Annotated in this window: 183 protein-coding genes and 12 tRNA genes (2 of these 195 only partly in view); 109 read left to right on the forward strand and 86 right to left on the reverse strand. The window is 56.0% G+C overall.

Annotation, left to right across the window (positions count from 1 at the left end; genetic code table 11):
- From AC1EKE_RS00225 to AC1EKE_RS00285, 13 genes are all read right to left on the reverse strand, one after another.
- Window positions 1-762 carry the 5' end (the start) of a S9 family peptidase gene (locus AC1EKE_RS00225; protein WP_480307411.1) on the reverse strand. The gene continues 1,752 nt to the left of window position 1, outside the view, so only the first 762 of its 2,514 coding nucleotides appear in the window; it begins with the start codon at window positions 760-762; its stop codon lies off the left edge, out of view.
- The gene (ispE, locus tag AC1EKE_RS00230) at window positions 759-1,553 is read right to left on the reverse strand and encodes a 4-(cytidine 5'-diphospho)-2-C-methyl-D-erythritol kinase (protein WP_296164270.1); all 795 of its coding nucleotides are present in this window, start codon (window positions 1,551-1,553) and stop codon (window positions 759-761) included. Before ispE ends, AC1EKE_RS00225 begins: the two co-directional genes overlap by 4 nt.
- Before the next feature lie 3 nt (window positions 1,554-1,556).
- Window positions 1,557-2,405 carry a deoxyribonuclease IV gene (gene nfo / locus AC1EKE_RS00235; RefSeq protein WP_480307413.1) on the reverse strand — a complete coding sequence of 283 codons (849 nt, stop codon included), beginning with the start codon at window positions 2,403-2,405 and terminating at the stop codon, window positions 1,557-1,559.
- An 11-nt stretch (window positions 2,406-2,416) separates the two neighbouring features.
- Window positions 2,417-4,249: an alpha-L-fucosidase gene (locus AC1EKE_RS00240; RefSeq protein ID WP_480307414.1), complete on the reverse strand. Its 1,833-nt coding sequence runs from the start codon at window positions 4,247-4,249 to the stop codon at window positions 2,417-2,419.
- The gene (locus tag AC1EKE_RS00245; protein ID WP_480307416.1) at window positions 4,233-5,096 is read right to left on the reverse strand and encodes a CPBP family intramembrane glutamic endopeptidase; all 864 of its coding nucleotides are present in this window, start codon (window positions 5,094-5,096) and stop codon (window positions 4,233-4,235) included. The genes AC1EKE_RS00240 and AC1EKE_RS00245 overlap by 17 nt, the downstream gene beginning before the upstream one ends.
- A 36-nt stretch (window positions 5,097-5,132) precedes the next feature.
- The gene (locus tag AC1EKE_RS00250) at window positions 5,133-6,314 is read right to left on the reverse strand and encodes a M24 family metallopeptidase (protein WP_480307418.1); all 1,182 of its coding nucleotides are present in this window, start codon (window positions 6,312-6,314) and stop codon (window positions 5,133-5,135) included.
- A gap of 650 nt (window positions 6,315-6,964) precedes the next feature.
- A complete protein-coding gene (locus AC1EKE_RS00255) occupies window positions 6,965-8,671 on the reverse strand; it encodes an Rne/Rng family ribonuclease (RefSeq protein ID WP_480307419.1) in 1,707 nt (568 codons plus the stop codon).
- A 369-nt stretch (window positions 8,672-9,040) separates the two neighbouring features.
- Window positions 9,041-9,322, reverse strand: a complete 282-nt coding sequence (locus tag AC1EKE_RS00260) for an HU family DNA-binding protein (protein ID WP_070467117.1) — start codon at window positions 9,320-9,322, stop codon at window positions 9,041-9,043.
- 282 nt (window positions 9,323-9,604) lie between these two features.
- Window positions 9,605-12,013, reverse strand: coding sequence for a family 20 glycosylhydrolase (locus AC1EKE_RS00265; RefSeq protein WP_480307421.1), 2,409 nt, complete (start codon window positions 12,011-12,013; stop codon window positions 9,605-9,607).
- Between the two features lie 35 nt (window positions 12,014-12,048).
- Complete coding sequence (glyA, locus tag AC1EKE_RS00270; protein ID WP_297126844.1) at window positions 12,049-13,341, reverse strand: serine hydroxymethyltransferase; 1,293 nt, start codon at window positions 13,339-13,341, stop codon at window positions 12,049-12,051.
- A 682-nt stretch (window positions 13,342-14,023) separates the two neighbouring features.
- Window positions 14,024-14,785: a succinate dehydrogenase/fumarate reductase iron-sulfur subunit gene (locus AC1EKE_RS00275; RefSeq protein WP_480307423.1), complete on the reverse strand. Its 762-nt coding sequence runs from the start codon at window positions 14,783-14,785 to the stop codon at window positions 14,024-14,026.
- A 24-nt stretch (window positions 14,786-14,809) separates the two neighbouring features.
- Complete coding sequence (locus AC1EKE_RS00280) at window positions 14,810-16,777, reverse strand: fumarate reductase/succinate dehydrogenase flavoprotein subunit (protein WP_480307424.1); 1,968 nt, start codon at window positions 16,775-16,777, stop codon at window positions 14,810-14,812.
- A 37-nt stretch (window positions 16,778-16,814) separates the two neighbouring features.
- Window positions 16,815-17,543, reverse strand: a complete 729-nt coding sequence (locus AC1EKE_RS00285) for a succinate dehydrogenase cytochrome b subunit (RefSeq protein WP_480307426.1) — start codon at window positions 17,541-17,543, stop codon at window positions 16,815-16,817.
- Window positions 17,544-17,834: 291 nt separating this feature from the next.
- Here AC1EKE_RS00285 and AC1EKE_RS00290 point away from each other — a divergent pair, with 291 nt between their 5' ends.
- The 3 genes from AC1EKE_RS00290 to AC1EKE_RS00300 all read left to right on the forward strand — a co-directional run bounded on the left by AC1EKE_RS00290 (window position 17,835) and on the right by AC1EKE_RS00300 (window position 21,767).
- On the forward strand, window positions 17,835-19,820 hold the full coding sequence (locus tag AC1EKE_RS00290; RefSeq protein WP_480307428.1) for a 6-phosphogluconolactonase: 1,986 nt from the start codon (window positions 17,835-17,837) through the stop codon (window positions 19,818-19,820).
- Between the two features lie 234 nt (window positions 19,821-20,054).
- The gene (locus tag AC1EKE_RS00295; protein ID WP_297126855.1) at window positions 20,055-21,011 is read left to right on the forward strand and encodes an NAD-dependent epimerase/dehydratase family protein; all 957 of its coding nucleotides are present in this window, start codon (window positions 20,055-20,057) and stop codon (window positions 21,009-21,011) included.
- A 123-nt stretch (window positions 21,012-21,134) separates the two neighbouring features.
- Window positions 21,135-21,767, forward strand: a complete 633-nt coding sequence (locus AC1EKE_RS00300) for a superoxide dismutase (RefSeq protein WP_296164873.1) — start codon at window positions 21,135-21,137, stop codon at window positions 21,765-21,767.
- A 79-nt stretch (window positions 21,768-21,846) separates the two neighbouring features.
- Here AC1EKE_RS00300 and htpG read toward each other — a convergent pair whose 3' ends face one another.
- Entirely contained in the window at window positions 21,847-23,940 is a 2,094-nt protein-coding gene (gene htpG, locus AC1EKE_RS00305; protein ID WP_480307430.1) for a molecular chaperone HtpG, read from the reverse strand.
- A 147-nt stretch (window positions 23,941-24,087) separates the two neighbouring features.
- On the opposite strand from htpG, the gene AC1EKE_RS00310 reads away from it, so the two are divergent.
- From AC1EKE_RS00310 to AC1EKE_RS00355, 10 genes are all read left to right on the forward strand, one after another.
- Window positions 24,088-25,380 carry a replication-associated recombination protein A gene (locus tag AC1EKE_RS00310; protein WP_480307432.1) on the forward strand — a complete coding sequence of 431 codons (1,293 nt, stop codon included), beginning with the start codon at window positions 24,088-24,090 and terminating at the stop codon, window positions 25,378-25,380.
- 339 nt (window positions 25,381-25,719) lie between these two features.
- Window positions 25,720-25,792, forward strand: a tRNA-Thr gene (locus AC1EKE_RS00315).
- Between the two features lie 149 nt (window positions 25,793-25,941).
- Window positions 25,942-28,683, forward strand: coding sequence for an outer membrane beta-barrel protein (locus AC1EKE_RS00320; protein ID WP_480307434.1), 2,742 nt, complete (start codon window positions 25,942-25,944; stop codon window positions 28,681-28,683).
- Window positions 28,684-28,808: 125 nt separating this feature from the next.
- Complete coding sequence (gene lysS, locus AC1EKE_RS00325; RefSeq protein ID WP_480307436.1) at window positions 28,809-30,359, forward strand: lysine--tRNA ligase; 1,551 nt, start codon at window positions 28,809-28,811, stop codon at window positions 30,357-30,359.
- Between the two features lie 2 nt (window positions 30,360-30,361).
- Window positions 30,362-31,405 (forward strand): NAD(P)H-dependent glycerol-3-phosphate dehydrogenase, encoded by a 1,044-nt coding sequence (locus tag AC1EKE_RS00330; RefSeq protein WP_480307438.1) that lies wholly within the window; start codon window positions 30,362-30,364, stop codon window positions 31,403-31,405.
- A gap of 24 nt (window positions 31,406-31,429) precedes the next feature.
- Complete coding sequence (locus AC1EKE_RS00335) at window positions 31,430-32,146, forward strand: Crp/Fnr family transcriptional regulator (protein ID WP_480307440.1); 717 nt, start codon at window positions 31,430-31,432, stop codon at window positions 32,144-32,146.
- A gap of 19 nt (window positions 32,147-32,165) precedes the next feature.
- Entirely contained in the window at window positions 32,166-33,581 is a 1,416-nt protein-coding gene (locus tag AC1EKE_RS00340) for an MATE family efflux transporter (protein WP_480307442.1), read from the forward strand.
- A gap of 2 nt (window positions 33,582-33,583) precedes the next feature.
- A complete protein-coding gene (locus AC1EKE_RS00345; protein ID WP_480307444.1) occupies window positions 33,584-34,660 on the forward strand; it encodes a metallophosphoesterase in 1,077 nt (358 codons plus the stop codon).
- Window positions 34,661-34,835: 175 nt separating this feature from the next.
- Complete coding sequence (locus AC1EKE_RS00350) at window positions 34,836-36,275, forward strand: trigger factor (protein ID WP_480307446.1); 1,440 nt, start codon at window positions 34,836-34,838, stop codon at window positions 36,273-36,275.
- Between the two features lie 141 nt (window positions 36,276-36,416).
- Window positions 36,417-37,244, forward strand: a complete 828-nt coding sequence (locus AC1EKE_RS00355; RefSeq protein ID WP_480307448.1) for an N-acetylmuramoyl-L-alanine amidase family protein — start codon at window positions 36,417-36,419, stop codon at window positions 37,242-37,244.
- A gap of 82 nt (window positions 37,245-37,326) precedes the next feature.
- Here the strand turns inward: AC1EKE_RS00355 and AC1EKE_RS00360 are convergent, their stop codons facing one another.
- Together AC1EKE_RS00360 and AC1EKE_RS00365 are read right to left on the reverse strand one after the other, a co-directional pair.
- Window positions 37,327-38,646 (reverse strand): mechanosensitive ion channel family protein, encoded by a 1,320-nt coding sequence (locus tag AC1EKE_RS00360; protein WP_480307450.1) that lies wholly within the window; start codon window positions 38,644-38,646, stop codon window positions 37,327-37,329.
- A gap of 42 nt (window positions 38,647-38,688) precedes the next feature.
- The gene (locus AC1EKE_RS00365) at window positions 38,689-39,528 is read right to left on the reverse strand and encodes a hypothetical protein (protein ID WP_480307452.1); all 840 of its coding nucleotides are present in this window, start codon (window positions 39,526-39,528) and stop codon (window positions 38,689-38,691) included.
- A 198-nt stretch (window positions 39,529-39,726) separates the two neighbouring features.
- Here AC1EKE_RS00365 and AC1EKE_RS00370 point away from each other — a divergent pair, with 198 nt between their 5' ends.
- From AC1EKE_RS00370 to upp, 12 genes are all read left to right on the forward strand, one after another.
- Window positions 39,727-40,554 (forward strand): outer membrane protein assembly factor BamD, encoded by an 828-nt coding sequence (locus AC1EKE_RS00370; RefSeq protein ID WP_480307454.1) that lies wholly within the window; start codon window positions 39,727-39,729, stop codon window positions 40,552-40,554.
- Between the two features lie 48 nt (window positions 40,555-40,602).
- Window positions 40,603-40,965 (forward strand): DNA-directed RNA polymerase subunit omega, encoded by a 363-nt coding sequence (locus AC1EKE_RS00375; protein ID WP_296165313.1) that lies wholly within the window; start codon window positions 40,603-40,605, stop codon window positions 40,963-40,965.
- A gap of 9 nt (window positions 40,966-40,974) precedes the next feature.
- Window positions 40,975-41,454: a DUF4293 domain-containing protein gene (locus tag AC1EKE_RS00380; protein ID WP_480307456.1), complete on the forward strand. Its 480-nt coding sequence runs from the start codon at window positions 40,975-40,977 to the stop codon at window positions 41,452-41,454.
- 324 nt (window positions 41,455-41,778) lie between these two features.
- Window positions 41,779-45,198, forward strand: a complete 3,420-nt coding sequence (gene ileS, locus AC1EKE_RS00385; protein WP_480307458.1) for an isoleucine--tRNA ligase — start codon at window positions 41,779-41,781, stop codon at window positions 45,196-45,198.
- A gap of 11 nt (window positions 45,199-45,209) precedes the next feature.
- Complete coding sequence (locus AC1EKE_RS00390; RefSeq protein WP_297126895.1) at window positions 45,210-45,587, forward strand: TraR/DksA family transcriptional regulator; 378 nt, start codon at window positions 45,210-45,212, stop codon at window positions 45,585-45,587.
- A gap of 81 nt (window positions 45,588-45,668) precedes the next feature.
- Window positions 45,669-46,361, forward strand: a complete 693-nt coding sequence (locus AC1EKE_RS00395; RefSeq protein ID WP_296163504.1) for a lipoprotein signal peptidase — start codon at window positions 45,669-45,671, stop codon at window positions 46,359-46,361.
- Entirely contained in the window at window positions 46,345-47,169 is an 825-nt protein-coding gene (locus AC1EKE_RS00400) for a DUF4296 domain-containing protein (protein ID WP_296163507.1), read from the forward strand. The genes AC1EKE_RS00395 and AC1EKE_RS00400 overlap by 17 nt, the downstream gene beginning before the upstream one ends.
- 37 nt (window positions 47,170-47,206) lie before the next feature.
- Window positions 47,207-47,791, forward strand: a complete 585-nt coding sequence (locus AC1EKE_RS00405; protein WP_480307462.1) for a DUF5063 domain-containing protein — start codon at window positions 47,207-47,209, stop codon at window positions 47,789-47,791.
- Window positions 47,766-48,548, forward strand: a complete 783-nt coding sequence (locus AC1EKE_RS00410; protein WP_480307464.1) for a 3'-5' exonuclease — start codon at window positions 47,766-47,768, stop codon at window positions 48,546-48,548. The genes AC1EKE_RS00405 and AC1EKE_RS00410 overlap by 26 nt, the downstream gene beginning before the upstream one ends.
- Window positions 48,549-48,556: 8 nt before the next feature.
- Entirely contained in the window at window positions 48,557-49,771 is a 1,215-nt protein-coding gene (locus AC1EKE_RS00415; protein WP_480307466.1) for a class I SAM-dependent rRNA methyltransferase, read from the forward strand.
- Window positions 49,771-51,186: an MltF family protein gene (locus tag AC1EKE_RS00420; RefSeq protein ID WP_480307468.1), complete on the forward strand. Its 1,416-nt coding sequence runs from the start codon at window positions 49,771-49,773 to the stop codon at window positions 51,184-51,186. Before AC1EKE_RS00415 ends, AC1EKE_RS00420 begins: the two co-directional genes overlap by 1 nt.
- Window positions 51,187-51,198: 12 nt before the next feature.
- Window positions 51,199-51,858 carry a uracil phosphoribosyltransferase gene (gene upp / locus AC1EKE_RS00425; protein ID WP_480307470.1) on the forward strand — a complete coding sequence of 220 codons (660 nt, stop codon included), beginning with the start codon at window positions 51,199-51,201 and terminating at the stop codon, window positions 51,856-51,858.
- Between the two features lie 80 nt (window positions 51,859-51,938).
- On the opposite strand, the gene coaA is transcribed toward upp, so the two are convergent.
- Window positions 51,939-52,889: a type I pantothenate kinase gene (gene coaA, locus AC1EKE_RS00430; RefSeq protein WP_297126918.1), complete on the reverse strand. Its 951-nt coding sequence runs from the start codon at window positions 52,887-52,889 to the stop codon at window positions 51,939-51,941.
- A gap of 764 nt (window positions 52,890-53,653) precedes the next feature.
- On the opposite strand from coaA, the gene AC1EKE_RS00435 reads away from it, so the two are divergent.
- The 8 genes from AC1EKE_RS00435 to AC1EKE_RS00470 all read left to right on the forward strand — a co-directional run bounded on the left by AC1EKE_RS00435 (window position 53,654) and on the right by AC1EKE_RS00470 (window position 64,498).
- Entirely contained in the window at window positions 53,654-55,147 is a 1,494-nt protein-coding gene (locus AC1EKE_RS00435) for a Do family serine endopeptidase (RefSeq protein WP_480307472.1), read from the forward strand.
- A 324-nt stretch (window positions 55,148-55,471) separates the two neighbouring features.
- The gene (rimP, locus tag AC1EKE_RS00440) at window positions 55,472-55,942 is read left to right on the forward strand and encodes a ribosome assembly cofactor RimP (protein ID WP_480307474.1); all 471 of its coding nucleotides are present in this window, start codon (window positions 55,472-55,474) and stop codon (window positions 55,940-55,942) included.
- 25 nt (window positions 55,943-55,967) lie between these two features.
- A complete protein-coding gene (gene nusA / locus AC1EKE_RS00445) occupies window positions 55,968-57,389 on the forward strand; it encodes a transcription termination factor NusA (RefSeq protein ID WP_296162038.1) in 1,422 nt (473 codons plus the stop codon).
- Window positions 57,390-57,460: 71 nt separating this feature from the next.
- A complete protein-coding gene (infB, locus tag AC1EKE_RS00450) occupies window positions 57,461-60,454 on the forward strand; it encodes a translation initiation factor IF-2 (protein WP_480307476.1) in 2,994 nt (997 codons plus the stop codon).
- A 30-nt stretch (window positions 60,455-60,484) separates the two neighbouring features.
- The gene (locus AC1EKE_RS00455) at window positions 60,485-60,973 is read left to right on the forward strand and encodes a CvpA family protein (protein ID WP_480307478.1); all 489 of its coding nucleotides are present in this window, start codon (window positions 60,485-60,487) and stop codon (window positions 60,971-60,973) included.
- Between the two features lie 53 nt (window positions 60,974-61,026).
- On the forward strand, window positions 61,027-62,466 hold the full coding sequence (gene sufB, locus AC1EKE_RS00460) for a Fe-S cluster assembly protein SufB (protein WP_480307479.1): 1,440 nt from the start codon (window positions 61,027-61,029) through the stop codon (window positions 62,464-62,466).
- Between the two features lie 25 nt (window positions 62,467-62,491).
- Complete coding sequence (sufC, locus tag AC1EKE_RS00465) at window positions 62,492-63,247, forward strand: Fe-S cluster assembly ATPase SufC (RefSeq protein WP_480307481.1); 756 nt, start codon at window positions 62,492-62,494, stop codon at window positions 63,245-63,247.
- Between the two features lie 3 nt (window positions 63,248-63,250).
- Complete coding sequence (locus tag AC1EKE_RS00470) at window positions 63,251-64,498, forward strand: SufB/SufD family protein (RefSeq protein WP_480307482.1); 1,248 nt, start codon at window positions 63,251-63,253, stop codon at window positions 64,496-64,498.
- Window positions 64,499-64,785: 287 nt separating this feature from the next.
- On the opposite strand, the gene AC1EKE_RS00475 is transcribed toward AC1EKE_RS00470, so the two are convergent.
- Window positions 64,786-65,952, reverse strand: a complete 1,167-nt coding sequence (locus AC1EKE_RS00475) for an RtcB family protein (protein ID WP_480307484.1) — start codon at window positions 65,950-65,952, stop codon at window positions 64,786-64,788.
- 110 nt (window positions 65,953-66,062) lie between these two features.
- Here AC1EKE_RS00475 and AC1EKE_RS00480 point away from each other — a divergent pair, with 110 nt between their 5' ends.
- The 10 genes from AC1EKE_RS00480 (at window position 66,063) to AC1EKE_RS00525 (ending at window position 74,372) form a co-directional block, all read left to right on the forward strand.
- Window positions 66,063-67,076, forward strand: a complete 1,014-nt coding sequence (locus AC1EKE_RS00480) for a helix-turn-helix transcriptional regulator (RefSeq protein ID WP_480307486.1) — start codon at window positions 66,063-66,065, stop codon at window positions 67,074-67,076.
- A gap of 436 nt (window positions 67,077-67,512) precedes the next feature.
- Complete coding sequence (locus AC1EKE_RS00485) at window positions 67,513-67,818, forward strand: hypothetical protein (protein ID WP_480307488.1); 306 nt, start codon at window positions 67,513-67,515, stop codon at window positions 67,816-67,818.
- 98 nt (window positions 67,819-67,916) lie between these two features.
- Entirely contained in the window at window positions 67,917-69,167 is a 1,251-nt protein-coding gene (gene serB, locus AC1EKE_RS00490) for a phosphoserine phosphatase SerB (RefSeq protein ID WP_480307490.1), read from the forward strand.
- A 3-nt stretch (window positions 69,168-69,170) separates the two neighbouring features.
- Window positions 69,171-69,473 (forward strand): Dabb family protein, encoded by a 303-nt coding sequence (locus AC1EKE_RS00495; RefSeq protein ID WP_480307492.1) that lies wholly within the window; start codon window positions 69,171-69,173, stop codon window positions 69,471-69,473.
- A 37-nt stretch (window positions 69,474-69,510) separates the two neighbouring features.
- Complete coding sequence (locus AC1EKE_RS00500; protein ID WP_480307494.1) at window positions 69,511-69,927, forward strand: methylated-DNA--[protein]-cysteine S-methyltransferase; 417 nt, start codon at window positions 69,511-69,513, stop codon at window positions 69,925-69,927.
- Window positions 69,917-70,336 (forward strand): YraN family protein, encoded by a 420-nt coding sequence (locus tag AC1EKE_RS00505; protein WP_480307496.1) that lies wholly within the window; start codon window positions 69,917-69,919, stop codon window positions 70,334-70,336. Before AC1EKE_RS00500 ends, AC1EKE_RS00505 begins: the two co-directional genes overlap by 11 nt.
- Before the next feature lie 140 nt (window positions 70,337-70,476).
- Window positions 70,477-71,832 (forward strand): glucose-6-phosphate isomerase, encoded by a 1,356-nt coding sequence (locus AC1EKE_RS00510; protein WP_480307498.1) that lies wholly within the window; start codon window positions 70,477-70,479, stop codon window positions 71,830-71,832.
- Window positions 71,833-71,837: 5 nt separating this feature from the next.
- The gene (locus AC1EKE_RS00515; protein WP_480307500.1) at window positions 71,838-72,515 is read left to right on the forward strand and encodes a DUF4290 domain-containing protein; all 678 of its coding nucleotides are present in this window, start codon (window positions 71,838-71,840) and stop codon (window positions 72,513-72,515) included.
- A gap of 5 nt (window positions 72,516-72,520) precedes the next feature.
- Window positions 72,521-73,831, forward strand: a complete 1,311-nt coding sequence (gene murA / locus AC1EKE_RS00520; protein WP_480307502.1) for a UDP-N-acetylglucosamine 1-carboxyvinyltransferase — start codon at window positions 72,521-72,523, stop codon at window positions 73,829-73,831.
- Window positions 73,832-73,841: 10 nt separating this feature from the next.
- On the forward strand, window positions 73,842-74,372 hold the full coding sequence (locus AC1EKE_RS00525; RefSeq protein WP_296163164.1) for a ribosome maturation factor RimM: 531 nt from the start codon (window positions 73,842-73,844) through the stop codon (window positions 74,370-74,372).
- A gap of 5 nt (window positions 74,373-74,377) precedes the next feature.
- On the opposite strand, the gene AC1EKE_RS00530 is transcribed toward AC1EKE_RS00525, so the two are convergent.
- The 35 genes from AC1EKE_RS00530 to AC1EKE_RS00700 form a co-directional block, all read right to left on the reverse strand.
- A complete protein-coding gene (locus AC1EKE_RS00530; protein WP_296163167.1) occupies window positions 74,378-75,253 on the reverse strand; it encodes a phosphatidate cytidylyltransferase in 876 nt (291 codons plus the stop codon).
- A gap of 7 nt (window positions 75,254-75,260) precedes the next feature.
- The gene (locus AC1EKE_RS00535) at window positions 75,261-76,376 is read right to left on the reverse strand and encodes an endonuclease/exonuclease/phosphatase family protein (RefSeq protein WP_296163170.1); all 1,116 of its coding nucleotides are present in this window, start codon (window positions 76,374-76,376) and stop codon (window positions 75,261-75,263) included.
- An 8-nt stretch (window positions 76,377-76,384) separates the two neighbouring features.
- The gene (locus AC1EKE_RS00540) at window positions 76,385-77,050 is read right to left on the reverse strand and encodes a rhomboid family intramembrane serine protease (protein WP_296163206.1); all 666 of its coding nucleotides are present in this window, start codon (window positions 77,048-77,050) and stop codon (window positions 76,385-76,387) included.
- A 55-nt stretch (window positions 77,051-77,105) separates the two neighbouring features.
- Complete coding sequence (locus AC1EKE_RS00545) at window positions 77,106-78,653, reverse strand: NAD(P)H-hydrate dehydratase (RefSeq protein WP_480307505.1); 1,548 nt, start codon at window positions 78,651-78,653, stop codon at window positions 77,106-77,108.
- A gap of 173 nt (window positions 78,654-78,826) precedes the next feature.
- A complete protein-coding gene (locus AC1EKE_RS00550) occupies window positions 78,827-79,018 on the reverse strand; it encodes a hypothetical protein (protein WP_297126978.1) in 192 nt (63 codons plus the stop codon).
- A gap of 102 nt (window positions 79,019-79,120) precedes the next feature.
- A tRNA-Arg gene (locus AC1EKE_RS00555) sits at window positions 79,121-79,194 on the reverse strand.
- A 286-nt stretch (window positions 79,195-79,480) separates the two neighbouring features.
- On the reverse strand, window positions 79,481-80,974 hold the full coding sequence (gene cysS / locus AC1EKE_RS00560) for a cysteine--tRNA ligase (RefSeq protein ID WP_480307507.1): 1,494 nt from the start codon (window positions 80,972-80,974) through the stop codon (window positions 79,481-79,483).
- A 17-nt stretch (window positions 80,975-80,991) separates the two neighbouring features.
- Window positions 80,992-81,567 carry a DJ-1 family glyoxalase III gene (locus AC1EKE_RS00565; RefSeq protein ID WP_480307509.1) on the reverse strand — a complete coding sequence of 192 codons (576 nt, stop codon included), beginning with the start codon at window positions 81,565-81,567 and terminating at the stop codon, window positions 80,992-80,994.
- A gap of 20 nt (window positions 81,568-81,587) precedes the next feature.
- Window positions 81,588-82,427, reverse strand: a complete 840-nt coding sequence (tolA, locus tag AC1EKE_RS00570) for a cell envelope integrity protein TolA (protein ID WP_480307511.1) — start codon at window positions 82,425-82,427, stop codon at window positions 81,588-81,590.
- A 21-nt stretch (window positions 82,428-82,448) separates the two neighbouring features.
- The gene (locus AC1EKE_RS00575) at window positions 82,449-82,862 is read right to left on the reverse strand and encodes an ExbD/TolR family protein (protein ID WP_296164045.1); all 414 of its coding nucleotides are present in this window, start codon (window positions 82,860-82,862) and stop codon (window positions 82,449-82,451) included.
- The gene (locus AC1EKE_RS00580; protein WP_296164043.1) at window positions 82,862-83,587 is read right to left on the reverse strand and encodes a MotA/TolQ/ExbB proton channel family protein; all 726 of its coding nucleotides are present in this window, start codon (window positions 83,585-83,587) and stop codon (window positions 82,862-82,864) included. Before AC1EKE_RS00580 ends, AC1EKE_RS00575 begins: the two co-directional genes overlap by 1 nt.
- Before the next feature lie 58 nt (window positions 83,588-83,645).
- The gene (locus tag AC1EKE_RS00585) at window positions 83,646-84,362 is read right to left on the reverse strand and encodes a pyridoxine 5'-phosphate synthase (RefSeq protein WP_296164041.1); all 717 of its coding nucleotides are present in this window, start codon (window positions 84,360-84,362) and stop codon (window positions 83,646-83,648) included.
- Window positions 84,363-84,587: 225 nt separating this feature from the next.
- The gene (gene rplT / locus AC1EKE_RS00590; RefSeq protein ID WP_297126996.1) at window positions 84,588-84,935 is read right to left on the reverse strand and encodes a 50S ribosomal protein L20; all 348 of its coding nucleotides are present in this window, start codon (window positions 84,933-84,935) and stop codon (window positions 84,588-84,590) included.
- A 99-nt stretch (window positions 84,936-85,034) separates the two neighbouring features.
- Window positions 85,035-85,232, reverse strand: coding sequence for a 50S ribosomal protein L35 (gene rpmI, locus AC1EKE_RS00595; protein ID WP_297126999.1), 198 nt, complete (start codon window positions 85,230-85,232; stop codon window positions 85,035-85,037).
- A 61-nt stretch (window positions 85,233-85,293) separates the two neighbouring features.
- Entirely contained in the window at window positions 85,294-85,935 is a 642-nt protein-coding gene (infC, locus tag AC1EKE_RS00600; RefSeq protein ID WP_480307515.1) for a translation initiation factor IF-3, read from the reverse strand.
- 109 nt (window positions 85,936-86,044) lie between these two features.
- Window positions 86,045-88,051, reverse strand: a complete 2,007-nt coding sequence (gene thrS, locus AC1EKE_RS00605) for a threonine--tRNA ligase (RefSeq protein ID WP_480307517.1) — start codon at window positions 88,049-88,051, stop codon at window positions 86,045-86,047.
- 645 nt (window positions 88,052-88,696) lie between these two features.
- Window positions 88,697-89,566 carry a 4-hydroxy-3-methylbut-2-enyl diphosphate reductase gene (locus AC1EKE_RS00610; protein WP_480307519.1) on the reverse strand — a complete coding sequence of 290 codons (870 nt, stop codon included), beginning with the start codon at window positions 89,564-89,566 and terminating at the stop codon, window positions 88,697-88,699.
- A complete protein-coding gene (gene cmk, locus AC1EKE_RS00615) occupies window positions 89,563-90,249 on the reverse strand; it encodes a (d)CMP kinase (RefSeq protein WP_480307521.1) in 687 nt (228 codons plus the stop codon). The genes AC1EKE_RS00610 and cmk overlap by 4 nt, the downstream gene beginning before the upstream one ends.
- Window positions 90,249-92,321 carry a tetratricopeptide repeat protein gene (locus AC1EKE_RS00620; protein WP_480307523.1) on the reverse strand — a complete coding sequence of 691 codons (2,073 nt, stop codon included), beginning with the start codon at window positions 92,319-92,321 and terminating at the stop codon, window positions 90,249-90,251. The genes cmk and AC1EKE_RS00620 overlap by 1 nt, the downstream gene beginning before the upstream one ends.
- Before the next feature lie 9 nt (window positions 92,322-92,330).
- Complete coding sequence (def, locus tag AC1EKE_RS00625; protein WP_480307525.1) at window positions 92,331-92,888, reverse strand: peptide deformylase; 558 nt, start codon at window positions 92,886-92,888, stop codon at window positions 92,331-92,333.
- Between the two features lie 21 nt (window positions 92,889-92,909).
- Window positions 92,910-93,353, reverse strand: coding sequence for a Holliday junction resolvase RuvX (gene ruvX / locus AC1EKE_RS00630; protein ID WP_480307527.1), 444 nt, complete (start codon window positions 93,351-93,353; stop codon window positions 92,910-92,912).
- Window positions 93,338-93,805: a 2-amino-4-hydroxy-6-hydroxymethyldihydropteridine diphosphokinase gene (gene folK / locus AC1EKE_RS00635; RefSeq protein ID WP_480307529.1), complete on the reverse strand. Its 468-nt coding sequence runs from the start codon at window positions 93,803-93,805 to the stop codon at window positions 93,338-93,340. Before folK ends, ruvX begins: the two co-directional genes overlap by 16 nt.
- A gap of 5 nt (window positions 93,806-93,810) precedes the next feature.
- Window positions 93,811-94,860: a tRNA preQ1(34) S-adenosylmethionine ribosyltransferase-isomerase QueA gene (queA, locus tag AC1EKE_RS00640; protein WP_296158916.1), complete on the reverse strand. Its 1,050-nt coding sequence runs from the start codon at window positions 94,858-94,860 to the stop codon at window positions 93,811-93,813.
- Between the two features lie 28 nt (window positions 94,861-94,888).
- Entirely contained in the window at window positions 94,889-95,629 is a 741-nt protein-coding gene (gene truB, locus AC1EKE_RS00645; RefSeq protein WP_480307684.1) for a tRNA pseudouridine(55) synthase TruB, read from the reverse strand.
- A gap of 108 nt (window positions 95,630-95,737) precedes the next feature.
- A complete protein-coding gene (locus AC1EKE_RS00650) occupies window positions 95,738-96,592 on the reverse strand; it encodes an undecaprenyl-diphosphate phosphatase (RefSeq protein WP_480307531.1) in 855 nt (284 codons plus the stop codon).
- Window positions 96,589-96,906 carry a DUF3098 domain-containing protein gene (locus AC1EKE_RS00655; RefSeq protein ID WP_480307533.1) on the reverse strand — a complete coding sequence of 106 codons (318 nt, stop codon included), beginning with the start codon at window positions 96,904-96,906 and terminating at the stop codon, window positions 96,589-96,591. The genes AC1EKE_RS00650 and AC1EKE_RS00655 overlap by 4 nt, the downstream gene beginning before the upstream one ends.
- A gap of 25 nt (window positions 96,907-96,931) precedes the next feature.
- The gene (locus AC1EKE_RS00660) at window positions 96,932-97,816 is read right to left on the reverse strand and encodes a cell division protein FtsX (protein WP_480307535.1); all 885 of its coding nucleotides are present in this window, start codon (window positions 97,814-97,816) and stop codon (window positions 96,932-96,934) included.
- A 332-nt stretch (window positions 97,817-98,148) separates the two neighbouring features.
- Window positions 98,149-98,745 carry a cob(I)yrinic acid a,c-diamide adenosyltransferase gene (locus tag AC1EKE_RS00665; protein ID WP_296158920.1) on the reverse strand — a complete coding sequence of 199 codons (597 nt, stop codon included), beginning with the start codon at window positions 98,743-98,745 and terminating at the stop codon, window positions 98,149-98,151.
- A gap of 2 nt (window positions 98,746-98,747) precedes the next feature.
- Window positions 98,748-99,287 carry a hypothetical protein gene (locus tag AC1EKE_RS00670; RefSeq protein ID WP_480307538.1) on the reverse strand — a complete coding sequence of 180 codons (540 nt, stop codon included), beginning with the start codon at window positions 99,285-99,287 and terminating at the stop codon, window positions 98,748-98,750.
- Between the two features lie 20 nt (window positions 99,288-99,307).
- Window positions 99,308-100,186 carry a YicC/YloC family endoribonuclease gene (locus tag AC1EKE_RS00675; RefSeq protein ID WP_480307540.1) on the reverse strand — a complete coding sequence of 293 codons (879 nt, stop codon included), beginning with the start codon at window positions 100,184-100,186 and terminating at the stop codon, window positions 99,308-99,310.
- A 105-nt stretch (window positions 100,187-100,291) separates the two neighbouring features.
- The gene (gene secA / locus AC1EKE_RS00680) at window positions 100,292-103,684 is read right to left on the reverse strand and encodes a preprotein translocase subunit SecA (protein WP_480307542.1); all 3,393 of its coding nucleotides are present in this window, start codon (window positions 103,682-103,684) and stop codon (window positions 100,292-100,294) included.
- Between the two features lie 98 nt (window positions 103,685-103,782).
- Window positions 103,783-105,339 (reverse strand): alkaline phosphatase family protein, encoded by a 1,557-nt coding sequence (locus AC1EKE_RS00685; RefSeq protein ID WP_480307544.1) that lies wholly within the window; start codon window positions 105,337-105,339, stop codon window positions 103,783-103,785.
- A complete protein-coding gene (locus tag AC1EKE_RS00690) occupies window positions 105,340-106,527 on the reverse strand; it encodes a lipoprotein N-acyltransferase Lnb domain-containing protein (RefSeq protein WP_480307546.1) in 1,188 nt (395 codons plus the stop codon).
- Window positions 106,524-107,903, reverse strand: coding sequence for an RsmB/NOP family class I SAM-dependent RNA methyltransferase (locus AC1EKE_RS00695; RefSeq protein ID WP_480307548.1), 1,380 nt, complete (start codon window positions 107,901-107,903; stop codon window positions 106,524-106,526). The genes AC1EKE_RS00690 and AC1EKE_RS00695 overlap by 4 nt, the downstream gene beginning before the upstream one ends.
- Window positions 107,903-109,354 (reverse strand): DUF3078 domain-containing protein, encoded by a 1,452-nt coding sequence (locus AC1EKE_RS00700; protein WP_480307549.1) that lies wholly within the window; start codon window positions 109,352-109,354, stop codon window positions 107,903-107,905. The genes AC1EKE_RS00695 and AC1EKE_RS00700 overlap by 1 nt, the downstream gene beginning before the upstream one ends.
- Window positions 109,355-109,931: 577 nt before the next feature.
- Here AC1EKE_RS00700 and AC1EKE_RS00705 point away from each other — a divergent pair.
- A tRNA-Met gene (locus AC1EKE_RS00705) sits at window positions 109,932-110,005 on the forward strand.
- A 52-nt stretch (window positions 110,006-110,057) separates the two neighbouring features.
- Here AC1EKE_RS00705 and AC1EKE_RS00710 read toward each other — a convergent pair.
- Genes AC1EKE_RS00710 through AC1EKE_RS00720 form a run of 3 tightly spaced genes read right to left on the reverse strand, consistent with a single transcriptional unit; the run spans window position 110,058 to window position 113,218 of the window.
- A complete protein-coding gene (locus AC1EKE_RS00710) occupies window positions 110,058-111,314 on the reverse strand; it encodes an anaerobic sulfatase-maturation protein (RefSeq protein WP_296163316.1) in 1,257 nt (418 codons plus the stop codon).
- On the reverse strand, window positions 111,311-112,696 hold the full coding sequence (radA, locus tag AC1EKE_RS00715; RefSeq protein WP_296163303.1) for a DNA repair protein RadA: 1,386 nt from the start codon (window positions 112,694-112,696) through the stop codon (window positions 111,311-111,313). Before radA ends, AC1EKE_RS00710 begins: the two co-directional genes overlap by 4 nt.
- A 6-nt stretch (window positions 112,697-112,702) precedes the next feature.
- Window positions 112,703-113,218 carry an NAD(P)H-dependent oxidoreductase gene (locus AC1EKE_RS00720; RefSeq protein ID WP_480307552.1) on the reverse strand — a complete coding sequence of 172 codons (516 nt, stop codon included), beginning with the start codon at window positions 113,216-113,218 and terminating at the stop codon, window positions 112,703-112,705.
- Window positions 113,219-113,442: 224 nt separating this feature from the next.
- Here AC1EKE_RS00720 and AC1EKE_RS00725 point away from each other — a divergent pair, with 224 nt between their 5' ends.
- Complete coding sequence (locus tag AC1EKE_RS00725; RefSeq protein WP_480307554.1) at window positions 113,443-114,066, forward strand: HAD family hydrolase; 624 nt, start codon at window positions 113,443-113,445, stop codon at window positions 114,064-114,066.
- On the opposite strand, the gene feoB is transcribed toward AC1EKE_RS00725, so the two are convergent.
- Window positions 114,059-116,563 carry a ferrous iron transport protein B gene (gene feoB / locus AC1EKE_RS00730; protein WP_296164915.1) on the reverse strand — a complete coding sequence of 835 codons (2,505 nt, stop codon included), beginning with the start codon at window positions 116,561-116,563 and terminating at the stop codon, window positions 114,059-114,061. The genes AC1EKE_RS00725 and feoB overlap by 8 nt on opposite strands.
- A gap of 200 nt (window positions 116,564-116,763) precedes the next feature.
- On the opposite strand from feoB, the gene AC1EKE_RS00735 reads away from it, so the two are divergent.
- From AC1EKE_RS00735 to aroC, 16 genes are all read left to right on the forward strand, one after another.
- Complete coding sequence (locus AC1EKE_RS00735) at window positions 116,764-119,073, forward strand: outer membrane beta-barrel protein (RefSeq protein WP_297127069.1); 2,310 nt, start codon at window positions 116,764-116,766, stop codon at window positions 119,071-119,073.
- 50 nt (window positions 119,074-119,123) lie between these two features.
- Window positions 119,124-120,458: a GDSL-type esterase/lipase family protein gene (locus AC1EKE_RS00740; RefSeq protein WP_480307557.1), complete on the forward strand. Its 1,335-nt coding sequence runs from the start codon at window positions 119,124-119,126 to the stop codon at window positions 120,456-120,458.
- Window positions 120,459-120,558: 100 nt separating this feature from the next.
- Window positions 120,559-120,939, forward strand: a complete 381-nt coding sequence (rpsF, locus tag AC1EKE_RS00745) for a 30S ribosomal protein S6 (RefSeq protein ID WP_296163234.1) — start codon at window positions 120,559-120,561, stop codon at window positions 120,937-120,939.
- A 31-nt stretch (window positions 120,940-120,970) separates the two neighbouring features.
- Window positions 120,971-121,252 carry a 30S ribosomal protein S18 gene (rpsR, locus tag AC1EKE_RS00750; RefSeq protein WP_018107163.1) on the forward strand — a complete coding sequence of 94 codons (282 nt, stop codon included), beginning with the start codon at window positions 120,971-120,973 and terminating at the stop codon, window positions 121,250-121,252.
- Between the two features lie 49 nt (window positions 121,253-121,301).
- Window positions 121,302-121,868, forward strand: a complete 567-nt coding sequence (gene rplI / locus AC1EKE_RS00755; protein ID WP_480307560.1) for a 50S ribosomal protein L9 — start codon at window positions 121,302-121,304, stop codon at window positions 121,866-121,868.
- A gap of 361 nt (window positions 121,869-122,229) precedes the next feature.
- On the forward strand, window positions 122,230-124,149 hold the full coding sequence (dxs, locus tag AC1EKE_RS00760; RefSeq protein WP_480307562.1) for a 1-deoxy-D-xylulose-5-phosphate synthase: 1,920 nt from the start codon (window positions 122,230-122,232) through the stop codon (window positions 124,147-124,149).
- A gap of 3 nt (window positions 124,150-124,152) precedes the next feature.
- Window positions 124,153-125,499: a Trk system potassium transporter TrkA gene (trkA, locus tag AC1EKE_RS00765; RefSeq protein WP_297127084.1), complete on the forward strand. Its 1,347-nt coding sequence runs from the start codon at window positions 124,153-124,155 to the stop codon at window positions 125,497-125,499.
- A 16-nt stretch (window positions 125,500-125,515) separates the two neighbouring features.
- Window positions 125,516-127,021, forward strand: coding sequence for a TrkH family potassium uptake protein (locus AC1EKE_RS00770; protein ID WP_480307565.1), 1,506 nt, complete (start codon window positions 125,516-125,518; stop codon window positions 127,019-127,021).
- 35 nt (window positions 127,022-127,056) lie between these two features.
- Window positions 127,057-127,725, forward strand: coding sequence for a pyridoxamine 5'-phosphate oxidase (gene pdxH, locus AC1EKE_RS00775; RefSeq protein ID WP_480307567.1), 669 nt, complete (start codon window positions 127,057-127,059; stop codon window positions 127,723-127,725).
- A gap of 274 nt (window positions 127,726-127,999) precedes the next feature.
- Window positions 128,000-128,073: transfer RNA gene (locus tag AC1EKE_RS00780), tRNA-Ile, on the forward strand.
- A gap of 538 nt (window positions 128,074-128,611) precedes the next feature.
- Window positions 128,612-129,280, forward strand: a complete 669-nt coding sequence (locus tag AC1EKE_RS00785) for a hypothetical protein (protein ID WP_296164566.1) — start codon at window positions 128,612-128,614, stop codon at window positions 129,278-129,280.
- A 391-nt stretch (window positions 129,281-129,671) separates the two neighbouring features.
- Entirely contained in the window at window positions 129,672-131,978 is a 2,307-nt protein-coding gene (rnr, locus tag AC1EKE_RS00790; RefSeq protein WP_480307569.1) for a ribonuclease R, read from the forward strand.
- 18 nt (window positions 131,979-131,996) lie between these two features.
- Window positions 131,997-133,103 (forward strand): Holliday junction branch migration DNA helicase RuvB, encoded by a 1,107-nt coding sequence (gene ruvB, locus AC1EKE_RS00795; RefSeq protein ID WP_296165414.1) that lies wholly within the window; start codon window positions 131,997-131,999, stop codon window positions 133,101-133,103.
- 6 nt (window positions 133,104-133,109) lie between these two features.
- Window positions 133,110-134,594, forward strand: coding sequence for a lipopolysaccharide biosynthesis protein (locus tag AC1EKE_RS00800; RefSeq protein ID WP_480307572.1), 1,485 nt, complete (start codon window positions 133,110-133,112; stop codon window positions 134,592-134,594).
- Window positions 134,594-136,033 carry a TIGR00341 family protein gene (locus AC1EKE_RS00805; protein WP_480307574.1) on the forward strand — a complete coding sequence of 480 codons (1,440 nt, stop codon included), beginning with the start codon at window positions 134,594-134,596 and terminating at the stop codon, window positions 136,031-136,033. The genes AC1EKE_RS00800 and AC1EKE_RS00805 overlap by 1 nt, the downstream gene beginning before the upstream one ends.
- Window positions 136,034-136,037: 4 nt before the next feature.
- Window positions 136,038-137,126 carry a chorismate synthase gene (aroC, locus tag AC1EKE_RS00810; RefSeq protein ID WP_480307576.1) on the forward strand — a complete coding sequence of 363 codons (1,089 nt, stop codon included), beginning with the start codon at window positions 136,038-136,040 and terminating at the stop codon, window positions 137,124-137,126.
- Window positions 137,127-137,129: 3 nt separating this feature from the next.
- Here aroC and nadD read toward each other — a convergent pair whose 3' ends face one another.
- Both nadD and gmk read right to left on the reverse strand, forming a co-directional pair.
- Window positions 137,130-137,753 carry a nicotinate (nicotinamide) nucleotide adenylyltransferase gene (gene nadD, locus AC1EKE_RS00815; protein ID WP_480307578.1) on the reverse strand — a complete coding sequence of 208 codons (624 nt, stop codon included), beginning with the start codon at window positions 137,751-137,753 and terminating at the stop codon, window positions 137,130-137,132.
- A gap of 3 nt (window positions 137,754-137,756) precedes the next feature.
- The gene (gene gmk / locus AC1EKE_RS00820; protein ID WP_480307580.1) at window positions 137,757-138,332 is read right to left on the reverse strand and encodes a guanylate kinase; all 576 of its coding nucleotides are present in this window, start codon (window positions 138,330-138,332) and stop codon (window positions 137,757-137,759) included.
- A 221-nt stretch (window positions 138,333-138,553) separates the two neighbouring features.
- Here gmk and AC1EKE_RS00825 point away from each other — a divergent pair.
- From AC1EKE_RS00825 to AC1EKE_RS00870, 10 genes are all read left to right on the forward strand, one after another.
- Window positions 138,554-138,639: transfer RNA gene (locus tag AC1EKE_RS00825), tRNA-Tyr, on the forward strand.
- Window positions 138,640-138,841: 202 nt separating this feature from the next.
- On the forward strand, window positions 138,842-140,704 hold the full coding sequence (gene rho, locus AC1EKE_RS00830; protein ID WP_480307582.1) for a transcription termination factor Rho: 1,863 nt from the start codon (window positions 138,842-138,844) through the stop codon (window positions 140,702-140,704).
- Between the two features lie 5 nt (window positions 140,705-140,709).
- The gene (locus tag AC1EKE_RS00835) at window positions 140,710-141,408 is read left to right on the forward strand and encodes a M15 family metallopeptidase (RefSeq protein ID WP_480307584.1); all 699 of its coding nucleotides are present in this window, start codon (window positions 140,710-140,712) and stop codon (window positions 141,406-141,408) included.
- Window positions 141,409-141,412: 4 nt separating this feature from the next.
- Window positions 141,413-142,129, forward strand: coding sequence for an SAM-dependent methyltransferase (locus AC1EKE_RS00840; RefSeq protein ID WP_296158749.1), 717 nt, complete (start codon window positions 141,413-141,415; stop codon window positions 142,127-142,129).
- 1 nt (window position 142,130) lies between these two features.
- Complete coding sequence (locus tag AC1EKE_RS00845) at window positions 142,131-142,751, forward strand: L-threonylcarbamoyladenylate synthase (protein ID WP_296158748.1); 621 nt, start codon at window positions 142,131-142,133, stop codon at window positions 142,749-142,751.
- A 174-nt stretch (window positions 142,752-142,925) separates the two neighbouring features.
- A tRNA-Leu gene (locus AC1EKE_RS00850) sits at window positions 142,926-143,007 on the forward strand.
- 293 nt (window positions 143,008-143,300) lie between these two features.
- The gene (gene ispG / locus AC1EKE_RS00855; protein ID WP_480307586.1) at window positions 143,301-144,950 is read left to right on the forward strand and encodes a (E)-4-hydroxy-3-methylbut-2-enyl-diphosphate synthase; all 1,650 of its coding nucleotides are present in this window, start codon (window positions 143,301-143,303) and stop codon (window positions 144,948-144,950) included.
- 26 nt (window positions 144,951-144,976) lie between these two features.
- Complete coding sequence (locus AC1EKE_RS00860; RefSeq protein WP_297129604.1) at window positions 144,977-145,567, forward strand: thymidine kinase; 591 nt, start codon at window positions 144,977-144,979, stop codon at window positions 145,565-145,567.
- On the forward strand, window positions 145,564-146,484 hold the full coding sequence (locus tag AC1EKE_RS00865; RefSeq protein WP_480307588.1) for an O-fucosyltransferase family protein: 921 nt from the start codon (window positions 145,564-145,566) through the stop codon (window positions 146,482-146,484). The genes AC1EKE_RS00860 and AC1EKE_RS00865 overlap by 4 nt, the downstream gene beginning before the upstream one ends.
- A gap of 9 nt (window positions 146,485-146,493) precedes the next feature.
- Window positions 146,494-148,416 (forward strand): ABC-F family ATP-binding cassette domain-containing protein, encoded by a 1,923-nt coding sequence (locus AC1EKE_RS00870; RefSeq protein WP_480307589.1) that lies wholly within the window; start codon window positions 146,494-146,496, stop codon window positions 148,414-148,416.
- On the opposite strand, the gene AC1EKE_RS00875 is transcribed toward AC1EKE_RS00870, so the two are convergent.
- The 5 genes from AC1EKE_RS00875 to AC1EKE_RS00895 all read right to left on the reverse strand — a co-directional run bounded on the left by AC1EKE_RS00875 (window position 148,417) and on the right by AC1EKE_RS00895 (window position 153,335).
- Window positions 148,417-149,262, reverse strand: a complete 846-nt coding sequence (locus tag AC1EKE_RS00875) for an MBL fold metallo-hydrolase (protein ID WP_480307591.1) — start codon at window positions 149,260-149,262, stop codon at window positions 148,417-148,419. It abuts the gene before it with no gap.
- 11 nt (window positions 149,263-149,273) lie between these two features.
- On the reverse strand, window positions 149,274-150,338 hold the full coding sequence (locus AC1EKE_RS00880) for an asparaginase (RefSeq protein ID WP_480307593.1): 1,065 nt from the start codon (window positions 150,336-150,338) through the stop codon (window positions 149,274-149,276).
- Between the two features lie 44 nt (window positions 150,339-150,382).
- Window positions 150,383-150,856: a gliding motility lipoprotein GldH family protein gene (locus AC1EKE_RS00885; protein WP_480307595.1), complete on the reverse strand. Its 474-nt coding sequence runs from the start codon at window positions 150,854-150,856 to the stop codon at window positions 150,383-150,385.
- 25 nt (window positions 150,857-150,881) lie between these two features.
- Window positions 150,882-152,063, reverse strand: coding sequence for a PSP1 domain-containing protein (locus AC1EKE_RS00890; protein WP_480307597.1), 1,182 nt, complete (start codon window positions 152,061-152,063; stop codon window positions 150,882-150,884).
- 66 nt (window positions 152,064-152,129) lie between these two features.
- Window positions 152,130-153,335 carry a metallophosphoesterase family protein gene (locus AC1EKE_RS00895; RefSeq protein WP_480307598.1) on the reverse strand — a complete coding sequence of 402 codons (1,206 nt, stop codon included), beginning with the start codon at window positions 153,333-153,335 and terminating at the stop codon, window positions 152,130-152,132.
- A 186-nt stretch (window positions 153,336-153,521) separates the two neighbouring features.
- Here AC1EKE_RS00895 and AC1EKE_RS00900 point away from each other — a divergent pair, with 186 nt between their 5' ends.
- A complete protein-coding gene (locus AC1EKE_RS00900) occupies window positions 153,522-155,660 on the forward strand; it encodes a peptidylprolyl isomerase (protein ID WP_480307600.1) in 2,139 nt (712 codons plus the stop codon).
- A gap of 244 nt (window positions 155,661-155,904) precedes the next feature.
- Here the strand turns inward: AC1EKE_RS00900 and AC1EKE_RS00905 are convergent, their stop codons facing one another.
- The 3 genes from AC1EKE_RS00905 to AC1EKE_RS00915 all read right to left on the reverse strand — a co-directional run bounded on the left by AC1EKE_RS00905 (window position 155,905) and on the right by AC1EKE_RS00915 (window position 158,396).
- Window positions 155,905-156,975, reverse strand: a complete 1,071-nt coding sequence (locus tag AC1EKE_RS00905; RefSeq protein WP_480307601.1) for a type I restriction endonuclease — start codon at window positions 156,973-156,975, stop codon at window positions 155,905-155,907.
- Between the two features lie 602 nt (window positions 156,976-157,577).
- Window positions 157,578-157,651 (reverse strand) — tRNA-Arg (locus AC1EKE_RS00910).
- Window positions 157,652-158,325: 674 nt separating this feature from the next.
- A tRNA-Gln gene (locus tag AC1EKE_RS00915) sits at window positions 158,326-158,396 on the reverse strand.
- Window positions 158,397-158,509: 113 nt separating this feature from the next.
- Between AC1EKE_RS00915 and AC1EKE_RS00920 the strand changes: the two genes are divergently transcribed.
- The 14 genes from AC1EKE_RS00920 to AC1EKE_RS00985 all read left to right on the forward strand — a co-directional run bounded on the left by AC1EKE_RS00920 (window position 158,510) and on the right by AC1EKE_RS00985 (window position 176,887).
- A tRNA-Lys gene (locus AC1EKE_RS00920) sits at window positions 158,510-158,582 on the forward strand.
- A 203-nt stretch (window positions 158,583-158,785) separates the two neighbouring features.
- Window positions 158,786-161,893 carry a glycoside hydrolase family 2 TIM barrel-domain containing protein gene (locus AC1EKE_RS00925; protein WP_480307603.1) on the forward strand — a complete coding sequence of 1,036 codons (3,108 nt, stop codon included), beginning with the start codon at window positions 158,786-158,788 and terminating at the stop codon, window positions 161,891-161,893.
- Window positions 161,894-162,014: 121 nt separating this feature from the next.
- A complete protein-coding gene (locus AC1EKE_RS00930; protein WP_480307604.1) occupies window positions 162,015-164,705 on the forward strand; it encodes a calcium-translocating P-type ATPase, PMCA-type in 2,691 nt (896 codons plus the stop codon).
- A 350-nt stretch (window positions 164,706-165,055) separates the two neighbouring features.
- Complete coding sequence (locus AC1EKE_RS00935; RefSeq protein WP_296163944.1) at window positions 165,056-166,087, forward strand: YitT family protein; 1,032 nt, start codon at window positions 165,056-165,058, stop codon at window positions 166,085-166,087.
- A 6-nt stretch (window positions 166,088-166,093) separates the two neighbouring features.
- On the forward strand, window positions 166,094-167,143 hold the full coding sequence (locus AC1EKE_RS00940; protein WP_296163945.1) for a porin: 1,050 nt from the start codon (window positions 166,094-166,096) through the stop codon (window positions 167,141-167,143).
- A 163-nt stretch (window positions 167,144-167,306) separates the two neighbouring features.
- On the forward strand, window positions 167,307-168,710 hold the full coding sequence (locus AC1EKE_RS00945) for a TerB N-terminal domain-containing protein (protein ID WP_296163947.1): 1,404 nt from the start codon (window positions 167,307-167,309) through the stop codon (window positions 168,708-168,710).
- A gap of 285 nt (window positions 168,711-168,995) precedes the next feature.
- Complete coding sequence (locus AC1EKE_RS00950; protein ID WP_480307605.1) at window positions 168,996-169,475, forward strand: Hsp20/alpha crystallin family protein; 480 nt, start codon at window positions 168,996-168,998, stop codon at window positions 169,473-169,475.
- Window positions 169,476-169,652: 177 nt separating this feature from the next.
- Complete coding sequence (locus AC1EKE_RS00955) at window positions 169,653-170,375, forward strand: cell division ATP-binding protein FtsE (RefSeq protein ID WP_296164738.1); 723 nt, start codon at window positions 169,653-169,655, stop codon at window positions 170,373-170,375.
- Window positions 170,372-171,721 (forward strand): aspartate kinase, encoded by a 1,350-nt coding sequence (locus tag AC1EKE_RS00960; RefSeq protein WP_480307606.1) that lies wholly within the window; start codon window positions 170,372-170,374, stop codon window positions 171,719-171,721. Before AC1EKE_RS00955 ends, AC1EKE_RS00960 begins: the two co-directional genes overlap by 4 nt.
- Window positions 171,714-172,598 carry a 1,4-dihydroxy-2-naphthoate octaprenyltransferase gene (menA, locus tag AC1EKE_RS00965; protein ID WP_480307608.1) on the forward strand — a complete coding sequence of 295 codons (885 nt, stop codon included), beginning with the start codon at window positions 171,714-171,716 and terminating at the stop codon, window positions 172,596-172,598. Before AC1EKE_RS00960 ends, menA begins: the two co-directional genes overlap by 8 nt.
- A gap of 147 nt (window positions 172,599-172,745) precedes the next feature.
- Window positions 172,746-173,261 carry a copper resistance protein NlpE N-terminal domain-containing protein gene (locus tag AC1EKE_RS00970; protein ID WP_480307610.1) on the forward strand — a complete coding sequence of 172 codons (516 nt, stop codon included), beginning with the start codon at window positions 172,746-172,748 and terminating at the stop codon, window positions 173,259-173,261.
- Between the two features lie 340 nt (window positions 173,262-173,601).
- The gene (locus tag AC1EKE_RS00975) at window positions 173,602-174,234 is read left to right on the forward strand and encodes a tail fiber domain-containing protein (RefSeq protein ID WP_297128880.1); all 633 of its coding nucleotides are present in this window, start codon (window positions 173,602-173,604) and stop codon (window positions 174,232-174,234) included.
- Window positions 174,235-174,326: 92 nt separating this feature from the next.
- Window positions 174,327-176,102, forward strand: coding sequence for a S8 family serine peptidase (locus AC1EKE_RS00980; RefSeq protein WP_480307612.1), 1,776 nt, complete (start codon window positions 174,327-174,329; stop codon window positions 176,100-176,102).
- Window positions 176,102-176,887: a class I SAM-dependent methyltransferase gene (locus tag AC1EKE_RS00985; protein ID WP_480307614.1), complete on the forward strand. Its 786-nt coding sequence runs from the start codon at window positions 176,102-176,104 to the stop codon at window positions 176,885-176,887. Before AC1EKE_RS00980 ends, AC1EKE_RS00985 begins: the two co-directional genes overlap by 1 nt.
- A gap of 393 nt (window positions 176,888-177,280) precedes the next feature.
- Here AC1EKE_RS00985 and AC1EKE_RS00990 read toward each other — a convergent pair whose 3' ends face one another.
- On the reverse strand, window positions 177,281-177,436 hold the full coding sequence (locus tag AC1EKE_RS00990) for a hypothetical protein (protein ID WP_480307615.1): 156 nt from the start codon (window positions 177,434-177,436) through the stop codon (window positions 177,281-177,283).
- Between the two features lie 194 nt (window positions 177,437-177,630).
- Here AC1EKE_RS00990 and AC1EKE_RS00995 point away from each other — a divergent pair, with 194 nt between their 5' ends.
- Both AC1EKE_RS00995 and AC1EKE_RS01000 read left to right on the forward strand, forming a co-directional pair.
- Window positions 177,631-178,617 carry a GSCFA domain-containing protein gene (locus tag AC1EKE_RS00995; protein WP_296165373.1) on the forward strand — a complete coding sequence of 329 codons (987 nt, stop codon included), beginning with the start codon at window positions 177,631-177,633 and terminating at the stop codon, window positions 178,615-178,617.
- The gene (locus AC1EKE_RS01000; RefSeq protein WP_480307617.1) at window positions 178,614-181,097 is read left to right on the forward strand and encodes a bifunctional UDP-N-acetylmuramoyl-tripeptide:D-alanyl-D-alanine ligase/alanine racemase; all 2,484 of its coding nucleotides are present in this window, start codon (window positions 178,614-178,616) and stop codon (window positions 181,095-181,097) included. Before AC1EKE_RS00995 ends, AC1EKE_RS01000 begins: the two co-directional genes overlap by 4 nt.
- A gap of 88 nt (window positions 181,098-181,185) precedes the next feature.
- On the opposite strand, the gene AC1EKE_RS01005 is transcribed toward AC1EKE_RS01000, so the two are convergent.
- The 3 genes from AC1EKE_RS01005 to typA form a co-directional block, all read right to left on the reverse strand.
- Window positions 181,186-181,272 (reverse strand) — tRNA-Leu (locus AC1EKE_RS01005).
- A gap of 13 nt (window positions 181,273-181,285) precedes the next feature.
- Window positions 181,286-181,358: transfer RNA gene (locus tag AC1EKE_RS01010), tRNA-Gly, on the reverse strand.
- 68 nt (window positions 181,359-181,426) lie between these two features.
- Window positions 181,427-183,229: a translational GTPase TypA gene (gene typA, locus AC1EKE_RS01015; RefSeq protein ID WP_296162805.1), complete on the reverse strand. Its 1,803-nt coding sequence runs from the start codon at window positions 183,227-183,229 to the stop codon at window positions 181,427-181,429.
- Window positions 183,230-183,445: 216 nt separating this feature from the next.
- Between typA and AC1EKE_RS01020 the strand changes: the two genes are divergently transcribed.
- Entirely contained in the window at window positions 183,446-184,825 is a 1,380-nt protein-coding gene (locus AC1EKE_RS01020; RefSeq protein ID WP_296162801.1) for a tetratricopeptide repeat protein, read from the forward strand.
- 149 nt (window positions 184,826-184,974) lie between these two features.
- On the opposite strand, the gene AC1EKE_RS01025 is transcribed toward AC1EKE_RS01020, so the two are convergent.
- Together AC1EKE_RS01025 and AC1EKE_RS01030 are read right to left on the reverse strand one after the other, a co-directional pair.
- Window positions 184,975-185,048, reverse strand: a tRNA-Asn gene (locus AC1EKE_RS01025).
- A gap of 75 nt (window positions 185,049-185,123) precedes the next feature.
- Window positions 185,124-186,809 carry a putative transporter gene (locus tag AC1EKE_RS01030; RefSeq protein ID WP_480307619.1) on the reverse strand — a complete coding sequence of 562 codons (1,686 nt, stop codon included), beginning with the start codon at window positions 186,807-186,809 and terminating at the stop codon, window positions 185,124-185,126.
- A gap of 788 nt (window positions 186,810-187,597) precedes the next feature.
- Between AC1EKE_RS01030 and AC1EKE_RS01035 the strand changes: the two genes are divergently transcribed.
- From AC1EKE_RS01035 to AC1EKE_RS01060, 6 genes are all read left to right on the forward strand, one after another.
- A complete protein-coding gene (locus tag AC1EKE_RS01035; protein WP_480307620.1) occupies window positions 187,598-188,638 on the forward strand; it encodes an SLC13 family permease in 1,041 nt (346 codons plus the stop codon).
- An 87-nt stretch (window positions 188,639-188,725) separates the two neighbouring features.
- Window positions 188,726-189,427: an SLC13 family permease gene (locus AC1EKE_RS01040; RefSeq protein ID WP_480307622.1), complete on the forward strand. Its 702-nt coding sequence runs from the start codon at window positions 188,726-188,728 to the stop codon at window positions 189,425-189,427.
- A gap of 73 nt (window positions 189,428-189,500) precedes the next feature.
- Window positions 189,501-191,330, forward strand: a complete 1,830-nt coding sequence (locus AC1EKE_RS01045) for an SLC13 family permease (protein ID WP_480307623.1) — start codon at window positions 189,501-189,503, stop codon at window positions 191,328-191,330.
- Window positions 191,331-191,415: 85 nt separating this feature from the next.
- Window positions 191,416-191,895 carry a cytidine deaminase gene (locus tag AC1EKE_RS01050; protein WP_480307625.1) on the forward strand — a complete coding sequence of 160 codons (480 nt, stop codon included), beginning with the start codon at window positions 191,416-191,418 and terminating at the stop codon, window positions 191,893-191,895.
- Window positions 191,896-191,901: 6 nt separating this feature from the next.
- On the forward strand, window positions 191,902-193,758 hold the full coding sequence (gene dnaX / locus AC1EKE_RS01055; protein WP_480307627.1) for a DNA polymerase III subunit gamma/tau: 1,857 nt from the start codon (window positions 191,902-191,904) through the stop codon (window positions 193,756-193,758).
- Between the two features lie 52 nt (window positions 193,759-193,810).
- Complete coding sequence (locus AC1EKE_RS01060; protein WP_297128907.1) at window positions 193,811-195,025, forward strand: C1 family peptidase; 1,215 nt, start codon at window positions 193,811-193,813, stop codon at window positions 195,023-195,025.
- A gap of 97 nt (window positions 195,026-195,122) precedes the next feature.
- Here the strand turns inward: AC1EKE_RS01060 and AC1EKE_RS01065 are convergent, their stop codons facing one another.
- The 5 genes from AC1EKE_RS01065 to AC1EKE_RS01085 form a co-directional block, all read right to left on the reverse strand.
- Window positions 195,123-198,230, reverse strand: coding sequence for an efflux RND transporter permease subunit (locus AC1EKE_RS01065; RefSeq protein ID WP_480307629.1), 3,108 nt, complete (start codon window positions 198,228-198,230; stop codon window positions 195,123-195,125).
- Window positions 198,231-198,245: 15 nt separating this feature from the next.
- Window positions 198,246-199,307, reverse strand: a complete 1,062-nt coding sequence (locus AC1EKE_RS01070) for an efflux RND transporter periplasmic adaptor subunit (protein ID WP_480307631.1) — start codon at window positions 199,305-199,307, stop codon at window positions 198,246-198,248.
- Window positions 199,308-199,336: 29 nt separating this feature from the next.
- The gene (locus AC1EKE_RS01075; protein ID WP_480307632.1) at window positions 199,337-200,716 is read right to left on the reverse strand and encodes a TolC family protein; all 1,380 of its coding nucleotides are present in this window, start codon (window positions 200,714-200,716) and stop codon (window positions 199,337-199,339) included.
- Window positions 200,700-201,317: a TetR/AcrR family transcriptional regulator gene (locus tag AC1EKE_RS01080; RefSeq protein WP_480307633.1), complete on the reverse strand. Its 618-nt coding sequence runs from the start codon at window positions 201,315-201,317 to the stop codon at window positions 200,700-200,702. The genes AC1EKE_RS01075 and AC1EKE_RS01080 overlap by 17 nt, the downstream gene beginning before the upstream one ends.
- Before the next feature lie 865 nt (window positions 201,318-202,182).
- The gene (locus AC1EKE_RS01085; protein WP_480307634.1) at window positions 202,183-205,443 is read right to left on the reverse strand and encodes a S41 family peptidase; all 3,261 of its coding nucleotides are present in this window, start codon (window positions 205,441-205,443) and stop codon (window positions 202,183-202,185) included.
- A 492-nt stretch (window positions 205,444-205,935) separates the two neighbouring features.
- Between AC1EKE_RS01085 and AC1EKE_RS01090 the strand changes: the two genes are divergently transcribed.
- Window positions 205,936-206,946 (forward strand): virulence RhuM family protein, encoded by a 1,011-nt coding sequence (locus AC1EKE_RS01090; protein ID WP_480307636.1) that lies wholly within the window; start codon window positions 205,936-205,938, stop codon window positions 206,944-206,946.
- 336 nt (window positions 206,947-207,282) lie between these two features.
- Here the strand turns inward: AC1EKE_RS01090 and mnmE are convergent, their stop codons facing one another.
- Both mnmE and AC1EKE_RS01100 read right to left on the reverse strand, forming a co-directional pair.
- Complete coding sequence (gene mnmE, locus AC1EKE_RS01095; RefSeq protein ID WP_480307638.1) at window positions 207,283-208,683, reverse strand: tRNA uridine-5-carboxymethylaminomethyl(34) synthesis GTPase MnmE; 1,401 nt, start codon at window positions 208,681-208,683, stop codon at window positions 207,283-207,285.
- A 109-nt stretch (window positions 208,684-208,792) separates the two neighbouring features.
- Window positions 208,793-209,068, reverse strand: a complete 276-nt coding sequence (locus AC1EKE_RS01100) for a type B 50S ribosomal protein L31 (RefSeq protein ID WP_070465111.1) — start codon at window positions 209,066-209,068, stop codon at window positions 208,793-208,795.
- Window positions 209,069-209,511: 443 nt separating this feature from the next.
- On the opposite strand from AC1EKE_RS01100, the gene dxr reads away from it, so the two are divergent.
- The 3 genes from dxr to AC1EKE_RS01115 are packed head-to-tail and all read left to right on the forward strand — an operon-like array spanning window position 209,512 to window position 214,442.
- Complete coding sequence (gene dxr / locus AC1EKE_RS01105; RefSeq protein ID WP_480307640.1) at window positions 209,512-210,672, forward strand: 1-deoxy-D-xylulose-5-phosphate reductoisomerase; 1,161 nt, start codon at window positions 209,512-209,514, stop codon at window positions 210,670-210,672.
- 18 nt (window positions 210,673-210,690) lie between these two features.
- Window positions 210,691-212,007, forward strand: coding sequence for an RIP metalloprotease RseP (gene rseP, locus AC1EKE_RS01110; RefSeq protein WP_480307641.1), 1,317 nt, complete (start codon window positions 210,691-210,693; stop codon window positions 212,005-212,007).
- A gap of 2 nt (window positions 212,008-212,009) precedes the next feature.
- On the forward strand, window positions 212,010-214,442 hold the full coding sequence (locus tag AC1EKE_RS01115; RefSeq protein ID WP_480307642.1) for an endonuclease MutS2: 2,433 nt from the start codon (window positions 212,010-212,012) through the stop codon (window positions 214,440-214,442).
- Window positions 214,443-214,467: 25 nt separating this feature from the next.
- Here the strand turns inward: AC1EKE_RS01115 and AC1EKE_RS01120 are convergent, their stop codons facing one another.
- The 4 genes from AC1EKE_RS01120 to pyrB are packed head-to-tail and all read right to left on the reverse strand — an operon-like array spanning window position 214,468 to window position 217,772.
- Window positions 214,468-215,724 (reverse strand): TPM domain-containing protein, encoded by a 1,257-nt coding sequence (locus AC1EKE_RS01120; RefSeq protein ID WP_480307643.1) that lies wholly within the window; start codon window positions 215,722-215,724, stop codon window positions 214,468-214,470.
- Between the two features lie 2 nt (window positions 215,725-215,726).
- The gene (locus tag AC1EKE_RS01125; protein ID WP_480307645.1) at window positions 215,727-216,329 is read right to left on the reverse strand and encodes a LemA family protein; all 603 of its coding nucleotides are present in this window, start codon (window positions 216,327-216,329) and stop codon (window positions 215,727-215,729) included.
- Between the two features lie 35 nt (window positions 216,330-216,364).
- Window positions 216,365-216,835 (reverse strand): aspartate carbamoyltransferase regulatory subunit, encoded by a 471-nt coding sequence (pyrI, locus tag AC1EKE_RS01130; protein ID WP_480307647.1) that lies wholly within the window; start codon window positions 216,833-216,835, stop codon window positions 216,365-216,367.
- A 16-nt stretch (window positions 216,836-216,851) separates the two neighbouring features.
- On the reverse strand, window positions 216,852-217,772 hold the full coding sequence (pyrB, locus tag AC1EKE_RS01135) for an aspartate carbamoyltransferase (protein ID WP_297127209.1): 921 nt from the start codon (window positions 217,770-217,772) through the stop codon (window positions 216,852-216,854).
- Between the two features lie 697 nt (window positions 217,773-218,469).
- Here pyrB and AC1EKE_RS01140 point away from each other — a divergent pair.
- From AC1EKE_RS01140 to AC1EKE_RS01175, 8 genes are all read left to right on the forward strand, one after another.
- On the forward strand, window positions 218,470-219,303 hold the full coding sequence (locus AC1EKE_RS01140; RefSeq protein ID WP_297127212.1) for a sulfide/dihydroorotate dehydrogenase-like FAD/NAD-binding protein: 834 nt from the start codon (window positions 218,470-218,472) through the stop codon (window positions 219,301-219,303).
- Complete coding sequence (gene gltA, locus AC1EKE_RS01145) at window positions 219,300-220,784, forward strand: NADPH-dependent glutamate synthase (RefSeq protein WP_480307648.1); 1,485 nt, start codon at window positions 219,300-219,302, stop codon at window positions 220,782-220,784. Before AC1EKE_RS01140 ends, gltA begins: the two co-directional genes overlap by 4 nt.
- Window positions 220,785-220,833: 49 nt before the next feature.
- Window positions 220,834-221,931 (forward strand): redoxin domain-containing protein, encoded by a 1,098-nt coding sequence (locus AC1EKE_RS01150; RefSeq protein WP_480307650.1) that lies wholly within the window; start codon window positions 220,834-220,836, stop codon window positions 221,929-221,931.
- 57 nt (window positions 221,932-221,988) lie between these two features.
- Window positions 221,989-223,107 (forward strand): redoxin domain-containing protein, encoded by a 1,119-nt coding sequence (locus AC1EKE_RS01155; RefSeq protein WP_480307651.1) that lies wholly within the window; start codon window positions 221,989-221,991, stop codon window positions 223,105-223,107.
- A gap of 105 nt (window positions 223,108-223,212) precedes the next feature.
- Window positions 223,213-224,319, forward strand: a complete 1,107-nt coding sequence (locus tag AC1EKE_RS01160) for a redoxin domain-containing protein (protein WP_480307652.1) — start codon at window positions 223,213-223,215, stop codon at window positions 224,317-224,319.
- A gap of 2 nt (window positions 224,320-224,321) precedes the next feature.
- Window positions 224,322-224,516: a hypothetical protein gene (locus tag AC1EKE_RS01165; protein WP_297127226.1), complete on the forward strand. Its 195-nt coding sequence runs from the start codon at window positions 224,322-224,324 to the stop codon at window positions 224,514-224,516.
- 9 nt (window positions 224,517-224,525) lie between these two features.
- Window positions 224,526-225,995 carry a bifunctional metallophosphatase/5'-nucleotidase gene (locus tag AC1EKE_RS01170; RefSeq protein ID WP_480307655.1) on the forward strand — a complete coding sequence of 490 codons (1,470 nt, stop codon included), beginning with the start codon at window positions 224,526-224,528 and terminating at the stop codon, window positions 225,993-225,995.
- 135 nt (window positions 225,996-226,130) lie between these two features.
- The gene (locus AC1EKE_RS01175) at window positions 226,131-227,192 is read left to right on the forward strand and encodes an NAD(P)-dependent alcohol dehydrogenase (protein ID WP_296164004.1); all 1,062 of its coding nucleotides are present in this window, start codon (window positions 226,131-226,133) and stop codon (window positions 227,190-227,192) included.
- A gap of 92 nt (window positions 227,193-227,284) precedes the next feature.
- Here the strand turns inward: AC1EKE_RS01175 and AC1EKE_RS01180 are convergent, their stop codons facing one another.
- Together AC1EKE_RS01180 and AC1EKE_RS01185 are read right to left on the reverse strand one after the other, a co-directional pair.
- Entirely contained in the window at window positions 227,285-228,166 is an 882-nt protein-coding gene (locus AC1EKE_RS01180; RefSeq protein ID WP_296164002.1) for a fructose bisphosphate aldolase, read from the reverse strand.
- A 156-nt stretch (window positions 228,167-228,322) separates the two neighbouring features.
- Window positions 228,323-229,501 (reverse strand): glycosyltransferase, encoded by a 1,179-nt coding sequence (locus tag AC1EKE_RS01185; RefSeq protein ID WP_480307657.1) that lies wholly within the window; start codon window positions 229,499-229,501, stop codon window positions 228,323-228,325.
- 326 nt (window positions 229,502-229,827) lie between these two features.
- Between AC1EKE_RS01185 and AC1EKE_RS01190 the strand changes: the two genes are divergently transcribed.
- Window positions 229,828-230,442: a hypothetical protein gene (locus AC1EKE_RS01190; protein WP_480307658.1), complete on the forward strand. Its 615-nt coding sequence runs from the start codon at window positions 229,828-229,830 to the stop codon at window positions 230,440-230,442.
- Between the two features lie 18 nt (window positions 230,443-230,460).
- A protein-coding gene (gene glmM / locus AC1EKE_RS01195) for a phosphoglucosamine mutase (RefSeq protein WP_480307660.1) crosses the window boundary here: on the forward strand, window positions 230,461-230,686 show its start. Its footprint extends 1,178 nt past the window's final position; 226 of the gene's 1,404 nt are visible here — the first part of the coding sequence; it begins with the start codon at window positions 230,461-230,463; its stop codon lies off the right edge, out of view.

A 230,686-nucleotide genomic window follows, 5' to 3' on the forward strand; every position in this document is an offset into this window, starting at 1 on the left:
ATCCGAGCGGGGCATCCAGCTACCATTGGCTACGCCATCGGGAAGGATCCCGATGCGATGGGTCCCCTCGTAGAGCGTGGAGGAGTAATGACGCTTGAGGTCAACAATGCAGACAGAGGAGAGAATGGTGAAGCGACCACTGGGGGACATACGTACACCTGTCAGAGTCTCCCCGGTGAGCCCGAAGTCCATACTCATATACTCTACAGGATCAGTACTGAGGGAGATGGTATGACCTGATCTCTCGGGGACGACCGACATAACCAACCTGGCCGAGTCTCTTGCCTCTATGGCAATGGACAGAGTACGCCGTGCAGAGGGATAGATGGTCAGGTCATAGTGATCCTCCTGCGGGTCAGTCAGCACTCTATTCTTCTCCCCAAGGACCTTGCCATCGAAGTAGAGCTTGTAGGGCATCGTACAGGAGACCATCAGGGAGGCCTTCTCGTACGATGTGGAGAGTATGGTGGTAGAGAGGCGGTACAGCCTGCCCCCCTCGAGGCGGATAACCGTATCCACCGGTGCGATGAAGTCCGTCAGTAAGGGGCTGTCGGGCGCTACCATAGGCAGATCGGTCGAGGACGTAAAGGAGTCGCGAGACTTGCCGTAGAGATTGACACTGTCGGTCTCCATCGGAGCAGTGAGCTTTGTCACAGGGAGTGCCCGGTAGCGCAAGATGGTTAAGGTATCGTTCGGATGTGCAGCCAGTGCCTGTCCGCCCACCAGTAGAGAAAGAACTATCGGAAAGAGTACTTTCTTCATAATAGATAGGAATATGTAGTGTATTGGGTAGTAAGTCGACTTAGTGGAGCCGGGCTCAGGGCATAGAGGGAGGAGCCAGACCCGGTCATAGATGCATAGGTGGCACCGGAGGCATAGAGCTGATCCTTTACCTCAGCCAGCTCAGGATGATGGGCGAAGATGGGAACCTCAAAGTCATTGACCACATAGTCACGCCACTCAGCCACCGGTTGCTCCAGTATCTCCTCGAGAGGCTGAGCAGGCTCCGTAATCCCTATCTCACGATAAGCCTCAGCCGTGGAGACATGGATCCCCGGAAGGACTAAGGTCAGCACCCATCCGGATAAGTCGAGAGAGAAGGGATGAAGGAGCTCCCCCACCCCGCGACCGATCTGGGCACCGGAGGTGAGGAAGAAGGGACAGTCCGCCCCCAGCCTAAGTGCCATCTCAGCCAGCCGCTTATCCGAGAGGTCAGGGGCATAGAGCTGTCTCAGCATGAGAAGCATCGAGGAGGCATCGGAAGAGCCTCCCCCCAGACCGGCACCGGTGGGGATACGCTTACGGAGGATCACCTCCAGCGGGGGAATAGCGACCCCCTCCTCGCGCATAATCTCCACAGCCCGCACGACCAGATTATGTTGCGGGTCACCAAAGCCTCCATCATCGAGGGCATCCCTCTCTGCCGGCACCACCTCTAAAGCATCGCAGAGCGGGATCTTGTAGAAGAGTGTCTCCAGCTCGTGGTAGCCGTCCGGTCTCACACCGGTGACGCGGAGACCGATATTGATCTTAGCCTGAGGAAAAGCGATCATCCCTTACTTGGTCTCAAAGGTCCTCAGCAAGGCGATCTCCTCAGCCCATCGATCCGGATTGGGGGTCTCGAGGATCAGCGGGATATGATCGGTACGGGGATCGCGGATGATCCACTCAAAGGGGGCTATACCTATCTCGCCATCTCCAAGCGACTCGTGGCGGTCGACACGAGAGCCCACCCCTTTCTTGGAGTCATTGAGGTGCATGCCGCAGAGGTACTCCAGCCCGATAAGCTCCTCGTAAGACCTCATCATCGCATGGTACCCCTGCTCCGTCAGGATATCATACCCTGCTGCGGTCGCATGGCAGGTGTCGATACAGACACCGACACGACTCTTATCCTCTACCGCATCGATGATCTCAGCAATCTGCTCAAAGGTGAAGCCAAGATTGGATCCCTGACCGGCGGTATTCTCGATCACCGCCTTCACACCCTCAGTTCGCTCAAGTGAGATGTTGATGCCCTCAGCGATCTGAGCCAGACACGCTGACACGGAGGTCTCTCCGAGATTGGCACCGGGGTGGAAATTGACCATCCCCAAGCCCAACTGCTCACACCGCTGCATCTCATCCGTAAGGGCATGGCGGCTCTTCTTCATCACCTCCTCCCGAGGCGAGCCAAGGTTGATCAGGTAACTGGCATGGGGCAGGACATACTGCGGCTCAAAGCCGCACTCCGCCATATTGACTTTAAAGGCTTCGATGTCCTCTTCCTTCAGCGCCTTGGGGAACCACTGACGCTGGTTTCGTGTAAAGAGGGCAAAAGCATTGGCACCGATCTCCTTCGCATTCAGCGGAGCATTTTGCACCCCACCCGCACTGGAGACGTGCGCACCGATATATTTCGTCATTGTGATAGGGATTAATAGACTACTACTTCAGACTCCTCAAGCGGCACTCCATGACCCTCCACCGTAGTGCCGGTAAGGCGCATCGCACGAAGCGAATAGGCTCGGTCGAGCTTGATCTTCTGCGGGATCGGATTATTGACGATGTTTGAGAATTCGCCCCTTGCCAGCGTCTGCCAGCTCTTGCCATCCTCCGATCCCTCCAGAAGGTAGGTGAAGGGGAGTGTGGTGGCATCGCGACCCTTAGCAGGTGTGTAGATAAGTCCCTGTACACTCAGCTCTTTGCCAAAGAGGATCTCCAGTGGACTAACACTCGAGACGGTCCAGCCCTGCTTGGGGAGAGGCGTAATCCCGGGCATATCGTCGGCCAGCTCTGAGCTTGACAGTGGCGGCAGTACGAGGGCATTGATGTGACGGATGAAGACCGAGCTTCCACGACCCTCATCGATGACGAGACGGATCTTGCTATACTTCGCCTGTACCTCCAGCGGGAGAAGTCTCTTGTAGCCGATGGTGGTTCCCTTTGCAATCTGCGACCAAGTACCGTCGTCCATCAGACCATCTACGTGAAACTTCTCGACTCTCTGCCCACGGGAGATATCCTCCTGCAGGAGGATCACCCCCACCTGCATATCGGGATCAAGCTCCGTCACAACACTTCCTCCCACCTTGATCTCGTGAGCAAGATCCTCTGTAGCAGCACGCTGCTCATTGAGCTGGCGGATCCACTGCCCAAGCTCACCCACTCGCTTCACATCACGCTCATCGAGCAGTCCATCACGAGTCGGAGGAATATTGAGCAAGAGGACTGAGTTGCGCCCCACCGACTGAAGGTAGATATCTGACAGCTGCTTAAGAGACTTCGGCTCCTCCTCCAGATGCCAAAACCATCCCGGACGGATGGATACATCCACCTCGCTCGGATACCAGTAGAGGGACCCTGCCTTGGCGAGCATCTCCCGACTGCCGAGGTCCTCTGACATAGCATTTATATCAAGTGCCTTGTAGAGGCTGTCACTCTCAGGATAGGAGTCCGGTGCGAGGACGGTGGCACTCCACTCTGTCTCACGACCGAGGCCACTCTCGTTGCCTACCCAGCGGATATCCTCACCCATGATCGCACTGACGGCATTGGGCTGCAGCTTATGGATCGTGTCAAAGACCCGCTCCCAGTCGTACTCCTGTACTTTACCATTGGGACCCTCACCGCAGGCACCATCAAACCATACTTCATCAATATCGCCATAGTCCGAGAGCAACTCCGTGAGCTGAGCGATGTAGAGGTCATTGTAGTCCTTGCCGGTTCCATAGGATGCTGCATTGCGATCCCAGGGGGAGAGGTAGACACCCAGCTTCATATCATACTTCTTGCACGATGCCGACAGATCCCTCAGCACATCGCCTTCGCCATTGCGCCACGGGGAGGACTTCACCGAGTGGTCCGTGGTCTCTGTCTGCCAGAGGCAGAACCCATCGTGGTGCTTACAGGTAAGGATCACGAGGCGAAAGCCGGCATCCTTGAGGGTCTTCACCCACTGATCGGTGTCCAAATGCTCCGGGACGAAAATGGCAGGATCCTCCGTCCCATCGCCCCACTCCTGATTGGTGAATGTATTGACTCCAAAGTGGATAAAAGCAGTCAGCTCCAGCTCCTGCCACGCCTGTTGCTTCTCGGACGGGATCAGCTGCGAGGCCATCTCCACCTTCGTGTCAAGCGTAGCTCCCTCAGGGAAGTCCACACGCTGTGTATAGTAGGTGCTCTGCTTTGCTTCCTTGCAGGAGGTCAAGAGACTGAGCAGTGGAAGAGTTAGTACTAAGAGAGCAAATAATTTAGTTGATCGTTTCATGATATTCGGATTTCGTTCTTTGAGACATATATCGGAGAAGGACGCCAATAGCGATCAGGCAGACTATGGAGATCAGCACGGAGACGATCCCAAGGGGGAGAGGGCTCCACGGCTCGGGGTCACCACAGAGCAAGAGGAGATAGACCAGTAGATTATTCAGGGCATGCATAGGGACAGAGACCCTCAGCCCTCCATAGAGAGCGGCATAGCCCAGCAGCACTCCCATAAAGGCACGAGACAGGAGTCCGCCCCACTCCATGTGTATCAGCGAGAAGAGCAGAGCCACCACCCACACTGCGGTATGCCCGCTCCGGGTGACCGATAGGACCCACTGCTGCAGCACGCCGCGAAAGAGATACTCCTCAGCCAGCGGAGCAACCACTACGAGGGCTATCAACGCCAGCGTGATCCCTCCCACGCTGTGGTCAGAGATCATCATCTCGGTGGTCCGCTCCACCTGTGCCGACAAAGGAGCAAGTGCCTCAGGCTCCGGGATCATCCGCATGAGGTCCTCCAGCAAGGACGATGGGACGAGAGCCAAGAGAGCTACTGCAAGCCCCAATGCCACTTGAGGTAGCCTCACCGACGCAAGAGGGTGAAAGAATGGACTTAGGTGCCGAGCCTTATAGTACGTATTGAGCAGAAGGGGCGGGACCCAAAAGACCAGCAGTGACGAGCAGATCTGTGAGACAAGTAAGGACTTAGTCTCCGAGAGTGATGTCATGCGGAGAGCCGGAGTGATCAGAAAGGAGAACACTCCCGCCATAATCAGCATCACCGCAAAGAGGAAGACCAACTGGCTGAAGCGGGCTCTGCTCTGCAGGTCGTATGTGGGATGGATAGTCATGCGTAGATGGTTAAGACCACGAGCGAGGGTACAGACTTAGCAAAGCTTGACGAGAGTCCGCTCCGGTGTGGTGAGGCACTCCAGCCCATCGGGCAGCACGAGGTAAGTGTCCTCAATCCCAAGCGCCCCGACACCGGGGAGGATGATCTTGGGCTCAAAGGCGATCACCATACCCTCCTCCAGCACACCCGGCCAGCGACCGGTGAGGATCGGGAGCTCATTGATCTCCAGCCCAACGCCATGCCCCACGTAGCGGGCTCTCAGCTCATCTCCCATAAAGTGATCTGCCACTCCGAATTGCTCCGCCAGGTGAAGGCAATGATTGTAGACCTCACCTATGGGGAAGCCGGGCTCTCCCACCTCCTCAAGCCACTCGTGCATACGTAGCGAGATCTCGTGGCAGCGAAAAGCCTCATCCGGAAGAGTACCCACGTAGTAGGTCCGCGTGCAGTCCGACTGATACTGGGTGTAATCACCCGCCAAGTCCACCATCACCGACTCACCTGATCGGATGACGTGTCCAGCAGCTCCGAGTGGGAAGGAAGCCACTCCCCTACCGCCCATCGTAAAGTCGTAGGGGGAGGCGCAGGAGGCATTGTCCCCGGCGATAACACTGCCTGAGAAGCTCTCCATCTGCGTCCCAAAGGTGCGGAAGAGACCTACCCAGCCACGCTTACGCATCTCATACTCGAGGGCAAACTGCCACTCCAGGTCAGTCATACCCGGCTCGTAGAGCTGCGGGGCAATCTCATAGATCTCAGAGTGACGAGCAGCGGTCTCCCTGATCAAGCGTATCTCACCCGGAGTCTTAGTCATACGCACCTGCCGCAGCAGAGCCCCAGCGTCGACGGAGCTGACGCCTGAGGGAGAGAGCTTGCTCAGCCGCTCGTAGTCTACCTGTGTGAGGTAGCTCTTCTCGAGGGCAGTCCCCTTATCGATGCGATACCCAAAGGGCTCCAGCTCAGCAGGGATCTGCTCCGGCTTCCGCACCGGGATCACCCTTGCTGGATCATAGTCTGAGAGCCGGTTGCCGGTTCGGTCAGGGAAGAAGACGGGGTCATCCACTCCCGGCACGTAAACCCAGCCGGAGACTACGCTTCCGGTGAGATACAGCTGGGATGGGATGCTCCGCAGGAGGAGGCTCTCGCAGCCCTCTGCGGCCATAGCTTGTCTGATCTTTGCGAGCCTACAGCTCAGCTCTTCGTGAGACAGTGACATAAATCTATTTCTTGTGTAGTATTCGAATTACGGATATCCGGACCACTCCAAGTGATCCTACGACTGTACTAAGATACCAAAGTTTGCCTTAAAGGCTCTTGTCCGTTAATCAAAGGGCAAAGAAAGGAGCTGAATAACAGTTCGGTCAACAGCATCTGAAATTTGCCAGCTAATATGCAATTTAAGTGGTCCTATAGCATATCGAAACGGGGTCTAAACTTGGTGAAAACGGGCCCGTTTCGATTAGGAATTTGCCGTCAGGCTCTTGGGTGGCACCGGAGTGCCATCCATCCGGGACTCGAGTGCCATTCGTCCGGGACTCGGGTGCCACACCGCTCGTCCGGGACTCGACCCAAGGCTCTGCCTTCAATTACTAATTACTGATTTAGTCCGGTCTACTTTGACAACCCACCTTCTATCTCGAGTGTGCGTGTCCCACCACGGGTACTCGATGGGGGGGCGACGAGGGCGAGGTGCTCCTCCCTCTTCTCCACCGAGTCGGTCTCGAGGCACTTGAGACTGGGGTAGAGAGAGAAAGAAAAAGAACCGAAGCACTGCCCTGCTGTCAGGGAGTACTCCGGCTCTTTGTTTCTTTAGGTTGCTTCTCTTATCGAGAGCGAGTAAAATCAGCTTTGGTCACATACGTACCATCAGTCCTCGGTGGCCTCTTCGTCCTCGGGGTCCAGCCCCTTCACATCCTCATCGAGGAAGTGCGACAAGTCGTTGCCCTCCGCATCTGTCAGCTCGTAGTCGATCATCCCAATGGACTGGTCGGGGAGCACATCGATGCCCTTCCCGTAGGAGGTCCTCCAGGTGGAGAGGAGAGACTTGGTACCCATCAGCCCCAAGAATCCCTTGCCCTGTCGATTGCGAATGTAGGCAGCTACATAAGGATGAACGTGAAGCGTCAGTGTCCTGATGCCCTCCTCCTGAGTCAGCTGCTTGATCATCTGCTCAAGCTTGTCTGTGAAGAAGAGCGTAGGCTGCACCTTGCCGGTGCCTAAGCAGGTGGGACAGGTCTCTTGCGTCTCCACGATCATAGCCTGGCGGACCCTCTGGCGAGTGATCTGCATGAGGCCAAACTTCGTGAGCGGCAGGACTGTATGCTTGGCTCGGTCATTGGTCATGCACTGGATCATATGCTCATAGAGCTTCTGCCTATTAGCAGCCTCAGCCATATCGATGAAGTCGATGACGATGATGCCTCCCAAGTCCCTCAGTCTCATCTGACGGGCGATCTCCTCGGCGGCAGATAGATTGACGTCTACTGCGGTATCCTCTTGTTGAGAGGATCCTCGTGCGCGATTGCCACTATTGACATCAATGACATGCATCGCCTCGGTCTGCTCTATGTACAGGTATGCTCCCTGACGGTAAGTAACGATCTTACCGAAGAGGTGCTTGACCTGACGAGTGATGTCAAAGTGATCAAAGATGGGGTTCCGCCCATCATAAAAGCGCACTATCTCACCCTTACCGGGATCGATGAGGTCAACGTAGTCCGTCACCTCCCGCACCATGCTCTGATCATTGACATAGACTTCCTTCAGAGAGGAGTCGTACGTGTCTCTGAGGAGACTAATCACGCGATTGGTCTCCTCGTGGAGCATCTGCCAAGGCTTGCCGTCTGAGGAGGGCGAGGGATTATTCCTGCCATTGCCCTGCCCTTTCTTCCGAGAGTTGGAGGGCGGCACTGCAGTATTGAGGCTTGCGACAGTGGAGTCCCACTTCCTGATCAGGCTACGGAGCTCATGGTCCAGCTCAGCCACCTTGACGCCCTCGGCAGAGGTCCTGACGATGACGGTCACATTCTTGGGCTTGATACTGAGGACCAGTTGCTTGAGCCTGTTTCGCTCGGCCTTGCTCCCGATCTTCTGGGAGACAGAGACCTTGTCGGCAAAGGGGATGAGGACCAGGTAGCGACCGGCAAAGGAGAGCTCTGCCGAGAGCCGCGGGCCCTTGGTAGAGATCGCCTCCTTGGTGATCTGCACCATCACCTCATCACCGGCCTTGAGCTGATCGGCAATGTCCCCGGTCTTAGGGATCGGTTTCTCTAGTTTTACTCGCTCGGGAGAAAAGCTCTTACCATACTTACGCTGTGCGCTGAGGAAGCTCTGAGCTGTCAGGAAGCTGCTACCCAGATCACGATAGTGGAGGAAGGCTTGCCTCTGATGCCCAATGTCGACAAAAGCCGCATTGAGTCCGGGCATCACCTTCTTCACCGTGCCGAGATAGATATCTCCCACCGAGAAAGAGATGTTTTGCTTCTCTCTCCGGAGCTCCACCAGTCTACGATCCTCGAGGACCGCGATGAGGACCTCCTTAGGTCGCACATCGATGACAAGTTGACTTTTCACACGAGTAAATTTAATCATCCGGCTACGGCCGCAAAGCCGGTAGCCTATTAATAAAAAACAAGAGCGAGCCTACATGAGCATGCGACTAAAAAAACCGCTTCCCGTAGAGACTCACTCTCAAAACCATTCAAGGCGTAAAATGAGCACACTGTACTCTCAGCTGTCAGATCTCGATGCGAGATCGAAGTCAGAGATACAGGGTAGAGCGATCACTTATTCTTCTTGTGACGGTTCTTTCTCAGTCTCTTCTTACGCTTGTGAGTAGACATTTTATGTCTCTTCTTCTTTCTCCCGTTTGGCATAATATTTACGTTTAAAATTGAAAGTACTTAGTCGGCAGCCGTAGATCACGACCGCTGAGCGATATCATTACTTATTCTTGTCGACCTTCTCAGCGAAAGTCTTAGAAGGCTTAAAGGTGGGGACCCTACGAGCAGGGAGCTGGATGGTCGTATTCTTACTGATGTTACGAGCGGTCTTGGCTGCTCTCTCCTTGACGACGAAACTGCCAAAGCCACGCAAGTAGACGTTCTCCTGATTGATCATAGTCTCCTTGATCACATCCATAGCCGACTCGATCGTAGTCATGACAAGCTTGCGCTCGATACCGGTCTTCTTGGAAACCTCATTGACAAGGTCTGCTTTTATCATAATATGCTGCTATAAATTTTGGATTACTACTACGCTAATCCCACCCCGCTTCTCCAAGCCTCTACGCAAAGAGTATGCAAAGATACACCTTTTTACCCTTTCCCCCTAACTATTTCGCCTCCCATCTATGTCGTAACTTGTTAGCTATCACTATAAATTCAGACTTCCGCCCCATATCTTAACCCTTTTTGGGCACCAGGCGGGAGGGGGCAACAAGCAGGAGGGGGTGCACCCGGTCGACCGGGTGCACCCCCTCAGATGGGTAATTAATTGATTGCCTGATTACTTCGGATCACAGAAGTAAGCCTCGTCGGGAAGCGCCTTGAGTGGCTCTCCCTTATCAAAGCGACTCATAAAGGGTCTCTGGTCATAGAATCCACTGGGCCAGTTTCCGATAAAGTCCAGCACCTGAGTAAAGCGGATCTTATGCAGACCCTTACTCAGAGCAAGGGTCACATCAGAGTGCGTATTGCGCTTGCAGAGACCGCCATTGTCGATGACGAGGTCACCATCGAGCCAGAGGCGGTCGCTATTGCAGCGGATGCGGTAGACGCCATCCTCGGGGATCATCACATAGCCGGAGTAATCCTGAGCGTTCCAGTTGACGTTACTCATCAGGTGCTCCTCCATATCCTCCTTGTAGACCCTCTCTCCGCTCTCGCTGAGCTTCACACCATGGAGGTGGATGGCATCATCACCGGAGTAAGACTCAAGGTCGTCGGAGGACTTGAGCTGCTTGCGGACTGTCGTCAGGTCAAGACCCGCATCGTATCCGTCAGCAGTGGCTGAGACGGCGGGCGCATAGTCCTGATGACGTATCGTGATGACACGCACAGGGCTCATAGCGCCACTCTGGGTCAGGGTGCGGATCCTGAGCTCCGTGTCGGAGGAGAAGGTCAGCGGCTCAGTGTACTCCTGAGCACTACCCTCCACGGGATCGGTACCGTCAGTAGTGTAGATGATCTTGTGTACCGGATAGACAGTCCCAAAGGGGATCGTGACGCTCTCACCGGTAAAGGTCACACAGTCGATGCTCCGATTGTCGGGCTGCTCAGGCTGAGGGATGAAGTAATTGTAGTCGTGGAGTCCGAGACGGGCGGTAAAGTTCTCGAGACGACCGACAAAGTCGTCAAAGTTCTTCTGCTCGACTGGAGTCCAAGCTACCTCAGCAATCGCTGCCATACGGGGCTGCGCCATATACTGGGCGTGATGACCATCGGGGATATACTCCGACCAGTTATTGCCCTGCACCCCGAGGATGTGGGGTGCCATCTCAGCAGTGATGTGCTCAGAGATGGGCACGTAGGCGTACACCTGAGGCAGCGTCGAGCGGCAGCAGAGAGCAACCGGCTCCACATTGGGATCACCCTGATAGTAATCAAGGTAAAAGCCGTGAGAGGAGGGGGTCATGATCACATCATGACCGGCCTTGGCAGCATTGATACCGCCCTCTTCGCCGCGCCACGACATGATCGTGGCATTCTCCGGGATACCACCCTCGAGGATCTCATCCCAGCCGATCATCCGCTTGCCGTGCTCACTGAGGAAGGTCCCGATCTGGGAGATAAACCAGCTCTGCAGCTCATCCTCATCCTTAAGTCCCTGCTCGCGGATACGCTTCTGGCAATTGGGGCAGCGCTTCCACTCCGTCTTGGGAGCCTCATCGCCACCGATGTGGATGAAGTCGGTGTGGAAGAGGGGCATCACCTCCGTCAGTACGTCCTTGTAAAACTCGATCGAGGAGTCCTTGCCGGCACATATCACCTCATTGGAGATGCCCCAGATGTTACGCACCTCGTAGGGGAAGTCCTCCCCCTTGCATCCAAGCCAGGGGTAAGCTGAGAGTGCAGAGACGGCGTGACCGGGCAGCTCGATCTCGGGAATAATCTCCACAAATCGAGCATCAGCATAGGCGACGAGATCTTTGATCTCCTCCTGCGTGTAGAAGTAGGGACCATAGGTCGAGCCATCACCCTCAGTACGCACAGCACCCACCTCAGTGAGGCGGGGATACTTCTTAATCTCAATGCGCCATCCCTGATCCTCGGTGAGGTGGAAGTGCAGCTTATTGATCTTGAGCATAGAGAGGACATCGATGGTCTTCTTCACGTCATCTATCGTCTGGAAGTGACGACACGGATCCACGTGCTGACCACGGTAGCTGAATTGCGGATAGTCCACAATGCTGACATAGGGGATGGTCCAGCTCTTGGCATTGACCTTGGAGGAACTCTCGATCTCAGCCGGGAAGAGCTGGAGGAGAGACTGCATACCCCAGAAGACACCGCGGGTGGTGGATGCTTGGATCAGGACACCACCGTCAGAGGTGACGTCGAGAGTGTATCCCTCCTCGTGAGGGATCACCTCGTCAGTCACGATGACGAAGCGTATCTCCTTGGCGGGGTTACTGCTCGTGGGCTCCACGGACAGATCGTATCCGGTGGAGCTTGCGATCTTGTCCCTGAGGAAGTCAGTGACAATGGCAAGACTCTCGTCTGCGATAATCTTAGTCGAAGAGGTCAGTGTCCAGCGACCCTGCTCTTGGCCCATATTCACTTTTACCGGTTGAGGTATGATGTGTATCCCCTGATTGTAGGGAGCCTCGTCGAGAGACTTTTCCACACCATTACCACAACCGGAAAAGAGAAGCATGCCGGCAAAAGCCACGACTACATGCTTGATGAATCTCATTAAGTCGATATTAATGTGCTTAAGTTATAAATGGATTAGTCGCGATCCTCCCAAACGTTCAGAGGACGATCCTCCATCAGCTCATTGACCTGAGAGCGGACCTTCTTGATCACCTCCTCGCTGGTAGGATTGCTGAGGATCTCATCGATCCAGTGTACGACGGTCTTGAAGTCTCCCTCCTTCAGTCCACGGGTCGTGGCTGCAGGGCTTCCGATGCGGATACCGCTCGTCTTGGCAGGGGTACGATCATCGAAGGGGACCATATTCTTATTGGCAGTGATGTCAGCCTTTACCAGCGCATCCTCAGCCTCCTTACCGGTCAGCTCGGGGAACTTCTTGCGGAGGTCCAGCAGCACCAGGTGGTTATCGGTACCGCCAGAGACCACGTCATAGCCCAGCTCAAGGAAGGTATTTGCCATGGTTACCGCATTGGCATGCACCTGAGTCTGGTAGGTCTTGAAGGAAGGCTGCAGAGCCTCGTAGAAGGCAACCGCCTTGGCAGCAATCACGTGCTCCAGAGGTCCACCCTGTACACCGGGGAAGACGGCAGAGTTGATCAGCTCTGACATCATCTTGACGCGACCCTTCTTGGTAGCCTTGCCCCAGGGGTTCTCAAAGTCCTTACCCATCAGGATGATACCACCACGCGGACCTCTCAGGGTCTTGTGGGTCGTAGAGGTAACGATGTGGGCGTACTTCACCGGATTGGCGAGGAGGCCGGCAGCGATGAGACCTGCAGGGTGAGCCATATCGATCATGAGGATGGCACCGACGCTATCAGCGATCTCGCGCATACGCTTGTAGTCCCACTCGCGAGAGTAGGCAGAGGCACCACCGACGATCAGCTTCGGGTGGGTCTCCTTAGCCTTGCGCTCCATATCATCGTAGTCTACGCGACCATCCTCCTTGCGCACACCGTAAGCTACGGGGTGGTAGAGGATACCGGAGGCATTGACGAGCGAGCCGTGGGTCAGGTGACCACCGTGGTCGAGGTTGAGACCCATAAAGGTGTCGCCGGCATTGAGGCAAGCCTGGAAGACAGACATATTGGCCTGAGCACCGGAGTGAGGTTGCACGTTGGCATACTCAGCATCGTAGAGCTTCTTGATGCGATCGATGGCCAGCTGCTCACTCTGGTCGACGATCTGGCAGCCACCATAGTAACGCTTACCGGGATAGCCCTCAGCGTACTTGTTGGTCATGATGCTACCCATAGCGCGGAGCACCTCCTCGCTGACGAAGTTCTCTGATGCGATCAGCTCCACACCACGCTTCTGGCGCAGACGCTCTTGGTCAATCAGGTCAAAAATCTGTTGATCTCTTTTCATGATGAAAAAGGTTGAAAGTTTATTGGTTTACAGTACTTTACTTCGAGATATGGAAACGTCCACTCCCCTATGCAAATCTAAAGATAATTAGCGAGCTTAACAATGTAATACTCCTCCATTACGGGGTAACACATGAGGATCGTATGGAAATCACTCGAGTAAGGGAGTAATCCACCCGCGAGAGCGTCCGCTCCACAGGCAGTTCGGACTAATATGCTGTAGTCTCGGAGCTATCAGCGTACCAAAGTGCTCGCCACGGCCCGCTTAGCAGCTAGTCTGTGACACTCGCACCCTCGCCAAGAGTCTCGGGATAAATCAGCCTAGACTTCAGGGTCAAATCCTTTACCGATATTAGACTTCACTAATACCGATATTAGCAATCTCTAATATCGGTATTAGTGTGACGGCTGAGGGAGGGTGCATTAGATGGCCAACAGACCTGTGTATGACCGCATCCGTAGGGATACACACTCCTCAGATATCAGGCGAGCAAGAGAGTGTGGAGCCCCGGTGTGTGCCTCCTCATCAAGATCCTCCCCGATATGAGGCGCCTGGCTGCTTTCTGCAAAGCCTTAATGCGCCTCCCTACCCTCACTAAGTCATAGGCTGGGGTGCAAAAAAAAGGAGAGACTCTCGCAAGGGGAGCCTCTCCTTAGGATATTGACGATCCGGATAGCTACTATCAGTCGATCTGACCGAACTTAGCCTTAATGAATTCGCGATTGAGACGGGCGATATTGGAGATCGAGATGCTCTTCGGGCACTCCATCTCACAAGCGCGGGTGTTGGTGCAGTTACCAAAGCCCAGCTCGTCCATCTTGGCTACCATAGCGCGAGCGCGCTTCTTGGCCTCGACCTTACCCTGCGGGAGGAGAGCAAATTGGCTCACCTTGGCACTGACGAAGAGCATCGCGGAGCCATTCTTGCACGCTGCCACACACGCGCCACAGCCGATGCAGGAGGCAGCGTCGATAGCCAGCTCAGAATTAACCCTCGATACAGGGATCGCATTACCGTCGGGGGCGGAGCCGGCGTTCATCGAGATGAAGCCTCCGGCCTGCTGGATCTTGTCAAAAGAGGAGCGATCCACCATCAGGTCACGGATGACCGGGAAGCCTGCAGAGCGCCAGGGCTCTACGGTAATGGTGTCACCACTCTTCCAGTTACGCATATAGAGCTGGCAGGTGGTTGCTCCGGGGAGGAGACCATGGGGGTGACCATCCACGTACATGGAGCAAGCGCCACAGATACCCTCGCGGCAGTCATTATCATAGACGACCGGGTCCTTGCCCTCGCGGATGAGCTGATCATTGAGCATATCGATCATCTCGAGGAAGGAAGCGTTCTCATCGACATGCTTCACCTCGTAGGTCTCGAAGTGACCCTTCTCATGACGGTTCCGCTGACGCCAAACCTTAACTTTAATGTCAATAAACTTATCCATAATCTTAAGTGTGCGTCGTCTCTATTATGCCTTCTTGTAATTACGTGTCTGAGGCACTACATACTGGTAGTTAAGCTCCTCCTTATACATCACTGGGGGTGTATTCTCGCCGGTGTAAGCCCAGCAAGATACATAGCTGAAGTCCTTATCGTTGCGGAGTGCCTCATTCTCATCCGTCTGGTACTCCTCTCTGAAGTGGGCGCCACAGGACTCCTTACGGTCAAGCGCATCGTGAGCGATCAGCTTACCCATCTCGATGAAGTCAGCGAGACGCCAAGCCTTCTCCAGCTCGGTATTGAGATCCTCGATCTCACCGGGGATACGAACGCGGGTCCAGAAGGTCTTGGTCAGCTCATCGAGCTTGCGGAGTCCCTCCTTGAGGCTTGCTTCATTTCGGCTCATACCGCAGTGCTCCCAGAGGATGGCACCGAGCTTCTTATGGATGTCGTCGACGGTCAGGTCGCCCTTGATATCCATCAGCTTCTTCTCCCGCTCGTGTACCTCCTTCTCTGCAGCCTCAAACTCAGGTGCATTGGTGTCTACATGACCCAGCTCGATCTGGTCAGCGAGGTAATTCTGCATCGTGTAGGGCAGCACGAAGAAGCCGTCTGCCAATCCCTGCATGAGAGCAGAGGCACCGAGGCGGTTGGCTCCGTGGTCGGAGTAGTTACACTCACCGATGGCGAAGAGACCGGGGATGGTGGTCTGCAGCTCGTAGTCTACCCAGAGACCACCCATGGTAAAGTGGACAGCAGGGAAGATCTCCATCGGGTAGGTGTACGCATCCACATCCGTGATCAGCTTGTACATATCGAAGAGGTTGCCATACTTGGCAGTGATCGCCTCCCTTCCCAGTCGCTGGATCGGCTCGGAGAAGTCAAGGAAAACAGCCTCTCCCGTGCCGACACCATAGCCAGCATCACAGCGCTCCTTAGCAGCACGAGAGGCCACATCACGAGGTACGAGATTACCAAATGCCGGGTAGCGACGCTCGAGATAGTAATCACGATCCTCCTCAGGAATGTCGAGGGCGGTCTTCGTGCGATTTCGGATCGCCTCCGCATCCTCCTTTTTCTTAGGTACCCAGATGCGCCCGTCATTGCGGAGAGACTCTGACATAAGGGTCAGCTTGGACTGGTAGTCGCCCTGCTTGGGGATACAGGTCGGGTGAATCTGTACCATACAAGGGTTGGCGAAGTATGCGCCCTTCTTGTAGCAGAGCCATGCTGCAGAGCCATTGCAGGCGAGAGCGTTGGTGGTCAGGAAGTAGGCATTGCCATAGCCACCGGTTGCGACGACAACAGCGTGAGCACCAAAGCGCTCGAGCTTGCCGGTGACGAGATTACGGGCGATGATACCACGTGCACGACCATCAATAATGACGAGGTCGACCATCTCATAGCGAGCGTACATCTCTACGTGACCGAGCCCTACCTGGCGCATCAGTCCGGAGTAGGCTCCGAGGAGGAGCTGCTGACCGGTCTGCCCTCTGGAGTAGAAGGTCCTGGAGACGAGCGTACCGCCGAAGGAGCGATTGGCGAGCGTGCCACCATACTCACGGGCAAAGGGGACACCCATAGCCACACACTGATCGATAATATCAGCAGAGACCTCAGCGAGACGATGGACATTAGCCTCACGAGAGCGGTAGTCACCACCCTTGATGGTATCGTAGAAGAGACGATAGACAGAGTCACCATCGTTCTGATAATTCTTCGCCGCATTGATACCTCCCTGAGCGGCTACAGAGTGAGCGCGACGGGGGCTATCGGTGATGCAGAAGGACTTGACATGAAAGCCCAGCTCAGCCAGCGAAGACGCGGCGGAAGCGCCGGCGAGACCGGTTCCCACGACGATGATATCGAGCTTACGTTTATTGGCGGGGTTGACCAGCTTCTGATGACCCTTGTAATTGGTCCACTTCTCGGCAAGGGGACCCTCAGGAATCTTGGCGTCCAGCTTCTTCTCGAGATTTATATCTTGTGTAGACATAGTCATTCTTATCTATTTAGAGCGTGAAACAATCGGATCAGAAGCCATAGTACTGTGATGCAGGGATCTCCCCGGCTGCACCAAGGTGCCAGATATCACCGACCTGAGGCCAAACACCTACAGACTTGAGGTAGAAGGCGATGGCGACGAAGGCGAACATGATGAAGATAAGTGTCGCAAAGACGTAGCCGATCGTCTTCCAGATGTTGATCCACTTCTTATTATTAAGCCCCACTGTCTGAGCTGCACTCCAGATACCATGAGAGAGGTGAAACCAGATGGCGCAGAACCAGACCAGATAGATGATCACGATCCACTCCTTACTAAAGATGTACTCCATCTGAGTAGAGGCTAAGACAGAGGCATTGCCCATCCAGGTCTGGAGCTGCATCTTTGCCCAGAAATTGATCAGATGAAGCACCAGTCCACCAAGGATGATAAGTCCGAGGATCAGCATGTTCTTGGATGCCCAGTCGATCTTGGCCTTACCAGCCACCTCGTAGCGATCATTACCCCGAGCCTTGCGATTTTGGCTCCAGAGCATAATCGAGAAGATGATATGGATCAGGATGATAGCTGCCAGGATCGGCACCATAAACTGTACGACGGGATTAGTCCCCAGGAAGTGGGCTATCTCATTGTAGCCCTCAGCCGAGAAGACTGCCACCAGGTTCATTGCTCCGTGGAAAAGCAGAAAGAGGAAGAAAAAGACACCGGTGACACTCATCACCACCTTCCTTCCGATAGAAGAATTAGTCAACCACATGGGATTTGATAAAACTGTTGTTGGTATTCGAAGTAACTTTGTCGTGCGACAATCAGTCAGTGTTGCAAATTTAGCCCAATTCTACGATCTTCCCAAGAAGATTACCGACATATTTCCATAATTACAACTATCAACTCTTTAGCGGGATAGAAAGCGGGCATTAGGTATAAAAATCAAGACCTCGCAACCTGATGGTAAATTTTTTTCTTATCTTTAGCATCGAATCGGAAGGTCGCACGCCGATCTTCCTTACCATAGCATCAAACAATCTACACATATATCTATATAACCATGCGACTTAATCTCACATCACAGATTTCTCTAGAGCAGGTAGAGGAGCGGCTCTACAACCCTCAAAATGAGTATGAAGAGACTATGCTCACCAGCTACGAGCGGATCCTCACGCACATCTATCCCTCCGACGAGCAGGCAGGTGCTGAGCTCGCTCTCCGCATCGCAAAGGATATCAAGGCTCACCAAGACAAGGGGGAGACTTATGTCCTCGGCATCTCGGGAGGTACCAGCCCTCTGCCTGTCCTCCGCGAGATGATCAAGCTCCACGAGAGCGGGAAGCTCTCCTTTGAGGGCGTACACATTTTCCCTCTCTATGAGTTTTACCCTCTCCTCAATAACAACGAGGGCGTGCTTGCCCACCTGCGGGAGGAGTTCCTCGACAAGATCAGCATATCCGACTCGTGCGTTCACTCCTTTGACATCCGCATAGACAAGGATGATATCCCCTCGTCCTGGGCGGACTACGAGAGAGCGCTTAGTGACCTCGGAGGCTTTGACCTCTGCCTGATGGGTATCGGGCTTCGCGGCACCATCGCGACCAACGCTCCAGGTGACGTACTCAGCTCCTCGTACCACCTTGTGGTACTTGACGACACCTCACGCAATGAGGCGATCAGCTCCTTCAATCTCTCCGACAACGTCCCCGAGACTGCTGTCTCCATCGGGATGAATGAGATACGTGCGGCCAAGAGCGTTGTCCTGCTGGCATGGGGCGAGGCTAAGAAGGAGATCCTGAGGCAGGTCGTCGAGGAGCCTCAGGATGACAATATCCCGGCCTCTATCTTTCAGACCCACCCGAGGGCATGCGTCTACACCGACCTGGAGGCGGCTGACGAGCTGGCCCGAATCCACACCCCATGGAGAGTGACCGATCCCCGATGGACGGATAAGCTGGTTCGTCGCGCCTTAGTCTGGCTCTGCAATCAGACCGGCAAGACGATCCTCAACCTGACCAACCAGGACTACATCACCCACCAGCTGAGCGACCTGCTACGTCAGTACGGCTCAGCCTACGACTGCAATATCAAGGTCTTCAACGACATCCAAAATACGATTACAGGATGGCCCGGAGGTAAGCCCGATGCGGATGACAGCAAGCGTCCTGAGCGCGCTCTACCCTTCCCCAAGCGCGTGATCGTCTTCTCCCCCCACCCCGATGACGACGTCATCTCTATGGGAGGGACGTTCCATAGGCTCGTCAAGCACGGTCACGATGTGCACGTCGCTTACGAGACCTCAGGAAATATCGCTGTCAATGATGAGGAGGTGATCCGGTACATTGACTTTGTGCACGCCCTCTACCAGAACGAAGGGCGAGAGGACGACGAGCTATGCAAGAAGCTGCTCAAGACGCGTCGCTACCTGACTGAGATCAAAAGAGAGGGAGACAATGAGACTGACGAGACTCGGTACCTCAAGGGGACGATCCGTCGACAGGAGGCCCGCACGGCAGATCGTCATGTGGGACTTAAGGATGACCACGTCCACTTCCTCGACCTCCCCTTCTATGAGACCGGTGCGATCAAGAAGAAGCCACTCTCCGAGGAGGATGTGCTGATCGTCAAGGACTTCATCCAGAGCATCAAGCCCAATATGATCTTCGTCGCCGGAGACCTCCGTGATCCTCATGGGACGCACCGCGTCGCCACAAATGCGGTACTCGCTGCTCTGGACGAGCTGAGAGACGAAGCGTGGCTTAAGGACTGTCGCATCTGGATGTACAGAGGAGCCTGGGCGGAGTGGAATATCGACGACATTGAGATGGCTGTGCCGATGAGTCCAGAGGAGCTCCGATTCAAGAGAGACTCTATCCTTAAGCACCAGACACAGATGGACGCAGCCCCCTTCCTCGGGGATGACGAGCGTCTCTTTTGGCAACGATCGGAGGACCGCAATAGAGGGACGGCCAAGATCTATCACGACCTTGGATTTGCTCGCTACGAGGCTATTGAGGCCTTCGTGCAGTACCACCCTGTAGACTGATCACCCACCGAGGTGACATCATCCAGGCAGGTCCATGACTGACAAGTCGGTTGTGGACCTGTCTCCTATGAGGGAGATAGTCACGAGGGTATGTGCGTGTGTCAGGTAATTTGTGCACCTTTGTATTGTCGAGCGGATTATACCCCTCGCTGTTAGTTACAAGTATAGTTTTATCCATACCAACCTTTAAACAATAACTGAGCAAGACGGCAACGTCTGACAAGTGTTTGTCTTATGAAGAATGTCCTTATCATTGGCTCGACCGGACAGATCGGGTCAGAGTTTACGATGAAGCTGAGGAGCATCATCCCCAATGGTCAAATCATCGCTGGGTATATCCCCGCAGCTCCCGTCAAGGGAGAGCTCAAGGAGAGTGGTCCCTCGGAGATCGTAGACATCACCAACGCACAGCAGATCGCTGATGTGGTGGAGAAGTATGATGTCGATACCATCTACAACCTCGCTGCCCTTCTGTCGGCGGTGGCAGAGGCGAAGCCCCAGCTCGCATGGCACATCGGCATCGGTGGACTCTGCAACGTCCTCGAGGTAGCGAGGGAGAAGAAGTGCGCTGTCTTCACCCCCAGCTCCATCGGCTCATTTGGTCCCTCCACGCCTAAGGATAAGACCCCTCAGGACACCATCCAGCGTCCCACGACCATGTATGGTGTGACGAAGGTGTCCGGTGAGCTCCTGAGCGACTACTACTTCAAGAGGTTTGGTGTCGATACCAGATCGGTGCGCTTCCCCGGTCTGATCTCCAACGTCACCCTCCCCGGTGGCGGCACGACCGACTACGCCGTGGATATCTACTACAAGGCGGTACAGGACGGGAGCTTTGTCTGCCCGATCAAGGCCGGCACCTATATGGATATGATGTATATGCCGGACGCTCTCCGCGCCATGTACGAGATCTTTGAGGCTGATCCTGCCAAGCTGAAGCACCGCAACTCCTTCAATATCGCCAGCATGAGCTTCGACCCGGAGATGATCTACGCGGCCATCAAGAAGCAGATGCCAAGCTTTACCATGACCTACGATGTTGACGAGCTGCGTCAGGGCATCGCTGAGTCTTGGCCCAACTCTCTTGATGACAGCTGCGCTAGAGAGGAGTGGGGATGGAAGCCCGAGTATGACCTCGACACCATGACCACCGATATGCTCACTGTACTCAAGGAGAGATACAGCAAGTAATGTATTATAGTGGAGCATGGAGACCTCACGACAGTTTTCACTCCACTGATAGTGGAGCCGTTCCTCTGAGTGATCGGAGGTTATGACGCTCCTGTTATTTCTAATCCACAAATTATTCTTACCATGAAATTCAAGCTCATTGACCTACCCTACGCCAAGGATGCTCTGGAGCCTGTGATGAGTGAGGAGACAGTCTCTCTTCACCACGGCAAGCATCTCAATGGCTACGTCAACACTCTAAATAAGCTGATCGAGGGCACCGCCTTCGAGGACAAGTGCCTCAAGTCAATCGTGAAGGAGGCTGAGGGCAAGATGTACAATCAGGCCGGTCAGATCCTCAATCACAACCTCTTCTTCCTGCAGCTCCGCCCGAAGGACGAGGCCAAGAAGGCTCCTACCGGCAAGCTGCTGGAGGCGATCGAGAAGGAGTGGGGCTCCTTTGAGGACTTCAAACAGAAGTTCCAGGAGGAGGCTGCCGGTCTCTTCGGCTCCGGATGGGCTTTCCTCGTAGCCGACAAGGATGGGAAGCTCAGCATCGACAAGGGCTCAAACGCCTATAACCCCATCACCGAGGGTCTCTGCCCGCTGATGACTGCCGATGTCTGGGAGCATGCCTACTATGTAGACTACCGCAACGTACGCGCAGACTACCTCAAGGCTCTCTGGGAGATCATCGACTGGAAGACCATCGAAGAGTGGTACGCAGAGCCGGAGCAGGCAGTGAAGTGTGCCTGCAAGGCCAGCAAGGCTGAGTAAGCACTGACACCATAATATAAAGCAAAAGGGGCTGCACCGCTATGGCGATGCAGCCCCTTTTGCTTTTCGTACGTCAGAGTCAGTCGTCCAGCTTATCCGAGATAGCGCTCATAGAGTCGGAGACAAAGCGATCCAGCGCCTCTCCGCGCAGCAGACCGCTCGCCAGGAGTCCGAGGTCGACGAGACGCTCGATCACCGGCTGACCGGCAGCAAAGTCGGCATAGATCGTGCTGAGCTTAGCATCCAGCTCGTCAATGTGGGCATTGGTCTCCTTGAGATCCTCCTCGAGAGACTTCTTCTTAGCCTCGTCGGGCTTACTCTTATCGTCATAGAGCTGACTGTCTATCTCAGCCCGCCGAGCAACAAAGCCATTTCGGTCACCCATCAGCTGAGTGTACGTATCGATCTGATCAGATGCCCTGAACCTCTTAAGCACCGCACCGATCAGCGGGTGATCAATATTGAGGGTCATCATGTAGCTGTCCGGCATAGACCCATACATATCCATCCCCTGCTGCATATGGGCCATATCCTTCATACGCCGCATATACTCATTTTGGATCACCACGATTGGCTTAGCCTCTGCACCCTGATTAGCCGTGGCGACGTGGATCATCTGCTTTTCATCGCCCTCAGGTACCCGGCTCTGGAAGAGCTGTCTCAGGATAGACTGATCCTCCTCAGTCATATCGACCTGACCGACCGGCTTCTCATCCTTACGTACGAGATTCTCCAGTGTGTCACTGTCGACACTGACAAAGTGGCTATCCTCCGACTTCTGCTCCAGCATCCCGATCAAGTGCATATCCAAGGGACCATTGAGCAAGAGTACGCTGTAGCCTTTATCCTTCGCCGCACGGATATAGCTGTACTGACGATCAGGATCCTGAGCGTAGAGGTGGATAACCTTCTTGTCCTTATCGGTCTGGTTACCCTCGATGAGGGTCTTGTACTCCTCGAGAGTGTAGTACTTCTCATCGGTGTCCTTGAGGAGCAGGATCCCCTTAGCCTTCTCGGCAAACTTCTCATCTGTCAGCATACCATACTTCACGAAGAGATCGAGCGCAGGCCACTTCTCCTCGTAGGCAGCACGATCGGACTTGAAGAGCTCTGTCAGCTTATCTGCCACCTTACGCGTGATGTAGGTCGAGATCTTCTTTACCCTGGCATCGGACTGGAGATAGCTGCGGCTCACATTGAGCGGGATATCCGGTGAGTCGATCACGCCGTGGAGTAGATTGAGGAAGTCAGGGACGATGCCCTCGACATTGTCGGTCACGTAGACCTGATTGCAGTAGAGCGAGATATTGCTCTTCTGCATATCGAGGTTGGACTTGATCTGCGGGAAGTAGAGGATCCCGGTCAGATTAAATGGATAGTCGATATTGAGATGGATCCAGAAGAGCGGAGCATCATTGCCCGGAAAGAGCGTCCGGTAAAACTCCTTGTAATCCTCATCCGTCAGGGAAGAGGGCTGCTTGATCCACATCGGATCCGTCTCGTTGATCACCCGTGGCTTATCCGTATCGACCTGCTTGCCGTCCTTCCACTCCTTCACCTTACCGAAGACAATAGGCACGGGGAGGTAGCTGCAGTACTTCTTTAGGAGCGCCAGTATGCGATTCTCATCAAGGAACTCCTTATCCTCCTCAGAGATATGGAGGATGATATCCGTCCCCCGAGGTCTCTTCTCAGCCTCCTCCATCTGATACTCCGGATTGCCCTCGCAGGACCAGCGGATGCTGGGGGCCGTCTCATCATAGCTCTGAGTGTAGATCTCGACCTTGTCGGACACCATAAAGGCGGAGTAAAAGCCGAGGCCGAAGTGCCCTATGATGCTGTGCTGATCCTCATACTTCTTGACAAACTCCTCAGCGCCACTGATGGCGATCTCATTGATATACTTGTGGATCTCATCGGCCGTCATGCCGATGCCGTTATCCGAGATGATCAGCTTGTCGCCATCGATCTTCACCTCGACTCGGAGATCTCCGACCTCACCGGAGTACTCACCCTTTGAGACCAGAGTCTTCAGCTTCTGTACAGCATCCACACCATTGCTGACGATCTCCCGGAGGAAGATCTCATTGTCACTGTAGAGGAATTTCTTAATGATCGGGAACATATTGTCGCTTGTCACGCCAATCTTCCCAGTCGTCTGATTTTTGTCCATTATCTATCTGTTTTATGACTTAATTCTTCGTTTATATCTCAGTAGGCAAAGTCAGTGCCAAAGATTCAAGAGGTGCTAAGAAGGCTATGATTGTCACACACAATAGTGGTACATTTGTACATAACACTTGCGATCACTGACTAAAAGATGAATACCAACCTACCCCCTCTCGCGGAACGGATGAGACCCGGCACACTTGAGGGCTACTTCGGTCAGAGCGACTTAGTCCGCCCCGGAGGACCTATTCACGATATGCTTGAGACGGGGCTCCTTCGCTCCTTCATCCTGTGGGGTCCCCCGGGAGTGGGTAAGACGACCTTGGCGAGGATCGTAGCCAAGCACTTTGACCTCCCCTTCTTCACCCTCAGCGCAGTAAGCTCGGGGGTCAAGGAGGTTCGCGATGTGATCAAGCAGGCCGAGGACTACAGAAATGGTCTCTTTGCCCAGGGGGCACCGATACTCTTCATCGACGAGATTCACCGCTTCAGCAAGTCCCAGCAGGACTCTCTGCTGCACGCTGTGGAGCAAGGGAGCGTGGTGCTGATCGGTGCCACAACCGAGAACCCATCCTTTGAGGTGATCCGCCCACTCCTATCTCGCTGCCGGGTACTCGTGCTGAAACCTCTCACACAGAGCGATCTGGACGAGCTCCTTCACTACACCCTCTCCCGGGATGAGGTACTGAGGGAGTACGAGGTGCAGATCGACTCCACGGATGCTCTCTTCGCCGCCTCGGGAGGGGATGCCCGCAAGTTCCTCAATATCCTGGAGCTCATCGCGACGACACCGGAGGCTCTGGAGCGAAAGAGCTTCACCATCTCCGATGAGATCGTGGCTCAGCAGATCCAGAGAAATCCCGGCGTGTACGACAAGGGTGGCGAAATGCACTACGACATCATATCAGCCTTCATCAAGAGCATCCGTGGAAGTGACCCCGATGCTGCCATATACTGGCTCGCCAGGATGATCGATGGGGGAGAGGACCCAAAGTTTATCGCCCGCCGGCTGGTCATCTCTGCGTCAGAGGACATCGGCCTCGCCAACCCCAATGCCATGCTGATCGCCGAAGCGGCCTTCACCGCCATAGAGCGCATCGGCTGGCCTGAGGGGCGTATTCCTCTCGCTGAGGCGACCATTTACCTCGCCTCCTCGCCCAAGAGCAATAGCGCCTACACAGCTATCAACCAAGCCCTTGCATTCGTCCGTAAGAGTCCACCCCACCCTGTGCCGATGCACCTGCGAAATGCACCCACCGAGCTTATGGACGAGCTGGGGTATGGAAAGGGGTACATCTACCCCCACGACTACAAGGGCCACTATGCTCCGCAACAATACCTCCCCGACGAAGTGGTGGGCACCTCCTTCTGGAGACCGGCGGACAATGCCCAAGAGGCCCAGCTACTCCAGCGGTTGAGACAAATGAAAGGAGAGCTGGAGTGAGCGGAGTCTAATACCGATATTAGACATTTCTTTTATCGGTATTAGACTTTTCTTTTACCGATATTAGTCGGGCCTAATATCGGTAAAAGAAATATGCCATAGGAGGCAGAGTTACTTTTCGACCATATTAAATGGTCCTCAATCATTTATCGAGAGCAGAGGGAATGAACGAAGAGAGGGTCCTCTTTGAGGGACGGGAAAAAGTCTGTACCTTTGCAGTGTCAAGCCGACAATATCCGGGCAAGTCCTACACGGTCAGCTCCCCACGAATCCCCCCAGGGCTTGATCGCAGCAAGGGTAGTGGGTTGTAGCGACGCGATGTAGACAGCTTGCCCACCCGCCTTCTTAGCTCAGTTGGTAGAGCTTCTGATTTGTAATCAGATGGTCGTAGGTTCGAGTCCTATAGAAGGCTCTCATCAAGAAGCGACTGTAAGTGACGAGCCATCGTACTTACAGTCGCTTCCTTACTTACGTCAGATTGGGTAAGTTTGCTCTTGAGAGTGACCCTCGCACTCCCTTCGACAGTTTTTGCACATTCACCATTCCTCACCTGATCATCCGATGCACCGCTCAGGCACCCCTAAGCACCACACTCTACTGCTTATAGGCGTAGCTCTCTGTATAATTCTCAAGCCGAGTGCCTATGCACAGACCAGCCCCTCAGAGATCAAAGGGCGTGTCTACGACACCGATGAGGAGGAGTGGATGACCGCAGCGAGTGTGCGGCTCCTGAGTGCCACCGACTCCACTCTGGTGGAAGGGGTGATGACTGACAAGCAGGGACGCTTCAGACTCCATGTCTCCACGCCCGGGAGCTATCTCGTAGACATCTCTTTCATTGGCTACACGCCCTACCGCAAGGCGGTATCCATCGGAGCGAACTCTAAGATCGACCTCGGACGGATCAAGCTCTCCCCGTCTGCGACGGCACTGAGCGAGCTGAAGGTCGTGGGACAGGCGAGTCCGGTGACGATCAAGAAGGATACGGTGCAATTTAGCGCCGGTGCCTTCAAGGTTCGCCCCGGCGCTTCGGTGGAGGAGCTGCTGCGTCGTATCCCCGGGATCGAGGTGGACGCAGAGGGTAACATCACCTATAATGGGGAGGCCATCGAGCGTGTGGAGCTGGACGGCAGAGACTTCTTCTCCTCCGACCCAACCATGGCGACTAAGAATCTCCCCGCTGACCTGATCAAGAACGTACAGGTAGTCGACAAGAAGTCTGAGCAATCCAGGCTCACCGGTATGGACGACGGAGAGAAGACGAAAATACTCAACCTCAACGTGAAGGAAGGGCTGAAGAAAGGCTTCCTCGGTAGCCTGAAAGCCGGCTACGGGACAAAGGACCGATACAGAGTAGACCTGATGGGATCGGCATTTAGAGGAGACGAGCGGATCACCCTCCTCGCTAATCTCAATAACACCGACGGGGTAAGGCGCGGGAGAGGAGACCGGACGCAACGCTCAGTGGGAGCCAACTACGACAATAAAGTAAGTGATAAGCTCAACGTCACCACCGAGCTCTCATATCAAGAGGACGACAATACCCTATCCAGCCGAAGGACTCGGGAAAACCTCCTCGGAGAAGCCACTCATACCACCACCGACCGCACCACCTCCTCCCAGGATGACCTCTCACGTCGTGGCTCTATGGGTGGTCGTCTCGAGTGGACACCCTCTGAGAGGACTGCACTTTTCTTTATGCCCGATATCAGTATCGGTCGGAGCCGATCCCACACACTCTCTCAGTACAGTACAGAGGCAAGGACAGGCGAGACGATCAACTCTGGCTCCTCGGAGAGGGAGGAGAAGAGTCGCGACGACGGAGCGGGTGGCTACCTCCACTTCCGCCACACCTTTAACGACGATGGGCGAAATATCTACGTCAGAGTCTTTGGGCGACACGAGTCGGGCAACAGCGACGGGACACTCAAGAGCGTCACCACCTTCACCAAGGGCAACAGAAGCGAGACCCTAGATCAGCGGACCAGCTCCCGTAACGAGAGTAATCGGGGCGGTATCTCCGTCTCCTATATGGAGCCTCTCAGTAAGTACTGGGCACTCCAGGGCAGCTACAGCCTCGACGGCGAGTACAGGACGAGCAATCGCCTTGCCTATCAGGCCGACGCAGAGGGGGAGTACACCATACTGGACAAGCGCTACTCCAGAGGCTCCAGCAATAGGTACCTCAACCACCGGATCGGTGCGATGGCGAGGTACCAGCCGAGACCCAAGAGTAGCATCTCCCTCGGAGTCGATGCGCTGCCCACCCACACGCACACGATCACCACGAGTGGTGAGGAGGTCACCTACGACCACGAGCGAAGCATCGTCAACTATGCGCCCTCGCTCATCGTAGACCTGAGGAACGACCGAGGACTACAGTATATGCTGCACTATATAGGGCGCACCAGTCAGCCCTCTATGGAGCAACTGAGCCCCGTCACCATACAGACCTCGCCACTCTCCCAGACGACGGGTAACCCTGACCTGCTTCCCTCGTTTAGGCATATGATATTTATGCGTGGATCTATGGGAAATCGAGAGAAGCGCCAGAGCCTGCAGATATTTGGCTACATGGGGACGGTGAATAATGCGATCATCAACCGTCGCGAAATAGACCGAGAGACCGGTATCAGCCGATCCACGTACGAGAACGTGAATGGAGTCTACTCCTATAGCGCCGGCGGGTCGCTAAGCTTACCCTTATCCAAGAGCCTGACCTCCTTCACCAACGGCCGGATCGGTGGCAATAGAGGCAAGGGGTATGTCAATGGTGAGCTGAATACCTCCCTCAGCAGCACCATCAATCTCTCGGAGAGAGTCACTTGGTCGGGCGAGTATCTGCAGTCATCGCTGGGCTTCTCTGGGGGCTACAACCACCTAACCAATACGGTATCCCGCCAGAGTGATCGAGAGACACTCGACTACAGGCTCTTCTGCGAAGCCACCTGGACGCCACCCTTCGGTCTCAGCCTCTCTCATCGTCTCTCCTACAGAGATGCCAAGGGGTACCATGACGATGTGAAGCGAAACCTCTGGATATGGGACCTCAGCCTGGGATACTCCTTCCTTAAGGACCGGAGGGGGACACTGGAGCTGGAGGCATTGGATCTGCTGGGACAGAGGAGTACCTTCCGTCGCACCTCGACCGCTCAGTCCATCACCGATATACTGTACGAGGGAGTCACATCGTACGTTATGCTGACCTTTACTTATAAGTTCAATACCCTACCGACAGCAGACCCCTCTGCCGATCGCTCCTCACGGTCAAGATACCAGTCCCGGTACTACCATAGGATGTGACGAAGCGAGGGCCCTACTTTTATAGTGCCCTACAAAAGCGTTATCTTTGCAGATAAAGTGTACCAGGCAGATAGCCATGAAACACTTGTACTCTAATTAGTTAAGAACTCATCATCAGAAAAGACATGGAGAGACAATATAGTGAGCAGGAGTTGCTGCGTCGTGATAGCCTACAGAAGTTGCGTGACCTCGGGATCAACCCCTACCCCGCTGAGGAGTATGTGGTGGATGCCACCTCGCAGGACATCAAGGACCATTTCTCGGATGATGAGGAGCAGCCTCGACAGGTAAGGATAGCTGGGCGACTGATGTCTCGACGGATCATGGGCAAGGCCTCCTTTGCTGAGCTGCAGGACAGCGAGGGCAGGATACAGCTCTACATTACTCGCGATGACATAGCCCCCGAGGAGGATAAGACGCTCTATAATGTGGTCTTCAAGAAACTCCTCGACATTGGCGACATCATCGGGGTGGAGGGTTTTGTCTTCCGTACCAAGATGGGCGAGATCAGCGTCCATGTGCAGAGACTTACCCTGCTCTCCAAGTCTCTCCGACCACTCCCGGTCGTGAAGGTAAAGGATGGGGAGACCTATGATGCCTTTACCGACCCGGAGCAACGCTACCGTATGCGGTATGTGGATCTGATCGTAAATCCGCAGAATAGAGACATCTTCATCAATCGGACGAAGATGTATAGTGCCTTTAGGGACTTCTTCAATTCTCGCGGCTTCCTCGAGGTGGAGACACCCATCCTGCAGACGATCCCCGGCGGAGCGTCGGCTCGTCCTTTCGTCACCCACCACAATGCTCTGGATATCCCTCTCTACCTGAGGATAGCGGACGAGCTCTTCCTCAAGAGACTGATCGTCGGAGGGTACGATGCTGTGTACGAGTTTGGGAAAAACTTCCGCAACGAGGGGATGGATCGTACGCACAATCCCGAGTTTACCGGGATGGAGGTATATGTCGCCTACAAGGACTACAACTGGATGATGGAGATGACCGAGCAGCTGCTCGAGTACACCGCACTTCAGGTCAATGGCAAGACGACCGTGGAGCTGGATGGCAAGACCATCGACCTCAAGGCTCCCTACCGGCGACTCACCATGACCGATGCCATCAAGGAGTATGGGGACTACGACATCACCGACAAGACCGAGGATGAGCTGAGGGCCAAGTGCAAGGAGCTCGGGATCGAGGTGGACGACTCCTTCGGTAAGGGCAAGCTAATCGATGAGCTCTTTGGCGAGATCTGCGAGGAGCACCTGATCCAGCCCACCTTCATCACCGACTACCCTGTGGAGATGTCTCCGCTGACGAAGATGCACCGCACCAAGCCCGGATTGACGGAGCGCTTTGAGCTAATGATCAATGGCAGCGAGCTTGCCAATGCCTACACCGAGCTCAATGACCCGATCGACCAGCTGGAGCGCTTTGAGGATCAGCTGAGACTGTCGGAGAAGGGAGACGATGAGGCCATGTTTATCGACCAAGACTTTGTCCGAGCCTTGGAGTATGGTATGCCGCCGACGAGTGGTCTCGGGATAGGGATGGATCGCTTGGCGATGCTCCTGACTGAGCAAGATACTATCCAGGAGGTGCTGCTCTTCCCCACGATGAAGCCCATCTCTCAGCCTAAGGACGAGGCGGATGGAGCGGACTCTGATAGCGAGTGAGTATGAAGCAGACAGCCTCCAAGAGTGTGACCGACCCTAAGTCTTCCGCCACACCGGCGACCAAAATCGGACTCATCGGTAGCGGGAGCTGGGCTACGGCGTTAGCCAAGATCCTGCACGAGACGGGTCAGGAGTTCAATTGGTACTTCAGGTTCCGCAGCCAGATCCGGGCTTTCAAGAAGCAGGGGCATAACCCCAATTACCTCACCTCAGTCAGCTTTGACACCTCCAAGGTCCACTTCTACAGCGACCTCACAGAGCTGCTAGAGGAGAGCGACACCCTGCTCCTCTGCACCCCTTCTCCATACCTCAAGGGCATACTGCAGAAGGTTGATCCCGAGAAGTATAAGGGGAAGGTCTTCCTCAATGCTGTCAAGGGAATTATCCCCGACAGCTATCAGCTGGTATCAGACTTCCTGTCCAGCGAATTTGGCATACCGATGTCTCAGATCGCTGTCATCTCCGGTCCCACGCACGCTGAGGAGGTGGCGATAGATCGGACCAGCTACCTTACGATCGGCTGCGAGGACGAGGAGACGGCACTACGGCTCGCCCCGCTATTTCATGCGCCCTATGTCCATACTGTGATCAGTACCGACGTGAGGGGCATTGAGTATAGCAGCGTGCTGAAGAATATCTACGCCATCGCCTCTGGTATCACTCAGGGGATGAAGCTGGGAGACAACTTTATGGCGGTGCTTATCTGCAACGCCACCGGGGAAATCAAGCGCTTTATCCGCACCGCCACCGAGAGTCGACCGCAGGTCTACGACTCTGCCTACTTAGGGGATCTCTTGGTGACCGCCTACTCCCGCTACAGCCGTAATAGGACCTTCGGAAACTTCTTAGGCAAGGGCTACGGAGTCTATGAGGCGCAGCTAGAGATGGAGATGATCGCAGAGGGTTTTTATGGAGCAAAGTGCATCCATGAGGTGAATAAGAGATATGGCGTAGAGATACCGATTGCGGACGCGGTCTACGACATACTCTATGAGCACGTCAAGCCGGAGCAGGCATTTGAGGACCTTAAGCCACTCCTGAAGTGAGTCAAGCGCCGAGACAGGAGAAATATGTCGCATCATACCTCTGAGTCGAGGACCCCTTTTCCCCACATCTCCAAGCTGATCCCGGAGCTGTGGGACTGTCTCACGGACCGAGAGAGGGAGGTATTCATCCTACGGAGCAAGGTGTACACCTGTGAGGAGGGGGAGCGTATCTACCCGCACACGCCTAAGGAGCGGGGAGAGGAGCGGAGAGTCATCACCTTAGTAGAGGGTCAGGCGCTGACCTACTATCTATACAATGGAGAAGTGCCCATACACTTTACCGGTAAGGAGATGCTGGGTCTTGCGCGACTGCTCACCGGTATGGAGGACTGGTACTCCTGCAAGGCGCTCACGAAGTGCCTCGTCCTCGCTCTCCCCGCAGAGATCGTGGAGATGGTGGTAGACAATAATGCACGGGCCTCCAAGCTACTCCTGACACGAGCTCTCAGGACTCTGCATACTAAGGATATGCGCCTTATCGTACTCAATACACGTCGCATGCCGGGGAGGATGGCCTCGACGCTGCTCTATCTGGATCAGCTCTTCGGGAGAGAGGAGGACGGACAGACGCTCCGGGTGAGACTGACTAGGGGCGTGCTGGGTGGTCTGAGCAATATGACCACCAGCAATGCCACCAGAGTCCTGCGATCCCTAGAGGAGGATGGGATGATAGCACTACAGGGAAAGGAGATACAGATACTTAAGGAGACCGCCCTCGTAGATGTCAGTCGTCACGGATGAACGACAAAACACTGGATGGATGAAGAGAGAAGACAAAAGAATCAACATGGAGAATGCCGACATCCTCGGCACCGCTCCGATCAAGAAACTATTACATTTTTACGCCTGGCCCTCAGTCATAGGGGCTGTCGTCAATACCCTATACAATGTAGTCGACCGGATATATATTGCACAAGGGGTCAATAGCTTGGCCCTATCCGGTCTCTCGGTCACTATGCCCGTGATGGGCGTAACCCAGGCTGTAGGTACCCTCGTCGGCATGGGTGCCGCCTCGAGGATCTCCATACTGCTCGGGCAGCAGAGGAGAGAGGAGGGAGAGAAAATGCTGGGCAGTGCCTTCCTCCTATCACTCACGATCAGCAGCCTTGTGATCGTCTTGCTGATGATGTTTGCTCGGCCACTTCTGATGCAATTTGGTGCCTCGGAGGCTTCCCTGCCCTATGCCCTCGACTATCTGAATATCGTCTTGCCGGGAAATATTTTTGCCAACATCACCTACTCGTACAATGCGGTGATGAGAGCAACCGGTTATCCCAAGAAGGCGATGAAGACGATGCTCATCGGTGCGGTACTCAACTTTGTACTCGACCCCGTGTTCCTCTTCGTATTCGATATGGGTATCGCAGGGGTCGCCCTCGCCACCGTGATCAGTATGATTATCGGTATGATCTGGGTACTCCACCACTTTACTCGACCGGATACCAACGTCAAGCTTAGGGTGAGAAACTTCAAGTTCAACTGGGGCTACACCCTTGCGATCGTCTCTATCGGTGTGGCGCCCTTTGTGACCCACTTGATGGCGAGCATCGTCAATATCTATAAGAATCGACTGCTCTACGACTACGGGATGATCTCCCCGATAGACTTCTACAGCGGAGACCTGGCGGTGGCAGCCAATGGAGTGATCCAGAGCGTGGCTATGCTGACGCTGATGTTTATGTTCGGCATCTCGCAGGCGACACAGCCTATCCTTGGCTACAACTATGGGGCCGGGAACCTCGGGCGAGTGAGAGATACCTTCCGGATCGCTCGGAAGATGAATTTCCTGATCGGTGTCTTTGGAGCCTCCGTGACCCTGATATGGCCTGAGATCGTGGCTCGGGCGTTCACGTCTGACCCTCAGCTGATCGCAGTCTGCAAGGTAGGGCTACGGATCGAGCTGGCAGCTATGTGGGCTGTGGGCATCCAGGTGACGGGAGTACAGTTTTTCCAGAGTCTTGGTAAGGCTGCCCGTGCCCTCCTGCTGAGCTTCTCTCGACAGCTGATCTTCCTCGTGCCTGCACTGGCGATCCTGCCGCGTGTCATGGGTCTCACCGGCGTCTGGACCGCACTACCGGTAGCGGATGTACTGTCGATGATCTTATGCATGACGATGACCTCATCCTACTTCCGCAAGCTGGCTCACCCCTATCATCGGACTAAGCAACGTGACTGAGCATGCGGTACATTATCTTTGTCTTCGTACAGATCGCACTGGGCTATGCCCTCTGCCGCTACGTCGGACGTCGGGTCCCCGGCGATCAGTTGCTCCATAAGGTGCTAAAGTGGAGCGTCATCGCTATTCCGATCCTCTCCATAGGGCTTATCCTAACCACCTCACTCCTGAAGGGCAGAGCACCCGAGCTGGTGACAGACCTGCTCATCGCTGAGATCTACTTTGCCGCACTCTTTGCACTCCTCGACAGCGCCACGAAGTGCCACTATGGTCGCGTGACAGCCCTACTCTGCCTATCGCTGATCCTTCCGGTGATGATCGCAGGGAGAAGAATTGTACGGGAGCCAATCACCACCCGCTACCGCATCGTGCTGCCGGATAAGAAGCCCTCGGACAGCGTCCGGATAGCACTCGTGACTGACATCCACTTGGGCGAACTCTTCGGGGAGGAGCCTCTTGCAAGGATGGAGCAAATGATTGAGCAAGCTTCACCGGACTATGTCTTCATCGGGGGAGACCTGATCGATAGAAATCTATGCGATGTGGACACCATCACGGCGGCATACCACTTCGCCCGCATAAGAGAGAGGACCCTAGGGCTCTACTTCGTCCTTGGCAACCATGAGTACTATGGTGACTCGGATGAGAATGTGCGGTGGATCTCCTCGCTCGGGACACTGCTCCGCGACAGCGTCGTGAGACTCCGCCCAGACCTCTACCTCATAGGCAGAGACTACTACAAAGCCTTGGATAAGGACGTGGTGCCACTCAGTAGCTTAGCGGAACAGGTTCCTGATGGGTCGACCTCCATACTGCTGCAGCACCGGCCTCGTGAGCACTGGGAGAGGGACCCGGAGGTCAGCGGAATAGACCTCACCATCACGGGACACACCCACGCCGGGCAGATCTTCCCGATGCAGGTCTTCCAGCCACTTCTCTTTAGCCACAACTACGGCTGCCACCCCTCTGGAGACGGCACTCTCATCATCTCCTCCGGCTACGGTGCCTCCACCTCGCGTCTACGCATCGGGAGCAGGTCCGAGATCGTTGTCATCGACCTCTTCTTCAAGGGGACATAAGCCCGGCAAGGACCAAGAAGGCGAGCGAGTAACAGGTCTCGGCCCCTAACCCCTTAGATGGCCCTGCTACAGGCGCAGGACTTATGCCGAGTACAGCTTGAGGGTTGGGCAATAGAGGCAAAAATGCTAACTTTGCACGCTAACAACTGAAACCAAATCACATAAAGACATAACAATGGATATCACTCTCGCAGAGCAGAAAGATAACTTTGCCCGCATAGACGTAACTGTCGAGAAGTCGGACTACGCAGAGGACTACAAAAAGCGTCTCAATAACATCAGCGCCAACGCCTCGATGCGCGGATTCCGCAAGGGTCACGTGCCTAAGGGACTCATCCTTAAGATGTACGGTGACAGCATCCACGTCGATGCAGTAAGCGAGGCTGTTACTTCGAAGCTCATGGACTTCATCCGGGAGAAGGAGCTGAAGACTATCGGTCAGCCCATTATGCCAAAGGAGCTCAACCAGGGAGATAAGCTGCTGCAGGATGAGATGACCATCACCTTTCACCTGGCGCTGATCCCCACTCTGAGCGACGACATACTCAGCAGCGAGGACACCCTTACCTACTACCAGCCCACCGTGGACGACGAGGAGGTGACTAAGCAGATGGAGCAGCTCCAGAGGGCCAATTCCAAGTTCGTTGACGGAGACCACATTGTCCCCAATGCTTTCGTATCCGGAGCACTGGCAGAGCTTGATGGAGACTCACCCCGCGAGGGAGGTATCCAGCTCGATCGGACCACGATCTACGTGGACTTTATGACCGATGAGGAGGAGAAGGCAAAGTTTGAGAACGCCCCCAAAGACAGCATCGTAGTCTTCAATCCCTACAAAGCTTATGGGGGTCAGAAGTCTGAGCTTAAGGCGCTCTTCCACCTTGACGATATGACCGATGAGGAGGTGGAGAAGTACAAGGATAGCGAGTTCTCCTACGAGATCAAGGAGATCAGCTACTCACAGCGTGCGGAGCTCAATCAGGAGTTCTTCGATATGGTCTTTGGTCCCGACAAGGTGCACACCGAGGAGGAGGCTCGCGAGGAGCTGAAGTCCAAGATGGAGCAGAATATCAAGGCCAATGCTGACTATAAGTTCACCGAGGATCTCATCAGCCTCATCACTAAGGAGAAGACCGACAAGGTGGATCTCGCAGAAGAGACTATCAAGGAGTGGTACAAGGGCTCCGAGATGGCCAAGGATCAGTCCGACGAGGAGATCGACAGCAACTTCAAGGAGCTGATGAAGGGTCTTAAGCTTGACATAATCATCAATCACTTTACGGACAAGTACAGCCTTGAGGTCACTGAGGAGGATCTGAAGAATTTCACCCGCTCCTACGTGATCAACCAGCTGGCACAGATCGGTCTCAGCTCTCCCACGGAGGACATGATCGAGGGACAGGTACAGCGCGCTCTCAGTAATGAGAACTTCCGCTACAACACCCAGCAGAATATGCTTCGCCAGATGGTCGCCCAGAAGATCCACGAGGACAACCTGATCACTGTAGAGACCAAAGAGGTGACTGCCGACGAGCTCCAGAAGATCATCACGAAAGGCGACGAGGAGGCTGAGTCTGAGGAAAAGCCCGCTGAGGAGGAGAAGTCTGCCGAGTAAGGGCTTCGTGCGTCCGTAGAGACTCACTTATCACAGCTATGTAAAGCCTGAGACTACTTTTCCGAGTAGTTTCAGGCTTTCTTTATCCTTCCTTCCGGACAATTTCGGTATATTTCCGGTCCATCAAGCTTTCCATACCATATGACCAGATACCATTTCCATACTACCTCATACCTCGGAGTGTCACCCACCTGCGCGCTCTTAGTAATCTTGCTCTTAACCCTTATAGGATCTCCCACCCTCTATGCGAGGGACAAGGAGGGACGGTTTATCGTGGTTATTGATGCTGGGCATGGGGGACACGACAGCGGAGCAAAGGGCAAAGTCTCCTACGAGAAAAATGTCGTCCTTGCGGTATCCAAAAAGGTCGGAGCTAAGATCAATGAACTGGCACCACAGATCAAGGTCTACTACAGCCGACCAGACGATAACTTCATCGGTCTGCAGGACAGAGCTCGGTTTGCGATCAAGAAAAATGCTGACCTCTTTGTCTCTATCCATGCCAACGCAAGCAACAGCCACTCCCCCAGCGGTACAGAGACCTATGTGCTCGGACTTCACCGAACAGAGGACAACCTGAGGGTAGCGATGAAGGAGAATAGCGCTATCCTCCTGGAGGACAACTACTCAAAGAAGTATGAGGACTTCGATCCCACCTCAAGCGAGTCCTACATCATCTTTCAATTTATGGCAAATAAGCACTTAGAGAACAGCTTGAGGCTTGCCAAGCTGGTCCAGAACGGCTTCAAGTCCGCCAGTCGATACGACAGAGGGGTGCGCCAAGCGGGATTTCTGGTACTGCGTGAGGCTGCTATGCCGAGCGTCCTCATCGAGATCGGCTTCATCACAAACAGAGAGGAAGAGCGCTACATCAATTCTCGGAGTGGGCAGGCCAAGATCGCCAATGAGATCGCCAAGGCTGTCATAGAGTACGAGAGGCAGATCCGGAAGCGATCCGGCAAGCAATAGCCCCCGACCATACCAACACCAAAAAGGGAGATGCACCGATTGGGTGCATCTCCCTTTTTTATTACCAAGCGTGACCCTCAGATCACTTTGCCTCTTCGGTATCTGAGTCCGCCGCAGCCTGCTTAGTCGCAAGCATCTCCTTAAGCTCTGACTCTGTAGCTGAGGCTAAGTTGCTGGAGGATACTTTCTGATATATCTTGAGGTCAAAGAGCGAGATCACTGCCATCAAGTGCTCAAAGGTATTGGCAGCTATGGTCTCATGCATCCCCCAGTTGGAGGTCTTTGTGAAGAACCGTACGAGGAGCGGCAGTCCCATCTCTGTCATCGGCTTCTGGAAGCACATCACGTCGTAGTTGTGATCGACAGCTTCGGACTGCTCGAGGAACTTAAGCACATAATTCCGGAAGAGCCCCAGGTTGGTCACCCTGACCCGCGTCAAGTCATCCGTCAGGCTCTGCTTCTTATTCTCATCCTCCACCTCGGCAATCAGCTGATCCATTACCTGACTCAGCATACCCGACTGACGCAGACGCTTGATCAATTGATCATCCGCATAACGTATCGAGGAGATATCGATATAGATCGATCGAGCACAGAGACGGGCATTAGAGCGCTGCATATTAGACCAATTCTGCACCGGATTGCTCACTAAGTCATAGGGAGGGATTGTGTACATCGAGTTATCAAAGCCCATCACCTTGACCGTCGTAAGAGAGATCTCCATGACGTTGCCATCGACGCTCTTACCCGGCACGGTGATCCAGTCGCCCACATGGACCATATCGCTACCTGTCAGCTGTATACTGGCTACAAACCCAAGGATGGTGTCTTTAAAGATCAGCATCAGCACTGCTGAGAGTGCTGCGAGACTGCCGAATATCGTGCTCATATCGATGCGGAAGAGTAGTGATATCACCACCAAGACCGCAAGGAATATGGCCAGCACCTTAAAGGCCTGCAGGAGTGCGACCATAGGATTGTCCCTATACTGTGGCTGCCTGAGCATCCACGCCCGACCGGTGTCGATGACAGCAGTCAGTAAGCTAAAGAAGAAATAAGTCTGGCAAAGTCGAGCCACTAACAACAAGCCGACATACCACGCACCGCCATTGGGAAACGGCAGTGTAAGCAGACCGATGAAGATCGAGGTAACGATCAGGCTCACAAGCTTACTCAGGACCTTCTTACTGCGCGCATCGGCCGTTGAGCTATGGAACCACGGGATCTTACCCAGGAGACCCCTCAGACCCTTGATAAAGATCAGCCGGAGTAAGAAGTCCACAATCACCAAGAATACAACGACGATCCCCAGTACGAGCATCTCGTAGGCAAAGGATCCATGCTCGATCCCGAGGTCAAAGCCAGTGATAATCCTCAGGAGCAAGGCTCTTATATCATCCATTTATACAAAAATAGTTAGTGTGAATATCTAATGCGCTATCAATCAGAGGTACTTAATGTCGTACCGACGGGTAGACTCCTTGACCTCCCCGTCCTTGATCTCCTTGATCTCGTGCCGTACCTGTAGGGGCTGGTCAAAGCGGTCACAGAGGTAGGAGGCAAGTAAGTGGTAGTGGTAGTCCGGTCGGCGGATCACCATAGAGGAGATGAGGTTGGAGGACCTGGAGCCGAGTATGAAGCTGGAGAGGAAATTGACCGAGCTCACATCACTGAGGTAATTCAGGTCAGGGAATACCCGATTACCCACATTACTGTAGTAGGTCATCTCCTGGCGATACTCTCCCTCGTGCCCGGTGATAGAGATGATATTGCCCTCCGTGTCCCAGGTCACATCCATCTCACCATCCTGACTGATGATGCTGTCAAGCTGACCGCCATAGAGCCTCAGGTCCCAGTGCTCCTCTCGACCACTCGTCCGGCGGAAGGAGAGTGAGGTCCCCATACCAAAGGGGTCAAGATCGACCGTAGTGATCTCGGGCGTATTGCACTCCTCTAGGCAGTCGGTCTCCACGACGAGCAGCTTCCGGTCGTATACCTCAGCCTCTATGAGTGACTCATGTAGGCGGTTGCCCTCCTTATCCAGAGAGATCCGTCTTGCCCAGGAAAATTTCTCATCCTCATCCCACCCAAAAGTCAGTACCGATGAGGGATGCCGTCCCTCGTAGCAGGTGATAGAGTCAATCAGGGACGTGGGCGTCTCCACTCTACGATAGCGGCTCTTCAGGGCGTTGTATATGACTATACCGCTCACTGCCCCCACAGACATCGCCGCCAAGTCTCTCAGGACATCACGAGCAGCTGCATTGATAGAAGTTTGACTCATACTATATAAGGATATTAATTATTGAATGGTTTGCTAACTTGATCGAGACACACAAATCTACCATTTTATCCCCAAAGAAAGACCACCTCCGGGAGAGAAAGGATAGAAAAAGCAAGGAATGCACCCAGCCCAAAAAAGTGAGTGATACACTCATCTCAAAAAAAGCGGTATATTTGCACGTTATATACTCAGAGAATAATGATCCGGAAACATTATCCAGCCTGCTTCCTCCTAAGCACACTCATTCTACTGATCGCCTCCTCGTGCGGTGAGTATATGCGCGTGCAGCAAAGCACCGACGTCACAGAGCGCTACTCGTACGCCAAGAAGTACTACAATACTGAGAAGTACAAGCAAGCCGCAGAGCTGCTTGAGACTGTAGTACCCTATCTCCGTGGCACCGGGGAGGGTGAGGAAGCCCTCTACCTCCTAGCTAAGAGCTACTATGCTAACAAGAACTATCGGGAGGCGGCAGACGTCTTTGAGAAATACTACACCACCTACCCCAATGGCGAGTACACCGAGCTGGCCCGCTTCTACAGTGGCTATGGTCTGGCTAAGCAGATGCCCGACCCGCGTCTCGACCAGGAGCCTACCTACCGCGCGATCAAGGAGCTGCAGCTCTTCCTCGACTACTACCCCCAGAGTGAGAAGGCAGAGGAGGCTACCCAGCTGCTCTTTGACCTCCAGGAGAACCTTGCACTCAAGGAGCTGCTGAATGTCGAGCTGTACTACAACCTCGGTAATTACATCTTCAATAACTACGAGTCGGCCATCATCACAGGGCGCAATGCTCTGAAGGACTACCCGTACAGCAAATATAGGGAGGACATACACTTCTACGTACTCTCCTCACTCTACGAGATTGCGAGGTATAGCATCGAGTCCAAAAAGCAGGAGCGGGTACGCTCCCTCAGAGATGAGTACTTCGCCTTCGTCAACGAATTCCCCGAGGGGAAGCATCGCAAGGAAGCGGACAAATACTACGACTTTGCCTATCGTCTCATCGATGGCAATAACGAGTAAGCACACATATACAATACACATCACGACTACTTGATCCAAGAAGCACAAATGGACAATAAGAGCAAAAATGCACCCCAGACCCTCGTGACACGCGACATCAATGCGTTTGTCGAGCCTACGGGGAATATCTATGACTCCATCCTGATCATGGCAAAGCGGGCCAATCAGATCGCTGCCGACATGAAGCAGGAATTCGATGACAAGGTCAAGGAATTCTCGACCTATACCACCGATGATGGTGAGGACGTCGAGGAGATCAACAACGAGCAGGCTGAGCTCTCGAAGTACTTCGAGAAGCAGCCCAAGCCTCTCCTGATGGCGATCAAGGAGTTTGAGGAAGGAGAGCTTACCTGGCATCTGCCATTAGACAAGATGGACGATGACCTGATGGACAACATCATGGACGACTGACGCCACGGGATGATACAACGGAAACAATCACTCTGGCTCCTCCTCGCAGCACTCCTTATGCTGGTGCCGCTCTACTTCCCCTACGTGGTGATCACATTCTCGTACTCCCTCTTTGAGGGAGACACCACAGGCTTTACGCAGCTGGGTGCAGGGGATGAGCTTTTCACCTTTGAGTGGCCACTGATGATACTCAATATTATCATCATCCTCGTCAGCCTCGTCACGATATTCCTCTACAAGAAGAGGACCCTCCAGATGCGCCTCACGGTATTCAATATCCTATTGACAGTAGGAGTGCTGATCCTGGCGGGTGTTACCACCTACAGCTTTATTTCATCACTGGGTGAGGGCTATATGGGCTGGCGGCTCAATTGGCTGGTAGCCATCCTCCCACTGCTGGCTATTGTGCTGGACGTACTGGCGTACCGCGCCATAGCGATCGACGAGATGACCGTCCGGTCTATGTATAGGCTGAGAGACAGGAAGTAACTCACCAATCTTATATTAAGAAACAAGAGAGAGATGGGCTTATCAGCCCATCTCTCTCTTGTTTTTTTCCCAGGGCGCTCAGACGAGGGGTCGGGGTCTGCTGATTTACATCGCTCCTGATGGACCTCATCTTTTACCGATAAAAGATTTCTCTAATACCGATAAAAGATTTCTCTAATACCGGTATTAGGATTCACTAATACCGATATTAGTCCGAGGGGACAAAAAAGCGTATCTTTGCGTGACAAAAATGCAGAGGTACCCAGTCGTACTTCGCTCAGCGTCCGCTCTGAGGGAAGAGGGGACGCTGAGGAATGAGCAGATATGAGCATGACGAAAAAGAATTATAAGACTTACGATCAGCTAAGCCTCTCGAGTATTGGTCGGGAGGTACTGGAGTTGTGGAAGAGAGAAGATCCCTTCGAGGCCTCACTCAAGTGGCGCGAGGGGGCACCGAGATTTATCTTCTACGAGGGTCCACCCTCTGCTAATGGTATGCCTGGGATCCACCACGTCATGGCTCGCACGATCAAGGATATTATCTGCCGCTACAAGACTATGGAGGGCTTCCTCGTCGACCGCAAAGCAGGGTGGGACACCCACGGGCTGCCGGTAGAGATCGGCGTGGAGAAGAAGCTCGGCATCACCAAGGCCGACATCGGCACCAAGATCTCTGTTGATGAGTACAATGAAGCGTGTCGTAAGGAGGTGATGAAATATACCGCCGAGTGGCGCAAGCTCACCTCGGAGATGGGTTACTGGGTGGACCTGGATCACCCCTATATCACCTACGACAATCGCTACATAGAGACCCTGTGGTATCTCTTAAAGCAGCTCTTCGAGAAGGATCTGCTCTACAAGGGATACACCATACAGCCCTACTCTCCCGCCGCTGGCACCGGACTTAGCTCCCACGAGCTGAGTCAGCCGGGTGCCTATAGGGACGTAAAGGACACCTCATGCACAGCGCTGATGGAGATCATCAATCCCGCTGAGGAGCTGCAGGGACACGGGACCGCCTACTTCGCTGCCTGGACCACCACACCATGGACACTTCCCTCCAATATGGCTCTCGCTGTCGGTAGCGGGATCGACTATGTGGCGGTGCAGACATTCAATCCCTACTCCCTCGAGCCGATCACCGTCGTGATGGCGAAGCCACGCCTCTCCGCCTACCTCAGTCCTGAGGGCGAGGAGCTGCCGATGGAGGCCCCCGAGAAGGGGAGCAAGGTGATGCCCTACCGCATCGTTGCCCGATACAAGGGGGCCGACCTCATAGGACTGAGATACAAGCAGCTCTTCACCTGGGTAATGCCCGATGAGAGCGCTCTGAGGGTGGTGGCTGCTGACTTTGTCACCACGGAGGATGGTACCGGCATCGTCCATATAGCGCCCACCTTCGGTGCGGATGATAATGCGCTCGGCAAGAAGGAGCAGATCCCCGGCATGATGCTCATTGACAAGGGGGGCAAGGAGGTGCCAATGGTCGATCCCGAGGGGAAGTTTTACGCCCTCGAGGATCTGGACCCACACTTTGTGGAGGAGCGGGTGGACGTCACTCAGTACGGAGTCTACGCCGGTCGCTATGTCAAGAACGCCTACATCGACAAGCCGTCCGATACTGACTCACTTGATATTGACCTCTGTATGGCGCTCAAGGAGAGAGGGCAGGTATACAGGATCGAGAAATTTACCCACAGCTACCCCCACTGCTGGAGGACCGACAAGCCGATCCTCTACTACCCGCTGGACAGCTGGTTTATCCGCACCACGGCAGTCAAGGAGCGACTGATCGAGCTCAATAAGACGATCACCTGGAAGCCGGAGTCTACCGGCACGGGACGCTTCGGGCAGTGGCTGGAGAACCTCCAGGACTGGAATCTATCCCGCTCACGCTACTGGGGCACTCCACTGCCAATCTGGCACAATGAGGACTACAGCGAGCTGAAGTGCATCGGCTCCATCGAGGAGCTCTCCCGCGAGATCGACCTCTCAGTAGAGAGGGGGCTAATGAAGAGCAATCCCCTTGCCGATCGAGGCTTCGTCGTGGGCGAGTATACGGATGAGAATTACGAGCGGATCGATCTCCACCGACCCTATGTGGACGACCTGATCCTCTGCGATAGCAAGGGACGGCCGATGGTCAGGGAGACCGACCTCATCGATGTGTGGTTTGACTCCGGGGCAATGCCCTACGCACAGCTGCACTACCCCTTTGAGCACCGAGAGATGGTGGATGAGAGGAGCTACTTCCCGGCCGACTTCATTGCCGAGGGAGTGGATCAGACTCGAGGGTGGTTCTTTACCCTCCATGCCCTTGCGACGATGCTCTTTGACAGCGTCGCCTACAAGCACGTGATCTCAAATGGTCTCGTCTTGGATAAGAATGGGAATAAGATGTCGAAGCGCCTCGGCAATAGCGTAGACCCCTTCATGATCATGGAGCAGAAGGGGGCAGACGCTCTGAGGTGGTATATGATCACCAATTCCTCACCGTGGGACAACCTGAAGTTTGACCCCTCAGGCGTGGACGAGGTGACGCGCAAGCTCTTCGGCACACTGCACAACACCTACTCCTTCTTCGCACTCTACGCGAATATCGACAACTTCGACCCGGCGACAGCTCGCGAGATCCCTCTTGAGGAGCGGCCTGAGCTAGACCGATGGATCCTCTCACGGCTTCACTCGCTGATCACTGAGGTGAAGTCCGATCTCGAGGACTACGAGCCGACAAAGGCCGGTCGCGAGATTGCAGCCATGGTGACAGACCAGCTGAGTAACTGGTATGTCCGCCTTGCCCGCAAGCGTTTCTGGGGCGGTGGCATGACCGATGACAAGCTCTCCGCCTACGAGACCCTCTACGAGTGCCTCGTCACGGTGGCTAAGCTGATGGCGCCCTTTGCTCCATTCTACGCTGATCGTCTATACCGAGACCTCACTCAGGACGAGACGCAGTCAGTCCACCTTACAGACTATCCCAAGGCTGATCCCACAGTGATCAATGCCTCACTTGAGGAGGCTATGGACTATGCTCAGCGGATCTCCGGTATGGTACTCTCACTCCGTCGTAAGATGGATACGAAAGTGCGTCAGCCACTGCAGAAGGTGGTGGTACTCACCTCCGATCCTCAGATGATCGAGTCGGTGAAGCACGTGGAGGAGCTGATCCTCTCCGAGGTGAATGTGAAGGAGCTGGTCTTTGACTCCGGATCATCCGACCTTGTGGTGAAGAGAGTGAAGCCCAATTTCCGTCTCCTGGGACCGATCTTTGGCAAGGATATGAAGAGAGCGGCTGCATACCTCACGGGTATGACGCGAGAGGAGATCGAGGCCTTTGAGACAGCCGGGAAGACCGAGTACGAGGGCAAGGAGATCACACTCGACAGCGTAGAGGTGATCTCTGAGGACGTGCCGGGCTGGCTGGTGCTCAATGAGGGCTCCATCACCATCGCTCTCGATGAGGAGATCACCGAGGAGCTACGCATCGAGGGCCTCGCCCGCGAGATGGTCAATAGGATCCAAAATCTCCGCAAGAGCTCCGGCTTTGACGTGGAGGACAAGATCGACATTCGTCTCGAGAAGACCCCGACGTCGGAGCAGATCCTCGCGGCTCATAAGGACTACATCTCCACTCAGGTACAGGCTCGATCTATCGAGTCCGTCGAGGGACTCAGCTCCGGGGAGCTTCTCGACCTGGACGAGGAGGTCATCCTGCATGCAGAACTAACTATAGTAAATAAGTAAAAGAGATAACCATGGCTACTGTAAGATACTCTGATGAGGAGCTGGAGGAGTTTCGCCAGATCATCAATGAGAAGCTCGAGAAGGCTCGTAAGGACTACGACTCACTCATCGAGTCGATGAACGGAAGCGAGAATAGCGACATCAACGACACCTCGCCCTCGTACAAGAATCTCTCCGAGTCGGCAACTCTCGCCTCTCGTCAGGAGACCGCCTCTCTCGCAGCGCGGCAGAAGAAATTTATCCAAAATCTGGAGGCTGCCCTAATCCGCATCGAGAATAAGACCTACGGCGTCTGTCGCATCACCGGTAAGCTCATCCCCAAGGAGCGGCTCCGTGCTGTCCCCCACGCTACACTTAGCGTCGAGGCAAAGAACGCCGGATACAAGTAATCACAGGTAAGTCTATCGTCTACAGTGAGCGTCAACGACATATCCTCCGCAGCGGATCGACCTGTCACGGACCCAAGAGAGATGCCTGCAGATCGTCCCCACCATCGACTTACAGTCGCTGTGGGACTGGCACTCCTACTCTTGGTCATCGACCAAGCTATCAAGATATGGGTCAAGACCCATATGCAGCTGGGCGAGAGCATCGTGGTGGCAGACTGGTTTCAGATCTACTTCACGGAGAACCCCGGGATGGCATTCGGCTGGGAGCTTTTCGACAAGCTCTTCCTGACCCTCTTCCGCATAGTCGCCAGCGTGCTGCTGGGGTGGCTGGTGGTCTACGTATCGAGGAGGCGGTATGGTCGCGGTGTGCTGACCTGTCTGGTGGCTATCTTTGCCGGTGCAGTGGGTAATATCATCGACTCTATTTTTTACGGAAAGATATTTACCCACAGCTATGGGCAGGTAGCGACGATTTTCCCCACCGCACCGGAGACAGGCTATGGAGACTGGTTTCAGGGAAAGGTGGTGGATATGTTTTACTTCCCCATCATCCGCAGTCAGTGGCCCGACTGGGTGCCCGGCTGGGGAGGAGAGGAGCTGATCTTCTTCCGCCCGATATTCAACTTTGCCGACGCCTGCATCTCGGTTGGTGTGATCGCGCTTCTGCTATTCTATAGCGGCTCTTTTGCTCACCTGATGGGTCATATCGGTAGTAAGAAACCTAAGGACAGAGCACCGGAGGACTCCGTCATACGTGATGAGGAAGCATCGTAGTCTCTGCAGCCTGATCCTGCTCTCCATAGCACTGATAGTGCTCCTCTCGCAGTGTCGCCGCCGACCGGACTCGATCCTGACAAGAGACGAGATGAAGGCGGTCACCAAGGACATGGTCTTGGCCCAGTCTTACATCGACAGCAAGTATGGGATGCCGGACTCGGTCCGCGAGGCATACTATAGGAGTGTGCTGGAGAAGCACGGGATCTCGCAGGCAAAGTACGATACCTCTCTCGTCTGGTATGGAGAAAATCTCCCGATGCTCACGAAGATTTACAATCAGATCATCGAGGAGCTTCAGCAGGAAGCTGTAGTCTTAGACACCCTCTACCAAGACTCCATTCGCCGCGCAGGGCTCACCTACAAGTCTCCGGTATCGCTCTGGAGCGAGCCCTCGAGAGTCTGTCTCTCGGAGGGAGACAGAGCCTACCGCTTCATGATGTGTGAGCTCAGAAGTGGTACCGTGGCGGGAGGGGACACGCTTGACTTTGGCTTCAATATACTACCCGGGCTGCTCAGCTCCGGGGAGAGGATCGTGATCTCTTTTGTCACCCTCTCCCGAGACAGCAGCAACGTCTACTCCACACAGACCACACTGGATGGCAAGGGCGACAGACGAATAGCACTCGAGTATGTCACGCCACAAGACACCACAAGCGAGCAGAGCCAGTGGCACCGACTCTTCATCTCCTACTATCGTGACAGGGACTGCCTAAGGAAGATCCCGCTGGTCCTCGATAGTATTTACCTCTCTAAGCGTGAGCCTCCGGTGGAGGAGCTACCGACAGAGGAGGAGACCGAAGAGTAAAATTGACTAACTTTGTAACCAAGATCGGCACAGACCTATGGGACAGACGGGAGATATGACACTCATCTACAGTCCGGAGACACTGGACTTTATCCAGCAGAGCATGAATTACCTCGCTCTGCTTGATCCCGAGGTCACCCCCCGATGGACGAGGGAGACGGTACGTGAGTGCCGTGACACGCTGGCAGCTGTGTATGCTGCAGCGACGAGACTTCCGGATCTGGATCCGTCGCTTTTCTTTGGAGAGCTGGAGCACCTCGTCGAGGAGGAGGACTATGATCGGGTGAGACGTCGCCACGAGCGCTTCTTCGCTGACCGAGACCTATTCCCCGATGCTCTCAACGAGCAGATGCAATACTCTGAGCGCCCGATCAACATCAGTCTCAGTGAGCTGCTTGCCGACCTCTTCCAGGCTCTGGCAGATATCGTCTGGGTCTATAGGCAGCAAAACGAGGAGACGATGGTCCAGTCCATTGCCGAGGCGAGGTACGCTTTTGACCACGAGTGGGGAGAGAAGCTGGCAGCCGTGCTCAGACGACTTCACCTACTGCTCAGCGATCCGGACTTTATGCCCCTCGAGATGCCGGACGATGAGGATGACCTATCGAGCTACGATGAGTGATATGCCTATAGATCGGACAACCATTACCAAGGAAGAGCTCGGGGAGCTGGAGGCGGAGGAGCTTCCGGTACCGGTCACGATCCTTGACGCCTCGTGCTCGGACGACGAGATAGAGAGCGTCATGGGAGCTCTCTCGAGGTCTGCCGTCCTTGGCCTTGACACAGAGACTAAGCCCTCATTCCATAAGGGCGAGGGGAATAAGGTCTCCATACTCCAGCTCTCCGATCACGAGAGATCCGTAATCATCAAGCTACTGACCTTTGACGGAAAGGAGGACAAGGCATCACGCCTCGCCCCCGTAGCACGCGTGCTGGCAGACGACAGTACGCTCCTTGTGGGGGTATCTATCCACGATGACGCTCTCGGCCTGAGGAAAGACCATGGGCTCGAGTGCCACCAGGTCCTTGAGCTCCAGCTGACGGCCAAGGCCGCAGGTCTAAAGGTCTTCTCTCTCTCCAAGCTCTATGCCCTACTCTACGACAAGCGCATCTCCAAGAGCCAGCGACTCAGCAATTGGGAGAGCGAGAAACTGTCGGAGGCGCAAACCAACTATGCCGCACTCGATGCCTATGCCGGTCTGCTGATCTACGACGGACTTAAGGACTTCGTCAAGCCCTCCATGATCGAGAAGAGAGTGGGGCCAACCGTGAGAGTACCAAAGCCGAAGAAGAAAGAAACCTCTGCGAGAATACGAAAGCGCAGGGTAAAAGCTAAGGTCAGGGGGGCAAAAGTAAAAAGCAAAACCACAGACAAATAACTCATCCTATGACCACCCTAGACACCATACCAATACTCCACTTACGCCCAGGTAAAGACGAGCCGATGGAGCGCCGTCACCCTTGGGTCTTCTCTGGAGCTCTTGACCGGAGAGGTACCGACAGGCTGATGGAGGGAGACTTGGTCGAGCTCAGAAGCTCCACGGATGACTTTGTCGCCCGCGGCTACTGGTCTCCAGAGAATATTGCGATACGGATCCTCACCTTCGATGCCTCGGAGGAGATTGATCAAGCCTTCTGGACTCGGCGCCTGAGGGAGGCTCTCGAGGTGAGGAAGGCAGTCGGCTTGGCTGGAGAGCACGCTGCCCTCCGCTGGATCTATGGCGAGGGCGATGGTCTCCCGGGGCTGATCATAGACCTGTACGACTCCATCGCTGTCATGCAGGCTCACACCCTCGGCATCCATCGACAGAGGCACCTTATCTCAGAGGCGATGTCCACGGTGTTTGGCAGTCGCCTGCAAGTGGTTTACTACAAGAGCGCTGAGACGCTGACGGCAAGCTCTCCGATAGAGGGAGAGATCGACGAGCTGCTCATGGGGTCACTGCCGAGGGAGCAGGAGGTGGTGATCGACGAGCGGGGGATGAAGTTTTACCTCGACGTTGTCAAGGGACAGAAGACCGGCTTCTTCTTAGATCAGAGAGACAACCGCTCCCTCCTGAGACAGTATGCTAAGGGGCGGAAGGTGCTCAATATGTTTTGCTACACGGGAGGATTCTCCCTCGCGGCCATGCTGGGAGAGGCTAAGCAAGTGGTATCCGTAGACAGCTCGGAGCGCGCTATAGACCTGACAGCAAGGAATATGGAGCTCAACTTCCCCGGCAGGGACCACACACATGAGGAGATCGCCACCGATGCATTTGGCTACTTAGAGGGACTACAGGGGGGAGAGTACGACCTGATGGTACTGGATCCGCCCGCCTTTGCAAAGAATAGACGCGTCCTCTCACGCGCACTCAATGGCTACCGTCGGCTCAATCGCATAGCTCTCCAGAAGATTGCCCCCTCGAGCCTGCTCTTCACCTTCAGTTGCTCGCAAGTGGTTAGCCCTGAGAAATTTCAGGAAGCGGTATTTACCGCTGCTCTGCAAGCCGGGCGAGAGGTGAGGATCCTCCATCGCCTTACTCAGGCTGCAGATCATCCCGTGAATATCTATCACCCCGAGGGAGAGTATCTCAAGGGTCTTGTACTCTACGTCAAGTGATGTCTCGGCTCTTCTCTCGATTCGCTCCGCTGCTCCTTCTCATCGGGATGATGTCCTCCTGCATCGAGACGAGGAAGGAGAGAGAGTCGGAGGAGGTCAACTATCGTGAGTGGAGCGAAATCATCGCCAGTGATACGCTCCGAGTAGGGACGGTCACCTCCCCTACGGACTTTTACTTCTATAGAGGCGAGCCCTTCGGTCTGGAGTATCAGAAGGTGTCTCGCTTTGCCGAGGCGCACAAGCTCAAGCTCGACATCAAGGTCACCGGTAGCAGGGATAGTCTTATGGCATGGATCAAGTCCGGGGCCATCGACCTATCCATCACCCCCTTTGCCATGACCTCTGAGATCAGCAAGTCGTATGACTTTGCCGGCATCGTGGACACGATCGCCTTAGTAGTGGTGCAAAACAGGTCCATCACCCCGCTCCTCCGCCAGGTGGGCGACTTGGACGGCAAGTCGATCTACGTCTCCTCCAATAGTCCTGCGGAGATGCGCTTGGAGCAGATCGTTGCAGAGGCAGCCCTGGACTCCCTCCATATCCTACCAGTCGACTCTCTGGGCGATGTGGACCTGATCAAGTCGGTCGCTGATGGAGACGGCATCCGCTACGCAGCGGTAGACACCCGACTGGCGGGATTATTTGAGCGACACCACCCCACCCTCGACACAGAGCTTCGCATCAGCGTACCACTGCGATACAGCTGGATGCTGCATAAGGGCAATCAGAGTCTCACCGAGCAGATCAGCTGCTTCTTCTCCTCCTCTCCTGAGGAGGAAGAGGAAGACCCTGACCGCCTGCTTACGATGGAGAGTGGCAATTACTTCAAGGGTCTCAGATCTCCCCTCCATACCCCTACTATCCGGCAGGGAGCGATCTCCCCTTACGATGAGATATTCATGAACGAGGCAAAGCGGCTGGGCTGGCACTGGACCTATCTCGCTGCGATCGCCTTCACTGAGTCTCGCTTCATCCCTGACATCGTGGCTCGGTCAGGAGCGAGAGGCCTTATGGGTGTGATGCCTGCTACCGGACGAGCCTATGGGGTGAGTAAAGACCAGTTGCTGGACCCCCTGACAGCAGTGCGCGTGGCTGTCAATTGTCTCCGGGACAATGAGAAGTCCTTTAGCGACATCCGGGACATCCATGAGCGGGAGTGCTTCACTCTCGCAGCCTACAACGCCGGCTATGGTCACGTCCTGGATGCGATGCGGCTGGCACGGAAGAACAGCGCACCGGACAGTGTCTGGAATGGAGGGGTGAGGGAGTACCTCCTCCTCAAGAGCACACCGAAGTACTTCAATGACCCCGTGGTCAAGTACGGCTACGTCCGTGGCTCGGAGACCGTCAAGTATGTAGACAATATCATGCAACTCTCTGCCCTCTACCAAGGAGCAAAGAGCAAGGAAAAATAGTTAGCTAAGAGTATGAAAATAGTAAACTTATCAGAGCAAAACAGCCTCATCAACCGCTTCATTGCAGAGATGAGGGATGTCAATATCCATGCGGACTCGATGCGCTTCCGGAGCAATGCCAGGCGCCTCGGCGAGATTATGGCATACGAGATCAGCAAGACACTCGACTACACGGAGAAGAGGGTGACCACCCCTCTTGGGACCAAGGATATGTACCTGCCCACCGAGGAGGTGGTCGTCGCCACCATCCTTCGTGCCGGTCTCCCTATGCAGAGCGGACTGACTAATTATTTTGACAAGGCTGACAATGCTTTCGTATCCGCTTATCGCAAGGAGGGTGGAGACAGTGAGCTGGGATTTGACGTGCACATCGAGTATCTGGCCTCCCCTTCTCTCGAGCGACGGACGCTGATCCTTGCCGACCCTATGCTGGCGACAGGGAGCTCGATGATGCTTGCCTATAATGCACTCCTCACCAAGGGGCAGCCCGCCACCACGCACTTCGCTGCCATCATCGCCAGCCAGCAGGGTGTCGATATGCTCGCGAAGCATGCCCCTGAGGACTCCACCCTCTGGATCACCGCCCTCGATGAGAAGCTCAATGAGCACGCCTACATCGTCCCCGGACTGGGCGATGCGGGAGACCTCTCCTTCGGGACCAAAATGGACTAAGCGGATATTATACTACGAGCAGAGCCTCCGATGGGACAATCGTCTCGTCGGAGGCTCTGCTCTTTTTGTACTCGGTTAGTCTACACCTTCCGCAGCCAGATGCTCCTCACACTGTGGTCGTCACTCTTCTCGATGATGAGATTGGAGCGAAAGCGCGTCGGCTCGATATTCTGGACTAAGTTAGTCAGATTGACATCATCCCATACTTGATTAGCCAGCTTAATAGTCTCTTCCTTGGATAGATCAGCGTAGCGGTAGAAGTAGGAGTCCTTATTCCTAAACGCCGTCTGCTGCAGCTTGATGAATCGATCCACATACCAGCTACGGATCGCAGACTTCTCCGCATCGACGTAGATCGAGAAGTCAAAAAAGTCTGACACAAAGACCGACCGTCGTGCTCTCGACGCATCCACACTCGCCTGCAAGACATTGATCCCCTCGATGATCAGCACATCAGGCTGATCCACCTCGTCATACTCCCCCTTGATCACGTCGTAGTATAGGTGGGAATACTTGGGTGACGGGAGGTGACGACGGCCACTCTTGACAGCGGCAAGGAAGTTGAGCAGACTCATCACATCGTAGCTCTCAGGAAATCCCTTTCGGTCGCTTAGGCCGCGTCGCTCCAGCTCGGCATTGGGATACAGGAAGCCATCAGTCGTCACGAGAGAGACCTTTGGCGTCTCCTCATTCATCGAGAGGAGCTTCTGCAAGACTCTTGCCGTAGTACTCTTACCCACAGCGACACTGCCGGCAATCCCGATGACGTAAGGAACGGTCTGGAACTGACGATGAAAAAACTCGCCATAGTCGCTCTGCAGATTCTTATGATGCATGATATTTATCTCCAGGAAGCGACACATAGGGAGGTAAATATCACTGATCTCCTCTACAGTCAGAGGCTCATTCATCGCATGGAGCTTGCTAATGTCGATCTCGGAGAAAGGAAAATTGGGATGGCTGTCTAGGCTACTCCACTGATCTCGAGTGAATGATTGATAGGGGGAAAAGGTTGCGGTATAGGGTTTCATTGTGCTACAGGCCGATGCTGGATAAATATTCATCGGCAAAGGTATTCAATTTACCTCTTACCGATGTCCCGACAGCATATGCGAAGAGGGGTGACGCATCTGAGTGGTACAGAAGCCACGCAACTCATTTTGAAGAGCGGGAAACAAAGCACCCGCAAGTGTGTCGCACCATCAAGCCTACCCAGGGAGTGCGACACCTCTACCAGCAGCGCACTCTGCAGGGAAATCTCTAATACCGATATTAGTGAAGTCTAATACCGATATTAGACTTCACTAATATCGGTATTAGATCGAGCGCCTTTCATTGGGTATTGGATACCCCTCCCTATGGCTCCACAGCAAAGGCAATAGATAGTAAATGAGGAAGTAGTTAGAGTCTATAGAAACTTTTGTCACCATCCACCCCGCCAATCCCCCCTCCCAGCACATCAAACTGCGAGCTGCCAAAATTTTGATCGACGAGCATTATAATAGGCAAACATAGTTTTTCATGGGATTAAATGAATTGGCAGAGATAGCACACTTGAATGGCTTCTGTAAGGCTCAAATGCGTCACCCTTACAGACGTGAAGTCAAAGACCGACCGGAACTCACTTGTTTATTGCTAATGGGAAAAGCACAGAAGTTAAACATCTCTAAGTCGATGGTCAAACCGGGCATACTATTTGCAAAGTGTTAATTAGGCACTTCCTGACTATTGACTACAACAGGTTTAATCCGTTTATTTGTCTGGAAATAGAACTAATAAGACAACATAGATTCGTATGAAAGCAAAAGACATCATCCTTACCAGCGTGCTGGTGGTCGCCTGCTCGACCCTCAGCGCGATAGGGGGAGCTGCCATCACGAAGCACGGCAGCGACTCCTCAGAGGCTTATGAGACCACCGAGCCAGCTAAGTCCTCAAGGGCCTACATGGCCTCGACCCCGCCCAACTTTGTAGAAGTGGCTGAGAGGACCATCGATGGCGTGGTCAACATACGCACAGAGAAGGCTGTGAGAATGGCACAGGAGAGGTTTTTTGATCCCTTTGAGTTCTTCTTCGGCATCCCCTCCCAGCGAGATCCTCGGCAGGAGGGACGCTCCAGACAGGAGACTCCCAAGCAAGTGGAGATCGGATCAGGCGTGATCATCAGCCGAGATGGGTATATCGTCACCAATAACCACGTCATCGATGGCGCTGACGACGTCTACGTCACGACCAATAGCAACGAGGAGTATAAGGCCAAGGTGGTCGGCACCGACCCCTCCACCGACCTCGCCTTGATCAAGATCGAGAGTGGCAAGGAGCTGACTGCCATCCCCTTCGGCAACAGCGATGACCTCCGCGTCGGAGAGTGGGTACTGGCGATAGGTAACCCCTTCAACCTCCGTAGTACGGTGACTGCCGGTATCGTCAGCGCCAAGGGGCGCGCTGCGGGGAGCGGTCAGGGATCACTCCAGGTGGGCTCCTTTATCCAGTCCGATGTGGCCGTCAATCCCGGCAACTCCGGCGGAGCCCTAGTCAATATGGCAGGCGAGCTGATCGGCATCAATACGATGATTTACTCCAGCACCGGTAACTACGCCGGGATCTCCTTTGCCATCCCCACCTCGATAGTCCACAAGGTGGTCGGTGACCTGAAGGAGTATGGTACCGTCCAGCGCGCTGTCCTCGGCATTGCCGGTACCAACATCACCTCTGCCGCCACCGAGAAGTACGACCTCAAGGTCTCTCAGGGCGCTTTAGTGATGGAGGTGGCAGACAGGAGCTCAGCGAAGCAGGCCGGTCTCACGGAGGGTGATGTGATCACCTCCATCGACGGGCACAGCATCTCCACAATGTCGGACCTCCAGGAGGCTATCTCTACCCACAAGCCGGGTGACAAGGTCCGGATGTCTGTGGACCGTAAGGGAAAGGCTATGACGATCGACCTCGTACTCAAGAATAGCGAGGGAAATACCGATGCCGTGACTCGGATCGACGAAAGCTCGATCGGTGCTGCCTTCTTGGAGCTTAGCGACAAGGAGATGAGCGACCTCGGGATCTCCTACGGAGTAAAGGTAGTCGGTGTCGACAGGGACGGAAAGTTCTTCCGTGCCGGCATCCGCAAGGGAGACGTCATACTCGCTGTCAATAACCTCCGCGTGAGCAAGAAGGACGATGTGGAGAAGGTGGTGAGTGACGTGGTGAAGAGCAGCAGCGACAAGGTCCTCTTCGTCAAGCTGCTTAATACCAATGGGCGCATCAATTACGTAGCTGTGGATCTCCGCGACTAATACTACCGGGTCTATACACAAGCGCACCCCGGTGGATGTATGTCCACCGGGGTGCTTTGCATTTAAGCGAATCGAATGTGCGACTGGGGACGACTCGGCAAGTCCTTCACTCCATCTCCACCGGCCACCTCTACCAAAAGTCCATTGAGTCAGCCCCAGCCATGAAGACGCCAAGCACATCCGATGGTCACACCAAGATCCGAGCGTGTTTCCTCTACAATGCAAGGGGCAGATTGTCTATCGGCATAAGATTTTGTACCTTTGCAAGGGTAAGAGATGAGAGGACCCCTGAGTCTTCTCATTTTGTTTCCATATACAGACCTGATGATAGACGTAAAGGACATACAGTCAGCCCTCGAGGAATACCTGTCGGGGCGAGACGACCTCTATATAGTAGCGGTCGATGTGCGCGCTGGCAACATGATCAGTATCACCATTGACAGTGATCACGACTCGATCTCGCTCAACACAATCACGGCGCTCTCCCACTATATCGAGGAGCGCTTTGACCGCGACGTGGAGGACTATGAGCTGACCGTGACCAGTGCCGGGCTCACATCGCCCCTTCGGCTTCCACGGCAGTACCGCAAGTACATCGGTGAGCCGATCATTGTCACCCTGCGTAGCGGAGGTATTGAGAAAGGAACGCTCGTAGCAGTGGACGAGGAGGGGTTTGAGATGGAGGTTATCCGGATGGAGAAGCACGAGGGCGACAAGCGTCGCAAGGGCTACCCCACCCCGCTTCACCTTACATACGACGAAGTGAAGACGGTCGTCTACGACCTGAAGTTTTGACAACAAAGCGCATACAATAGTATACATGGCAAAGAGAATACAGGCAACAATGATGGAGGCTCTGGGAGACTACATGAGCCAGAAGGACATCGACCAAGGGACACTCATCAAGGTACTTGAGGAGTCTCTCCGTAGTGCGATCGCAAAGATGTACGGTACGGATAACAACTTCGATGTCATCATCAATCCTGAGGAGGGAGATGTCGAGATCTGGCGCAATAGGATCATCGTCCCCGATGGCGAGGTCCACGACCAGATGAAGGAGGTCTCCCTCAGCGATGTACGCTCACAGGGCGAGGAGGACCTCGAGGAGGGCGAGGAGTACACCGACAAGGTCTCATTTGAGAGCTTTGGTCGTCGTGCCATCCAGAACCTCCGCCAGTCTCTTGCCTCCAAGGTGCTGGAGCTGGAGAAGGACACTCTCTATGCCAACTACAGCAAGCGTGTCGGTGAGCTGATCACTGCCGAGGTCTACCAGACCTGGAAGCGCGAGTTGCTTCTCCTCGATGGGGACGGCAACGAGCTCATCATGCCCCGCTCACTGATGATCCCCAGGGACCGCTTCCAGAAGGGCGACCACGTCACCGCCTGCATCGAGCGCGTAGACTATAATAACAACAACCCCAAGATCATCCTCAGCCGGACCAGTAATGAATTTCTGTCTCAGCTATTTGCCCGCGAGGTGCCTGAGATCCAGGATGGTCTGGTGATGATCAAGCGCGTCGCACGCATCCCCGGCGATCGTGCCAAGGTGGCAGTCGAGAGTGTCGACAGTCGTATCGACCCGGTCGGTGCCGTCGTGGGGGTACGCGGCTCACGCATCAGGGGCGTCGTGGCAGAGCTTCGCAATGAGAGCATCGATGTGCTGCAGTACACCGATAATGATCAGCTCCTGATCCAGCGAGCCCTCAGCCCGGCACAGAATGCCGACGTACGGATCAACCCCGAGGAGAAGCACGCTGATGTTTACCTCGCCCAAGAGGAGATCCGCAATGCCGTCGGTCGCAGCGGTTACAATATCAAGCTGGCAATGATGCTGACCGGCTATGAGATCGACATTTATAGAGATGAGGCACAGGGCATCGACGAGGAGGACCTCTTCCTCACCGAGTTTGACGACGAGATCGATCCCTGGATCATCGATGTATTTACCGCCATCGGTTGCGACACTGCCAAGAGCGTCCTCCGTCACAGTCGCGAGGATCTGGTTCGCGCCACTGACTTGGAGGAGAAGACGATCGACTATGTCCTGCAGGTGCTGATGGCTGAGTTTGACGACAATGAGCTGCCAGCAGACGAGTTCCCCGACCTACCCGAGCGCGATCCCAATTTCCGCCAATTCCCTATCGAGTCCCATGAGAAACCGGTAGCGGAAGAGGCGCAGGAGGAGCAGCTCCCCGAGACGGAGAGCACGCCCAAGGGGGAGGATGGTGTGACCGAGGAGTAAGACCTCAGCCCAACCCACCTAGAGACCCATCCTGCAAAAAATAAAGATACTGAGAGAATAGAGAGAAATATATGCCCGCAATCAAAATAAATAAGGTCGCACGAGACTTAAACGTTGGAGTAAGTACGCTTAGTTCGTTTCTAAGCAAGAAAAACCCCAATGGGGACTACAAGAGTCCCAATACTAAGCTGACTACGGCTGAGCTGAAGACTGTCCTCGAGGAGTACGGTAGCGATCTGAGTGCGGACGACAAGAAGCGACTCACCGAGAGCTACCTCTCTAAGTCTCCCATGGCAGCTACACCTACGGAGCCGGCTACGGAACCGGCGACTGCCAAAGTCGAGCCTGCACCTGATACTAAGCCACAGCCTTCCTTTGTCAAGGGGCACCTCCAGCTCGATGAGAAGGGTCGTGTGATCCCCGGCTCGTCGAAGAAGGAAGAGCCAAAGAAGGTCCCTGCTCCGGAGCCCAAGAAAGAGCAAGCTAAGGTGGAGCAGGAGACGCCCGCCAAGCCCACTCCCGATACCAAAAAGACGAAGGAGCCCAAGACTCCTGAGGTCGCTAAGCCGGCAGAGGAGCCTCGCATGCCCGCCTCTCCCAAGGTCGAGCAGCCCAAGCAGGAGACGCCTAAGGAGAAAGAAAAGCCTCAGGTGGAGAAAAAACCGGAGGCAGAGATAAAGCCGGAGACAAAGCCGGAGAGTGTCAAGCCCTCCCAGCCTGCTGAGGAGAAGCCTATGCCCGAGAAGGAGACGAAGAAAGCCGACACACAGAAGCCTTCTTCAGCTATTAAGGAGCAGGAGAAGCCAGCAGCTAAGGACGACAACGAGCCCAAGGAAGACGATGGTGTATTCCGCCTCGGCACAACCGATGATATGGGACTCACTGTCGTCGGCAAGATCGACCTCTCCAAGATAGATCCCAAGACCTCAAAACGCAAGCGCAAGCGGATCAAGGGCAATAAGGTCGACATCGACAAGCAAGCCAAGCAGGATAGTGGTAAGGGTGCCAGTAAGGACACCAACAACCGTCGCAACAAAGATGCGAGAGGTACCAACGCTAACAACTCCGGAAACAACCGCAATAACAAGCCCGGAGTAGCCACCAATCCCAAGAAGGGTCGCAAGAGTCGTCGTCGGGAGGAGCAGCAGGAGATCACACAGGAGGATATCCAGAAGCAGATCAAGAAGACTATGGCGGCCATGCAGGGACGTGGTCACCGACCCGGCAAGACTGCAGCACAGTATCGCCGCGAGAAGCGCGAGGCTCGTCAGGAGGAGGCTGAGGAGCTACTGAGAGCACAGGAGGGCGAGAGCAAGAAGCTCAAGCTGACTGAGTTCGTCACCGTCAATGACCTCGCCAAGATGCTTGACATCCCCGTCAATGACATCATCGTCTACTGCTTTAATCTCGGCCTTATGGTCTCCATCAACCAGCGTCTGGAGAAGGATCAGATCGACCTTATCCTTGACGAGTATGGGTACGAGGCGGAGTATGTCGATGCCCAGGCTATGCAGGCGATCGAGACTCAGGAGGATAAGCCTGAGGATCTTGAGCCTCGTGCACCGGTAGTGACTGTGATGGGTCACGTCGATCATGGTAAGACCTCTCTCCTCGATGCCGTGCGCAAGTCCGACGTCATCTCCGGTGAGGCGGGCGGCATCACCCAGCACATCGGTGCCTATAGGGTGACCCTCGAGGGGGGACGCAAGCTCACATTCGTCGATACTCCCGGTCACGAGGCCTTTACTGCTATGCGTGCTCGCGGAGCCAAGGTAACGGATATCGTCATCATCGTCATCGCAGCCGATGATGGTATCATGCCTCAGACCAAGGAAGCCATCTCTCACGCCTCTCTTGCCGGTGTGCCGATCGTCTTTGCCATCAATAAGGTGGACAAGCCGGGAGCTAAGCCCGATATGGTGCGCGAGCAACTCGCTGCCATGAATTACCTCGTAGAGGATTGGGGAGGCAAGTATCAGTGCCAGGAGATCTCCGCTAAGAAGGGGATCGGTGTACAAGAACTGCTGGAGAAGGTCCTCTTAGAGGCAGACCTCCTTGAGCTAAAGGCCAACCCGAATAAGCTCGCCAAGGGGTCCGTCCTTGAGAGTACGCTTGAGCAGGGTCGTGGCTACACCACCAAGGTCCTGATCCAGGAGGGTACACTTCACAGTGGAGACTACATCGTCGCCGGAGCCAACTATGGTCGTGTGAAGGCACTCTTCGATGAGTACGGCGATACAGTCGAGTCTGTCGGACCATCCATGCCGGTCAAGGTACTTGGACTCAATGGTGCCACGCCTGCCGGTGAGACCCTCAACGCACTCGAGACAGAGGCTGAGGTAAGAGACATCGCTCGTCAGCGCGAGCAGCTCCAGCGTGAGCAGAAGGAGCGCACCCAGCACCTGCCAAGTCTGGAGACCTTCAGCCGACAGATCAAGGACGGCGATGTACAGGAGCTCAATATCATCGTCAAGGGAGATATGGACGGCTCCGTCGAGGCGCTATCCGACTCGCTGGTTAAGCTCTCGACCGAAGAGATCCGCGTGAACGTGATCTACAGCGCTGTCGGTGCCATCAGCCAGAGCGATGTAGACCTCGCCGCCGCCTCTGATGCGCTGATCGTAGGCTTCCAGGTACGTCCTGCTCAGGGCGCTAAGCGCGCTGCTGAGGACGAGGGAGTGGAGATTCGCTTCTACTCGATCATCTACGACGCTATCGAGGACGTCAAGTCCGCTATGGAGGGTATGCTCTCTCCGGAGATCAAGGAGCAGGTCACTGCAACCCTCGAGGTACGCAAGGCCTTCCGCATCCCCAAGGTGGGTACCATCGCCGGATGTATGGTGGAGCATGGCAAGGTGTCGCGTGACAATAAGGCTCGCGTGATCCGCGATGGCATCGTGATCCATACCGGTCCGCTGGTGAGCCTAAAGCGCTTCAAGGACGACGTCAAGGAGGTAACCACCGGTCTGGAGTGTGGTCTCTCCATCAAGGACTACGATGACATCCAGGCAGGAGATCAGATCGAGACCTTCGAGGAATTCACGGTCAAGCGAAAGCTGGAGTAATACGACAGTAGCAGCAAGGGAGAGCACAAGATGCCGTGGTTTGATATCGCAGTCGGCTTACTATTGCTTAATGGACTCTTTGCGGGGTGGCGTCTGGGATTTTTCGCCTCTGCCCTCCGCTGTCTGAGCCTTGTCCTTGCCCTCTATCTCACCGGGCTGATCCGGTCAGCGATCTCCTTTTCGCCATCGATCTCGGTTCTCTCCATGGTGATCACCTTTGCGGTGGCACTCTGGCTCAGTCGCCTGCTACTGAACCTAGTCACCGGATCCTCCTATGGACGCTTCGGACTCCCGGACAGCCTCCTCGGGGCGCTGACCAATACACTATTCACGGCGGTGATGCTCTGGATCGTCTGCACGGTGATCCTGAGTCTCAGCCCCGATACGGAGTGGATCAGAGGCTCACAGGCCTACCCACTCCTGGATGAACTGGTCGGGCCGATCGCTCCCTCACTGAGGGATGTGCTGAGCCCTACCTCACCCTTAGAGCCGCCTGCGACAGAGGTCACTGATCTCTGACGGAGGGGGCTATTTTTATATCCTTCCCTCCTCGGAGGGACTATATATAGTCTATGAATAACGAACAGATAAGCGACCTCTTAGACGAGCGAGACGAGTACAAGTACGGCTTCACCACCGACATCGAGACGGAGTACTTGCCTAAGGGGATCGATGAAAATATTGTACGCACTATCTCTGAGATGCGCCACGAGCCGGAGTGGCTGCTGGACTTCCGTCTCAGGGCCTTCCGCGCTTGGTCCGGGATGAAAGTACCCACCTGGGGACACGTCAAGCTCCCAGAGATAGACTTCCAGGACATAATTTATTTTGCCCGACCGAAGCAGAAGAAGTCTGCCAATGAGCCAATGGACCCCAAGCTGGAGGAGACCTTCGAGAAGCTTGGCGTCCCGGTCATGGAGCGGAAGATCCTTGCCGGCTATGCGGTCGATGCGGTTATGGACTCGGTCTCTGTCCGCACTACCTTCCGTAAGCAACTAGCGGAGAAGGGGGTGATCTTCTGCCCCATCAGTGAGGCCGTCAGGGAGCATCCCGACCTGGTGCGGAAGTACCTCGGGACGGTCGTTCCCCCAACGGATAATTTCTTTGCTGCACTCAATTCGGCTGTCTTCGGTGACGGCTCATTTGTCTACATCCCTAAGGGTGTACGCTGCCCGATGGAGCTGAGCTCGTACTTCAGGATCAATGCACTGAATACGGGACAATTTGAGCGCACCCTGATCGTAGCCGAGGACGACTCTTACGTCTCCTACCTCGAGGGCTGCACCGCCCCGCAGAGGGACGAGAACCAGCTCCACGCTGCCATCGTCGAGATCGTGGTGGAGGAGAATGCGGAGGTCAAGTACTCCACGGTGCAGAATTGGTACCCCGGTGACAAGGAGGGCAAGGGAGGAGTCTTCAATCTCGTCACCAAGCGGGCCCTCTGCCGAGGTAATGGATCAAAGGTCTCCTGGACTCAGGTAGAGACCGGATCGGCCATCACCTGGAAGTACCCCAGCTGCATCCTCAAGGGAGACAACTCGGTGGGCGAATTCTACTCCGTTGCCGTCACCAATAATCACCAGATGGCGGACACCGGGACCAAGATGATCCACACGGGGAAAAACACCCGCAGCACCATCGTCTCCAAGGGTATCTCCGCCGGCCACTCCGAGAATTCGTACCGCGGACTGGTCTACCTGGGGAAGAATGCCGAGAATGCTCGCAACTACTCCCAGTGCGACTCCCTCCTCATAGGCGACAAGTGCGGCGCTCACACCTTCCCCTACGCCGATATACTCAATGACACCGCCATCATCGAGCATGAGGCGATGACCTCCAAGATCAGCGAGGACCAGCTCTTCTACTGCCAGCAGCGGGGCATCCCCGAGGAGGAGGCGATCGGCCTTATCGTCGGTGGGTACGCCCAGGAGGTGATGGAGAAGCTCCCGATGGAGTTTGCCATCGAGGCAAAGGCTCTTCTATCCATCTCCCTCGAGGGCTCCGTGGGATAATGACACTTACTACAGATACGACACTATGTTACATATAGAAAACCTACACGCCAAGATCGGCAACAAAGAGATACTACGCGGGATCAACCTCCACATACCCGATGGCGAGATACACGCCATTATGGGACCCAATGGCGGGGGTAAGAGCACTCTCTCCAACGTCCTCACGGGACGGCCACCCTACGAGCCCACGCAGGGGAGGGTGACCTTCAATGGAGAGGACCTCCTCGAGATGAGTCCGTCACTCCGGGCTCAGAAAGGGCTGATGATGTCCTTCCAGTACCCCGTGGAGATCCCAGGGGTCAGTATGACCTCTTTCCTCCGTGCCGCCCTCAATGCCAAGCGCAAGCAGGAGGGCAAAGATCCGGTGAAGGCTGCTGACTTCCTAAAGCTCCTCAAGGAGAAGCAGAAGCAGGTGAAGCTCCCCTCCGACCTGATGAAGAGGTTTGTCAATCAAGGCTTCTCCGGCGGAGAGAAGAAGCGCAATGAGATCTTCCAGATGCTGGTCCTCGAGCCATCACTGGCGATCCTCGACGAGACAGACTCAGGTCTCGACATTGATGCCCTCAGGACGGTTGCCGAGGGAGTCAATAGTATGCGCTCGCCCCACTTCTCTGCGATCGTCATCACGCACTACCAGAGACTGCTCGACTATATCCGCCCCGATGTCATCCACGTGCTGATGAATGGGGAGATCATCAGGACAGGCGGTCCAGAGCTCGCATTGGAGCTGGAGGACAAGGGCTACGACTGGCTCAGAGAGGAGCAGAAGGAGGACTGAGCTATGATGTCTAAGCAACAACAACTCACCGAGCACTTCCTTACCCTCTCGGACAGCGTCTCCACAGACTCCCCTCTGATGGCAAGTCGTCGGCAGGAGGCGAGGGAGCTTCTTCGCAAGAAGCCACTTCCCAAGCACGGTCCGGAGCACTACGCCCACTTTGACCTGGGGATCTTTGACGACACCAAGCTGCGTCAGTCCCCTATAGCGGAGAGCGACCTATCTCCCTACCGACTACTTGACGACAGCTGTCTTCTCTGCTCAGAGGGGACAGAGATAGAGGGCTGCTTTGTCGGACCACTGAGCCGATTTGCTGAGCTGTATCCTGAGCCGGCTAAGCTCTTTGGCACTCAGCATGACCTGAGAGATCGGGCTGTCCCCTCACTGACCGACCTGCTGGCTGAGGAGGCCATGGTACTCTACGTGGAGCCACGCTGCCGGGTGGAGGTGCCGCTTGAGCTTATCTATCTCCTCGGTCGCGGTCTCTCCGCACGACACTTGCTGATCATCTGCGATGAGGAGAGTCGGGTGACCATGATGCAGTCGCACCGCAACCTTCCCGAGGAGGGTGCTGCTGCCCTCATCACCACCGAGATCTACGTCCGAGACCGAGCTGACCTGCACCTCTACGACTACATTGAGCAGACTCACGGGACACGCCTGCTCCACAACGTCCACGCCCGGATCGGTGAGGAGGCGCGCATGACCCTGACTGAGATCGTCTCGCACCCCGAGCGGACGAGGATCAATCTCTTCATCGACTTGGCTGGCAAGCACGCAGACCTGCAGATGGACGGACTGGCAATCCTGCGCGATGACAACCTCTGCGACATTTGGTCCAATATCTTCCACAGCGAGACCGACGGGCACACGGACGAGCTCTTTAAGTACACCCTCTCGGATCACTCCGTGGGGAGCTTCTCCGGGATGATCTACGTGGAGCCTGGTGCGATCCGGACTGACGCTGACCAGCATAATCGAAATCTCCTGCTCTCCAAGGAGGCAAAGATGTACTCCAAGCCTCAGCTGGAGATCTATGCTGACGATGTCAAGTGCTCTCACGGCCTGGCAACCGGTCTGCTGGACGAGGCAGCGCTTTTCTATATGGAGCAGAGGGGCATCCCCGAGGATGAGGCGCACGATATGCTCACATCCGCCTTTGTCCATGATGTACTTGTCCGCATCCCCGATGAACAACTCCGCGAGGTACTGACGGCGAAGGTAGATGCCCGCCTCCAGCGACGCAAGTAACATACCCACATAGCAAGCAAGGGTCGATGTCTCTCTTGGATGAGAGACATCGACCCTTTTTTATGCGGTTGCATGGAGATCACCTCTGCTAATCGGGCTCCAAAAGGCACGTGCACACTAAGCTGACCATCAGCAGATGGCAATCACCCTCTTCTAATACCGATATTAGACTTCACTAATACCGATATTAGATTTCTCTAATATCGGTATTAGTCTGAGGGCTCCAACTTGCGATCCTCATACGATTGCCATAGCAGGGAGTGACCCCACCACGAAGTTACCCGAGCTTAGCCCTTGATCACTGCGAGAGGTGCAAGACGCACAAGCGGCTGCACTAGATCTTGCTGCTTAGCTATCACCTCCTCGATGTCCTTATACGCCCCGGGAGCCTCATCAAGCCCCTTCTCCGTCAGGTCGTAGAGTACGCCAAGCTCATCCATCTGCGCCTGCTGCTCCTCAAGCGAGAGCTGACGGAAGGCAGCCCGCCTGCTGAGCCTTCGCCCCGCCCCGTGGGAGCAGCTCATAAAGGAGTCGGGACAGCCAAGCCCCTGGACGATGTAGGAGTGTGCACCCATAGAGCCGGGGATGATCCCCACCTGGCCCTCATAGGCTCCTGTGGCACCCTTACGGTGGACGATAACGTACTCACCGAAGTGCTTCTCCCAAGCAGCGTAGTTGTGTGGGACATTGATCAGCGGATCAAAGTCTACCCCGGGGCAGAGAGTCCGAAGTCCCTCCTTCACCACCTCCATCATCTCCCGACGATTGGCAAAGGCGAAGTCCTTGCAATACTCCATCTCTCGCATATAGTCCTTCCCCTCCTGCGTCTCTATGGGGAGGAAAGCGAGGTCCGGCTGACGGTCGGCATACCATCTGTCGCACCACTGCTCTGCCAGGTGATTGTAGTGCTCCGCCACCTTTAGCCCCACATTTCGGCTACCTGAGTGGATCATCACCCAGATCTCATCGGTCGCGGTATCTCGCTGGATCTCGATAAAGTGGTTGCCCCCACCCAGTGTGCCTATCTGCCGTAGCAGTGCCTGCTTCTTGCTCCTCAGGCAGGGCAGGTCGTCAAGCTCTCGGTCGGGAAGCAGGCTCTCATCCAGAGGCACCTCCCTGCTGTCGAAGCCCAGAGGGATCCGCTCCCTCGCATAGGTCACCAAAGCGGAGAGACGTTCCCGTGGCAGGTCCTCAGTCGTAAGGCTTGTCCGGAGGGCACACATTCCACAGCCGATGTCAACACCGACAGCATTGGGGATCACGACACCTCGCGTCGCAAGGACACCACCGACTGGCATGCCCTTTCCGGTGTGAGCGTCCGGCATCACAGCGATGTGCTTATACGCATAGGGGAGCGATGCGAGCGTGATGATCTGCTCTAAGCAGGAGTCCTCCACCTCACTCAGCCACATCTTAGCAGGCACTTTAGTGCCCATCACAACTTTCTCTATCATAGCAGTATACTCTTTGTGGATAAATATCTGAGGCAAAGGTAGAGAGCCACTACGCCACCTATTGGCGTAGTACATTTATCTCCTTACATTTGTATCAAAAGAATATCACTATGCCGATCAATAGAAATGCGCTCCTGAGGATGCGGACCATAGACGCCTGCCTCCGCCGTCGCCACCGCAGCTGGACCATAGAGGATCTCCGCTCTGCCTGCGAGGCTGCTCTCTACGAGTACGAAGGGACCTCGGGTGTGAGCCTGAGGACGATACAGCGGGACATCGAGCTTATGCGTAGCGATAAGCTAGGGTACAATGCACCGATCGAGGTAGTCGATCGCAAGTACTACCGCTATGGTGACCCGGACTACAGCATCAGCAGTCTCCCTCTGACACACGAGGAGCTGTCAGAGCTGACCGGCGCACTCGACATCCTGAGTCAGTATAGTGGCTTCAGGGGTCTCTCAGGGCTGGATGAGACTCTTACGAGGATTGAGGACAGGATCCGCAGCGGGAGCGAGGGGCAGCAGCAGGTGGTGTTTCTTGATACCAATGAGCAGCTAAAGGGACTGGAGCTGCTAAGCCCGCTCTACAAGTCCATCGTCAACCGCCGTGCCCTACGGGTCCGTTACTGCTCCTTCCACTCCGGCCGAGAGATCGAAATCTGCCTCTCACCTTATCTCCTCAAGGAGTACAACAATCGGTGGTTTCTCCTGGGTCATGAGAGAGGTCACAGTGGGATCCTCACACTGGCACTCGACAGAATGGTTGGTGTGGAGGAGGACAAGGAGGGGAGGTATGAGGAAAATATCTACTTCGACCCGGTCACCTATCTGGATGATATGGTCGGCGTGACACGCGATCTGATGTCGGAGCGTGAGCGAGTGGTACTCTGGGTCGATGCCTGCCAAGCACCGTATGTCCTCACGAAACCCCTTCACCCACGGCAGGAGCTGATGGAGGAGCGGGAGGACGGCAGCATCGTCGTGGCAATAGAGGTGATCTGTAACCTCGAACTGGAGCGACTGATACTTGGCTTCGGGAGCCACATCAGCGTCCTCTCACCCAAGAGGCTGAGGGACCGCATCGCCCGCCAAGTTATGATGATGGTCACCCGATACAAGGAGTAGCGCACCGCTATAGAAAAGAGCGTGGAGCTGGTTATAAGTGGCTCTTCCACGAGCGATGCACTAACCAACTCCACTAACAAGCACACTTCAACTGAACGGCTTGCTAACGCAAAGTTACTGAAAGGGTTGGGAAATCCTACGAACTACTCTTTGACAAATCTGAAACAACTGACTCAGATGGTCAGGCTATCCGTTTCTGCGAGGCTGAGGGAAGAAGGTGAAGAAGTTGAGGTACATGCTATATGGGCGGTGTAAGCGCACGACTGACTCTCCAAACAGCGATCCAATTTCGCTGAGGTCAGAGAGAAAGTCGCACGCCTTGATCTTACGACAAAGATAGTGAGAAAGAAAGCATTGGACTAGCTTGGCATTGCTCCTCCCAAGGGAGCATCCGCACAAGTTAATCCAAAGCTTAGTGATATTGCAAATTTAATAAATGGCGTTGAGAATCAAAAGGCAAAGGGATTCGAAGATCAACTTCCTCAGGACTAAGTGCTTCGGAGATATGCTTGGAGCAGCAGAAGCAGCGAGAGACTTTTACTCACTTCAAGAAAGAATAGAAAAGCTGGTCGATCTTGTGAACCGACCAGCTGAGAGCTTTATTTCAATGGGGGCAGAGCCATCGGTCGTACCTGTTCCATCTGTTGCTCAGCCCAAAGATACAAGACTTGTGGAGATCCTACACGGAGGTGCTGACGGAGAGCTTCTATCGGACGTACGGAGAGCCGAGACGAGATCGTAGAGAATATGAGGCGCGTGGGTTTAGAGATGACTGCTGAAGTAGTCTGCCATTTTGCTATCTTTGCTAAGACAAGTTTTGAGCCTACACTATTGTAAAGCATGGAATCATCTGATCAGAAGGAAATCCTACTGGCGGTCTTCAATGGCACCGATCGCCCGGGTGTCACTGCAGCCATCACCACTGTACTTGCGAAGCATGACTTGACGATCCTCGACATAGGACAGGTCGACATCCATAAGCACCTCACCCTCGGCGTCCTCTTCTCTGTCTCCTCCAGTGGCAGTGGCAACGTGCTGAAGGACCTGCTCTTCTGCGCCAATGATCTCGGCGTGACGGTCACCTTCCGCATCATTGATCCAGACAGCTACTCGGAGTGGGTCGGCAATCAGGGGAAGAACAAGTACATCATCACGCTCCTCTCCAAGACCATCACCGCCGATATGGTGGCAGCGATCACCAAGGAGGTGGCAGACCAAGGGATGAATATCGACTCTGTGGATCGCCTGACCGGGCGCATCCCCTTGGTGGAGAATCAGAGGCACCCAAGGGCCAGTATTGAGATCTCCCTCCGCGGGACCCCCAAGGATCAGGTCGCTATGCAGCGACATATCATCCGCATATCTGACGAGCACCATATGGACGTCTCCTTCCAGCAGGATAGCATGTTCCGCCGGATGAGACGCTTGATCTGCTTCGATATGGACTCGACCCTCATCAAGACGGAGGTGATCGACGAGCTTGCAAAGAGGGCAGGTGTAGGGGATCAGGTAAAGGAGATCACCGCCCGCGCCATGCGTGGCGAGATCGACTTCCGAGAGAGCTTCAAGGAGCGCGTGGCACTTCTCAAGGGGCTTGACGCAAGTGTTATGCAGGATATTGCCGTCAACCTTCCTCTTATGGATGGTCTGGAGCGGACGATGCATATCCTCAAGCGTGTCGGCTTCAAGATTGCCATCCTCAGCGGTGGCTTCACCTACTTCGGTAATTACCTCAAGGACCTCTTTAACCTCGACTACGTCTACGCTAATGATCTTGAGATAGGACCGAACAATAAGCTGACAGGGAGATACATCGGCGAGGTGGTAGACGGACGACGTAAGGCGGAGCTCCTGAAGCTCATCGCCCAGCTGGAGAAGGTCGACATCCGGCAGACCGTGGCTGTCGGCGATGGTGCAAATGACTTGCCGATGCTCTCCACAGCCGGGCTGGGCATAGCCTTCCATGCTAAGCCCAAGGTGCAGGAGAGCGCTAAGCAGTCCATCACCACAACCGGGCTGGATGGCATCCTCTACTTCTTAGGGTATAAAGACTCACAGCTTGACGAACTACAATTCTCTAACATCCAATAAATCATGATCACCCACATAGTCCTCTTCCAGCTCGACGACAAGCTCGCCGGTGAGGAGAAAGAGTTGCACTTTGCAGCACTGAAGTCAGACTTCGAGCAGTTGCCCCACACCATCAAGGAGCTGGTGGACCTGCGCATCGAGATCAACGCCAACCCCTCGGAGAAGTACGACCTCGCCCTCATCGCTCACTGCGAGGATCTGCAGAAGCTCCACGACTACGCCACCCACCCCGATCACGTCGCACTGGTAGGTAAGTACATCAAGCCCTATCTTGTCTCCCGAGCCTGCGTTGACTACAGGGGCTGAGAGCTACATCCTCTCCTCTCCCATAGGTCCCATGAGGGTGATCATAGATCCACACACGCTGGATTTGTGGTCGTGTCTGCCGGCTCCCGAGGAGATCCCTGAGGAGGTGCCCTTGCTTGCAGACCTCCAGAGGGCGCTGTCCCTCTGTCGTCCCCTGCCAAGTCGGTACAGGATCCACCAGGCAAGCCCCGACTGGGCGCCACACTTCTGGGACCTCCTCTCCACGATCAGGGCGGGTCAGACCATTACCTATGGGCAGCTATGCCGACTCAATTCGCTCACCCCTGGGTATGCGCGGGCAGTCGGGCATCTTTTGTCCCAAAACAGATACGCCATCCTCCTACCCTGCCATCGAGTAGTACCGACCGACCAGTCCATAGGGCACTACCGCTGGGGCAGCGAGTGGAAGAGGTTACTCCTTGACTACGAGAGAGAGCATCCCGATGAGATCTGATAATGCCTCCGTCACCGATGGGCATGCGATCGAGCTTATGTGCGCTGACCTAATGCGCCAAAAGGGCTACACCATCATTGCACAGAATTACCGGTCCGGACCTCTGGAGCTGGACCTGATCGTCATGGAGGGCACCACACTCTGCTTCATCGAGGTAAAAGCGAGGAGTAACCTCGGTGCCCTTCGGGACCTTGAGTCGCTCATCACGGCACAGAAGCAACTCAATATCCTGCGAGCTGCCAAGGCTTTCCTCCAGGACAAGAAAGGGGGGAGACACCTGGTCTACAGCGACATCCGCTTTGACTACCTCCTGATCTATGTACCGAAGGATGGCAGGGAGCCCGGCTACAAGATCTTCCGCAACGCTATCTACGATATGCCTCCGGGATATGAGGATATCCGCTTATAGGTAAGAGGAATCGCTCCTACGGAAAGCGTCTCGTAAGCTAGCGTAGCACTGACGAAAAGAGGATCGCGCAAAGGTCCTAAGTAAGGAAATAGGTATATTTGCGTAAAAGTAAAACCAAAGAACTAAAGTATCGAGAACATATGGAGTATATCTCGCTGGACACTAAGAACGCTCTGTGCAACAATGATCTGCAGACAGAGTACCGCACACTCATCAAGGAGGCCGATGCGGCTCACGAGTCACTCTACACAGGAGATCGTCCGGGGAATGACTTCCTCGGATGGGTCTCCCTGCCCTCTTCGATCACAGAGGAGACGCTGAGTGAGATCGAGGAAGCAGTGAAGCCCCTACGGGAAGACTGCGACTTTGTAGTCTCCGTCGGCATCGGTGGCTCCTACCTCGGGATCCGTGCGGTCTACGATGGCGTGAGAGACTCCTTTGCCGACTACAAGGAGCAGAGCGGGCCCAGACTTCTCTTTGCCGGCAATCAGGTGAGCGAGGACTACCTCTCCGAGCTGATTGACCTCCTGAGGGGACGCAAGTTTGGCATCATCAATATCTCCAAGAGCGGTACGACGACAGAGCCCTCTATTGCCTTTAGGCTCCTGAAGGAACTCTTGGAGTCGCAGGAGGGAGTAGACTTTGCGCGCAAGCACATCATCGCCATCACCGATGCACACAAGGGAGCTCTACGCAAGCTCTCCGATGATGAGGGCTACAAGACCTTCGTCATCCCGGATCCGGTAGGCGGACGCTTCACAGTCCTCACGCCGGTGGGGCTGGTGCCTCTCGCTGCTGCCGGCTGCGACATCCGATCATTAGTAAGGGGGGCGCAGGATATGGAGAAGCACATTGGGCGAAGTGTCAAGGGAGAGGAGAATATGGCTGTCCGCTATGCCGCTACCCGCAATGCGCTCTACCATAATGGGAAAAAGCTGGAGATACTGAATAACTTCAATCCCCGCTTCCACTACATCGGTGAGTGGTGGAAGCAGCTCTTCGCTGAGAGCGAGGGCAAGGACGGGAAGGGCATCTTCCCCACCTTAGCCGACTTCACCACCGACCTTCACTCCATAGGACAGATGATCCAGCAGGGCGAGAGGAACCTCTTTGAGACCTTTGTAAGTGTCACGAGACCGCGCCACTCCGTCATTGTGCCTGAGGACAAGGAAAACCTTGACGGACTCAATTATCTCGCCGGTAAGCATGTCGACTTTGTCAATAAGAATGCAGAGACGGGGACCATCCTCGCTCACCTTGACGGAGACGTGCCTGTGTTACGTCTTGAGATTCCGGAGCTGAGTGAGTACTATATCGGCCAGCTCTTCTATTTCTTCGAGAAGTCTGTCGGCATCAGCGGATATATGCTGGGGGTCAATCCCTTTAACCAGCCTGGTGTGGAGGACTATAAGCGCAATATGTTTGCGCTCCTTGGCAAGCCCGGCTACGAGGAGGATACCAAGAAGATCCGGACCCGTCTCGAGGAGCAAAAGTAAGATATATGCTACAAGACTATAAGGAAAACGACGCCAAGCCGCTGATCCTACCTCAGTACGGACGTAATGTCCAGAATATGGTCGACCGCTGTGTCGAGATAGAGGATCCCGCTACCCGTCAGCAGTGTGCGGAGACGATCATCGATACGATGCGCTCCTTTGCCACGACGGATAAGGACCGGGAGGACTTCGAGCAGATCCTCTGGGATCACCTATATATTATGTCCCGCTTCCGGCTGGATGTGGACTTCCCCTACCCCGTCACCTCTCGCGAGGAGTATGAGGAGCCGGTCGTGCCGAGACTGGATGACTGCACTCAGGAGCCTCCCAAGTATCGCCACTATGGACATACGATAGAGCGGATGGTGGAGATCGTAAAGGGGCTTCCGGAGGGCGAGGAGCGGGATGAGCTGGCGAGGATCACTGCCGTGGAGATGAAGCGCCAGTACTGCAGCTGGAATAAGTCCTCCGTCGCTGACTCCAAGATCTTTGCAGACCTCTACGAGCTCTCCAAGGGAGAGGTCTACCTCGATGAGCACATCTGCACGCTGCCTGAGGCGGGAGCTCTCACAGCCCCGACCGGCAACAGTCCCCATATGAATAATAACAATCGGAAGGGCAGCAATAATAATCGGGGACGAGGGAATAAGGGCGGCAACCATAATAAGAAGAAAAGAAGATAAGTATCATGGGCGCATTTGTCATAGAAGGAGGTCGGCAGATGAAGGGGACCCTCGTCCCTCAGGGGGCTAAAAACGAGGCCCTTCAGGTCATCTCTGCCGCCCTGCTTACCGACCAAGAGGTCCGCATCTCCAATGTCCCTGACATCCTCGACGTGAAAAACCTCATCCGGCTGATGATGGATCTGGGGGTGAAGGTGACTAAGGAGAGCGAGGATACCTACTGCTTCCAGGCCGATGATGTCAATCTTGACTTTGCCTACTCGGAGGAGTTTCTTATCAAGTGCCGCAAGCTGAGAGGGTCGATCCTCCTTCTGGGTCCCCTACTCTCACGCTTTGGGAAGGCTGTGATCACGAAGCCGGGAGGTGACAAGATCGGTCGGCGCAGGCTCGACACGCACTTCCAAGGCTTCCAAAGTCTGGGAGCCACCTTTGACTACGACGAGGAGACAGAACTATTCTCAATGCAGGCTAAGGACGGACTACACGGGAAGTACATGCTCTTAGAGGAGGCATCGGTCACTGGTACCGCCAACGTCATCATGGCAGCCGTCCTTGCCGAGGGTACCACCACGATCTACAACGCTGCCTGTGAGCCATATGTACAGCAGCTCTGCCGGCTACTCATCGCGATGGGGGCCAAGATAGAGGGGGTCGCAAGCAACAGACTCACGATAGAGGGAGTAGACCACCTGTCAGGAGCGGACCACACGATCCTGCCCGATATGATCGAGGTGGGAAGCTTCATCGGTATGGCCGCCATGACCGCCTCAGAGATCACCATCGTCAATCCCCACATCGAGGAGATGGCTATGATCCCCCGGGCATTTCAGCAGCTGGGGATACGGACCGAGATGAGGGGAGAGGACCTATTCATCCCGGCACAGGAGCACTACGAGATCGACACCTTTATGGACGGCTCTATACTGACCATTGCGGACGCTCCATGGCCGGGACTATCACCGGACCTCATCAGCGTGATGCTGGTGGCCGCGACCCAGGCTAGAGGGAGCGTGCTCTTTCATCAGAAGATGTTTGAGAGCCGACTCTTCTTTGTGGACAAGCTGATCGACATCGGTGCGCAGATCATCCTGTGCGATCCCCACCGTGCTGCCGTGATCGGGCTTGACCGCTCTCACCCATTCCGTGCCGCTACGATGGACTCCCCCGACATACGCGCAGGTATTGCGCTGCTCATCGCAGCCATGTCGGCCGATGGGACGAGCCGCATCAATAACATCGAGCAGATCGATCGCGGCTACCAGAATATCGACAAGCGCCTCAATGCCATCGGTGCTTCGATAAGTCGCATCGACTAACGTCTCTCCGATGAAACCCACCGACCTCCGGCCGCTACCTGATCACTACATCGCCCTCGGTCCAATACTCAAGACCTATGGCACGATGGGCGACTTCATCGTCGACTCCTTCCCGGAGACGGCGCTGGACGACTACATCTTCATCGAGATAGAGGGGATCAAGGTCCCCTTTGAGATCGAGGAGTTGGTGGATCGGAGCGGTCAAGTGGTTGTCAAGGTCTCCGGCGTGGATGACGTGGAGACGGCTGAGCTATACCGTGGCTGCCCCACCTTCGTCGCACCGAGCGATCAGCACGACTCGACTCAGTATGAAGGCGAGAGCTACCAGAGCCTAATCGGATGGCGAGTCTACAGCTCTAATGACGATGCCTATCTCGGTGTAGTGGAGCGGTACGATGACAGCACCGCTAACGTCCTGCTCTGTGTACGCTCAGCCGATGGGATAGAGCACCTACTCCCCTGGGTGACAGCGTGGGTAGAGTCACTGGATGAGGCGCACCACATCCTCCGCCTCATCCTGCCTGAGGGCCTACTCGAGTGACTCTGTTAGAGGTAGACAAAGAGGATAATGAAGATGAATGCGGGGGGTGCCGCAAGGATCGTGCTATCAATGCGGTCCAGTATGCCTCCGTGCCCGGGAAGGATATGCCCGGAGTCCTTCACATCATAGCAGCGCTTTAGCAGGCTCTCAAAGAGATCCCCACAGGTGGCAAAGAAGCCCACGATAGCAGCGAGGATGAGCCAATTAACTAAGCTGGTCACAGCCGGGAAGAAGTAGTAAAATGCCACCGCTCCCAAGAGAGTGAAGGCGATACCGCCCAGCAGTCCCTCCACAGTCTTGTGAGGGGAGATGTGCGGCGCCATCTGATGCTTGCCGATCATACTGCCGACGCAATAAGCACCGGAGTCATTGAGCCAAATGAATACAAATATCGGCAGCAACCAGAATGTGTGATCAAAGCTGAGCAAGTACTGCCCTGTGTCCTCCGGAGCCATATAGCAGAGAAGCATCAGCGCTCCAAAGGGCACAGTCGTATAGAGGTGCGAGAAGAAGGCGTGCGCTATCTCCTCGATCGCATGTGGACGTCTCCGGAAGAGCTCCGTGATGATGTAGAAGAGGTAGTAGGCAACGTACGGGAGTACTGCTATCAGCAGATGCTTGTAGGTATAGCCCTGCGAGATGACGTTGAAGATAATGAAGAAGAGCACGCCTGCCATCACCGCATGCACCGTTTTGAGGATCGGGAAGTACCGATTGACCTGAGTGATGGTCTGATACTCGTAGGTGGCAAAGGATGTGAGGATGGCAAAAATAGCCGCCATCATATTGACCGAGTCCGTCAATATCCCAAAGAGAATGATCGAGACGTAGAGGACTCCTGTGATCAGGCGGGCGAGGAAAGATCTGGCTTTACTGGACATAGGGAGCTTATTCGTTTGTATCGAGGGTCTTGAAGTCTACCAAGAGCGGGTTATGATCGCTGCACTCCTTGTGGCTCGGGATCTCTGCGGCCATAGCCTTCACTGGACCGTCGTAAAAGAGGTGATCTATTCTAAATGCATACAGTGGCTCATTAAATGAAACCCCCATCCCCTTACCAGTCTCCACAAAGGCGTCACTGCGGTCATCCCTGATGCGAGAGTAGCAGTAGGACATAGGCGTATCATTAAAGTCACCACAAATGATGGTGTATGTAGGTGCGAAGTCTCGCTGCAGAGATCTCACCTTATCTCGTACAGCATTGGCCGCACCGGCTCTCATGTTAAGCGACGGACCCAGTCTCCGCTTGATCGCGAGTAGGCGAGACTTCATCTCCTCCAGGCTCGGCTTCGTAAGGTAGCCACGGAAGGTCTCCTTCTCCTCCGATGCGAGGCTATAGCTCTCCATATGGTTATTGACCAAGAGGAGGGAGCGGTCCGGTGCGATCCTGAGGAGGTACCAGGCGGAGCCATTGGTGTAAGACTTATAGTCGATCATACCGCCGTCGATGATGTCGTATCGGCTGAGGAGTAGCAGCCGATCATCTGAGTAGTAGCGACGGTGGGGATAGCGCTGCAGGAGCCTCCTCCCCTCCTCACCATATCCTCCTATCTGACTCGGGGAGACCCCCTCTTGCAGACAGATGATATCGGCTCCCGATTGCTCAAGGATGTGAAGAGCTGCCGGAGTGCCGGCATCATCCTTGAGAGCCATATTAGCAACATTGTACGAGACGACTCTCAGATCCCTCGCCTCACTCAGTGAAGTACTGTGGAGTGGGAAAAAGGTAAGGATATAGCCTCCACTCAAGACCAGTAGGAGCACGCAAGCTACAGCAGACCTCCAGAGTCTCATCACCAGCGCAACTACGAGGAGAAGGAGGACTGCCACGAGGAGAAAGGGGAAAGAGAGATTGAGAAAGGAGGGGATCTGAGTCCTGAGCGGTGAGACAGAGGGCGAGAGCATCGCTCCCCCATAGAGGAGAAATACCAGCGCCATCACCACTATCCAGACGATCCGTCCGGTGGTGCTCAGCAGGCTTACCCTATGCCTCCGATCTCCCATGGGAAGTATCAGAAAAACTCCTGCACGCCATCACGCACCCGCTTCTTGTCCCGCTTGCGCCAATACTTGATGAGCAGGTATCCAAAAATCATCCCGCCGAGGTGGGCGAAGTGGGCGACGTTGTCCCCGGTCTGTGACACCCCGGCAAAGAGCTCCATGATGCCGTAGCCGATGACCATCCACTTAGCCTTTATCGGGATAGGGATAAACATAATGAAGAGCGGCGCATTGGGGTAAAGCATCCCGAAGGCAAGGAGTATCCCGAAGATCGCTCCACTCGCCCCCACCGTGATCAGGTAGTCCCCATAGTACGCCAGCGCCTCAGGTGACATCCCGATACCCCAGACAACCTCCTGCACCAATGCCGCACCCAAGCCACAGACAAAATAGTAGATCAGATACCTCTCCGCACCCCAGGTCCGCTCGATCACAGTGCCGAACATCCAGAGCGCAAACATATTGAAGAAGAAGTGGCTGAACCCACCATGCATAAACATATAGGAGACAAACTGATAGATCTTAAAGCTAGGAGCCTGCCAGTAGTGCAGCCCTAGAAAGAAATTGAGATCTATACCCACCCTCTGACAGAGCCAGAGAGCGATCAGCATCACTCCATTGACGCATATCAGTGACATCGTCACCGGTGGCATAAGAGCCGAGTCTCCTATTCGCATAAGTGGTAATCCGTTATTGCCTATTCTTATTCCTTACCTGATCCATCTCACCGGATCAGAGGGTCTTGTCCCAGGGCGTAGAGTAGTCCTGGAAGCCCTTATACACCATCGGGATACGGTCGATCACATCAGAGGCTGTCAGCGTCTCCTCGGATGCTTCATTCCGATAGAGATCCGCTGCATAGCCATGGATAAAAACCGACTCCACACAAGCGTGCAGGGGCTTAATGCCCTTGCCGAGCAGCGCAAGCATGATCCCCGTAAGCACATCACCTGTGCCTGCCGTGGCGAGACCCGGATTGCCAGACGAATTGATGATCACACGTCCCCGCGGAGTACAAGTGGCGGTAAAGGGTCCCTTGAGGACAATATAGCATGCGTAGCGAGAGGCCATCTCGACCGCCTTCATCAGTCGCTCGTAGTCGGTCTCAGAGGGACCGAAGAGGCGATCAAACTCCCCTGCATGTGGAGTAAGTATCGATCCGGCAGTAAGTGCGCTAAGCTTTTCAGGGCACATAGATAGATGATAGAGTGCATCCGCATCGAGTATCATGGGGCGGGTACTGCTCTCGATGAGCTCCATAAGAGCGTGCCCGGTGGCCTCACTCCGCCCGAGGCCAGGCCCTACGGCTATGGCATCATAGAGCGAGAGATCCTCACTGGTGCCGGTGAAGCCCTCCGTAGAGTGATCCTCGGTGACCAGTGCCTCAGGTACAGCGAGGTGCATCATCGTATCCGCTCCGGCAGGGAGATGGATGGTCAGGTGCCCGGTCCCGGCACGCATCGCAGCCCGAGCAGCGAGGATCGAGGCGCCCATCATCCCCTTGGACCCGGCGATGAGGAGCGTCCGCCCATAGTCGTACTTATTGGTGAAGCGCCTCCGAGAGCCGAAGGCACCCTCCATATCTCCGTCCTCAAGGAGGTAGTACTTCACATCGCTCGTGAGGGAGTTGTCATCCAAGCCGATACTAAGGACCTTCCAGTCCCCCACGAGTGCCGCATTCTCTCTCAGGAAGAAAGCCAGCTTGGGAGAGTGAAAGGCGTAGGTCGCACTGGCATGGATGACAGCCTCAGGGTCATTGTCCCTATTATCCTCAGCACAGAGGCCGGATGGCATATCGAGAGAGATGACAAAGGGGCGCTTCTTATTGATGAATCGGCAGACATTGGCAAGGCTACCGGTAAAGCGACCACTCTGCTCCGTGCCGCAGATCCCGTCGATGACGATCGTCCTATGATCCATCTTGGGTGGGGCGAAATCCCGACTGACCTCACGCAAGACCAGTCCCGACTCCAGGGCTCTGGTCTTGGCCCAGGAGACCACCTCAGGCAGCACCCCCGAGCTACTGTCATTGAGCAAGGTGACATCGGTGGTGTGACCCAGCATATTGAGCGTGACAGCTGAGAGCAGCGCCACAGCTCCCGCCATACTCGGACCTGCAAAGACGATCAGGTGCTCCCTCGACCTCAGCTCTCTCTGTAGCTGGGTCATAAAAGCGTCAGCAAGCCTCTCCGCCAGCTGATGCTCATCCAGGGCGCCTACGCCCTCCATTGCACTGGCCAGTAGTCGCTGAGTGGTCTGATCGTTGAGTATCTTAAGCATAGTCTGCTCAGTCCGGATAATGGGTGTGTGATATAACCTGAAGAGGAGCGGCGCACCCAGTGTCACCGGATACACCGCTCCTCTATCTCTTTTTTCTTAGAAATATCGGTCCCCTATCATCTGTAGGGCAGAAATCCTCTGCTCTACGTCAAGAGGGAGAGGAGAGGGATGGCTCAGTTATGCAGACGCTCCTGCTCGGAGGCCTTCTTGTCCAGCACAATGTGGAGGACATAGCCCAGAAGGATGAGACCGAGACCTACGAATAGCCCAATATTAGCCTGTGCGCCACCGGTAATACCGATGAAGACCAGTACTCCGGCTCCGATGAGCATAACGAGGACGCCTAAGTATTTCAGGAAATTCATGATTGATATCTATTTGGTTTTTATTGTTCTGTCACAAATGTAGCAAAATAATTCGGGGTACAAAGTGCGTACACACCCCTACTTCACCACATATGTATCGAGTGACCCGGATGGGATTCAAACCCATGACCTTCAGATCCGGAATCTGACACTCTATTCAGCTGAGCTACCGGGCCCAATCCCCCTCTACGTTGCAAAGGTAGACAATTCTCTCGATATATCGAGGCAATTCATCCCCCAATGCAGGGCAATCGCCATCGAGACAACCCTCACTTACCCTCTGTATCACAGTCTCCCTTCAGGAGTCCTGAAGATGCCTCCATAGGTCTATGGGTCCCAGTCATATAAAGGGAGCCTTTTCTTTTACCGATATTAGGAATTTCTAATACCGATATTAGGCGAGACTAATACCGATATTAGATTTCTCTAATATCGGTATTAGTGAGAGGGGCATAAAACTTATCAGATCGACCACTCGGCACCATCCTTGGTGTCCTTGACGACAAAGCCGAGTGCCGTCAGGCGGTCTCTGATCTCGTCGGAGACAGTCCAGTCCTTCCTGTCCTTAGCTTGCTGACGTAGGTCAAGGAGGAGATCCATCGCGCCGTCAAAGGCCTCCTGATGCTGAGAGGATAGACCTGCATTCGCCACACGCATACCCAGCACTCCATAGAGGAAGGTATCGAAGAGCTGACGTAAGTCGCTGATCTGCTCCTCCGTGAGCGGCTGATCACCATTCTTGGCGGTGTTGATCACACGAGCTGCATCAAAGAGCTCCGCAACCACCTGCGGCGTATTGAGATCGTCATTGAGGTGCTCATAGGAGGCATGGATGAAGTCCCTCACCTCAGTGGTCTGAGTGGCGGATGGCTTCAGAGTATCCAGCGCCTTGTAAGCCTCGTGGAGCCGGGTCAGTCCCTTCTCAGCAGCCTGCAGCGCCTGATTGCTGAAGTCGAGCTGACTGCGGTAGTGAGCCATAAGGACAAAGAAGCGAACCGTCATCGGATCATACGCCTGATCGAGGAGCTTATGCTTGCCGCTGAAGACCTCATCGAGCGTGATGAAGTTACCGAGGCTCTTGCCCATCTTTTGCCCATTGATGGTGATGAGGTTGTTGTGAAGCCAGTAGTGGACCATCGGATGACCCATCGCGGCGACCGCCTGAGCTATCTCACACTCATGGTGGGGGAAGACCAAGTCTAGCCCGCCTCCGTGGATGTCAAATTGATCCCCCAGGTACTTCCGTCCCATAGCGGTGCACTCGCAGTGCCATCCTGGGAAGCCGATGCCCCAGGGACTCTTCCACTTCATGATATGCTCCGGAGAAGCCTCCTTCCAGAGGGCAAAGTCAAGCGGGTTGCGCTTCTCGTCCTGACCGGCAAGCTGCCTCGTATTCGCCCGCATATCCTCTACGTTGCGACCTGAGAGGCGACCATAATTGTACTTCTTATCGTACTTCTCGACGTCAAAGTAGACCGATCCTCCCGAGACATAGGCAAAGCCATTATCCAAGATCTCCTGTGTCAGCTCGATCTGCTCCTGGATGTGGGCACTCGCCATCGGCTCAATGGATGGAGGGAGGACGTTGAGCGCCTCCATATTGTGATGATAGGCAGTCAGGTAGTGCTGCACCACCTCCATGGGCTCGATCTGCTCCAGACGCGCCTTCTTCGCAATCTTGTCCTCGCCGTCATCGGAGTCGTGCTCGAGGTGGCCGACGTCGGTGATGTTGCGTACATAGCGGACCTTATAGTCCAGGTGTGACAGGTACCTAAATAGGATGTCAAAAGTGACGGCAGGACGAGCATGGCCCAAGTGGGCATCACCATAGACCGTAGGGCCGCAGACGTACATACCGACATGCGGGGACTGGATCGGCTTGAAGTCCTCTAGCTTACGGTCCTCGGTGTTGTAAAACTTTAGGGCCTCCCTTATCTCTTCTTTATTTATCTCCATATCTATTTCTCATGCATTTATATATCAAGAGGCTCCACCTGCTCATCCAGGAGCAGACCTCGAGCCACCTCAGCGGCCTTATCTCGTCCCTCGAGCTGTGACAGGATCGCCACCCCGTAGGCGAAGCAATAGCGGGGACCTCTCGCAGTGATGATCTGTCCGTCCACCACAGCCTCGGTCTCTACGACCTCTGCTCCCTCGAGGTACTTCTCCCACCCAGGGTACGCCGTGGCTCGCTTGCCGCGGAGGAGTCCCATACGCCCGAGGACAGAGGGAGCGGCACACATAGCACCGACCAATCGACCATCTCTCAGCTGAGAGGTAATCAGGTCCCTCACTTTGTCGCTCTGGTAGAGATTTTCTGTGCCGGTAGCTCCACCGGGTAGAGCGATCGCATCAGCGGGCTGCCTCCGGATCTCGTCGATAGTATGGTCGGCAGTAAAGTGGAGCCCGTGGGCGCCCTCCACAGAGGTCGTATCGTTGATCGAGACGAAGGTCGCCTCCACGCCTCCCCGACGGAGAGCATCCCAGGCACCCATTGCCTCAGTCTCCTCAAATCCATCTGCCAGGATAATATAAGCTGTCTTTGACATATTTTCTTGATCTAAAGAGCTCAGTTGAGCTCGTATTTGTAGGTTATCTTTCCTCTCTGGTTATTCACCTGATCGGCGCGACTGAAGCGAGTAGCCTTGGCGGCCTTGATCGCACTCTGCTGCATCGAGTAGTCGCCTATGGTAGTCCCAGGAGCAATCGTGGCGGCGATGACGTTTCCACTACTATTGACAGTAATGGCGACGACGATGCGTCCCTCCACATTCTTTGTGAAGTCGGGCCTCTTGAGTCCGCCCACAATATCACGCCCGGCGAGAGACCAGCCACCAAAGCCTGCCACTCCGGAGCCTGCACCTCCACCGGTCACATTACCGGTGGGAGAGCCCTGATGCCCTGTCGTCGAGCCCGACGGGGTAGTCCCCGATCCGGATGCATTCTGAGCATTTCCAAGAGCTCCTGCCACCTTACCGGCGATATCAGCCTTACGCTTAGCCTCAGCAGCCTCACGCTTCTTCTGCTCCTCCAGGAGACGCTCTTGGCGCTGCTTCTCCAGCTCCGCGCGGGTGTCCTTTTTCTTCACCGGCTCCTTCTTAGGCTCCTGTCGCTTGACCTGCTTCACCTCCGGAGCCTCCGGCAGGTCCTGCGTCAGCAGGTCCTCATCGGGCGGTGTGGGTGTCGGCTCCACGGGGTCCACCTCCTCAGGTGGGATGATCTCGTGCGGATCATAGGTCCCCTCAGCCTCTGCCATATTCCCTATGGAGACCAGTATCCCGGCTGGTAGATCCGGGACCTTGATCGGAGGCATGAGGATGACGAAGAGCAGCCCCACAGCGAGGATATGCACCCCTATCGCTATGGCTGCCGAGATCCATTGCCTGCTATTTCTCTTATCTTCCTCCACTGTACTTTGCTTGAGCGATGGTTACTCCTTGAGCGGGCGGGTGGCGAGGACCATCTGATAGCGATTCTCCACCGCAATATTCAGCACCTTCACCACCTCACCATACGGCACTCCCTCATCCGCATAGAGGGCGACGAACATATCAGGATTCTGATCCAGAGTTTCCTGCAGGAAGGGATCAATCTCCTCAAAAGTCACCTGCCGATCCTCGCCATTACCGACACCGACGAAGTACTCCCCCTCAGGGGTGATGGTGACACGAGTGACGGGGCGTGCATTGGTCTGCTGAGAACTCTTAGGTAGCAGGACCCTCAGGGCACTCGGCACCACGAGGGTACTCGAGACCATGAAGAAGATCAGGAGCAGGAAGATGACGTCGGTCATCGACGCCATACTAAAGTCTCCTATAGCCTTAGATCTACGCTTCAGCTTCATCAGTGTATCCCTCCCTTTCGTGCAGACGTGACGGTAGGCTCATTGAGCAGATCCATAAAGTCCAGAGCCTCCGACTCAGACTTTGAGACAATCTTATCCACCCGCGTCGTGAGGTAATTGTAGGCAAAGAGGGCGAGGATACCGACGATCAGACCACCGACCGTCGTCACCAGCGCCTCATAGATACCGGAGGAGAGCAGTGAGACATCGACATTGGCTCCCGCCTGTGCCATATTGTAGAAGGCACGGATCATACCCGTCACCGTACCGAGGAAGCCGATCATCGGCGCACCGGAGGCAACGGTAGCGAGGAGAGGAAGTGACTTCTCCAAACGCTGCACCTCGAGGTTACCCACATTCTCTATCGCTGCCATGATCTCCTCTGTCGGACGTCCCAAGCGGTCGATCCCCTTGGAGATCATCCTCGCACCCGGGGTATGCTCAGCCTCGCACAGATCCTTGGCAGACTCCAGCTTGCCCTCACGGATATAGTCCCGAGTCTTCTCGATGAAGGAGGGATTGCTCTTGCCGGCTTTGTTGTAAAAGAGCACCCGCTCCACAAAGATGTAGCAGGCGATGATCGAGAGGAGCAGGAGGACGATCATGATCCAGCCTCCCTTGACAGCCAGGTCCCATAGATTCATCGTCTCCGTATCGGTGACGGCAGAGCCGGCCACCTGAGAGAGCTGAGGCAGAGTGTCTGCCGCTATTTGAAGGAAATTCATCTGATGTTATTCTGATATGATTATTGTACAATACTACACCCTCCCCCACCTAATTATCTCACTTACTGAGGATCTCCAGATACTTGCGGACCACGGTCTCAAATCCCTCATACAGGGCTTCGCAGATCACAGCGTGACCGATAGAGACCTCGTCCAGCTCCGGGATGTGCCTATGGAGGAGTGCCAGATTGTCGAGACTAAGGTCGTGACCGGCATTGACTCCGAGCCCCAGCTCCTTGGCACGCCTGGCACAGGCCACAAAGGGCTGGACAGCCTCCTCAGGGTGCGTCGGATACAGGTCAGCATAGGGCTTCGTATACATCTCCACTCGATCAGCCCCCACGCTCCGAGCAGCGACGAGATTCTCCAAGTCAGTGTCCACAAAGATTGAGGCGCGGATGCCAGCCCGGTGGAGTCGGTCGATGATCTTCTCCAACTGGTCATAGTGCGTCTCCACATCCCATCCAGCACTGCTCGTCAGTGCATCCGGTGCATCCGGTACTAGGGTGACCTGATCGGGACCCACCTGGGTGACTAACGTAAGGAAATCCTCCGAGGGATAGCCCTCTATATTGTACTCCGTATCTACCACCTGCCTCAGCGCCGGGACATCAGCATACTTAATGTGACGCTCGTCGGGCCTGGGATGGACGGTGATCCCCTGCGCCCCCATCCGCTGGAGGTCCTTAGCCACCTGGATAATGTCAGGACGATTCTCCCCCCGGGCATTCCTGAGAGTGGCTACTTTATTGATATTGACACTAAATAGAGTCATGGCTACAGTATATGATTACGATAGATACAAAGGTAACACTTTTCCAAGTGAAGACCTTTCCCTAAAACGAACTGAGACAAAAAGAGCCACCATTTCCCCAGAGATGGTACCATCTACACCCGGATCTTGTACGCTTCTGAGCCGATAGGCACGAAAAAAAAGAGCAACACCGTAGAGTCTACGATGTTGCTCTTAGCTGAGTCTTGTATTTAGGACCGCTGTATCTCAGGCCTTAGCCTTATCTACGATCGCCTTAAACGCCTCCTGGTGATTCATCGCCAGGTCAGCGAGGACCTTACGATTGATCTCGATACCCTTGTCGTGGAGCATCCCCATGAGCCTTGAGTAGGAAAGTCCTTCCTGACGTGCAGCCGCATTGATACGCTGGATCCAGAGGGCACGGAAAGTGCGCTTCTTGACCTTACGATCGCGGTAAGCGTAGGTAAGCCCCTTCTCCCAAGTATTCTTAGCTACCGTCCAGACATTCCTACGTGCACCATAGTAGCCACGGGTCTGCTTGAGGATTCTCTTGCGCCGCGCCTTAGAGGCGGCATGATTGACTGATCTTGACATGATTCTAAAATTTCTGTGGACATGAGCGGCGGATCATTACTCTCCGCTCTTCTCTGCTCATCATCCTGTTACTAAAATCTTACGTAGTCGACCGCTTACTTATGCAAGTCCAAGCAGTTTCTTGACCCCACGCTCATTGGACTCGTGTACCAGTCCGGTATTGGTGAGATCACGCTTCTGCCTCTTGGACTTACATGCCAGGAGGTGGCTCTTGTAAGCATGCTTACGCTTGATTTTTCCTGATCCGGTGAGAGAAAATCTCTTCTTAGCACCGCAATTAGTCTTAACCTTAGGCATGACTTGATGGATTAAATAATGTATAAATTAGTGATTGCCGCGGCTCACGCCGTGGACGTTATTACGCCTCCTCCTCCGGCTCACTATCGGAGCCTTCATCAGAGGTGTGATGTTGATTGCTACTGCTACTATCGTCACTCTTCTTCTTAGCGACTCCCTTCTTGGGTGAGAAGAGCATACTCATGCGCTTTCCCTCAAGCTTAGGGAGCTGATCCACCCGAGCGTAGTCCTCAAGATCGTTGGCAAAACGAAGGAGGAGGAGCTTACCCTGGTCCTTAAAGACGATGGACCGTCCACGGAAGAAGACATAAGCACGCACCTTGCTGCCCTCCTGCAGGAAGCTGATGGCATGGCGGAGCTTAAAGCTGTAGTCATGGTCGTCAGTCTGAGGTCCGAAGCGGATCTCCTTGAGCGTCGTCTTGACCTGATTGGCTTTCTGTTCCTTAGCCTTCTTCTTCTGCTGGTAAAGAAACTTCTGGTAGTCCAAAATCTTACAGACAGGCGGATCTGCATTGGGCGAAATCTCCACGAGATCGAGCTCCTGCTGCTGCGCCATACGGCGAGCCTCCTGGATGGTGTAGATCCCTTGCTCCACGTTGTCCCCTACGACACGCACCTCACGAGCACGGATCTGCTCATTGATACGATTGGAGTTTTCATCGTCGCGACTACCGCGACTAATTGGCTGTCTTCTTGCGGACATTAAGTCTCTTCTTGAGGTCTAAAATATAGTTACGTGTCGGCAGTCTCCACTCCCTACCTCCCTTGCGGGATAGGTATGAGAGTCGACTAAACCGGTAGTTATCAGTCTATTATTCCTTATCGTGCTGGTGAGCAAAGGCCTTCTGAGCCTCATCAGTTTGCTCCCACTGATGGGTCTGCTTGTAGATTTCCTGAGCCACAGCGTCGGCAAAGGTACTAATTTTTTCCGTACCCTGCTCGCCTTCACCTTGTTTGCGAATAGAAACTGTACCCTCTGCCTCCTCTTTCTCGCCTACGATCAAGAGGTAGGGGATGCGCATCAGCTCTGTCTCGCGGATCTTTTTGCCGAGCTTCTCGTCCCGATCATCAACCTTGACGCGGATACCCTTTTCCTTCAGCTCATCCTCCACCTTATAGGCGTAGTCAAGATATTTCTCCGAGACTGGGAGGATTGCCACCTGGTCTGGGCAGAGCCAGAGGGGGAACTTGCCCGCCGTATTCTCGCAGAGGACGGCGACAAAGCGCTCGATCGAACCAAAAGGTGCACGGTGGAGCATCACGGGGCGGTGCATCTGTCCATCCTCTCCAGTGTACTCGAGCTGGAAGCGCTCCGGAAGATTGTAGTCCACCTGGATGGTACCGAGCTGCCACTTGCGACCGATGGCGTCCTTCACCATAAAGTCAAGCTTCGGGCCATAGAAGGCTGCCTCCCCCTCGACCACCTTGGCCTTGACACCACGATCCTTGCAGACCTCAATGATGGCATTCTCTGCCTTCTCCCAATTCTCATCCGACCCGATGTACTTCTCCTTATTATTGGGGTCGCGCAGGGAGATCTGTGCCTCAAAGGACTTAAACTCAAGCGTCTTGAAGACAATATAGATGATGTCCATCACGCGCTCAAACTCCTCCTTGATCTGATCAGGGCGACAGAAGATGTGCGCATCATCCTGCGTAAAGCCTCTCACACGGGTCAGTCCGTGGAGCTCTCCACTCTGCTCGTAGCGGTACACCGTACCAAACTCCGCAATGCGCACCGGCAGATCCCTGTAAGAGCGTGGCTTGCTCCGGAAGACTATGCAGTGGTGGGGGCAATTCATCGGCTTGAGCATATACTCCTCGCCCTCCTGCGGGGTCGTAATGGGGCGGAAGGAGTCCTTACCATACTTAGCCCAGTGACCTGAGGTGACATAGAGCTGCTTGCTACCGATATGAGGCGTCATCACCTGCTGGTAGCCATAGGTTTCCTGAACACGCTCCAAGAAGCGCTGCAGGGTCAGCCGAAGTTGCGTGCCTCGCGGAAGCCAAAGGGGCAGGCCGGGACCCACCTCACTTGAGAAGGTAAAGAGCTCGAGCTCCTTACCGATCTTACGGTGGTCGCGGAGCTTAGCCTCCTCCACCATCTGGAGATACTCATCGAGCATCTTCGCTTTGGGGAAGGTGATGCCGTACACGCGGGTAAGCATCTGACGATTTTCATCCCCACGCCAATAAGCTCCTGCGAGCTTGGTCAGCTTGACCGCCTTGATCAGACCGGTGCTTGGGATATGCGGCCCACGGCAGAGATCGACGAAGTTGCCGCAGGTGTAGGTGCTTATCGTCCCATCCTCGAGGTCCTGGATAAGCTCCACCTTGTACGGATCCTTATCCTCCTCAGTCCAGTGATGGAGAGCGTCCTCCTTGGAGATCTCCTGACGGACCAGCGGCTGATCCTCCTTGGCAAGCTCCATGATACGCTTCTCCAGCTTAGGCAGGTCACTCTCCGTCAGAGTGGTACCTGTATCCGTCATATCGACATCGTAGTAGTAGCCGTCATCAACAGCGGGACCAATGGCAAATTTCACCCCCGGGTAAAGCTCCTGCAGCGCCTCGGCGGTCAGGTGTGCCGAGGTGTGCCAAAAGGCATGCTTCCCCTCGTCATCATCCCAGGTGAAGAACTGCACACGTGCATCCTCCTCAATGGGACGCATCACATCCCAAAGCTTGCCATTCACCCTTGCCACCAAGATCTTCTTAGCCAGCTGAGGGCTGATCTCTGCCGCCAGCTCTTGGCTGGTTACCCCCTTAGGAGCCTCCTTCTGAGACCCGTCCGGAAATGTAATTGTGATATTTGCCATGATCTATATTGATTGATCTACTTTCTCTGTCTGCTATCTATAATAGACAAAGGTACAAACTTTTGCCGTATTCCGATCCGCCCCACAAAATCAAGGCGTATGGGTGACGCACTTGGGCTTTACAGCTAAGGGACGGTCACCTATACCAAGTGGTAACCCGCAGAGGGCGGAGCTTCAGAGGCATCATCGTTCATTAGCCATACACTGAGACACGAGGTGGCGAAGATCGCAGGAGACGCAATTTTAGTCAGGAAGAGACACGTAGAGACACGTAGAGACTCTGTGAGGCAACTTCTCCCGACGAGGGTGCTATATTTGCACCGCTTAAGCTTCCGGACAAGTGAGGTGATCGTCGCTCAGCCGGGGTTGATGGTGACACCCCTGCTACGTGTATTCTACATCCTCTATCGGGTATTTCGAGCTGGGGGAGGAGACTCTTAGGAGCACACTTCGACAGGCTGATGATACGAACCGCAATGGGCGCTTCGTCTCCGCATTATCCTGACAATGAGCTAAATGGTTTTCTGTATCACTCTGTACCCCTCAAATGCGTCACCCCTAAAATCAAGCCCTGACGTGACTGAGCGTGAGGATGAAGACGAAAGTGGAGGATCAGCCGGAGAGCACCCGGTTTCAGGTCGGTGCTCAGGTATTGAGCTCGCGGAGACGGTCTCGGACCTGCTCCATCTGCCACATCGGGGTGGAGGTGGCACCGGTGATGCCCACCGTCCGGACCTCAGGAGGGAGGGGGTCTGTGATCTCGGAGGGGTCGGAGATGAAGTAGGTGTGGGGATTGGCCTGCAGGGCGGCGTGGTAGAGCACTTTGCCGTTGCTGCTGTTCTTACCGGCGATGAAGTAGATAACGTCCTTGCTCTCGGCAAAGTCGACAAGATCCTTCATCCGATTGGCGACCTGACGGCAGATGGTGTCGTGGCTCTCGAAGTAGACCCCGGTGGCGAGGTGGTCGCTGATATAGCCGATGAGCTCCCGGTAAGCCTTACCATCCATAGTGGTCTGACTGAAGAGGTAGACAGGACGGCAGAGATCAACCTTCTCCTCCACGTCGCTGATCGACTGGACGACAATCGCATGCCCCTCTGTCTGACCGACGAGCCCATTTACCTCAGCATGTCCCAGCTTGCCGAAGATAACGATCTGTCCTCCCTCGCGGGAGGTTTTCTCATATGTCTTGCGGATCTTACGCTGGAGGGAGAGGACGACCGGGCAGGTGGCATCGATGATCTCCAGTCCGCGGGTCCGCGCCTCAGCATAAACCTCGGGCGGTTCGCCGTGTGCCCGGAAGAGGACCCGCTTGTCCCTCAGGTGGCTGAGATCCTCGTAGCGGATCGGACGAAGTCCCTTCTCGGAGAGACGTGATACCTCCTGACTATTGTGGACAATATCTCCGAGAGAGTAGAGCGAGTGTCCCCCCTCGAGCTCGGTCTCAGCCTTCTCGATCGCAGTGACGACACCGAAGCAGAAGCCGGACTTGCTATTAATCTCGATGTTGATCATAGGCGCTCCCTTACCCGCTCCTCGACCCAAGCCTGTTGCTGGTCGAGGGTCATATCGGAGTTGTCGAGGACAAGGGCGTCCTCAGCCTGCCTGAGGGGACTGACAGCGCGACCGGAGTCGATGCGATCCCGCTCTCGGACGTTAGCGAGCACGGAGTCGAAGGTGACTGACTCGCCCTTAGCCGTCAGCTCGTCAAAGCGCCTGCGCGCTCGGACTTCGGGTCGTGCGGTAACGAAGATCTTAAGCTCCGCATCGGGGAGAATGGTTGTACCGACATCCCTGCCGTCCATGACGACCCCCTTCTCCCCCGCCATAGCCTGCTGCTGTCTCGTGAGCGCGTTGCGGACCTCAGGTATGGTGGCAATCGGGCTGACATGCTCAGAGACCTCCATACCCCTGATCTCCCGCTCGACGTCCTCGCCATTAAGGAGGAGGTGCTGGCCGTCGGGGTAGATGGCGAAGCGCATCTCTATCTCAGGGAGCCTGCGGGTGATCTCCTCGACCATCGGCTCCTCCCCGCTGAATAGTCCCTCTCGGAGGGCAAAGAGGGTGACGCCCCGATACATAGCACCAGTATCAACGTAGGTGTAGCCGAGGGAGCGGGCGAGACGCTTAGCGATAGTGCTCTTGCCACAGGAGGAGTAGCCGTCGAGGGCGATATTGATCTTCTTGCTGTCTGTCATTACTGCATGCGCTTGATGATGTTGTAGGAGCCAAAGACGCCTAGAGCACCGGCGCGGCTCATGTCCCGATCCCCCTTCTCCTTATCCCCCGTGGCATAGTAGGCAAGTCCGCGGGCAAAGAAGGCGTCGCCAAAGGAGGGATCCCTGATGATCAGGTCGCTGAGGGCGGAGATCGCCTCGTGGTACTGCCCAAGACCATAGTGAGCGTAGGCGAGGTTGTACAGCGCCGGGAGGTAACCGGGGACGAGGTCGAGGACCTTGCGGAAGTCCTCGATGGAGGAGGTGTAGGTCGCTTTCTTCAGGAGGTAGTCCTTGGAGAGATCTGCCTTGGAGACATCGACGCCGAGGTCTATCTGAGTGTGGCGGACGGTCTCTTTATTGATAAAGTCCTTGATGCGGGAGACACCACGCTGGAGGTAGGCATCGGGCTGGTCGGGGTGCTCTGCAATCACTCGGTCGAGTGTCGCCACCACCGCTGCATGGTCGCTGACCATCACCTGGTCCATAGCGAGGGCAAAGAGATCCTGCTCCCTCATCTGCGGGAAGGAGTCGATGCGGCTCATGTGGTAGTCAAACTGTAGCTGATTGAGGACCGGCAGGTCATTGACCACATAGATCTTGCGATCGGATGTCGGCAGATGAAGCTCGCCCGAGTAGTCTCGCTCCTTGCCAAGTCGGGGCTGAGCCTCCTCTTTCATATAATACGAGAGGGAGAAGAGCGGCATCGGCTCCACCGGCATCTCTCGATCCTGCACGCGACCACGGATGCCGACCTCTTCCGCCTCGGCATAGAGCTCATTGTACCCCTTCTCTCGGCTGTTGTAGACGAGGAGACGGAACTTGCGGATGTTGTCGTCCCGCTCGTCCCGGACCTGTCGGGCGCCTCCCTCAGCGTACATATTCTCCGCATCTTCCTTCAGCAACTCTGACATCTCCTTCTGCTGCTGCTCGGCCTTGCGACGGGTGGCGGGATCGTACATCATCTTGCTGGCGAGATAATTGTCCTTCTTTGCCTCAAGGGTCAGCCCGAGCCCCATATTGGCTCTGGAGCGCTCGGCAAAGGCGGGGACAAAAGTGGGATAGCGGTTGATGATCTTGGTCAGGTCGGACTTGGCGAGAGTGTAGCTGCCGAGCTCATTGGCAACTAAGGCGCGATTGAAGATCGCAAAGTAATTGTCCGGCTGTAGCATGACCACTCTACTGAAGTCGTCTAATGCTCCATTGAGCTCCCCCACCTGCGTCCGGAGGAGGGCGCGATTGTATCGGGCGATGAGGTTATTGGGATCCAGTTCCACCGCCATAGTGTAGTCGCCCATCGCTCCGCGCATATTATTTTGCTGGTATCGGATGAGCGCTCTATTGGTATATAGTATCGGCTCATTGGCATTGATGCGGATCGCCTTGTCGAGGTAATCCTCTGCCTCTCGATACTTGTGCCTACTGTAGGCAATATCCGCCATAGAGAGATGAGCATTGGTCAGCGAAGGTGAGAGGGCAAGCGCTTTCTCAAAGAGCCCCTGCGCTGCAACGGTGTCACCCTGCTGCAGTCGGAGACCGCCATCGATCAGATAGCCATCCGCATAGTCGGGATGATAGCGATGGAGGTGGTCGAGGAGGCGACGGGCGGATACCGTATCCTTCATCGAGGTGTAGAGGACCGCAGCATTGTGGAGCGCCCCCCGATTGTCGGGATTATCGGCTAGCACCACCTTGTAGTCCTGAAGCGCCAGCGAGTCCTCGCCCAGCGTGTGGCGGGTGAGGGCGCGGAGGTAGTAGGCGTCGTAGATGAAGGGATTGCGTCCGATGCTGACCGAAGCATCTTGCTCTGCGCCCCTGACATCACCGAGGCTGTACTTCGCCACAGCACGCCAGTAGTAGGGGCGTGCCGAGGTGGAGTCGACCCGGATGGCAGTATTGAAGTACTGGATGGCGAGGACGTAATCCTTGAAGAGGATCGCATTTTGCCCTATGGTCATCACCCGAGTCGGATCGATCTGGGCGTGTGCGGGCAGGAGATGGCAGACCACCAGTATGGTGGTCTGCCAAAGTCGTAAGCGGATCCTCTCTCTCATCCCGGTCAGTTATCGGATATTGGTGATGATCTTGTAGTCCGCCCGGACATTGCCGCGGGACATCTTCTTGAGCTTACTGCGGATCATGGCCTTGCGCATCGCCGGGACCTTGTCCGTAAAGAGGATCCCACGGGTGTGGTCAAACTCATGCTGGAAGACCCGCGCGCTGAAGCCTCGGAAGGTCTCCTCGTGCCACTCGAAGCTCTCATCCTGGTACTTCACCCGCACCATCGTTGGTCGGCTCACCGGCTCGCTGAGACCGGGGAGGCTGAGGCAGCCCTCATCCAAGGTGACCTCCTCCGTGCCATACTCCAGCACCTCCGCATTGATAAAGGTATGCTTCATATCCGCTGTCTCGGGATAGGCGTCCTGGAGGGGCGACGCATCGATGACAAAGAGCTGCAGTGCCTTGCCCACCTGCGGAGCGGCCAGTCCGATCCCATCGGAGGCATACATGGTGTCGTACATATCGGCAATCAGCTTCTGGAGACCCGGCAGGTCAGGAGTCACCTCCTTGGTCGGTTCTCTCAGTACGTCAGTGCCGTAGACGTATATAGGTAGTTCCATTGCTTACTTTCTATTCATTAATTATATCTCTCCCCGCTCCTGCATCTCACGATAGGTCCGGCTCTCGAGGAAGTCTCGCAGGATGATCACGGCGCTAATCTCGTCGACCAGCCCTTTCTCCCGCCTCTTCATCCGCCCCATTCCGCTCTCGACGAGGGTCCGATTGGCGATTACTGAAGTGAAGCGCTCGTCATACCTTATGATGGGCATAGTAGGCAAAAGTTTACGCAGCCTATTGATCAGCGGGGTAATGTATTTCTCACTCTCGGAGGGCGAATTGTCCGCCTGCTTAGGTAGCCCGATGATGATCGCATCCACCTCCTCCCGCTGACAGTAGTCCCTCACACGATCGGGGATCTCGCCCGTGGAGGCATAGCCCATACCGTCGGGGATGATCCTCAGGGGATCTGTCACCGCCATACCGGTTCGCTTGCGTCCTACATCCAGCCCTAAGAGACGTCCCATAGTAGCTCTCGGATGGTCTTACCAGTGACCGGGTCAATCTCGTCAGGCGCTATCTCGGCCAAGGGCTGGAGGACAAAGAGCCGCTCTCGCATACGAGGATGAGGGATCTCCAGCCACTCATCGTGGTAGACCAGGTTATCGATCATCAGAATATCGACATCGCAGGTCCGGTCGAAGTGGATCCCGCTGACGCTCTTCCGCTCACGCCCCAGCTCTCGCTCGATCTCGCGCGTCACCGTAAGAAGGGCTCGAGGGGCAAGCGAAGTACGGACAGCGAGCACTTGATTGAGGAACTTATGCTCACTCTCAAAGCCCACCGGCTCCGTCTCCATAGGAGAGGAGACAGCGAGAACCTTCCCCACCCGCTCACCGATCAGCCGTACCGCCTCGGAGAGGTAGTGGGCACGATCTCCTAAGTTGCTCCCGAGAGCGATATAAGCGGTGTGCTCCATAAGTGTCAGATGATGAGCATGGCATCACCGTAGCAACCAAAGCGGTACTCCTCCTTGATCGCCACCTTGTAGGCATTCATCATCACGTCGTAGCCGCCAAAGGCAACTGCGGTGAGCAGCGTGGAGGAGTACGGCATATGGAAACCGGTCACCATACTATTAGCGATGCCAAAGGTGTACTCCGGGTAGATAAACTTCCCCGTCCAGCCCCCATAGGGCTTGATAAAGCCATCGGTGCTGAGCGCGGTCTCCAGTGCCTTCATCGTCGAGGTGCCGACACCGCAGATCTTATGTCCTCCCACACGCGCCTTATTGACCACGTCGCAGCACTCCTGCGTGATAGAGATCTGCTCGGATCCCATCTTGTACTTCGCGAGGTCGTCCACATCGATCTCGTCGTACATCACGCGGCTGGTGCTTAGCTCAAGCTTCGCAAAGTGGACATCCTTCAGGTCGAGACGCTTCATCAGCTCGCGGCTGAAGTGAAATCCTGCCGACGGTCCCACTACAGCCCCCTCAGCCTCAGCGTATATGGTCTGGTACCGCTCAGCATCATCCGGTGTCGGCTCACGCTTGATATAGTCGGGCAGAGGCGTCATGCCGAGGTCTTTCAGATCTTGGATGAAGTGGTCATGATCCCCGTCGTAGAGGAAGCGAAGGGTACGACCTCGGGAGGTGGTATTGTCGATCACCTCAGCGACCAGTCGCTCATCGTCACCAAAGAAAAGCTTATTCCCGATCCGGATCTTACGAGCCGGGTCCACGAGGACATCCCACAGGTAGTTCTCAGCCTTCAGCTCGCGCATCAGGAATACCTCGATGCGGGCATTCGTCTTCTCCTTATGCCCCACGAGGTGAGCAGGGAAGACCTTCGCATTATTGAGGACGATCACGTCATCCTCAGAGAAGTACTCGATCAGATCCTTAAACTGTCTATGCTCGATCTCCCCACTCTTGCGGTGGAGCACCATCATCCGAGACTCATCACGAAAGTCTGTCGGATGCTGAGCAATCAGTTTCTTGGGTAACTTGAAGCCAAATTGTGACAACTTCATATATCAGTGTCTCTAAAATTGATTATATCTATTCTCCCCCCTCTGCCACGATGCGATCCCGCCACGCCCTCAGGTCGGTCTGGTGGACGGAAGCATACGCATCCAGCGTCTGCCGGATGAAGGGAACAAAGTCCTCCGGGCGGATGCACTCCTCCACACTTCTGTCGCCCACCCGTGTCCGCCGAAGTCGTGTGAGGTGAGCGCCACAGCCGAGTTGCTCACCCAGGTCCCGGGCCAGCGCGCGGATGAAGATCCCCTTGCCTCCCGTTACCCGTACCCGTGCCAGCGGCGCTTCGTAGCTCAGTAGCTCGATCCGATCGAAGCGGACCCGCTTAGCCGGTAGCTCCACCTCATCCCCCCGACGCGCGATCATATAGGCACGCTCCCCACCGATCTTCGCTGCGGAGTAAGCCGGCGGCACCTGATCGATCTCCCCCTCATACGAGAGCAGAGCTGTACGTATCTCCTCCTCCGTGAGATGATCATAGGGGTAAAAGGCGTCGATGGAGTGCTCCAAGTCAAAGCTCGGCGTAGTAGCACCCAGACGTATCGTCGCCTCATAGCACTTGTCGTGATCCTGCAGCTCCTCGATACGCTTCGTGAAGCGCCCGGTACAGAGCACGACCACACCGGTAGCCAGAGGATCAAGGGTACCGGTATGCCCCACCTTAAGCCGCTTAAGATTGAGCTCCGTGCAGGCGAGCCGGCGAAAGAGATTAACCAAGTCGAAGCTGGTCCAGCCGAGTGGCTTATCGACGGAGATGATCATCCCCTCGCTGAAGGGGTTGGGCGGTGCGACACGCCTTCGCCCCCTCTCAGCGCCTATCTGATAGACTGCTCGAGTCAGTCGCACCCCTCTATCGTCCATCACCCCCACTTAGAAAACAGCAAGATCCATGCCCAAGCCCAGCATCGCCAAGATGACACAGGCGACAGCGATCCGATACCAGCCAAAGGAGGCAAAGGTGTGCTTCTGCACAAAGGCGATGAAGAAACGGACCGCCGCCAAGGCGACGACGAAGGAGACCACATTGCCCACCACCAGCAGACCCATATGATCGGAGAGCACTGATAGATCGCCCGACTTCCAGAACTTCAGCACCTCGTAGCAGGTGGCGCCCAGCATCGTCGGTACAGCGAGGAAGAAGCTAAACTCAGCCGCCCGCTTCCGATCCATCCCCGCCACCATACCACCGACGATCGTACTCATTGAGCGCGACATCCCGGGCATAAACATGGCAATGGTCTGGAAGAGCCCGACGATGAAGGCATTCTTGTAGGTGATCTCCCGTCCGTGGCTTCCCTTATGGAGCCACTTGTCGATGAAGAGCATCACCACACCTCCGATGAGGAGATTGACCGCGATGATCCACACCGATCCGAGGGCATGATCCACCCAGTCACCGAAGAGCACCCCCAGCACTACCGCCGGCAGGAGCCCGATCAGGAGAGCTATGTAGAAGCGGAAACGGCTTACCGTACGTTTCCATGCCGGCACCTCGGGACTATCCATCTCCGGTGCCACTCTGAAGTCAAAGAAACGCCTCCAGTAGAGCACCACCACGGAGAGGATCGCTCCGAGCTGGATCATGACGGTGAAGGCCTTCACGAAAGGGGTACTCTCGATCCCCATCAAGGACTGAGCGATCACCAGGTGACCGGTGCTGGAGACCGGCAGAAACTCTGTCAGTCCCTCGACGATGGCGAGGACAATGGCTTGGACGACTGTCATCTCTCAGTTGGCTCAGTGGTGTCATCGGAGGGAGTCTCCTCACCGGTGTTGCTCCCCTTATAGTCGCTTCGCTTCCTCCAGAGGATCGCCACGGCGATGCCGGCATAGCCCAGCATGCAGACCAGCGGAGCCACACGGATGCGCAGGGGGCTGAAGACCTCAGGATTAAAAGTCACCCCATCCGTGGAGGCGCCTCCGCTCATCAGCAGATACCCAATGATCAGGAGGAGTAGTGAGCCGAGGAGGATCAGGAGATTGACTCTCCCGAAGCCGTAGGTCTCGAAGTGCGTTTTCTTACCCTTATCTTTACTCATAACAATGTGTCTTGATGGCCCGCCTTTAGGCACGATATAGACGATCCTCATCCATCTTGAGGTAGCGACTGACTGCAGCGGCAGAGGCGATCCAGGAGATCAGGATCCCTGAGAGCAGCACGACTGCCCCGGCGATCACCATATTCTGCACCGACAGCACACCACTGAGGATCGGATACTTCGTCAGGAGGTAGTAGCGGCACCAAACCATCAGCCCGATGGCAACCACCGCCGCCACCACACCACTCCTGATACCCGAGGTGATGAAGGGACGGCGGATAAAGGAGCCGGTCGCCCCCACTAATCGCATCGTGTAGATGATGAAGCGCTTGGCATAGACCCGCAGGCGGATCGTATTATTGATCAGGACGACCGATATCACCAGCAGGAGCAGCGCCAGTGCACCCATGATCAGGGCGATGGTGCTGAGGTTGCGATTAAGCTCGTCGACCAGATCCTTGCGGTAGGAGACCGTCTGTGCGATAGGGAAAGACTGCAGATCCTTAGCGATCAGCTCGACACTATCCGGGCTGGCGGCATACTCTGAGAGAACGTGCACCTCCAGTGTGGGTGAGAGGGGGTTCCACCCGAGGAAGTCCTCAGGGTTTTCCCCCAGCTCCTCGGCCAACTCCTGCATCGCCTCCTCCTTGGAGTAATAGGTCACCTCCTTGGCGTAGGGCCTAGATGAGATCTTGTCCCGCATCGAGACGATGTCGGCATCGGGGCTCTCCGGATCGAGCAGCACGGTGTAGCTGAGACTCTCGCGGATGTAGTCCCCCAAGCCACGCCCCACGAGACCGATCATCGCCACGAGACCGATCAGGAAGAGTACAGCACAGATACTGACTGTACTGAGGAATGTAGAGCCGGTCACCGGGACCCGGTGCGATTTCTTGGGCTTAGTCGACATATCTATCTACCAATTTTATTGTGTCCATTTAGGATGGGAAAAGTAGTCCCCGGAGCAAGGCAAGAGAGCCGAGAGTCGATCTGTGAGCTTCCCCTCTCTCTGCGTCGCTTCAGCACGCTTACAATCGTCCATTCAGTATGCAAATATACCAAATCAAACGGCACCACCCCCTCCCCTATCACCATCATCATGAGTGCATCCTATTACCGATATTAGATGAAACTAATACCGGTAATAGACTTCACTAATATCGGTATTAGTATTCTCTTTTACCGATATTAGAGAATGGCGGCGAGACGAGGGCAGTGACGTGACGCCTGGGGAGGGCGAAGTCAGAAGACCTCTTTGCTCCCCTTCCAGACCACCTCCTTACCGCCCTCAGCACGAGCGGCAGCCCGTCCGAGGACAAAGAAGTAGTCACTCAGGCGATTGATATACTGCAGGACGGAGGGATCGATCACCGCAGTCGGCTCCGCCTCAAGGAAGGCATAGATGTCCCGCTCCGAGCGCCGCGCCACAGTGCGACAAATATGCGCCACAGAGGCAGCTCGACCACCGGCGGGGAGGATAAATTGCTTCAGCTTCGGCAGCTCCCCATCGAGCTTATCGACCATCTGCTCCAGGTGGTGGATATCCTCCTCGGAGAGGCCACTGCCACAGTACTTCAGGAGCTCCGGGTCTGTCGTATCCGTCGCGATATGCGTGCCACAGGTGAAGAGCCGCTCCTGGATCTCCTGCAGCAGCTCATCCTGCTCCAGAGCGGACGGCAGCTCGGCACGAAGCAGACCTATGAATGAATTGAGCTCATCGAGCTGACCATAAGCATTCAGCCTTGGTGACGCCTTGGAGACCCGCTTGCCACCGACGAGAGAGGTCTTGCCCTTATCCCCGCGACCGGTGTAGAGCTTGCTTTTCTTTTGTTCGTCCATTATTAGACAGTACTACGATAAATGTAAAGGTTGTCGTTCTTACTAAATAGTAGGGCGTGGTCATACAGATCGATCACCACCCCTCGAGTCAGCTGGGCCACTAAGTCCCGCAGCCGCTCCTCTGCAGCCCTATCCCGCCTCACGTCAGTCAGCAACACCGCCCTACCCTTCACCTGCAGGAAGCGTAGAGCCTCCTCAGCGCTGTCAGTATAGAGCAGCACTCGATCCATCGTCCCGAGATCGCTCAGCGGCAAGGTCCCCACACGACTATCAGCGAGAGCTGCGTAGTCCATAGCTGTCAGCCGATCCGGAGTCGTCTCACCATAAGTGGCCACCTCATAGCCCAGACGGGCGACAAGCCTATACCAAAGCGCCAGGCGATCCTCATCCGGTGTGGGGAGGTAGTACTCATACTTCGGCTGCACGACAGAGCAAACCATCCGATACGCCATCGGCGAGTGGACACCGTGACCTCGTCCGTAGCGGAGCTTACGGATTAGGCGACAGGAGAAGAGACTCCGGCGAGGATAAAGGGAGTGCATAGGGGGGGGAGAAAAAAAGATCAGAGGACGTTGAGCACCTGCTCCTTGATCTGCTCAAGATGATCCTTCATCTTGACCGTGATCTTCTGAAGCGTGGCGTGGTTGCTCTTGGAGCCAAAGGTATTGATCTCTCGACCGATCTCCTGTGCGATGAAGCCAAGCTTACGCCCCTGGCCGACCTCGCCATCCATAGTGGACTCGAAGTAGGAGAGGTGGTTGATAAGCCTATTACGCTCCTCATGCACGTCAAGCTTGTCGATGTAATAGATCATCTCCTGCTCGAGACGACTGGCGTCATAGTTATTCTGTGTCACGCGACGCAGCTCCGTCTCAAGTCTCTCCCTCACCGTGTCGATGCGCTCTTGCTCGTATGGCTCGGTAGAGCCGATGAGCGTCCTGATCGCCTCGATATTCTCTTGGAACACCCGATAGAGCGACTCTCCCTCCTGAGCCCGGAAGGCAATGAAGTGGTCGACTGCCTCCTCCAGCGCCTCCATCACCAAGCGCCCATCGCTCTCCCGCTCGACCTCATCGATCTCTACCGTATGGAGCACGCCCTGGAAGCCAATGATTAGTCTCATAGGGTCCTGAGGCAGCGGGATACCGGTGTCGCTGCTGAGCTGCTGCAGCCGCTCCCAGTAGGTAGCTGCCACCTGCTCGTCAAGCGTGAGTGGTGCCTGCGCCTCGAGGTGATCCACAGAGACGTAGACATCCATCTTACCACGCAGGCAGCGCGTAGTGGTCCTCTTGCGGATCTCCTGCTCCAGCGCGCGCAAGTGACCCGGTATATGGACATTGACATCCGCATTCTTGCTATTTACGGAGTAGATCTCCACGGTGATCTTCTTCCCCTCACCGCTCTTCTCCGCCCTCCCGAAGCCGGTCATTGAGTATATCATAAGTGGTATATAAAAAAAGGACAGCCCCTCCGCTCCACTGCTTCTCCACCGGAGTCAGGGTACGTCATGGCTGTCCTTAGATAAAATAGTCGAGATCAGTTATCGTCAGAGGTTTCGGCCGTGGCAGTTCTTAAATTTCTTACCACTGCCACAGGGACAGGGATCGTTGCGACCCACCTTCTTGGCTGCGCGGTAGGGGACGTTATTCGCCTGGGCAGCCTCTGACGCAGCACGACCTGCCTCGGTACGTTGCTCCGCCTGCTCCTGGTAGTCATCCTTCTGCTCGCGGTAGCGACTGCGGTCATTGCTACGCGGGTCATCGTGATGCTCACCGATGCGCACCTGCTGCTGGGCAGCGGCACGAGCCATCGCGGCGGCACGAGCAGCCTGCGCCTGACGACGCGCCTCCTGCTCCTCCGGTGTAGCGATATTGATATGGCCACGCATGATGATCTCGGTGATCTTCACATTCAGGTCATCGATCATACGCTTGAAGAGGTCATACGCCTCGACCTTGAAGATCACCAGCGGATCCTTATTCTCATACGAGGCGGTACGTACGGCATTTTGCAGCTCATCCATGGCGAGGAGGTGACGCTCCCACGCCTCATCGATCGTGTAGAGGAGGATCGTCTTCATAAAGGACTTAGCGATGCTCTGCGACTTGCTCTCCACCGCCTCCTTCAGGTTCGTCACGACATTGTACATCAGTCTGCCATCCGTCACGGGGACGTAGATCTGCTCCACCTGGGAGCCATGCTCCTTGTAGAAAGCCTGCAGCGCCGGGTCGGCCTGCTCCGCCATCCGGTCCATACGACGCTTCAGCGTGGCAGAGGCCTCATCGAGGAGCTTGGACGCAATGTCATTGGCATCCATCCCCTTGAAGTCCGTCTCGGACACCGGGCACTCGATCGCAAAGACCTTGTACACCTCTGTGCGGAAGTCATCGAAGGAGCCGCCCTCATACTTTGTCGCAAGGTAGATCGCAGACTGCTCAAGGGTATTCATCACATCCAGCCCGATGCGCTCACCCATAAGGGCGTGACGACGCCGGGTATAGATCACCTTACGCTGAGCATTCTTCACGTCGTCGTACTCAAGGAGGTGCTTACGGATGCCGTAGTTATTCTCCTCGACCTTTTTCTGAGCATTCTCCACTGTCTTGCTGAGCTGCTTGGAGACGAGCATATCGTCATCCTTAAGCCCCATCGTGGAGAGCACCTTCGCCATACGATCCGAGCCGAAGAGGCGCATCAGCTTATCTTCCAGAGAGACGAAGAAAACGGACGACCCGGGGTCTCCCTGACGGCCGGCACGACCACGCAGCTGACGATCCACTCGGCGGGACTCGTGGCGCTCTGTACCGATGATGGCGAGACCACCCGCTTCCTTCACCTCAGGTGAGAGCTTGATATCGGTACCACGACCTGCCATATTGGTAGCAATGGTCACCGTACTCGACTGACCCGCCTGAGCAACAATGTCTGCCTCCTTCTGGAAGAGCTTTGCATTGAGCACATTGTGCGGGATATGCTTCAGGTCGAGCATCTTGCTGAGGAGCTCCGAGATCTCCACCGAGGTGGTACCGACGAGGACTGGGCGCCCTGCCTCGGTAATCGCCTGGATCTCATCGATGACGGCATTGTACTTTGCCTTTGCCGTCTTGTAGATGCGGTCGTTCTCGTCATTACGGATCACCGGTCTATTGGTCGGGATCACGACCACGTCGAGCTTGTAGATGTCCCAAAACTCCTTAGCCTCCGTCTCGGCCGTACCGGTCATGCCGGAGAGCTTGTGGTACATACGGAAGTAATTCTGCAGCGTGATCGTCGCCTTGGTCTGTGAGGCCTGCTGCACCTTGACGTGCTCCTTTGCCTCGATCGCCTGGTGAAGTCCATCGGAGTAGCGGCGACCATTCATGATACGACCGGTCTGCTCGTCGACGATCATCACCTGATTGTCGATCACCACGTACTGATCATCTCGGTCAAAGAGGGTGTAAGCCTTCAGTAGCTGCTGCACCGTATGCACACGCTCACTCTTGACGGAGTAGTTGGTCAGCAACTCATCCTTGGTACCGGCCTTCTCCTCCTCGCTCATCTCCTTATTCTCCAGCTCAGACATCTGGGCGGCAATATCGGGGAGGACAAAGAAGCCGGGATCCTCATTCTTCTGCGACAGGAGGTCAAAGCCCTTATCTGTCAGCTCGATCTGGCTATTCTTCTCATCCACGACGAAGTAGAGCGGATCGGTCACCACATGCATCTCGCGGTTGTTGTCCTGCATATAGAAGCCCTCGGTGTCCAAGAGACGCTTCTTCACACCCTCGGTGCTGAGGTACTTGATCAGAGGCTTGTACTTCGGCAAGCCCTTATAACTGCGGAAGAGCAGCAGATAGCCCTCATCCACCTCCTTGGGGTCGTCGCTTGCGATCTTCTTCTTCGCCTCATTGAGGAGCCGGGTACAGAGCGTCCGCTGAGCAGTCACGACGGACTCTACATCCTCACGGAACTCCTCAAACATCTGATCTCCCTTTGACTCCACCGGTCCGGAGATGATCAGCGGGGTACGGGCATCATCGATCAGCACGGAGTCCACCTCATCGACAATGGCGAAGTTGTGGACCCTCTGCACCATATCCTCCGGGCGGCGTGCCATATTGTCGCGCAGGTAGTCGAAGCCGAATTCGTTATTGGTCCCGAAGGTGATGTCACAGTCGTAAGCGCGCTTACGCTCGGGCGAGTTGGGCTCGTGCTTGTCGATGCAGTCTACGGTGAGACCGTGGAATTGGTACAGCGGTCCCATCCACTCCTCATCACGCTTGGAGAGGTAGTCATTCACGGTCACCACATGGACGCCGTTACCGGTGAGGGCGTTGAGGAAGACCGGCAGCGTTGCTACCAGCGTCTTACCCTCACCTGTCGCCATCTCAGCGATCTTGCCCTGATGCAGCACGATACCACCGATCAGCTGCACATCGTAGTGGACCATATCCCACTTCGTGAGATTGCCGCCGGCCTCCCACTCGTTCTTGTAGATCGCCTTATCACCATCGATGGTGACGAAGTCGTGATCCACGGAGAGGTCACGGTCGTACTGCGTGGCGGTGACGGTGATCTCGCTATTCTCAGCAAATCGACGTGCTGTGGACTTCATCACGGCAAAGGCCTCGGGGAGGATCTCATTGAGCTTATCCTCCAGCTTATCCTTTACCTGCTCCTCCAGCGTGTCGATCTTCTCCCAGAGCGCCTCGCGCTCACTCAGCTCTGCGCTCTCCACCTGTCCCTTCAGCTCAGCGATCTCACGTCGCTCCTCCGCCACGTGGTCGCGGAGATCCTGCCTCATGCGAGCGGAGTGAGCCCGCAGCTCATCAGCGCTCAGCTTATCGATCGTCTCGTAGGTCGCCTTGATCTTATCGACGATGGGGTATATCTGCTTGAGGTCGTTCTGCGACTTGTTGCCGAAGATGCCGGCAAGTAAGTCCTTAAAGAAACTCATATATATTGTCTAGTAAAAAAGTGTATCCGTTGTCATTCTCGAGAGTACCGGCCTCCCGAGGGAGACGAAAGGTACAAAAAATATCTGATCAGTATCGATCAGGGTGTCGGCGGTCGGATACGGAGCACCCGGGAGATCTCGCGAGAGACGCCACGGAGATCCAGCGGAGTATGGATCACCTCCGGCTCGATGCCCTCACCCATGAGGATCAGCATCGTCGGCATAGCAGCGTAGGAGGGCTGTGGCGTAGCAGTGCCGATATCGACAATGTAGCCTGGACTGATTCCCACGAAGACATCCGCCCTCTGAGAGGGGAGCGCACTATGGAGTGCTGTCAGCCGAGTACGACCTACGGGATCCCCCGGGAGCAGATCCCTCAAGCTGTGGTTCGGTATCGTGTAGGCGACACCTGCCATCTCGAGGAGGAAGGAGCAGACCGCATCCTGCACCTCGGCAAGGGAGAGCTCCTCCCGCTCCTCTACCACCTTGCGATCAAGGAAGAGCTCCCCCCGGTCGGTCACCTCAGTCACCATCCCCTTTACTCCATACTTCGCATGGAGGTACATATTGGTGATGGCGCGGCAACGCTCCGGGGAGAAGGTGGGGTACCGTTTCTTATCATCACGGATCGGTTCGCACCGAGCCATACCATTACCCGCCAGTGCCACGAGGACTTCCCCCTTTCCAAACTTTCGGTCCAGCAGCTCCATCAGCTGTGCCACCGCCCTGTCCAGAAGCACATAGCTGTCCAGCAGCTCCGGCGAGATCCCAGCAGATACTGATGGAGGGGTGCCTGCCGTCATGTGGAGGGCTAGCAGGTCCATCGACTCATCCGCACCGAGACCGGCTCCATCGATCACCGACTCAGCGAGGCGAACCACATACTCATTGACCACCGGGGAGTGCTTCAGGTCCTGCACGGACGAGAATGCTCTCGTGTAGATATGGTCAGACGCAAAAGCTCCACTGCCGGCATAGGGTAGGAGCGACGCATAGAGAGACGGCTCGGAGGCCTGCCACGTGATCGCCCCCTTGTCGAGGCGTGTCGCCACCGTGCTGCTCTTGCCGATGTACCACGGCAATCCTGTGGGGTAAAAGGTGGAGCTTACCCATCGCGCCGTGGAGTCATCGAGCCAGTAGGCCGCCTGAGCCTCATGCCCGCCCGCAATGATCGCCTCCTCGGCTGAGGGAGCTATGGAGAAGACCTGCCCCAGCCCGTGTGTAGCCTGCGCCAGACGGTCAGCGATCGTCGGGGCAGCGAGCGCGAGAGGCGAGAGCCTGTCGGCAGTACCATAGCCGATATACTTCTTGTCCTCCAGCACCGATCCCTCAAGGTGCCTCTGCCCGCCCTCCTTGCGGACGATGGTGCGCCTACCGGTGATACCGCTCTCAAGACCGAGAGCACCGGTGTGCAGCACCGCCTCGCTGGCGACGGGATCCGCCTCTGTGAGCGGGTGGATGACGGTGTCGTAGACCCGCCCATCGCGAGAGAGGCGCGTGAGACCATTCTCTAAGAGTTGAGGTGCCATCGCCTCATAGAGGTCGGTCCGCAGCTCATCCACCGTCAGCAGCACCACCAGCTTGGGAGCCTGACGGGCGGCGACGGGTGAGCAGACGCTCAGGAGGACGACGAGTGGGGTGAGTAGATCTTTCATTTACTTATGTTCCTCAAATACCTTGCCAGTCCCGCCCCACTCCACGTAGCGGCCGATGAACTGGTCCAGCCCGATCAGGATCGCCAGATAAGCCATGCCGATAGGCAGTGTCTGCACATAGCCGAGCCCGAGGTAGACAAGGGCGAGCAGGAGGTTGATCAGGTAGAGCAGGCTATTGAGACGCCTGTGTCGCAGCTCCTGCCACATCGTCACCACGAGGATGAGCCAGAAGGGGTGCATCAGCACCATATTGGCATTGAGAAGTGTATGCGGATGTGCGGAGAAGAGGCTGAGGAACCACAGCACGATCCCTGCCAGCCCGAGGAGCAGATAGAGCCCACAGCGCAGTACCTGCCACGGTACCGAGGTGTACCTCCGTACGACGAAGTAGCAGATCAGGTAGATGGCGACCAATGCGAGGATCGTCACAAGGGGACCATCAAAGCGTGGCACCTCGATCAGCTGTGTCTGAGGGACGATCTCCTCCTTCCGTGACACGATCGGCTCACCTGTATCCTTACGGAAAGCGAGGTCCATCGACTGCTCCAGCAGCTCGGGGACAAAGGCCGCATCATGTACCGTCATCCGAGTATCGCTCTTCACGCCGAGGCAAAGGTCGGTGCCAAAGGTGTACCACTTCGCTGACTTGCTACACTGCCGGGTCGCCTCGCGGAAGGTCGGCAGCGACGCAGGGTCCACCCGATAGACCAATCCTCCCTTAGTGAAGCGCTCGATGAGGTCCCGAGGGCGGGTGGCGCAGTTGTCGTAGAAGTAGTTGTACCGGTACTCGGCATTCTCAGGCAGGGCGTTCCAGTCGAGGAAGTCCATCAGCGCCTGCACCTCGTCAGGTCTGAGATTGAGCTGCTGCTCCGATACCCTCCGCCCCTGAGCCGCATAGTCATAGACCATACTGTCGAAGTCTGTCACCCCCAGCATGTACATCGGTTTTCCGATCATAAAGTTGGGGATAAAGTTCTTCTGCTCCATGGAGAAGTAGCCATAATTATACGCCTTGTCGAGACCCGTCTCCGGATCCGTGATCCGAATGGCCGTATGGCCGTAGAGGTAGAAGACAAACTCCCCCGACTGACCACACGTGATCAGGCTCGCCCGAGGTGTCGCTCCGAGAGGCAGCATAAGGGTCCAGAGTAGAGAGAGGAGTGTGATGGGAAAGAGGTGCTTACTCATTGATTGTCTAAGATATGGGGCATGTCCGACGGCGTAAGCCTCGTGTCGTGGAGGGCGAGCCCCTTGGGATAAAGGTTATTGACCCGGGAGCCGAGGTCCTTGATGAGGGTGAGCGGAACGCCTGCATAGGTGACGACCCGGTAGCCCTTGGTCCCCAAGCTCGGTATGGACTGCCTGCCGATGAGGGCAAAGGCCTCAGTCGCCGTCACAGCCCGCCGAGGGTACGGAAGGTGGTCCGAAGCTGGAGCGCTCAGCACCCAAGATACATCGGGGATAAAGTCTCTTCCCTTGACGCTCCCGAGATCCACTCCCGCCCTCAGGATCCGGATGCCATCCCCCTTCTCCAAGAGCCGTAGCAGTGCCACGCCTCTCGGGGATAGCAGGCGCCAGCCTGTCCCGTCGGGAGTACAGAGGAGATGCTCCTCCGGCAGGTCGCTCAGCTCCTCGGGGATCGCCCCTGCCCGCCCGGCAAGACCCCGAGTCACAGGCTCCGGAGCCACCCGGGGACCAGACTTGCGTACCCCGAAGCAGGTTAGACCCTCGCTACCGGTGCGGTGGGGGAAAAAGCGGTACAGTCCCCGCTCCTCATCGCTCTCCTCTGCCCCATACTGCGGTAGCTCCGGCAGGGGGATCACCTCGGCTCCGTAGTCATCACGGAGGAAGCTGAGCTGAGCCTCATTCTCCGCCCTATTGTAGGTGCAGGTGCTATATATAAGGAGTCCCCCATCCGTCAGCATCTCCCATGCCTCCCTCAGGATATCCCTCTGAGTCTTCGCGCAGCGATCCACCAAGTCGAGGCTCCAGCCGGTGACCGCCTCCGGCTCCTTGCGAAACATCCCCTCGCCCGAGCATGGGGCGTCGACCAATATCAGGTCCGCCTTCACCCCCGCCGACCTAAGAGCAGCCGGCAGAGCTGAGGTGACCAGCGTCTCCTCGGAACCCCAGCGGAGGATATTCTCCTCCAGCACCTTCGCCCGCTTCTTATCCGGTTCATTGGTCACCAAGAGGCAGTCATCGGGGAGGTGGCTCCTCAGGAGGGTCGACTTACCCCCCGGGGCAGCACATAGGTCAAGGGCGACCACGGGGGCAAAGTCGATCGCAGCGAGGTAGCGCGCCACCGCCATCGAGGCAGGCTCCTGCACGTAGTAGGCGCCCGCATGCCAGAGTGGATCCGCACCGAAGGTTGGCCGCTCAGGGAGGAGCAGTCCCTCCGGACACCACGGGATCGCCCCCGGAGTGAGTGGGGAGAGCTTAGTGGGATGACGACGGATCGACACCGGCGAGGGCACCTCAGTCAGTGTCCTGAGGAGTGCCTCGTAGGCCTCAGCCCCAAAGTCCGCAGCAAAGGACTCCCTAAATCCGTCCGGTATCACCATCAGATCTTGAGCGAGAAGCCGAAGCTGAAGAGCTCGTTGTACTGCAGGAGAGACTTGAAGGTCTTAGGCTCATCGAGGATCACACTGTCATCAAAGCGTAGATTGACATTGAGCATCGTGCTGAAATACTTATTGAAGGCATACTCCAGTGTATTCTCCAGCTCGGTCTCTATGTGCTTATAGGAAGTATTGTAGTAGAGCCGAGAGCGCCAGGAGAGGGCGTCGGAGAATTGCCACTCCAGATTCATCCGGAGTGACGAACCGAGACGAAGGAGATAGTCCTGATCCTCCTGTAGACCATACCTGCCCCTCGTCACATCCTTCGCCCAGATCCAGATGAATTGCATCGAGGCGGGCGCCACATTGAGTGAGAAGTTGAGATTATTGAAGGGGTTGCCGCCGATCTTTTTCTTCTTTAGATTGTACTTCATACCGAGACCGCCATCGAGGATCAGCGGAGCGAGAGCGGAGGTGGTGAGCTGTCCCTCGCGGTCGTAGTTCTTCAGCAACTGACTACGGAGGTTCAGGTCAATGGTATAGAACCACCGCTTCCAGGCCTGGAGACCGAGGTTGCTCCTCATCCGCAGGACATCCTCACTGATCTTAAAGTTTGGCTTTCCCTCCAGCTTGATCTCGCTCGGCACGGTAAAGAGTCCCAGCTTGTACTCCAGCTCATTGACCCACTCCACCTTGTCTCTCTTGTACGACAGGCCGTAGAAGAGTCGAGAGGCGAAGTTGGCACTGCTGGTACCGCCCTTATGCCAGTTGGGTGACACCTGATTTTGTGCCAGCTGGGCGTGTGCCTCGAAGCGTGGGATCCAGTACCGCCTCTCGACGGACACCGTCTCGATCACCCCCTCCGCCTTGGTAGGTACATTGGGCATATCCATCACCGCCAGCTCACCCGAGTAGGAGGGACCCTCCACCGGCTTATACTCCAGATGGTCGCTCGGGAGGAACTCCGAGGTGTAGCGGATCAGATCGGGGTGGAGGAAGAAAAATTGCTCTCTCAGCTGCTGATCCGTACGCCAGCGATCCATACGCCGCGCAAAGCCGGTCGTATGACCATACTCCTGCTCCAGCTTATCCATCGTCTGCCGGAGGAGCGACTGCCGGATGAAGGGGTTATGGAGGCGGGGATCAGTCTGCCGAACGAGGGCTGCCTTGTCGAAGTGAAGCGAGGGGAGCTTCCACAGGTCGAAGAGCAGCGGTGCAAAGAGCGACGAGGAGGGGACATAGCCGGAGGTCCTCAGCTGCAGTGGTCGCCCGATCACCTGCAGCGCCTCGGAGCTCAGCCCCCGCGTAAGGGTATCGCTCGCCAAGATCTGCTCCGAGTAGGCTGGATAGAGAGGGATCACCTCGCTCCGCTCTGCCACATCCTGAGCGGACGCCACCACTCCACACAGCATCAGGAGAGCACCTAGCCCTCCGGTAACTATTCTCTTCATCATACTCATCTTACTCTCTATCATTCTAAATGGTGGGGAGCTCCCACCACCGCTCACTGCATACGATAAGCCCCACAAGTGGGCTGCACAAAGATAATACTTTTGCTTCATCCACCGGTGCCCCCCTACCCCGAGTGGCAGGGCAAAACACACGGATCATCGAAATAGCCTGGGAGCGAGACACTCGCGCCATAGGCAGAGCTCATAGGCTACAGCAGGTACCGGGATCGTCTGATCCTCAATGCATTTACCCTGCCCCCTCTGAGCAAACTCTAATACCGATATTAGTGACGACTAATATCGGTATTAGAGAATTCTTTTACCGGTATTAGATCGAGCCTCACAGAGGGGGTTGCGCAGACGGAGGAGAAATGGGGGGCACCTGAGAGAGTCATAGATGACATTGCGAGAGATCGGCAGGAGAAACAGAAAGGCGTGACGTCTACTCAACAGCGGTGGTGAGCCCTACCATGGGGCAAGGGGCTAAAGCGGATTGACCGATGCGCATGTTCCGAAGAAAGCGTATTAAGGGCTTGCCAGGCAGGCAAAATTTCGTACCTTTGCGACCACAAACAAGGATGGCGAGGTAGCTCAGCTGGTTAGAGCGCAGGATTCATAATCCTGAGGTCATGGGATCGTGCCCCATTCTCGCTACTATCAACGACAAAGAGCTCAGACGGATCACCGCCTGAGCTCTTTTGCTTCCTTACTTATCATCGAAGTGGTGGGGGTCGCGGCGGATGAGGTCCATGATTGCGGCCGGGGGCTGCTCCTGCTCCAGCTGGCTCCGCATATAGTCCATATAGGGCGCGACGTGGTCAAAGAACTTGTAAAACCCGCGACAGAGGTAATTGAGCCCCGGCTCTCCGTACTCGTCTTGAGTAAAGCGGTTCTTGGGACACTCGCCCCAGCAGGCGAAGAGATAGGGACACTCCCGGCACTGCCTCGGCAGCGCATCGTACTTATCTCGCCCAAACCGCTGCTGCCTCGGGCTGTACATCATCTCTATCAGGGTGCTTGAGCGGATATTTCCCAGCTTGTACTGCGGGAAGACGAAGTGATCGCAGCTGTAGACATCCCCATTATACTCCATCACACCGGCATGACCGCAGTACTTCGCCATAGTGCAGACACCCGGCTGGACGCCCATCCAATTGGCGAGCGTGGCATCAAAGATCTGTATGAAGTACTCCCCTACCCCATCCCTCACCCAGGCATCAAAGAGACCGCAGAGGAAGTCGCCCCACTGCTCCGGGCTGACTGAGAAGGAGGACAACCGACTCTCAGCGTCAGGCTCCCCGACAGTCGCCAAGCGACCATCCGCATGGTACCTTTCCACGATGGGGGCAAACTGTATGTAGTGGCAGCCAATGGACTTAAAGAAAGAGTAAAACCCCTCTGGGTCATCGGCATTGAGCGCATTGACGACGGCGAGGATATTGAAGTCCACCCCGTGCCTCTGCAGCAGCCGCACCCCACGCATCACGCGATCAAAGGAGGGCTTGTCGCTCGGGGTGCGCCTTAGAGCATCGTGGTAAGTACGCTCTCCGTCAAGGGAGATGCCGACGAGGAAGTGGTTGGACTTAAAAAATCGACACCACTCATCATTGAGCAAAGTACCATTGGTCTGAAGCGTATTGATGATGCGGTGCCCTCCGGCATACTTGCACTGGAGCCGAACCGCCTTTTGATAAAAAGAGAGGGGACGCAAAAGCGCTTCACCCCCGTGCCAGGTAAAGACCACCTCCTCGGTCGACTGGCTGCCGATGTACTCTCGCACATACCGCTCCAGCACCTCATCGCTCATCTGCTGGTCCTGAGGCGATGCCATGTCACGGTAGAGCTCTTTCTTCTCGAGATAATAGCAATAGGTGCAGGCGAGGTTGCAGAGCGACCCGGCCGGCTTCGCCATCACGTAGAGCGGACGAGCAAGGGGATTACCGATCGGGGGGTGATCCGTCACGACTTAAAGAGGTACCTAAAGGCCTCATCCACCCGACTGACCGGCACAACCCTTATGGAGGAGCTCCTACTGAGGTCAAGGCTCTTGGCATTGTCCTGAGGGATGATGATCTGGCGGAAGCCGATCTTCTCCGCCTCAGCGACACGCTGAGCGATACGAGACACAGCGCGCACCTCACCGCTCAGGCCTACCTCACCGGTGACGCAAATCTCTCGACTGATCGGCAGGTCAAGGCTGGAGGAGAGTACGGCAGAGAGGATGGCGAGGTCGATGCCCGGGTCGGTGATGTAGAGCCCGCCGGCGATATTGAGGAAGACATCCTTCTGCACAAGCTTAAAATTGGCTCGCTTCTCAAGCACGGCAAGGAGCATATTGGCACGACGGAGATCAGTCCCTGTGGCGGCGTGCTGAGGATAATTGTAGACCGCTGAGGAGACTAACGCCTGTGTCTCCACGAGGAGTGGGCGGATCCCCTCCATGGTCACACCGATGCAGATCCCGCTGAGGCTGTGGTCGCTTCCGGAGAGCAGCATCTCGGAGGGATTGGTCACCTGCCGCAGCCCCTCCTGCTTCATCTCGTAGAGGCCGATCTCAGAGGTGTTGCCGAAGCGATTTTTCAGAGACCTGAGGATCCTATACTGATGGTTTCGGTCGCCCTCAAAGCGGAGGACTGTATCGACCAAGTGCTCCATGATCTTTGGTCCGGCAATCTCACCATCCTTGGTGATATGGCCGATGATGATCACCGGGATATTGGTATGCTTCGCAAAAGCCATCAGCGCCGAGGTACACTCCCTCACCTGTGCGAGACTGCCGGGCGCAGAGTCACTGCGGGAGGTTCGCATCGTCTGGATGGAGTCAACGACCAGCAGGTCGGGGCGAGTGGATTGGGCGGTCTCAATGATCATCTCGACGTCCGTCTCCGAGTAGAGGAGGCATCGGGAGATCGCCGAGGCGTCGGTGATACGCTCCGCCCGGATGCGTATCTGCCCCATACTCTCCTCCCCGCTGACGTAGAGCGTGGTGATGTCGGGATTGCGCAGCACACTCTGCAGGACAAGGGTACTCTTGCCAATGCCCGGCTCACCGCCCATCAGGACGAGAGACCCCTTGACGAGACCCCCGCCGAGGACGCGATTGAGCTCACCGTCACGCATATCCATACGCGGAGCGCTCTCGGGCGAGACCTCACATAGCGGAACCGGTCGGTGCCCTCCCTCAGTGCGATCACTTCGGATCTTCACCCCCGGGAGGTCGTCCCGGACGCGAAACTCCTTGAGACTATCCCACTCCCCACAGGAGGGACAGCGCCCCAGCCACTTGGGGAAGTCCTCGCCGCAGTTGCTGCAGACGTAGACCACCTTGTCCTTACTTCCGCTCATCGCTCGTCACTCAGCGCAGAATTGCTTGTAGTACTCGACGCTCTCCGGGAGCCGCTCAGTGACGTCCTCGGCATCAGCGCTAAAGAAGGAGAATATGCGACCAAACTTTGCTCCCGCATAGCCGATGCTGCTGATGATGGGGACAAAGAGGCCCTGCAGTCCGCTCTCTCCGTACACCTCCTCCGAGGGAACACCGGCAGAGGTGGCGAGGTCGATCAGCTTTCCATCGAGCGTCCCCTCTCCACCGGCTGCCGAACCGGCGCCCCACACCTGGTCGATCCAGCACTTCATCACCCCGGGGACGGACATCCAGTAGAGAGGAAACTGCAAGATCACCCGATCCGCCTCACGGAGCAGCTTCTTCTCCTCCTCCACGTCAAAGGTCATACCCGACCCGCAGGCATCGGCGAGGCAGTGGATGGTAAGGTCGGGATCATTCATCGCTCTCAGACCCTCAACCCAGCCCTTTGACACAGTAGACTCTTCCAGGTGGGGATGTCCCACAACAACTAATGTTTTCATAAGAAAAAATGTTTCGCTTAGTTCCTTTGAGACAAATGTAGCCATTTAAGGGGAGACAAAGTCGGGCACAGGGATGGAATTCCAGTCCCGATGGGATGAAGCTACCGTCCCGTAGGGATGGGACTACAGTCCCGTAGGGGTGGAACTACAGTCCCGAGGGAGGAGACTCCGGACAGTTCGCCATTTTTATCTATCATTGCACTCGGAACAATTGAAAGAGAAAGATGATTAAGAACGTATTAGTTGATGTAGGAGGGGTACTGATAGACCTCCACAGATCAGTAGCTGTCGATCGACTGAGAGAGCTTGGGGTAACGGATGCAGACGAGATGCTGGACGCATACCGCCAGACCGGCGGCTTCCTCGACTACGAGAGCGGGCGGATCAGCACGGAGGACTTTGCGCACCATCTCTCCGAGACCTACCACAGGGAGATCACCATAGAGCAGCTCCGGTGGGCCCTTCTGGGCTTCCTCAAGCGCGTCTGTGAGGAGAAGCTCACCTTCCTCGAGGAGGAGATCGCACCACACTATCGTGTACTGGCGCTCTCCAATACCAATCCTCTGCTGTATGACTACTTCGAGAGCAAGGACTTCATCTCCTCCGGCAGACCGCTGTCGGACTTCTTTGAGCGCGTCTTCACCTCCTACACTATGGGGATGTGCAAGCCGGAGCTGGAGATCTTCCTAAGGGTCCTCGAGGAGGGCAATCTGCTGCCTGAGGAGACACTCTTCCTCGATGACGGACCCGCCAATACCGCCATGGCTCGCTCCCTCGGCATGGTCGCCTACACCTGCAAGAATGAGGAGGACTGGCGGGACCCGATCCGCCGCCTGCTGGTCAGATAAGTAGCACCGTCAGCAGATAGGCAATCCAGGAGAGCAGCCAGGCAACACCCGTCGCATAGACTGCATCAAAAACCGCCCACCTATAGGAGCCGGTTTCCCTCCCCACTGCGACGAATGTAGCGATACAGGGGAAGTAAAGCAGGACGAAGACAAGGAAAGCGACCACCGTAGGGATAGTCAGCACCGGGCTCCCATCCGGATAGGTAGACAGACGGAGCCGCTCCGAGAGGGAAGAGGTGTCCTCCTCGTCCCCCACATAGAGCACCCCGAGCGTACTCACCACCACCTCTTTTGCCGCCACACCGGTTAGCGTCGACACAGAGAGGCGCCAGTCGAAGTGCTGTGGGGCGAAGACGGGCGAGACTGCCCTCCCCAGCCGTCCGATGTACGACTGCTCCTGTGAGATGACCCGCAGCTGTCGCTCCGGCGTGAGCGTCTCAAAGCTTGCCGCCTCCTCCGGCCCTACCCGATCCTTATAGGAGGCCACCAGCTCCTTTCCCTCGGGGGTCTCCAGACTGTCGATGTGGGGGAAGTAGCCAAGTGCCCAGATGATCACCGTCGCAGCGAGGATCGTGGTTGCCATTTTCTGCAGATACTGTCGCGCTCGCTCCCAGGTATGGATCACGATGGTCTTGGCGGCAGGCACCCGATAGGGTGGCATCTCCATGACGTAGGGGGTCTCATCGTCCATGGGGAGGACCTTTGAGAAAAGCAGCGACGACAGCACCCCGACCAAGATCCCCAGGAGGTAAATGGCAAAGAGTGCCACCCCTGCATGCCGGGGGAAGAAGGTCCCCACCAGCAAGAGATAGACCGGGAGCCGTGCGCTACAGCTCATGAAGGGCGTCACCAAGATCGTGATCAGGCGAGACTTTTGGCTCTCGATCGTGCGTGCTCCCATGATCGCCGGGACACTGCACCCAAAGCCCATAAGCATCGGCACAAAGCTCTTGCCGTGCAGTCCTATCGCCGCCATAAGGCGATCCATGATAAAGGCGGCTCTGGCGAGGTAGCCCGTGTCCTCCATCAGGCTGATACAGAGGTAGAGGATGAGGATGTTGGGTAGGAAAACCAGCACACCCCCTACGCCGCCTATCACACCATCTACCAGTAGCGACCTCAGGGGGCCCTCGCTCATCGTCCGCTCCAGCAGACTACCAAGCCAGCCCATACCACTCTCTATCCAGTCCATAGGGTACTGACCGAGGGTGAAGGTGAGCTCAAAGGTGAGAAACATCAGGAGCAAGAAGATCGGGTACCCCCACGCGCGATGAGTCACTATGTCATCGATCCGCTTATCGATCCGCGTGGACCGCCCCTCACTCCGCCGGATATAGATCCCGTCAAGTACCGTCCGGATGTGCCTGTATCGGGTGTCGATCAGTTGTTGCTCAAGCACGCCATCGCCCTCTCCCGACCCGGTATGACTCTCGACGATCCTGTCCACCAGCTCCAGCACACGGCTGCCGGCGGGGTCACGACGAGCCACATAGCCTCTGAGCGTCTGGTCCTGCTCCAGCAACTTAATGGCGAGGAAGTCCGGACGAAGCCAGGCACTCTCATCACCAAGAGAGGTCTCCGACTCGATGAGCCGGGTCACCTCCTCTATGGACTGACGGAGCGCCCCCTCATACTTCACGCTCGGCCCGGTGGGTCGATGAGCAGCGTCAAGTCGCTCCCGGTGTAGACGAGCCACAGTAGCAAAGAGCTCCCTTAGCCCCTCACCGGTCCGACCGATGGTCGGGATCACCGGCATACCGAGCCGTCTCGACAGCGCCTTGATATCAAGCCTTGTGCCGCTCTCCCTCAGCTCGTCGTACATATTCAGCGACACAACAGTCGGCACGCCTGCCTCCATGAGCTGAATCGTCATGTATAGGTTTCGCTCCAGATTGGATCCGTCGACGACATTGACGATCACATCAGGCGGAGTCTCGCTCTCAAAGAGCTGATGGGTCACAAACTTCTCCTCCGGTCCGTAGGAGGAGAGGGAGTAAGTCCCCGGCAGATCGACTAAGTGGAAGAGCGTATCCCCCTGTCGGTAGTCCGCCACGGCAGCGGCCACAGTAACACCCGCATAGTTGCTCACCTGCTCGTGAGAGCCACTGGCAGCATTGAAGAGCGAAGTCTTGCCACAATTTGGATTGCCGACAAAAGCGACCGTCACCTCACTGGCCACCGGACCCTTTGTCTTAGGGAGACTATTTTCCGCAAGAGGTGGAGGCGTACCGACTAAGTGATCAGGAGAGACAGCTTCGGGCTCAGCCTTGGGCTCTACGGGTGACACCTCGATCGTCTCCGCCTCAGACCGGCGTAAGGTGAGTCGGTACCCAAGGATGCTGTACTCGACCGGATCGAGAAGGGGCGCATTGCGGATCACATGCACCTCAGCTCCGGGGACAAACCCCATCTCCAGCAACCGCTTCCGAAAGGTCCTCGGAGCTGTATGATAGACGATGGTGCCGGTCTCTCCCGTGTGGAGCTGTGTAAGTCTCATGACGCTTATTTATCCTCTAATCTCTTCTGATTTGCAAATGTGCCTAAAGATAGTGGGGATCTAAATACTCACTTCTGAGTATTTTCCCGCTCCCTCAGCCGCCATCAAGAACTCTATTCCCTTGCGGGGGGGGGGGGATTATGTATATCTTTGTGGCGAAAACCTTTCCCTAATTTCCTTTTCATCACGATATCGGTGTTATGAACGCTTGTACCAAAACCTTACTGTCATTGCTGGTGACGCTGCTGACAGGTCTGACCTGTCTCGCCACGGACTACCACACACTGCTGAGAGATAAGACCACGGGCGAGGCGGTCGCCGGTGCGACTGCCCTCCTCCTGGCACCCGACTCGACGACCATTGCGGTGGTGGTCTCGGATGCCGAGGGGGCGGTGAGGCTCTCCGGCGAGGGAGCGTGCTGCCTCCGTATCTCGCACCTGATGTACCATCCGCTGACGGTCGACCTGGTCGGGGCGACGCTCCCCGACACCCTTCGTCTGGAGCCGCGGAGTGAGCTGCTAGAGGGGCTGGTGGTGAGTGCCGACCGTCCCGTGATGAAGCTGCTGGAGGGCGGCATATCGAGCTATGACGTGGAGCTGCTCTTCGAGAAGAGTCCCGTCTCCACCGCCTATGAGATGCTCTGCCGCCTGCCGGGGATGAGGGAGGAGGGCGGCGTGCCGGTGCTCGCCGGGGTGTCGGGCTTTACTCTGGTGATGAATGGCAAGCCCTCATCTCTGCCACAGGATCAGCTGCTGGAGCAACTCAAGTCCATACCGGTGTCACTGGTGGCGAGTGCGGAGATCTCCTACACGCCGATCGCCCGGTATCGGGCTAAGGGGGCGTCCGTCAATATTGTACTCAAGCACCAGTCCAGAGACCGGGTCACCTCCGGGCTCTCCGCACAGCTCTTTGGGACCTATACCTCTCAGTACTACAGCCGGTATGCTGCCGGGGGAAGTGCCCTATACACCTCTCCGAGCGGACTATCCGTCTCAGGGAGGTATGGTGCCGGTCTCGGTGACCGGATCTCCGATCTGTCGGTGGTGACCGGCCCCATCGGCTCCTTGCCGGAGATAAGGACACGCAATGTCGGGAAGAGCTCTTTCACCACCCATACCCTCTCGCTTGACCTGGGATACCGGAAGGGGCGCCACGACCTGTCGACGACGTACTACGGTACATTCTTCCCCAATAATCACTTTGCCGAAAAGGATATCGAGCGCTCTCATCCGATAGAGAAGGAGCAGGAGTCAACGCAGGGGACACACCACCTCAGCGTGGAGTATGGCTACGACGGACACCTGATGATCGGTGCCTTCTATACGGACTATCACCACAGCCAGTCTGTCACCTATGGCACCGGAATGGACGCAACGCCGAGTGAGGCCTTTGCCTTCGACAACGGTCAGCGGTCTCGTGTCGTGGGTGCGCATGTGGACAATAGCCACCGGCTGGGAGGCGGCTGGGGAATTGAGTATGGGAGCAAGTTCTCCCTCTCCCACACCGCCAATCGTCAGCAGTACTGGGTCGTCGCCGGAGAAACGCAGACGACTGACCCGACTGAGCGGGTGAGCCGGGAGCTGCTGGCGGACATATACCTGGGGGTCAAGAAGCAGCTCACCTCCGCGCTCTCCATTGATGCGACTCTCATCGGGGACTATGCCCGATACTACGGTCATGAGGAGACCTTCCGACTGATGCCTCAGGCCTCCCTCCTCTACAGGATCTCTCAGACGGATATGCTGCAACTCTCCTTTAACTCTCAGAAGAAGTACCCCGCCTACTTTGAGCGCGAGCCCTTCTCTACTCAGCGAAGTGCCCTCCAGGTGTGGCAGGGTAATCCCGATATCAGACCCTTCGTCACCTACAATGCGCAGGCGGTCTATGTGCTGAGGGGGAAGTACCAGTTCGTCATCAGCGATAACTACGCCCCTCACTGCTTCATCCAGCAGATGTATCTCGATCCGGAGCTGGAGAAGATCGTCTACAAGACCTGGAACTGGCACTACTACAATAACCTCAGCCTGACGGCGGTTGCGCCTCTTCCCAAGACTGATTGGTGGCAGGGACGGCTGGTGCTGGATGTCGGCTCCACGTGGATCAAGCTTGATGTGCCTTTTGTCGGGACCGTAGATCGCCGACGCACTTATCTATTTGGCTCTCTCTCCAATGACTTTGTGCTCAGCGAGCGTAACGGACTCACCGCCGGACTTGACTTATCCTATATCACGGGGAGCATGCAGGGGATCTATGACATCTCTGATCTGGCTAATCTGAGTGCGAGGATGAAGTGGGTCAGCCGGGACAAGAAGTGGAGCGTGACGGTACGGGGCAACGATCTCCTGGAGAAGGGATCGCCGAGGGTCAGGGCGAACCAAGGGGTGCAGCAGTTTGACTTTGTCCCCAGCCGACACGGGCGCAACTTCAGTCTGGACATCCGCTACACCTTTGGTAACTACAAGAGCGTGAAGAGCCCGTCGCTGCTGGACACCAGCCGCTTCGGTATGTAGTCCTGGTTTTAGGTACCTTGTGGGTCTCAACGATAGACACCTATTTATATATGAGTACCTACTTTAGATCCACACTCTTTGTCTCGCTCCTCATCCTGCTGTCGGCTCCGGTCGTACGGGCTCAGCAGTGGATGGACCCTGCCGATGCCGATCCCTGCCCGGTGCAGAGACGGCTGACGACAGACGCCGGTCTCTACGAGCGAGCTGGGAAGGGAAGCAGCTCCGATGGGCTGCTGGTGGAGTTTTACACCACCTCACCGACGATCCGCGTCCTGATCACAGCCGATGGGGCGATCTCATCGGGGATAGACCTCTTCGCCACCGACTGCGACGGAGTGACACGACCCTGCCGAGAGACAATGGTGGCGGGCGATCTCATCACCTTTTCCAAGCCTGAGACGAAGAGCACCCATAAATACGGCGACCGCTGCCGACTCTATCTGCCCCTCGGAGTGACGGTCACGTCGCTGCAAGTGGGCGTGGACGAAGGGGCGTACTTTGACTGGCTGCCCGACCGGGTGGAGCGACCGATCTTAGTCTGCCTGCCGGCGGAGCGTGGCATGAGTCCGTCAAAGACCCGTGCGGCTCGGCTGGAGCGCGAGCTGGACATCCCTGTAATCGCTGTCCCTGAGGGCTTGTCCAAGGAGGAGATGATGAAGTCCCGACCCCGCCTAATCCTTACAAGTGAAGCGAAAGATCTTGCCTCGGAGGCGAGAGAGGCACTGGGGCTGCCGACGAAGTGGGTCTGCCCGCCGGTGACGCAGTCGAGGGACCGGGAGTCCTACGTCTGGGAGCGGAGGCACAACGAGGTGATCCTCCGCAATCGGACCGCCAAGCCCAGCGTACTGGTGCTGGGCAACTCGATCATGCACTACTGGTCAGGCCTGCCGGCATCGCAGCACCACCGCGGGGATGACTCCTGGAGGAAGCTCTTCGGGGACCGCGTGGTGACCAATATGGGCTTCGGCTGGGATCGGGTGGAAAACCTCAACTGGCGCCTCACCCATGGAGAGATTGACGACTGCGACCCGGAGGTGATCCTCCTCGCCATCGGGACAAATAACCTCTCCGCCGGAGACGATAATCAGCACATCGCCCTAGGAATCGCTGAGACGGCGGCCCTTATCCGGCGTATGAAGCCCAAGGCTCAGCTCTACGTCCTCGGGGTGCTGCCCCGCAAGGATATGATGTCCCGGATCCGTCCGCTCAATATGCTGACCGAGTCGCTCATAAGCGTCATCCCCGGGGCCACTTTCATCGACGTCTCCGAGGGGCTGACAGAGGACGGCAAGCTCATCGACGCCCTCTTCCGCGACGGCCTGCACCCCAATGCCGACGGCTACCGCATCCTTGGCGACAACATCGCCCGCCGGGTGGACCTCTGATCCATTCTAAGCTGGTGGGGTATTGGAATTGAGGGGATAAAGGGGTACCTTTGCACCCGAATTATTCATTTATTCACTCACAACTAATAAGGTTACAGAGATGAACCATTACGAAACCGTTTTCATTTTAACTCCCATTTTGTCTGCCGACCAGACAAAGGAAACGGTGGATAAGTTCGCCAATCTGATCACCGACAACGGTGGTGTCGTGGTGAACTGTGAGGAGTGGGGTCAGCGCAAGCTCGCCTACCCGATCCACAAGCTATCTACCGGTAATTACTTCCTCCTCGAGTTTGACGCAGAGCCTGACTTTGTCGATACACTCGAGATCAACTTCCGCCGCGATGACCATGTCATCCGTTTCCTGACCTTCAAGCAGGATCGCTTTGCTCACGAGTACGCTGAGAAGCGTCGTCGCAACCACAAGGAGACTACCCCTGCTGCTACTGAGACTCCCGCTGAGGAGGCACAGGCAGAGTAAAGATCCGGTAACACAAGCACACTGACATATCATGGCAAAGAAGACATACAACAAGGGCAGAGCCAAGATGCGCTACCTGACCCAGCTGACCCGCGACAAGCAGAAGTACTGTCGCTTCAAGAAGGCCGGCATCAACTACATCGACTACAAGGACCCTGAGTACCTCAAGAGATTCCTCAACGAGCAGGGTAAGATCCTTCCCCGTCGCATCACCGGCAACTCGCTGAAGTTTCAGCGCCGAGTCGCTCAGGCGGTCAAGCGTGCTCGCCACCTTGCCCTCCTCCCCTACGTTACCGATCTGATGGAGAGGTAATCCGGGAGTCAGACAATCATTTTTTGAGAATACTAAAAGGAGACAGAATATGAAACTTATTTTGAAAGAGGATGTCCGTAACCTCGGCTTCAAGAACGAGATCGTAGACGTGAAGCCCGGATATGGTCGCAACTTTCTAATCCCTAAGGGTATGGCTGTGCTCGCTACCGAGAGCGCACTCCGTATACACGAGGAGAACCTCCGTCAGCAGGCAGGTAAGCTCGAGGCCTTCAAGGCTGAGGCGCAGAAGCGTGCCGACAAGCTGAGCGGTGCCAAGGTGGAGCTCTCCGCCAAGACCTCCTCTACCGGCAGTCTCTACGGCTCCATCACCACCACTATGGTGGCTGACGAGCTGGAGGCTCAGGGCTATGAGATCAATCGCAAGATGATCGAGATGCCCGGTATCAAGGAGATCGGTCAGTACGTTGCCAAGATCCGCTTCCACAAGGATATCGCTGTCGACGTACCTGTCATTGTCACCAGCGAGAATCCTGAGGATCTCGAGCTCCCGAAGGAGGAGGAGAAGCCGGCTGAGGAGCCTGTCGCTGCCTCCAATGAAGAGCAGGAGGGCGAGGAGGTCGCTGCTGAGAGCAACGAGACAGAGTCTGCTGAGTAATACTTAGCACATTCCCATTTGCACAAGGGGCGTGTCGGTTAGCCGGCACGCCCTTTTTTTATTCTCACTATCTCGCTTTATGGATTGTCTTTTTCCGGAGCAGAGTGTGGCAAACTAATATCGGTATAAGGTGAAACCATAGTCGGTAATAGTTGACACTAATACCGGTAATAGAATTGACTGATCGCTACCTGCTGGCAGTCAGTCTTGTGCAAGTAGACATGCAGAGCCGAAGAAACAGGATCAGAGTTGGGACTCCTTATGATGATTGGGTTGCAATGCATTCTTCTCGGAACGAGGTCGGAGACAAAGGAAAAGGGGTAAAAATGGGTATATTTGTGGCAAGAATAACATTACGGCTATGTGTGCTAAGAAAGACGACTGCTACTCTCTCCTCAGACATATCGACACTCCTGCGGATCTTAAGCGACTTGATCGCTCACAGCTTCCTCAGCTCTGTCGCGAGATCCGTCTCTACCTGACGGAGGTGCTGAGCCAGACTCCGGGACACTTCGGGGCCAGTATGGGAGCCGTGGAGATCGCTGTGGCAGTCCACTACGTCTACGATGCCCCGGAGGATAAGGTGATCTGGGATGTCGGGCACCAGGCCTATGCACACAAGCTACTGACCGGCAGGAGGGAGGCATTCCCCACTCTGCGACAGTGGGGCGGCATAAGCGGCTTCCTCCACCCGGGAGAGAGCATCTACGATGCCTTTATCTCCGGTCATGCGTCCAACTCTATCTCCGCCGCCGTCGGATATGCTGCCGGCAGCAAGCTGGACCATAAGGACAATCACATCATTGCCGTGATCGGTGATGGAGCTCTCTCGGGAGGGCTCGCTTTTGAAGGACTGAACAACGTCTCCGAGCGGCACAATAACGTCCTCGTCATCCTCAATGACAACCACATCTCTATCGACCCTGCGACGGGTGGACTGAGCCGGTATCTGGTCAAGTTCATCACCAGCCCGGAGTACAATAAGCTCCGCAACATAGGAGCGAAGGGACTCTCCAAGCTCAATCTGCTCACCGACTCGAGGAAGCGAAACCTCCAGCGCTTCAATAACAGCATCAAGGCACTGATGACCGACGAGGGAAATTTCTTCGAGGACTTCAGTATGCGCTACTTCGGCCCCATTGATGGCAATGACATCGAGACTTTTGTCTCTGTGCTGGAGGCGATCAAGGACTTCGAGGGACCGAAGCTGCTTCACGTCAAGACGATCAAGGGGAAGGGGTACAAGCCGGCAGAGGACAGCTCCGTCCTCTGGCACGCCCCGGGACGCTTCGACCTCCGCACCGGAGAGCTGGCAAAGAAAGGTAAGAAAAATGGAGCACCGGAGAAGTTTCAGGAGGTCTTTGGGAAAACCTTAGTCGAACTGGCCGACCTTGACGATCGGGTCGTAGGTATCACCCCCGCTATGATCTCAGGGAGCTCCATGGGGTATATGCTCCGCAAGTATCCAGACCGGGTCTTCGATGTCGGTATCGCCGAGGGGCACGCGGTCACCTTCTCTGCCGGACTGGCGCTCGAGGGGCAGATCCCATTCTGCAACATCTACTCCACCTTCCTCCAGCGGGCCGTCGACGAGGTGATCCACGATGTGGCTGAGCAGAGAGCCCCGGTAATCCTCTGCGTCGATCGTGCCGGGCTTGTCGGCAATGACGGAATGACGCATCAGGGTCTCTATGACCTCGCCTACCTGCGCTCCATCCCCGGCCTGACACTGATGTCCCCGATCGATGAGTGGGAGCTTCGGATGATGATGTACACCGCTTATAAGCACAAGGATGAAGGGCCCTTCGTCATCCGCTATCCGCGTGGCGAGGGCAGCAATGGCAGCTGGCGCATGCCACTGGAGGAGCTGCCGATCGGCAAGAGCGATGAGCTGGCAGAGGGGGAGGAGCTTGTGATCGTCACCTATGGTCCCGTGGGCGCTGTGGCTCGGCGTGTCGCAGAGCGCCTGAGGGAGGAGAAAAAGCAATCGGTGGGGCTGATCAACCTGCGCTTCCTCAAGCCCCTTGACACGGAGCTGCTGGATGACCTTCCACAGCGGTATCGTCAGATCCTCACCATCGAGGATGCGGCTCTCGCTGGGGGGATGGGGAGTACCCTCCTCGAGTACTACGCCGACCGAGGGGTGACGATCCCGATCCACCGTCTCGGTGTCGGAGATGAGTACATCCGTCACGGAGATGTGGCGATACAGCGTGCCTATGTAGGCATCGACGAGGAGGGGATAAGGACTGAGGTGGAGAGCCTCTTGGATAGAGTATAAGCGATGAGAGTATTTATAGTAGGAGCAGGAGAGACCGGCACCCACTTAGCCAAGCTGATCAGTCAGCAGGAGCACCACGACGTAATCTTGATGGACGAGGATCCGGAAAAGGTGGACTTTGCCTACGACAACTCGCTCGAGATCATGCCCATCGTAGGTAATCCCACCTCCATCCGTCAGCTGAAGCATGCCGGGGTGGAGGGGGCGGATCTCTTTGTCGCTGTAACCCCCTCTGAGAGTGCCAATATCCTCACCTGTATGATCGCTCATCGGATGGGGGTCAAGAAGACCCTCGCCCGTGTGAGTAACTACGATTACTTCCTCCCCGAGTACCTTCCTTACATCAATGGCCTTGGCGTCGATGAGATGGTCTACCCGGAGGCACTGGCCGCCCAAGAGATCTACAATGGCCTCCGCCTACCCTGGACACGCCAGTACTGGCGACTCTTTGGTGGACGGCTCCACCTCTGCGCCTCTCGCATCACGAAGCACTCCCCCTTGCTGGGTAAGCGGCTTATGGAGTTGTCGGACCTCGACGAGAAGCACTTCCACATCATCTCGATTGTCCGTGGTCGGGAGAGCTTTGTCCCGAGAGGAAATGACACTCTGGAGGTCAATGACATCGTCTACGTCGCCTGCAATACTCAAAACTTGGACACCGTGCGCGAGTATTGCGGTCAGCCTAAGGTGGATGTCCGTAAGGTGATCATTATGGGGGGCAGTCACATTGCGCTCCGCACGTCAGAGTTGCTGCCACACGATATGAGCGTGAAGATCATCGAGCGGGACCTGGATAAGTGCCGGGAGATCTCCGAGCTGACCAACGACAACACCCTGGTCATCCACGGTGATGCCGCCGACTCCGACCTCCTGATCTCGGAGGGGATCCGAAATACACAGGCATTCCTCGCGCTCACCGGCAGCTCCGAGATCAATATGATCGCAACGATGAACGCCAAGCACCTCGGCATCCCCCGCACCGTAGCAGAGATCGAGAATGTCGACTACCTCGACATCGCCAGTCAGCTCGGCATCGGTAACATCGTGAATAAGAAGATCATCGCTGCCAGCAAGATCATCCGCCACCTCCACCGGATAGATATATCGGATGCGAAGACGATGGCGATAGGTCATGGAGATGTGCTGGAGATCGTCATCACAGAGGGCAGTAGCATCACCAAGGCACCCATCAAGGACCTAAAGATCCCCCGCAGCATCACTCTCGGAGGCTTCCTCAGGGATGGGGAGGTCTACCTCGTGGAGGGGCACACAATCCTGAAGCCGGGAGACACCGTCCTCGTCTTCAATATCAACGCCAGCGACGCTGAGCTAGATGACCTCTTCAAGTAAAGCACTGAGCTGAGCCATGCTAAGGGAAGACTTTTTCGTAGACGATTACCAGCCGACAAAGCGACTCCTCAACTTCCGCTTTGTCCTCAGGACGATGGGCGAGCTCTGTATGGTGCTCTTCCCCTTCCTCGTCATCGCCCTCTTTATCTCGCTCTACTACCCGTACGATACCGGTACAAAACCTCTCGCCATCACTGCCGGAATCGATGCGGCTGTGGGTGCCCTGCTGATCCTTCTCGGCAAGGATCAGGGAAATACCAACATCGGCTCTCGAGAGGGAGTCATGACGGTGACGATCAGCTGGTTCTTAGTCTCCCTCATCGGTATGCTTCCATATCTGCTGGGTAGCTATATCACCTCTGCGTCGGCAGCATTCTTTGAGGCTATGTCCGGCTTTACCACCACGGGAGCTACAGTCATCAGCCGGGTGGAGGACGTCCCGAGGAGCATCCTCTTCTGGCGCGCATCGACACAGTGGCTCGGTGGACTGGGTATCATCGCCTTTCTTGTCGCACTCATACCTATGTCAGGGCAGCGGGCTACGACGATCTTCAATAGCGAAGCGACCGGGGTGACACACCAGAAGTTTGACCCCCATATCGGGACTATGGCGAAGTGGCTCATCGTCATCTATGTGAGCTTCACGATCCTCTGCATCCTGCTCTTCGGGATCGGTCCCATGAGCTGGTACGATGCAGTCTGCCACACCTTCTCGTGCGTATCGACGGGAGGCTTCAGCACTCACTCCGAGTCGATCGGCTTCTTCCACTCCACCTACACAGAGCTGGTGGCGATCACCTTTATGCTGCTGGGAGCGACTCAGTTCTCGCTGATCTACTTTGCGATCGTTAAGCGGCAGCCGAAGCGCCTCTTTCAGGACAGCGAGCTCCGCTGGTTTCTCTCCTTGGTGCTCATCATGACGACCATTGGGGCCATATGGCTCTGGTACTCAGGTTACTTTGACGCTGGGGATGCTTTTCTCAAGAGTCTCTTCGCCGTTACCACACTCGGGACGACCACTGGTTTCTTCTCCGGTGACTACTCCATCTGGGGGAGCTTCTTTGCCCTGATCGTGATAGCGTGCATGTTTATCGCCGGCTGCTCCGGCTCCACTTCAGGAGGTTTGAAAGTGGTCCGCTTCGAGGTGTTGGCAAAGAACCTCAGTAAGGAGCTGGTCCGGCGCGTCCACCCCAATGTCGTCTCCACCATACGAATGGGCAACACCCCCATCACCGACAAGGTGGTGGTGCAGGTCACCTCATTCTTCTTCGCCTATTCAGCTCTCGCCATCACTGCGACCGGTGTGATCACCGCTGAGGGATACAATCTGACCGACTCCTTCTCCTGCGCAGTCTCCTGCCTCTCCAATTCCGGGGGCGGTCTGGGCGTCTTCGGTCCGCATGGCGGCCTCTCATCGCTAAGCAGCGTGACGCACATTTTCCTCTCGTTGCTGATGGTGATGGGTCGACTGGAGATCTTCACCGTGCTCTCACTCTTCCACCCTAGCTATTGGCGGAGCTGAGAGCCTATCCTAATCTTACATAATACAGTAAAGCAATGACAGACACCAATCATAAGAGCGAGGAGATGAATCTCGAGGATATCCGGCGCGACTACAACGTCGGCTCACTCTCGCACAGCGATATGACGAAGGACCCGCTCGACAAGTGTCGCGAGTGGCTCGAGGATGCCCTTAGGCTCAATGTGATAGAGCCGACAGCCCTGATCGTCAGCACGGCTACCCTCGATGGACAGCCCTGTACCCGCACGGTGTTGCTGAAGGAGATCTCCGAGGATGGGAAGTTTATCTTCTACTCCAATTACGAGAGCCGCAAGGGGCACCAGATCGACCTCAACCCCAAGGTGAGTCTCACCTTCCTCTGGCACCAGCTTCAGCGCCAGATCCATATCGAGGGTATCTGTCAGCATGTCGCCCCGGAGGTGTCTGATGCCTACTTCGCCAAGCGCCCCTACAAGAGTCAGGTCGGCGCTCGGATATCGCCACAGAGCCATCCGATCCCCAATCGGATGTTCATCGTGACCGAGTTTGCCAAGGAGGCGCTGAAGGTGGGAGTAAAGGTGCCTCGCCCCGAGAGCTGGGGAGGCTATGAGGTGACGGCTCACCGGATCGAGTTTTGGCAGGGACGTCCCAGCCGCCTGCATGACCGATTCCTATACCTCCTGCAGGAGGATGGCAGCTGGTCCCTTACGCGAATTGCTCCGTAACAGGAGAGACAATAAAAAATAACTTGCGAATCAAGCAAAATAGACTTACATTTGCAGTGTGTTTTTCATAGTATTAGATTTTAGGTTAATATTAGGACGCAGAGCTGTCGAGAGACAGTTTTCTCCTAAGCCCCTTTAGGGCGACAACACAAGCCCCCTTGCAGACCCACGTCCGCAAGGGGGTTTTTGGTGTGTGAGGGGGGCGGAAGTGAGCGGAAAAAATCGTACCTTTGCGCTAATATCGAGGGTCTTATGGATCCGACACAGCGACATTGGTCCTATAGCTCAGTTGGTTAGAGCACCTGACTCATAATCAGGGAGTCCACGGTTCAAGCCCGTGTGGGACCACAGAGAGGAGAATGGTTGTAAGTTGCTATACATCAGCGGTTACAGACCATTCTCCTCTTTTTTTTGCAGATATAGGATCTCTATAGACCGCAAGAGATGCATCAGGAGGGTAGCCTACTCGATCAATATTACCACATTAACCCGCACATATCCCGCAAAATCCGCGTACTATGATAAGAGTATGTTGCCTTTAACATTTTATCAAAAAAAAAAACTATGCAGATCCGGCGAGATTACCTATCTTTACTTGTGAGTTTTAAGGACTTTAGGTGATGAGATTAGTCTCGACCCAATAACAACAACCGGTGATATGGTCGTGCAAAATGGAAGCTATTTCCATATTAGAGATCCTCACTGATGATGGACAACGTACGACTAAGCAACTTACTTACGTCTCCACGGATGAGGACGGGGATAAGCACTACAATTGTAGCTCGGCCAACTCGGATCTGGAAGAAAAGGCAACTAGTAAAGTGCTTGGGGACCCTATCCGACAGCTCTCCATTGCCAAGGTAATACGTATTGACTAAAGTAACATATGATAAAGAGAATACTTACAGCCACATCCATCCTCCTGCTCGCATGCAGTTGTTCAAGTGGCAATGCTGACACCTTATCTGATAGCTGGAGAGATCAGCAGAGACTGCCTGCAGACGTAACCGAGGTATGTGAGCAGACCTTGATCAGCCTGCCCGACACTGACCTTGACGGCCAACACTATGATGTATGCTATAAGCTGGATGACATCGGTCGGGTGGTGGATGAGATAAGCATTGACACCGATTTTAGTATGTCCTCTAAGACCTACATATATCAGGGCGACAACGTAATGCCTGATAGCTGTGTTGTCGAGGATGGTAATGGCGTGGAGGAGCGTCGTGCGGTCCCGAGAGGGCAACAGATACAGCAGGACGCTGATGACTACTCTATAGCGTGGACATATGACGATAAGGGCAGGGTAACGCAGTCCCGCTATACTTATAAGGCGACCGGTAAGGTGACGATGCAGCTCGACAGCGAGTATAACGACCGAGGGGAGCTGATCCGAGAGACCGACACCTCATACGGAGAGACTACCATCTGGACGTATGTATACAGCTACGCACCTGACGGGGACTATTGGCTCACCCGCCAAAAGTATGAGAGCCGTCAAGATGGCCCGAGGGAGCTCCGAGAGACCACCACACGCACCCTAAAGCGCAAGTGACTGCGCAATTTTTGCGCAACGGATATGCTGGAAACGTCATAAACACCACCTATTCAGCGGTTTATAAGTTGTCTTTTCCTGACTCATAACCAGGGAGTCCACGACTCTTCAAGCCCGTGTGGGACCACTTTGATCATCCAGAGAGTGCGAAAGGAGCTTCCGCACTCTCTGGCTTTTTTGGAGGGGCTTATCTAATACCGATATTAGGTGACACTAATACCGATATTAGAAAAGTCTAATATCGGTATTAGATTTCATCCACACAGGCACCAGTCGGAAGGGCACGAGAGGAGCAGCTCAGCCACACCCCCTGAGGGTCGGTCGAGAGGAGAGCAGGAGGTGTGGAAATTTGGGTAACTTTGTCGGTCACTAATGATACACAGAAAAATCAATGGGTAAGAAATTTAAGTCAAGAAAAGAGAAGAGTAGTCAGGCATTTAGGGACTCGTCCTACAAGCCGAGTAAAAAAGAGCGGGGTTTCTCTCGCTACAGGAGGGATGTCATCGACTACTTCACCAGCCATGCCAATGTCTGTGTATCTGTCGACGAGATCTGCGAGACGGTCGGCGCTGATGATGGATCGGAGAAGCAGATGGTCAGAGAGGTGCTTGATCAGCTGATGCGCGAGAAGCTCATCCAGGCAGGTGCCGCCAGTGACGAGTTCATTTACCGGACAAAGAATACGAAGCTCGTGGGATCCTTCCGCCGCAAGGCCGGCAAGGGACACAATTTCTTCTACCCCGAGGATGGTAGCGACCCGATCCGCGTAGCGGAGCGAAACTCTGCTCACGCCTTTGATGGCGACAAGGTAATGGTGCAGCTGTTGGCTCTGCGTCCTGGACAGGAGATCGAGGGCGAGGTGATCGAGATACTGGAGCGGGTGGTGACCAATTTTGTCGGCGTCATGTCGATCAGCAACGGCTACAACTTCCTCATCACGGACAGCCGTAAGCTGGACAATGACATCCTGATCCCGGATCGCAACCTCAATGGCGCTCAGGATGGCGAGAAGGTACTGGTCCATGTGCTGGAGTGGCCGGACCATGCCAAGAATCCTGTCGGTGAGGTGATCTCACGCCTCGGAGAGCCGGGGAGCAACGACACCGAGATGCATGCGATACTCGCAGAGTATGGTCTGCCCTACTCCTATCCGGAAAATCTGGAGCAGTACGCCAATGACCTCGATGAGCAGATGGCATACAATCCGAAGTACAAGAGAGAGGACTACCGTGACCGACTCACCTTTACCTGCGACCCGGAGTCTGCGAAGGACTACGATGACGCACTCTCCTACAAGGACCTCGGAGACGGCACCTACGAAGTGGGCGTCCACATTGCCGACGTCACCTCTTACGTCACCCCCGGAGACCCGATCGACGAGGAGGCCTCTCAGCGTGCGACCAGCGTCTACTTAGTCGACCGCACCGTGCCGATGCTGCCGGAGCGACTCTGCAACGACCTCTGCTCCCTCCGCGCAGGTGTGGACAGGCCCGCATTCTCCTGCATCTTCCGTATGAATCCCCTCGGCACTGTGCTCGACTACCATGTCGCCCGCACCGTGATCCATAGTGACTACCGATTTAAGTACGAGGAGGTGCTGGAGGTGATCGATGGTCAGCCCGGTGTGACGCCCGAGATAGAGGAGGCGATCCATAGGCTGGATGAGATGGCCAAGGCTCTGAGGAAGAAGCGCTTCGAGCACGGTTCGATCGAGTTTGAGCAAGAGGAGCTGGAGTTTGACCTCGACGAGAAGGGTAAGCCTATCGCTGTCCATGTGAGGGAGAATACCGATGCCAATCGCCTGATCGAGGACTATATGCTGCTCGCCAATCGCACCGTCGCCAAGCACATTGCTAAGCTGGCCAAGGAGCGGGACGAGAAGGTCCCACCCTTTATCTATCGTGTGCACGACAGGCCGGACGAGGAGCGGCTGCAGAACTTTGCCGAGTACGTAGAGCGGCTGGGGTACAAGTTTGTCTACACCGGTGATGCCCAGTCCATCTCCGACAACCTCAATAAGCTCCTTGAGGAGATCAAGGGGAAGCCGGAGGAGAATGTGATTCAGATCCTTGCAATCCGCACGATGTCCAAGGCTGTGTACCAGACAGAGAATATTGGTCACTTCGGGCTCGGATTTGAGTTTTACACCCACTTCACCAGCCCTATCCGCCGCCACCCTGATATGATGGTCCACCGCCTCCTGTGGCAGTATATGACCACCGGGAAGAGTGCTGACAGGAGCGACCTCGATGCCATCTGCGAGCACGACTCTGAGATGGAGAAGACGGCTGCCGATGCGGAGCGCTCCTCTGTTAAGTACAAGCAGATCGAGTATATGCAGGAGCGACTGGGACAGGAGTTTGAGGGCATGGTCAGTGGTGTCAAGGACTTCGGGATCTTTGTGGAGATCAAGGAGAATGGCTGCGAGGGACTGGTGCCGATCCGTGACCTCAGCGATGACTTCTACGAGTACGATGACAAGACTATGGCCCTCGTGGGTATCAATACCCGCCGTCGCTATGCCCTCGGTGATATGATCAAGATCCGTGTCGCACGAGCCGATCTCCAGAAGAGGTTCCTCGACTTTGAGCTAGCGGATAAGCCGGCCGGTCAGCCTCAGGATGATCATCGTAGAGGAGGCTATGACTCACACCGCGGTGGCGGTCGTGGCGGTAACCGTTCAGGTCGCAGACACTGACAGAGGAGATCGGACGACATGCGCGATGAGGATCGTAAGATAGAGGGTCTGGAGGACTTCGATATACGTGGTGTCGAGCTCGGGAGTGATCCACTACCCCCCTCTCTCTCAGAGGATGGGCGAAAGGATCCCGACAAGCTCCTGAGGCCGCAGCGCTTTGAGGACTTCACCGGTCAGCCCGATGTGGTGGGCAATCTCAGCGTCTTCGTCAAGGCGGCGAAGATGCGAGGTGAGACGCTCGACCACGTCCTGCTCCATGGTCCGCCCGGACTGGGGAAGACCACCCTCTCTCAGATCATTGCAAATGAGCTCGGTGTGGGGATCAAGGTTACCTCAGGCCCGGTGCTGGATAAGCCGGGAGACCTTGCCGGTGTACTCACTTCCCTCGAGCCGGGAGAGGTGCTCTTCATCGATGAGATCCATCGCATGCCGCCCGTGGTGGAGGAGTACCTCTACTCTGCCATGGAGGACTACCGGATCGACATCCTGATCGACAAGGGTCCAGGAGCGAGGAGCATTCGCCTTGACCTTGAGCCCTTTACCCTCATCGGGGCCACCACACGAAGCGGTCTCCTGACTGCTCCGCTGCGGGACCGCTTTGGGATCAATATGCACCTCGAGTACTACGATGCGGAGATGCTGCGGGAGATCGTCCTCCGTAGTGCCGGCATACTGGGGATCGAGTGTGAGGAGCGCGCGGCGACAGAGATCGCCAATCGCAGTCGCTGCACACCTCGTGTGGCCAATGCGCTCCTGAGGAGAGTGCGCGACTTCGCTCAGGTCAAGGGGACCGGCAAGGTGACGCACGAGGTGGCTTGCTATGCCCTCGAGGCGCTCAATATCGATGAGTACGGACTGGATCAGATCGACCGGAAGATCCTCTTGGCAATCATGGACAAGTTTGAGGGCGGTCCGGTGGGCGTCGAGACCATCGCCACCTCCATAGGAGAGGATGCCGGCACCGTCGAGGATGTCTACGAGCCCTTCCTGATCAAGGAGGGCTTCCTCAAGCGGACCCCCAGAGGGCGCGTCGTCACCTCGCTGGCCTACACCCACTTTGGCCGACCCTCTCAGGCGCCGGCTCGGGGACAGATGCTCTGGGATGAGCAAGATTTCTCACTCTAAAGACTTATGGCACAGGGTGGTGGTATGAAGAGTCTGGCCAAGGACACAGTGGTCTATGGCCTTACGAATATCGTCAGCAAGTTTCTCAATTGGCTTCTGGCACCCCTCTACATCCGGGTGCTGGCAACCTCGGCGGAGTATGGCATAGTGACCAATCTCTACGCCTGGGTCAGTGTGATCTTAGTGGTGCTGACGCTTGGCCTGGAGACGGGGCTCTTCCGCTTTATCAATACCTCCGATAAGCCGCAGCAGGTCTACGCCACCTGCCTCAAGGTGCTGTCGGTCCCGGTGCTGCTCTTCCTCCTCATCGGTCTCACCCAGACGCAAGCGATAGCGGACTTCCTGAAGTACCCCCTTCACCCGGAGTACGTGGGGATGTTTGTCGTCATCGTGGCGCTGGATGCCCTGATGTCACTCCCCTTTGCCTACTTGCGGTATCAGCATAAGCCCTGGCGCTTTGCCTTCTACAAGTTCCTCTTCATCGGTCTCAATATCTTCTTCAACCTCTTCTTCCTCATCGTCTGTCCGCGACTCGAGGCAGCGGGGTACGCTCTCCCCGGCTGGCTCTACCGATCCGGCATGGGGGTTGGCTACATCTTCATCTCCAACCTCCTCGCCTCCGGCATCGAGGCGCTGATGATGCTGCCGCTCTTCCGGTACGGGATCAAGGGCTTTGACCGGGAGCTCCTGCCCAAGCTGGCACTCTACTGCGGTCCGCTGGTGCTGCTCGGGCTGGCGGGGGATTTCAATAAGATGGCCGGTCAGGTGCTGATCCCCTACCTCTATGCCGACCACGGTGAGGGGATGACGGCGCTCGGGATCTTTGGCGGAAACCTCAAGATCTCGGTCATCATGGTGATGTTCCTACAGGCCTTCCGCTTCGCTTACGACCCCTTCGTCTTTAGCAAAATGAAGTCGCGTGACGCCGGTCAGGCCTACACGATGGCGATGACCTACTTCATCCTCTTCGCCTCGGTGATCTTCGTGGGGGTGATGTACTGGATCGATGTCTTCAAGGTCATCGTCCGCCCTGACTACTACTCTGGGCTGGTCATCGTGCCGTGGATGATGTTCAGCGAGATCCTCTTTGGGATCTACTACAACCTCTCGGTGTGGTACAAAGTGACCGACCGGACCTACTACGGGGCGCTCTTTGCCGTGATCGGACTGGTCGTCACACTGACGATCATCACGCTGGGCGTCCCCCGCTTCGGCTTCATCGCCTGTGCATGGGCCGCCGTCAGCTGCAATCTCGTCATGCTTCTCCTCTCCTACGTCCTCGGTCAGCGCCACCATCCGATAGCTTACCGGACACGGTCGGATCTCGGGATCCTGGCGCTGGGAGCGCTCTTCTACTTCGGGGGGATGCAGATCCACCCCGAGAGTGTGGCACTCACACTTGTACTCCGTACACCCCTCCTACTGATCTACATCGGTCTTGCGGGCTACCTCTTTACTCCTGTTTTTGCTCAATTACGTCATCGTAGATAATGAGTACCCAACCATCCAATCCCACTCCTGAAGAGGCTGAGAAGCAAGAGCCTCAGATAAAGAAAAAAGAAGGTCTCATCGGCTTCCTCAAGGAGTACTTCGACCTCGGTCTCGATAAGGAAAATGAGCTGAAGACCATCGAGTCCATCGCTGCTGACGTCGACTTTAAGGGTCCCAAGATGTGGATCCTGATCTGTGCGATCTTCATTGCCGCACTGGGGCTCAATATGAACTCGACCGCCGTCATCATCGGTGCGATGCTCATCTCCCCGCTTATGGGTCCTATCCTCGGCTTTGGCCTCGGTCTCGGGATCACAGATTTCGATCTGGTCAAGAGGAGCCTCAAGAATCTCGGTATGATGACCCTCATCGGCATCACCACTGCTACAGTCTACTTCCTCCTCTCGCCTATGGAGGCTCCCACAGGTGAGTTGCTGGCTCGCACGCAGCCTACATTCTACGACGTGCTGATCGCTTCCTTCGGCGGTCTGGCAGGCATCACCGCCGGTGCCAGTAGGAATAAAGGGAATGTGATCCCCGGTGTCGCCATCGCCACCGCCCTTATACCCCCGCTCTGTACAGCAGGATATGGTATCGCGACGATGAACCTCCACTACTTCATTGGAGCCTTCTACCTCTACATCATCAACGCTGTCTTTATCGGTCTCGCCACCTACATCACTGTCCGCGCGCTCGACTACCCGCGGGTCACATATGTCGATAAGAAGCGGGGTCGGATGCTCAATCGCGCCGTTGCTGTCATCGTCATCTGCACACTCCTGCCCAGTATTTACTTGGCAGTACGGATGGTACAGACCTCGGTCAAGGAGCAGGCAGAGCGAGCTTTCATCCGCTCTGAGGTCGCTGGCGATGACCGCTATGTCCTCTCCTACGACTCCTACAAGCGTGGCGACTCCACTTTTATAACCGTGAATGTACTCGGCTCTGAGATCACCGAGGAGGAGGAGAAAGTGCTGGATGCGAAGCTCGACGGCTATGGTCTCCGCAAGACCGCTTTGATGATCCAGCAAAACTACGACCGGCAAAACGCTCAGCGCCTCCGCTCCTCGATCCTCAGTGACGTATACAAGGGCGATGGCGGACGCGGAACCGCTGACCTCGTCGCTTACCAGCACTACCAGATCGACTCACTGCAGAGACTGCTCTCCCAGTATGCCATTATCGGAGAGGAGTCGAAGCGACTTGCCGTCGATATGAAGGCGCTCTTCCCTGAGGTGAGTCAGCTGGAATTCGGCGACGTGATCACCTACAATCAGGACTCTCTCGAGGTCATCAGTCCGGATACGACCTTCCTTGTCCGGATCTACACGCCCTCAAGCAAGCTCACCGAGGAGAGAGAGCAGACCATACGTCGCTGGGTGGCCATTCGGATCCCCAAGTCGAGGGTAGACATCCTCACTTCAGCCAAGAAGAAGTAGAGGTATGAATACCCACGGCAAGCTCTTTCGTCTCACCACCTTTGGCGAGTCGCATGGTCCCTGTATCGGAGGGGTCATCGACGGCTGCCCTGCCGGTCTCAGAGTCGACAACGATGAGATGGCGCATCAGCTTGCCCGCAGGCGTGGTGGAGCCTCCGAGGGATCGACCGCGCGGCGGGAGAGTGACCGGGTCGACTTCGTCTCCGGTCTCTTGGACGGCGTCACTACCGGCACGCCGCTCGCCTTCCTGATCCCCAATGAGCAGCACCGGAGCTCCGACTACGACCGACTGAGCGATGTCTTTCGCCCCTCGCATGCGGACTATACCTATACTAAGAGGTACGGCATCCGGGACTGGCGGGGTGGTGGCAGGGCATCAGCCAGAGAGACAGCAGTCCGCGTGGTGGGCGGGACCATCGCCCGCCAGATCCTCCGAGAGGAGGTGGGGCTGGAGATCGTCTCCTACACCTCACGGCTGGGAGGCTTGGGGCTACCGGATAGTTATATGGATGAGGTAGACAGCGCCGAGGTGGAGGCTTCCGAATACGGCTGTCCTGACCCGGCTACAGAGCAGCAGATGGAGGCACTGGTCCGTCAGGCTCGTGCCGACGGTGACTCCCTCGGGGGTGTGGTCTCGACGCTGGTGCGAGGTGTGCCTGCCGGGTGGGGAGACCCGCTCTACGACAAGCTCTCTGCCGACCTTGCTTCGGCGATGATGAGTATCAATGCCGCCAAGGGCTTTGAGATCGGGGACGGCTTTGCCCTCGCTGAGATGATGGGGAGAGAGGCTAATGATCCTTTTGTCACTAATGAAAAGGGCGAAATCCGAACCTCCACCAATCACTCGGGAGGCATCCAGGGCGGCATCTCCAATGGGGAAGTAATCCGCTTCCGAACCGCCTTCAAGCCCATCGCCTCCATTGCTCGCCCTCAGTTTACAGTAGACACCGATGGTCATCCCACCGATCTCACTATCTCCGGTCGCCACGACTGCTCCGTCTTCCCCCGCGTGCTACCTATCGTTGATGCCATGACGGCACTCGTCCTCGTCGACCAGTACCTGCTCCTCCGTGGGGCAGGACCCCTGTCGTGAGGCTTACTCCTCCGCCCCGTTTCTATGCCCTGAGGTGCGGATCAGCTCCAATAGCTCCTGGTACAGCGGATCATCGATAGAGGTGGCGAGGAGATAGGGAAGATCCTTTCCCTCCTCGAGACGCTCTCTGATGTCCGTCGAGGAGACCTCGTACGTCGGCACATCGTCGATCACTCGCGTCCGGACTGGCATCTCAAAGTCCTCCGACAGATGGTATCCCGGTCGCGGGTAGACCAGTATGTCCGTCGTCTGTGTCAGCTCATCGCTATGGTACCACTTATGGAGCCAGAGCAGGCTGTCGAGCCCCATCAGGAGTGTAAAGTGACTGTCCGGGTACTTCTCATGGAGGTATTGCATCGTCCGGAGGGTGTAATTGGGCTGTGGCAGCTCCCACTCATCGAGGCTTAGACGGATCTTAGGGTGCTCCCGCAGGAGACTCTCTGCCCAGCGCCGCCTGAAGTCGTCCGGTAGCAGCAGGTTGTCCTCCTTGAAGGGGTTGCTCGGTGTGAGCGAAAACCACAGCTCATCAAAGCGGTCCCTCATCTGCTCGATGATGTAATTGGCGAGGCAGAGATGACCGATATGCAGGGGGCTATAGGAGCCGGGGTAGAAGAGTATCTCGCGCATCCGTTACACGTCAGCAGTAAGGAAATCCTCAATGGCACGAGCAGCAGCCTGACACGCCTCCTCAAGGTCGTCATTCACGACGATCGCATCGTACTTGGGAGCAAAAGAGAGCTCCGTCTCGGCCTTGGCGAGCCTGCGCTCAATCACCTCGGGGGCATCCGTCCCCCTCCGCTCCAGTCGCTCCCGCAGACGCTCAATACTCGGAGGCTGTATGAAGAGCGTCAGCGCTCTGTCACCATAGATCTTCTTGACATTAAGTCCCCCCTGCACGTCGATGTCGAGGATCACATTCTCCCCCTGAGCCAGCGTCCGGTCCACCTCACTCCGGAGCGTCCCATAGAAGCATCCGGGATAGACCTCCTCGTACTCCAGGAAGTCCCCCTCCCCGATCCGCTTCCTGAAGTCCTCCTCCGAGAGGAAGTAGTACTCGACGCCATCCCGCTCGTTGCCACGCGGCTTGCGCGAGGTGGCAGAGATGGAGAAGCGGCCCCGGAGGCCATACTCACTCATAAGTTTATTGATGATCGTGCTCTTACCCGAGCCGCTGGGGGCGGAGAAAATGATTAGCTTGCCTTGCATGTAGGGGAGTAAAAAGTGATTGATACTATCTATCTCAAGTCAAAGGTACCAACTTTTTGCCGTCTCCCCTTTTCATCCCCGAAAGTTCCCGCTCACCTCCGAGGAAAGGCCCAAGGCAGCTGACAGCAGGGTCGGTTGTGCAATAGAAAGCTTTTATCTAACTTTGCACGAGTAGGGAAGGGGTCTCCGAGATCTCACATCATTGCCCTACCCTCTCTCACGCGCAGATACCAAAGTGGCCAACTGGGGCTGACTGTAAATCAGCTGGTTTTCACCTTCGGTGGTTCGAATCCGCCTCTGCGCACCATTCATTATCACTCTTTACCCTATCGTCACATCCACGTCGCTCACCACCTGACGTGATCTACTGAGTGACTGGCGGATCGGTGCTTCTATACCCCGATCGGGGAGTCGCCAAGGGGGTGTGTCTCCATGCTTCAGTGAGAGCCCCCGACCATCGCATCCTTATGAGCCGATAGGGACAGAAAGACTAATTCCAATCCATTTATATGTACACCATCACTGAGCTCTCCAAGCTAAGCAGAGAAGACCTCAATAAAGTGGCTGCTGATCTTAAGGTAAAAACCAGCCCGGACACCGAGGCACGCGAGATCATCTACGGCATACTCGATGCCCAGGCGGTCCACGTAGCCACCAAGACCAAGGGTCAGACCGACTCGACCACTCCTCGCCAGAGCAACAACAAGCGCACCCGAAGCACGGCAAACAATCGCTCCACCGGCAAAGACAAGAAGTCGGAGGAGGGCGACCCCGCTAAGGAGACGAAGAAGGAGGACAAGCCCGCTACCCAGAAGAAGCGCGGACGCCCTCGCAAAAACCAGGCAGAGAGCAAGCAGGAGAGCGAGAGCGCCAAGGATAAGGACAAGGACAAAGACAAGGAGAAGAATAGTCAGCCGAAGAAGGAAGACTCGAGGTCAGCCAACGAAAAGGAGGCCAAGGAAACTCCCACGGAGAAGAAGACGGTCTTTGTGAATAAGAATGCCACAGACACCGTCCTCGATGACCTGATGGGCATGCTCACCCCCAACCCTCGACCCTCTCAGCAGAGCAGTAAGCCCTCAGAGCCTAAGAAGAGCGAGCCCCACAAGGAGTCCACTCCGGCAAAGCACGAGCAGCCCTCTGAGGAGGCGCCTAAGGAACAGGAGAACAGAGAGGAGTCTATGAAAAGTCTGCCGAGCAACCAGGGCCCGAAGCGCCCCGTCAGCCAGGGATCGTACGACTTCGGTGACGCACTTACCGCCACCGGAGTGCTTGAGGTGCTGCCTGACGGCTATGGATTCATCCGCTCTGCAGACTACAATTACCTCTCCTCTCCGGACGATGTCTACGTGTCACAGAGCCAGATCAAGAACTATGGTCTCAAGACAGGAGACGTGGTAGAGGCGGTCATCTCCGCCCCGAAGAGCCAGGATAAGTTCTTCCCCATGAAGAAGCTGATCCGCCTCAATGGCTGCGACCCCAAGGTGGTACGCGACAGGGTCCCCTTTGACCACCTACTCCCCGTCTTCCCGACAGAGAAATTCAAGCTCGAGGTACCCAGCTCGGCTCACGTCTACGACCGGACGGCGACTCGCATCTTTGACCTCTTCTCCCCGATCGGTAAGGGTCAGCGCGGTCTGATCGTCGCTCAGCCCAAGACAGGTAAGACGATGTTGCTCAAGGATGTGGCCAATGCCATTGCCTACAACCACCCCGAGGTATATATGATCGTCCTCCTGATCGATGAGCGACCGGAGGAGGTGACCGATATGCGTCGCAATGTGGATGCAGAGGTGATTGCCTCCACCTTTGACGAGCCGGCAGAGGAGCATGTCAAGATCTCCGAGCTGGTGCTTCAGAAGGCAAAGCGCTTGGTCGAGTGCGGACACGATGTGGTGATCCTCCTCGACTCCATCACCCGCCTCGCACGCGCCTACAATACAGTCCAGCCCGCCTCCGGTAAGGTACTCTCCGGTGGTGTCGATGCCAATGCGCTCCAGAAGCCTAAGCGTTTCTTCGGTGCGGCTCGCAATATCGAGCACGGTGGCTCGCTGACGATCCTTGCCACCGCACTGATCGATACGGGATCCAAGATGGACGAGGTGATCTTTGAGGAATTCAAGGGTACCGGCAATATGGAGCTGCAGCTCGACCGCAAGCTCTCCGACAAGCGCATCTTCCCGTCCATCGATCTCAATGCCTCCGGCACTCGTCGCGATGACCTGCTACAGAGCGAGGATACGCGCCGCCGTATGTGGATCCTCCGCCGTCAGCTCGCCGATATGAATACTCAGGAGGCGATGGAGTTTGTCCTAAAGCAGATCCGTGGCACGGTGGATAATGTCGAGTTCCTCGCATCGATGAATAGCTAATGGCGATGAGCGTGATCCGTCGGTGCCACCTCTACCTTGTCGGTCTAGTGCTCGCCCTCTCTGTGACAGAGGGGCTGGCTCAGAGCTCGATAGATGTTAAGATGCGCGCCTACGGACTAGTCGACATTTCCGAGGTGGACTCCACCATCATGGTAGACCTTATGTACTCTCGGAGCGACAACTTCATGCAGGCGGATGTCTACGGAGACTTCGCCACCGCCTATCTGACCCCCGACTTTGCAGCCAAGATTGCGAGAGCCCAGCAGATACTGCGGGAGGAGAGGGGCGACCGCTACTCGATCATCATCTACGATGCAGCGCGACCTCTCTCAGTCCAGCAGCGGATGTGGAATCTCGTCAAGGACACCCCGAGCAAGGTCTACGTCGCACCGGTCAGTAAGCGGGGTGGCGGGCGGCATAATTACGGGGTCGCTGTCGATATGAGCCTCTACGACAGGGAGTCCGGTCAGCCACTTGACATGGGCAGCCCGGTCGACCACTTCGGCATACGTGCCCACATCAATAATGAAGCGGCTTTGGTCAAGCAGGGACTCATCACGAGAGAGGCGATGAAGAATAGGCAATACCTCTTCCACCTCATGGACCGTGTGGGACTGAGACCGATCCGCAAGGAGTGGTGGCACTTCCAGGAGCGCAATTCGATCCGCGAGGTACGGGAGCAAAATCGGCTCTTAGACTTCTGACGATATGAAAGGGAAGCTATACCTGATACCGGTCTCGCTGGGCGATAGCCCCACCTCTCGGTACGCACCCGCGCTAAATGTCGAGCTGGTCTCCCGGCTGAGCCACTTCGTGGTGGAGAGTGCCCGGACGGCTCGGCGCTGCATCCGCTCGCTCTGCCCAGAGAAGGACTTGGACGACCTGCTCCTACTCGAGGTTGATAAGCACAAGGGGTACAGCTACCCGAGGGAGAGGGTGATGACACTCCTCGGTGAGGGCGTGGACGTGGGCTTTATGAGCGAGGCAGGCTGTCCCTGCGTCGCCGACCCCGGGAGCATCGTCGTCGCCGACTGCCACAAGGCCGGCTTTGACGTCGTCCCGCTGGTCGGGCCATCCTCTATCATCCTGTCGCTGATGGCATCAGGCTTCAGCGGTCAGTCCTTTGCCTTCCACGGCTATCTCCCCTTTGATGGCAAGGAGCGACGTCAGGCCTTAGGCGAGGCTGCCGCTCGGGTCCGTCGGTTCGGTGAGACGCAGATATTCATCGAGGCACCCTACCGAAACGACCGATTGCTGAGGGAGCTGGTGGAGCTCCTGCCGAGCGACCTCTCACTCTGTATGGCAGTGGACCTCACCACGGACCAGGAGGAGATCCACCGGATGACCATCTCCGAGTGGCGACAAGTGCTCTCACGAGAGAGCAGCTGGCACAAGAGACCGGCAATCTTCCTAATAGGACAATGATATGTTACTGAAATACTACACCAATGGCACACCCTCGCCCGTCCTGCTGAAGCAACTCTCGCAGTCACTGCAGGCGGACAAGCTGCTGATCATCCCGACCGACACCGCCTACAGTATCTGCTGCAATGCCCTCAGCATATCGGCTCTCGGTCAGCTCGCTGACATCAAGGGGGTGGATCCGGAGCAGAGCCACTTTACGATCATGTGTCAGGACCTCTCGCAGGCGAGCGAGTATGCCAAGCTGGACAACGAGATGTTCCGGATGATGAAGCAGAATACCCCCGGACCCTTCACCTTTATCCTCCCCACGAGCAGCGCCCTACCCCGTATCTATAAGGGTCGTAAGGAGGTGGGCATCCGCATCCCACGTCACGAGCTGGTCCTCTCACTGATACGCTACAGTGGTTCTCCGCTCACCGGCTTCTCTCTCCCGGAGCTGCCGCAGCAGCTGGAGGACATCGCCTACGACTTCAATCCCGAGCTGATCAACGAGCTCTGGGGCGACAAGGTTGAGCATGTGGTGGATGGCGGCATCGGCAGTCTGCAGGAGTCGGCGATCATCGACTGCACATCGGAGCCCTACTCCATTGTGCGTGAGGGACCGGAGGAGCTAAAGCTGTAGGACATTAGCGCAGGGTCAACCAGGGGGGAAGAATAAAATTATTTAGTTTCCCCGCTTGCACATTAGTGGAAAAATAGTATCTTTGCACTCGAAAAGAAGAAAGGAGGATGATTCTTTGGGAAAAGGGTCTCTCCTGCGAGTAGCAGATAGACTTGGGGGAGCCACGGACAATTAGCGGCTGTGGCGTAATTGGTAGCCGCGCCAGACTTAGGATCTGGTGGAGAAATCCGTAAGGGTTCGAGTCCCTTCAGCCGCACTCGTTTAGGTAAGATTGATGATTAGTTTTCATAGATTGTAAGTTTTGGTTTTTGACGCTCTAAGCTTTCGCTTAGGGCGTATTTTTTTGCCCGGTGGAGGAGGCCTATTTCTAATACCGATATTAGCCGCGACTAATACCGATATTAGGATTCTCTTTTACCGGTAATAGATTTCTCTAAACCCGATATTAGAAGCAGCCGGTTTCTACAGGCTCTTGATGCGTTTGCTGACCCGACTATGGTCGGACCCTGCGGTAAATGTGGTAACTTTGCGTCAAAAGAGCAGAGAGCCATGACAGAGAGACTTATCAAATACCGGAGACGCCCCACCACCGCGGTGCACGTCGGCGCCCACCTCATCATCGGAGGGGGGTACCCGATCGTGATCCAGTCGATGGCCAATGTGGACACCAACGACCTTGAAGCGAGCGTAGCGCAGGCGAAGCGCATCGCCGAGGCGGGAGGAGAATTGGTTCGCTTCACGACACAGGGCGTGAGGGAGGCGAGGGCGATAGGTCTGATACACGACCGGCTCCGGGAGTCTGAGAGCCAGATCCCGCTGGTTGCTGATGTGCACTTCAACCCCAAGGCCGCCTACGAGGCTGCCAAGCATGTGGAGAAGGTGCGGATCAATCCCGGCAACTTCTACGACCCGGCGCGCGTCTTCGAGCGGGTGGAGTACACCGACGCTGAGTATGCGCACGAGCTGGAGGAGCTACAGAGTAAGTTTGCCGACTTCCTCGACCACTGCCGCTCGTACGGCACGGCGATCCGGATAGGGGTCAATCACGGGTCACTATCCGACCGGATCATGTCTCGGTACGGGGACACGGCGCCGGGGATGGTGGAGAGCTGCATGGAGTTCCTCGAGGTGTGCCGGCGGAAGAGCTTCGACGACGTCGTGATCTCGCTCAAGTCCTCCAATACCGTGCTGATGACGGAGGCGGTGCGCCTGCTGGTGAGCGAGATGGAGAGGAGGGACATGCACTACCCGCTCCACCTCGGCGTGACCGAGGCGGGGGATGCCGAGGACGGTCGCATCAAGAGCGCCGTCGGCATCGGTGCCCTGCTGAGTGAGGGGCTGGGCGACACCATCCGCGTGTCACTGAGCGAGCCACCGGAGCAGGAGATCAAGCCGGCAAGGATCTTGGTCGAGTGCGTGGAGCAGGCCGCCGAGGCTGAGCCCATTTCGCTCGACTCGTCATCTGTCACCCCCCACCCCGTGAGACCATCGAGTACGCCCTTGGTCATCGGGGAGGTCGACACCTATGAGAGAGACTGCTGTCCCGACTTGGTACGCTCTGATCCCCGCTTAGTGACGGTCACTGACGGGGAGGCACTCCGCGGGGAGATCCCCGACCTCCCGGAGGGGGGACATCTGATCATCCGGATCACCCACCCCGATGCGCCCGCTATGCTGAGGGCACTGGATGAGGTGATGACCACACCATATATAATAGGCATCTCCGCTGAGGGGCGGGCCGACGAGGCGGCGGTCAGGCTCGGCTATGCGCTTGGCTCAGCCCTTCTGCGCGGGCAGGGAGAGGGCCTCTACGTCTCGGGTCCGCACCTGAGCGGCAGAGAGGCTGTTCGGCTCGCCTTTGGACTGCTACAGGCAAGCCGAAGACGGATCTCTAAGACTGAATTTATCTCCTGCCCCGGCTGTGGTCGCACGCTCTTTGACCTCCAGGAGACGGTCGCAAGGGTGAAGGCTGCCACCTCGCACCTCAAGGGACTTAAGATAGGTGTGATGGGCTGTATCGTGAATGGTCCCGGGGAGATGGCAGACGCAGACTACGGCTACGTGGGGTCGACACCCGGACGGGTCGACCTCTACCACGGCAAGGAGCGGGTGCGGCGCGGTATCCCGCAGGACGAGGCGGTCAATCACCTGGTCGACCTCATCAAGGAGTGCGGCGACTGGAGGGAAAAGGAAGAGTGATGGACGAGGACGAGCTGGACGAGCGGATGCACGAGGGGCTCTACGAGCGACCCAATAATGGCTTCCCCGCCCGAGGAAGCATCGAGGTGATCGTGGGGTCGATGTTTTCCGGCAAGACAGAGGAGCTCATGCGCCGTCTCAGGAGGGCAGTGATCGCACGCCAGCGGGTGCAGGTATTTAAGCCCCTGATAGATACTCGCTACTCACAGGGGGACGTGGTCAGCCACGATCGCAATACGCTCGAGGCTACCGCTGTGGCACGCCCGGAGACGATCCTTCTCCTGAGCTCGGATGCTCAGGTGGTGGGGATCGATGAGGGGCAGTTCTTTGACACTTCCTTAGTAGATATTTGCCTACAGATGGCCGATAGCGGCATCAGGGTGGTTGTATCGGGACTGGATATGGACTACGAGCGGAAGCCCTTTGGCTGCATGCCACGCCTGATGGCGGTCGCCGATCGGGTCCTCAAGGTACACGCCATCTGCGTTTCCTGTGGTGCCCCCGCCCTATACTCCTACCGCCTGGTCTCCGACCAGAAGCAGGTACTCGTCGGGGCAAAAGCGGAATACGAACCCCTCTGTCGCAATTGTTATCTCAAGCGTCTCAAGCACCTATGAATACATCCACAAAGACTGACCAAGAGAGAGCAGATCAGCTCACCCCTGACCCATCAGGAAAGATCACGCTTGTACCGATCGGTGGGCTGGGAGAGCGGCTTCGTGCCGTGGCCTCGACCATTGCCCTGGCGCGGAAGTACTGCCGACCACTGGAGATCATCTGGTTTGAGACCGATGACTTTATGGCTCCGTCCAATCGACTTTTTACCCTCGACCCTCAGATGAGGAGGGAGGAGATCACGATCCGAGAGGCGAAGTGGACCGACTGGATCAGCAACCGCTATCCCGACAAGGGGAATGTCTGGCTCTCGGCACCCTATCTGATGGTCTCCTTCGACAGCGTGCTGACAGACGACAAGATCAAGGAGCTGCAGGCGCATGCGCCGGAGCAGCTGGAGCTGATATTCCGCCGGAGACACCACCGGCTATTCATCGAGACTGGGATGGAGCTGACTCGCTCGCGAGATATGTACAGTCCACTACTTCCCAATATCGAGGTGATCAACGTGCGCAACTCTCGCCTCTCCTCGTGGCACAACAATATCGTCGGGATCCACATAGACCGCGACTCCGCCGTATCGATGCAGGACAGCCCGATAGAGCTCTTCATCAAGCGGATGCATGAGATCGTAGTCGCCGATCCCGGCACCTCCTTCTTCGTCACCACCACCTCTCACAATGAGCGGGAGCGGCTCCAGACGCTCTACAGCTCGAGGATCATCGCCCCCTCCTCTATGTCGGACGGGACGTCAGTAGACGGACTGATCGAGATCTATGGGGACCTGCTCGCGCTCTCCCAGACAACTAAGATCCTCACCACGCCGAATAGCGCCTACAGCGCCGTTGCCTCCGCCATGGGACACATCCGATCAGAGGCACTGAGCATCTACTCGTCTTCCACGATCATCACCACCTAATATCACACCATGCTCACGCTAAGTCACGTCGGCGTCTCCTTTGGCGCCACCGTACTCTTCTCAGATATCAATCTACAGGTCAATGCCGGGGAGCGGATAGCGCTCGCCGGACGTAATGGTGCCGGGAAGACCACCCTTCTCAATATCATTGCGGGGCTCAACGCTCCGACGGATGGGTCTGTCGCCTTAGCCAAGGGGGCTGAGATTGGGTACCTGCCACAGTATATGATGCTCAATGATGAGCGAACCGTCCGCGAGGAGGCCCGCAAGGCTTTCTCCAAGGAGCTGGAGCTAAAGGCGACGGTGGACCGGCTGACTGAGGAGGTGGCTACCCGCACCGACTACGACACGGAGGAGTATATGGAGCTGATCCAGCAGCTCGCCAATGCGACGGAGCTGCTCTCTATCTACGACACGTCGCGGATGGAGGCGGAGATCGAGAAGACTCTGAAGGGACTGGGCTTCGAGCAGAAGGACTTCGATCGGCCGACGAGGGAATTCTCCGGAGGGTGGCGCATGAGGATAGAGCTGGCAAAGATCCTGCTCGGGAGGCCAGACCTGCTCTTGCTCGACGAGCCGACCAACCACCTCGACATGGAGTCGATCGTCTGGCTGGAGGACTTCCTGACCGCCTCACCCGCAGCCGTGATCATGGTCTCGCATGACCGGCGATTCCTCGACAACGCCACCACCCGCACCGTGGAGATCTCGATGGGGAAGGCGTATGACTTTAAGGTCAATTACTCCCACTATGAGGAGCTGCGGGAGGAGCGCTTCGAGCAACAGAAGAGAGCCTACGAGAATCAGCAGAAGATGATCAAGGAGACCGAGGACTTCATCGAGCGCTTTAGGTATAAGCCGACGAAGTCGACCCAGGTGCAGTCCCGGATCAAGGCGCTGGAGAAGATCGACCCGATAGAGATCGACGAGATCGACCGCAAGACGATCCACTTCCGCTTCCCCATGAGCATCCCCTCCGGTGCCTACCCGCTTATCACCAAGGATATGAGAGTCACCTACGACGGCAAGAGGTACGTCCTCGACGGCATTGACCTGACGATCGAGCGGGGCGATAAGATTGCTCTCGTGGGGCGAAACGGCTCGGGTAAGACTACCTTCGTGAGGGCCGTGCTGGGAGAGATCCCCAGTGAGGGGTCGATCAAGATCGGCCATCAGGTGATCACCTCCTACTTTGCCCAGAACGAATCCTCCATGCTTGATCCGGAGAAGACGATCCACGACACCATCGACGATGTGGCCGTGGGGGATATTCGCTCGAGGATCAACGACATACTGGGAGCCTTTATGTTTGGAGGCGAGACAGCCGACAAGAAGGTGAAGGTGCTGAGTGGCGGGGAGAAGGGGCGCCTCGCGATGATCAAGCTCCTTCTCTCCCCCTCCAACTTCCTCATCCTTGATGAGCCGACCAACCACCTCGACATAGCCTCTAAGGGAGTGCTGAAGGAGGCGATAGCCAATTACGACGGCACGGTGCTGATCGTGAGCCACGACCGTGACTTCTTGGAGGGACTGGTGGACAAGGTGATCGAATTTGAGGACGGGAAGGTCATCAACCATCTTGGTGGTATGGAGGAGTACCTGCGGAAGCTCCACGACCGCAATACAGAGATCAATCAGTCGACAGCAAAGGAGGGCGAAGGAGAGAAGAAAGTGCCCAAGGGAGGAGGACGCGAAGACTATGAGCAGCAGCGGGAGCAGCAGCGACAGATCTCGCGCTTAGAGAAAGCCCTTGCCAAGGCTGAGGAGGCGGTTGATCAGCTCGAGACAGAGAAGACGTCCTTAGAGGACAGGCTGACGATACAGGCCACTCCGGACCTGCTCAATCAGTACGAGGAGGTAGACTACAGGCTGAAGAAAGCGATGAAGGAGTGGGAGAAGTGCGCTGAGGAGCTAGCAGCCTACAGCGACTGATCAGCACAGCTTATAAAGCGGTGAGATCACCCGACGTTGCAGCACTTCGAGCTGCAGATCCAGCCCGGGGCGGACTCCGATTGCGCTGAGTGCGTTGCTCATAGAGTCTCGCGCCACTGAGGGATTGTTATTTTGCCCACTGAGGTGACATAGAGCGAGGAAACGTAGGTCGGGGTGGTAGTTTCTCGTCACCGTGCAGGCTGCCTCGCCATTGCTGAGGTGCCCGTGACTGCTGAGGATCCGCCTCTTGAGCATCATCGGATAGGGACCTCTCCGCAACATCTCCTCGTCGTAGTTACTCTCGATCACGAGGTAATTTGCTCCCCTAATAGCTGCCTCCACCTCCACAGTCACTTCACCCACATCTGTTATCAGGGTAAAGCAGCCGCGTGGTCCGGTGATCCGATACCCAACATTCTGCGTCGCATCGTGCGGCACCTCAAAGGAGGAGATCTCCATGGCACCCAGCGTGAGTGGCTGACCCAGCTCCATGAGAGCCAAGTGGTTCATCAGTCCACCATGCAGGTAGGTGGCGTGGTGAAGTGCCTTATAGACCAGCGGGGAGGCATAGACCGGTATGGAGAAGTCCACGGCAAAGGACTCTAAACCCCGGATATGATCAGCGTGGTCGTGCGTGACAAAGATAGCCGCGAGCTGCTTGGGATCGATCTCCAGCTCCTTAAAGCTCTTCTTAAGCGTGCGGATCCCCAGCCCCGCATCGATCATAATCATTGTGTCGCCACAGGAGAGAAGAGAGGCATTGCCACAGCTACCACTGCTCAGGCTTCGGAAGTAAAAGGCCTCGTGATCTCTGGTCTGATCGGGAAAGAGGGAGGATGCAAACATGTACTATCGTCTCACACGGTCATCTCTCCCCTGAGATTGACCCCCATCAGCCGCTTCACCTCGTCAGAGGACTTGCCGCTGCCCAGCAGATGCATCAGCTTGGCGAGAGCGGCCTCTACGGTCATGTCGTGACCGCTCAGCACGCCGGCACCGAGGAGGGTGACACCTGTCGCATAGCGCTCCATCTTCACCTTTCCGACAAAGCACTGCGAGATATTGACGATGATGATCCCCTGAGACGTGGTCTCCTTAAGGATCTCGAGGAAATGCTCCGATGCCGGGGCATTACCGCTACCGAAGGTCCTAAAGACCACAGCCTTGAGCCCCGGGGTCTCAAAGGCTGACGCCACCATGCTCTCCGGCAGTCCCGGGAAGAGCGAGAGGACGAGTATATTGGGATCAAGATCCAAGTGAAGCCGCAGGTCGCCCTCCCCAAAGTCACTCCGCATCAGCACCTCAGGATGATAGTGGATGTCGATGCCCGCATGTGCGAGACAGGGATAATTGGGAGAGTCAAAAGCCTTAAACTGATCTGAGCTCACCTTCGTGCATCGGTTTCCTCTCAGGAGTCGGTTGTCGAAGTAGATGCACACCTCCCTCACGAGGGGATTTCCCATCGGATCCTTTGCCGCAGCAATCTCGATCGACGTGAGCAGATTCTCCTTGCCATCCGTCCGCACCTTACCGATAGGCAGCTGCGACCCGGTCAGCAGGACCGGCTTGCAGAGCCCCTCCAGCATAAAGCTGAGCATGGAGGCGGTGTAAGCCATAGTGTCCGTCCCGTGGAGTATCACGAAGCCGCTGTACTTGTCATAATTCTCCCGAATAGTCAGCGCCATCTCCCGCCAGTGCGTCGGCCCCATCTCGCTGGAGTCAATAACCTGATCGAAGGAGTAGGTATCGATATGGAAGGAGAAGTTATTCACCTCCGGGACATGCTCCTCTATGTAGGCAAAGTCTATCGCCTTCAGCGCACCGGTATTAGGATCCTCGGTCATGCCGATCGTCCCGCCCGTATAGATGAGGAGGACCGCTGTGGAGGGGTCGTAGGGCTTATTGTTGGTCGATTTTCTCATGGTGACTATAGAAGTAAAAAAGGTCAAGCGCAAAGATAGCTATATTATCGGCTCGGTGTCACAGTGACCCCCACCTCGATCACCCCTCGGATGACAGAGTCCCTCAGAAGTGGTCGGAGACTGATGGTATAGAAGCTCGAGGTATCCGGTCGGAAGTCTGATATGATCGCAAAGGGGTACTCCCTCACGATGTAGCCGGTCGTCCGGAGCTTCGCCGGCGTGATGGGTAGCATTACCTTAGACTCCTCGAAGTGGTGATCCGGGGTCTCCAAGACTACGCCGAGGGGTATCTGGCGTAAGGCGAAGTCGGGAGTCACCCGCACCACACCCTCTACCAGATAGCGCTCACCGGGAGGGGCAGAAAAGGTGTAGAAAAGCTCATCATCGATAGCCCACTCTGCCCCCTCCAGCGACTGATAGTAAGAGTAGATCGGCTGCACCCTCCGCTGGCATGCATGCAAGAGCAGCACCACCAGCAGAGAGGCGACAAAGAGACCATACCGACTGAGCCGCTTCATAGCACCTTTGTCACTACGAAAGAGTCTACTTGCGAGCCTCACCCCGCGGCTGTCTTGTCCCCTTGGACCGCCCGGACGAGCCACCCTGAGGGCGCCTCCTATTCCGACCATTACGCGACCGCTTGGGACGTGAGTCGTCTCGGGACTTGTCGAAGCGGGAGAGGCTCTCCTCCGACAGTATGTCACTTACCCGACTCAGTCCGGAGAGCTGCTCCTCCTCAGAGTCTGAGACGAGCGATACCGGTTGTATGCCGGCACGATTTTGGTCAATCACCTCGAGGGCTCGCTCCTTGCTGATCGTCACCACCTCGCGCTGCTTGGACGGGGCATCCCCGGTGGAGATATAGGAGACCTGTCCCGCAAGGGTATCCGCCTTGAGAAACGCATAGACACCACGCTGACACTCCAGCCGCACATCTCTCGGTGGCAGCGAGCTCTGAGCCTCCGCATAGGTGTCTCTCTCATAATTGAGGCAGCACTTTAGCTTGGCACACTGACCCGCCAGCTTCTGAGGATTGATAGCAATATCTTGTTGGCGGGCCACATTGGTACTGACAGAGTGGAAGCTGGTCATCCACCCCGAGCAGCAGAGCTGTCGTCCGCAGGGACCAATACCACCGATCCGTCCCGCCTCCTGACGAGCACCGATCTGTCTCATCTCCACACGTATGTGGAAGGCGTCTGCCAGCTCTCTGATCAGCTGCCGGAAGTCCACCCTGTGATCAGCGATGTAGTAGAAGATCGCCTTCTGCCCATCACCCTGATACTCCACATCCCCGATCTTCATATCCAGCCCCAGCCTCTTCGCGATCTGACGGCTGCCGATCATCGTCTCGTGCTCTTTCGCCTTGCTCTCCTCGTACTTCTGCAGGTCTAGCGGACGAGCTATGCGATAGATGGTCTTGGGCTGCTCCGGCATCGTGACCCCAAGCTTACGCATCTGGAGATCCACCAGTCGGCCGGTGAGCGAGACCCGCCCTATATCGTGACCGGGAGAGGCCTCGACAGCCACCATATCGCCCTTGGTGAGAGAAAGGTGAAGATTATTGAGGAAAAACTCCTTGCGGGTGTTCTTGAATTGTACCTCCACGTACGGGTGGTCGTCCAAGGACTCCGGTACGTCGTAGAAGTAATCGTATGTATCCAACTTACCACTATTGCCCGCCACCGACGGACACTTAGTGTGAGAGTCACTATCTTGTATCATAAAATATTCGGCTTCGCTTTGATAGTCTTGCGACTATACAAAGGTAGCAAAATGAGATGAGAGGGCTTAGCGACGCCCTTTCCGACTGACGCTAAGGGAGTCCAGCAGGGTCCCACCCTCCCGATAGACCGCTACCCTCAGCACCTTCTGGGTGACAGTCATGATGCCGTAGTACCGCGCTCCACTCTCCGAGGCAATGTGTCGCTCCGGCTCCTGCACCGAGTAGGTCTTGTGCGCCGTGCTTAGCCCTATGTAGTGAGGTCCGCCGCCATCGGCATCCCGGTCGTGGGCAAAGATATGGTCGTGTCCTGCCAGCACAAGGTCCACCCCGCATCGGCGAAATAGAGGACCGAGGAGACTATTATTCAGAGGGTTAAATCGGTTCTTCGTCCCGGAGTAAACCGGATGATGAGCACAGACAACGAGGAAGGGCTGATCCTTCCGCTCCCTCAGCACCCGCTCCAGCCACGGACGCTGAGTGCCGATGGACCAGAAGAGGGAGTTGGAGTCGTAGCAGACCACCCGCATATCGGGATAGTCAATATAGTAGGCGTGCCCCACCCTCTCCTCGGGACCATTGTCGGGGTAGTCAAGGACATACTCCCACCGATCATCCACATCGTACATCAGCCCCGCCTCATTCTCATGATCTCCGATCACGGTGATCAGAGGGATGCGCGGTGCCACAGAGGCAAAGGCATCGTAGTACCGTCTCCAGTACTGATCATGAGGGCGCTCAATCAGGTCTCCCACCTGGATCCACGCCGCCGCACCGGGGTGCGCCCTATACAAGCTGTCCATCAGCGGTCGCGTATCATCCCCCCAAGTGTCCTGCACATCACCGATAAGCACAAAGGTCTGAAGGCTGTCCGACGGGATGACGAGCGTGTCCCGATAGGCCTCCACCCCATCACCAGAGGTGATCGTGTAGGGGTACCTCCCCGCCACCAGTGAGGGGATAGTCACACTCTGCACGTGTGTCACTCCGCCGTGCGTCCTTATCTCATTATGAAAGGGTCCGCTCTGGAAGAGGAGACTATCCCCAGAGAAGAGGCGAAGGCTATCACCGCTGCGATCCGCCCCCGACACCCAAGAGACGACCCGCTCCCGGAGACCATCCTCCCCGGGGGTCAGTTGCACACGCTGCACACTGTCCGAGAGCACATACTCAGGCTCTACAAGCGGCGTGATCCACTTCGACCAATTGAAGCCAACTGTCCCGGTCGTGGTGGCTAATAGCGAAGCCGAGACTATCCGTATAATCTTGCCCATAGGGTCTCGTTGTTAGGTTTATCAGATGTGCAAATGTACCGACATGCCCCCATCTTGACAAGACCGACTGATCGAAATCCTAGCACAATACTATGGATGCCTTCTGGTTTTACATTTGCCTAAGTGTCAAAAACGTGGTACCTTCGCACGATATTAGATCGTACTTGTACGCTTACAACCGAAACAATGGCAACATTAGAGAAACTAAGAAGCAAAGCCGGATGCCTTATCGCCGCAGTAGGTCTCGGCATGGTCGCTTTCATCCTGGGAGACTTGGTCACCGGAGGGAGTGCCCTGTGGAGAGACAGCAAGATGACAGCCTTCTCTGTCAATGGCAATAAGGTCCGCATCGAGGACTACCAGCAGCATGTCAATGCTATGAATGAGCAGATGCGCGCTCAGGGTCAGTCCCTCAACTCCGACCAGACCGTACAGCTCAATAATCAGATCTTCGGCACCATCGTCTCCAATATGGTGCTCCATGACGAGGCTGGCAAGATCGGTCTGAGCATCACTCCTGCAGAGACCTTTGACCTCATCCAGGGTCAAAACATCTCGCCCATCATCCGTCAGCAATTCACGGATCCCAATACAGGAGAGTTCAATAGAGCACAGCTTCTTACGTTCCTTAAGCAACTCAATACCAAGGAGAATTACAGCCCCGAGCAGCAGTCGCAGATCGACCAGATGCGGAGCATGTGGGCTGAGACTGAGACCCAGGTAAGAGACCTCCGGCTCCAGGAGAAGTACCTCGGTCTCCTCTCCAAGGCTATCGTAGCTAATAAGCTCGAGGTGGCTCGCGAGACCGAGTACAATAAGACGGTCCAGAACCTCACCTACGTCGGTCGTCGCACGATCGCTCTGCCTGACTCTGCTGTCACGGTAGCCGATGCGGAGATCAAGGACTACTACAATGCGCACAAGGACTACTTCCGCACCGATGCCGGAGCGCACGTGGACGTCATCTACGCCTCCATCGACCCCTCTGAGGCCGACTACAAGGCCGCCGAGGAGGACATCCGATCCGCTCGCGAGGAGCTGATCGCCGGTAAGGATCCCGCTCTCGTGCTCTCCGACTACAGCGATGTGCCCTACGCTGACACCTACATCACCGCTGAGGACATCAATACCCCCTCTATGCCTACGGAGATCGCCAACTTCATCACCACTGCCGAGACCGGCTCCGTCAGTGAGATCATCCCGCAGGACAAGAATTACCTCGTCGCCAAGATCATCAGCCGCAAGCAGGCACCCGAGTCCCTGCTCGTGAGTCACATCGTACTCCCTCCCGCCGGTACGCCCAATGCCCCCGAGGTGAATGCTGATAGTCTCCTCGCTACACTGCAGGCTGCTCCCGCGACCTTCGCCACGGCTGCACGGACCTACTCCCTCGACCGCAACTCCTCTGCTCAGGGCGGTCAGATCGGTTGGCTCACCGAGGCTATGGCAACCAATTACATCGGTAAGGACTTTGCTGAGGCCATCTACTCCGCCCAGGTGGGTGTCCCCTTCTCCTTTACCTCCAAGTACGGTCGGCACATCATCCTCGTCTCTGAGGCAAAGCCTGTGGTAGATAAGTTTAAGGTCGCCCTTGCTGCCAAGGAGGTGACCGCCTCCACGGAGACGCAGACCCAGATCTACAATAACCTCAGCTCCTTCCTCACCTCAAGCAAAGACAAGGACCTCACCCAAGAGGCTCTCAACGCCGGCTACCAGGTACTCAAGGATCAGCTGATCTCCTCCTCGCAGCCCTCTATTGCCCCCGGCATCAGCAACAGTCGTGACATCGTCACCTGGACTATGCAGAATAAGGAGGGTACGATCTCCCCGATCAAGGAGGCTGACGAGAAGTACGTCGTCACCCGCGTCGGTAAAAAGTTCGGCGAGGGCTTTATGCCCATCGAGGTGGTGAAGGATCAGATTTCTGCACTCCTCGCCAATCAGAAGAAGGCAGACCTCCTCTACGATCAGATGATGAGCGCTGACCACTCTTCGCTCGAGGCTTACGCAAGTGCCATCGGCTCATCGATCGACTCACTCAGCTTCGTCAAGTACAGCACCACCAGACTTGAGGGTCTCGGCGTAGAGCCGGGCATCAACGCTGCCGCTGCTGTCGCTGCGCTGAATACCGCTACCCCCGTGAAGGGTCTCAATGGCGTCTACCTCGTCAATGTCCTCTCCCGTGAGGCTGATGCACAGGCGAGCGATGCCGCGACGATCAAGACCTCACTCGAGCGCTCACTGCAGGGTATGATCCGCGCAACTGCACTCCAGACGGTCATCTCCAAGGCTAAGATCTCTGACAACAGATACAACTTCTTCTAAGCCTTAGACCAAGTCGATAATCAAGAAGAGCGACCCCCCTTTGCAAGGGGGGTCGCTCTTCTTGATCGCTATCTGCCGGAGAGGGGCGGCACAGGTACGACAAAGCCACGCCGGGAGCGGATCCCGGCGTGGCTTCAGGGCGTGACTGAGTTGGGATTCGAACCCAAGACCCACAGTCCAATAGGCTGTTTCCCTCGCTTATAAAATGCTTATCTATTAAGTGCTAGCTGAGTTACTATTGATGTTACTCATTCTCGATATACTTCTTGGCAGCGTCCAAGATCTTATCTTCGTACTTATAGAGTTCGGATATTTTCCCATCCGTGAGATCAATATTCTCCTCAGGGTCTGGGTAGTGATTAATACTCAGCCGTCGAATGTCTCGGTAGTTAAAGCGCAAGCGGCAAACCGTCTTGGTCGTCTTGCCGTCTATAGTCACGGCAAAGTAACTCGCCGTATCCTTGTATGTTATTCGGTCGATGTCCATAATGCGCCCGAGGATTGCACGGATAATATTATAGCCGGCAAGCTCCTCATCTGTAGTTACGATACCATCATCACACTCGGGCTCTTCGCCTTTTTCTGGTTGCGGAGAAGGTGCCTCGGAATCTTTTATGGCTGCCTTAAGTCTCCCAGAGATCAAATCATTGAGGTGAGAGGAAATCGCTCGCTTGGTCAAGTCAGTAAATTGATCCAGGACGTTTTGAGTAAATGACTTGTCACAGACCTGCTTGCCGAGGAACTTAACAAACTCGGGACTTGGAGCCGAGAACTCTTCAGCAATGATATTTTTAAGTGCCATTAGGTACTTGAGATCGCTCGCCGTGGTGAGGATACTGTCCACGTCAAAGTAGGACTTGTGGAACTTCTTAAGCTCCTCGATTTGGGCCTCCTTCAGATCTAGCATATTGACCTCCAAAAATGGCTTCTTATCCATTTTGTTAGCCTCATCAATGTCTGTGTAAAAGCGGTAGAGTATGCCATTCGTGATGACACCAAACTTGGCATCTGAGATATTGAAGTAGCGGATCAGCTGATTGTCGTAGAGGTTAAGGTCCTGCTCCCAGTGCTTACACTCAATGAGGATCACCGGCTTATCATTCATCATGATAGCGTAGTCGATCTTCTCACCTTTCTTGGTGCCGATGTCGCAGGTAAACTCCGGCACCACCTCAAGAGGATTAAAAACGTCATACCCAAGTGCCTGTATAAAGGGCATGATAAGAGCGTTTTTGGTAGCCTCCTCGGTGTGGAGGCTGTCTTTTAGCTTTTCGATCCGTTCAGAGATCTGATTTACGCTGTCTTTAAAGTCCATTGCTGTATTGTTTTGGTGATTGCATAGTTCTCACATTATACTTGGGTGGTTTGATTTGATCACATACGATTGAGACACATCAACACCACTTCGACAGAGAGGCTCAACCTTCTTTCACCTAGATAACCAAGGATCTGGAGTAAAACCTCACTCGCTTCCATATGCCTCCCAGTGTTAAAAGGCCTACTTTTCAAGCAATTTCCTTGCATTGTACTTAGGCATTTCCTGCCTTTGTATCTGTGATAGCAAAAGAAATAAAGGGTGATCAGTTACTTTTATAGCTTCTATCGGAGACCAAATGTAACAATAATAAAGAGATATTGAACATTAAGAGACCAAAGAAATGATAGTCCTTACCTCAGACTCGAAGGAGACGATCCTCAGGGGATTAGACCAGACACAGTGGCGTCCAGAGTCTCTCGGACGTGAGCCTAAAGCTTAACAGCTTGCTCCTCGCCTTGATTGTAGCCGTCTCATCCAGCGATCAAATGCGAGATAGTGGTTTGAACAAAGGATACGGAGGAAGTATTTAGAGACTCACTGAGAGGTCAAGGTACAACAAAGCCACACCGGGAGGGCGATCCCGGCGTGGCTTCAAGGCGTGACTGAGTTGGGATTCGAACCCAAGACCCACAGCTTAGAAGGCTGTTGCTCTATCCAACTGAGCTACTCAGCCAGAGAGTGACCTCGCCACTCATTGACCGTGCAAAGGTACGATATTTAGCTCAAAAGTCTAAGCCCGCAGCCTGCATACTCAGGGCTGACGCATTTGAGCATTAGGTTAATCAAGTACCGAAGTGGGCTCATCCGTGAGGCACCCGAAGGGTGCTCGCTCCATAGGCATCGGTCATCCGCGAAGCGGTAACCGATGTGCCGATACCAGCCTTGATCCCCTCGACCCCTTGCGGGTCGCCGAGCAGAAATCCCCTTTCCCGGCGCCCCCCTCTGGGCGTCGCATTCCGCGGTCAAGGTTGATAGTGCGACACCCTGACGGGGTCGAGGGATTGCTTGCGACACCTGGTCCACGGGTCTTCGGGGCTAGGAAGTGGGCACCCACAAGGGGTGCTTCGTTCCCCTCTCTTCACGATGAGATGAATAGCTTCTGTACCAATCATATGCGTTGCCACAGCCTGTGTATACTGTAGAACAAACCCGGGAAGGTCAGAAAATGCTACTATCCCTCTGGGATAATTCTTTTACCGATATTAGTGTTGACTAATACCGGTAAAAGAATTCCCTAATATCGGTATTAGACCAAGGGTTGAGCCGGAGACACTTACACTGCCTAAAATCTGCACTAAAAAAAGAGAGCACCTCGGGCTGACCGAAGTGCTCTCGTGCAACGGAGAGTTGGAGTACGGGGATTCGAACCTCGACAGACAGAACCAAAACCTGTAGTGCTACCATTACACCATACTCCAGTCTGATGTTGGCGCAAAGGTACTGAAAAAGGGGCAAGAGGGCAAGGATAGAATCTTGGCACGTGGGCAATTTTTTGCTACCTTTGCGACGTCTACGGATGTTTTCATCCACTGGTTCGCTAGCTCAGTTGGTAGAGCACAACACTTTTAATGTTGGGGTCTCGGGTTCGAGCCCCGAGCGAGCCACAGGCAAGGAGAGAGCTGACATTAGTGTCAGCTCTCTCCTTTTTGTCTCTCCCACATAGCCCACCCACTTAGCCGAATTAAGTCCATCCTCAGGGCTGTTATTACTCAAAAATGTCAGTTAATAGAGTTATATTTGCTAACCGAGGACCTTGGAAAAAAGGTCTGTAGGGACAGAATTGAGTACCACCTTAGCATTCAACCTTATGAAGTCAAAGATATTAGGTGTCGCCATAAGTGCTCTCCTCAGCATCGGAGCAGGTGCACAGACCTTTATGGAGTGGCAGGATCCGGCTGTCAATGAGATCAATCGCCTACCGATGAGGGCACGCTTCTTCCCCTACGCCTCGGAGCAGGAGGCGAGGGTGGACGACCCGCTACGCTCCAGCCGCACCCTGTCGCTCGAGGGCGAGTGGAAGTTTGTCGCCACAAGGGATGTCAAGGGGTACCCCACCGACTTCATGAAGCCGGGCTTTGATGACAGAGACTGGCGGACGATGCCCATCCCGGGACTGTGGGAGAAAAATGGTGTCTGCGACCCGATGTACCTCAATGTCGGCTACCCTTGGCGCGGGCACTTCAAGAATCAACCTCTCGCCAAGGAGCCGGTGCCCTACAAGGACAATATCGTCGGCTCCTACCGCCGTGAGATCGTCGTGCCGGCTGACTGGAGTGGCGAGGACATCACACTCTACATCGGGGCGGTCAGCTCCTGCGCTTATGTATGGGTGAATGGCGACTTCGTGGGCTACACGGAGGATGGGAGACTGGAGGCGGAGTTTGATGTCACCCCATTCATCAAGCCGGGGGAGACGAATACGATCGCCTTCCGCGTCTTCCGCTGGTGCGATGGCACCTACCTCGAGGATCAGGATATGTTTCGCCACACGGGATTTCACCGCGACGTCTATCTGTACGCCCGTCCTAAGTCCCACTTGGCAGATATTACGATCACACAGGACCTGATCAATGACTACAAGGACGGACTGCTGGCTCTCCGGCTCAAGTCTGTAGGCTCTCCCAGGTACGAGCTTTCTCTCACCGACGCCCTCGGGCAGAGGGTCTGGGAGCGCTCGCTGCCGGGCTTCAGCGTCAATACGATCCGGGCCATTATCCCTAGTGTCGCAGCCTGGACCGCCGAGACCCCCAACCTCTACAAGCTTGAGATCAAGAGCTTCGTCGACGGAGAGCTCTCCGAGGTGTCTCGCTTCGACATCGGTTTCCGCAACATTAAGATCGAGGACACTCTGCTCAAGGTAAATGGCAAGCCAGTCCTCATCAAGGGTGCCAATCGCCACGACACCGACCCCAATACCGGATGCATCGTGTCGCGCGAGCGTATGCTGGAGGACGTGAAGCTGGCCAAGCAATTCAATATGAATGCCATCCGCACATGCCACTACCCCAATGACCCCTACTTCTACAAGCTCTGCGATGTGTATGGACTCTACGTCTGTGCCGAGGCTAACCTTGAGTCCCATGGCATGGGCTATGGAGCGGAGTCTCTCGCCAAGCAGCCGGAGTGGGTGGTCCCGCACGTGGAGCGAAACGTCCGTCACGTCGCCTCAAGAGGCATCCACCCCTCGATCATCATGTGGTCGATGGCCAATGAGGCCGGAGATGGGCAAAACTTCACCGTTGCCCGATCTGCAATCAAGAAGCTCGACACCAGTCGCCCGATCATACTCGAGCGTGCCATTGATGGTCCCAATACCGATATCTATGGGAATATGTACCGTCGTCCGAGTGAGCTCGTGGAGTATGCACAGAGCCATCCTACCAAGCCCTACATCCTCGTGGAGTACGCTCACGCTATGGGGAATAGCCAAGGGTGCATGACCGACTATATGGATCTCTTCCATACCTATCCGGTCCTGCAGGGCGGCTTTATCTGGGACTTTGTTGACCAAGCGCAGTATATGCAGAAGCCGGATGGCACCACCGTCAGAGGCTATGGTGGCGACTGGAACGACTACGACCCGAGCGACAACAACTTCTGCGACAACGGACTCTTCGACTGCACCCGCATGCCTAAGCCCAATGCGGTGGAGGCAAAGTACGCCTACCAGCCGGTCCTTACCACAATGGAGGGAGGACTCTCTCTCGGGCGTGTCACACTCCTGATCAAGAATGACAATGACTTCCGTCCGCTTGACTACCTGTCCCTCAATTACGCCATCACTGTAGACGGGCAGGAAGTGCAGTCCCGCTCTATGGCCTGCCCTGCCGTCAGGCCCGGTGAGACAGAGCGACTGGAGATCGAGCTCCCGTCCATCGATGCCACCGGCAAGGATGTCTTCCTCAATGTCGAGTACCGCACACTGGAGGTTCAGCCACTCATCCCCGCCGACCACCTCGTGGCGCGCAATCAGCTCACGCTTGCAGAGCATACCGAGCGGATGCTCCCACTCGGTCAGTATGGCTATGTGACTATGGAGGACAGCTCGGATCAGACGATCTACTTCTTGGTCAATCACGACTGCGTCGTCACCTTTGATAAGAAGAGCGGCTTCCTCACCGGCTACAGTATGGGAGACAGTGAGTATCTAGCAGAGGGGTCTGCCCTGAAGCCATCCTTTTACCGCGCCCCCACGGACAATGACGAGGGTGCCGGTCTCCAGCGGAAGTGGCAGGCGTGGAGAGATCCGGAGATGAAGCTTTCCTCGATCAGCGCTGAGGTGCTGAGCGGTCGCGGCCATGTGGTGACGAAGTACGACCTGCCGGGCGTACAGTGCGACCTGACGATGGAGTACACGATCGATGTAGACGGAAAGGTCTACGTTTCTCAGAAGCTCGATCCCCGCAGCAGCGAGAAGGATATGCCGGAGATCTTCCGCTTCGGTCTACAGATGGAGATGCCTGTCGCCTACAGCCAGATCCACTACTACGGTAGGGGTCCGATCGAGACCTACCCCGATCGTAAGGCCAATGCCTTCATCGGCTGGTACGACCTCGCCGTCAGCGACGCCTACTTCTCCTACGACAGACCTCAGGAGAGCGGTCTCCACAGCGATCTCCGCTACTGGTCTGTCGTCAATGAGCGGGGCGAGGGGCTGGGCTTTGTGTCGGGCAAGGACTTCTACGCCTCCGCCCTGCCCTACAGCACCACGCAGCTGGAGGACTTCCCCGAGAAGGCACAGCACCACTCCGAGCAGCTGATCCCGAGTAAGGATAGGGTCTTCCTCCATATCGATGCAGAGCATCTCGGCCTCGGGGGCATTGACTCCTGGGGATCCATCCCTCCGGAGCGGTGGCGCCTGCCCTACGGCAGCTATAGTCAGGAGATCTGCCTCTTCCCCGTGGCAAGGCGCTGACCGGCGATACCTACGAGGAGCCTCATCCGCGGATGGGGCTCCTCTTTTTTTATACTAAAAATAGTGTAAACTGAGGGGTTTGGGTACCTTTGCTGAGCATTCATCCATCACTTAGGATACTATGAGCGAAAAGATATACTACGGTATGACCGAAGACGAGGTGGCGAAGGATCTCGACACCTCGACAGAGCAGGGACTCTCCCCGGAGGAGGTGCGGCGGAGACTGGAGAAGTACGGACACAATAAGCTGAGGGAGAAGAAGCGGACCCCGCTCTGGAAGATATTCCTGAGCCAATTTAAGGACACCCTCGTGCTCGTCCTGATCCTCGCCGCCATCGTCACGGCCGTGATCGCTATTGTCGACAAGACGAATAACTTCACCGACAGCTTCATCATCCTCGCCATACTGATCGTCAATGCGGTCATCGGCACGATCCAGGAGCATAAGGCGATGGTCTCCCTCGACTCGCTCAACCGCATGAGTGCCCCCCACAGCAAGGTAATCCGCGGCGGCAACATCACTGAGATAAGCTCTGAGGAGATCGTCCCGGGAGACGTGGTGGTGCTCGATGTGGGCGACATCGTGCCCGCTGACATACGGCTGACCGACTGCGTCAATCTCAAGATCCAGGAGGCGGCTCTCACCGGGGAGTCGGTCTCCAGCGACAAAAGTGCCGACCCACTGCAGGCTGACCCTGACTTGCCCATCGGTGATCGCTCCAATATCGCCTTCTCCACCGGACTCGTCACCTATGGCCGCGGTAAGGGTATCGCCGTGGCGACCGGTATGGAGACCGAGGTGGGACACATCGCCGAGATGCTCTCTGAGACTGAGCAGCAAGAGATGCCACTCCAGAAGCGGCTCAATCAGCTCGGCAAGGTCCTCGGCTTCCTCGCCCTCGGCATCTGCGTACTGATCTTTATCCTCGGCGTCCTCTATGGTCAGCACATCCTCGACATGCTCCTCATGGCAGTCTCCCTCGGCGTGGCCGCCATCCCAGAGGGACTGCAGGTGGTGGCGACGCTCGTCCTCGCTATGGGCGTGCAGCGACTCGTGAAGCACAATGCCATCGTCCGTACCCTGCCCTCCGTCGAGACTCTCGGTAGTACCTCCATCATCTGCTCCGATAAGACCGGCACCCTGACGCAGAATAAGATGACCATCACCCACGCCTGGCTACCCGGTGACGAGATGATCGCCATAGACGAGACAGAGGAGTTGTCGGAGGCGACCGAGGAGAGCCTGAGTATGCTCCTCGAGGTGGGATCGCTCGCCAACGAGGCGCACCAGTCTGATGACCCCGATGCGGAGAGTCCCTACAGCGGTGACCCAACGGAGATCGCCTTCCTCGAGCTCGCCAATCATCGGGACGGGATGAGCAAAAACGATCTCGAGGCGAAGCACCCGCGCCGCGCCGAGGTCCCCTTTGACTCCGAGCGAAAGATGATGTCCACCATCAACGCCATGGAGGGGAAAGAGCTCCGCACCAATGTCAAGGGCGGTACCGATGAGGTACTCTCCCGCTGCAGCCACTACCTCCGCTCGGGCGAGCGTGTCCCGCTGACCGATGAGGTGGCGGAGGAGATCCGCTCAGCCAATGTCCACATGGCGGAGGAGGCGCTACGGGTACTTGCTGTCGCCTATGCCGACATTGACTCACTCCCTGCAGAGGAGACCTCCGAGGCGGTGGAGAGAGACCTGACCTTCGTCGGTCTCGTGGGGATGATCGACCCGGCTCGCCCGGAGGTAATCCCCGCCGTAGCCGAGTGCCGCACAGCCGGCATTAAGCCTGTGATGATCACCGGTGATCACCAGGTGACCGCCTCTGCCATCGCCCGACAGATCGGGATCCTCGAGGAGGGCGACCGGGTAACTAACGGCACCGAGCTGGAGAAGATGAGCGACGACGAGCTCTACGACCTCGTCCCCCACTGTGCCGTCTACGCCCGTGTGGCACCGGAGCATAAGGTACGCATCGTCAAGGCGTGGCAAAAGCACGACAAGGTGGTCGCCATGACCGGTGACGGGGTCAATGACGCTCCGGCACTGAAGCGAGCCGACATCGGTATCGCCATGGGTATCACCGGCACTGAGGTCTCCAAGGACGCTGCCGACGTGGTGCTGACGGACGACAACTTCGCTACGATCGTCAATTCAGTCCGCGAGGGACGTCGCATCTACGACAACATCGTCAAGTCGGTCCAGTTCCTCCTCACCTCCAATATCGGCGAGGTGATGCTGATCCTGATCGCCACGATCTTCAACCTCGGTAATCCGCTACTTCCGATCCATCTCCTCTGGGTCAATCTCGTCACTGACAGCCTGCCCGCTCTCGCCATCAGTCTCGATCCCCCGGCAGAGGGGATCATGAAGCGCCCTCCGATCGATAGCGAGAAGGGCTTCTTCACACGCGGCTTCATCTGGCGAATGTGCTACCAGGGACTGATCATCGGGCTACTGGCCCTTGTCGGCTACCTGATCGGAAGGAGTGATGGCGGAGTCGAGCTAGGACAGACGATGGCCTTCATCGTCATCTGTATGGCTCAAATGCTCAACATCCGCAACCTCCACTCCAGCACGTTACCGAGCTGGCACACCTCACCCTTTAAGAACATGCCGCTCTTCTGGGCACTGCTCGTCTCCACACTGATGATGGCGGCGGTGGTCTTCATCCCGGGCGTCAACGACATCTTCCACCTCGAGATGCCCGATCCGAAGCACTTCCTGATAGTCCTTGGGCTGATGTTTGTCCCGATCGTGATCGTCAACCTCTTCAAGCTCCTCGGCATCAATACCATCAAGGGAGAGTAAATCCTCCCCACATATCTCCGAGAGAGGGACTGTCCACGCAAGGCTGTATGGACAGCCCCTCTTTTTGGCAAGGGACCAGATGGTCCTTATTAAGGCGCAGTGCACTTTTCTTAGCGCTACAAATGATTTTCGTAACAGTCGGGGAAAAGCAGACAAAGGTCCGACCAACTGAGGTGAGAAAGGGATAGGACCACTTCATCTGGGAGCAAAGTCGGAAATTCGCACTCCTACACACCCGGCTGAGAGTCCAAGAGATAGCGATTATTACGAGAGGAAATAGGTACATTTGCGCAGTTCTTTTGAGAAAAGACCTTATCTAATCCAAAGAGACCCTTTATTCAGCAACAAAGATGAGTAACACCGTACCACCCTCGGGGGAGAGGACCGACAAGTGGAAGCGTGCGCTTGACGCAACGGTCCGGACACTCAAGACGACTAAGTTTTGGTCCGAGCTATTCATTATGACGGCAGCGGTATTCATGTGCGCCGTGGCCATCCACTTTTTCCTTTACCCGAGTGGGATCATCACCGGATCTGCGACAGGAGTGGCGATCGTCTTTAATCGTCTTATGCCGGGCATCACGACAGGCAACTTCATCCTGATCATCAATGTCCTACTCCTTATTGTCGCCTTCATCATACTGGGGCCGGAATTTGGCGCCAAGACGGTCTACACATCGATCATCCTCGGTCCCTTTGTCGACTTCCTGGCTGACGTGGCACCGTTAGAGAGGTCTCTCTTTGCCACAGAGATAGCCGGGACGATGTACTCCGATCTCTGGTCGGATGCACTGTGGTTTGTCCTCATCATCGGCATCGCTCAGGCGATCCTCTTCTCCGTCAATGCCTCGACCGGGGGACTGGACATCGTGGGGAAGATCATCACAAAGTATACCCATATGGCGATCGGCACGTCGGTGGCGATCGTGGGGATACTCTCCTGCTTCACCGCACTCCTCACCAGCTCTCTCGGCAACGTGCTTATGGGCATCTTAGTCACCTGGATCAATGGACTGATCATCGACTACTTCATGAGCAAGATGAGCACAAAGATCCGCGTGATGATCGTCGTCGATGACCCGACGAAGACCAAGGACTACATCCTCCATACGATCAATCGTGGCGTCACGATCCACGAGGTCTATGGTGGCTATACGGGGAAGAAGAAGTATCAGCTGGAGACGGAGCTGGATCAGAAGGACTTCACGAAGTTGCGGCAGTACCTCAGCACCACGACGGAGAATACCTTCGTCACCGCCGATCCGGTGAGCGACGTCTATGGGATCTGGAGGGAGAAGCCGCACCTCAAGCAGCTGGAGGAGGAGGCTGAGGCTGAGAACACGGTGACCATCCCCAATAGTCACCGCATCAAGCCGGAGTAAATCCCGATGGATAAGACTGTACTGCGACCACTCCTTGCGCTCCTCACCCTACTCTGTCTAGCCCTGCCCTCAAAGGCGGAGGGACGCAGGCTAGACCCGATCCACATTGATCTAGAGGCGCGGGGAAGCTACCACCTGGACTACGTCGCCGGCACTCTGGATGGGGGACGGACAGGATTTAGGGGCGACATCTTCAATTACATCATGTGGGGCGAGCTGGCGCCAAAGCTGGAGTACAAGGCTCGTGTGCGGCTCAATGGCGTCAATAGCGACTACTCCTTCTTCGACGCCACAGACTGGCTCTACCTCTCCTACAAGCTGACCGACCGCTTGTCCCTGCTGGCGGGCAAGTGGACGATCTACGTGGCGGGCTGGGAGCCGGAGCTGGCTCCGATAGACTGCTTCCAGCTGTCGGTCTTCCTCTACCACATCCCCTGCTACGCCTGGGGCGTGACCGGTTTTTACACCCTCCCGGGGGAGAAGGACACACTCGGAGCGCAACTCTGCGAGAGTCCATTCCGTCGCGAGTGGCAGCAGAAGTCTGGGACGCCGGCAAGTATGTATGCCTATAACTTCTTCTGGGAAGGGGACCACGGATGGTACGACCCGCTCTGGTCAGCCAATGTGATCGAGTACCAGCCTGGGAAGTTCATCAACTACCTCTACCTCGGCAATCGATTCAACATCGGCTCTAAGACCGAGCTGGACCTTGACCTTGGGAATAGAGCGACCTTTGGACAAAAGCCATTCTTCTTCTCCGACTACTCACTCACCGCTCGGCTGAAGTACTACCCCTCTGACTACCTCAAGCTGATCCTACGAGCCGGCTACGATACCAATAAGAGCGGCCTCGATGCCGACTATGTGGTGACCAACGGGACCGAGATCAGCCAGGTGGGCTGCGGGGTGGAGTACTTCCCCTACGGAGACAACCGCCTCAGGCTGCACGGCAATATCGGCTACGCCTTTGGCACCAATACACACCCCGAGGCGGCGGTGCTGGACCGGGAGATGCTCCTCGATATGGGGCTCACTTGGAGGATCCATGCCAAGTAGTCAATCGCGTGTAGTCATTTTTATTATCTTTGTGACATAGTGTGGGGTAGCGACCTCCACCAACCATTACGAATATAGCACAGAGCGACCTCCCGTCTTCTACTCACAACCGGACAGGGGACAGGGTGATCGCAGATAAGTAACCACTTAGTGAATCAACAGCATGAATTTCCTAAAGAAACTCTTCGGCGTCGGCAGTGACAACAACGACAGCAAGGACGATGACCGTCGCCGGGAAGAGAGACGCCCCGAGCCCTCTGCCACGGCCGAACCTAAGCCGCAGAGGAGCGAGGCAGGGCGAGAGAGGTCTCAGCGCCCCTCACGTCGCCGTAGCAACAACCCCGATGAGAGAAGAAATCAGCAGCGCCGCAAGCCCTCAGGCAATGAGCGGAGACTCAAGCCCGACAGCGAGACCGGTGAGGACAGCCGCCGCAGAGGCAGATCAGGGGACAGCAGTCGCCGTGGTCGCCGTCCGGCAGACCGGCGAGGCGAGCGGAGAAGCCGCATTGAGGAGAGACCCCGCGCCACCGAGCTATCAGAGTATGTACTGAGCACAGCAGAGGTGGTCCACGACGAGGAGCGCGACAAGTGGCGCTCACTCGACTTCCGTAAGCTGGACACCGTGATCCCCGAGAGGACCTTGGCACAGGATCACCCCGATGATCTCGACCTGCCGGAGCCGATGCGTCAGGCGATCAGAGAGTCCCTCGTCTGGGTCTCCTACGACAAGGAGCTGCCGGAGATCAGCTACGACGAGGAGGGCAATAAGCAGGTCGGAGGGACTGAGGAGCAACAGCGTCAGCCCTACTTCCTCGAGCCGAGTACGATATGGACCGAGGCGCCGATCAGCGAGGGCGACGGCGGGCGACTGAAGTACTCCCCCTCCTACCTCGAGCTCACTCCGGAGCAGAGGTATGAGTACCTCGACTGGCTCACCTGCAAGGACAAGAGCGGCAAGTGGGGCTACGTCTTCCTCTACTACAATGGACTGGAGCGCCACCTCCTGCTAGGTGACCTCGATCGCGCCGTGGACGAGATCGTAAAGCTCCGGGAGACATTCCCTTGGCAGCACAAGTTGATCAACGCCTCCGAGTACGCCGTGATCAACTCCTGCTTCGCTCGTCGCCGCAGAGATCTGCTCCAGAAGCTGATCGATGAGGGCGCCTTCACCGGCATATCACTCCTTCAGATGACCATCTCTTACGAGAGCGATGTCAATCTCGGAGCTGAAGATCTGCTCAATATCTTCTACAAGCTCTATCCCGAGGCTCGCACCGCCCTCCATCACGACCGCGACCGTCTCAGGACGCACGTGGAGAATGCACTGAATAAGCTGACCCTCTACGATGGCCTCCCGATCTATCGCTACCCGATCGACGAGGTGAAGACGAAGAACGAGCACCGTTTCCTCAACGACTCTTTCCCTGAGTACCTGCAAGGCTGCGTGATGCCGGACTTCTACTCCCTGGATCCCTTCCGCAACGACGTGGACCTGATCTTCCACACCGCCTTTGACGCATACAAGGCGGAGAACAGCGATATGCCGTCCGACGAAGCCGAGGAGTAACAATCGGTCTTTTCCCACTCTACAAAGGTCCTCCTGCAGTGTTGCAGGGGGACCTTTGCGCTTGACACATCGCGTAGTGAGACAGATAGTCAGGCGGGATTGTCAGCCGGCAGGACAGCTGTGGCTGACACCTGACAGGAGGCGTACCTCATCCTGTCAGCCTGCTTACCTAATCGTCAGACCGCCGGTGATGGTGCCTATCTTGCCACACTCATAGTGTCAAGGGCGGCACAGCCCGAGGCAATCAAGAGTAGAATAGTAACAGTAAAGCAAAAGGATAAGATTATGACACGTACAGGATTTGATCTCTTCAACGATCTCTTTTTCAACGACAACTTCCTCCGTCCCTACTACAGCACCACGCGCGGAACCTCCAGCCCCGCGACCAACGTGATCGAGGAGGAGGATGCGTACAAGCTACAGGTATCGGCACCCGGCTTCACGAAGGCGGATGTGGATGTGAAGCTTGACCAGGACGGCAACCTCGTGATCTCGCTGGACAAGAAGAGCGAGGAAAAGACGGCCAACACCGATGAGGATAAGGCCACAGACTCCAAGCAGTTGGCTACGACCGACCAGAAGCCGGTACACTACCTCCGTCGGGAGTTTTACCACCAGAGCTCGATGCAGCGCTTCTCCCTCCCTGAGGATGCGGACGCTGACAGCATCCGAGCCAAGATGGCGGACGGCATCCTCGAGGTGGTGATCCCCAAGGTAAAGCCTGAGGAGAAGCCGAGCATCGAGAGAGCCATCAGCATCGACTAAGCGAGAGCTAAGGTTAGAGAAAAGCTTTGGTAAAGCAAAGGGACTGCATAGAGAGCACAACTCTCTGTGCAGCCCCTTTGCTTTAGAGTCTCGCGAGCCGTTCCCACAACAGAATGAAAATCGCTACCTTTGCCTAAGATCCTCAGTAGGACTCATACTATACAGCAATCAATGATTATGGCTGAAAACTCTGTACTCGAGTATCGCGACGTCACCATCCGCCGGGCGGAGAATGTCATCATACGCCACACAGACCTTCAGATCAATGCGGGCGACCTCGTGTATCTGATCGGACGCGTGGGGTCGGGGAAGTCTACACTGCTCAAGACGATATACGCTGACGTGCCCATCAGCGATGGAGAGGCACACTTCGGGAAGTTTGACCTAAGACGGATCAAGAGACGTCAGATCCCCTACCTGAGGCGCGAGATGGGGATCATCTTCCAGGACTTCCGGCTGATGCACGACCGCACGATCGAGGACAACCTAAGCTTCGTCCTCCGCGCCACAGGCTGGTCTGATAAGCGAGAGATCAGCCACCGGATCGATGAAGTGCTGGCAAATGTGGGTATGGACCACAAGGGCTACAAGCTCCCCCACGAGCTATCGGGCGGTGAGCAGCAGCGTATGGTCATCGCTCGAGCCCTGCTCAATAAGCCCAAGCTCATCCTCGCTGATGAGCCGACAGGAAACCTTGACCCGGAGACCGGGGACCAGATCTTCCAGCTATTCCGGAAGATCACCGAGAGTGGCACAGCCGTGATCATGAGCACACACAATTACGAGATGATGCGGAAGTATCCCTCCCGGATCCTCAAGATCGAGGACGAGCAGCTACACGAGATGACCGTCCGCACACCGGTGGAGGAGCCGAAGGAGCAAGCGAGTACAGAGAGATGAGAGATTTCTCAGAGCTGATAGTCATGAAATTTGGCGGCACCTCGGTAGGCTCCGCCGATCGCATCAAGTATGTCGCCTCGCTGATCGAGGACGACCGCTTCAAGATCGTGGTCCTCAGCGCCATGAGTGGCGTCACCAATACGCTGGTCGAGATCAGTGACCACTTTGCCCACTCCAATGTCCAGGGCGCACTCAGCCTGATCGACGAGCTGGAGCAAAAGTACTACCACACCATCGACACGCTCTACGAGAGCAAGGAGTCGCAGACACTGGCAAAGGTCTTCGTTGATGAGAAGATGAGCTTCCTCAGGAGCTTTGAGACGGAGCGACTCTTCAGTGACTACGAGACCAAGCAGGTCCTGGGTCAGGGCGAGATTATCTCCGTGCGGATGATGGAGCTCTACCTCAGGGAGCAGGGGAAAAATCCGATCCGGCTGAGCGCTCTCGACTTCATCTGCACCGACCAGTATGGCGAGCCGGACTTTCCACGCATACAGGACCGCCTCCTGCAGACGATGGCCGACTACCCGACGGAGACGCTCTTCCTCACTGAGGGATACATCTGCCTCAATGCCTACTCCGAGATGGACAACCTCAAGCGAGGTGGCAGCGACTACACCGCCACCATCATCGGCTCCGTCCTTGATGCCAAGGAGATTCAGATATGGACCGACATTGACGGGATGCACAATAACGACCCTCGTGTCGTGGAGCACACCCGACCGGTGAGGACACTCCACTACGATGAGGCGTCCGAGCTGGCCTACTTCGGTGCCAAGATCCTCCACCCCTCCTGCATCATCCCCGCCAAGATGGCAAATGTGCCGGTAAAGCTCCTCAGCACTATGGAGCCACAGGCAAAAGGGACCCTGATCTCCAACCGCATGGACGAGGGTGCACTCAAGGCTATCGCCGCCAAGGACGGCGTCACCGTGCTGAGGATCCGTAGCACAAGACTGCTGCTCTCCTACGGCTTTCTACGCAAGGTCTTCGAGGTTTTTGAGGCAAATAGGACCCCTATCGATATGGTCACCACCAGCGAGGTGTCGGTATCCGTCAGCATCACCGACACAGATCGACTGGAGGACATCCTCGCCAATCTCCGACGCTTCAGCACCGTCACCCTGGATTACCCGATGACCATCCTCTGTATTGCCGGTGACCTCAATTGGAAAAACGTCGGCTTTGAGTCCCGTGTCATCGAGGCGGTAAAGGATCTCCCGGTACGGATGATCTCCTTCGGTGGGTCGGACCACAACGTCTCGGTAGTGGTGCGGGCGGAGGATAAGGAGCTGGCTATGAATCAGCTCCACAAGCACCTCTTCTTAGAGCCGGAGGATGAGTAACCGACTCAGCACCTGGGTCTACGCGACACGACCTCACACCTTGGGTGCATCCATTGCACCTATGCTGGTGGTACTGGGAGCACTGATCGCTGAGGGAGTATTTGACTTCCTGCCCTACCTCTGCGCCCTACTTGTTGCCCTATCGGCGCAGATCACCAGCAACTTTGCCAACGATTACTTCGACTACAAGGGGGAGAAAGACACCGACAAGAGGGTCGGCTTTCGCCGAGTACTGGTGACCGGCGAAGTGACCCCTCGAGAGATGCTGACTGCCATGCTGATCTCCACTGGGATCACCATCCTCTCCGGCATCGTGGCAGTGCTACTGACGGGAGCGTGGTGGCTTATCGCCGTGGGGCTGCTGGTGCTGGTCGGCGTCTACGCCTACTCCTACGGTCCCTATCCCCTCTCCACCCATGGACTGGGAGATGTGGCGGTGGTACTCTTCTACGGTATGACACCGATCCTTGCCACCTATGGGGCCATCGGTGGTACCCCGCCACTCTACCTCCTCCTTATGTCGGTCGGCATAGGAATCTGGGAGGACAATATACTCGTCTGCAATAACTACCGGGACTACGCTGAGGACAGGGAGAGCGGCAAGCGTACGATCATCGTCCGTATGGGGGAGCACTTCGGTCCCACAATGTACCTCCTGAATAGCCTCCTCACAGTGATACTCTTGGCCATCGGGATCCGCCTTGCCACCGAGAGCTGGGGACTGACCGCTATAGTGCTGAGTATCGCCCCTCTCGTCGCTGTGCTCACCGTCTACATCTACCGATGGCACGGCTCGGAGCTCAATAAGCTCCTCAAGTACACCAATATTGTCTCCCTGGTGATCGGTCTGCTGCTTCTTATCCTCCAGGTACTGTGATAGATGCGGAGAGAAAAAAGTTTCCGCAAATTTTTATACGTAATTCAAAATCATTGCTTACCTTTGCACAATAGTTGGTTCATCAGCTAAGCACCAGCTACAGAATAAGCAAGGCTGAGTTTTATCACTATTACAAATAGTTTTATCATGAAGAAGATTTTCGCAATCGCATCAATCGCACTGGCACTCGGACTCGGTCTGGCTGCTTGCGATGGTAAGCAAAGCAAGGAGGATGCAGCTCTGGCACAGGCCAAGGCTGACTCTCTCGCTGAGGTAGCCCGTCAGGACTCTATCGCCGCTGTACGTGCCGCCGTAGCTGCTCCCTATGTAGGCACCTACGAGGGCGAGCTGCCTGCAGCAGACGCCTCCGGTCTTCGTACCGTATTTGTAGTTACCCCCGAGGGTGGCTACACCTACGACCAGGCTCTCATCAGCGATGGTGAGCAGAAGTTCCATGACAATGGTACCTTCACCATCGATGAGAACGGCATCATCGTCCTGATGAGCCAGATCAATGAGGAGACCGCAGCTACCCCCTTCATCCGTATGCAGAAGGATGAGCAGGGCAACCTGATCATTGTCAATGCCGACGGCACCCTCCCCGAGGATGTAAAGGCTTACACCCTCGTCAAGAAGGCTGAGGTCGCTGAGACCATGGAGTAATCCACAGACCTTGGTCGGATGACCAACAAAAAGAGGGATGCGTCCGTGTCGGATGCATCCCTCTTTCTTTGGTCATTGGGCAAAGAGATCACCTGCCGAGACGCCTTGTTGCTCCCTCAGTCCTCACACCCGGTGGAGGGCCTTCTCAGTCACCCTCACACAAGGGCAATTTCTTTTACCGATATTAGGTGCGACTAATACCGATATTAGAGCTCACTAATATCGGTATTAGAGAAAAGGCTGAGGGGACAGACCCACATTGTGTATTGTTTTTTTAGAATGAAGAATATGTTTACCTTTGCTAAAACTTATAATCATAACCCTTAGCATTTATAGTCTTATGAGAATTGATCACATTGTCCCTATCTGCTTAGCGTTGTTTGTGTTTTCGCTGATAAGCACAAAAGACGTATCCGCACAAGTGCGGTTTCGTCCTCTGAACAAGATTACCATCGGTAACATAAAGCCATATGACTCATATGGGCTTACTATGGTCACCGACGGCTTGTTTTTTACATGCAAAGGCGGTAATTTCCTCAAGATGGATGTTATGCCTTCAAACCCAAGGATCTCCGGCACAGGGGATCAGGTGGTTTTCTATAATACTGCAACCAGTTCTTTCAATAGCATACAGGTGAAAAAAGTATTCACCTACTCAGATGTTCGCGCCAAAACGAACATTCGGTCACTCAGTGATGGTTTGATGATCATTAATCGGCTCAGGCCGGTGACGTATAGATTTGCAGACGAACGGTACTTGCTAAAGCGTACAGCTACCGGATCGCAGGAGATTGGATTGATTGCCCAAGAAGTAGAAGCAGTTCTTCCTGAAATCGTATACACCGATGAGGAGGGCCACAAGCTCATTAACTACGATGCACTTATTCCTGTTCTCATTGAATCTGTGAAGAGTCTCTCTTCACAGGTTGAAGACCTTAAGCGAGAAGTCAACTATTTGCAGAGCTTGCATTGATTATGATTCGGAGATTTAAGCTACCTTACGCTCTTGTAGCGTTTTGTGGACTGTTTTGCCTTCTTGGGTGCTCTGATCCAATCGGTGAGGAGATGAGTGCTGTCACTTCATCAGAGCAACGCAGTACCAAAACAGAGGCTCGTAACGTTGCTACGCGCTTTTATTACTATAGAGGAGAGAAGTTATTCCTAACCCCTACATTTGAGAAAGTGTTTGTCGTCTATCGCGACATCTCATCATTCTCATCAGAAAAGAGGTCTGATGCCATATTTTCAGGCTCTGTGTTGTCTGCTGAAACACCAAGCGGGGGGGGTGCTCCCAATGCTATAGAATCCGGTCTCGGATGGGCTGTCGTCCCCACCACATCCTTGCAAAAGCTTTCCTCCAATGATATCGTATACAGAACATCTACCTTAAAGGACAGCTCTGGTGAGGAGTATGGCTTAGGCTATACTGTCTATGTGAAACTAAAGACACCAAGAGACGAGACCTTTTTGCGGAATTTGGCCAAGACTTATGGGCTGACCGTGGCGCGGCAGAATGAGTTTATGCCGTTGTGGTTTGTGCTCTCTTGTCTTTATGCACCCGGGGATCGAGATGCCTTAGACTACGCCAATCTTTTTGCTGAAACGAAGAGGTTTGAGGCTTCGGAGCCGGATCTATTTCCTCTTAGGAGTTTGCTCAATACCACTCTGGATGATCCACTTTATCATTTTCAGTGGGGGCTTAACAACACAGGTCAGAGAAATGGCACGCCCGGTGTTGACATTTCTTACGAAAACGCCCGCCTTATAACAGCTGGTAGCAAGGACGTTGTTGTGGCAGTGATAGATGAGGGGGTTGACTTGACACATCCGGACTTAAACCTCTTTTCAAGGAGTTACGATGCGGTTTCAAGAACATCTCCTTGTAAAATCTACGGAAGCCACGGGACTGCTTGTGCCGGCATAATAGGTGCTAGATGTAGTAATGCGCTTGGGGTCTCGGGTATAGCTCCCGAGTGTCCTATACTTCCTATCAGTATCAACTTTAGTGATAGGGTAGGGATATACGAAGCTATTTCTAATGCGTTCAATTTTGCGGTAGAACAAGGAGCAGCAGTTATTTCTAACTCTTGGGGAGGTCGTGGATCTGCAGGGATGAGTATACTGGAGGATGCCATTCGACGATCTCTTAATACAGGAAGAAATGGTCTCGGTTGTGTTGTGGTGTTTGCGACTGGCAACGATGATCTTGCTGAGATTTCATACCCTGCCCGTGCTATTTCAGATGTCTTGGCTGTCGGAGCAATGGATCCTAATGGAAATAGAAAGAGATCAATGGCTTTTGACAATATTAACTGGGGTTCAAATTATGGGGAAGGACTCGATTTAATTGCCCCAGGGGTTTTTATTCCCACAACCGATATCCAAGGTTCTCGAGGGTATGATCCTAGCGACTATTTCTTAGAGTTTAATGGGACATCTTCTGCATGTCCTCACGTTGCCGGAGTAGCGGCACTTGTTCTCTCAAAGTACCCCTTGCTGAATAGGTCAGAGGTGAATGAGATTCTTTGCAAGTCTGCCATAAAGATTCCTGCGTATGATTTTTCAAGACAGGATAAGTATGGTGATTGGAATAATGAAGTTGGCTATGGAAGGCTTGATGCTTATTCAGCCTTGTTGACAGCCGCAGCCCATAACGACGAGGGGGTAGTTTATTTTCAAAATAAACAAGTGTATAGTGATGTGTCCGTGAGTGGAGGGAGGATTGTTTCAGACCATGTAAAAGTGTTCTCCAATGGCTATTTGACATTCAAATATGATAGGGAGTTGACTATTGATGCGCCCTTTGATATTGAATACGGTGGTCAAGTGAGTATATTGTAATGCAGCAACGTCATCTGGATAGGCTCGCCTATTTCGGCGAAGAGGTTGCGACCTCTCAGGCATTCTATTTGCCATATGTCAGGAGTTTTGTTGGTTCTCTTGAGTCTTTAAACATTATTGAGATTGGCTGTGGTGAGGGGGGCAATTTACTCCCCTTCTTCCATGCCGGGGCGAGGGTTACCGGAGTTGATCTATCGGAGAAGAAAATTGCTCTTGCAAAGCGATATTTCAGGCTTAACAAGGCTCAAGGAGTATTTTTGACAGATGATTTCCTTAACTGTCCATTAGACTGTGGAGGCTTTGATGTGGTGATTTGTCACGATGTCATAGAGCATATTAGTCCGTCCAAAAAGTTGCCATTCATACAACGCTTAGGTGCGCTGTTAAAGGAGAGGTCCGGTGTCGCATTCATAGGATTTCCTGCTTGGCAAATGCCTTTTGGAGGGCATCAGCAAATGTGTGGCCATCCGATCATCTCGCACCTGCCGTGGATACATCTATTGCCCAAGCAGGTTTATAGAGGATTGCTCTCACTGGCTGGAGAAAGAGAGGGTACAATTAGAGAGCTATTGGAGATCAAGGAGTCCGGTGTGTCCGTGGAAAGCTTTCTCAAACTCTGTGAAGAGTCCAAATTAGAGATCCTTGACAGTAGACTTTGGTTTATCAATCCTCACTACCAGGTCAAGTTTGGACTTGTCCCCATTGAGCTCTGTTCTTTTGTTTCCGGCATGCCATATGTGAGGAACTTTCTTTCGACTTCATGCTTTTTTGTCCTTACAAATTAGGATCGGCACCCTTATCTTTTTTCGACAGCCCTCTCGCCGGACCTCAATGTCGTCTCGACCGATCCTGCCGTCCCGATCTGCCTCACGAAAACCACTCAGGTAATCCTTGTACCACCGGTCAAGACGCTTCGCATCCGTCCCGAGGACATAGGCGATACTACCAATGCTTATCGGCTTCCCTTCGACCAATTTCTTTTAAAAAAGCACCGAACTTCGGTGTGCATTTGATCCTTTCGATCGTGTATTTATAGGTGTTGAAAAAGGACTTTCGACCACCCTTCTCCTTCCACCGCTGCCGGCGTATGTAGATGAATGCCTCGCAACCGGCTATGGAAAAAGTCTGGATCTCGCAGGGATTCATATAGCCACATCGGACCACCTCATTGGCTTCCGTCAGCTCCGGAGGATAATGGCTCTCATCGTCCTTCTCGTCTCCATATAGAGTCGGTACACCCCACACTCCTTTTTCACCTCCTTCAGCTCAAAGTCGTGAAGAATCTCCTCCGGAACAAATGCCGATATCAGCTCCCTTATCTCTGCTGTTTCCATAGCCTCTTAACAACTTCCTCATCTATTATCTATTGTCTCCTCAACAAAGGTAATCTCTTTTCCCCTCCCGTCCCAGCACATCAAAATGCGAATTAGCCGGTATTAGAGAAAAGGCTGAGGGGACGGCTCCTCATCCCCCTTTTTTGCGACCGTTTTTCAGTACACATAGCGGTATTTATCAGTACCTTTGGGGCATGATTTTTCGCAAGGTCATCGAGATAAAAAAGCCGGTCAGGCTCTACGATCGAGGAGATCGCTTCGCACTATGGGGCTCCTGCTTCTCCACCCGCCTGAGGGACTATCTCACGGGAGAGCTCTACGATGTATCCGACTCGCCCTATGGGATCATGTACAACCCTCTCTCCATCGCCCGGGGCATGGAGCGCCTGCTCTCAGGCAGAGCCCCACGCGAGGAAGAGCTGATACTCCGAGATGGTCGCTGGCACTCTATGATGCACCATGGGGCCTTCTCTCACAGTAGTAGGGAAGTGGCTCTACAGGGAATGCGGTTGGCCTTTGAGAGGTCAAGGGCAGCGCTCACGGAGACTGACCTGCTCATCCTGACCCTCGGCACCGCCTGGGTCTACGAGCGACAGGGGGAGGTGGTTAACAACTGCCACAAGCTGCCTGCCGAGGACTTTACCCGCCGGCGTCTGTCGGTCGACGAGATCGTCAGCGACTGGAGCAGACTGATCCCCTCACTGATCGAGCAGGCACCCGGTATCAGGATCCTCCTCACCGTCAGCCCGATCCCTCACTACAGAGATGGTGCGCACGAGAGTCGTCTCAGCAAGGCAATCCTGATGCTGGCTGCCGAGAGACTCACGGAGCTCTTCCCCGATCGGGTCTCCTACTTTCCCTCATATGAGATCATGCAGGACGAGCTGAGGGACTACCGATTTTACGACAGGGACATGGCACACCCAACCGACCAGGCAGCGGAGTACATCATCGAGCGCTTCTGCGAGTGCTACCTCCGAGAGGAGAGCGGACCCACTCTACAGAGGTGGGCGAGAGTGCGCAAGCAGCTCATTCACAGACCGCTGACAGACAGTCCGGAGAGCCTACGTGACCACTATAACCCACTCCTCACTGCCCTCCTTGAGATCCGAGCTGAGCTGCCGAGAGACTATCTCGATCGTGAGATAGAGCGGATACAAGAGACACTATCACATCTATGACATCAGTAACAATCACCGATATAGCTTCGGCACTGGGGTGCCCGATGATCAGGGACAGCCGTATGATCACCACCCTCCTGACCGACTCCCGGGCACTCACTTTCCCCGAGGGGACACTTTTCTTTGCCCTCGTCACCCAGAAGCAGGACGGACACCGGTACATCAAGCCGCTCTACAGCCGGGGGGTGCGTGCCTTTGTCATCTCGGACCGGCACTTCCCGACCGATGAGTACCGCGATGCCTCCTTCATCACGGTGCCGGACACCCTCGCCGCCCTGCAACAGGTGGGCTCGCTCCACCGCCACAGGCTGTCGATGCCGGTCGTCGGCATCACGGGGAGTAATGGGAAAACGACCGTCAAGGAGCTGCTCTATCAGATGATCGGAGGGGTGCGAAAGGTGGCTCGCTCCCCTCGTAGCTACAACTCCGCCATCGGTGTGCCGCTCTCCCTCTGGGGCATCAGCGATGACGCCGACCTCGCTCTCATCGAGGCGGGCATCTCACGACCGGGCGAGATGGACCGGCTCGAGCGGATCATACTGCCGACGGTGGGGGTGCTGACCCACCTGGGGACGGCTCACATGGAGAACTTCCCCGATCGGCAGGCGCTGATCAGGGAGAAGCTTAAGCTCTTCCACCACTGCGACCGGGTCTATGGGTGCCTTGATCCGGATCCTGACTTGGAGACCGTCCTGCGGGAGGGGAGCTACCCCTTTGCACTCACCGGCTGGAGCCGAAGTGGTCAGGATGCGGTCCTCAAGATCCGCAAGGAGGTGCATACCCCCGGAGGCGTGGATGTGGATGCCTGCCTGAGTGGGAGGGAAGTACACTTCGAGCTACCCTTCCTCGATGACGGGACGATAGAGGACTGCTACCTGGCACTCTCCGTGCTGACGGAGCTGGCACCAGAGCGACTGGAGGACCTCTCCTTTACCCGCAGGCTGGAGCCGGTCTCCATGCGCCTCGAGACTCTGGAGGGGGAGCACGGCATGACGATCATCAACGACACCTACAATGCCGATCTCGACTCTCTCTCCATCGCACTCTCTGCCCTTAGGCGCCGGCAGGAGCTGCTCGCCAAGCCATCTGCCGTCATCCTCTCAGCCTTCCGCGAGAGCAGCCACGACAAGACGGGGCTCTACTCCACGATCTCGAGCCTCCTCCGTCACTTTGACCTCTCCGAGATCATACTGATAGGCGACGAGATGGGACAGTACCGGGCCTCCTTTGACCCCGGTGCGAGATACTACCGCACGACGGAGGACTTCCTCGCCGACCATCCGGAGGAGTACCTCGCTGATCACGTGGTGCTGATCAAGGGCGCTCACGAGAGCCACCTCGAGGAGATCGTGAGGAGAATGGTCCGGCGAGTGCACCAGACGATCCTTAGTGTCAATCTCTCTCGCCTGGGACACAACCTCGACCTCTACCGCGCGCACCTTCCGAAGGGGATGAAATTTACCTGCATGCTTAAGGCCAACGCCTATGGTCTCGGGAGCAACGAGGTGGCGCGATACCTTGAGCAGACGGGGGGGGTGGACTACTTTGCCGTGGCTGTCTGCGATGAGGGGAAAGAGCTTCGCCGTCTCGGCATCACCACGCAGATCATGGTGATGAATCCGGAGCCGGGGTCGTATGAGCAGATCATGAGCAACCACCTGGAGCCAAATATCTTCAATAAGCACCTCCTCCTCGACTTCATCTCAGCTGCTGAGCGGTATGGCGCCCACCTTTACCCCATCCATCTGAAGTGGAATACCGGCATGCACAGGACCGGATTTGACGAGGAGGAGGTGGAGGAGGTGCTGACCATCCTCTCCCGGACCGGTGCTGTCCGCGTCGCCTCTATCTTCACCCACCTCTCGGTCGCTGACGAGCCGACTGAGGACGACTACACCTACCGACAGCTGGCGATGCTGGACCGCGTGGAGGAGCGACTTCGTCACGCGCTGCCCCACCCCTTCCTCAAGCACGCCCTCAATACCGCCGGCATGACGCGCTTCCCGGAGTACAAGTCCGATATGGTCCGGCTCGGGTGTGGGCTCTATGGGCTCTCCCCCCTGCAGCTGGATCCTATGGGGCTGGAGCCGGTAGCGTCACTCTCCTCCGTGATCCTCCAGACACGCAACCTCCCCGCCGGTGCCACTGTCGGCTACGGGCGCAAGGGGCTCCTCACGCGCGACTCTCGCATAGGAGTGATCCCGATCGGCTACGCTGACGGGCTCCCAAGGCAGCTGGGCAATGGTCGCGCACTCTTCCGGACAGAGTCAGGCGCTCTCGTCCCCACGGTGGGCAACGTCTGTATGGATGCAGTGATGCTCGACCTCACCGATGCGCCGACCGCCATCGAGGGCAGTCGGGTGGTGATCTTTGACGACCAGCTCCCTATCACCCGTCTCTCCGATGCCTGCGACACGATACACTACGAGATCCTCTCCCGACTCTCGAGTCGTATCGCCAGGCACTACTTCACAGAGTAAGGTCTAGAAGAGAGAGAGCAAAAAAGGCGCACGCCGGGCAGTAATGCCTGACGTGCGCTTTATTTGTGCTTAGAGAAGACTCTCTCTGTGCCCGAAGCGGGACTTGAACCCGCACGACCTTATTCGGGTCAAAGGAGTTTAAGTCCTTCGTGTCTACCGATTCCACCATTCGGGCGGTGAATCAAAAGAGCGGAAAACGAGGCTCGAACTCGCGACCTCAACCTTGGCAAGGTTGCGCTCTACCAACTGAGCTATTTCCGCAAAACCCTTCCCCTACCAGTTTCGTGACGCAAAGTTACGATTTTATCGCAACTCCGCAATGTGTCTGCTTACTTTCCTGACCGCTTGCGATCAAGCTCACTAAGGAGGATCTTACGCAGACGGAGGCTCTTCGGGGTGATCTCCACCAGCTCGTCCGACTTGATATACTCCAGCGCATCCTCGAGTGAGAAGATGATGGGCGGTGCGAGCACCACCTTGTCGTCGCTTCCGGCGGCACGAACATTGGTCAGCTTCTTTGACTTGCAGACATTGCAGGGGAGGTCGTTGTCCTTATTGTGCTCCCCTACCACCTGTCCCTCGTAGACGTCCTCACCCGGAGCGATGAAGAAGCGCCCGCGGTCCTGCAGGTTGTTGAGAGCGTAGGCAAAGGCATTGCCGGTCTCCAGCGAGACGATGGAGCCATTGGTGCGGCCGGGAATATCCCCCTTCCAAGGCTCAAAGGAGAGGAAGCGGTGCGAGATGATGGCCTCACCACTCGAGAGCGTGAGGGCAGCGTTATTGAGTCCAAAGATCCCTCGAGAGGGGATGTGGAAGGTGACGCTGACACGACCGTTATTGGTCTCCATAGCCACCATCTCCCCCTTACGGCGGATGCAGAGGTCGACCAGCTTGCTGGCGCACTCCTCGGGAGCCTCAATCTCCAGCTCCTCAATAGGCTCGCACTTCTGACCATCGATCTCCTTGATGACCACCTGAGGCTGACCCACCTGCAGCTCATAGCCCTCACGACGCATCTCCTCAATCAGGACGGAGAGGTGGAGGATACCACGGCCGTAGACCATCCAGCTGTCGGCGCTATCGGTCTGCTCAACACGGAGGGCAATATTCTTCTCCGTCTCCAGCATCAGCCGATCCTCGATCTTACGCGAGGTGACATACTTGCCCTCTCGACCGAAGAAGGGGGAGTTATTGATCGTGAAACGCATGCTCATCGTCGGCTCATCGACGGCGATCGTGGGGAGCATCTCAGGCGACTCCGGGTCGGCAATGGTCTCTCCGATCTCGAAGCCGTCAATGCCGATCACGGCACAGAGGTCGCCGGAGTGTACCTCGTCCACCTTCTGACGACCGAGACCGCTGAAGATATCCAGCTCCTTGATCCGCTGCTTCTCGATCGAGCCATCAGACTTCATCAGCGCGATCTCCTGACCGGCGCGGATTGTACCGCGATGGACACGACCGATGGCGATACGACCCACGTAAGAGGAGTAACTCAGGGAGGTGATCAGCATCTGGAGCGGTCCCTCGTTGATGGGAGGCGCGGGGATATACTCGATCACGCCATCTAAGAGCGCAGTGATATCCTTCGTCGGCTTATGCCAGTCGGTGCTCATCCAGCCCTCCTTGGCAGAGCCGTAGAAGGTGGGAAACTCGAGCTGCTCCTCAGATGCGTCCAAGTCAAACATCAGGTCAAAGACCTTCTCCTGCACCTCATCGGGTCGGCAATTAGGCTTATCGACCTTATTGATGACGAGGATCGGCTTGAGCCCTATGCGGAGGGCTTTCTCTAATACAAAGCGAGTCTGCGGCATCGGGCCCTCAAAGGCATCCACCAGCACGAGACAGCCATCTGCCATATTGAGGACGCGCTCCACCTCACCCCCGAAGTCGGCGTGCCCGGGCGTGTCAATGATATTGATCTTGTAGTCCTTGTACTGGATGGAGACGTTCTTGGAGAAGATCGTGATACCTCGCTCACGCTCTAGGTCATTGTTGTCCAGTACCTGCTCCAGCTTCTCACTCGGGTCCCTGAAGAGGTTACCCGCCTGCAGCATACGATCCACGAGAGAGGTCTTACCATGGTCGACGTGAGCGATGATCGCGATATTTCTGATCTTATTTTCTTCCATCTTTTTCGTCCTAAAATGTGCGTGCAAAGTTACATAAATTGCAACGAACGCCATCAAGCAGACACTCCGTGATATGATTGTGTACGAAAAGGTCCCATCTGCCACTTACATACGAGATTCGGCAGAAACTTATGCGATGATTTTATTACATTTGTAATACTTAGAGTGGTGGCACCTATTGTGCTTAGATTTCCTCTGAGGTTACCTTATTTTATTATGATCGAATTTTTAAAGTCTAATTTCACAGTCGGTGATCCTATTGAGATCACCACGGACACTGAGACGGTACAGGGTCAGATCGAATTCATCGGACCCGACTACATCGTCCTGAGACTTAGTAATAATCAAGTCAAGGGCATCAGCGAGTCAAGCATCCATACATTCTCCTCCATCAGCGAGCAGACCCGCCCCGACGATGCGCGGGACGATGCCGCCCCCGAAAAAGAAGAGGAGCAAGAGAAGTCTTCCACCGAGACCTCAACCAAGGAGACAGAGCCGGTCAAGCCTTTTACCAAATACAAGCCGGGTGATCGCGTCCCCCTCTCAGTGCTGACAGAGCGGGATCCCTCACTGCTCAACGACTGGAGCAAGAAGGGTGAGACAAAGAAGAGAAATGAGGAGGCAGTCGAGGGAGTACGCGAAGCCTATGTCCAGGCAAAGAGTGCCAGCAGAAAAGAGGACCAAGTGGTGATCTCCCCCATCGGCAAGATCGTACAGCTCCGACCATCTTACCAATTTGGCTTCATCGACATCCCGGATGGACGACGCTATTACTTTAATCGATCAGATATTATCGACAGCTCTCTCAGAGACTTCTCCGGAGAGAATATTGAGGTGGTATTCCTCCCCGCCTCCAACCATAAGGGGCTGACGGCGAAGGCTATCGTCCGTCCCCAGACGGTGGACAAGCTACTGGATATCGTGATGGAGCGGACCACGCAGGGGGACCTCTTCCGGTCACGCAATCTCCTACGCCTGATCACCGACAAGTACCCCAAGAACCAAAGTGCCAAGGAGGTACTTGAGGCTCTAGAGAAGGTGCTGGACAAGAATCGCGACACCGAGGATGGGGACGATGCCGACGCCTACAACGAGGGCATCCGACTCATGAATGAGAAAGACTTTGAGGGAGCACTCAAGGGTTTCTTGGCCTCGATCGAGGAGGGGAAGCGCGTAGAGCAGGCGATCAAGCAGGCGATAACCACCTACGTGCGTATGTACACCGCGACAGAGGATCTGGAGATCAAGGAGACCATCAGGCACTCAGCACTCGACTTCATCAACGAGAAGCGGAGCGAGCTGCCTGATAACATCAATACGCTCTTTGTCCTCGAGAACGCCTACTTTGCACTCGGTGAGTACACCGCCCACATCGACATCGTAGAGGAGGTGATCAACTTTTGCGCCAAGAAGAGGGACATCGCAAAGTACCTCTTCTACCTTCGTAAGGCGGCCCAGAGCTACTTCCGTCTCGGTGACTACGCCCGTGCCCTCGATACTGCACAGGAGGGACTGGAGCGGGAGCCGGATGACGAGCAGCTGATCAAGCTCAGGGATATGGCTCAGGATGAGCTCAATGTGAGACTGAGGAAGTAAGCATACCTACCTTCATAGAACCACCTACGGGCGGCCGAGAAAAGAGTTCTCGATCGCCCGTAGTTGATTTCAGTAGATCTCTGGATGGCAGCAGCAGACAAACAAAAAAGCGGCTGAGAGAAATTTCTCTCAGCCGCTTACTCAACCTGCGCTTGAACTTGGACTTGAACCAAGGACCCTCTGATTAACAGTCAGATGCTCTAACCAACTGAGCTATTCAAGCATTTCCTCCCGTCCCCTTTTGCTCTGCAAAGGTAGGATGATTTTCTGAAATCTCCAAGCCTACCCAGGCACTAAATCACAAGAGCCCGGGGAAGAGTCCTACCACCAGCTGGCTCAGGATCACCCTCGCAAACATCGCCATCGGGTAGACGGTGGCATAGCTGATCGTCGGGTCATCATCGTCATCGCCATCACTGACGAGACTGAGTGCCATAGGATTGGCCATCGCACCGGTAAGCATCCCTGAGGCGACGTTGTAGGACATATTGGTCCACTTAAGCACCACCAGTCCTACGATCAGCGTCGGGACGATAGTGATCACTGTACCCCAGGCAAACCACTCCAGACCGGGACCATTCACCAGCATCTCCCAGAAGTGCTGCCCGCTACTGAGTCCCAGACCGCCCAGGAAGAGCGCCAGACCTAAGTTTCGCAGCATCAGATTGGCACTTGTGGTGATGTAGATATTCATCTTGAAGCGCGGACCATAAGCCCCCATCAGGATGCCGACGATGATCGGACCGCCCGCCAGCCCCAGCCGCAGCGGTGCGGCAAGCCCAGGCAGATAGACCGGGATCATACCCAGCAGGCAGCCCAGCGCTATACCGAGGAAGATCGATACCACGTAGGGCGTATCCAGCGGCTTCAGTTCGTTACCCACGACGTTGGCCAGCTCCTTGATGTCCTTCTCCCGACCTACGGCACTCAGGCGGTCACCCATATGGAGCCGAAGATTGGGCCGAGCGACCAGCTCCATGCCGTTGCGCGTCACTCGGGTGATATTGACGTCAAAGCGACTGCGTATCCTCAGCTGGCTCAGCTTCACGCCATTACAGGACTCTTTCGTCACCAAGAGACGCTGCATCACCAGCGGATCACGGTCATTGTCCCACATGAGCTCGTCCTCCCGCTTCTCTACAGTGCCGAAGAGGTAAGTCAGTCGCTCCACATCACCCCGCTCACTAGCCACCCGGAGGTGATCTCCGGTATGGAGGAGCGTGTCCTTGGTCGGTGTGATATACTCCCCGTCTCGGAAGAGCCGTGACACGATGAAGTGCCCGCCCAGAATATCCTGCAAGCTACTCATCTTCTGACCATCAAGGGCGGGATTGGAGACCACATACTCTCTTGCCGTATGCTGTGACTCCCTGTCCACCAGCGTGCTGTGCTGATCGGTCTTGTGGGGGAAAAGGCGCTTGAGGAGTGCGAGGACGAGGATCACCCCCACCACGCCCATCGGATAGGTGATGGCGGTAGCGATCGCCATATCATTGGTCGAGCGAAGGATCTCCGCCGGATCAGAGAGCGCCGTCGTCGCCGCCTGCTGTGCGGCTGCCATGGCAGGCGTATTGGTGACTGCACCGGAGAGCGTACCGATGAGCCCTGATAGGTCCAGCCCCGTAGTCTCGAGGAGGATAAAGAGCATCGCAAAGCCGCCGGCTATCAGCACTAAGCCCCAGAGGTTGAGCCACACCCCGTGCTGACGAAATGACGAGACAAAGCCCGGCCCCACCTGCACTCCGAGGGCATATATAAAGAGGATGAGCCCAAAGTCCTGGATCACCCGAAGCATATCCCCATTGACCCGCGCCCCGAAGTGCGCAAAGAGGATACCTACGAAGAAGACCCACGTCACGCCCAGTGTAAAGCCCTTGATCTTAGCCTTGCCTAAGTAGACGCCCATTGCACAGACCACACAGAGTAGTAGGATGGTCTGTATCGGTGTACCGGAGGACCATATCGCCTCCCATGCTGCTTCCATTACGTTATCTCAATCTTCAATTTTTGCGTGCGCAAAGTTAAGCATAATAAGCATGTTATAAAAAAAAGCAGTCGAGTCTACTGCCGGACAGAGCCCCCGGATCGGTCCTGTGATCGGGGCAGGGGTGACGCATATGAGTGGCACATAAGCCACTCAACTCACTGTGAAGAGTGGGAAACGAAGCACCTGCAATGGCGTCGCACCATCAAGCCTACCCGGAGAGTGAAACACCCCTACCCAAACAGCCCACTCCTCAGGGAAATCTCTAATACCGATATTAGTGAAGCCTAATACCGATATTAGACTTCACTAATATCGGTATTAGATAGAGTGCCTATCCATCGGGCATTGGGCACCACTCCCCTTATGGGCTCCACAGCAAGGGCAATTAGAGCCTATGGAAGCAACAGAGATAAGGGAGCTAATATCGGCATTTGTCCCGGAGGAGATCCTTTGCGATGGTGCTGCCGAAGTGAGCCCCGGTCTCTTCCATTCTATAAGCTATTGTATTGGTTTGTTTCTTCTCGGATCAACTCCCCCCCCTCCCGGCAGATCAAACTGCGAGCCGGCCATATTATGTTCGGCATGCACTATCTTAGGCAATGATGGTTTTTCTTGGGATTAAATTTATCGGCAGAGATGGAGCATTTGAATGGCTTCAGTAAGGCTCAAATGCGTCATCCCCATCCTATACGATCGGGGTAATAAGTCAGGAGACAAAGTCTTTTTAAGTATCTTTGAAGAAAACCAAAAGAGAATAATCACCACCGCACAACAATTGATTTTCGATGGTACAAGTTCTTATCATCCTATTACTTACGGCAGTACTACTGATGTGGGGGCGGATCCGGTCGGACGTGATCGCGCTCTGCTCGATGGTGGCGCTCGTGCTGACAGGAGTGATCACGCCGGAGGAGGGCTTGGCAGGATTCTCCAATTCGGTCGTCATCATGGTCGCCGGGCTCTTCATTGTCGGGGGCGCCATCACCCAGACCGGTCTCGCCCGACTGATCAGCAATAAGGTACTCTCCCTTGCCGGGGAGAGCGAGCTAAGGCTCTTCTACCTCGTCATCCTCGTGACGATCATCGTGGGACTCTTCGTCAGCAACACCGGCACCGTCGCCATACTTATGCCGATCGTGGTGACGATAGCCTCGCAGTCGGGCGTGGATGCACGCCGGTTGCTGATGCCGATGGCCTTTGCCTGCAGTATCTCGGGGATGATGACGCTGATCGGCACGCCGCCTACACTTATCGTGCACAATTCGCTCATAGAGTCGGGACATGAGGGGCTGCACTTCTTCACTACCCTGCCGGTGGGGCTGGTGATCCTCCTGATCTGCGGCACACTCCTGCGACCACTCTCCAAGCTGCTCGCTCGCAGCGGGGAGACAGCGATGGACACGAAGCGGATGCGGAAGAGTCCGGAGCAGCTCAGCCGGCAGTACAATCTGCTCGAGGACCTCTACCGACTGCGGATCGAGGAGGGGAGCTTCCTGCGGAAAAAGACGCTTGCCGAGCTGGACCTTACTGGACGCTTCCACTGCAGCGTGATCGGTGTGAAGGGGGTCCACCTCGGAGCTCGTGCCACGGTGCCCACGGCAGAGACGATGCTGCATCGGGGCTTTGTACTCCACGTGAGCGGTGCGTATGAGGACGTGCAGAAGCTGGCGGAGGAGGCCTGTCTCACCTTCCTCGACGATGAGCAGGAGGGGCAGCGGACTTTCTCGGGGCGGCTCTCCTTCAGCGAGTACGGGCTTGCCGAAGTGGTCGTGAAGCATGGCTCCCGCCTAGTCGGCAGGCATATCAGTGACACCGACTTGCGCTAGACCTATGGGATCAGCGTCGTCGGTCTGCAGCGACACAACTCCTACATCACGCAGAGACTCTCCCGAGTACGGATCCACGAGGGAGATATGATGCTGGTACAGGGTACATGGGAGGACATCGAGCGACTTGGGAGCCAGGAGCCGGACCTGATCGTGCTGGGCGAGCCCTCCGCGGAGGCCTCCAAGGTAATCATCAGCGAGCGCGGACCGCTGGCAGCGGTGATCATCCTGCTGATGATCCTGGCTATGATCTTTGAGTGGCTTCCACCGGTGATTGCAGTCCTCCTTGCCGATGCGCTGCTGATCCTCACCCGATGCTTCCGCAGCGCCAAGGATGCTGTCAGCACCATCAGCTGGGAGAGTGTGATCCTCTTCGCCTGCATGATGTCGCTCGCCACAGCGATGGACAATACCGGCCTCTCCACGGTGATCTCGGGCGGTATTGTCAGCGGGCTTGGTGCCTACGGACCCTACGCTGTCCTCGGCGGGATCATGCTGGGTACGCAGGTACTATCGATGTTCATCAGTAACACCGCCACAGCGGTCCTCTTTGCCCCCATTGCTCTCCAGGCTGCGACAGGGCTGGGAGTGGATCCCCTACCCTTCATGATCGGTGTCACCGTATCGGCAAGCATGTGCTTTATGAGCCCCATATCCACGACGCCCAACGCTATGGTCATGAGTGTCGGGCGGTATAGCTTTATGGACTATGTGAGGGTGGGACTTCCACTCCAGATCATCGTCATCGGAGCGATGATCTGGCTCATCCCGATGATCTACCCGCTGTGAGAGTAGCTGCAATAGGTTAAGTAACTTTGTGGAAAACCAAGAATAATCACTACCACATAGCAAACGATACACGATGATACAGGTCCTTATCATTCTAATAATAACGGCCGGACTGCTGGTATGGGGGCGGATCCGATCGGATGTGGTGGCGCTCTGCTCCATGGTGGCGCTCGTGCTGTCAGGAGTGATCACGCCGGAGGAGGGCTTGGCAGGATTCTCCAATTCGGTCGTCATCATGATCGCCGGGCTCTTCATCGTCGGGGGCGCCATCACCCAGACCGGTCTCGCCCGACTGATCAGCAACAAGGTTCTCTCCCTTGCCGGGGAGAGCGAGCTAAGGCTCTTCTACCTCGTCATCCTCGTGACGATCATAGTGGGACTCTTCGTCAGCAACACCGGCACCGTCGCCATACTTATGCCGATCGTGGTGACGATAGCCTCGCAGTCGGGCGTGGATGCACGCCGATTGCTGATGCCGATGGCCTTTGCCTGCAGTATCTCGGGGATGATGACGCTGATCGGCACGCCGCCTACACTTATCGTGCACAATTCGCTCATAGAGTCGGGACATGAGGGGCTGCACTTCTTCACTACCCTGCCGGTGGGGCTGGTGATCCTCCTGATCTGCGGCACACTCCTGCGACCACTCTCCAAGCTGCTCGCTCGCAGCGGGGAGACAGCGATGGACACGAAGCGGATGCGGAAGAGTCCGGAGCAACTCAGCCGGCAGTACAATCTGCTCGAGGACCTCTACCGACTGCGGATCGAGGAGGGGAGTTTTCTGAGGAAAAAGACGCTTGCCGAGCTGGACCTTACTGGACGCTTCCACTGCAGCGTGATCGGTGTGAAGGGGGTCCACCTCGGAGCTCGTGCCACGGTGCCCACGGCAGAGACGATGCTGCATCGGGGCTTTGTACTCCACGTGAGCGGTGCGTATGAGGACGTGCAGAAGCTGGCGGAGGAGGCCTGTCTCACCTTCCTCGACGATGAGCAGGAGGGGCAGCGGACTTTCTCGGGGCGGCTCTCCTTCAGCGAGTACGGGCTTGCCGAAGTGGTCGTGAAGCATGGCTCCCGCCTAGTCGGCAGGCATATCAGTGACACCGACTTGCGCCAGACCTATGGGATCAGCGTCGTCGGTCTGCAGCGAAATCGCTCCTACATCACCCACAGACTCTCCCGTGCCACCCTCCAGGAGGGAGATATGCTCTTGGTGCAGGGGACATGGGAGGACATAGAGCGACTGGGAGGTCAGGAGGCCGACCTGATCCTACTCGGTGAGCCGGCGACAGAGGCCTCCAAGGCGATCATCAGCGAGCGGGGTCCGGTGGCTGCGGCGATCATCTTCTTGATGATACTGGCGATGATACTCGACTGGCTTCCTCCCGTGATGGCGGTACTGATCGCAGACATCCTGCTGATCCTGACCCGCTGCTTCCGGAGCGTCAAGGATGCCATCGGGACGATTAGCTGGGAGAGTGTCATCCTCTTTGCTGCTATGATACCGCTAGCTACGGCGATGGACAATACCGGCCTCTCCACCATGATCTCGGGGGGCATTGTGAGCGGCCTCGGGACCTATGGTCCCTATGCGGTGCTGGCAGGGATCATGCTCGGCACGCAGCTGCTGACGACATTTATCAGCAATACAGCGACAGCAGTACTCTTTGCGCCTATCGCTCTGCAGGCAGCCTCGGCCCTTGGGGTGAGTCCGGTCCCCTTTATGATCGGTGTCTCCGTAGCGGCGAGCATGTGCTTTATGAGCCCCTTCGCCACCCCGCCCAATGCGATGGTGATGAGCGTCGGGAAGTACAGCTTCATGGACTACGTGCGGGTAGGTCTGCCCCTCCAGGTGATCGTCATAGCAGCGATGGTCTGGCTCCTGCCGCTCTTTTATCCTCTATAAAGGTCGTAAGGGAAGAGTAAAAAGGGCAAAAAATCGGGAGAATTTTCGTATCTTTATCGCTACGAGTACTAAACAAAGCGAATTTATGTCAGAGCGTAGAGATATAGAGATACCTGTCAGGGAGTTACCGATCGACCGGCTCTCACCGGAGGATCAGGAGCTTGTGGCTAAGGCGAAGGAGATTGTCTCCGGAGCTTATGCCCCCTACTCCCACTTCCACGTCGCTGCCGCCCTCCGTCTGGAGAGCGGACGGATTGTCCTTGGGACCAATCAGGAGAACGCCTCCTACCCCCTCGGACTATGCGCCGAGCGGACCGCCCTCTTCCAGTCGGGTGCCCTCTATCCCGATGACCCCGTCACTTCGCTCGTGATCGTGGGTGCAAAGGAGGATGGCACGATCATCAAGACCTGCGCCCCATGCGGAGGCTGCCGCCAGGTGATGCTGGAGATGGCTGACCGCCATCACCACCCCTTCCCCGTGATCCTCGCAGGGCCCGAGTCGGCACTTGTGGTCGAGAACTGCCGAGACCTACTGCCAATCAACTTTGACGCCTCATCTCTGTAATCGACGATGAGTGACTTTGTCGTATCGGCACTGAAGTATCGCCCCTCCACCTTCAGAGACGTGGTGGGGCAGGAGGCACTGACCACCACGCTCCTCAATGCGATCAAGGAGGATAAGCTCAGCCACGCCTACCTCTTCTGCGGTCCGCGAGGTGTGGGCAAGACCTCATGCGCCCGCATCTTTGCCAAGACCATCAACTGCGAGCATCGCACGCCGGAGGGTGAGGCGTGTAATGAGTGCAGCGAGTGCATCGCTGCCAATGAGCAGCGGTCGTACAATATCTTTGAGCTCGATGCGGCCTCCAATAACTCCGTCGACGACATCCGCAACCTCATCGATCAGGTCTACATCGCCCCTACGACAGGGAAGTACCGGGTATACATCATCGATGAGGTTCATATGCTCTCCTCCAGTGCCTTCAATGCTTTCCTGAAGACGCTCGAGGAACCGCCGGCGCATGCCATCTTTATCCTCGCCACCACGGAGAAGCAGAAGGTCCTCCCGACCATCATCTCACGCTGTCAGGTCTACGACTTCCGTCGGATCACCTCCGATGATATTGCCCGACACCTGGAGTATGTGGCTAAGGATAAGGGGGTCAAGGCGGATAAGGAAGCACTCCAGCTGATCGCACTCAGCGCCGACGGCGGGATGCGCGATGCGCTGAGTATGTTTGACCAGATCGCTGGCTTTGGCAACGGCTCGGTCACGGTCGAGGGGGTGCGGAAAAATCTAAGCCTCCTCGATGAGGACGGCTACTTCTCACTCCTCGACTACATCACCCGTGGCAATCACAATAAGGTGCTCCAGCTGGTGGACAACTTCCTCCGCCGTGGCTATGACACAGACGTGGTGATGAGGGGATTCTCCAACTTCCTCCGCAATCTCCTCGTGGCTCGGACCAAGGATACCATCGCCCTCGTGGAGGCTCCGGAGTCGATCAAGGAGCGCCTAAGCAAGGTGAGCACTGCCCTGAAGCCGGGACTGATCTGGAATTACCTGAAGATCTCTACCGCCTTTGGATCCAAGTATAAGAGCAGTAGCGAGCGAAGGCTCGCCCTCGAGGTGGCTCTCCTCCATATGTGCGAGCTCTCACCGACAAGCGAGCTAAAGTCTCCCGCTGAGGTAGCGGAGACCACCACCCCACCTAAGCAGGCTCAAGCCACTCCCACACCGGCACAGAGTCAGCCGGTCACCCCTCAGCCTCAGCAGGTCGCACCTCAGCAGGCAGCGCCTCAGCAGAGCGCACCTCAGCAGAGCGCACCTCAGCAGACAGCACCTCAGCAGGCAGCACCTCAGCAGAGCGCGGGGCAACCGCAATGGGGTACTCCGCAGCAGCAACAGCAGTCACCGCAGGTACCACCTTATCACCAGCCGAGCGGGAACGCTTCTCAGCAGAGTGCACAGAGCCGCTATGGCTTCTCGCTCTCTACAGGACGGCGCACTGCTGACCAGGGACAGCCTACTGCGTCCCCATTGCCCAATCAGCCTAAGAGGAATAATCCCTTTACCGAGGAGCAACTCAAGGCAGCGTGGACGACTTACCGACATCAGCCCCACGTGGATCGTCTGATTGCCGGGGCGATGAAGGATCACCCACCGGTCTTCACGCCCCCCTACTCACTGGAGATGAAGGTCTTCAGTGAAACGGAGAAGGCGGAGATGGAGAAGGTCTCGGATCAGTTGCTTCAGTACCTCAGAGACAGTCTCAGCAATGACTTCCTGACGATCTCCTTCCCCGTGGTCAACGACCCGAGGGAGCTGGGACCCACAACCCCAGCCGAGAAGTATGATTACTTCGTCAAGAAGAATAAGTGGGTCGAGCGATTGGCAGAGGATCTCGACCTGAAGCCCTACAGCTAAGTATATCATTCAACCACATTTTAGTTTTTCAAACCACTAATTTTATCACAGCATGAAAAGAACTCTTTCTTATCTACTGATGAGTCTTGCCGTCGCAGGAACCTTTACCCTAACGGCTGCAGCACAGACTTCTGATCAGAAGTCTGACGAGTATGTCTTCACGACCGTGAAGGCATGCGAGATCACCCCGGTACAGGATCAGGCATCCACCGGTACCTGCTGGTCCTTCAGCACCCACTCGTTCCTCGAGGCTGAGTCCATCCGTCAGGGTGGTCCCAAGCTGGTCACCGCACCTATGTACACCGCCTCTATGTCCTATAAGGATAAGGCGCGTGACTATGTGCGCTACCACGGCAACCAGAACTTTGCCGAGGGCGGAAGCTTCTACGACGTCATCTACGCCGTGCAGCACTACGGCATCATCCCGATGTCTGAGATGCAGGGACTCAACTACGGCACCAAGCGCCACAACCACCAGGAGCTCTACGCCATCACCAAGGGCTTCCTCGACGGACTGGTCAACCAGATGGATCGTCGCAACAGCCTCTCTCCCGTCTGGACGAAGGCCTTCGACGGCATCATCGATTCCTACCTCGGCGTGGCACCCAAGACCTTCACTGTAGATGGTAAGACCTATACCCCGGAGAGCCTCCGCAAGGCTATGAAGATCGATGCGAATAACTACGTATCCCTCACCTCTTACATGAGCCAGCCGCTCTACGAGCCCTATATCATCCCGATCCCCGACAACTGGCGTCACAGCGCCAGCTACAACGTCACCCTCGACGAGCTGATGGAGACGATCGACAATGCGATCAATAACGGCTTCACCATCGCCTGGGGCACGGACGTGAGCGAGCCCGGATTTACCCGCGATGGTCTCGGCATCCTCGCCGACCTGGACCTGCCGGAGAATGCAGGCTCCGATCAGGAGCGCTGGGTAGGTGCCTCTGACAACCAGCGTCACCGCATGGTGATGGAGCGCATCTCCAAGCCCGGTATCAAGGAGATCGAGGTGACCCCCGAGTATCGCCAGCAGGGCTTTGACACCCTCGAGCTGACCGATGACCACGGCATGCTGATCTACGGTATCGCCAAGGATCAGAATGGTAAGAAATTCTATATGGTCAAGAACTCCTGGGGCGAGAGTGGCAAGTACAAGGGCATCTGGTACGTTACCCCTGCCTTTGTAGCCGGCAAGACGATGAATATTGCCATCCACAAGGACGCTCTCCCCAAGGCCCTTCGCGCTAAGCTCGGCCTCTGATAGCCTCACCTAACCTCCTCTCTCAGGAGGCATACTAATAGTGGGCGGTGCAGAAATGGTTCTGCACCGCCCACTACTTGTTTATGTGCCTTGCCTTTTACTCCGTCAGCAGAGCCTCGATGTCCACCCTCTGCTTGGTGCCGGACCTCTGTCGGGCGTGGAAAGCCTTGTAGAGCACCGGCACGACGATCAGCGTCAGCAGGGTAGAGAGAGCCATACCACCGATGATCACCCACGCCATACCGGTACGGAGCTCAGCGCCTGAGCCGTGCGAGAGGGCAACGGGAAGCATACCGATGATGGTCGAGAGGGCAGTCATCAGGATCGGTCTCGTACGGAGCTTGACCGCCTGTATCAGTGCCTCGTCCACCGGCAGTCCCTCGGCGCGTGCTTCGTTGGCAAAGTCGACCAGCAGGATCGCATTCTTGGCGACAAGCCCCACCAGCATCACCATACCGAGCATGGCGTAGATGCTCATGGCAGTATTGGTCAGGGCGAGGGCGAGCAGGGCACCGACGATCGAGAGCGGGATGGCGATCATCACGACGAGCGGGTCGGTCCAGTTGTTGTAGAGCAGCGTCAGCGCGAGGTAGATGAAGAGGAGCGAGAGCAGGATCGCCGTCATAAGGACGCCCATCGAGTCAGACATCTTCTTCATATCACCGGTGGTCTGTATCTGCACCCCACCGGGCAAGTCCTCACCATCGAGGCGGGACATGAATTCCTTGGCAATTGCGCCGGCAGGCACACCGTAGGCCTGAGCGCGCAGCGTGACGGAGCTATTGCGATTGTACCTCTCCAGTCGGCTGGGACCGATACCGAGGCTGACGTCGGCAAATTGCGAGAGCCGGATGAGATCGCCCTGACCATTGACGACCATAAGTCCGGCGACATCCTCGATGGATCGGCGAGAGACCTTATCAGCACGGATGTTTATGGCGTACTCATAGTCCCCCTCAGTATACCTGAGCTGGTCATTGCCCTGGAAGCTCGTCTGCATCATCATGCCTACATTGTCCAGGGTGAGCCCAAGATTGGACATCTTGTCTCGATCGACTCGCACGGTGACCTCCGGCGTGGCATTCTCGACGGAGAGCCACGGCTGGATCACGCCCGGGATCGTACTCAGCGCTGAGAGCGCCTTGTCGGCATAGAGAGCGACCGAGTCCTTGTCGGTGCCGGAGATCACATACTCCACGGATGCCTTGGAGACGGTACCGGTCATACTGACATTGCAGACCCTCACACGCGCATCCACGAGATAGTCCGAGAGAGGCTTCCGGATCTTAGCCACATAGGTCTCGGTGCCACCGGGGACCTTCTTGAGCTTGACATTCATCTCAGCGAGATAGGGCGTCCCCTTGCTGCTCTGACCATTATCACTGGTCAGGCCGACCATGGTCACCACCTTCTCCACTTCAGGTCGCTGCATAAGCCACCCCTCAGCCTTGCGCACCAGCTTATTGGACTCCTCCATGGATATGTCCTTAGGCATCTCCAGCTGGATGATGCACTCGTGCCGGTCCATATAGGGCTGAAACTCAAAGTTGATAAAACCAAGTGGGAAAAGTGCCATCACACCGCCCATCAGGACGATGACGATGAGTGCCAGCGTCCAGCGGTGACTCAGCCCCCGGCGGGTCACCGTGGAGACACGTTCCGCAAAGCGACTAATACCATTCTCAAACCCGCTGAGCATCCGTCCGATGAAGCTGTCGGTGCGCAGTGGCTTCACATTCCCCAGCCGGGAGGTGAGCAGCGGCACGAGAGTCAGGGCGGCAAGGAGGCTGAAGAGGATCGCTATCACGATCACGGCACAGAACTGCCGGAGGATGTCCGAGACGAGTGAATTGGTGAAGATGATCGGCAGGAAGACGACCACCAATACCATGGTGACCGAGATGACGGTGATGCCGATCTCATTCATAGCATCCCAGGTGGCGCGGACTCGGTTTTTCCCCATCTCCATGTGGCGGTAAACGTTCTCGATGACCACGATCGCATCGTCCACCAAGACGCCGATCACCAGCGAGAGTGCCAGTAGGGACATCATATTGAGCGTGAAGCCAAAGAGCCTCATCCCGATGAAGGTGGCGATCAGGGACACCGGCACCACGACCATCACGATCAGGGCGTTACGGACATTGTGGAGGAAAAGCAGGATCACCAGCGAGACCAGGAGGATGGCGAGCAAGAGATCCGTGAGCACAGAGCTGATCGCATTGCGGGTAAAGGTGGTGGTATCTTGCGCCACCTCTATCCTAAGGCCATCAGCGGCGTAGCGCTTCTCGAGCGTCCGGATCTGCCCCGCCACCGCCTTGCTCACGTCGAGGGCGTTGGCGTCTGACTGCTTGAGGATATTGAGGAGGATCGCCTCCTGACCATTGACGCGCCCCATCTTGACCGGGTCCTTGACCCCATCGACCACCTCAGCGACATCCTCGAGACGAATTGCAGTGCCATTGGCATTGCGGAGTATCAGCCTACGGAGCTGGTCGATGGAGGTGATCTTACCGGAGAGGCGAACCGCCATCTGCGACTCATCGCTCCTGAGATAGCCGGTGGGGAAGTCGAGGTTGGAGGCACGTATGGCACCCTGCACCATGACCGGTGTGATGCCGAGATCCTGCATTTTGGCCTTGTCGAGATTGATCTGGATCTCACGCTCCACGCCGCCGACCAGCCCCACATTGGCGATACCCTTGATGTGTGACAGCTCGGGGACGACCCGCTTGTCGATGAGGTCAAAAAGGTCCGTCGAACCGATGTCCGCCGTAGCAGATAGGATCAGGATAGGCTTCTCGTCGACCGAGACCTTAGAGATCATCGGAGAGATAATATCCCGAGGCAGCTCCGCACGCCTGGCTGAGAGCCGATTTTGCGCATCGGTCATCGCCTTGTCAATATCGGTCCCAAAGTCAAAGGAGACCATGATCATCGACATACCCTCAAAGGAGTAGGACTGCATCTGGTCGATGCCCTCCATACTCGAGAGGACCTCCTCCGCTTTCTTCGTCAGAGAGTTCTCAACCTCTGTCGGCGAGGCACCGGGATAGATGATCTGTACGTTGAGCAGCGGCGGCGTAAACTTCGGCATCAGCTCTGCGCTCAAGCTCCTAAAGCTCAGGAAGCCCAGCACGGTCAGCAGGATAAAGAGGACCGTGACAAATATCGGGCGCTCTATAGATGTCTTTACGATTTTCATACTTTACTCCGCTTGTCAGTCATTAACCGCCTTGACGGGCAGACCATCCGACACATTGATCAGACCGGATACGATGACGCATTCACCACTCTCCAGTCCGCCGAGGACCTCGATCCGATCACCGATGAGACCACCGACCATGATGGCCTGCTCTCTTGCGATCCCCTCCTCGACGACATATACGTGCGCATCCTTGACACTGCCGATGATGGCCCGGCGGGGGATCAGGATCCCGTGCGTCTCCTCATTGCTGCCAAAGGACACCGAGACATACATACCGGGTCGCAGTCCATCCACACCCTCCTTATCCAGCGTCACCTCCACGGGGAAAGCGAGGGCATGATTTGCCTTATTTCCCACCATGGAGATACGACCGGAGAGGGTCCGGTCGGGATAGACTTCACTTGCTACAGAGACGGCCTGACCCTCTGAGAGCTGCAGCCGCTGACGCTCGGTCACGAAGCAGGTAGCCCTGAGCTGCGAGTCATCGACGATGTCAAAGAGCTTGGTGCCGGGATTGACATAGCTGCCGACCTCCACATACCGCTTGTAGATCTCGCCGGAGATGGGCGCCTGTAGGGAGGCATCGGCCAGTCGGCGTCGGCTGGCGACATAGCGACCCTCAGCCGCTACCATCTGGGTATTCATCGCACTGAGCTGCTGGTCGGTGACACCGCCCTGGCTGTGTGCCTGACTATATCGCTCATAGTCTCGCTTAGCCGCCTCATAAGCGACACGGGCAGACTCGGCATCGGCTCTCAGCGTCTCCACATCGAGCTGCACAAGGAGCTTCCCCTTAGCGACACGATCACCCTCGTCGGCATAGACCGACACGACTCGCCCACCGGTGCCGGCAACGACAGATAGATCGTGTGCTCCTGCCACGAGCCCATTGGAGACAAAGGATGCGCTATAGTCGCTCTCACTTACCGTCTCGGTGCGGACAGCCACTGCCGACTGACCCTCCATAAGACCCTCCGTCTTGGCAGCGGTAGCCCTCTTATTGAGGACCAAAGTCACTACGATGAGACCAATGGCCAGCACGATGGCTAATGGGAGATAGATTTTTCGTTTCATGACAATGTGATTATGCTGAAGTGTGACTATTATTCCATAAGGTCTCGTATCTCACCCCGGCTCTTCTTGAGGTCGATGAAGGCCTTCATATAGTCCCCGAGGGCGCTGGCGTACGACATCTGTGCCTGCACGAGAGACTGGCTCGCATTGAGGACATCAGAGAGAGAGGCGACGCCGAGGCTGTAATTCTTCTGCGCAAGGTCAAGGACCTGCTCAGCGAGAGCTTGGTTATCCCTCTGTAGGGCGATGGTCCGCCGGGTGTCTCTCAGCTTAAGGGAGGCATTGAGGTTAGCCATCCTGAGCGACTGGTCGAGTGCGTGCAGATCCTCCTGCGCCTTGAGCAGGTCGAGGTGACTCTCGCGCACCTTGGCGAGGCGAGAGCCACCGCTGAAGATCGGCATCCGGAGACTCACCCCGACCATGGCAGTCGGGTAGCCGTAGTTGGTTGTCCCGCCGAAGAGCTGATCGCTCATGTGATTGTACTGCAGGTTGAGTGCCAGGGAGAGCGTCGGGAGGTACTCATACTTCTTTGCCCGCTCCTGCAGCTCGGCCATCCTCTCCCGCTGCTGCAGCTGCCTGTAAGCGATATGCCTGATGGGGTCAAAGGTGGGAGAGCCTACCGCAGCGATCTCCTGCTGAGCCATGAGGCTGAGGTCGAGGGGTGGCACGGTGATAGGCTCTGTCACCTCAAAGCCCATCTGGAGCTTGAGCAGGTTTTTCTGCACCTCGAGTCCGCTCTCTATCGCTGACTGCTGGGTCTTGAGGTTGGTGAGGTTGACCCTCAGCCGATCCACATCCACCTTCTTGACCAAACCACTCGCATAATTGACCTCCATCATCCGGAGCATCTGCTCCACCAGCTCCACACTCCGTAGCATCTGTGACGCAGCGTATTGCGTGACCTGGACCCCATAGTAGAGGGTGGCGGTCTGAGCGATCACATCCTCCTCCGTCGAGATGGCGCCCAGCTCTGCCATCTGCCGGGAGACCTTAGCAATGTCGAGGGTATTGAAGAGCGACATATTGAGTAGCTGCTGATTAAGCGCCAAGCCCGCATTGGCACTGTACTTTGTCCCCATCTCGATGGTCATGTACTCTGACGCATTGGGGTCGCGCATCTTCTCGGGGAGGAAGTTATTCATGAAGTTGGGCATGATAAACTTTGCCTTCTTCAGGTTGTCATTAAGCCCTGCGGACCCACTGATCTGTGGCAGGAGAGCTCCGAGCACCTCCTGGCGGGCTCGCTCAGCCTTCTCACGGTCATAGGTGGACTTCTTGACATTGCTATTGTGCTCCACGGCATAGCCGAGGCACTGCTGCAGCGTGTAGCCCTCCTGAGCGAGCCCAGTGACCGAGAGCAGGAGCAGGCAGAGGACGAGCATCACCAAGCGATTATTGGATGATATCATGGTACGTGGTATATAGGAGTTGATTTCCTTCCTCGGAGACGATGGCGCGCAGGTGGTACCCCAGTATGGTGGTAAAGTAGCTCCCTGAGGGGAGTAGCTTATTACGCACCACGGCGTTGATGTAGAAGCCAAAAACAGAGTACGAGAGATACTCGCACATAAAGGGGATGTCCAGATCAGCTCTGTAAAGTCCGGTCTCCACCCCTCGTCGTAGATTAGCCTGCATCTTGCCACCAAAGAAATTGGATCCGATCGCATGCTCCAGCATCGCCTGATGTGGGTTGCTCCGCATCAGGTCGGAGAAGAAGACAGGATTGAGCGACTCAAAGAGCCGGTCCAGCTGCTTAAAGCACAGGACCATGCTCTCTATGGCAGACCTCTCCCCATCATCGTCAAGCAGCGAAATGGCGCTCTGGAAGTCACCGGAGATGGCATGGACGCACTCCTTGAGTAGCTCCTCCTTGGAGGAGAAGTTGTTGTAGAGCGTCTTCTTCGTGACGCCCATCCTGGCTGCCATCTCATCCAGCGAGAGGAGGAAGCCCTCCTGCTTGAGGATGTCAATGGCCTTGCTTACGTACTTATCCTTACGACTTTGCCCCATAGTTATATTGATATTTGAGTTCTGTTCACAGGGCAAATATACACTTTTTCTACTTACAAAGTGTAATCTATATATTTCAAAGCGATTTTCTTTCTGTTTTGCTGCGGCTTTGGCTCTCAAGGGAACTATCTCACGCAAAGGGATAGTGAAGCTGCCGTCCCGACGGGCTGTGGCACTCCGTCCGAGCTCCCGATTAGGCTTGAGAGGATGCCCGATTTTGCCGTCTACTTATGGGGCATATCTAATACCGATAAAAGAATTCTCTAATACCGATATTAGTGTTCTCTAATATCGGTATTAGTGTTGCGCGAGAAAGCTCGACAATTTTCCCCGCCACTTCTCTGAGCCATATAGGGGTGACGCATTTGAGCATTAGGGTAGTCATATACTAAGGTGGGCTCATCGGTGAGGCACCCGAAGGGTGCCCGCTCCATAGGCATCGGTCATCCGCGAAGCGGTGACCGATGTACAGAGACCCGCCCCTACCCCCTCGACCCCTTGTGGGTCGCCGAGCCCCCCTCCCCCCTACGCCCTCGCAAGGGTGTCGCAATCCCTGGAGTGGCTTGATAGTGCGACACCCTAGCGGGGTCGCGGGATTGATTACGATACCTGATCCACGGGTCTTCGTGGCTACGCCCCTCGACCGGTGGCTAAGAAGCGGGCACCCCAAGGGGTGCTTCGTTCCCAATCCTTCACGATGAGATGAATGGCTATTGTGTCACTCAAATGCGTCACCCCTCAGAGCCATACGAGAGCCCCCACCCCGCATTTTTTCAACTATGAGTACACTCCTCAGTATACGACAGAAGCCCTGCCGGAGGGGTCTCCGACAGGGCTTCCTGAGGTATGTGTGGGGGGGTGAGGGTTACTTCACTTCGGAGCGAAGTACCTCGACGGCGCGCCTGATCTGGGTGTCACGGCCCTGAAGTGCCTCGGTGAAGTCCAGGGGCTGCTTGACGTCCGGCTCTACCTGATGGTTCTCGAGGTAGTAGCCATCCTTCGTCATATAGCCGATGGCGGGTACGCCGAAGTAGATGGCGGGGTTCTGGAGGGTGATCCAATTGACGCTCGACATCGTCCCCGGTACCGGCATGCCGACGATCTTACCGATCTTCATCGTCTGGTAGACCCAGGGGGTACCATGGGCATTGGAGTAGTCGGCCTCGCAGGTGACCATGACGCTCGGCTTGGTCCAGCGACGAGAGGGCATGGGGCAGTAGTCGCGCCCCTTCGTCATCTGCTCCAGATACTTAGTCCCGGTGAAGAGTACCTCGATATCCTCGTGGAGTCGACCGCCGCCATTGCAACGGATATCGATCACGATGCCATCGCAATTGTAGTACTTACCGAGTGCATCGGAGTATACCTTACGGAAGCTCTCGTCGTCCATCGAGGGGATGTGGACGTAGCCGAGCTTGCCGTCAGAGAGCTCCCTCACCTCCTCGGCACGCTGAGATACCCAGCGCTTGTAGAGCAGGTCGCTGAGCTTGCCGGAGGAGATGGGCTTGATCGTCTCCTCCCAGCGTGCGCCGCTCTTGGGGCAGTAGAGGGAGATGAGGGTCTCGCGACCAACCTTGCCTCTCAGGAGGGGGAAGTAGTCAGTCTTAGCATCGATCTCCTCGCCATCGATGGCGGTGATGTAGTCACCGGCCTCGACCTTGGAGCGGAAGGTATCGAAGGGACCACCGATGACCACCTCGTCGATCTTGAGGCCCTTGTCGGAGGGCGTCCAGTCGAGGAAGAGTCCCAGCTCAGCGGTGGAGGGACTACTGATCGGCTCTCTGTAGCCGCTGCCGGTGTGGGAGACATTAAGCTCGCCGAGGAGCTCGGAGAGCATCTCGGAGAAGTCGTGATCATTGGTGATGTAGGGCAGGAACTTCTCGTAGTGGTCAGTCAGCTTGGGCCAGTTGGCGCCATTGATATTGGTGATGTCCTCGTAAAAGATTCGCTCTCCCTCCTCGCGACGGACGTAGTCGTACTCGAAGCGACGCTCGTCAGCGGGACGGAGCTTCATGCGAGCCTCGTAGGAGACAGACTCTATCTTCTCGCCCGGGAGGGACATCTTCTTCATATCCCTTGAGCCGATCATGAAGATCTTGTCGCCCTTGCGGTCGGGCATAAAGTTGTAGTAGGGACCATCAAGCTTCTTGAGCAGCTCTACGTCGCCCTTGCGGAGGTCCTTCTTCCAGAGGTCGTATCCGCCCTCAAAGGCAGACATATAGTATAGTGTCTCTCCGTCAGAGGTGATGAAGGCATCACCAAGCTCAGAGGAGACGGGTGTGAGGCGAAGGATGCGGTGGTCGATATTCTCGAGCTCGACACGGATGTCTTTCGTGCTGTCGTCCTCCTTATCGGCTTTCTTGTCGTCCTTCTTGGCTTGCTCCTTCTCCTGCTCCTTAGCCTTCTTCTCTGCCTCGGAGAGGAGCTTGTACTCCTCCTCGTCGAGGATAAACTTGTCGTAGCTCTCGCGATTGAGGAAGACGATCATCACGTCATTCATCGAGCCCCAGGAGGCGTGGTTGCGCATACCGTACTGCTCGGAGGTGTAGATGATCGCATTGCCGTCCATCACGAAGCGGGGACTCATGGCGAAGTAGCCGGACTGCGTGAGGTTGTGGATCTCAGGATTGGTCTCGGTCGCACTAACGAGGGCGACGTCGTAGTAGGGGTTGTGCCCGTTGTCGACGATGCTCATAGCGATCCACTTGCTGTCGGGAGACCAGGTGAAGTCGATCTGACCGTCGCGCTCCACCTGATACCGTCCGTCGGTGATCTCGCGCTCCTTCTTCGTCTCGGTATTGTAGATCACGAGGCGGCTGCGGTCCTTGAGATAGGCGAGGTCCTTGCCATTGGGGGCAAATTGGGGGCAGGTCTTCTCCGACTTGTCACCGGGGATGAGGAGCTTCTCGTCGATCAGCGTGCTGTGGGGGAAGTCAGGGTCGTCACTGCGCTTGATCGTGGCGACGTAGAGGTCGCTCTTACCATTGCGCTCGCTCGCATAGACGATTGTGCGATCGTCGCCAAAGGTAACACTGCTCTCAGCAGCGGGGGTATTGGTGATGCGCTTCGTGGTGGTGTAGTCGGCGGAGGTGACGAAGACCTCACCGCGGATCACGAAGGCGACCTGCTTGCCGTCAGGGGAAATGGAGGCGGAGGTGATGCCTGAGCGGAGTGCAATCTCCTGCTCGGGCTCCTCGACGTAGTCGCTGAGGATGCTCACCTGCACGCGCTGCGGCTGACCGCCTGATCTCATCGTGTAGATCTCGCCGTCATACCCGTAGCAGAGGGTGCCGTCGGCAGCGGAGGAGAGGAAGCGAACCGGGTGGTCGGTGTAGGAGGTGAGCTGCTTGACATTCTGTCCGTCAATGGTGGCAGAGAAGACGTTGAAGCAACTCTTCGCTCCGCGCTCACTAAGGAAGTAGAGCGTCCGACCGTCAGCTGAGAGGACCGGATTACGATCCTCACCCTTCCAAGTGATGATGGGAGTGTACTCCTTACTCTTGAAGTCATACCGGACTATGTCACGAGTGACGGAGGAGGTATGGTGCTTGCGCCACTCATTCTCCATCCCCTTATTGTCCTCATAGATCAGTCCGGATCCATCGGGGAGGAGTACACCGTCAGCAAGAGGCGTAGGCATGACCATCTCTGTACGACCGCCCTCAGCGGGGATGCGGTAAAGCTCGTTGTATCGCCCGGGGAAGATGGCACTAGACGCAGGATCCTGGATATGAGCTGCGTAGAGGATGTGCTTGCCGTCAAGGCTCCAGGAAATGGGTTTCTCGCCGGTACTGTGAGTGGTGACACGCTTCGCCTGACCGCCACGGGCATCCATGACGTAGATGTCCTCTCGGCCATCGGTGCGGGTGCTGACGAAAGCGAGCTTGGAGCCGTCGGGGCTCCACATGGGTCTGTAGTCATACCCATCTGATGTGGTGAGGCGCCGTGCCGTGCCGCCCTGCGTGGCGACGCTGAAGAGGTCCCCCTGGTAGGAGAAAGCGATCTCCTTGCCATCGGGCGAGATGGCGGGATAGCGCATCCAGAGAGGTCTCTGCTCCTGAGCGGAGAGCATAGTCGCTGCTGTGAGGGCAACGCTTACCGTCAGGATGATCTTCCTAAGATTCATTTTGATTATAGTTAAGTGGTTTGATGAATGTTGCATCGGGTGTTAGCTCCGTCTCCCCCTCTGTCTTTCGCAAAATTAGTCAATTTATGGCAATGTCCGACGGCTGATGGGATAGAACACATCAGGAGTGATGCATTTGAGCATTATGGTAATCATAGGTGTTCCATCCGTGTGGCACCCGAAGGGTGCTCGCTCCATAGGCATCGGTCACCGCTTCGCGGATGACCGATGTGCCGATACCCGCCCCTATTCCCTCGACCCCTTGCGGGTCGCCGAGCAGAAAGCCCCCCTACGACCCCGCAAGGGGTGCTTCGCTCCACACTCTTCACGATGAGATGAATCGCTTCTGTACCGCTCAAATGCGTCACCCCTGCCTGTCTCCTCCATAATCAACTGCGTAGTGGTGTGAAATGGGTATTTTTGTTTAGGGGAGCAGTGTGTGTAAGAGTCTGTCGTTCGAGATAATTTGTTGGAGAAAAAGAAACTGGTATCATGAAGCAAGCGGAGGAAAATCAGATCATCATCTACAATACCGATGATGGCAAAGCAAGAGTGACCCTCTATGCCAAGGATGGTAACATCTGGATGAACCAAAACCAGATGGCAGAACTTTTTGCCACCTCAAAGCAATCCATAAGCTACCACATAACAAACATACTGGAAGACAGGGAGTTAGACAAGAAATCAGTTGTCAAAGATTATTTGACAACTGCCGCCGACGGCAAGAATTATCAGGTAACCTTCTATGCTCTTGATATGGTATTAGCCATAGGATTCCGAGTGCGGAGCGTGAGGGGGACGCAATTTAGGCGATGGGCAAATCACAACCTTAAGGAGTATATGATCAAGGGTTTTGTCATGGATGACGACCGTCTGAAGAATCCTGACGGCAGACCAGACTACTTTGATGAACTTCTTGAGCGGATACGTGATATTCGTGCCAGCGAAAAGCGGTTCTATCAAAAGGTTAGGGACTTGCTCGCTCTGAGTAGCGACTACGATAAGAGTGATAAGGCTACCCAGATGTTCTTTGCAGAAACTCAGAACAAACTCCTCTATGCCGTCACTCAACAAACGGCAGCCGAGCTAATTGTGAGTCGTGCGAATGCCAACGAGCCCAATATGGCCTTGACCTCCTGGAAAGGCTCTGTAGTCAGGAAGCAAGACATTTACACGGCTAAGAACTACCTCAAGCAGGAGGAGATAGAGACACTAAATAAGCTCACCGTGCTCTTCTTGGACTCCGCAGAATTGAGGGTAAAAGAGCGAAAGGACTTGACCCTAAACTATTGGCGAAGCAACGTGGATGCCCTCTTGAGCTTCCAAAACAAAGACCTACTCAATGGTTGCGGCACCATCTCCAATGCACAGATGAAAGCCAAAGTGGATCAAGAGTACGAAGCATTTAATCGTCGCCGTAAGGAGCAGGCTCTGATGGAAGAAGATGAAAGAGAGCTATCTGAGCTACGACAAATAGAGCAAAGCATCAACGAGAGGCCTTAGGCAGCTGAGCTGTAAGCCTTAACCTACCACTCGACTATCCCTAAAATCCTGAGGTGACACACTCGAGGAGTGCAGTAGCCATCTATCTCATCGTGTAGAGTGGGGAACTAAGCACCCCTTGCAAGGGCGTAGAGAGGGGAGATTTTTGCTCGGCGACCCGCAAGGGTCGAGGCGGCCGAGGCAGGTCTCGGCACATCGGTCACCGCTTCGCGAATGACCGATGATAGTATAGGCGTAGAAGCAACTGAAATCTGTGACGGACGAGCGTTTGGGCAAAACAAAAGGCACTCAAATAGAGTGCCTTAGTGATGGTTTCTATGAGTTAGTAGGAGGTCGTTACTTGCCGATGCAGAAGTGGGAGAAGATGGAGTCGAGGAGGTCCTCTGTGACGACATCCCCGATCACCTCGCCCATCGCCGCTGTGGCATCCCGCAGGTCCTGAGCCAGCAGCACGGTGGGCTGATCGGCCTTTAGCCCCTCCTCCACTCGCGCCAGTCCATCAGCTGCACGGCGGAGCGCCATCGCCTGACGGGGGTTGCTGACCACCACCTCACCCTCTGCGACAACGAGGTTGGCAAAGTGGCGCTGGAGGAGATCGGCCACCTTCTTCTCCTCTCCGGGATCCCTGCCGATGATGTCGATCACCTCATGGACGCCCAGCGAAGAGAGGTGATCCGACATCCGAAGGCGCTCCTCAGCCGTGGTCTCATCAGACTTATTGAGCAGTGCCACCACCTCGGGCGCCTCAGGGGGAAGCCTTCTCCACACCTCACTCACCGCCTCGGTCGTCTCCCTCGGATCGATCATCCAGAGGACGAGCAGTGCAGAGCCGACCTCGCGGATCGTCCGCCCGATGCCGAGGCTCTCCACCGGATCATCCGTCTCACGCAGTCCAGCGGTATCTATGAGGCGAAACTCTTGTCCGTCAATAAACAAGTGTCCCTCGATGGTGTCACGGGTGGTTCCCTCCACGTCGGAGACAATAGCGCGGTCCTCGCCAAGCAGGTTATTGAGCAGGGTAGACTTGCCGACATTAGGGCTACCCACGATAGCGATCGGGATGCCCCGCTTGACTGCCTCCCCCTTCCGGTAGCTCTCGGAGAGGGAGAGGACCTCCGCCCGCAGCGCTTCGCAGCTCTGGAGCAGCTCCGGGCGGGAGACAAAGTCGACATCCTCCTCAGAGAAGTCCAGCTCCAGCTCCAGTAGGGAAGCCACCCGGATCAGCCCGTCACGCAGCTCTGCGACACGGGTGCCAAAGCGCCCGGTCATCTGGGTGAGCGACATCCTGAGGGCAGACCTATTTGTCGCCAAGATGACATCATTGACCGCCTCGGCACCACCGAGTGTCAGCTTCCCGGCTAGTACCGCCCGACGGGTAAATTCGCCCCGCTCTGCCACCCTCGCCCCGACAGCACAGAGCTGCTCGATCACCAGCGAGAGGATCAGCGGCGAGCCGTGCAAAGTCAGCTCCACCATCTCCTCACCGGTATAGGAGTGAGGCGCACGATAGACGAGCGCCATCCCGTCATCGATCATCTCGCCCGTCGTATGGTCGACAAGATGCCCATAGACCATTTGATAGCCCTCCGTCTGAGCGAGTGATACAGCGTCCCTGCGCTTAGGGACGAAGATCCTGTCCACCAGAGAGAGGGCAGAGGGACCGGATACCTTGATCATCCCGACTGCGGAGACTCCGGCAGGCGTGGTGACGGCACAGATGGTATCGTGGATAGGCATATTTATATAGAGCGCAAAAAAGCGCTGACAAAGGCTTGCGGCCTCCGTCAGCGCTTATAGTGTCTTGCTTTAGGAAAAAAGCGAGCGATGGATCACATCGCAAGAGGTCTTACTTATCAGCCTGATCCTCCTTCTTGGCGGCACGCTTACCATAACGATTGAGGAACTTGTCCACACGACCTGCCGTGTCAACGAGCTTAGCCTTACCGGTATAGAAGGGGTGCGAGCTGCTGGAGATCTCGACTTTGACCAGAGGATAGGTCACACCCTCTACATCGATCGTCTCTTTCGTATCGACAGTAGAGCGAGTAATGAACATATCGCCATTAGACATATCCTTAAATACTACCTCACGATAGTTGTCCGGATGAATACCCTGTTTCATTGCTATATCGTCTTATGTAAATGTTATCGCACTAATTATGACTTACGACCGCAAATGTACTACAATTTTCCTATTCCTCCATATCCTTCTCCCGCCATTTGCCGGGTAACGTACTTGAGCGACACAGCAATCCATCCATTGGCGGGCATCAGGAGCAAACCCTAGGCACTCAGGAGGATGCACTCTCCATAGACATAGCCCACCATAGAAGACGAAAGAAGTGTCGGAAAGACTACACTTTTGGCCACAAAGAAAGCCGGAGAGACTATGTGAGACGATCATGCTGAGGGGTGGCGGTATATTTGCAGCACCGAAGCCACTGGGTAAGCAAGGCCCTCTGCGCAATGAAGGTAATGGGATCGCCCCTACTCTCTTTTCTTTTTTCCACCACCTAGAGCGGTATCTTTTGGTAACTTTGCGACCGTATTATAGATGAGAGAGATATGGCGCAGAAGAAAGTTACGCTGCTGGGAAGTACCGGATCGATCGGCACCCAGGCACTTGAGGTGATCGACCGACACCACGATGAGCTGGCTGTGGAGGCTCTTGTATTTGGGTCCAACGTGCGGGTGGCTGTGGAGCAGGCACTCCGCTTCCGTCCTCGTGTCGTGGTGACCGGTGAGGAGAGACTCTACAAGGAGCTCAAGCAGGCTCTCCGCGACACCGATACCGAGGTGAAGGCGGGTCGTGAGGCGGTACTGGAGGTAGCCGGCTCCTACGACACCGACATCGTCCTCTCCTCCATTGTCGGCTTTGCGGGGCTTCACCCCACCATTGAGGCGATCAAGAATGGTCGCTTGGTGGCTCTCGCCAATAAGGAGTCGCTGGTCGTCGGTGGCGAGCTGATCAGCCGCTTGGCGCGGGAGAATGCAGGCGTAATCCTCCCGGTAGACTCAGAGCACTCCGCCATCTACCAGTGTATTGTCGGCGAGAGGCATGGCGATGTCGCCAAGATCTACCTCACCGCCTCAGGGGGACCATTTGTCGACTTCACTGAGGACCAACTCCGCGAGGTGACTCCAGAGCAGGCGCTCCGGAACCCAAATTGGGATATGGGCAGTAAGGTGACGATAGACTCCGCCTCTATGATGAATAAGGGGCTGGAGATGATCGAGGCGCACCACCTCTTCGGCGTAGCGCCCCGTGACATTGACATCTGTGTCCACAGGCAGAGCATCGTCCACTCTATGGTGGGCTTCCGCGACGGAGCGGTCAAGGCACAGCTGGGACTGCCGGATATGCGGGTACCGATAGCCTACGCCCTACTCTTCCCCCACCGACTCCGCAGTCTGACGGATCTGCCGACGATCGAGCAGCTGAGTAGCCTCACCTTTGAGCGTCCCCGACGGGATGCCTTCCCCTGCATCGACCTCGCGTACCGCGCCATCGAGGAGGGGGGCACCTCGCCTTGTGTCCTCAATGCTGCCAATGAGGTGGCCGTCCGCCGCTTCCTCCGCGGTGATATTCGCTTCACGGACATCCCCGAGCTGATCAGCCACTGTCTCGACCGTATGCCACAGCGTAACGCCGTCTCTCTCGAGATGCTCGAGGGCTGCGATACCGAGACGCGCAAGCTGGCCGAGGGCTGGAGCCCCCGACATTAATCACACATAGATCCATATATGGGAATCCTCATACGCATACTTCAGCTACTCCTCTCACTCTCACTGCTGGTATTTTTTCACGAGCTGGGACACTTCCTGTGGGCCAAGCTCTTTGGCATCCGCGTCTCCAAGTTTTACCTTTTCTTTGACTGGAAATTTGCTCTCTGGAAGTGGAAGCCAAAAGGGTCCGAGACCGAGTACGGCATAGGCTGGCTACCCCTCGGGGGCTACTGTGCCATTGAGGGTATGGTCGATGAGAAGGAGGCTGAGACAGGCGTGCCAAGCGAGCCGGAGGAGTGGGAGTTTAGAGCGAAGCCAAAGTGGCAGCGGCTCCTCGTGCTGGCAGGCGGCATTCTGAACAACGTCCTGATGGCAATCCTGATCTACTGGGGTCTCTCCTACCACTATGGCGTGGACCACATACCGATGGAGGGCGTCGGCGATGCGCTCACCTACTCCAGCGTAGGACACCGTATGGGACTGCAGGATGGTGACCGTCCTTACGCGCTGGACGGCAAGGAGATCAAGTACTTTGATGGCTCTCTCGTTCAGGAGATCGCGGATGCAGAGACCTTGACGGTGGTGCGAAAGGGGAGCCAGGTGGACCTCGCCGTACCGGTAGACCTGATCCCGGCGATGCTGGAGACCGATAGCGCACTCTTCTACATCGATCTCCCGAGTGTAGCCGACTCCGTCCTTACCGGATCCAACGCTGCCCGCGCAGGAGTCATGGCGGGAGACGAGGTGGTGGCACTCAATGGCACACCGATGAAGCTCTCCGGCCTGCTGCCAGCCGTGAAGGAGCTCCGTGGAGACACGCTCTTGCTCACCCTGCGGCGAGGCGAGGAGACGCTACAGCTACCGGTCTATGCTGATCCGGAGGACGGGCTTGGGATCATGTTCTCCGCCGATCCGGGTAAGGCTTTTGGAAAAATACATGAGGAGTACGGCTTCTTCGAGGCACTACCCAAGGGCGTCTCCCGCTCCTGGCAGCTCCTGACCGGGTACGTGGACCAGCTCAAGTATGTCGCTACGCCTCAGGGAGCGAAGAGCATCGGTGGTCTCGGGACCATCGGAAGCCTCTTCCCGCCGGTATGGAACTGGCTATCCTTCTGGACCATGACTGCGTTTCTCTCGATCATACTCGCGGTGATGAATCTTATCCCCATCCCCGGGCTTGACGGAGGGCATATCCTTTTCCTCCTCATCGAGATGATCACGCGGCGGCAGATCCCCTATAAGTATATGTACTACATTCAGCTGGTCGGCATCGGGCTGCTCTTCCTCCTTATGATCTATGCCAATGTGGCTGATGTGATCCGATTCCTCTTCTGACCATGCGCAAGCATACCGACGATAAGTCTCCCATCTATCCCTCAGTGGAGGAGGTGGAGTCGACCAAGCTCGGCTTCTCCACCCTCAGGGAGAGACTACTCCACCACTGCTCAAATGAAGTGTCCCGCTACTTGGTGTCGCAGATGCACTTCATGGACTCCTCGTCAAGGGAGCTGAGGACGGAGCTGAGGCGGGTGACCGAGATGCAGGAGCTCTGCGACAGTCGCGCCCTACCCTCCTGGGGCTTCGGGACACTGCGCTCAGCGATCAAGGGCGTGAGACCGGAAGGATCCTACCTGGAGCCGGAGCAGCTGCGCGCTCTCCGCGAGATGCTGGATGCCACTGCAGACACCGCCAAGCTACTCACGGAAGATGAGGCGGAGGACTACCCGCTCCTCCACCGACTGATCGGGCGACTGGAGCCACTGGAGGAGCTGAGGCGGGAGCTCCATCGGCTGATCGGTGACGATGGGGAGATCCCTGATGGCGCATCGGACGAGCTGCGGAGCATCCGTCGGGCGATCCGCTCTCTCGAGAGCTCCCTTGGGGCCACGATGCAGCGGGTCCTTCGCTATGCCCGACAGCAGGGCTGGGTCGACGCGGATGCCTCCGCCGTGATGCGAGACGGTCGTCTCCTCCTCCCGATCAACCCCGGCAATAAGCGCGACATCCGAGGTATCGTCTACGAGGAGTCAGCGACCGGCAAGACTCTCTTCGTAGAGCCGGAGGAGGTGGTGCTGCTGCACAATGAGATAAGGGAGAAGGAGGGCGAGGAGCGGCAGGAGATCCTCCGACTCCTCCACGCCTTTGCTGACCGACTACGGCCATGGCTCGACACGGTGCGAGATGACATCACAATCCTCGGGATACTCGACTTCGTCCACGCCAAGGTACTCCTCGCCGGGGAAATGGATGCGGTGGTACCGGTGATCGAGACGGGAGAGCAGCGTATGGAGTGGTGGAAGGCGCGCCACCCTCTCCTCGAGAGACACCTGAGGGAGGAGGGGAGATCTCTTGTCCCGCTGGACATCAAGCTCTCTCCGGCGGATCGGATCCTCATCGTCTCGGGACCAAATGCAGGAGGCAAGTCGATCACCCTTAAGACCGTAGGGCTGCTTCAGTATATGCTACAGTGTGGTCTCGCTGTGCCTATGCAGGACCACAGCGTGATGATGCTCTTTGACAAGATCTTCATCGACATCGGTGACCAGCAGTCGCTTGAGGACGACCTATCCACCTACTCGAGCCACCTGACGAATATCAAGTTTTTCACCCGCAACGCCACGGACAGGACGCTACTGCTGATCGACGAGTTTGGGAGCGGTACTGAGCCGACCATCGGTGGGGCTATTGCGGAGGGGGCACTGGAGCAATTCCGCCTTATGGGCGCCTTTGGTGTGGTGACGACCCACTACGGCAACCTGAAGGACTACGCCTCGACTCACGACGGACTGATCAATGGGGCGATGCTCTTTGACCGGCAGCGGATCCAGCCACTGTACCAGCTGGTGATCGGACAGCCGGGGAGCTCCTTTGCCATAGAGATCGCCAGGAGCATTGGACTGCCGGAGGTGATCCTCGACTACGCCTCAGAGCAGGTGGGGGAGGACTTTATGCTGCAGGACAAGTACCTCCAGGACATCATGCGCGACAAGGCCTACTGGGGTCGTAAGCGGTCGGAGGTACACAAGCGGGAGAGAGAGCTCGAGGAGGAGCGCATCCGACTCCAGCAGAAGCTCGACGCCCTTCAGTCCAAGCGTGAGAGCGTCCTCTCAAAGGCACATCAGGAAGCTCTGGACATCGTCTCATCAGCCAACGCTGCGGTGGAGAAGACGATCCGCGACATCAAGACAGCCAAGGCAGATAAAGAGCGGACAAGGAAGGCTCGGCAAAAGCTGGACAATAAGCGCACCTCACTTGAGCAGAGGGTGCAGCCAAAGGAGAAGCGGGAGCAGAAAAAGAGCAACGTATCAAGAGAGGCGATCACCATCGGCACCGGGGTGACACTCGAGGGGGGAAATACGGTGGGCGAGGTGACCGAGATCAAGGGCAAGGATGCACGCGTCTCCCTCGGAAGCATCACCGTCACCGTACCACTCTCCAAGCTCACTCCCACGATCCGCAAGCAGACGATCATCCACAAGGAGCCACCCAAGGTGGTGGAGATGCAGTCGGATGAGCGCCGGTTAGCCTTCAAGCCCCTCCTTGACTGTCGAGGGCAACGGGTGGATGAAGCCCTACGGGCAGTGACCGGATTTCTTGACGAGGCGGTGAGCTACGGCATGAGTACCGTCCGGATCCTCCACGGCACCGGCACGGGAGCGCTGCGTCAGTCGATCCGCGAACTGCTGTCGGATCACCCGCACGTCGCCTCCTACGAGGACGAGCGTGCTGATCTCGGAGGAGCAGGCATCACGATCGTCCACATTGGCTGACCTGCCTTTGTAGAAAAGAAAAGGGTCAGAAGTCGGCTGTAGAGCCACCGCCACCGGAGGCGCCACCACCAAAACCACCGCCAAAGCTACCTCCTCCGCCGAAGCCACCGCTACCGAAGCCCCCACCCCAGATCACCGGTCCGAAGCCACTACCCCGACGGCGGATACGCTCTGACCGATCGGTATGACCGCAGTGCTCACACTTACCGGCCGTCACCTGCCTGCCATAAGCATTGACAGAAACAGAAGCGTGGTAAGCCTTCACGCCACAGGATGGACAGCGATAGTACTCCCGAGAGTCTCTGTCGAGGCTCATCACCTGCGACCGGTGACACTGTTCACAGACCAGCACCGGATGGGCGACACTCCGAAGTTTCTCCTCAAGAGCCTCTCCGGCATTGAGATAGGAGAGGTTATTGGGATACCTCAGTCGGGTGATGGTACCGTGAGAGCCACAGTAGGGGCAGTCCTTAAGGCGGCGCTGCCACTTCGACTTCAGCCAAAGGTATACAGGGAAGAAGATCAGGAGAAATCCCGGCAGGAAACCTATCGCCATCGGAAGCACCTCCGACCCTCTTCGCCTGATGATGGAGTACTTCTCCGCCGGCGTCTCGCCTATGCGAACCCGCCCGAAGAGTCCCAGCAGAGCCAGCACCGCCACCACTGAAGAGAGGATCCCATAGCCGGCAAAGATCGTCAGCAGATCCTCATCGCTCATCTCGTCGTCGGTATAGTCGACGTTCCCGTCATTGGAGGGATCGTAGCCCTCGCTGAGATAGGTATCTATCTGACTGATCCCTGCGAGGAAGGCATCCTTGGACCTTCCCTCCTTGATCCCCGGGATGAGGATCCGCTGAGAGATGCCGTAGGTGGCGGCGTCGGGTAGCGCCCCCTCGAGACCATACCCAGTCTCGAAGCGGATGAGCCGGCGTCTCTGGGTCACATAGAGGATCAGCAGACCATTATCATCCTCGGCCTTACCAAGTCCCCATAGCCGGAAGAGCTCCTCCGTAAAGGTCTCCGGGTCATCATTCTCAATCGCTGGCAGCACCACCAGCACCACCTCCACAGTGTGTCGCTCTCTCAGGTCGAAGAGAGCTCGGTCTATCTCCGACCGCTCATCCGGCGTGAAGTACCCCTCCGGGTCGCTGACGAAGCGTCGGTAGTCCTGTTGCTGGACATTGGGCACATCCTCCGGGCGATAGTCCCGCTCCTCAGCCCTTGCCACTCCGGAGAGGAGCAGCAGGAGCAGGGTAAGGGGAAGGAGAAAGAACCGCTTCACAGTCAGAACTTCACCTCAGGGGCACGATCCGCACCAGCGACGGACTCGAAGTAAGGCTTAGCCTTGAAGCCCAGGATAGAGCCAAAGATGTTATTGGGGAACTTGCGGACAAAGGTATTATACTCCTGTGTCACCTCGTTGAAGCGCTTCCGCTCCGTGGAGATGCGGTTCTCTGTTCCCTCGAGCTGTACCTGGAGAGCCTTGAAGTTCTCATTCGCCTTTAGATCCGGGTAGCGCTCCGAGACGGCGAGGAGTCGACCGAGAGCCTGAGAGAGCTCACCCTGAGCCTGCTGATAGGCAGCAAGGTCCTCGGGGGTCATCTTCGTCGGGTCGACAGTCATCTGGGTTGCCTTGGCACGTGCCTCCACGACACCCTCCAGTGTCTCCCGCTCATGGGTGGCGTAGCCCTTTACCGTATTAACAAGATTGGGGATCAGGTCAGCACGGCGCTGATACTGATTCTCCACCTGGCTCCACGCCTGACGCACGCCTTCCTCTTGTTGCACCGCTTTATTATTAAAGCTAATGCTGGCGACGACCGCCCAGAGGACAAGCAGGATGAGGATGACAATGGCTATCAGGCTACCTTTATTACTCTTACTCATGATTACTCTATTGATAGGGTTTATACTCAGTCTTGTTACTCATCGCAAAGGACGATCTCGCCGCGATGCACCTTGCGGGTGCAGTACTCGCACTGCATAATCTCCTGCTCCAGATCGAGGAGTCGGAAGGCGCTCTTCATCGGTTCGTTATTGGTGATACACTTGGGATTGGGGCACCGGACGAGACCGCGAATGTCGTCCGGCAGGGTGACGTACTTCTTCTCCACCACCTCGTACTCGCGGATCACATTGATCACAATCTCTGACGAGACGAGAGCGAGGCGATTGAGCTCCTCCTCGGTGAAGAACTTGTCCTCCACCTTGATGATCCCCTTCTGTCCGATCCGCTTGCTGCGGAGGTTCTGCCCGATGGTGATAGGCACATCGAGGCTGTCGAGGTGGAGGAGACGGACCACCTTGAAGAGGTGCTCCACAGGGATATGGTCGATGACCGACCCATTCTTGATCGCATTGACCCGCAGCTGACCTTTCTCTACTTTAGTCATGGTACTCGTACATTGGTTACTCGGTGACAGGAATATTGAGAGCCCTACAGATCAGAGCCTCACGGACATAGAGACCATTTTGCGCCTGAGTGAAGTAGTAGGCATACTTTGTCCTATCCACATCCATGGCGATCTCATTGACCCTGGGGAGGGGGTGAAGGACGCGCATCGTCTCCTTGGCCGGCCGTAGCATTTCGGCGCGGAGGATAAAGGAGTCCTTCACTGCCTCGTAGTCCTCATCGTCCGTAAAGCGCTCCCGCTGGATCCGCGTCATATAGAGGATGTCAGTCTGGGCGATGATCTCAGGCGTCAGCTCGTGCGAGTACTCGGTCGGGATATGGTGCTCATCGCAGTAGTCCCTGTACTCCGCCGGCAGGGCCAGCATATCAGGAGAGACGAAGATGAAGTGGGGGTGGAAGTAATTCATCCCCTCGATCAGTGAGTGGACCGTGCGCCCAAACCGCAGATCCCCCACCATCGTGATCGTGAGGTCCTCCAGCCCGCCCTGCGTCCTGCGTATCGAGTAGAGGTCGAGCATCGTCTGCGAGGGGTGCTGATTGGCCCCGTCACCGGCATTGATGATCGGGATCTCAGTCACCTCGCTGGCATACTTGGCCGCCCCCTCGAGGAAGTGGCGCATAATGATCAGGTCAGCGTAGTTGGAGACCATCTTGATGGTGTCGTGTAGGCTCTCGCCCTTGGACGTGCTGCTGGCACGCGCATCGGAGAAGCCGATCACCCGACCGCGAAGGCGATTGACAGCGGTCTCAAAGCTGAGGCGCGTCCTGGTGGAGGGCTCAAAAAAAAGCGTCGCCGCCACGCGACCCTGCAGGAAGTCACGATTGGGCTGACGCTCGAAGCACTCCGCCATATCAAGGATCCGAAGAATCTCCTCCTCTGAGAGTTGATTGATCGAATAGAGACTGTTTTGATTCATAGTCGCGTATTCATGAATGTGCTTATCTGACACAAATATACCACTATTCGAAACCTTTGCAAATGCTTATCCGCCCGCAGAGGCACCCCCTCACCGAGGATCCGTCCACCCCAAAAAGGCAAGCAAGAGTGACGGCAGGGGTGACGCACAGTGGTACAGAAGCCACTCGACTCATTGTGAAGAGTGGGGAGCGAAGCGCCCCTTGCGGGTGCACGCTTCATAGCTGTGAAGCTCGAATGCATCACCCCTACCCAAGTAGCCCACTCCTCAGGGAAATCTCTAATACCGATATTAGTGAAGCCTAATACCGATATTAGACTTCACTAATATCGGTATTAGATAGAGCTCCTATCCATCCGGCATTAGACACCCCTCTCTTATGATCACCACAGTAAGGGCAATCTCTTTTTCCTCCCCCTCCCGGCCTCCATCAAAATCCGAGCTAGCCTAATTATGCTCGGCAAACAGTATCTTTGGCAAACATGGTTTTTCTTGGGATTAAATTTATGTGCAGAGGTGACGGCACCGGTAAAAGGATTTACCAAACAATTAGCTACATTTGTCGCATAGAGGTGACGGAAACTCCGGGGCTTGACAGTCAGGGGTCGTGCGTCACTCTCGCGAGGAGGTCTCCCGAGTGTGCCGACAGCAGTCGAGATCCCATCTCTGTGAATGTAGTATCATTAATGTGCCGATTATGTATAAGATAGTCAAGAAGGAGCAGATCTCCGAGCGTGTGGTCGCGCTGACCATTGAGGCGCCACTGATAGCGCGGTCGAGCAGACCGGGCAACTTCATCATCTTCCGCGTCGGGGAGATGGGTGAGCGGATCCCCGTGACCTGCGCCAATACCTGGCCTGACGAGGGTCTCATCGAGGTGATCATACAGGCGGCCGGCGTCTCGACCTGGAAGATCACTCACCTCAACGTAGGTGATGAGATCACTGACATCGTAGGTCCCCTCGGCAAGCCGACGGAGATCAAGAAGTACGGCACCGTCGTCTGCATTGGTGGCGGAGTGGGTATCGCGGAGCTCTTCCCCAGCATCAAGGGGATGAAGGAGGCGGGAAATAAGGTGATCGCCATCCTCGGTGCCCGCACAAAGGACCTCATCTTTATGGACGATATGATCGGTGAGGTGGCTGACGAGACGATCGTCATGACTGATGATGGGACGATGGGACAGAAGGGGGTGGTCACCCTCGGACTGGAGCAGGTAATCGAGCGCGAGCCGGTCGACCTGGTGATCTGTGTGGGTCCGGCCATCATGATGAAGTTTGTTGCCCTCACGACGGAGAAGCACAAGATCCCAACCCTAGCGTCCCTCAACTCGATCATGGTCGACGGCACCGGTATGTGTGGTGCCTGCCGCGTCACCGTGGGTGGGGAGACAAAGTTTGTCTGCGTGGATGGGCCAGAGTTTGACGCCCACCAAGTGGACTTTGACGAACTGATGATGCGCCTGAGGGCCTTCAAGCCCATCGAGGAGCAGAAAAATAGAGAGGCAAACTTAGACTTTAGCAGGAGATGAACGTAGACTACGAACTGGTAAAAGAGCGGCGCAAGGCCGCCTGGCGTGCTGATCTGCGCAATCAGCTGAAGACCAAGGAGCGGATGGCTATCCCGCGTGCCGTCATGCCGACACAGGAGGGGAAGACTCGCGCTCACAACAATGAGGAGGTAGCTCTCGGGATCTCTAGCGAGACCGCAATGGTGGAGGCAAAGCGCTGCATCGACTGCGCTAAGCCCACCTGTATGGAGGGTTGCCCCGTGGCGATCAATATCCCCACCTTCATCAAGAATATCGAGAGGGGAGACTTCAAGGAAGCGATCGACGTAATCCACGAGACCAGCTCCCTCCCCGGTGTCTGCGGTCGTGTCTGCCCTCAGGAGAGGCAGTGCGAGGCGAGATGCATCCACACCAAGAGCGGTGACCCCGCGGTGGCGATCGGCTTCCTGGAGCGCTTTGTCGCCGACTGGGAGCGAGAGCAGATCACAGCCGGCAAGATCCCTGCGACGCAGATCTGTGCTGACAAGAAGGGGATCAAGGTGGCTGTCGTCGGCTCAGGTCCTGCCGGACTCGCCTGTGCCAGTGACCTCGCCAAGATGGGCTACACGGTGACAGTCTTCGAGGCTCTCCACGAGCTGGGAGGCGTGCTGAGATACGGGATCCCAGAGTTTCGGCTCCCCAATGAGATCGTAGACTTCGAGATTGATAAGCTGAAGAAGATGGGAATCGACTTCCACACCAACGTGATCGTCGGCAAGACACTCTCCTACGAGGATCTGGTGGAGCAGGGCTTCAAGGCGATCTTCGTCGGTAGCGGTGCCGGTCTACCTCGCTTTATGGGTATTCCGGGAGAGAATTTCATCGGCATCATGTCGAGCAACGAGTACCTGACGCGCGTCAATCTCATGCACGCCAATACCCCCGGCGCTGACACTCCGATCTACCACAGCAAGCGCGTAGCCGTCATCGGTGGCGGCAATACCGCCATGGATGCTGTCCGCACAGCCTTACGCCTCGGAGCAGAGCATGCGATGATCGTCTATCGCCGGAGCGAGGAGGAGATGCCTGCCCGTCGGGAGGAGATCGAGCATGCCAAGGAGGAGGGCGTAGACTTCATGAACCTCTACAACCCCATCGAGTACCTTGCCGATGAGAGCGGTCACGTCACCACGATGAGACTCCAGCATATGCGACTCGGTGAGCCTGACGAAGGTGGGCGTCGCCGTCCCGTGCCGATCGAGGGGGATATCATCGAGGTGGAGGTGGACGAGGTGATCGTCAGCATCGGAGTCCAGCCCAATCCCATCATCCCGACCCACTTCGAGGGACTCAAGATCAGCAGCCACGGGACCATCGAGGTGGATGAGGAGAAGCATCAGAGCCAGCTCAGCGACGTCTTTGCCGGTGGGGACATCGTACGCGGTGGAGCCACCGTGATCCTTGCCATGGGCGATGGACGCACCGCAGCCGCTGGTATGAATACCTATCTGATGGACCTGTAAGAGGATGAGCCTCGACAGCCTGATGACATCACATTTACAATAAAGACAAATGAAAAAGAGATCACTCCTAATTCTCTCACTCACGCTCACCGCTATGAGCTTCAGCGCCTGCTCGCAGGACAAGACCTCGACACTCCGTGGCACCGAGCTACCCTCATCGATGGAGGGGCAGTACGTCTACCTCTACGATGGGCAGGACAAGGTGGACTCCGTGACAGTCAAGGACGGCTCCTTTGAGCTCAAGATGGCCAAGGATACTCCCGTCAAGCTCTTCACCATCCTGATGGGAAGTAAGGGGATGCCCTTCTTCTCCGAGCCGGGGACCTCTACCTTAGTCGTGGACAGCACCAGCTTTGCCTACGATCCCTCATCTACAGAGCTTAATAAGAAGGTCACCACACTCTACAACCGCTTCGACGCCCTCTACGGCGACTTCATGGCCGCCAACCAGCAACTGATGCAGGAGGTGCAGGCAAATGGCGGGACCATCACCGAGGAGCTCTCCGCCAAGGGGACGAAGCTCTCGGAGGACTTCAATGCCAAGGTCGGTGTACTCTCAAGGGAGTATTTTGACCAAAATAAGGACAATCCTCTCGGTCTCCTGGCCCTCTCCATCTATCCAATGACCGACCCCAAGGGCTTCGTGGAGATGTACGAGTCGGCAGGCGAGGCGATCACGTCGAATGCCGACATGCAGAAGCTCTACTCGATGCAGAAGGGCGAGCTGAAGACTGCTGCCGGTAGTCCCTACACCGATGTGACGATGACGGACGAGACCGGCAAGAGCGTGAAGCTGAGCGACTATATGGAGGAGGGCAAGTACCTCTTAGTCGATGTGTGGGCCTCCTGGTGCGGTCCCTGCCGTGCTGCGATGCCTCACCTGGCGGAGATCGCCAAGGACCACGCTGGCACCATCACCGTGCTGAGCGTCGGCGGGCTCAACGAGACGCCCGAGGCGAATGCGAAGGCAAAGGAGGAGCTGGGGATGACCTGGAGTACCTTCTTCGACAGCAAGTCCTCGCTGGCTGACGCCTATGGAGTGAAGAGCATCCCTACCCTTATACTGATCAGCCCCGAGGGGAATATCGTACTGAAGACCAATAGGCCCGACGAGATCTCGAGCAAGATCAAGGAACTGGGCCTCTGAGGTCTGGTCCCTTATTACCGACATTTTTATCACACTTATACACATTGTACCAATAGCATGAATAAACTAAAGCACACGGTCGCACTGATCGCCGGGCTCGTACTTGTAGCCGGATGCCAGAGCAGTCCAAAGTTCTCCCTCAAGGGGAGCAACCTCCCTGAGGAGATGGAGGGCAAGTACCTCTACCTCATACTGGACGAGGACAACAAGGACTCCGTACTGGTAAGCAATGGCTCCTTTGCCTTCACCTCCGACAGCACCGACGTGACGAAGATCTGGTACGTCGTCTCCAAGGACGCTCAGATCCAGACCCCGATCATCCGCGAGGCTGGAGACTTCACCCTCACCCGAGGCGAGGATGGCAAGTATACCATCACCGCAGCTGACGAAGCCAAGTCGCTCAACGCTGTATACAAGACCTTCTCCAAGGAGATGGACGAGACGCTGGCTCCGATCACTCAGGCTTACAGAGCCAAAGATCAGGAGCTCTCCAAGGAGGATATCGGTGCCGAGGCTGCCGACAAGCTGCAGGCAGAGATCCAGGAGCTCGAGAAGGAGTATACCGATGCAAATAATAAGCTCGCCCGTAAGTACTACGAGTCCAATAAGGACAACGTGATCGGTGCCTTAGCTTTCTCACAGCTCCAGTTTGACAGTGATGAGGACTTCATCTCCGCTTACGAGGGCGCCTCGAGTGTGGTGAAGGAGGATAAGAATCTCAAGAACCAGTACGACTCTATGAAGCTCGCCCTCGAGACCTCTGAGGGCAAGCCCTACAAGGGCGACTTCGTCATCGATGATGGTGAGGGTACGACCGTGAAGCTCTCCGACTATATGGAGGCGGGGAAGTACCTGCTAGTGGACTTCTGGGCCTCCTGGTGCGGACCGTGCCGCCAGGCCATGCCACACCTCGCCGGCATCGTGAAGGATCACAGCAAGACCATCACCGTGCTGAGCGTCGGTGTGTGGGAGAAGAGCAAGGAGAATAACGACTCCGCTCGCAAGGAGCTGGGCATCACCTGGAATACCGCCTTCGACAAGGAGAGCCAGTCCGTCAAGGAGTACGGCATCCTCGGCATCCCGACCCTCCTGCTCGTCAATCCTGAGGGGACGATCGTCTATCGTGGCCACAGCCCGCAAGATCTGGACGCTAAGATCAAGGAGCTCGGTCTCTAAGCCGGACCTTTTCTCCTAAGAAAAATAGTACATTTGAGGGATCGCTTCTCAGTAGGAGAGGCGGTCCCTCTTTTTTGTATCACGCATAAGGATTTTCTCAAAGTCATGAAGAAATACCTCACCTCACTCGCTCTTGCGGCGCTACTCTGCGGTTGTCAGAGCCATACCGAGACCTGCACCATCAAGGGTAGCGAGCTACCGGCCGAGCTGGAGGGCGCCATGGTCTACCTCGTCACCGACCCCATTGGCACCGACTCAGCCCGCATCAGCAACAATAGTTTCACTCTCAATAGCAGCACCCCCTCCGACACTCTGCTGGGGATGATCTCGATCCCTCAGGGCGACATTGAGCTGCCCTTCATACCGGAGAGTGGCGACTTTACCCTCACTCAGACCCCGAGCGGCGCTATCACGATCACGTCAGAGGATCCCGCGAGCCTAAATGGAGCGCTCACCTCCTTTACCAAAGAGGTAGAGGAGCAGACGGCCGCTCTCGCATCCAAGCAGGAGTCGCTCGAGCAGCAGCTCAAGGAGACGAGTGACCCTAAGGCGTCTCACGAGATCCAGGCGCAGATCGATCAAGTACGTGTGGAGCGCGCCGGAGTGCGGAGTGCGATCGCCGCCAAGTACTACGAGAGCCACCATGATGACCTCGTAGGGGCGCTGATGTTCCGTGAGCTGGACTATGCCGATGAGGCGGAGTATGTATCTCTCTATGAGGGAGCATCAGACCTTGTGCGCAGGGACGCTAAGAATACAGAGCGGTACAGCAAGGCAAAGAGCGCACTGGAGACCTCTGTCGGCAAGCCCTACAAGGGAGACTTTGAGATCCCCGATGGGGAGGGGAAGAGCGTCAAGCTCAGCGACTATATGGATGGCAAGAGGTATCTGCTGCTGGATTTCTGGGCATCCTGGTGCGTCTATTGCCGACAGGCTATGCCGGAGCTGAGGCAGCTCTCCGAGGAGCACAGCAAGACCCTCCGCGTGCTAAGCATCGGCGTGCGAGAGAAGTCAAAGGCTGACAACGACCGCGCCAAGGAGAGCCTCGGACTCAGCTGGGAGACGATATTCGATAAGGACAATGTCTCCTACGATGCTTATGGCGTCCTCGGCATCCCGACACTGATCCTGATCAGCCCTGAGGGCGAGATCGTCTTCCGCGGCTACCAGCCGGCAAAGCTTCAGGAGAAAATCACCGAGCTAGGTCTGTAATCATGAGAGTAGTAGTCAATGGACAACCGGTCACCCTCTTTGCAGGAGCTGTTGTGGCCGATGCGATCCGAGCTTGGGCAACCGAGGCGGGCGAAAAGACATCCGGATGGATCGCGAGGGACGAGAATGGACTAGAGGTGGCACCAGATGGACCACTGGAGGAGGGAATGAGACTGACCGTAACCCAACAAAGCTGAGTACAAGCAATGAAGCACATCAATACACTCACCCTGATCACCGGTGCCCTGCTCACCCTGCTCCTCGCAGGCTGCGGCGTCTCGTCACATCACAAGTCAGGCAATCACATCCGCATCCTCTCGGTGAATGATATGCACGCAGGGATGGAGCGCATGCCCCGCTTCGCCTTCATCGTCGACAGCCTCCGGAGGGAGTACCCCGAGCTACTGGTGCTCTCGGGCGGAGACAACCAGACCGGCAATCCCTTCAACGACCAGTACGACCCCAAGGGCTGGCCGATGATAGAGATGATGAATGCGATCGGCTTCAATGCCTCTGCGGTGGGCAATCACGAGTTTGACACCGGGAGGGAGGGCTTCGCCTACTTAGCGAGCCACGCCACCTTCCCCTTCCTCTGTGCCAATATGGAGCCGACGGCAGACCTGCCGATCCGCCCGAGGATGACGCTGAGGACGAAGAACGGCTACACCGTAGGCATCATCTCGCTTCTCTTCATCAACGAGCTCGGCATCCCCGACTCTCATCCCGACAAGGTACGCCCCTTTACCTTCCACGAGCCGATGGAGAGCTACGAGCGCTACCTCGGGATGCGGGACAGCGTCGATGTACTTCTCTTCCTCAATCACTACGGTGTCCTCCACGACCAAGCACTCGCCAAGGCACTGCCGTCCGGTGTGGTGGACCTGATCGTCGGTGGACACTCGCACACCAAGATCGACAGGGAGCTGTATGAGAATGGTATCCTAATCACTCAGGCCGGCTCCAAGCTCCACTACTGCACCCTGACGGACCTCACCCTCGGACCCGATCGGCGAGTCATCGCCCGCAGTTCCCGTCTCATCCCGATAGCGGAGGGCGGCAATGAGCAACCTGCGATGAGGGCACTCGTCGACAAGATCTTCGCCAATCCTGAGATGCACAAGGCACTCGCCACTACGGAGGAGGGTCTGCTGAGCAAGGAGGAGCTGGGCTACCTGATGACCGACGCCTTCCGCGAGGTGACGGGAGCTGACTTTGCCCTCACCAATCCCGGAGGCATCCGCATAGACTCCATCGCTCCCGGTCCGATCTCGATGCTGGATGTCTACACCCTAGATCCCTTCTCCAATCAGATGATGACCGTCGAGCTCACTCCCGCAGAGCTACACCGGCTCTTTGAGAGCGGCTTTGACCAGCTCGATGACCGGCGACCGATCGTCCCCTCCGGTCTGCACGTCACCTACGCCCTCAGGGCCGACGGGACCCTCGAGGGGGTCACGATCCTGGACGACAACGACCAGCCCCTCGACCCTGACCGCACCTATAAGGTGGCACTCAGCAGCTATGCCGCATCGGTCTACTCCTATGGGGACAAGTCGAGGGTCAAGGACGAGCACCTCACGACAGAGGAGGCAATCATCGCCTACCTCAGTCGTCATCGGGTCGCCCCGGACTACTCCGAGGAGCACCGGATCACCATCTTCACGGTGGAGGAGTGAGGGGAAGTGTTAATTGCAGAAGCAATTCTGTAATTCGCCCGAAAATCGATACATCGAACTTTCTTTTTCGCTACATTTACCTCATCAAATAAGTCAAACCATTTATTTCCTAACTTTTACAATCTATCTATCATCATGAAAGGATACGCAATGCTCCGGATCGGGGAAGCAGGCTGGATCGAGAAGCCGGTTCCCGAGTGTGGTCCCATGGACGCCATCTGTAAGCCGCTCGCTGTAGCAATCTGCACCAGCGACGTACACACCCTCTGGGAGGGCGCCATAGGCGATCGTCACAATATGATCCTCGGTCACGAGTGCAGTGCCGAGGTGGTCAAGGTAGGCGAGCTGGTCAAGGACTTCAAGCCCGGTGACCGCGTCATCGTGCCGGCCATCACTCCCGACTGGAACTCTCTCGAGGCTCAGGCCGGCTACTCTATGCACAGCGGAGGTATGCTGGCAGGATGGAAGTTCTCCAACTTCAAGGACGGTGTCTTCGGTGAGTACTTCCACGTCAATGACGCGGACGGCAACCTGGCACACCTCCCCGAGGACTTTGATCCCGTCGAGGCGACCCAGCTCAGCGATATGGTGCCGACAGGCTTCCACGCTGTGGAGCTGGCGGATGTGCAATTTGGCGACGTGGTGCTGGTGATCGGTATCGGTCCTGTGGGTCTGATGTCCGTTGCCGGCTGCGCCCTTCGCGGAGCCTCCCGGATCATCGCTGTCGGCACCCGACCCGTCTGCGTCGAGGCAGCCAAGGGCTACGGTGCGACCGACTTCATCAGCTACAAGGATGGCTCCATCTCCGAGCAGGTACTTGCCATGACGGACGGTAAGGGAGTGGATAAGATCTGTATGGCCGGCGGCACGGTGGACACCTTCTCTGAGGCAGTCAAGGCGCTCAAGCCCGGTGGCAAGATCGGTAACGTCAATTACCTCGGCAAGGGTGACACCATCGGGATCCCGCGCGTCGAGTGGGGCGTCGGTATGGGTCACAAGCAGATCAATGGCGGTCTGATGCCCGGCGGTCGTCTCCGTATGGAGAAGCTTGCCCGCCTCGTCTCCTTCGGTCGTCTCGACCTGAAGCCGCTCTGCACCCACGTCTTCGAGGGCTGGGATAAGCTCCCCGAGGCACTGCAGCTTATGCGCGATAAGCCTGCAGACCTGATCAAGCCGATCGTTGTGGTCAATAAATAACCTACCCGATAGTATATTTATAGCAAGAGAAGGTCTCCACCCGGACTATCCGGATGGAGACCTTCTCTTTTTATAGGTCTTAGACCTACAGCTTACTTGATAGAGGCCTCGTAGATGCCATCGATAGAGGCACCGATGGTCTTATTGAACTCCTCATCGCTCTGCTGTGCAGAGAGTCCCTCAGCGAGACCGCGAGAGAAGGAAGCGATGATGCCGTGATTCTTAGCCAGCAGCTCATTGGCGTGCTCGCGGCTGTAGCCACCGGAGAGGGCTACGACACGGACGATATTCTTGTGCTCGATGATCTCCTTGTAGAAGTTGTCTACCGTCGGGAGAGTGATCTTGAGCATCACGGGCTGATCCATCTTGTCGAGCTGAGCGAGGATCTCGCGCTTGAGGATCTCCTCAGCCTTAGCCTTATCGGGGCAGTGGATGTCCACCTCAGGCTCGAGGATCGGCATCAGACCGTGAGAGAGGATCTTCTTACCCCACTCAAACTGCTGTGCTACGATAGCCTTGATACCCTCCTCATTGGCCTGCTTGATGACGCTGCGCTCCTTGGTACCAAAGATATGGTGCTTCACAGCATCCTCGCAGAGGTCATCGAGACCGGGGAAGTCCTTCATCAGCTGTACGCCGTCCTTCTCCTCGCAGAGACCCTTGTCGACCTTGAGGAAAGGTACGATGTGGAGGTTCTCCCAGAGGTAGTCGGGCGTCTTCTTGCCATCGATCTCACCGCGCATGGTGCGCTCGAAGAGGATCACACCGATGATCTTGTGCTCAGCAAAGCCGGGGCTCTTGATCATACGGGTGCGCATCTCGTGGATGAGCTCAAACATCTCCGTCTCATTGCTCCAAGCATCCTCGGTCAGACCGTAGGACTTCAGGGCCTTGGGCGTAGAGCCACCACTCTGGTCAAGGGCACCAATGAAGCCCTTGCCGTTTTTCATCTGTTCTAGCTGTTCCTTGTTCATCTCTTTTTTACCTTAATATAAATTGATTGGAGCTGTAATAATGTCTTGTCACTGCAGGGACTGATCCCTTTCTATCCTCAAAGATACAAATTTTCTCCGACCTATGCAGCGCGAGTTACTGAAATCTTTTTGGATAATAGCACTTTTAACCTCTCTTCATAGTCTAAATCGTCCCCGACTCTCGTGGTGCGCGATCAGCTGGTCGTACCGATCGACCACCTCCCCGACCACATCCTCCCAGGTGCGGGAGATCGTGTGGGGGATCCGGTCCGCCACACGCTGCCGTCCCTCCACATCACGGATCGTCTCGATGATCTTTTCCGCATAGACGCGCGGATCATTTTGCCTGGCAATAAAGGCGTTGACCCCATCCTGGAAGGGCGCAGCACAGGTGGTCCCCTCCAGCAGCAGGCTCGGTGTGTGCATCAGCGCCGCCTCGCGGATCACATTGCCATAGGTGTCATAGAGAGAGGGGAAAAGGAAGAGATCCGCCGCCGCATAGTACGAGAAGAGCTCGGTCCTATCCTTGATCGTGCCGGGGAATATCGCCTTATCCTGCAGACCTAAGCTCTTCGCCTTCTCGATAAACTTCCCACGCGCCGCACCACTGCCGAGGGAGTAGAAGAGGAACTTCCGATCACCCAGCAGCGCAAGACTATCGAGGATCATCCCGATATTCTTGATCCGGATCTGCTGACCGACAAAGAGGAAGAGCGGAGTCGCATCATCCAGCCCCAGCTCACGCCGCTTCCGCTCACGGAGTACGGACCAGTCCTCGCTGACCGTCTCCACGCCATTGGGCACCACAGCGATCTGCCCCCGCTTCTCCCTAAACCCATACTCATGCATCGTCTCGAGGATCGACTCATCGGTGATCCACACCTGATCGGCATGGCGGTAAAACTCCATGATCCAGTCCTGCGCCAGATGAGAGAGGAAGCGGCTCTTGGTCGCGCCATAGAAGTCGTCCCGGTACTTGGAGCGAAACGAGGCGATGAAGGGAATGCCCCGCGTACGAGCGATCACCCGACCCATCCGCCCAGTGGTGAAGGGGGCGTGACAGTGGATGAGATCAAAGGGCAGGTGATACACCTCGCGAGACGCACTGGTGGGGATGAAGGGCAGCCCCACCGAGTAGGGAGGGCGAGGAGGCACAGGCACTGAGGGGATGCGAGTGATGGGGAAGGGCTCGGGCAACTCAGGCTCGCCCTTAGAGTACGGGACCACAACGTGCACGTCTCGCCCCATCCTATACATCTGGATCGCATTATTGTAGACAACGGTACCCACCCCATCTACCGCCGGCTGGAAGCTGTCATTGAAAAGCCCGTACATATCTCGCTCAGTCGTGTGTGATCGTTAGTATTACTGCACAAATATACCTATTACTTTCGCTCCTCAGCAACGCTCACCCGGCACTGTGCAGCACAAGCCACCCTCAGTGATGCCGCTCCCCGTGTCTTCATTCAGCAGGAGCCAGAACGGCCTGCTTGCCCATACGCCACCGGTGCCCAAGACCACAGTACAATAGTGAAGAGGGAAAGAGGGGCTACTTAAGCCGATATTTTGCTACATTTGTATGGCATAGTGGTGGGGGTCGCCATTGACCCTGCCACTACCATTTTGGAGTTACACTCTTAGACACTTTTTTATCCCTCAATATGAGATATCTACTCAGACCCACTCATCTGACGATCCTGATCCTGCTCTCCAGTCTGCTGTTAGTCAGCGGATGCGACAAGAAGCGCTTGTCCTACGTCGATATGATCAAGCAAGAGGAGGCGGAGGTGAAGCACTTCACCGACTCCCTCGGCATCCGGACCATCAAGGATCTCCCTGCTGACCTGATCACTCCCGAGGGGACATTTGTCAAGATCAAGGAGGGACTCCTCATTCGCGTGGTGGAGAAGGGGACTCCCGTGACCGGCAGCCAGCGGGTCATCTCTACCCGTATGGAGATTGAGGGCATCGGACCTCGCATCTCCAAGGAGTCGATCAAGCGGATGAGCAATGGCGGTCCCTACAGCGGCGGCACCGGAGCCCTCACCTTCGTCTACACGCCGAAGGGCGAGGATGTGGTCCTTGACCCCAATCAAGACGCACAGGAGAGTGCCAATAACAACCTCCAGTGCGAGGCTCTCCTCGAGGCGGTCCGTCTCGCCGGTGTACCCTCTCGAGTGCAGGTCATCACCTCCTTCCGCCATGGTCCGATAGCCTTCTCCAAGGACGGCTTCGCCCTCTACTTCAAGGATGTCCGCTTTGAGTACAAGAAATAACCGAAAATCGATCATATCATGAGCCTTATCAAGTCCATCTCCGGGATCCGAGGCACCATCGGAGGAAGCGCCTCCGAGGGTCTCAATCCGATCAACATTGTCAACTTCACCGCAGCCTTTGCCACCCAGGCACGGAAAAACTCTCCCATACAGTCCAATAAGATCGTCGTCGGCCGCGATGCCCGTATGTCCGGAGACATGATCCAGCGCATCGTGATCGGCACGCTTCAGGCAGTCGGCTTTG

The organism is Porphyromonas sp. C0041D3, assembly GCF_056590575.1.

Excerpts from the sequence above, each read along its gene's own strand:
- AC1EKE_RS00740 (WP_480307557.1), top strand. The coding sequence starts at position 119,124 with ATGAGTACCTACTTTAGATCCACACTCTTTGTCTCGCTCCTCATCCTG.
- AC1EKE_RS00955 (WP_296164738.1), top strand. The coding sequence starts at position 169,653 with ATGGCTGAAAACTCTGTACTCGAGTATCGCGACGTCACCATCCGCCGG.
- AC1EKE_RS00380 (WP_480307456.1), top strand. The coding sequence starts at position 40,975 with ATGATACAACGGAAACAATCACTCTGGCTCCTCCTCGCAGCACTCCTT.
- AC1EKE_RS00695 (WP_480307548.1), bottom strand. The coding sequence starts at position 107,903 with ATGGTGATACCGGACGGATTTAGGGAGTCCTTTGCTGCGGACTTTGGG.
- glyA (WP_297126844.1), bottom strand. The coding sequence starts at position 13,341 with ATGAAAAGAGATCAACAGATTTTTGACCTGATTGACCAAGAGCGTCTG.
- serB (WP_480307490.1), top strand. The coding sequence starts at position 67,917 with ATGGAATCATCTGATCAGAAGGAAATCCTACTGGCGGTCTTCAATGGC.
- AC1EKE_RS00840 (WP_296158749.1), top strand. The coding sequence starts at position 141,413 with ATGAAAGGGAAGCTATACCTGATACCGGTCTCGCTGGGCGATAGCCCC.
- AC1EKE_RS00960 (WP_480307606.1), top strand. The coding sequence starts at position 170,372 with ATGAGAGATTTCTCAGAGCTGATAGTCATGAAATTTGGCGGCACCTCG.
- AC1EKE_RS00870 (WP_480307589.1), top strand. The coding sequence starts at position 146,494 with ATGCTCACGCTAAGTCACGTCGGCGTCTCCTTTGGCGCCACCGTACTC.
- AC1EKE_RS00390 (WP_297126895.1), top strand. The coding sequence starts at position 45,210 with ATGGCTACTGTAAGATACTCTGATGAGGAGCTGGAGGAGTTTCGCCAG.
- AC1EKE_RS00690 (WP_480307546.1), bottom strand. The coding sequence starts at position 106,527 with ATGAGTAAGCACCTCTTTCCCATCACACTCCTCTCTCTACTCTGGACC.
- AC1EKE_RS00835 (WP_480307584.1), top strand. The coding sequence starts at position 140,710 with ATGAGCGTGATCCGTCGGTGCCACCTCTACCTTGTCGGTCTAGTGCTC.
- AC1EKE_RS00280 (WP_480307424.1), bottom strand. The coding sequence starts at position 16,777 with ATGTCTACACAAGATATAAATCTCGAGAAGAAGCTGGACGCCAAGATT.
- AC1EKE_RS01085 (WP_480307634.1), bottom strand. The coding sequence starts at position 205,443 with ATGAATCTTAGGAAGATCATCCTGACGGTAAGCGTTGCCCTCACAGCA.
- AC1EKE_RS00565 (WP_480307509.1), bottom strand. The coding sequence starts at position 81,567 with ATGTCAAAGACAGCTTATATTATCCTGGCAGATGGATTTGAGGAGACT.
- AC1EKE_RS01180 (WP_296164002.1), bottom strand. The coding sequence starts at position 228,166 with ATGAACAAGGAACAGCTAGAACAGATGAAAAACGGCAAGGGCTTCATT.
- dnaX (WP_480307627.1), top strand. The coding sequence starts at position 191,902 with ATGAGTGACTTTGTCGTATCGGCACTGAAGTATCGCCCCTCCACCTTC.
- AC1EKE_RS00935 (WP_296163944.1), top strand. The coding sequence starts at position 165,056 with ATGAGTAACACCGTACCACCCTCGGGGGAGAGGACCGACAAGTGGAAG.
- AC1EKE_RS00320 (WP_480307434.1), top strand. The coding sequence starts at position 25,942 with ATGCACCGCTCAGGCACCCCTAAGCACCACACTCTACTGCTTATAGGC.
- AC1EKE_RS00395 (WP_296163504.1), top strand. The coding sequence starts at position 45,669 with ATGCCTGCAGATCGTCCCCACCATCGACTTACAGTCGCTGTGGGACTG.
- AC1EKE_RS00720 (WP_480307552.1), bottom strand. The coding sequence starts at position 113,218 with ATGAAAACATTAGTTGTTGTGGGACATCCCCACCTGGAAGAGTCTACT.
- AC1EKE_RS00250 (WP_480307418.1), bottom strand. The coding sequence starts at position 6,314 with ATGTCACTGTCTCACGAAGAGCTGAGCTGTAGGCTCGCAAAGATCAGA.
- AC1EKE_RS00925 (WP_480307603.1), top strand. The coding sequence starts at position 158,786 with ATGAAGTCAAAGATATTAGGTGTCGCCATAAGTGCTCTCCTCAGCATC.
- rpsF (WP_296163234.1), top strand. The coding sequence starts at position 120,559 with ATGAACCATTACGAAACCGTTTTCATTTTAACTCCCATTTTGTCTGCC.
- upp (WP_480307470.1), top strand. The coding sequence starts at position 51,199 with ATGAAAATAGTAAACTTATCAGAGCAAAACAGCCTCATCAACCGCTTC.
- AC1EKE_RS00655 (WP_480307533.1), bottom strand. The coding sequence starts at position 96,906 with ATGAGTAAAGATAAGGGTAAGAAAACGCACTTCGAGACCTACGGCTTC.
- rpsR (WP_018107163.1), top strand. The coding sequence starts at position 120,971 with ATGGCAAAGAAGACATACAACAAGGGCAGAGCCAAGATGCGCTACCTG.
- AC1EKE_RS01115 (WP_480307642.1), top strand. The coding sequence starts at position 212,010 with ATGCGCAAGCATACCGACGATAAGTCTCCCATCTATCCCTCAGTGGAG.
- AC1EKE_RS00275 (WP_480307423.1), bottom strand. The coding sequence starts at position 14,785 with ATGGATAAGTTTATTGACATTAAAGTTAAGGTTTGGCGTCAGCGGAAC.
- AC1EKE_RS00610 (WP_480307519.1), bottom strand. The coding sequence starts at position 89,566 with ATGATCAACATCGAGATTAATAGCAAGTCCGGCTTCTGCTTCGGTGTC.
- ileS (WP_480307458.1), top strand. The coding sequence starts at position 41,779 with ATGAGCATGACGAAAAAGAATTATAAGACTTACGATCAGCTAAGCCTC.
- sufC (WP_480307481.1), top strand. The coding sequence starts at position 62,492 with ATGTTACATATAGAAAACCTACACGCCAAGATCGGCAACAAAGAGATA.
- AC1EKE_RS00340 (WP_480307442.1), top strand. The coding sequence starts at position 32,166 with ATGAAGAGAGAAGACAAAAGAATCAACATGGAGAATGCCGACATCCTC.
- AC1EKE_RS01065 (WP_480307629.1), bottom strand. The coding sequence starts at position 198,230 with ATGAAAATCGTAAAGACATCTATAGAGCGCCCGATATTTGTCACGGTC.
- AC1EKE_RS00310 (WP_480307432.1), top strand. The coding sequence starts at position 24,088 with ATGAATACCAACCTACCCCCTCTCGCGGAACGGATGAGACCCGGCACA.
- AC1EKE_RS00545 (WP_480307505.1), bottom strand. The coding sequence starts at position 78,653 with ATGCTTAAGATACTCAACGATCAGACCACTCAGCGACTACTGGCCAGT.
- AC1EKE_RS00455 (WP_480307478.1), top strand. The coding sequence starts at position 60,485 with ATGCCGTGGTTTGATATCGCAGTCGGCTTACTATTGCTTAATGGACTC.
- pdxH (WP_480307567.1), top strand. The coding sequence starts at position 127,057 with ATGACAGACACCAATCATAAGAGCGAGGAGATGAATCTCGAGGATATC.
- cysS (WP_480307507.1), bottom strand. The coding sequence starts at position 80,974 with ATGGAGATAAATAAAGAAGAGATAAGGGAGGCCCTAAAGTTTTACAAC.
- AC1EKE_RS01000 (WP_480307617.1), top strand. The coding sequence starts at position 178,614 with ATGACATCAGTAACAATCACCGATATAGCTTCGGCACTGGGGTGCCCG.
- AC1EKE_RS00505 (WP_480307496.1), top strand. The coding sequence starts at position 69,917 with ATGAGATCTGATAATGCCTCCGTCACCGATGGGCATGCGATCGAGCTT.
- gmk (WP_480307580.1), bottom strand. The coding sequence starts at position 138,332 with ATGCAAGGCAAGCTAATCATTTTCTCCGCCCCCAGCGGCTCGGGTAAG.
- nfo (WP_480307413.1), bottom strand. The coding sequence starts at position 2,405 with ATGACGAAATATATCGGTGCGCACGTCTCCAGTGCGGGTGGGGTGCAA.
- rplT (WP_297126996.1), bottom strand. The coding sequence starts at position 84,935 with ATGTCAAGATCAGTCAATCATGCCGCCTCTAAGGCGCGGCGCAAGAGA.
- AC1EKE_RS00535 (WP_296163170.1), bottom strand. The coding sequence starts at position 76,376 with ATGGGAGATCGGAGGCATAGGGTAAGCCTGCTGAGCACCACCGGACGG.
- AC1EKE_RS00585 (WP_296164041.1), bottom strand. The coding sequence starts at position 84,362 with ATGACTCTATTTAGTGTCAATATCAATAAAGTAGCCACTCTCAGGAAT.
- AC1EKE_RS00945 (WP_296163947.1), top strand. The coding sequence starts at position 167,307 with ATGAATTTCCTAAAGAAACTCTTCGGCGTCGGCAGTGACAACAACGAC.
- trkA (WP_297127084.1), top strand. The coding sequence starts at position 124,153 with ATGAGAGTATTTATAGTAGGAGCAGGAGAGACCGGCACCCACTTAGCC.
- dxr (WP_480307640.1), top strand. The coding sequence starts at position 209,512 with ATGGCGCAGAAGAAAGTTACGCTGCTGGGAAGTACCGGATCGATCGGC.
- AC1EKE_RS00550 (WP_297126978.1), bottom strand. The coding sequence starts at position 79,018 with ATGAATTTCCTGAAATACTTAGGCGTCCTCGTTATGCTCATCGGAGCC.
- AC1EKE_RS00620 (WP_480307523.1), bottom strand. The coding sequence starts at position 92,321 with ATGAGAGAGAGGATCCGCTTACGACTTTGGCAGACCACCATACTGGTG.
- AC1EKE_RS01080 (WP_480307633.1), bottom strand. The coding sequence starts at position 201,317 with ATGGGGCAAAGTCGTAAGGATAAGTACGTAAGCAAGGCCATTGACATC.
- AC1EKE_RS00580 (WP_296164043.1), bottom strand. The coding sequence starts at position 83,587 with ATGAATTTCCTTCAAATAGCGGCAGACACTCTGCCTCAGCTCTCTCAG.
- AC1EKE_RS00245 (WP_480307416.1), bottom strand. The coding sequence starts at position 5,096 with ATGACTATCCATCCCACATACGACCTGCAGAGCAGAGCCCGCTTCAGC.
- AC1EKE_RS00895 (WP_480307598.1), bottom strand. The coding sequence starts at position 153,335 with ATGGGCAAGATTATACGGATAGTCTCGGCTTCGCTATTAGCCACCACG.
- nusA (WP_296162038.1), top strand. The coding sequence starts at position 55,968 with ATGGCAAAGAGAATACAGGCAACAATGATGGAGGCTCTGGGAGACTAC.
- ispE (WP_296164270.1), bottom strand. The coding sequence starts at position 1,553 with ATGATCGCTTTTCCTCAGGCTAAGATCAATATCGGTCTCCGCGTCACC.
- AC1EKE_RS00475 (WP_480307484.1), bottom strand. The coding sequence starts at position 65,952 with ATGATAGAGAAAGTTGTGATGGGCACTAAAGTGCCTGCTAAGATGTGG.
- AC1EKE_RS01035 (WP_480307620.1), top strand. The coding sequence starts at position 187,598 with ATGGTACAAGTTCTTATCATCCTATTACTTACGGCAGTACTACTGATG.
- AC1EKE_RS00405 (WP_480307462.1), top strand. The coding sequence starts at position 47,207 with ATGGGACAGACGGGAGATATGACACTCATCTACAGTCCGGAGACACTG.
- AC1EKE_RS00285 (WP_480307426.1), bottom strand. The coding sequence starts at position 17,543 with ATGTGGTTGACTAATTCTTCTATCGGAAGGAAGGTGGTGATGAGTGTC.
- AC1EKE_RS00975 (WP_297128880.1), top strand. The coding sequence starts at position 173,602 with ATGAGAATTGATCACATTGTCCCTATCTGCTTAGCGTTGTTTGTGTTT.
- AC1EKE_RS00290 (WP_480307428.1), top strand. The coding sequence starts at position 17,835 with ATGCGACTTAATCTCACATCACAGATTTCTCTAGAGCAGGTAGAGGAG.
- feoB (WP_296164915.1), bottom strand. The coding sequence starts at position 116,563 with ATGAGACTTACACAGCTCCACACGGGAGAGACCGGCACCATCGTCTAT.
- AC1EKE_RS00415 (WP_480307466.1), top strand. The coding sequence starts at position 48,557 with ATGACCACCCTAGACACCATACCAATACTCCACTTACGCCCAGGTAAA.
- AC1EKE_RS00650 (WP_480307531.1), bottom strand. The coding sequence starts at position 96,592 with ATGACAGTCGTCCAAGCCATTGTCCTCGCCATCGTCGAGGGACTGACA.
- AC1EKE_RS00355 (WP_480307448.1), top strand. The coding sequence starts at position 36,417 with ATGACCAGATACCATTTCCATACTACCTCATACCTCGGAGTGTCACCC.
- AC1EKE_RS00940 (WP_296163945.1), top strand. The coding sequence starts at position 166,094 with ATGGATAAGACTGTACTGCGACCACTCCTTGCGCTCCTCACCCTACTC.
- AC1EKE_RS00400 (WP_296163507.1), top strand. The coding sequence starts at position 46,345 with ATGAGGAAGCATCGTAGTCTCTGCAGCCTGATCCTGCTCTCCATAGCA.
- sufB (WP_480307479.1), top strand. The coding sequence starts at position 61,027 with ATGAATAACGAACAGATAAGCGACCTCTTAGACGAGCGAGACGAGTAC.
- AC1EKE_RS00770 (WP_480307565.1), top strand. The coding sequence starts at position 125,516 with ATGCTAAGGGAAGACTTTTTCGTAGACGATTACCAGCCGACAAAGCGA.
- typA (WP_296162805.1), bottom strand. The coding sequence starts at position 183,229 with ATGGAAGAAAATAAGATCAGAAATATCGCGATCATCGCTCACGTCGAC.
- infC (WP_480307515.1), bottom strand. The coding sequence starts at position 85,935 with ATGTCCGCAAGAAGACAGCCAATTAGTCGCGGTAGTCGCGACGATGAA.
- AC1EKE_RS00660 (WP_480307535.1), bottom strand. The coding sequence starts at position 97,816 with ATGTCGACTAAGCCCAAGAAATCGCACCGGGTCCCGGTGACCGGCTCT.
- AC1EKE_RS00800 (WP_480307572.1), top strand. The coding sequence starts at position 133,110 with ATGGCACAGGGTGGTGGTATGAAGAGTCTGGCCAAGGACACAGTGGTC.
- radA (WP_296163303.1), bottom strand. The coding sequence starts at position 112,696 with ATGAGCGGAAGTAAGGACAAGGTGGTCTACGTCTGCAGCAACTGCGGC.
- AC1EKE_RS01030 (WP_480307619.1), bottom strand. The coding sequence starts at position 186,809 with ATGGAAGCAGCATGGGAGGCGATATGGTCCTCCGGTACACCGATACAG.
- AC1EKE_RS01050 (WP_480307625.1), top strand. The coding sequence starts at position 191,416 with ATGTCAGAGCGTAGAGATATAGAGATACCTGTCAGGGAGTTACCGATC.
- AC1EKE_RS00575 (WP_296164045.1), bottom strand. The coding sequence starts at position 82,862 with ATGAAGCTGAAGCGTAGATCTAAGGCTATAGGAGACTTTAGTATGGCG.
- AC1EKE_RS01160 (WP_480307652.1), top strand. The coding sequence starts at position 223,213 with ATGAAGAAATACCTCACCTCACTCGCTCTTGCGGCGCTACTCTGCGGT.
- AC1EKE_RS01190 (WP_480307658.1), top strand. The coding sequence starts at position 229,828 with ATGAGATATCTACTCAGACCCACTCATCTGACGATCCTGATCCTGCTC.
- AC1EKE_RS00970 (WP_480307610.1), top strand. The coding sequence starts at position 172,746 with ATGAAGAAGATTTTCGCAATCGCATCAATCGCACTGGCACTCGGACTC.
- AC1EKE_RS00735 (WP_297127069.1), top strand. The coding sequence starts at position 116,764 with ATGAACGCTTGTACCAAAACCTTACTGTCATTGCTGGTGACGCTGCTG.
- AC1EKE_RS00725 (WP_480307554.1), top strand. The coding sequence starts at position 113,443 with ATGATTAAGAACGTATTAGTTGATGTAGGAGGGGTACTGATAGACCTC.
- mnmE (WP_480307638.1), bottom strand. The coding sequence starts at position 208,683 with ATGCCTATCCACGATACCATCTGTGCCGTCACCACGCCTGCCGGAGTC.
- AC1EKE_RS00950 (WP_480307605.1), top strand. The coding sequence starts at position 168,996 with ATGACACGTACAGGATTTGATCTCTTCAACGATCTCTTTTTCAACGAC.
- murA (WP_480307502.1), top strand. The coding sequence starts at position 72,521 with ATGGGCGCATTTGTCATAGAAGGAGGTCGGCAGATGAAGGGGACCCTC.
- AC1EKE_RS01075 (WP_480307632.1), bottom strand. The coding sequence starts at position 200,716 with ATGATATCATCCAATAATCGCTTGGTGATGCTCGTCCTCTGCCTGCTC.
- ruvX (WP_480307527.1), bottom strand. The coding sequence starts at position 93,353 with ATGGGACGTCTCTTAGGGCTGGATGTAGGACGCAAGCGAACCGGTATG.
- aroC (WP_480307576.1), top strand. The coding sequence starts at position 136,038 with ATGAATACCCACGGCAAGCTCTTTCGTCTCACCACCTTTGGCGAGTCG.
- AC1EKE_RS00805 (WP_480307574.1), top strand. The coding sequence starts at position 134,594 with ATGAGTACCCAACCATCCAATCCCACTCCTGAAGAGGCTGAGAAGCAA.
- AC1EKE_RS00675 (WP_480307540.1), bottom strand. The coding sequence starts at position 100,186 with ATGATATACTCAATGACCGGCTTCGGGAGGGCGGAGAAGAGCGGTGAG.
- AC1EKE_RS01175 (WP_296164004.1), top strand. The coding sequence starts at position 226,131 with ATGAAAGGATACGCAATGCTCCGGATCGGGGAAGCAGGCTGGATCGAG.
- pyrI (WP_480307647.1), bottom strand. The coding sequence starts at position 216,835 with ATGACTAAAGTAGAGAAAGGTCAGCTGCGGGTCAATGCGATCAAGAAT.
- ispG (WP_480307586.1), top strand. The coding sequence starts at position 143,301 with ATGACAGAGAGACTTATCAAATACCGGAGACGCCCCACCACCGCGGTG.
- AC1EKE_RS01150 (WP_480307650.1), top strand. The coding sequence starts at position 220,834 with ATGAAAAAGAGATCACTCCTAATTCTCTCACTCACGCTCACCGCTATG.
- AC1EKE_RS00860 (WP_297129604.1), top strand. The coding sequence starts at position 144,977 with ATGCACGAGGGGCTCTACGAGCGACCCAATAATGGCTTCCCCGCCCGA.
- AC1EKE_RS00985 (WP_480307614.1), top strand. The coding sequence starts at position 176,102 with ATGCAGCAACGTCATCTGGATAGGCTCGCCTATTTCGGCGAAGAGGTT.
- AC1EKE_RS00375 (WP_296165313.1), top strand. The coding sequence starts at position 40,603 with ATGGACAATAAGAGCAAAAATGCACCCCAGACCCTCGTGACACGCGAC.
- gltA (WP_480307648.1), top strand. The coding sequence starts at position 219,300 with ATGAACGTAGACTACGAACTGGTAAAAGAGCGGCGCAAGGCCGCCTGG.
- AC1EKE_RS00530 (WP_296163167.1), bottom strand. The coding sequence starts at position 75,253 with ATGTCCAGTAAAGCCAGATCTTTCCTCGCCCGCCTGATCACAGGAGTC.
- AC1EKE_RS00510 (WP_480307498.1), top strand. The coding sequence starts at position 70,477 with ATGGAGTATATCTCGCTGGACACTAAGAACGCTCTGTGCAACAATGAT.
- AC1EKE_RS00485 (WP_480307488.1), top strand. The coding sequence starts at position 67,513 with ATGGCGTTGAGAATCAAAAGGCAAAGGGATTCGAAGATCAACTTCCTC.
- AC1EKE_RS00480 (WP_480307486.1), top strand. The coding sequence starts at position 66,063 with ATGCCGATCAATAGAAATGCGCTCCTGAGGATGCGGACCATAGACGCC.
- rimP (WP_480307474.1), top strand. The coding sequence starts at position 55,472 with ATGATAGACGTAAAGGACATACAGTCAGCCCTCGAGGAATACCTGTCG.
- htpG (WP_480307430.1), bottom strand. The coding sequence starts at position 23,940 with ATGGACAAAAATCAGACGACTGGGAAGATTGGCGTGACAAGCGACAAT.
- rho (WP_480307582.1), top strand. The coding sequence starts at position 138,842 with ATGTACACCATCACTGAGCTCTCCAAGCTAAGCAGAGAAGACCTCAAT.
- AC1EKE_RS00350 (WP_480307446.1), top strand. The coding sequence starts at position 34,836 with ATGGATATCACTCTCGCAGAGCAGAAAGATAACTTTGCCCGCATAGAC.
- AC1EKE_RS00875 (WP_480307591.1), bottom strand. The coding sequence starts at position 149,262 with ATGTTTGCATCCTCCCTCTTTCCCGATCAGACCAGAGATCACGAGGCC.
- AC1EKE_RS00345 (WP_480307444.1), top strand. The coding sequence starts at position 33,584 with ATGCGGTACATTATCTTTGTCTTCGTACAGATCGCACTGGGCTATGCC.
- rpmI (WP_297126999.1), bottom strand. The coding sequence starts at position 85,232 with ATGCCTAAGGTTAAGACTAATTGCGGTGCTAAGAAGAGATTTTCTCTC.
- secA (WP_480307542.1), bottom strand. The coding sequence starts at position 103,684 with ATGAGTTTCTTTAAGGACTTACTTGCCGGCATCTTCGGCAACAAGTCG.
- AC1EKE_RS01140 (WP_297127212.1), top strand. The coding sequence starts at position 218,470 with ATGTATAAGATAGTCAAGAAGGAGCAGATCTCCGAGCGTGTGGTCGCG.
- truB (WP_480307684.1), bottom strand. The coding sequence starts at position 95,629 with ATGATCATCTCCGTCGATAAGCCACTCGGCTGGACCAGCTTCGACTTG.
- AC1EKE_RS01100 (WP_070465111.1), bottom strand. The coding sequence starts at position 209,068 with ATGAAACAGGGTATTCATCCGGACAACTATCGTGAGGTAGTATTTAAG.
- AC1EKE_RS01060 (WP_297128907.1), top strand. The coding sequence starts at position 193,811 with ATGAAAAGAACTCTTTCTTATCTACTGATGAGTCTTGCCGTCGCAGGA.
- def (WP_480307525.1), bottom strand. The coding sequence starts at position 92,888 with ATGGAACTACCTATATACGTCTACGGCACTGACGTACTGAGAGAACCG.
- AC1EKE_RS00265 (WP_480307421.1), bottom strand. The coding sequence starts at position 12,013 with ATGAGATTCATCAAGCATGTAGTCGTGGCTTTTGCCGGCATGCTTCTC.
- AC1EKE_RS01170 (WP_480307655.1), top strand. The coding sequence starts at position 224,526 with ATGAAGCACATCAATACACTCACCCTGATCACCGGTGCCCTGCTCACC.
- queA (WP_296158916.1), bottom strand. The coding sequence starts at position 94,860 with ATGAAGTTGTCACAATTTGGCTTCAAGTTACCCAAGAAACTGATTGCT.
- AC1EKE_RS01185 (WP_480307657.1), bottom strand. The coding sequence starts at position 229,501 with ATGTACGGGCTTTTCAATGACAGCTTCCAGCCGGCGGTAGATGGGGTG.
- AC1EKE_RS01040 (WP_480307622.1), top strand. The coding sequence starts at position 188,726 with ATGATGCTGGTACAGGGTACATGGGAGGACATCGAGCGACTTGGGAGC.
- AC1EKE_RS00885 (WP_480307595.1), bottom strand. The coding sequence starts at position 150,856 with ATGAAGCGGCTCAGTCGGTATGGTCTCTTTGTCGCCTCTCTGCTGGTG.
- AC1EKE_RS01090 (WP_480307636.1), top strand. The coding sequence starts at position 205,936 with ATGAAGCAAGCGGAGGAAAATCAGATCATCATCTACAATACCGATGAT.
- AC1EKE_RS01125 (WP_480307645.1), bottom strand. The coding sequence starts at position 216,329 with ATGAGTAAGAGTAATAAAGGTAGCCTGATAGCCATTGTCATCCTCATC.
- AC1EKE_RS00470 (WP_480307482.1), top strand. The coding sequence starts at position 63,251 with ATGATGTCTAAGCAACAACAACTCACCGAGCACTTCCTTACCCTCTCG.
- AC1EKE_RS00360 (WP_480307450.1), bottom strand. The coding sequence starts at position 38,646 with ATGGATGATATAAGAGCCTTGCTCCTGAGGATTATCACTGGCTTTGAC.
- AC1EKE_RS01045 (WP_480307623.1), top strand. The coding sequence starts at position 189,501 with ATGATACAGGTCCTTATCATTCTAATAATAACGGCCGGACTGCTGGTA.
- AC1EKE_RS00700 (WP_480307549.1), bottom strand. The coding sequence starts at position 109,354 with ATGATGAAGAGAATAGTTACCGGAGGGCTAGGTGCTCTCCTGATGCTG.
- AC1EKE_RS00365 (WP_480307452.1), bottom strand. The coding sequence starts at position 39,528 with ATGAGTCAAACTTCTATCAATGCAGCTGCTCGTGATGTCCTGAGAGAC.
- nadD (WP_480307578.1), bottom strand. The coding sequence starts at position 137,753 with ATGCGCGAGATACTCTTCTACCCCGGCTCCTATAGCCCCCTGCATATC.
- menA (WP_480307608.1), top strand. The coding sequence starts at position 171,714 with ATGAGTAACCGACTCAGCACCTGGGTCTACGCGACACGACCTCACACC.
- AC1EKE_RS00990 (WP_480307615.1), bottom strand. The coding sequence starts at position 177,436 with ATGGAAACAGCAGAGATAAGGGAGCTGATATCGGCATTTGTTCCGGAG.
- AC1EKE_RS01020 (WP_296162801.1), top strand. The coding sequence starts at position 183,446 with ATGATCGAATTTTTAAAGTCTAATTTCACAGTCGGTGATCCTATTGAG.
- cmk (WP_480307521.1), bottom strand. The coding sequence starts at position 90,249 with ATGACAGACAGCAAGAAGATCAATATCGCCCTCGACGGCTACTCCTCC.
- AC1EKE_RS00525 (WP_296163164.1), top strand. The coding sequence starts at position 73,842 with ATGAAACCCACCGACCTCCGGCCGCTACCTGATCACTACATCGCCCTC.
- ruvB (WP_296165414.1), top strand. The coding sequence starts at position 131,997 with ATGCGCGATGAGGATCGTAAGATAGAGGGTCTGGAGGACTTCGATATA.
- lysS (WP_480307436.1), top strand. The coding sequence starts at position 28,809 with ATGGAGAGACAATATAGTGAGCAGGAGTTGCTGCGTCGTGATAGCCTA.
- AC1EKE_RS00905 (WP_480307601.1), bottom strand. The coding sequence starts at position 156,975 with ATGGACTTTAAAGACAGCGTAAATCAGATCTCTGAACGGATCGAAAAG.
- AC1EKE_RS00785 (WP_296164566.1), top strand. The coding sequence starts at position 128,612 with ATGATAAAGAGAATACTTACAGCCACATCCATCCTCCTGCTCGCATGC.
- AC1EKE_RS00980 (WP_480307612.1), top strand. The coding sequence starts at position 174,327 with ATGAGTGCTGTCACTTCATCAGAGCAACGCAGTACCAAAACAGAGGCT.
- AC1EKE_RS00330 (WP_480307438.1), top strand. The coding sequence starts at position 30,362 with ATGAAGCAGACAGCCTCCAAGAGTGTGACCGACCCTAAGTCTTCCGCC.
- AC1EKE_RS01155 (WP_480307651.1), top strand. The coding sequence starts at position 221,989 with ATGAATAAACTAAAGCACACGGTCGCACTGATCGCCGGGCTCGTACTT.
- AC1EKE_RS00845 (WP_296158748.1), top strand. The coding sequence starts at position 142,131 with ATGTTACTGAAATACTACACCAATGGCACACCCTCGCCCGTCCTGCTG.
- AC1EKE_RS00300 (WP_296164873.1), top strand. The coding sequence starts at position 21,135 with ATGAAATTCAAGCTCATTGACCTACCCTACGCCAAGGATGCTCTGGAG.
- AC1EKE_RS01165 (WP_297127226.1), top strand. The coding sequence starts at position 224,322 with ATGAGAGTAGTAGTCAATGGACAACCGGTCACCCTCTTTGCAGGAGCT.
- AC1EKE_RS00900 (WP_480307600.1), top strand. The coding sequence starts at position 153,522 with ATGGCAACATTAGAGAAACTAAGAAGCAAAGCCGGATGCCTTATCGCC.
- AC1EKE_RS00435 (WP_480307472.1), top strand. The coding sequence starts at position 53,654 with ATGAAAGCAAAAGACATCATCCTTACCAGCGTGCTGGTGGTCGCCTGC.
- AC1EKE_RS00335 (WP_480307440.1), top strand. The coding sequence starts at position 31,430 with ATGTCGCATCATACCTCTGAGTCGAGGACCCCTTTTCCCCACATCTCC.
- rseP (WP_480307641.1), top strand. The coding sequence starts at position 210,691 with ATGGGAATCCTCATACGCATACTTCAGCTACTCCTCTCACTCTCACTG.
- rplI (WP_480307560.1), top strand. The coding sequence starts at position 121,302 with ATGAAACTTATTTTGAAAGAGGATGTCCGTAACCTCGGCTTCAAGAAC.
- pyrB (WP_297127209.1), bottom strand. The coding sequence starts at position 217,772 with ATGAATCAAAACAGTCTCTATTCGATCAATCAACTCTCAGAGGAGGAG.
- AC1EKE_RS00880 (WP_480307593.1), bottom strand. The coding sequence starts at position 150,338 with ATGAGAAAATCGACCAACAATAAGCCCTACGACCCCTCCACAGCGGTC.
- AC1EKE_RS00890 (WP_480307597.1), bottom strand. The coding sequence starts at position 152,063 with ATGATACAAGATAGTGACTCTCACACTAAGTGTCCGTCGGTGGCGGGC.
- AC1EKE_RS01070 (WP_480307631.1), bottom strand. The coding sequence starts at position 199,307 with ATGAAACGAAAAATCTATCTCCCATTAGCCATCGTGCTGGCCATTGGT.
- AC1EKE_RS00370 (WP_480307454.1), top strand. The coding sequence starts at position 39,727 with ATGATCCGGAAACATTATCCAGCCTGCTTCCTCCTAAGCACACTCATT.
- AC1EKE_RS00515 (WP_480307500.1), top strand. The coding sequence starts at position 71,838 with ATGCTACAAGACTATAAGGAAAACGACGCCAAGCCGCTGATCCTACCT.
- dxs (WP_480307562.1), top strand. The coding sequence starts at position 122,230 with ATGTGTGCTAAGAAAGACGACTGCTACTCTCTCCTCAGACATATCGAC.
- AC1EKE_RS00930 (WP_480307604.1), top strand. The coding sequence starts at position 162,015 with ATGAGCGAAAAGATATACTACGGTATGACCGAAGACGAGGTGGCGAAG.
- AC1EKE_RS00540 (WP_296163206.1), bottom strand. The coding sequence starts at position 77,050 with ATGCGAATAGGAGACTCGGCTCTTATGCCACCGGTGACGATGTCACTG.
- infB (WP_480307476.1), top strand. The coding sequence starts at position 57,461 with ATGCCCGCAATCAAAATAAATAAGGTCGCACGAGACTTAAACGTTGGA.
- rnr (WP_480307569.1), top strand. The coding sequence starts at position 129,672 with ATGGGTAAGAAATTTAAGTCAAGAAAAGAGAAGAGTAGTCAGGCATTT.
- AC1EKE_RS00410 (WP_480307464.1), top strand. The coding sequence starts at position 47,766 with ATGACCTATCGAGCTACGATGAGTGATATGCCTATAGATCGGACAACC.
- AC1EKE_RS00685 (WP_480307544.1), bottom strand. The coding sequence starts at position 105,339 with ATGAAAGATCTACTCACCCCACTCGTCGTCCTCCTGAGCGTCTGCTCA.
- AC1EKE_RS00420 (WP_480307468.1), top strand. The coding sequence starts at position 49,771 with ATGTCTCGGCTCTTCTCTCGATTCGCTCCGCTGCTCCTTCTCATCGGG.
- AC1EKE_RS00240 (WP_480307414.1), bottom strand. The coding sequence starts at position 4,249 with ATGAAACGATCAACTAAATTATTTGCTCTCTTAGTACTAACTCTTCCA.
- AC1EKE_RS00670 (WP_480307538.1), bottom strand. The coding sequence starts at position 99,287 with ATGCACTCCCTTTATCCTCGCCGGAGTCTCTTCTCCTGTCGCCTAATC.
- AC1EKE_RS00295 (WP_297126855.1), top strand. The coding sequence starts at position 20,055 with ATGAAGAATGTCCTTATCATTGGCTCGACCGGACAGATCGGGTCAGAG.
- AC1EKE_RS00260 (WP_070467117.1), bottom strand. The coding sequence starts at position 9,322 with ATGATAAAAGCAGACCTTGTCAATGAGGTTTCCAAGAAGACCGGTATC.
- AC1EKE_RS00995 (WP_296165373.1), top strand. The coding sequence starts at position 177,631 with ATGATTTTTCGCAAGGTCATCGAGATAAAAAAGCCGGTCAGGCTCTAC.
- folK (WP_480307529.1), bottom strand. The coding sequence starts at position 93,805 with ATGGAGCACACCGCTTATATCGCTCTCGGGAGCAACTTAGGAGATCGT.
- thrS (WP_480307517.1), bottom strand. The coding sequence starts at position 88,051 with ATGGCAAATATCACAATTACATTTCCGGACGGGTCTCAGAAGGAGGCT.
- AC1EKE_RS00665 (WP_296158920.1), bottom strand. The coding sequence starts at position 98,745 with ATGGACGAACAAAAGAAAAGCAAGCTCTACACCGGTCGCGGGGATAAG.
- AC1EKE_RS00865 (WP_480307588.1), top strand. The coding sequence starts at position 145,564 with ATGAATACATCCACAAAGACTGACCAAGAGAGAGCAGATCAGCTCACC.
- coaA (WP_297126918.1), bottom strand. The coding sequence starts at position 52,889 with ATGAAACCCTATACCGCAACCTTTTCCCCCTATCAATCATTCACTCGA.
- AC1EKE_RS00495 (WP_480307492.1), top strand. The coding sequence starts at position 69,171 with ATGATCACCCACATAGTCCTCTTCCAGCTCGACGACAAGCTCGCCGGT.